The organism is Pseudomonas sp. PvP025 (assembly GCF_017832155.1).
Lineage (GTDB): Bacteria > Pseudomonadota > Gammaproteobacteria > Pseudomonadales > Pseudomonadaceae > Aquipseudomonas.
This window is the reverse complement of record NZ_JAFIBJ010000001.1, coordinates 4,131,380-4,362,065: the sequence shown is the minus strand read 5'-3', so window position 1 is coordinate 4,362,065 and position 230,686 is coordinate 4,131,380. Positions and strand designations below refer to the sequence as shown.

At 59.4% G+C, this 230,686-nt stretch carries 181 protein-coding genes, 3 tRNA genes and 7 pseudogenes (2 of these 191 cut by a window edge); 105 read left to right on the top strand and 86 right to left on the bottom strand.

Translation table 11 applies throughout. The features are described 5' to 3' along the window. Window positions 1–630 carry the beginning of an OFA family MFS transporter gene (locus JOE32_RS18940; RefSeq protein ID WP_209987433.1) on the bottom strand. The gene continues 1,005 nt to the left of window position 1, outside the view, so only the first 630 of its 1,635 coding nucleotides appear in the window; it begins with the start codon at window positions 628–630; its stop codon lies beyond the left edge, outside the window. Between the two features lie 324 nt (window positions 631–954). Here JOE32_RS18940 and JOE32_RS18935 point away from each other — a divergent pair, with 324 nt between their 5' ends. The 5 genes from JOE32_RS18935 (at window position 955) to JOE32_RS18915 (ending at window position 6,131) form a co-directional block, all read left to right on the top strand. Then, window positions 955–3,168, top strand: coding sequence for an AsmA family protein (locus tag JOE32_RS18935; RefSeq protein WP_209987431.1), 2,214 nt, complete (start codon window positions 955–957; stop codon window positions 3,166–3,168). Further along, complete coding sequence (mutY, locus tag JOE32_RS18930) at window positions 3,165–4,232, top strand: A/G-specific adenine glycosylase (RefSeq protein ID WP_209987429.1); 1,068 nt, start codon at window positions 3,165–3,167, stop codon at window positions 4,230–4,232. Before JOE32_RS18935 ends, mutY begins: the two co-directional genes overlap by 4 nt. Beyond that, window positions 4,229–4,501, top strand: a complete 273-nt coding sequence (locus JOE32_RS18925) for an oxidative damage protection protein (protein ID WP_057008576.1) — start codon at window positions 4,229–4,231, stop codon at window positions 4,499–4,501. Before mutY ends, JOE32_RS18925 begins: the two co-directional genes overlap by 4 nt. A gap of 103 nt (window positions 4,502–4,604) precedes the next feature. Further along, window positions 4,605–4,680, top strand: a tRNA-Phe gene (locus JOE32_RS18920). Window positions 4,681–4,970: 290 nt separating this feature from the next. Then, entirely contained in the window at window positions 4,971–6,131 is a 1,161-nt protein-coding gene (locus tag JOE32_RS18915; RefSeq protein WP_209987427.1) for a Fic family protein, read from the top strand. 24 nt (window positions 6,132–6,155) lie between these two features. Here JOE32_RS18915 and JOE32_RS18910 read toward each other — a convergent pair whose 3' ends face one another. Continuing rightward, window positions 6,156–7,763, bottom strand: a complete 1,608-nt coding sequence (locus JOE32_RS18910; protein WP_209987425.1) for a glycosyltransferase family 39 protein — start codon at window positions 7,761–7,763, stop codon at window positions 6,156–6,158. A gap of 86 nt (window positions 7,764–7,849) precedes the next feature. Beyond that, window positions 7,850–8,815, bottom strand: a complete 966-nt coding sequence (locus JOE32_RS18905) for an arsenic resistance protein (RefSeq protein ID WP_209987422.1) — start codon at window positions 8,813–8,815, stop codon at window positions 7,850–7,852. A gap of 152 nt (window positions 8,816–8,967) precedes the next feature. Between JOE32_RS18905 and JOE32_RS18900 the strand changes: the two genes are divergently transcribed. Further along, complete coding sequence (locus JOE32_RS18900) at window positions 8,968–9,381, top strand: hypothetical protein (protein ID WP_209987420.1); 414 nt, start codon at window positions 8,968–8,970, stop codon at window positions 9,379–9,381. A gap of 123 nt (window positions 9,382–9,504) precedes the next feature. On the opposite strand, the gene gabP is transcribed toward JOE32_RS18900, so the two are convergent. Further along, complete coding sequence (gene gabP, locus JOE32_RS18895; RefSeq protein ID WP_209987417.1) at window positions 9,505–10,896, bottom strand: GABA permease; 1,392 nt, start codon at window positions 10,894–10,896, stop codon at window positions 9,505–9,507. Window positions 10,897–11,450: 554 nt separating this feature from the next. Here gabP and JOE32_RS18890 point away from each other — a divergent pair. The 5 genes from JOE32_RS18890 (at window position 11,451) to JOE32_RS18870 (ending at window position 15,655) form a co-directional block, all read left to right on the top strand. Next, window positions 11,451–12,224: an ABC transporter ATP-binding protein gene (locus JOE32_RS18890; RefSeq protein WP_209987413.1), complete on the top strand. Its 774-nt coding sequence runs from the start codon at window positions 11,451–11,453 to the stop codon at window positions 12,222–12,224. Window positions 12,225–12,237: 13 nt separating this feature from the next. Continuing rightward, window positions 12,238–12,990, top strand: a complete 753-nt coding sequence (locus tag JOE32_RS18885; protein ID WP_057008583.1) for an ABC transporter substrate-binding protein — start codon at window positions 12,238–12,240, stop codon at window positions 12,988–12,990. Window positions 12,991–13,063: 73 nt separating this feature from the next. Next, window positions 13,064–13,759, top strand: a complete 696-nt coding sequence (locus JOE32_RS18880; protein ID WP_209987410.1) for an ABC transporter permease — start codon at window positions 13,064–13,066, stop codon at window positions 13,757–13,759. 38 nt (window positions 13,760–13,797) lie between these two features. Continuing rightward, complete coding sequence (locus JOE32_RS18875; RefSeq protein ID WP_057008627.1) at window positions 13,798–14,487, top strand: ABC transporter permease; 690 nt, start codon at window positions 13,798–13,800, stop codon at window positions 14,485–14,487. Continuing rightward, complete coding sequence (locus tag JOE32_RS18870) at window positions 14,468–15,655, top strand: methyltransferase (RefSeq protein WP_209987408.1); 1,188 nt, start codon at window positions 14,468–14,470, stop codon at window positions 15,653–15,655. The genes JOE32_RS18875 and JOE32_RS18870 overlap by 20 nt, the downstream gene beginning before the upstream one ends. Window positions 15,656–15,895: 240 nt before the next feature. On the opposite strand, the gene bcsQ is transcribed toward JOE32_RS18870, so the two are convergent. Next, window positions 15,896–16,840 (bottom strand): cellulose biosynthesis protein BcsQ, encoded by a 945-nt coding sequence (bcsQ, locus tag JOE32_RS18865; protein WP_209987405.1) that lies wholly within the window; start codon window positions 16,838–16,840, stop codon window positions 15,896–15,898. Between the two features lie 266 nt (window positions 16,841–17,106). Here bcsQ and lapG point away from each other — a divergent pair, with 266 nt between their 5' ends. Continuing rightward, the gene (gene lapG, locus JOE32_RS18860) at window positions 17,107–17,823 is read left to right on the top strand and encodes a cysteine protease LapG (RefSeq protein WP_209990620.1); all 717 of its coding nucleotides are present in this window, start codon (window positions 17,107–17,109) and stop codon (window positions 17,821–17,823) included. 11 nt (window positions 17,824–17,834) lie between these two features. Next, window positions 17,835–19,781 carry a cyclic di-GMP receptor LapD gene (lapD, locus tag JOE32_RS18855; protein WP_209987402.1) on the top strand — a complete coding sequence of 649 codons (1,947 nt, stop codon included), beginning with the start codon at window positions 17,835–17,837 and terminating at the stop codon, window positions 19,779–19,781. Window positions 19,782–19,836: 55 nt separating this feature from the next. Here the strand turns inward: lapD and JOE32_RS18850 are convergent, their stop codons facing one another. Continuing rightward, on the bottom strand, window positions 19,837–20,175 hold the full coding sequence (locus JOE32_RS18850) for a tryptophan synthase subunit beta (protein ID WP_209987399.1): 339 nt from the start codon (window positions 20,173–20,175) through the stop codon (window positions 19,837–19,839). Between the two features lie 123 nt (window positions 20,176–20,298). Then, window positions 20,299–38,340, bottom strand: coding sequence for an Ig-like domain-containing protein (locus JOE32_RS18845; RefSeq protein WP_209987396.1), 18,042 nt, complete (start codon window positions 38,338–38,340; stop codon window positions 20,299–20,301). A gap of 346 nt (window positions 38,341–38,686) precedes the next feature. On the opposite strand from JOE32_RS18845, the gene JOE32_RS18840 reads away from it, so the two are divergent. The 15 genes and pseudogenes from JOE32_RS18840 to JOE32_RS18770 all read left to right on the top strand — a co-directional run bounded on the left by JOE32_RS18840 (window position 38,687) and on the right by JOE32_RS18770 (window position 59,009). Next, the gene (locus JOE32_RS18840) at window positions 38,687–40,039 is read left to right on the top strand and encodes a TolC family outer membrane protein (protein ID WP_209987392.1); all 1,353 of its coding nucleotides are present in this window, start codon (window positions 38,687–38,689) and stop codon (window positions 40,037–40,039) included. Between the two features lie 45 nt (window positions 40,040–40,084). Then, the gene (locus JOE32_RS18835; protein WP_209987390.1) at window positions 40,085–42,238 is read left to right on the top strand and encodes a type I secretion system permease/ATPase; all 2,154 of its coding nucleotides are present in this window, start codon (window positions 40,085–40,087) and stop codon (window positions 42,236–42,238) included. Continuing rightward, window positions 42,228–43,604: an HlyD family type I secretion periplasmic adaptor subunit gene (locus JOE32_RS18830; protein WP_209987387.1), complete on the top strand. Its 1,377-nt coding sequence runs from the start codon at window positions 42,228–42,230 to the stop codon at window positions 43,602–43,604. The genes JOE32_RS18835 and JOE32_RS18830 overlap by 11 nt, the downstream gene beginning before the upstream one ends. 119 nt (window positions 43,605–43,723) lie before the next feature. After that, a tRNA-Thr gene (locus tag JOE32_RS18825) sits at window positions 43,724–43,799 on the top strand. 172 nt (window positions 43,800–43,971) lie between these two features. Beyond that, on the top strand, window positions 43,972–45,294 hold the full coding sequence (locus tag JOE32_RS18820) for an integrase arm-type DNA-binding domain-containing protein (RefSeq protein ID WP_058422632.1): 1,323 nt from the start codon (window positions 43,972–43,974) through the stop codon (window positions 45,292–45,294). Window positions 45,295–46,201: 907 nt separating this feature from the next. Continuing rightward, window positions 46,202–47,182, top strand: a complete 981-nt coding sequence (locus JOE32_RS18815) for an integrase domain-containing protein (protein ID WP_209987383.1) — start codon at window positions 46,202–46,204, stop codon at window positions 47,180–47,182. After that, a complete protein-coding gene (locus JOE32_RS18810) occupies window positions 47,179–47,454 on the top strand; it encodes a hypothetical protein (protein ID WP_080932528.1) in 276 nt (91 codons plus the stop codon). The genes JOE32_RS18815 and JOE32_RS18810 overlap by 4 nt, the downstream gene beginning before the upstream one ends. Window positions 47,455–47,650: 196 nt before the next feature. After that, window positions 47,651–50,023: a DEAD/DEAH box helicase family protein gene (locus tag JOE32_RS18805; RefSeq protein WP_058422630.1), complete on the top strand. Its 2,373-nt coding sequence runs from the start codon at window positions 47,651–47,653 to the stop codon at window positions 50,021–50,023. A gap of 424 nt (window positions 50,024–50,447) precedes the next feature. Then, window positions 50,448–51,740: an integrase arm-type DNA-binding domain-containing protein gene (locus JOE32_RS18800; protein WP_209987380.1), complete on the top strand. Its 1,293-nt coding sequence runs from the start codon at window positions 50,448–50,450 to the stop codon at window positions 51,738–51,740. Window positions 51,741–52,640: 900 nt separating this feature from the next. After that, a pseudogene (locus JOE32_RS18795) lies at window positions 52,641–53,622 on the top strand (integrase domain-containing protein). After that, entirely contained in the window at window positions 53,619–53,894 is a 276-nt protein-coding gene (locus JOE32_RS18790) for a hypothetical protein (protein ID WP_209987375.1), read from the top strand. Before JOE32_RS18795 ends, JOE32_RS18790 begins: the two are co-directional and overlap by 4 nt. A gap of 414 nt (window positions 53,895–54,308) precedes the next feature. After that, on the top strand, window positions 54,309–54,806 hold the full coding sequence (locus JOE32_RS18785) for a hypothetical protein (RefSeq protein ID WP_209987372.1): 498 nt from the start codon (window positions 54,309–54,311) through the stop codon (window positions 54,804–54,806). Window positions 54,807–54,832: 26 nt separating this feature from the next. Beyond that, on the top strand, window positions 54,833–55,663 hold the full coding sequence (locus JOE32_RS18780; protein ID WP_209987370.1) for a small ribosomal subunit Rsm22 family protein: 831 nt from the start codon (window positions 54,833–54,835) through the stop codon (window positions 55,661–55,663). A 164-nt stretch (window positions 55,664–55,827) separates the two neighbouring features. After that, window positions 55,828–56,769, top strand: coding sequence for a hypothetical protein (locus JOE32_RS18775; protein WP_209987367.1), 942 nt, complete (start codon window positions 55,828–55,830; stop codon window positions 56,767–56,769). Further along, window positions 56,766–59,009 (top strand): alpha-ketoglutarate-dependent dioxygenase AlkB, encoded by a 2,244-nt coding sequence (locus JOE32_RS18770; RefSeq protein ID WP_209987364.1) that lies wholly within the window; start codon window positions 56,766–56,768, stop codon window positions 59,007–59,009. Before JOE32_RS18775 ends, JOE32_RS18770 begins: the two co-directional genes overlap by 4 nt. Window positions 59,010–59,315: 306 nt before the next feature. Here JOE32_RS18770 and JOE32_RS18765 read toward each other — a convergent pair whose 3' ends face one another. The 3 genes from JOE32_RS18765 to JOE32_RS18755 all read right to left on the bottom strand — a co-directional run bounded on the left by JOE32_RS18765 (window position 59,316) and on the right by JOE32_RS18755 (window position 62,259). Then, window positions 59,316–59,918 (bottom strand): hypothetical protein, encoded by a 603-nt coding sequence (locus JOE32_RS18765; protein WP_209987361.1) that lies wholly within the window; start codon window positions 59,916–59,918, stop codon window positions 59,316–59,318. Window positions 59,919–61,108: 1,190 nt separating this feature from the next. Further along, complete coding sequence (locus JOE32_RS18760; RefSeq protein WP_209987358.1) at window positions 61,109–61,633, bottom strand: hypothetical protein; 525 nt, start codon at window positions 61,631–61,633, stop codon at window positions 61,109–61,111. Further along, entirely contained in the window at window positions 61,630–62,259 is a 630-nt protein-coding gene (locus tag JOE32_RS18755) for a tyrosine-type recombinase/integrase (RefSeq protein ID WP_307497353.1), read from the bottom strand. The genes JOE32_RS18760 and JOE32_RS18755 overlap by 4 nt, the downstream gene beginning before the upstream one ends. 346 nt (window positions 62,260–62,605) lie before the next feature. Between JOE32_RS18755 and JOE32_RS18750 the strand changes: the two genes are divergently transcribed. Next, complete coding sequence (locus JOE32_RS18750) at window positions 62,606–62,950, top strand: hypothetical protein (RefSeq protein WP_209987355.1); 345 nt, start codon at window positions 62,606–62,608, stop codon at window positions 62,948–62,950. A gap of 143 nt (window positions 62,951–63,093) precedes the next feature. On the opposite strand, the gene JOE32_RS18745 is transcribed toward JOE32_RS18750, so the two are convergent. From JOE32_RS18745 to aguA, 3 genes are all read right to left on the bottom strand, one after another. Further along, complete coding sequence (locus tag JOE32_RS18745) at window positions 63,094–64,395, bottom strand: OprD family porin (RefSeq protein ID WP_209987352.1); 1,302 nt, start codon at window positions 64,393–64,395, stop codon at window positions 63,094–63,096. Window positions 64,396–64,781: 386 nt separating this feature from the next. Then, window positions 64,782–64,985 carry a hypothetical protein gene (locus tag JOE32_RS18740; RefSeq protein ID WP_209987349.1) on the bottom strand — a complete coding sequence of 68 codons (204 nt, stop codon included), beginning with the start codon at window positions 64,983–64,985 and terminating at the stop codon, window positions 64,782–64,784. Between the two features lie 234 nt (window positions 64,986–65,219). Next, complete coding sequence (gene aguA / locus JOE32_RS18735) at window positions 65,220–66,326, bottom strand: agmatine deiminase (protein ID WP_209987346.1); 1,107 nt, start codon at window positions 66,324–66,326, stop codon at window positions 65,220–65,222. A gap of 290 nt (window positions 66,327–66,616) precedes the next feature. On the opposite strand from aguA, the gene rfbB reads away from it, so the two are divergent. From rfbB to JOE32_RS18700, 7 genes are read left to right on the top strand one after another with little or no spacing between them, the layout of a single operon-like run. After that, window positions 66,617–67,699 (top strand): dTDP-glucose 4,6-dehydratase, encoded by a 1,083-nt coding sequence (gene rfbB / locus JOE32_RS18730; protein WP_209987342.1) that lies wholly within the window; start codon window positions 66,617–66,619, stop codon window positions 67,697–67,699. After that, complete coding sequence (gene rfbA / locus JOE32_RS18725) at window positions 67,696–68,571, top strand: glucose-1-phosphate thymidylyltransferase RfbA (protein ID WP_209987340.1); 876 nt, start codon at window positions 67,696–67,698, stop codon at window positions 68,569–68,571. Before rfbB ends, rfbA begins: the two co-directional genes overlap by 4 nt. Then, window positions 68,568–69,113, top strand: coding sequence for a dTDP-4-dehydrorhamnose 3,5-epimerase (gene rfbC, locus JOE32_RS18720; RefSeq protein WP_209987337.1), 546 nt, complete (start codon window positions 68,568–68,570; stop codon window positions 69,111–69,113). Before rfbA ends, rfbC begins: the two co-directional genes overlap by 4 nt. After that, on the top strand, window positions 69,110–69,991 hold the full coding sequence (rfbD, locus tag JOE32_RS18715; RefSeq protein ID WP_209987334.1) for a dTDP-4-dehydrorhamnose reductase: 882 nt from the start codon (window positions 69,110–69,112) through the stop codon (window positions 69,989–69,991). Before rfbC ends, rfbD begins: the two co-directional genes overlap by 4 nt. Window positions 69,992–70,027: 36 nt before the next feature. Continuing rightward, the gene (locus JOE32_RS18710; RefSeq protein ID WP_209987331.1) at window positions 70,028–71,836 is read left to right on the top strand and encodes an ATP-binding protein; all 1,809 of its coding nucleotides are present in this window, start codon (window positions 70,028–70,030) and stop codon (window positions 71,834–71,836) included. Continuing rightward, window positions 71,833–73,218 (top strand): sigma-54 dependent transcriptional regulator, encoded by a 1,386-nt coding sequence (locus JOE32_RS18705; RefSeq protein WP_209987328.1) that lies wholly within the window; start codon window positions 71,833–71,835, stop codon window positions 73,216–73,218. The genes JOE32_RS18710 and JOE32_RS18705 overlap by 4 nt, the downstream gene beginning before the upstream one ends. A 26-nt stretch (window positions 73,219–73,244) precedes the next feature. Beyond that, a complete protein-coding gene (locus JOE32_RS18700; RefSeq protein ID WP_209987324.1) occupies window positions 73,245–73,700 on the top strand; it encodes a thioesterase domain-containing protein in 456 nt (151 codons plus the stop codon). A gap of 67 nt (window positions 73,701–73,767) precedes the next feature. Here the strand turns inward: JOE32_RS18700 and cysQ are convergent, their stop codons facing one another. Together cysQ and nudE are read right to left on the bottom strand one after the other, a co-directional pair. After that, window positions 73,768–74,604, bottom strand: a complete 837-nt coding sequence (cysQ, locus tag JOE32_RS18695; RefSeq protein WP_209987323.1) for a 3'(2'),5'-bisphosphate nucleotidase CysQ — start codon at window positions 74,602–74,604, stop codon at window positions 73,768–73,770. Continuing rightward, window positions 74,601–75,167, bottom strand: coding sequence for an ADP compounds hydrolase NudE (gene nudE, locus JOE32_RS18690; RefSeq protein WP_209987319.1), 567 nt, complete (start codon window positions 75,165–75,167; stop codon window positions 74,601–74,603). Before nudE ends, cysQ begins: the two co-directional genes overlap by 4 nt. 87 nt (window positions 75,168–75,254) lie before the next feature. On the opposite strand from nudE, the gene yrfG reads away from it, so the two are divergent. Beyond that, window positions 75,255–75,917, top strand: a complete 663-nt coding sequence (gene yrfG / locus JOE32_RS18685) for a GMP/IMP nucleotidase (protein WP_209987315.1) — start codon at window positions 75,255–75,257, stop codon at window positions 75,915–75,917. A gap of 107 nt (window positions 75,918–76,024) precedes the next feature. Here the strand turns inward: yrfG and lysM are convergent, their stop codons facing one another. Next, window positions 76,025–76,465, bottom strand: a complete 441-nt coding sequence (gene lysM / locus JOE32_RS18680) for a peptidoglycan-binding protein LysM (RefSeq protein WP_209987312.1) — start codon at window positions 76,463–76,465, stop codon at window positions 76,025–76,027. 132 nt (window positions 76,466–76,597) lie between these two features. Between lysM and JOE32_RS18675 the strand changes: the two genes are divergently transcribed. The 4 genes from JOE32_RS18675 to JOE32_RS18660 all read left to right on the top strand — a co-directional run bounded on the left by JOE32_RS18675 (window position 76,598) and on the right by JOE32_RS18660 (window position 81,440). Next, complete coding sequence (locus JOE32_RS18675) at window positions 76,598–77,485, top strand: LysR family transcriptional regulator (RefSeq protein WP_209987309.1); 888 nt, start codon at window positions 76,598–76,600, stop codon at window positions 77,483–77,485. A gap of 97 nt (window positions 77,486–77,582) precedes the next feature. After that, the gene (fdhD, locus tag JOE32_RS18670) at window positions 77,583–78,422 is read left to right on the top strand and encodes a formate dehydrogenase accessory sulfurtransferase FdhD (RefSeq protein ID WP_209987306.1); all 840 of its coding nucleotides are present in this window, start codon (window positions 77,583–77,585) and stop codon (window positions 78,420–78,422) included. After that, entirely contained in the window at window positions 78,419–80,767 is a 2,349-nt protein-coding gene (locus tag JOE32_RS18665; RefSeq protein WP_209987304.1) for an FdhF/YdeP family oxidoreductase, read from the top strand. The genes fdhD and JOE32_RS18665 overlap by 4 nt, the downstream gene beginning before the upstream one ends. Before the next feature lie 199 nt (window positions 80,768–80,966). Beyond that, on the top strand, window positions 80,967–81,440 hold the full coding sequence (locus JOE32_RS18660; protein WP_209987301.1) for a glycine zipper domain-containing protein: 474 nt from the start codon (window positions 80,967–80,969) through the stop codon (window positions 81,438–81,440). Window positions 81,441–81,513: 73 nt separating this feature from the next. Here the strand turns inward: JOE32_RS18660 and JOE32_RS18655 are convergent, their stop codons facing one another. Together JOE32_RS18655 and JOE32_RS18650 are read right to left on the bottom strand one after the other, a co-directional pair. Further along, a complete protein-coding gene (locus tag JOE32_RS18655) occupies window positions 81,514–81,945 on the bottom strand; it encodes a thioesterase family protein (RefSeq protein ID WP_209987298.1) in 432 nt (143 codons plus the stop codon). A 25-nt stretch (window positions 81,946–81,970) separates the two neighbouring features. Beyond that, window positions 81,971–83,908: an ATP-dependent DNA helicase RecQ gene (locus JOE32_RS18650; RefSeq protein WP_209987295.1), complete on the bottom strand. Its 1,938-nt coding sequence runs from the start codon at window positions 83,906–83,908 to the stop codon at window positions 81,971–81,973. Between the two features lie 234 nt (window positions 83,909–84,142). On the opposite strand from JOE32_RS18650, the gene JOE32_RS18645 reads away from it, so the two are divergent. From JOE32_RS18645 to JOE32_RS18635, 3 genes are all read left to right on the top strand, one after another. Further along, on the top strand, window positions 84,143–84,313 hold the full coding sequence (locus tag JOE32_RS18645; protein ID WP_003236014.1) for a YhfG family protein: 171 nt from the start codon (window positions 84,143–84,145) through the stop codon (window positions 84,311–84,313). Next, a complete protein-coding gene (locus tag JOE32_RS18640; RefSeq protein WP_209987293.1) occupies window positions 84,313–84,912 on the top strand; it encodes a putative adenosine monophosphate-protein transferase Fic in 600 nt (199 codons plus the stop codon). Before JOE32_RS18645 ends, JOE32_RS18640 begins: the two co-directional genes overlap by 1 nt. Window positions 84,913–85,203: 291 nt before the next feature. Further along, on the top strand, window positions 85,204–85,677 hold the full coding sequence (locus tag JOE32_RS18635; protein ID WP_245229068.1) for a DUF1493 family protein: 474 nt from the start codon (window positions 85,204–85,206) through the stop codon (window positions 85,675–85,677). 123 nt (window positions 85,678–85,800) lie between these two features. On the opposite strand, the gene JOE32_RS18630 is transcribed toward JOE32_RS18635, so the two are convergent. Beyond that, complete coding sequence (locus JOE32_RS18630; RefSeq protein WP_209987288.1) at window positions 85,801–87,342, bottom strand: phosphoenolpyruvate carboxykinase; 1,542 nt, start codon at window positions 87,340–87,342, stop codon at window positions 85,801–85,803. Between the two features lie 179 nt (window positions 87,343–87,521). Beyond that, complete coding sequence (hslO, locus tag JOE32_RS18625; protein WP_209987286.1) at window positions 87,522–88,424, bottom strand: Hsp33 family molecular chaperone HslO; 903 nt, start codon at window positions 88,422–88,424, stop codon at window positions 87,522–87,524. A gap of 125 nt (window positions 88,425–88,549) precedes the next feature. Here hslO and JOE32_RS18620 point away from each other — a divergent pair, with 125 nt between their 5' ends. Continuing rightward, window positions 88,550–89,353 (top strand): phosphatase PAP2 family protein, encoded by an 804-nt coding sequence (locus JOE32_RS18620; RefSeq protein WP_209987282.1) that lies wholly within the window; start codon window positions 88,550–88,552, stop codon window positions 89,351–89,353. 125 nt (window positions 89,354–89,478) lie between these two features. On the opposite strand, the gene JOE32_RS18615 is transcribed toward JOE32_RS18620, so the two are convergent. Then, window positions 89,479–89,886, bottom strand: a complete 408-nt coding sequence (locus JOE32_RS18615; RefSeq protein ID WP_003236026.1) for a S4 domain-containing protein — start codon at window positions 89,884–89,886, stop codon at window positions 89,479–89,481. Window positions 89,887–90,002: 116 nt separating this feature from the next. Here JOE32_RS18615 and JOE32_RS18610 point away from each other — a divergent pair, with 116 nt between their 5' ends. Genes JOE32_RS18610 through rimK form a run of 3 tightly spaced genes read left to right on the top strand, consistent with a single transcriptional unit; the run spans window position 90,003 to window position 92,180 of the window. Further along, complete coding sequence (locus JOE32_RS18610) at window positions 90,003–90,782, top strand: EAL domain-containing protein (RefSeq protein WP_209987279.1); 780 nt, start codon at window positions 90,003–90,005, stop codon at window positions 90,780–90,782. Between the two features lie 13 nt (window positions 90,783–90,795). Then, the gene (locus tag JOE32_RS18605; protein WP_057009853.1) at window positions 90,796–91,278 is read left to right on the top strand and encodes an ATP-dependent zinc protease; all 483 of its coding nucleotides are present in this window, start codon (window positions 90,796–90,798) and stop codon (window positions 91,276–91,278) included. Next, window positions 91,275–92,180 (top strand): 30S ribosomal protein S6--L-glutamate ligase, encoded by a 906-nt coding sequence (rimK, locus tag JOE32_RS18600; protein ID WP_003171022.1) that lies wholly within the window; start codon window positions 91,275–91,277, stop codon window positions 92,178–92,180. Before JOE32_RS18605 ends, rimK begins: the two co-directional genes overlap by 4 nt. Window positions 92,181–92,323: 143 nt before the next feature. Here the strand turns inward: rimK and JOE32_RS18595 are convergent, their stop codons facing one another. Together JOE32_RS18595 and ompR are read right to left on the bottom strand one after the other, a co-directional pair. Next, window positions 92,324–93,637: an ATP-binding protein gene (locus tag JOE32_RS18595; protein WP_057009854.1), complete on the bottom strand. Its 1,314-nt coding sequence runs from the start codon at window positions 93,635–93,637 to the stop codon at window positions 92,324–92,326. 117 nt (window positions 93,638–93,754) lie between these two features. After that, window positions 93,755–94,495 (bottom strand): two-component system response regulator OmpR, encoded by a 741-nt coding sequence (gene ompR / locus JOE32_RS18590; protein WP_003213175.1) that lies wholly within the window; start codon window positions 94,493–94,495, stop codon window positions 93,755–93,757. Window positions 94,496–94,850: 355 nt separating this feature from the next. Between ompR and JOE32_RS18585 the strand changes: the two genes are divergently transcribed. The 8 genes from JOE32_RS18585 to JOE32_RS18550 all read left to right on the top strand — a co-directional run bounded on the left by JOE32_RS18585 (window position 94,851) and on the right by JOE32_RS18550 (window position 104,773). Continuing rightward, window positions 94,851–97,187, top strand: a complete 2,337-nt coding sequence (locus tag JOE32_RS18585) for a Tex family protein (RefSeq protein WP_209987276.1) — start codon at window positions 94,851–94,853, stop codon at window positions 97,185–97,187. Between the two features lie 291 nt (window positions 97,188–97,478). Then, entirely contained in the window at window positions 97,479–99,062 is a 1,584-nt protein-coding gene (gene gshA, locus JOE32_RS18580; protein ID WP_209987274.1) for a glutamate--cysteine ligase, read from the top strand. A gap of 245 nt (window positions 99,063–99,307) precedes the next feature. Next, window positions 99,308–100,285, top strand: coding sequence for a taurine ABC transporter substrate-binding protein (gene tauA / locus JOE32_RS18575; RefSeq protein ID WP_209987271.1), 978 nt, complete (start codon window positions 99,308–99,310; stop codon window positions 100,283–100,285). 13 nt (window positions 100,286–100,298) lie between these two features. After that, window positions 100,299–101,078, top strand: a complete 780-nt coding sequence (gene tauB, locus JOE32_RS18570) for a taurine ABC transporter ATP-binding subunit (protein ID WP_209987268.1) — start codon at window positions 100,299–100,301, stop codon at window positions 101,076–101,078. Further along, complete coding sequence (gene tauC / locus JOE32_RS18565; RefSeq protein WP_209987265.1) at window positions 101,075–101,911, top strand: taurine ABC transporter permease TauC; 837 nt, start codon at window positions 101,075–101,077, stop codon at window positions 101,909–101,911. Before tauB ends, tauC begins: the two co-directional genes overlap by 4 nt. Window positions 101,912–101,922: 11 nt before the next feature. Next, on the top strand, window positions 101,923–102,759 hold the full coding sequence (gene tauD / locus JOE32_RS18560; protein ID WP_209987263.1) for a taurine dioxygenase: 837 nt from the start codon (window positions 101,923–101,925) through the stop codon (window positions 102,757–102,759). Window positions 102,760–102,889: 130 nt separating this feature from the next. Beyond that, entirely contained in the window at window positions 102,890–103,567 is a 678-nt protein-coding gene (locus tag JOE32_RS18555) for a hypothetical protein (RefSeq protein ID WP_209987260.1), read from the top strand. Window positions 103,568–103,570: 3 nt separating this feature from the next. Continuing rightward, window positions 103,571–104,773: an ImmA/IrrE family metallo-endopeptidase gene (locus tag JOE32_RS18550; RefSeq protein WP_209987257.1), complete on the top strand. Its 1,203-nt coding sequence runs from the start codon at window positions 103,571–103,573 to the stop codon at window positions 104,771–104,773. 62 nt (window positions 104,774–104,835) lie between these two features. Here the strand turns inward: JOE32_RS18550 and mgrA are convergent, their stop codons facing one another. The 3 genes from mgrA to epsC form a co-directional block, all read right to left on the bottom strand. Next, a complete protein-coding gene (gene mgrA, locus JOE32_RS18545; protein WP_209987254.1) occupies window positions 104,836–105,873 on the bottom strand; it encodes an L-glyceraldehyde 3-phosphate reductase in 1,038 nt (345 codons plus the stop codon). A gap of 109 nt (window positions 105,874–105,982) precedes the next feature. Further along, the gene (gene betT, locus JOE32_RS18540; protein WP_209990611.1) at window positions 105,983–107,944 is read right to left on the bottom strand and encodes a choline transporter BetT; all 1,962 of its coding nucleotides are present in this window, start codon (window positions 107,942–107,944) and stop codon (window positions 105,983–105,985) included. A 348-nt stretch (window positions 107,945–108,292) separates the two neighbouring features. Beyond that, entirely contained in the window at window positions 108,293–109,219 is a 927-nt protein-coding gene (epsC, locus tag JOE32_RS18535) for a serine O-acetyltransferase EpsC (RefSeq protein WP_057009859.1), read from the bottom strand. Between the two features lie 166 nt (window positions 109,220–109,385). Here epsC and JOE32_RS18530 point away from each other — a divergent pair, with 166 nt between their 5' ends. The 12 genes from JOE32_RS18530 (at window position 109,386) to JOE32_RS18475 (ending at window position 121,443) form a co-directional block, all read left to right on the top strand. Continuing rightward, a complete protein-coding gene (locus tag JOE32_RS18530) occupies window positions 109,386–110,381 on the top strand; it encodes a D-cysteine desulfhydrase (RefSeq protein WP_209987249.1) in 996 nt (331 codons plus the stop codon). Between the two features lie 254 nt (window positions 110,382–110,635). Beyond that, window positions 110,636–111,430, top strand: coding sequence for a cystine ABC transporter substrate-binding protein (gene tcyJ, locus JOE32_RS18525; protein WP_209987246.1), 795 nt, complete (start codon window positions 110,636–110,638; stop codon window positions 111,428–111,430). Further along, a complete protein-coding gene (gene tcyL / locus JOE32_RS18520; RefSeq protein ID WP_003236050.1) occupies window positions 111,430–112,095 on the top strand; it encodes a cystine ABC transporter permease in 666 nt (221 codons plus the stop codon). Before tcyJ ends, tcyL begins: the two co-directional genes overlap by 1 nt. Window positions 112,096–112,098: 3 nt before the next feature. Continuing rightward, window positions 112,099–112,845 (top strand): L-cystine ABC transporter ATP-binding protein TcyN, encoded by a 747-nt coding sequence (tcyN, locus tag JOE32_RS18515; RefSeq protein ID WP_209987243.1) that lies wholly within the window; start codon window positions 112,099–112,101, stop codon window positions 112,843–112,845. Window positions 112,846–113,320: 475 nt separating this feature from the next. Further along, complete coding sequence (locus JOE32_RS18510; protein WP_209987241.1) at window positions 113,321–114,079, top strand: hypothetical protein; 759 nt, start codon at window positions 113,321–113,323, stop codon at window positions 114,077–114,079. Between the two features lie 205 nt (window positions 114,080–114,284). Beyond that, window positions 114,285–115,526: an SfnB family sulfur acquisition oxidoreductase gene (locus JOE32_RS18505; protein ID WP_209987238.1), complete on the top strand. Its 1,242-nt coding sequence runs from the start codon at window positions 114,285–114,287 to the stop codon at window positions 115,524–115,526. Window positions 115,527–115,528: 2 nt separating this feature from the next. Further along, complete coding sequence (locus JOE32_RS18500) at window positions 115,529–116,722, top strand: SfnB family sulfur acquisition oxidoreductase (RefSeq protein WP_209987235.1); 1,194 nt, start codon at window positions 115,529–115,531, stop codon at window positions 116,720–116,722. Continuing rightward, window positions 116,722–118,071 carry an LLM class flavin-dependent oxidoreductase gene (locus JOE32_RS18495; protein ID WP_209987232.1) on the top strand — a complete coding sequence of 450 codons (1,350 nt, stop codon included), beginning with the start codon at window positions 116,722–116,724 and terminating at the stop codon, window positions 118,069–118,071. Before JOE32_RS18500 ends, JOE32_RS18495 begins: the two co-directional genes overlap by 1 nt. A gap of 144 nt (window positions 118,072–118,215) precedes the next feature. After that, entirely contained in the window at window positions 118,216–119,031 is an 816-nt protein-coding gene (locus JOE32_RS18490; RefSeq protein WP_209987229.1) for a MetQ/NlpA family ABC transporter substrate-binding protein, read from the top strand. Beyond that, complete coding sequence (locus JOE32_RS18485) at window positions 119,028–120,143, top strand: ATP-binding cassette domain-containing protein (protein WP_209987226.1); 1,116 nt, start codon at window positions 119,028–119,030, stop codon at window positions 120,141–120,143. The genes JOE32_RS18490 and JOE32_RS18485 overlap by 4 nt, the downstream gene beginning before the upstream one ends. Further along, window positions 120,133–120,777, top strand: a complete 645-nt coding sequence (locus tag JOE32_RS18480) for a methionine ABC transporter permease (protein WP_209987223.1) — start codon at window positions 120,133–120,135, stop codon at window positions 120,775–120,777. Before JOE32_RS18485 ends, JOE32_RS18480 begins: the two co-directional genes overlap by 11 nt. A gap of 39 nt (window positions 120,778–120,816) precedes the next feature. After that, window positions 120,817–121,443 (top strand): class I SAM-dependent methyltransferase, encoded by a 627-nt coding sequence (locus JOE32_RS18475; RefSeq protein WP_209987219.1) that lies wholly within the window; start codon window positions 120,817–120,819, stop codon window positions 121,441–121,443. 201 nt (window positions 121,444–121,644) lie between these two features. Here JOE32_RS18475 and JOE32_RS18470 read toward each other — a convergent pair whose 3' ends face one another. Genes JOE32_RS18470 through JOE32_RS18460 form a run of 3 tightly spaced genes read right to left on the bottom strand, consistent with a single transcriptional unit; the run spans window position 121,645 to window position 126,856 of the window. Then, window positions 121,645–124,710 (bottom strand): efflux RND transporter permease subunit, encoded by a 3,066-nt coding sequence (locus JOE32_RS18470; protein WP_209987216.1) that lies wholly within the window; start codon window positions 124,708–124,710, stop codon window positions 121,645–121,647. Continuing rightward, window positions 124,707–125,777, bottom strand: a complete 1,071-nt coding sequence (locus JOE32_RS18465) for an efflux RND transporter periplasmic adaptor subunit (RefSeq protein WP_209987213.1) — start codon at window positions 125,775–125,777, stop codon at window positions 124,707–124,709. Before JOE32_RS18465 ends, JOE32_RS18470 begins: the two co-directional genes overlap by 4 nt. After that, complete coding sequence (locus tag JOE32_RS18460) at window positions 125,774–126,856, bottom strand: efflux RND transporter periplasmic adaptor subunit (protein WP_209987210.1); 1,083 nt, start codon at window positions 126,854–126,856, stop codon at window positions 125,774–125,776. The genes JOE32_RS18465 and JOE32_RS18460 overlap by 4 nt, the downstream gene beginning before the upstream one ends. Before the next feature lie 121 nt (window positions 126,857–126,977). On the opposite strand from JOE32_RS18460, the gene JOE32_RS18455 reads away from it, so the two are divergent. Next, on the top strand, window positions 126,978–128,138 hold the full coding sequence (locus JOE32_RS18455; protein WP_209987207.1) for an AAA family ATPase: 1,161 nt from the start codon (window positions 126,978–126,980) through the stop codon (window positions 128,136–128,138). A gap of 134 nt (window positions 128,139–128,272) precedes the next feature. On the opposite strand, the gene JOE32_RS18450 is transcribed toward JOE32_RS18455, so the two are convergent. The 5 genes and pseudogenes from JOE32_RS18450 to JOE32_RS18430 form a co-directional block, all read right to left on the bottom strand. Beyond that, window positions 128,273–128,524 (bottom strand): hypothetical protein, encoded by a 252-nt coding sequence (locus JOE32_RS18450; RefSeq protein ID WP_245229066.1) that lies wholly within the window; start codon window positions 128,522–128,524, stop codon window positions 128,273–128,275. 36 nt (window positions 128,525–128,560) lie between these two features. Then, window positions 128,561–128,803 (bottom strand): annotated as a pseudogene (locus tag JOE32_RS18445) (ABC transporter permease subunit); the annotation flags it as partial. A gap of 147 nt (window positions 128,804–128,950) precedes the next feature. Further along, on the bottom strand, window positions 128,951–129,733 hold the full coding sequence (locus tag JOE32_RS18440; protein WP_209987204.1) for a MetQ/NlpA family ABC transporter substrate-binding protein: 783 nt from the start codon (window positions 129,731–129,733) through the stop codon (window positions 128,951–128,953). 127 nt (window positions 129,734–129,860) lie between these two features. Then, a complete protein-coding gene (locus JOE32_RS18435) occupies window positions 129,861–130,787 on the bottom strand; it encodes a sigma 54-interacting transcriptional regulator (RefSeq protein WP_209987203.1) in 927 nt (308 codons plus the stop codon). A gap of 46 nt (window positions 130,788–130,833) precedes the next feature. Next, window positions 130,834–131,415, bottom strand: a complete 582-nt coding sequence (locus JOE32_RS18430) for an alpha/beta hydrolase (RefSeq protein ID WP_209987200.1) — start codon at window positions 131,413–131,415, stop codon at window positions 130,834–130,836. A gap of 182 nt (window positions 131,416–131,597) precedes the next feature. Here JOE32_RS18430 and JOE32_RS18425 point away from each other — a divergent pair, with 182 nt between their 5' ends. Further along, window positions 131,598–132,785, top strand: coding sequence for a CynX/NimT family MFS transporter (locus JOE32_RS18425; RefSeq protein WP_209987197.1), 1,188 nt, complete (start codon window positions 131,598–131,600; stop codon window positions 132,783–132,785). A gap of 205 nt (window positions 132,786–132,990) precedes the next feature. Here the strand turns inward: JOE32_RS18425 and JOE32_RS18420 are convergent, their stop codons facing one another. Next, window positions 132,991–134,034: a fatty acid desaturase gene (locus tag JOE32_RS18420; RefSeq protein WP_209987194.1), complete on the bottom strand. Its 1,044-nt coding sequence runs from the start codon at window positions 134,032–134,034 to the stop codon at window positions 132,991–132,993. Between the two features lie 100 nt (window positions 134,035–134,134). Between JOE32_RS18420 and JOE32_RS18415 the strand changes: the two genes are divergently transcribed. Next, a complete protein-coding gene (locus JOE32_RS18415) occupies window positions 134,135–135,139 on the top strand; it encodes an AraC family transcriptional regulator (protein ID WP_209987191.1) in 1,005 nt (334 codons plus the stop codon). Window positions 135,140–135,300: 161 nt separating this feature from the next. Here JOE32_RS18415 and JOE32_RS18410 read toward each other — a convergent pair whose 3' ends face one another. After that, window positions 135,301–135,666 (bottom strand): response regulator, encoded by a 366-nt coding sequence (locus JOE32_RS18410; RefSeq protein ID WP_209987189.1) that lies wholly within the window; start codon window positions 135,664–135,666, stop codon window positions 135,301–135,303. Between the two features lie 100 nt (window positions 135,667–135,766). Between JOE32_RS18410 and JOE32_RS18405 the strand changes: the two genes are divergently transcribed. Genes JOE32_RS18405 through JOE32_RS18395 form a run of 3 tightly spaced genes read left to right on the top strand, consistent with a single transcriptional unit; the run spans window position 135,767 to window position 137,239 of the window. Beyond that, window positions 135,767–136,240 (top strand): heme-binding protein, encoded by a 474-nt coding sequence (locus JOE32_RS18405; RefSeq protein ID WP_209987186.1) that lies wholly within the window; start codon window positions 135,767–135,769, stop codon window positions 136,238–136,240. A 27-nt stretch (window positions 136,241–136,267) separates the two neighbouring features. After that, window positions 136,268–136,678, top strand: a complete 411-nt coding sequence (gene uraH, locus JOE32_RS18400; protein ID WP_209987183.1) for a hydroxyisourate hydrolase — start codon at window positions 136,268–136,270, stop codon at window positions 136,676–136,678. 33 nt (window positions 136,679–136,711) lie between these two features. Next, window positions 136,712–137,239 carry an Mpo1-like protein gene (locus JOE32_RS18395; RefSeq protein WP_209987179.1) on the top strand — a complete coding sequence of 176 codons (528 nt, stop codon included), beginning with the start codon at window positions 136,712–136,714 and terminating at the stop codon, window positions 137,237–137,239. Window positions 137,240–137,364: 125 nt separating this feature from the next. Here the strand turns inward: JOE32_RS18395 and JOE32_RS18390 are convergent, their stop codons facing one another. The 6 genes from JOE32_RS18390 to dibA form a co-directional block, all read right to left on the bottom strand. Then, complete coding sequence (locus JOE32_RS18390) at window positions 137,365–138,345, bottom strand: sulfate ABC transporter ATP-binding protein (protein ID WP_209987177.1); 981 nt, start codon at window positions 138,343–138,345, stop codon at window positions 137,365–137,367. Between the two features lie 3 nt (window positions 138,346–138,348). Next, on the bottom strand, window positions 138,349–139,221 hold the full coding sequence (cysW, locus tag JOE32_RS18385; RefSeq protein WP_209987174.1) for a sulfate ABC transporter permease subunit CysW: 873 nt from the start codon (window positions 139,219–139,221) through the stop codon (window positions 138,349–138,351). A 13-nt stretch (window positions 139,222–139,234) separates the two neighbouring features. Continuing rightward, a complete protein-coding gene (gene cysT / locus JOE32_RS18380; protein ID WP_159953615.1) occupies window positions 139,235–140,053 on the bottom strand; it encodes a sulfate ABC transporter permease subunit CysT in 819 nt (272 codons plus the stop codon). A gap of 85 nt (window positions 140,054–140,138) precedes the next feature. After that, window positions 140,139–141,149 (bottom strand): sulfate ABC transporter substrate-binding protein, encoded by a 1,011-nt coding sequence (locus tag JOE32_RS18375; RefSeq protein WP_209987171.1) that lies wholly within the window; start codon window positions 141,147–141,149, stop codon window positions 140,139–140,141. Window positions 141,150–141,218: 69 nt separating this feature from the next. Beyond that, window positions 141,219–141,401, bottom strand: a complete 183-nt coding sequence (oscA, locus tag JOE32_RS18370; protein ID WP_003170956.1) for a sulfur starvation response protein OscA — start codon at window positions 141,399–141,401, stop codon at window positions 141,219–141,221. 246 nt (window positions 141,402–141,647) lie between these two features. Then, window positions 141,648–143,561: a phosphodiesterase DibA gene (gene dibA, locus JOE32_RS18365; protein WP_209987167.1), complete on the bottom strand. Its 1,914-nt coding sequence runs from the start codon at window positions 143,559–143,561 to the stop codon at window positions 141,648–141,650. A gap of 165 nt (window positions 143,562–143,726) precedes the next feature. Between dibA and desA the strand changes: the two genes are divergently transcribed. After that, a complete protein-coding gene (desA, locus tag JOE32_RS18360) occupies window positions 143,727–144,911 on the top strand; it encodes a delta-9 fatty acid desaturase DesA (protein ID WP_209987164.1) in 1,185 nt (394 codons plus the stop codon). 188 nt (window positions 144,912–145,099) lie between these two features. Beyond that, window positions 145,100–146,101, top strand: coding sequence for a sensor domain-containing diguanylate cyclase (locus JOE32_RS18355; protein ID WP_209987161.1), 1,002 nt, complete (start codon window positions 145,100–145,102; stop codon window positions 146,099–146,101). 137 nt (window positions 146,102–146,238) lie between these two features. Here the strand turns inward: JOE32_RS18355 and gabT are convergent, their stop codons facing one another. Both gabT and gabD read right to left on the bottom strand, forming a co-directional pair. After that, on the bottom strand, window positions 146,239–147,516 hold the full coding sequence (gabT, locus tag JOE32_RS18350) for a 4-aminobutyrate--2-oxoglutarate transaminase (protein WP_209987158.1): 1,278 nt from the start codon (window positions 147,514–147,516) through the stop codon (window positions 146,239–146,241). A gap of 184 nt (window positions 147,517–147,700) precedes the next feature. Next, a complete protein-coding gene (gene gabD, locus JOE32_RS18345; RefSeq protein ID WP_057009892.1) occupies window positions 147,701–149,143 on the bottom strand; it encodes an NADP-dependent succinate-semialdehyde dehydrogenase in 1,443 nt (480 codons plus the stop codon). A gap of 370 nt (window positions 149,144–149,513) precedes the next feature. Here gabD and JOE32_RS18340 point away from each other — a divergent pair. Then, window positions 149,514–149,590 (top strand) — tRNA-Arg (locus JOE32_RS18340). A 45-nt stretch (window positions 149,591–149,635) separates the two neighbouring features. On the opposite strand, the gene JOE32_RS18335 is transcribed toward JOE32_RS18340, so the two are convergent. Further along, window positions 149,636–150,175, bottom strand: coding sequence for a hypothetical protein (locus JOE32_RS18335; RefSeq protein ID WP_209987155.1), 540 nt, complete (start codon window positions 150,173–150,175; stop codon window positions 149,636–149,638). After that, window positions 150,172–150,744: an RNA polymerase sigma factor gene (locus JOE32_RS18330; protein ID WP_209987152.1), complete on the bottom strand. Its 573-nt coding sequence runs from the start codon at window positions 150,742–150,744 to the stop codon at window positions 150,172–150,174. Before JOE32_RS18330 ends, JOE32_RS18335 begins: the two co-directional genes overlap by 4 nt. Window positions 150,745–151,340: 596 nt before the next feature. Here JOE32_RS18330 and JOE32_RS18325 point away from each other — a divergent pair. Further along, window positions 151,341–152,615, top strand: coding sequence for a M10 family metallopeptidase C-terminal domain-containing protein (locus JOE32_RS18325; RefSeq protein WP_245229064.1), 1,275 nt, complete (start codon window positions 151,341–151,343; stop codon window positions 152,613–152,615). Between the two features lie 51 nt (window positions 152,616–152,666). Here the strand turns inward: JOE32_RS18325 and JOE32_RS18320 are convergent, their stop codons facing one another. From JOE32_RS18320 to JOE32_RS18255, 14 genes and pseudogenes are all read right to left on the bottom strand, one after another. After that, the gene (locus JOE32_RS18320; protein ID WP_003238713.1) at window positions 152,667–153,317 is read right to left on the bottom strand and encodes a DUF799 domain-containing protein; all 651 of its coding nucleotides are present in this window, start codon (window positions 153,315–153,317) and stop codon (window positions 152,667–152,669) included. Then, window positions 153,314–153,676 (bottom strand): DUF4810 domain-containing protein, encoded by a 363-nt coding sequence (locus JOE32_RS18315; RefSeq protein ID WP_003238711.1) that lies wholly within the window; start codon window positions 153,674–153,676, stop codon window positions 153,314–153,316. The genes JOE32_RS18320 and JOE32_RS18315 overlap by 4 nt, the downstream gene beginning before the upstream one ends. A 29-nt stretch (window positions 153,677–153,705) precedes the next feature. Further along, on the bottom strand, window positions 153,706–154,386 hold the full coding sequence (locus JOE32_RS18310) for a CsgG/HfaB family protein (protein WP_209987149.1): 681 nt from the start codon (window positions 154,384–154,386) through the stop codon (window positions 153,706–153,708). Between the two features lie 192 nt (window positions 154,387–154,578). Beyond that, window positions 154,579–155,271, bottom strand: a complete 693-nt coding sequence (locus tag JOE32_RS18305) for a hypothetical protein (RefSeq protein ID WP_209987147.1) — start codon at window positions 155,269–155,271, stop codon at window positions 154,579–154,581. Window positions 155,272–155,349: 78 nt separating this feature from the next. After that, entirely contained in the window at window positions 155,350–155,742 is a 393-nt protein-coding gene (locus tag JOE32_RS18300) for a DUF2846 domain-containing protein (RefSeq protein WP_209990605.1), read from the bottom strand. Window positions 155,743–156,156: 414 nt separating this feature from the next. Next, a pseudogene (locus JOE32_RS18295) lies at window positions 156,157–156,665 on the bottom strand (type IV secretion protein Rhs); the annotation flags it as partial. Between the two features lie 114 nt (window positions 156,666–156,779). Beyond that, window positions 156,780–157,046, bottom strand: a complete 267-nt coding sequence (locus JOE32_RS18290; RefSeq protein ID WP_209987144.1) for a hypothetical protein — start codon at window positions 157,044–157,046, stop codon at window positions 156,780–156,782. Window positions 157,047–157,106: 60 nt separating this feature from the next. Further along, window positions 157,107–157,643, bottom strand: coding sequence for a hypothetical protein (locus JOE32_RS18285; RefSeq protein ID WP_209987141.1), 537 nt, complete (start codon window positions 157,641–157,643; stop codon window positions 157,107–157,109). A 362-nt stretch (window positions 157,644–158,005) separates the two neighbouring features. Next, a pseudogene (locus JOE32_RS18280) lies at window positions 158,006–161,161 on the bottom strand (RHS repeat-associated core domain-containing protein); the annotation flags it as partial. Window positions 161,162–161,336: 175 nt separating this feature from the next. Continuing rightward, a complete protein-coding gene (locus JOE32_RS18275) occupies window positions 161,337–161,882 on the bottom strand; it encodes a hypothetical protein (RefSeq protein WP_209987137.1) in 546 nt (181 codons plus the stop codon). Beyond that, window positions 161,867–166,057 (bottom strand): RHS repeat-associated core domain-containing protein, encoded by a 4,191-nt coding sequence (locus JOE32_RS18270; RefSeq protein WP_209987133.1) that lies wholly within the window; start codon window positions 166,055–166,057, stop codon window positions 161,867–161,869. The genes JOE32_RS18275 and JOE32_RS18270 overlap by 16 nt, the downstream gene beginning before the upstream one ends. 5 nt (window positions 166,058–166,062) lie before the next feature. Then, the gene (locus tag JOE32_RS18265; protein WP_209987130.1) at window positions 166,063–166,530 is read right to left on the bottom strand and encodes a DUF1795 domain-containing protein; all 468 of its coding nucleotides are present in this window, start codon (window positions 166,528–166,530) and stop codon (window positions 166,063–166,065) included. Window positions 166,531–166,564: 34 nt separating this feature from the next. Continuing rightward, entirely contained in the window at window positions 166,565–167,143 is a 579-nt protein-coding gene (locus JOE32_RS18260; protein WP_209987127.1) for a hypothetical protein, read from the bottom strand. Window positions 167,144–167,154: 11 nt separating this feature from the next. Continuing rightward, on the bottom strand, window positions 167,155–169,005 hold the full coding sequence (locus JOE32_RS18255; protein ID WP_209987125.1) for a type VI secretion system tip protein TssI/VgrG: 1,851 nt from the start codon (window positions 169,003–169,005) through the stop codon (window positions 167,155–167,157). Between the two features lie 580 nt (window positions 169,006–169,585). On the opposite strand from JOE32_RS18255, the gene JOE32_RS18250 reads away from it, so the two are divergent. From JOE32_RS18250 to JOE32_RS18240, 3 genes are read left to right on the top strand one after another with little or no spacing between them, the layout of a single operon-like run. Further along, window positions 169,586–171,031, top strand: a complete 1,446-nt coding sequence (locus JOE32_RS18250) for a polymorphic toxin type 46 domain-containing protein (protein ID WP_209987122.1) — start codon at window positions 169,586–169,588, stop codon at window positions 171,029–171,031. Beyond that, window positions 171,028–171,324 carry an immunity protein Tsi6 family protein gene (locus JOE32_RS18245; RefSeq protein ID WP_209987119.1) on the top strand — a complete coding sequence of 99 codons (297 nt, stop codon included), beginning with the start codon at window positions 171,028–171,030 and terminating at the stop codon, window positions 171,322–171,324. Before JOE32_RS18250 ends, JOE32_RS18245 begins: the two co-directional genes overlap by 4 nt. A gap of 54 nt (window positions 171,325–171,378) precedes the next feature. Beyond that, on the top strand, window positions 171,379–171,771 hold the full coding sequence (locus JOE32_RS18240) for a hypothetical protein (RefSeq protein WP_245229062.1): 393 nt from the start codon (window positions 171,379–171,381) through the stop codon (window positions 171,769–171,771). A 466-nt stretch (window positions 171,772–172,237) separates the two neighbouring features. Here the strand turns inward: JOE32_RS18240 and JOE32_RS18235 are convergent, their stop codons facing one another. The 10 genes and pseudogenes from JOE32_RS18235 to JOE32_RS18190 all read right to left on the bottom strand — a co-directional run bounded on the left by JOE32_RS18235 (window position 172,238) and on the right by JOE32_RS18190 (window position 181,362). Next, window positions 172,238–172,819 carry an Imm5 family immunity protein gene (locus tag JOE32_RS18235; protein WP_209987116.1) on the bottom strand — a complete coding sequence of 194 codons (582 nt, stop codon included), beginning with the start codon at window positions 172,817–172,819 and terminating at the stop codon, window positions 172,238–172,240. A 999-nt stretch (window positions 172,820–173,818) separates the two neighbouring features. Then, entirely contained in the window at window positions 173,819–174,262 is a 444-nt protein-coding gene (locus tag JOE32_RS18230; RefSeq protein ID WP_209987113.1) for an SMI1/KNR4 family protein, read from the bottom strand. Between the two features lie 3 nt (window positions 174,263–174,265). Continuing rightward, window positions 174,266–175,513 (bottom strand): PAAR domain-containing protein, encoded by a 1,248-nt coding sequence (locus JOE32_RS18225; RefSeq protein ID WP_209987110.1) that lies wholly within the window; start codon window positions 175,511–175,513, stop codon window positions 174,266–174,268. Next, a complete protein-coding gene (locus JOE32_RS18220; RefSeq protein WP_209987107.1) occupies window positions 175,510–176,103 on the bottom strand; it encodes a DcrB-related protein in 594 nt (197 codons plus the stop codon). Before JOE32_RS18220 ends, JOE32_RS18225 begins: the two co-directional genes overlap by 4 nt. Before the next feature lie 23 nt (window positions 176,104–176,126). Next, window positions 176,127–177,568 (bottom strand): annotated as a pseudogene (gene tssI, locus JOE32_RS18215) (type VI secretion system tip protein TssI/VgrG); the annotation flags it as partial. Between the two features lie 96 nt (window positions 177,569–177,664). Next, the gene (locus JOE32_RS18210; protein WP_209987104.1) at window positions 177,665–178,084 is read right to left on the bottom strand and encodes a hypothetical protein; all 420 of its coding nucleotides are present in this window, start codon (window positions 178,082–178,084) and stop codon (window positions 177,665–177,667) included. A gap of 11 nt (window positions 178,085–178,095) precedes the next feature. Beyond that, window positions 178,096–179,208 (bottom strand): PAAR domain-containing protein, encoded by a 1,113-nt coding sequence (locus JOE32_RS18205; RefSeq protein WP_245229060.1) that lies wholly within the window; start codon window positions 179,206–179,208, stop codon window positions 178,096–178,098. Continuing rightward, a pseudogene (locus tag JOE32_RS18200) lies at window positions 179,205–179,585 on the bottom strand (DcrB-related protein); the annotation flags it as partial. The pseudogene JOE32_RS18200 and the gene JOE32_RS18205, both read right to left, overlap by 4 nt. 87 nt (window positions 179,586–179,672) lie before the next feature. Then, complete coding sequence (locus JOE32_RS18195) at window positions 179,673–180,392, bottom strand: hypothetical protein (RefSeq protein ID WP_209987101.1); 720 nt, start codon at window positions 180,390–180,392, stop codon at window positions 179,673–179,675. A gap of 13 nt (window positions 180,393–180,405) precedes the next feature. Then, window positions 180,406–181,362, bottom strand: a complete 957-nt coding sequence (locus JOE32_RS18190) for a PAAR domain-containing protein (protein ID WP_307497296.1) — start codon at window positions 181,360–181,362, stop codon at window positions 180,406–180,408. Between the two features lie 33 nt (window positions 181,363–181,395). Here JOE32_RS18190 and JOE32_RS25050 point away from each other — a divergent pair, with 33 nt between their 5' ends. Then, window positions 181,396–181,551: a hypothetical protein gene (locus JOE32_RS25050; protein ID WP_245229417.1), complete on the top strand. Its 156-nt coding sequence runs from the start codon at window positions 181,396–181,398 to the stop codon at window positions 181,549–181,551. 44 nt (window positions 181,552–181,595) lie between these two features. Here the strand turns inward: JOE32_RS25050 and JOE32_RS18185 are convergent, their stop codons facing one another. Continuing rightward, on the bottom strand, window positions 181,596–182,186 hold the full coding sequence (locus JOE32_RS18185) for a DcrB-related protein (RefSeq protein WP_209987095.1): 591 nt from the start codon (window positions 182,184–182,186) through the stop codon (window positions 181,596–181,598). 16 nt (window positions 182,187–182,202) lie between these two features. Beyond that, the gene (tssI, locus tag JOE32_RS18180; RefSeq protein WP_209987093.1) at window positions 182,203–184,044 is read right to left on the bottom strand and encodes a type VI secretion system tip protein VgrG; all 1,842 of its coding nucleotides are present in this window, start codon (window positions 184,042–184,044) and stop codon (window positions 182,203–182,205) included. Between the two features lie 188 nt (window positions 184,045–184,232). On the opposite strand from tssI (JOE32_RS18180), the gene JOE32_RS18175 reads away from it, so the two are divergent. After that, window positions 184,233–185,243 (top strand): hypothetical protein, encoded by a 1,011-nt coding sequence (locus tag JOE32_RS18175; RefSeq protein WP_209987089.1) that lies wholly within the window; start codon window positions 184,233–184,235, stop codon window positions 185,241–185,243. Between the two features lie 88 nt (window positions 185,244–185,331). Further along, entirely contained in the window at window positions 185,332–185,808 is a 477-nt protein-coding gene (locus JOE32_RS18170) for a hypothetical protein (protein ID WP_245229338.1), read from the top strand. 730 nt (window positions 185,809–186,538) lie between these two features. Here JOE32_RS18170 and JOE32_RS18165 read toward each other — a convergent pair. Beyond that, window positions 186,539–186,799, bottom strand: a pseudogene (locus tag JOE32_RS18165) (IS630 family transposase); the annotation flags it as partial. 66 nt (window positions 186,800–186,865) lie between these two features. Here JOE32_RS18165 and JOE32_RS18160 point away from each other — a divergent pair. The 19 genes from JOE32_RS18160 (at window position 186,866) to tssA (ending at window position 210,024) form a co-directional block, all read left to right on the top strand. Further along, window positions 186,866–187,210, top strand: coding sequence for a hypothetical protein (locus JOE32_RS18160; protein WP_245229059.1), 345 nt, complete (start codon window positions 186,866–186,868; stop codon window positions 187,208–187,210). 203 nt (window positions 187,211–187,413) lie between these two features. Beyond that, on the top strand, window positions 187,414–187,710 hold the full coding sequence (locus tag JOE32_RS18155) for a hypothetical protein (RefSeq protein ID WP_209987086.1): 297 nt from the start codon (window positions 187,414–187,416) through the stop codon (window positions 187,708–187,710). Next, the gene (locus JOE32_RS18150) at window positions 187,707–188,027 is read left to right on the top strand and encodes a hypothetical protein (protein ID WP_209987084.1); all 321 of its coding nucleotides are present in this window, start codon (window positions 187,707–187,709) and stop codon (window positions 188,025–188,027) included. The genes JOE32_RS18155 and JOE32_RS18150 overlap by 4 nt, the downstream gene beginning before the upstream one ends. A 199-nt stretch (window positions 188,028–188,226) precedes the next feature. After that, window positions 188,227–188,655: a DUF2628 domain-containing protein gene (locus tag JOE32_RS18145; protein ID WP_209987082.1), complete on the top strand. Its 429-nt coding sequence runs from the start codon at window positions 188,227–188,229 to the stop codon at window positions 188,653–188,655. Between the two features lie 503 nt (window positions 188,656–189,158). Then, entirely contained in the window at window positions 189,159–189,908 is a 750-nt protein-coding gene (locus tag JOE32_RS18140) for a hypothetical protein (protein WP_209987079.1), read from the top strand. A gap of 66 nt (window positions 189,909–189,974) precedes the next feature. Then, entirely contained in the window at window positions 189,975–190,508 is a 534-nt protein-coding gene (tssB, locus tag JOE32_RS18135; RefSeq protein WP_209987076.1) for a type VI secretion system contractile sheath small subunit, read from the top strand. A gap of 14 nt (window positions 190,509–190,522) precedes the next feature. Continuing rightward, window positions 190,523–192,025 (top strand): type VI secretion system contractile sheath large subunit, encoded by a 1,503-nt coding sequence (tssC, locus tag JOE32_RS18130; RefSeq protein ID WP_209987073.1) that lies wholly within the window; start codon window positions 190,523–190,525, stop codon window positions 192,023–192,025. A 24-nt stretch (window positions 192,026–192,049) separates the two neighbouring features. Next, window positions 192,050–192,532 (top strand): type VI secretion system baseplate subunit TssE, encoded by a 483-nt coding sequence (gene tssE / locus JOE32_RS18125; RefSeq protein WP_209987069.1) that lies wholly within the window; start codon window positions 192,050–192,052, stop codon window positions 192,530–192,532. Further along, entirely contained in the window at window positions 192,532–194,364 is a 1,833-nt protein-coding gene (gene tssF / locus JOE32_RS18120) for a type VI secretion system baseplate subunit TssF (protein WP_209987066.1), read from the top strand. Before tssE ends, tssF begins: the two co-directional genes overlap by 1 nt. Continuing rightward, a complete protein-coding gene (tssG, locus tag JOE32_RS18115) occupies window positions 194,328–195,398 on the top strand; it encodes a type VI secretion system baseplate subunit TssG (protein ID WP_209987063.1) in 1,071 nt (356 codons plus the stop codon). Before tssF ends, tssG begins: the two co-directional genes overlap by 37 nt. Then, a complete protein-coding gene (gene tssH / locus JOE32_RS18110) occupies window positions 195,395–197,998 on the top strand; it encodes a type VI secretion system ATPase TssH (RefSeq protein WP_209987060.1) in 2,604 nt (867 codons plus the stop codon). Before tssG ends, tssH begins: the two co-directional genes overlap by 4 nt. A 22-nt stretch (window positions 197,999–198,020) precedes the next feature. Further along, entirely contained in the window at window positions 198,021–198,740 is a 720-nt protein-coding gene (gene tssJ, locus JOE32_RS18105) for a type VI secretion system lipoprotein TssJ (protein WP_209987057.1), read from the top strand. Next, window positions 198,737–200,080 carry a type VI secretion system baseplate subunit TssK gene (gene tssK / locus JOE32_RS18100; protein WP_209987054.1) on the top strand — a complete coding sequence of 448 codons (1,344 nt, stop codon included), beginning with the start codon at window positions 198,737–198,739 and terminating at the stop codon, window positions 200,078–200,080. The genes tssJ and tssK overlap by 4 nt, the downstream gene beginning before the upstream one ends. After that, window positions 200,077–200,790 carry a type IVB secretion system protein IcmH/DotU gene (gene icmH / locus JOE32_RS18095; RefSeq protein ID WP_209987051.1) on the top strand — a complete coding sequence of 238 codons (714 nt, stop codon included), beginning with the start codon at window positions 200,077–200,079 and terminating at the stop codon, window positions 200,788–200,790. The genes tssK and icmH overlap by 4 nt, the downstream gene beginning before the upstream one ends. A gap of 30 nt (window positions 200,791–200,820) precedes the next feature. Continuing rightward, window positions 200,821–204,720: a type VI secretion protein IcmF/TssM N-terminal domain-containing protein gene (locus JOE32_RS18090; protein WP_209987048.1), complete on the top strand. Its 3,900-nt coding sequence runs from the start codon at window positions 200,821–200,823 to the stop codon at window positions 204,718–204,720. Between the two features lie 31 nt (window positions 204,721–204,751). Continuing rightward, complete coding sequence (tagF, locus tag JOE32_RS18085) at window positions 204,752–205,678, top strand: type VI secretion system-associated protein TagF (RefSeq protein ID WP_209987044.1); 927 nt, start codon at window positions 204,752–204,754, stop codon at window positions 205,676–205,678. Continuing rightward, window positions 205,675–208,167 carry a type VI secretion system membrane subunit TssM gene (tssM, locus tag JOE32_RS18080; protein WP_209987042.1) on the top strand — a complete coding sequence of 831 codons (2,493 nt, stop codon included), beginning with the start codon at window positions 205,675–205,677 and terminating at the stop codon, window positions 208,165–208,167. The genes tagF and tssM overlap by 4 nt, the downstream gene beginning before the upstream one ends. Before the next feature lie 151 nt (window positions 208,168–208,318). Next, on the top strand, window positions 208,319–208,837 hold the full coding sequence (locus JOE32_RS18075; RefSeq protein ID WP_209987039.1) for a type VI secretion system tube protein Hcp: 519 nt from the start codon (window positions 208,319–208,321) through the stop codon (window positions 208,835–208,837). A gap of 89 nt (window positions 208,838–208,926) precedes the next feature. Then, the gene (tssA, locus tag JOE32_RS18070) at window positions 208,927–210,024 is read left to right on the top strand and encodes a type VI secretion system protein TssA (protein WP_209987036.1); all 1,098 of its coding nucleotides are present in this window, start codon (window positions 208,927–208,929) and stop codon (window positions 210,022–210,024) included. 66 nt (window positions 210,025–210,090) lie between these two features. On the opposite strand, the gene pgaD is transcribed toward tssA, so the two are convergent. The 11 genes from pgaD to JOE32_RS18015 form a co-directional block, all read right to left on the bottom strand. After that, window positions 210,091–210,576 carry a poly-beta-1,6-N-acetyl-D-glucosamine biosynthesis protein PgaD gene (gene pgaD / locus JOE32_RS18065; RefSeq protein ID WP_209987033.1) on the bottom strand — a complete coding sequence of 162 codons (486 nt, stop codon included), beginning with the start codon at window positions 210,574–210,576 and terminating at the stop codon, window positions 210,091–210,093. Between the two features lie 11 nt (window positions 210,577–210,587). Beyond that, window positions 210,588–211,919, bottom strand: a complete 1,332-nt coding sequence (pgaC, locus tag JOE32_RS18060; RefSeq protein WP_209987029.1) for a poly-beta-1,6-N-acetyl-D-glucosamine synthase — start codon at window positions 211,917–211,919, stop codon at window positions 210,588–210,590. Window positions 211,920–211,921: 2 nt separating this feature from the next. Then, entirely contained in the window at window positions 211,922–213,919 is a 1,998-nt protein-coding gene (gene pgaB, locus JOE32_RS18055; protein ID WP_209987026.1) for a poly-beta-1,6-N-acetyl-D-glucosamine N-deacetylase PgaB, read from the bottom strand. Between the two features lie 12 nt (window positions 213,920–213,931). Beyond that, on the bottom strand, window positions 213,932–216,412 hold the full coding sequence (gene pgaA, locus JOE32_RS18050) for a poly-beta-1,6 N-acetyl-D-glucosamine export porin PgaA (protein WP_209987023.1): 2,481 nt from the start codon (window positions 216,410–216,412) through the stop codon (window positions 213,932–213,934). Between the two features lie 463 nt (window positions 216,413–216,875). Continuing rightward, on the bottom strand, window positions 216,876–218,372 hold the full coding sequence (locus JOE32_RS18045; RefSeq protein ID WP_209987020.1) for a YdgA family protein: 1,497 nt from the start codon (window positions 218,370–218,372) through the stop codon (window positions 216,876–216,878). A 230-nt stretch (window positions 218,373–218,602) separates the two neighbouring features. Beyond that, window positions 218,603–220,048: an efflux transporter outer membrane subunit gene (locus tag JOE32_RS18040; protein ID WP_209987017.1), complete on the bottom strand. Its 1,446-nt coding sequence runs from the start codon at window positions 220,046–220,048 to the stop codon at window positions 218,603–218,605. Next, window positions 220,045–220,935, bottom strand: coding sequence for an efflux RND transporter periplasmic adaptor subunit (locus JOE32_RS18035; protein ID WP_209987014.1), 891 nt, complete (start codon window positions 220,933–220,935; stop codon window positions 220,045–220,047). Before JOE32_RS18035 ends, JOE32_RS18040 begins: the two co-directional genes overlap by 4 nt. Continuing rightward, window positions 220,932–221,141: a DUF1656 domain-containing protein gene (locus JOE32_RS18030; RefSeq protein WP_003231009.1), complete on the bottom strand. Its 210-nt coding sequence runs from the start codon at window positions 221,139–221,141 to the stop codon at window positions 220,932–220,934. The genes JOE32_RS18035 and JOE32_RS18030 overlap by 4 nt, the downstream gene beginning before the upstream one ends. Beyond that, window positions 221,138–223,216: an FUSC family protein gene (locus JOE32_RS18025; protein WP_209987010.1), complete on the bottom strand. Its 2,079-nt coding sequence runs from the start codon at window positions 223,214–223,216 to the stop codon at window positions 221,138–221,140. The genes JOE32_RS18030 and JOE32_RS18025 overlap by 4 nt, the downstream gene beginning before the upstream one ends. Continuing rightward, on the bottom strand, window positions 223,213–223,632 hold the full coding sequence (locus tag JOE32_RS18020) for a MarR family transcriptional regulator (RefSeq protein WP_209987007.1): 420 nt from the start codon (window positions 223,630–223,632) through the stop codon (window positions 223,213–223,215). Before JOE32_RS18020 ends, JOE32_RS18025 begins: the two co-directional genes overlap by 4 nt. Before the next feature lie 266 nt (window positions 223,633–223,898). After that, entirely contained in the window at window positions 223,899–225,482 is a 1,584-nt protein-coding gene (locus JOE32_RS18015; protein ID WP_209987004.1) for a glycosyltransferase family 39 protein, read from the bottom strand. 180 nt (window positions 225,483–225,662) lie between these two features. Between JOE32_RS18015 and JOE32_RS18010 the strand changes: the two genes are divergently transcribed. Continuing rightward, window positions 225,663–227,828 (top strand): outer membrane assembly lipoprotein YfiO, encoded by a 2,166-nt coding sequence (locus JOE32_RS18010; RefSeq protein ID WP_209987001.1) that lies wholly within the window; start codon window positions 225,663–225,665, stop codon window positions 227,826–227,828. Beyond that, window positions 227,825–228,523, top strand: coding sequence for a DUF3142 domain-containing protein (locus tag JOE32_RS18005; RefSeq protein WP_209986999.1), 699 nt, complete (start codon window positions 227,825–227,827; stop codon window positions 228,521–228,523). Before JOE32_RS18010 ends, JOE32_RS18005 begins: the two co-directional genes overlap by 4 nt. Before the next feature lie 289 nt (window positions 228,524–228,812). Here JOE32_RS18005 and JOE32_RS18000 read toward each other — a convergent pair whose 3' ends face one another. Both JOE32_RS18000 and JOE32_RS17995 read right to left on the bottom strand, forming a co-directional pair. Continuing rightward, window positions 228,813–230,258, bottom strand: coding sequence for an efflux transporter outer membrane subunit (locus JOE32_RS18000; protein ID WP_209986995.1), 1,446 nt, complete (start codon window positions 230,256–230,258; stop codon window positions 228,813–228,815). Continuing rightward, a protein-coding gene (locus JOE32_RS17995) for an HlyD family secretion protein (RefSeq protein WP_209986991.1) crosses the window boundary here: on the bottom strand, window positions 230,255–230,686 show its final stretch. The gene runs 627 nt beyond the window's last position; the window shows 432 of its 1,059 coding nt (coding positions 628–1,059); its start codon lies off the right edge, out of view — the gene reads right to left on this strand; the stop codon is at window positions 230,255–230,257. The genes JOE32_RS18000 and JOE32_RS17995 overlap by 4 nt, the downstream gene beginning before the upstream one ends.

The following is a 230,686-nucleotide window of genomic DNA, read 5'->3' as shown; positions in this document are numbered from 1 at the left end:
GCTCTGCCACACGCCCACGCTGGTTGGCGAAGCGAAGTGACCCATCAGCGCTGCGGCCAAAGGTGCACCGACCATCGCGCCGCCGCCGAAGCCCATGATCGCCATGCCGGTGGCCATGCCGCGCTTGTCCGGGAACCACTTGATCAGGGTCGAAACGGGCGAGATATAGCCCAGGCCCAGGCCGATACCGCCAATCACGCCGGAACCGATCCACATCAGCCAGATCTGGTGGGTATAGATACCCAGCGCCGAAATCAACAGGCCACCGCACCAGCACAGGGCCGATACAACGCCAGCCTTGCGCGGCCCGGCGTGTTCCAGCCAGCCGCCCCAGATCGCTGCCGAGCAGCCCAGGAAAATGAAAAACAGAGTGTAGATCCAGCCCAGCATGGAGATGGGCCAGTCACACTGGGACGAAAAGACCTGCGTGATAAAGCTCATGTCCGGTGCACACGCAACCGGCGCAGTAATACCCAGCGCTTTGGACAGCGGCAGCCAGAACACCGAGAAGCCGTAGGCCATGCCGATGCACAGGTGGATGGCCAGGGCGGCCGGTGGAACCAGCCAGCGGTTGAACCCCGGTTTGGCGATAATGCGCTCCTTGGACAGGAACGCAGGCTTTGTGCTCATTGGTGTTTCCCCCAGTTGTTAGTGTGTGTCCGTCAGGCGCTCTCCCCCTCGGCATTGCACGCAAAGCGTGGCCGTGGTGGTCGAGTAAAGCTCCATTTTGGCGCGACGATAGGTCGCAGAAGGCGGACGAACGCGCAGAGATTAGCACCTGTAGAGACAAGAAAAACCAAACTGATATCACTTTTTCAGGAAATTCGTTTTTTCTGACGCCAAATTCCTGTTCTTCTCGATCTGGATACAATGTAACGATCGCTGAACTGACTCAGGCCGCCGGGCGTTATACTCTGCGGCTAAATTTTGAAATCGACATACAAGGACTCGCCCATGAAAGCGTTCGGCAAAATCCTGGGTCTGGTACTCCTCGGGCTGTTGCTGATCATTGTGGCTCTCGGCTTTGCCCTGACCCACCTCTTCGATCCCAACGACTACAAGGAAGAGATTCGCCAGATTGCCCGCGACAAGGCCCACATCGAGCTGACGCTCAATGGCGATATCGGCTGGAGCCTGTTCCCCTGGCTCGGTCTTGAACTGCATGACGCCAGCGTGGCAACCCTGACCACCCCGACCCAGCCATTCGCCGATCTGCAGATGCTCGGCCTGTCGGTGCGCGTGCTGCCCCTGCTGCGCCGCGAAGTGCAGATGAGCGATGTGCGGGTCGAAGGCCTGAACCTGCGCCTGAACCGCGACAAGCAGGGCCATGGCAACTGGGAAGATATCGGCAAGAACGTGACGGTGGCGACCACCACCGGCACCCCTGCTCCGGCGGAACAACCGGCCGAGGCCGAGCCGGAGAAACCGGCCAAGCCGATTCGCCTGGACATCGACAGCCTGACCGTCAACAACGCGCGCGTCGAATACAACGATGAGCAGACCGGCAAGCAGTTCAGCGCCGAGAGTATCCAGCTGAGCGCCGGCGCCGTGCATGAAGGCGCAAGCATTCCGGTGAAGCTCACCGCGTTCTTCGGCAGCAACCAGCCGGTGATGCGCATCAAGACCGAGCTCAACGGCAACCTGCGCATCCAGCGCGCCCTCAAGCGTTACCAGTTCGAAGACATGAAGATCTCCGGTGAAGCCACCGGCGAGCCGCTGCAGGGCAAGACCGTGACCTTCTCCACCCAGGGCCAGTTGCTGGTGGACCAGGCAGCGAACATCGCCGAATGGACCAACCTGAAACTGTCGGCCAACCAACTGCGCGCGCTGGGCGAACTGAAGGTCAACGACCTGGACAAGACCCCGCAACTCAGCGGCGCCCTGTCCATCGCCCAATTCGACCTCGCCAAATTCCTCGACAGCGTCGGCCACCCGCTGCCGCCGATGGCCGACGGCAGCCTGAGCAAGGTCGAGCTGGTCAGCCGTCTGAAGGGCACGCCCACCAGCGTGGCGCTCGAAGACCTGAACCTGAAGCTCGACGGCAGCACCTTCACCGGCCGCATCGCCGTGGAAGATTTCGCCAAACAGTCGCTGCGCATGCAGCTCAAGGGCGACACCTTCAACGCCGACAACTATTTGCCGGCCAAGTCCGAGTCCGCCAAGGGCGCCACCGCCGCCCGCCAGGCCGAAGTGCAAAACAGCGAAGCCGGGGCCATGGCTGCCGGTGGCACCACGCCGCTGCCCGACGCGCCGACCAAAAGCGCCTGGAGCACCGACAAGCTGCTGCCGCTCACCCGCCTGCGCACCCTCGACGTGAATGCCGACCTTGCCTTTGGTCAGTTGACCTTGAGCAAACTGCCGATCCAGAACGCCGTGCTGAAAGCCTCCGGCATCGACGGCCAGCTCAAGCTCGACGCCCTCAGCGGCGGTCTCTACAACGGCACCTTCCAGGCCAACGGCACGCTCGACGTGCGCCAGGATATTCCGCTGCTCGCGTTGCAAAGCCATATCAGGCAAGTGCCGGTCGAACGCATCCTGCAAGCCCAGGGGCAAACCCCGCCGGTGAAAGGCCAGGTCACCCTCGACAGCAACCTCAGCGGCCGCGGCAACAGCCAGAAAGCGCTGATCGACAGTCTCAACGGCACCGCCAGCTTCGTGATCAACAACGGCGTGCTGCTCAATGCCAATATTGAGCAACAAGTGTGCACCGGCATCGCCCTGCTCAACCGCAAGACCCTGAGCAACACGCCTCCGGGCAAGGACACGCCGTTCGAGGAACTGCGCGGCAACCTCACGTTCCGCAATGGCGTAGCCAGCAACCCCGACCTGAAAGTGCGCATCCCGGGCCTGACCGTCAACGGCAACGGTGACGTCGACCTGCGCGTACTGGGCATGGACTACCGCGTCGGCATCATTGTCGAAGGCGATCAGCGCGAAGTGCCGGACCCGGCGTGCCAGGTCGGTGCCAACTTCCAGAACATCGAAGTGCCGCTGCGCTGCCGCGGCCCGCTGGAGCTGGGTGCCAAGGCCTGCCGCCTGGACAAGGACGGCCTCGGCCAGGTCGCCATCAAGGCCGCCGGCAATCGCCTCAACGAGAAACTGGAAGAGAAGCTCGACAAGGTCAACCCGCAGCTCAAAGATGCTTTGAAAGGCCTGTTCAAACGATGAGAAACGAGCAGTTTTCAGAGGCCGTACTCGACTGGTACGACCGCCATGGTCGCCACGACCTGCCCTGGCAACAGGGCATCACGCCTTACCGGGTGTGGGTCTCGGAGATCATGCTGCAACAGACCCAGGTGAGCACCGTGCTCAATTACTTCGACCGATTCATGGCCTCGCTGCCGACGGTCGAAGCCCTGGCCGCCGCGCCGGAAGACGAAGTGCTGCACCTGTGGACCGGCCTGGGCTACTACACCCGGGCGCGCAACCTGCAAAAGACCGCGAAGATCGTGGTGGCCGAGTACGGTGGCGAGTTTCCCAGGGATGTCGAAAAACTCACCGAACTGCCCGGCATCGGCCTGTCCACCGCCGGCGCCATCGCCAGCCTGAGCATGGGCCTGCGTGCGCCGATCCTCGATGGCAACGTCAAACGCGTGCTGGCGCGCTTTACCGCGCAGGAGGGCTACCCGGGCGAGCCCAAGGTGGCCAAGCAGCTATGGGCCACCGCAGAGCGCTTCACGCCCCATGAACGCGTCAACGCCTATACCCAGGCAATGATGGACATGGGCGCGACCCTTTGCACCCGCAGCAAACCCAGTTGCCTGCTGTGCCCGCTGGAAAAAGGCTGCGAGGCCCACATGCTCGGCCTGGAAACGCGCTACCCGATCCCCAAGCCGCGCAAGACCATCCCGCAGAAACGCACACTGATGCCAATGCTGGCCAACACCGAAGGCGCCATTCTGCTTTATCGCCGCCCCTCCACCGGACTGTGGGGCGGGTTGTGGAGCCTGCCGGAGCTGGATGACCTTGCCGACCTCGAACACCTGGCCGAGCAACACGCGCTCGAACTGGGCAAGCATCAGGAATTGCCGGGGCTGATCCACACCTTCAGCCACTTCCAGCTGGCCATCGAACCCTGGCTGGTACAGGTCGAGGAATCGGCCCATCACGTGGCCGAGGCCGACTGGCTCTGGTATAACCTCGCCACCCCGCCGCGCCTGGGCCTTGCCGCCCCGGTCAAGAAACTGCTGAAGCGCGCGGCCGACGTATTGAATGCAGGAGTGTCGTCATGACCCGCACCGTAATGTGCCGCAAGTACAAAGAAGAATTGCCAGCTCTGGACCGCCCTCCGTACCCGGGCGCCAAGGGCCAGGACATTTACGACAATGTCTCCGCCAAAGCCTGGGGCGACTGGCTTAAACACCAGACCCTGCTGATCAACGAAAAACGCCTGAACATGATGAACGCCGAAGACCGCAAATACCTGGCGGGCGAAATGGACAAGTTCTTTTCCGGCGAGGAATACGCCCAGGCCGAGGGCTACGTACCACCTGCTCAATAATTGAGCAAAAATCGGGGTCAGCACGTAAGCGACGGTAATAATTAAATATTTTTCTAAAACTTGCTTGACGACCCCCTGAAAAACCCGTTTAATGCGCCCCGTTGCCCAGATAGCTCAGTCGGTAGAGCAGGGGATTGAAAATCCCCGTGTCGGCGGTTCGATTCCGTCTCTGGGCACCACTAATTAGTTTCAGGTGGTGCAACTATCATCCGAAACACACAAAAAACCCGCCTTGTGCGGGTTTTTTGTTGCCTGCGATTTGAGCAGGCCCTATACCACCCCTCAGGCACAGGCCCGCTGACGAAGGATCACCTGGCCAAACCCACTTGCGCCCCTCAAGCTTTTCACTTATCTGAATTGTGTTTTTGAGATAACGTAGTCCCTATTGAGACCCTGAACCCTCGTTTTACGGGCATCAGAGCGCTCCTTTTTTGAGATAATAAAAAATCGATTAGAGATATTTTTCGACATGGCAGAGTTTTTTCACCACGATCTTGAGCTTCTGAACCCTTCATTCGACTCAGGTCTGGTTGACGTTCTGAGTGAACTGGAACATCTGCGCCGCCTGGAACTGGGGGGCGATACGCCACCTGCCGTTTTTTTCCAGCTTAAGGACCTGTTTCACACGCTGGAGAGCCTCGGTTCCGCTCGTATTGAGGGCAACCATACGACCCTCGCGGACTACATCGAAAGTAAAGTCGATGGAAAAGCAGAAGACTCAGATCAATTGCGAGAGATCGCAAATATCGAAAAAGCCATGGACTACGTTGAAAGCATCGTGAAGCCTGGCGTAGACCTCTCCGAGTTTGCAATCCGGGAACTTCATTCGATCACGGTTCAAGGACTGACGCGCGAAGGTGATCGCACGCCAGGCGCATACCGTGAAGCTGGAGTACGTATAGCCCAATCAGACCACTTGCCTCCCGATGCCGTGCTGGTACAGGGATATATGCAAGAACTGATTGCCTTCGTGAATAAGCCGGATGCGCCCAAATATGACCTGATGAAGGTCGCCCTGGCCCACCACCGATTCGGCTGGATTCATCCCTTCGGGAACGGCAATGGCCGTGTCGTACGTCTTCTCACCTACGCACTGTTAATGAAGTACGGCTTCAACGTCAGCGCGGGCGGTCGAGTCCTGAACCCTACGGCTGTGTTCTGCATTGATCGGGAAAAGTACTATTCAATGCTCTCCAGTGCCGATACAGGCACCAAGGAGGGACTCGAAGCATGGTGCATCTACGTTCTCGCGGGGATCAAAGACGAACTGGAGAAAGTAAGCAGACTGACTGATTATGGCTATCTGATCAGGCACGTCCTGGCGCCCACCATAGCCATGGCAAAAGAGCGAGAATGGATCACGCCAATTGAGGAAAAAATTCTGACCACGGCGGTTCAACTGAAGGTCGTCAAATCAAGCGACATTGCCGATGTACTGCCAAGCCTGTCCGCCGCACAAAGAACCTACCAGATAAAAAAACTGGTCGATCAGGGCATGCTTCTTCCCGTTAACCCAGGTGCACGGCATTACACCATCGGGTTCTCCAACAACTACCTGATCAGAGGCGTTATCAAGTCACTACGCGAGGAAGGATTCATCCCTGAGCAGCTGGACAGGCCTTATGCATGAAGACTTGTCCAGACAAGGTCGCACTCACTTCAACAAAAACACCATCAACGGATTGTCATTCAATCGCCCGTTGAACGCCGGAGCCAGATGCTCCACCGGCGAGCCCTTCAGCAAGACCGTTTGCGTGCGTTCCACAATCACCCAGGACGGCCTTGGCAGCGCGTTCAATTTCTCCAGTTCATGGCGCCCTACGAACAACGGTCGCTCGTCGTGATCCAGGTTCATCATGTAGCGCACGCCCCAGGTGTCCTGGCCAAGATCGACGAACACCAACGGTCCAGGGGTGACGGCGCGTAGCGATTCGACCTGACCGACAAACGTGCGGGTGTCGAATTGCAGGTCCTTGGACGGCTCTACCACCGCCACCAGCAGCAGCCATTGCGCCGCCAGTGCGATCAGACTGAGCCACACCAGGTGCGCCGCCCGATGCCAGGCGAACAGCACCGCCACCTGCAGCAACACCAATACGCTGAACAATAGCGGCAACGATACGTCCGGCCAGTAGCCATGCTTCTGCCACGCGTGCCGACACACCAGCACGGCAATCAGGCACAGCGTTGGCAGCGCCGCGACAAGGCCTTCGTAGCATCGGCGCACGCCAGCGAGCCAGCCCTGCGCATGCAGTAGCCCATAGGCGGCGACAGCGGCAAACATCGGCACCATCGGCAGGATGTAATAGGCGCGCTTGAAATGCGGCACCGACAGGCCGAGCAGAATCATCAAGCCGCACGCACCGAGACGCACCACCATTTGCACGTCTTCATCGGTCCGTCGTAGCGCCCAGCGATGGCGCAGCGCAAACAGGGTCGCCAGGGCCAGCGGCACCACGGGAAAGTAACGGTACAAACTCAACTGGAAGTAGAAATAGAACGGCTCACCGTTTTCATCGAGGCGCCCACCCACCTGCATCTTGAATACCTCGTCGGCAAACGCATCGCCTCCGCTGATCCGCGCCAGCTTCATCAGCAGCCACCAGCAGGCCGCCAACAGCACCAGGCCGACCACACCGTGAATCAGCACCTGCCTGACCCGTTCGCCGGGACGGCCGAGCGCCCAGTAAACGCACGCCACGCCGCAGACCTCGATCAGCCCCAACGGGCCGCGAATCGCAAACGCCAGGGTGAACAACGGAAACACCGCCAGTTGCCGCCAGCGCGAACCCAGGCGCTCACCACTGTGCAGCAGATAGAAGCTGCCCACGCAGAGCAGCGCGACCATCTGATCGAGGCAGACCGAGCGGGACTTTTCCAGCAGTTGTGTGGTGAGCAAGGTCAACAGCACAGTGAGCAGCGCCCATTGCCGGCTGCGAGGGGCCAACAGCCGGTAGATCACGGCAATCACCCCGGCGGATGCCAGCGCGGTGGGCAAGATATTCGCCAGGTGATTGGGCGCACCGAAGACTCGGGCAAACACAAAACTGAAGAACGTCGCCGTGCCGGGGTAGTCCGCGTAGGGCTGGCCGTAGGTAGTAGGGAAAAGACTCGCGCCATGGCGAAACATTTCCTGCAGGAACAGCGCCCAGCGACCGTCAAAGCCCTGGGGCTGCTGGTCCCAGATACCCAAGGTGAACAACAACAGGGCGATCAGAAACAGGCCCAGGGATTCCAGGCGAAAACGGTTGCGGTGATCCATCGGTTGACCTGTCAGGTGTAAGGCGCCGCTCATGGTGCACAACGCACCCCTGAATAGCGCCTGAACAGACCTGAAACTTCATGCGTTTACCGATTGTTGCGCCACACCACTGCGGGAATCAGGCGCACGTAGAACAACTGGGCAACCAACTCGACCAGGGTCTGCAGGATCACCGCCGTTGCCGCCAACCCGCGCACGTCTTCCGGCAGCGCCAGTGCCAACGGCAGCACCACCAGCGAGTTACGCGTGGCGGCACTGAAGGTCACCGCACGCGCCGCCCCCGCCGGCAACGCGAACAATCGCGCGGCCAGCATCCCCAGCAATGGCGCCAGCAACACAAAACCCAGGTAAACCGGAATCACCGGCAGCAGCAGGTTGAGATCGCGCACCACCGAGGTGATCTGCGAACCGATCACCACAAACAGCACCAGCGCCATCGCCGGCACCGGCAACCAGGCCCAGGCGCTGTTCCACGCACTGATGACAGCAGATCGTCGCGCCAGGGACGTCGTCAGTACCGCCAGCAGCAGCGGCACCACAATCAACCACACAAACGCCGCGACAAACGGCCCGACCTCAACCACCACCTCAGACTGCGTGCCCAACATCAACCCCAGGTACACCGGCAACAGCGCCAACTGCAACAGCAGCAACACCGGCGTCGCCGCCAGCATCAACCGCGAATCGCCCTTGCCGATGTGGGTGAACACCACCACATAATCGATGCACGGCGTCAGCAACACCAGCAACGCCCCCACCAGCAGTGCCGGGCGCTCCACAAGGCCTCGGGTCAGTGCCCAGACCAGCAACGGCACAAGAATGAAATTGGCCAGCAGCAGCGCCGCCATGAAGCGCTTGCTGCCCACCCCCTGACGCAGCTCCAGAAACGGGATCTGCAGGAACATCGCATACATCAGCACGGCGATAGCGGGCGTGATCAGAGCGACGAGGCCATGCCCCAGCGAAGGCGCGAACAGGCCCAGCGTGGCAGCAAGAAGGACCGCGACGAAGTAAAGGGGGATCTGCTTGTGTTCGAGGGTTTCGCGGGTCATGAAGACGCTCTAGGCCGATGCAAAGACGCGAGCGTATTAGCAGCACAAACAAGGAGCAATAGCAGCACCGCGAATCGCCCCTTCCACACAACCCCTTGGGATTTACCCCAACCTGCGCTTCAATACCCCCCCAAACCCAAGGAAGCCGACCCATGGCCTCGCCGAACAAGCAGCAGAAACGTGCCCATCGGGCCAAGGCCAAAGCCAAGCAAAACCGCACCCAGCGCGCCGTGGCGGCAAAGCCGGATGCGTTTGCCGGTGACGACGACCGTATCGACCTTGAGTCGGTGGATTTGACCGAACTGTTCCTGGAGATGCGCGTTGCCAGCGAAGTCAGCCAACAAGCAATGTGTGCAGCGTTCCTGGCGCACCCGTTGCTGGCGCTGGTGCTGGAGCAGGAAGGCGAAGAAGAAGCCACCGACTTTATCCTGGCCGCGCTGATCGAGTATCGGCAATGGACCACGGACAGTGACGATGAAGCGGCGGCGCTGGCGTGGATTGAATCTGCAGAGTTCCAGGCCGATTACGTGGCGGCGTCACAGTCACTGGTGAATTCCCAGGACTGACGCAAAACAAATGTGGGAGGGGGCTCGCTCCCGATAGCAGCCTGTCAGTCAGCACACCTGATGCTGACACACCGCTATCGGGAGCAAGCCCCCTCCCACACCTGAACTACATCCACTCAACCATCAGTTAAGCACGGCAGCACTCGCCCGCTGAGCCTTGCGCCGGCTCGCAACAACGAGCCCCGCAGCCACCACCAGCAAGCTCAACACGCCAGTCGCGATAATCTCGACCCGGTGCGCTTCCTGGAACAGCATGATGGTCAAGGTACCCACGATAAACACCATCACCGCATAAGTGAGGCCAGGGAACAGCCACATCTTGAATTCGAGCTTCTCACCCGCCGCCACACGCTTCTGACGCATGCGCAGTTGCGACACCGCGATCACCAGATACACCAGCAACGCGATAGCGCCGGAGCTGGCCAGCAGGAATTCAAACACCGCCGCCGGTGCCACGTAGTTGGCGAATACCGCCAGGAACGCAGCCCCGGTCGACAGCAGCACCGCCCAATAAGGCGTGCCGCTCTTGTTGGTGCGCTTGGCCACAGCCGGGGCATCACCGCGACGGCCCAGGGAGAACAGCATGCGCGACGCGGTGTACAGCGCCGAATTCAGGCAACTGGTCACCGCCACCAGCACCACCAGGTCGACGATCAGCTTGGCATTCGGGATGCCCATGCGCTCCAGCACGGTCTGGTAGGAACCTACCGCCGCCAGGGTCGGATCGTTCCACGGCACCAGCGACACCACGATGAAAATCGACAACAGGTAGAACAAACCGATCCGCCAGATCACCGAGTTGGTGGCCTTGGTGATTTGCTGGCCGGGGTTCTTCGATTCAGCCGCCGCAATGGTGACGATCTCGGTGCCCATGAACGAGAACATGGTGGTGAGGATGGCCGCCAGCACCGCGCCCATGCCGTTGGGCATGAAACCTTGGGTATCGAACAGGTGCGACACGCCGCTGACCTGGCTGGTGGGCAACACGCCGAAAATCGCCGCCAGACCGAGGATGACGAAGGCCACGATCGCCACAACCTTGATCAACGCAAACCAGAACTCGAACTCGCCGTAGTTCTTCACGCTGAACAGGTTGGTCGCCGTCAGCAGCAAGGTGATGATCAGGGTAAAGGCCCAGATGGCCACGTCGGGGAACCACGCATGCAGGATGGTCGCCGCCGCGTTGGCCTCCAGTGGAATCACCAGCACCCAGAACCACCAGTACAACCAGCCGATGGTAAAGCCGGCCCAGTGCCCGATCGCGCGGTCGGCGTAAGTGGAGAACGAACCGGTGTCCGGCGACGCCACGGCCATTTCGGCGAGCATGCGCATCACCAATACCACCAGCGTGCCCGCCGCAGCATACGCCAGCAGTACGGCAGGGCCAGCGGCAGCAATCGCGTGGCCGGAGCCGACGAACAACCCGGCACCGATGACGCCGGCAATTGACAGCATGGTGACGTGACGCGGTTTGAGCCCCTGTTCGAGGTCATTGGAGCTTTGCGTACTACTCATTGACACACCTTTGCGAGGAATTGCGAAAACGGTCCGCCCGGCCTGGATGCTTTCTCGTGAAAAGAAACCAACAGGGGCGTTCTTTATTTTTTACGCAAGATTTGCGCCAAAATGTTACGAATCCACAGCCGGCGCGGCCTGTAGGACGCTTCCGCATAAATCGCAAGTCATTGAGAACAATGGCATTTCGCTATAGCGTTACCGTGCACCCCATATTCAAGACGTTTGAGCGCACCAAAAACACACACAAAAAGTGCGTGACGCCCTATTAAAGGGCTGATATGCACCGTTTGCCGGTTTTACCCTTCCAACACTTGGCCAAAGCTGGCACCATCGCGCCCTTTTTACGCAAAGCCTGCGCATATTCCGGGGCAAACGGTTGTTCGGTTGTTGATGGCGCGACACGCCGCTGTGCGGATGCGACACCCTGCCGCAGACCACCGTTTAACCGCCCGCAGCGCTGTTGGCTGTCATCCAGACGCTATGCTAGCTTGGCGCCTCGCCAGAAGGTGGCCCCGCAGCGCCGCATGCAACGAACACAATGAGGACCCCCCATGGCCGAGGCCACGCCCGCGCTTGAAATCCGCAACCTGCATAAACGCTATGGCGAGCTGGAGGTGCTCAAGGGTATCTCGCTGACCGCCCGCGACGGCGACGTGATCTCGATCCTGGGTTCTTCCGGTTCCGGCAAATCCACACTCCTGCGCTGCATCAACCTGCTGGAAAACCCGCACCAGGGCCAGATCCTGGTGGCCGGCGAAGAGCTCAAGCTCAAGGCCGCAAAAAACGGCGAGTTGCAAGCTGCCGACGGCAAGCAGATCAACCGCCTGCGCAGCGAAATCGGTTTTGTGTTTCAAAACTTTAATCTGTGGCCGCACATGAGCATCCTCGACAACATCATTGAGGCGCCACGCCGCGTGCGCGGCCAGAGCAAGGCCGAAGCGATCGAAGTGGCCGAAGCCCTGCTGGCCAAGGTCGGCATCGCCGACAAGCGCCACGCCTACCCTGCGCAATTGTCCGGTGGCCAGCAACAACGCGCGGCCATCGCGCGCACCCTGGCGATGCAGCCCAAAGTCATTCTGTTTGACGAGCCCACTTCCGCGCTTGACCCGGAAATGGTCCAGGAAGTACTTAATGTGATCCGCGCACTGGCCGAAGAAGGCCGCACCATGCTGCTGGTCACTCATGAAATGGGGTTTGCCCGTCAGGTGTCCAGCGAAGTGGTGTTTCTGCACCAGGGCCTGGTCGAAGAGCAAGGATCGCCACAGCAGGTGTTTGAAAACCCGCTTTCGGCGCGCTGCAAACAATTCATGTCCAGCAACCGCTAACGGAGCAACCTGCATGCAGAACTATAAAAAATTCCTTCTGGCCGCGGCCGTCTCGATGGCGTTCAGCGCCACGGCCATGGCGGAAACCTTGAAAATGGGGATCGAAGCGGCCTACCCGCCGTTCAACAATAAAGACGCCAGCGGCAACGTGGTGGGCTTTGACAAGGACATCGGCGACGCCCTGTGCGCCAAGATGAAAGTCGAGAAGTGCGAAGTGTACGTGTCCGACTGGGACGGCATCATCCCGGCCCTGAACGCCAAGAAGTTCGACTTCCTGGTGTCTTCGCTGTCGATCACCGATGAGCGCAAGCAGGCCGTCGATTTCACCGACCCGTACTACTCCAACAAGCTGCAGTTCATCGCGCCGAAAGCCACTACCGACTTCAAGCCCGATGCCGACTACCTCAAGGGCAAGATCATCGGTGCACAGCGCGCAACGCTGGCCGGTACCTACCTTGAAGACAAACTGCCGGACACCGAAGCCAAGCTGTACGACACCCAGGAAAACGCCTATCTCGACCTGACGTCCGGTCGTCTGGACGGCATTCTTGCCGACAAGTACGTGCAATACGAATGGCTCAAGAGCAAAGACGGTTCGGCCTATGAGTTCAAGGGCGACCCGGTGGTGGAAAGCGACAAGATCGGTATCGCCGTACGCAAGGGCGACCCGCTGCGCGAGCGCCTGAACAAAGCCCTGGCAGAGATCAAGGCCGACGGCACCTACAAGAAAATCAACGACAAGTACTTCCCGTTCAGCATCGAATGACCTGAACGGCCTGCCCGGCGCGCTCCCGTGAGCGCGCCGGCTTTTGCATTGCCTGCCACGATATGAAAACACCATGAATTTCGATCTCTACGGATTCGGCCCCGCGCTTGCCGCCGGTGCGCTGATGACCGTCAAACTGGCGCTCACCGCCCTGTGTCTGGGGCTGCTGCTGGGCCTTGCCGGCGCCCTGGGCAAGACGTCCCCCTACAAGCCGTTGCAATGGCTGGGCGGGGCCTACTCGACCCTCGTTCGCGGGATTCCCGAACTGCTGTGGGTGCTGCTGATTTATTTCGGCACGGTCAACCTGATGCGTAGCCTGGGCGAGACCTTCGGTATCCCCGATCTGTCACTCAGCGCGTTCGCCGCTGGCGTCATCGCCCTGGGCCTGTGCTTTGGCGCCTACGCCACGGAAGTGTTCCGTGGCGCGATACTCGCTATTCCCAAGGGCCACCGCGAAGCCGGTGTGGCGTTGGGGCTGTCCCGGTTGCGGATTTTTACCCGATTGATCATGCCGCAGATGTGGCGCATCGCCCTGCCGGGCCTGGGCAACCTGTTCATGATCCTGATGAAGGACACTGCGCTGGTGTCGGTGATCGGCCTTGAAGAAATCATGCGCCACGCGCAGATCGGCGTGACCGTCACCAAGCAACCGTTCACCTTCTTCATGGTCGCGGCACTCATGTACCTGGGCCTCACGGTGCTGGCCATGAGCGGCATGTACTTCCTGGAAAAACGCGCCGCCCGCGGCTTTGCAAGGAGCACCCAATGAGCGGCGACTACAGCTGGCTGGCGCATTTCGACCTGGGCCTGAACTGGGCGGTGATCATCAAGTGGCTGCCCAAACTGGCACAGGGCGCCACCCTGACCCTGGAGCTGGTGGCCATTGCGGTCATCGCCGGCCTGCTGCTGGCGATCCCGCTCGGTATCGCCCGCTCATCGCGCCTGTGGTACGTGCGTGCCCTGCCCTACGGCTACATCTTTTTCTTCCGTGGCACGCCGCTGCTGGTGCAGTTGTTTCTGGTGTACTACGGCCTGGCGCAGTTCGACTCAGTGCGCCACAGCTTCATGTGGCCGTACCTGCGCGATCCGTTCTGGTGCGCCACCGCCACCATGACCCTGCACACCGCTGCCTATATCGCCGAGATCCTGCGCGGCGCGATCCAGGCGATCCCGCCCGGCGAGATCGAAGCGGCGCGTGCCCTGGGCATGTCCAGGCCAAAGACGCTGTTCTATATCATCCTGCCGCGCGCCTCACGCATCGGCCTGCCGGCATACAGCAACGAGGTGATCCTGATGCTCAAGGCCAGCGCCCTGGCCAGCACGGTGACCCTGCTGGAACTGACCGGCATGGCCCGTACCATCATCGCGCGCACCTATTTGCCGGTGGAGATCTTCTTCGCTGCCGGGCTGTTCTACCTGCTGATGGCCTACATCCTGGTACGCGGCTTCAAACTGCTGGAACGCTGGCTACGCGTCGATGCCTGCCAGGGACGTTGAGGCGCGCTTCCACGCGCTGGATGCGTTCCTGATCGAGCACCAGGGGCTGTGGCGACCACGGCCCTTTGTTCATCGCCATTTGCCTTGGGAAACCGAGCACCCGCAACTCGCCGCCTGGCTGCGCCAACGCACCCTGGGCGAGGCGCAAGACAGCCACAACCAACCCCACGATTTACCCGCACCGGCGCCGTTTCCACAGCTCGCGCGACAAGCATTGCAACTGAGCGCTGTGGATAAATTACCAGCCCACACCCTGGCACCTGCCCGACCTCGTCTGAACGTCGACGTACCGGGCCGCAAATGGCAACAGATCGAAGCCTTCGGCGCAGCCCTGCACTTTGCCGACACGCCCAGGCATTGGCTGGACTGGTGCGCGGGCAAAGGTCACCTTGGCCGCCGCCTGCTGCACACCGGGCAAATGTTGACGTGCCTCGAATACGACCCGAACCTGATCGCGGCCGGGCAAGCCCTGAGCGATCACCATCGGCTGCCCGCCACCCATCGTCTGCAGGACGTGATGGCAGACGTGGCAATCGGCCCCGAGCACACGCCCGTCGCCCTGCACGCCTGCGGTGATCTGCATGTGCGTCTGCTGCAAGTGGCCAGCGCCGCTGGCTGCAGGCAATTGGCGTTGTCGCCCTGCTGCTATAACCGCATCAATGCCGATCGCTATCAGCCACTCTCGGGCGCAGCTCGAGCCTCGGCACTGCACCTTTCGGTGGAGGATCTCAGCTTGCCCCTCACCGAGACCGTGACCGCCGGCAAGCGCGTGCGCCAGCGGCTCGACCGCTCCATGGCCTGGCGCCTGGGCTTCGACCCTCTGCAACGGCAACTGCGCGGCGTCGACGACTACCTCGCCACTCCCTCGTTGCCTGCCAGTTGGCTGGACAAACCCTACGCCGACTACTGCAAGGAGCTGGCACGCCTCAAGGGTTTATCCACAGGAGAGCAACCGTGGGAAACGCTGGAGGCGTACGGCTGGCGTCGTCTGGCCGAAGTCAGGAACCTCGAGTTGCTGCGTGGGCTGTTTCGCCGGCCATTGGAAGTATGGCTAGTGCTGGATCGCGCGCTGTTTTTGCAGGAACAAGGCTACGCCGTTGAACTGGGCACCTTCTGCGAACCCTCGCTGACGCCGCGTAACCTGATGCTGCTGGCCGAGCGCGATTAAGGGGCAGCATTTACCCGCACGCCCTGTGGATAACTCTGTTGATGAAATCTTTACAGAGGCTGTAGCCACCTACGCTACAGCACGCAAGCGGTGCTGGTCATTTTTTGTTCACATAATAAAACGCACGCAAAACAGGCAGTTGCAACGTAACGCGAACAACGCCGCACCATGGCTGTTTTGTGACAGGTGGCACCGAACGATTGTGCATAAGCATCTGGCGTTACGCGTATAAACCGCGACTTATGGACGTTTTTTACGGGCAATCAACAGCCGGCACAGGCCGTTGATATCGTCGCCAGCCAGGCTCACGCGTATGTTATCCAGCGGGTCGGAGGCGAACGCCAAGGCTTCGCTGATGGATGAATCGTGGTGGATCACATGAACGGATCTGTCACCCAGACGTTGCTTGAAAGCCTCGAACATCTCCAGGCTGAACGCCGACTTATCATCCATTTGATTGATCACAATGTGGCAACGCGGCGCACGCTCAAGGCACGGCGCCAGCAATGCATCCACTTGATCCAGTGTGCCGAGGCAGGCGGCATTGGGCTGCGTGACCACCAGCACGATATCGGCCACGCTCAATGCCTGCTGCAAATAGACGTTATTGCCTGCCGGGGTATCGATGATCACCAGGCCGCGCTCATCCAGCGCCAGTGCCGACAAGCGCTGCGCCAGCCACTTGGGCTCACGCGTAAGCCAGCGCTGCAGGCTTTCCTTCTGATGGCTGTCGGTGTCGCCAAACGGGATGACCTGGCACCCGGCAAACCCGGATTGCACGACGCTCGTCCACGGCGCATTAAGCAGGCTGGCACGGCCCAGGCCAGGTTGCTCGGCCTCTACGCCGAAGTGGTGGCGCAGCGCGTTCTGCGGGTCCAGATCCAGGGCCATCACCGACTCGCCGAGTCGTTGCAGGCCGCTGCTCAACGCCGTGACCAGGGTGCTGCGCCCCACGCCGCCGTTGATCGACACCACCGCCACCACCGTTGGGCGGGCAACCTGCTGCTCGCCCGGCTGGAATCGCTCCTGAGGATGACTACGGTAATGCGAGCCGTCTCTCTGGTTCACCCGCGTGCCATCGTCAAACGGCACGGTGCCGAAGAAGTGCAGCCGAGCGTTTCTTCCCTCAGGGTCGCGGGAAACGCTCTTGCCGAACAGGGCAAATAGATAATCGGTGCGGCTCATGGCCGGAACTCCTTAACAGCGCCGTGTAAAGACGTGAAAGGTCGGCAAGATACTGGCTTCACCGCAGGTCTTCTTGTAGGCATTTTGATGGCTCATTCTCCGACAGCGACGCGCAAGTGTCATTATTTTGATCAAATCGCCAGCAGTCTTTCGGACGAGTGGAAAATAGCCAATTAAATGACGAACACTTTCTGTAATTCATCAAAAGTGATTCCACTGTGCCATTGTCTTTTGCAGGGTATCGCCTCACCATTGCCGCACCTTCCATGCTGCATGCCTGGGTAATCGCAGTGGCGTTACGCTTCAAACTCCCTCGGGTCCTCTACGGCTTCGCCGTCACGCTGCTGTTGGCGGGCGGGCTGCTGGGCGATTTGCTGGCCGATTGGGATTTCAGCCAGATCAGCCGACGCGCCGAAACGCTGTACGGTCCACTTGGCGCCGGGCGCCAGCGCATCGATGCGTGGCAACAGTTGCTGTCCACCCAGAAACAGGTAAGCGAGGCCGAGCAGCTCAAGGTGGTCAACCTCTTCTTCAATCGGCAGTTGCACTACGAGGAAGACATCGACCTGTGGCACGAGGTCGATTACTGGGCCACCCCCATTCAGTCGCTGTGGAAAGGCGCGGGCGACTGTGAAGACTACGCCATCGCCAAGTACTTCAGCCTGCGCCACCTCGGCGTGCCGGCCGAGAAACTGCGCATTACCTACGTCAAGGCGCTGCGTCAGAACCGTGCGCACATGGTGCTGACGTATTATGCGAGCCCCGAGGCCATGCCCCTGGTGCTCGACAGCCTGATGGACGCGATTCTGCCTGCCAGCCAACGCCAGGATTTGCTCCCCGTGTATGCCTTCAACGGCGAAGGCCTGTGGCTGACCGGCGCGGCGGGCAACAAGAAAGTCGGTGACACCAAACGCCTGTCACGCTGGCAGGATGTGTTGAAAAAAATGACCGCTGAAGGGTTTCCGGCCAGTTCGGACAATTAACAGGAGCTACGATGTCACTGTTCAAACAATTGCTGATCGCTATCTGCGTGTTCCTGATAGTCGCGTTCAGCGGTAGCTTCATGGTCAGCCTGGAGAGCTCGCGTACCCAGTACGTCAACCAGCTGCGCTCCCACGCTCAGGACGCGGCCACCGCGCTGGCCCTGTCGCTGACCCCGAACATCGATGACCCGGCGATGACCGAGCTGATGGTCAGCTCGATCTTCGACAGCGGCTACTACGCCAGCATCCGCGTGGTGGACCTGAGCAATAACCAGGTACTGGTGGAGCGCGCCGCCGAGCCGGATGCCAGCAACGTACCGGCGTGGTTCGTGAAGATGATCGGCCTGGAACCGGCCGGCGGTGATGCCATCGTCAGCCGCGGCTGGCAGCAGGCAGCACGGGTCGAGGTGGTCAGCCACCCGATGTTTGCCCTGGCCAAACTCTGGCAGAGCGCCCTGGGCAGCCTCGGATGGTTGCTGGTGTGCGGGGCGGTGAGCGCGGTGCTCGGCGCCCTGCTGCTGCGCCGGCAGTTGAAGCCGCTGGACTACATGGTCGAGCAGTCCCATGCGATTGCCCGTCGTGAATTCCTGAGCCTGCCCGACCTGCCGCGCACCCCGGAGCTGCGCCGCGTCGTGCAGGCGATGAACCAGATGGTGGAGAAGCTCAAGGCCCTGTTCCATGAGCAGACCGAGCGCAGCGAGAAGCTGCGCGTGGAGTCCTACCAGGACAGCCTCACCGGCCTTGCCAACCGTCGCTATTTCGAGATGCAGCTGCAATCGCGGGTCAGCAACCTGGAGGAATCCAGCTCCGGCTACCTGCTGATGCTGCGCGTCAACGACCTGAGCGGCCTCAACCAGCGCCTGGGCGGGCAACGTACCGACCAGTTGCTGCAGGCGGTCAGCCAGCAACTGGTGCGCACCTGCGCCAAGTACCCGGAAACCCACAACCTCATCACCCGCAGCCGTGGCGGCGAATTCGCAGTGCTAGCCCCGGGGCTGGTGCGCGACGAAGCCCTGCAGTTGGCCCAGGCGCTGGAGGCGACCCTGCAAAGCCTGCACGAAACCGGCGCCACCGACATGCCGACCGTGGCCTTCATCGGCCTGGCGCCGTACAACCCGGGCGACGCCTCCGCCGACCTGCTGATGCTGGCCGACCAGGCGCTGACCCAGGCCGAAGCCAGCGGCGGCCAGAGCTGGGTGTGCCTGGAACATCAGGTCACCGGCACCGTCAGCGATGACCCGCACAGCTGGCACACCTTGCTCGATGACGCGCTGAAGCAAGGCCGCTTCCAGTTGTTTTTCCAGCCGGTGGTCAGCAGCGGCGACACCCGGCAGGTGCTGCATTACAAGGTGCTGTCGCGCCTGCTCGACAACCAGAACCAGACCATCGCGGCTGGCCACTTCCTGCCCTGGCTGGAACGCTTCGGCTGGACCGCGCGGCTCGACCACCTGATGCTGGACCTGGTGATCAAACACCTGAGCCAGCACCCCGTCTCAGCGGCCTTGAACCTGTCGGCCGCGACCCTGCAGGACCCTCAAGCCCTGGAGCGGGTATTCGAACGACTGGCCCAGCACCCAACGCTGGGCGCACAGCTGACGCTGGAGATCGGCGAGGAGCAAGTGCCCGAACAGACCGAACTGGAGCGCCTGACCCGGCGCATGCGCAACCTGGGCTTCAGCCTCGGCCTGCAGCGTTTCGGCGGGCGCTTCAGCATGATCGGCAACCTGGCGAACCTGGGGCTGGCCTACCTGAAAATCGACGGCAGCTACATCCGCGCCATTGACCACGAAAGCCACAAGCGCTTTTTCATCGAAGCCATCCAGCGCGCCGCCCACAGCATCGACCTGCCGTTGATTGCCGAGCGCGTGGAAACCGAAGGTGAGTTGCGGGTGATCCGCGAGATGGGCATCGAAGGGGTGCAAGGCCGACTGGTCGGTGAACCCGCGCCCTGGAAGTGAAGCGCTGACACCTGGAACCTCCTTGACGGTCACGCCGTAAAGGAGGTGGCCGGGGTCAGATCAAGCCGGTTTCATCGTCGTTGATCAGCTCACTCAAGCCGCCCAGCGCGGCCCGCGCCTGGGTGCGCTCAAGAAACTTGACCTGCGCCGCCGGCGGCAGATCGGTGATGCTCATCACGTTCTTGGTGATCAGCACCTGAATCAAGTCATCCAGCACTCGAATCATCTCAAGGTCACTTTGCTTGAGCTGCTTGAGGCTGTTGTCCACCGCATCACCGGCAAACCACGCCTGGATCTCATGGTGGTCGGCCGGCAGTGTCTCGGTGGCCTCGCTAAAAGCCTGTGCCTCGACGCGAACCAGCGCGTTGTATTGATCGCGTTGCACGTAGAACATCAGCGTTCTCCCAATAAAAAATCCCTGCAGGCATCGCGCACGGCGTCCACAGAGATTACACAGATTTTCCCGAAGCTGATGCCCGGCGGCGCCAATCCTTATGGATGGGTGCCGCCTGGGTGATCAGTCGTGATGCTTGACGGTCAGGTCGCCACCGGCGATCAGGTTATTGATCGCGGCGCTGCCACTGCCCCAACTGGCGCCGTCGACCTTGATCGTGACATCGGCCGTGCCGCCGCCCGAGGCGGTGAACGTGCCCGCGCTGCTGACGCTCAGCGTCGAGGTGCCCGACGCATCGGTGGTCAGCTTCAGGTAGTTGGACAGGTTGTTGTCGTTATTGCCTTGCAGCAAGTCGGACAGGTCCAGCTTGTCGCCTTCGCCGTGCTTGAAGTCGGTGATGCGATCGAAGCCGCCGCTGGTGTTGGTGTCGCCTTTGAGCCACACAAAGGTATCGGCACCCGCACCGCCGCTGAGCACATCATCGCCCTTGCCGCCCACCAGGATGTCGTTGCCGGCGCCGCCGGAGAGGCTGTCGTTGCCGCCCTGGCCGAACAGAATGTCGTTGCCGGCATTGCCGATCAGCGTGTCGTTGCCATCCTTGGTGCCGTAGATGTTCGACGCGTTGGCCAGTGCGCCGATGTCCTGCACGTGCTCGGTGATGTACTGGTGCAAGGTGCGGTCGTCGATGTGGTCGACGGTGGTGGCCAGTTTCTCGGCGGCGAAGGACTTGAGCGCAGCGCTGCCTTCCTGGCCTTTGTAGGTGATCAGGTCGCCGAACAGAATGTCGTTGGCCGAACCGCCGGTGAGGTTGTCGGCGCCCGCATCGGCGGTGTGGCCGGTGATGGCATCGGCCAGCTTCGCCGTGTCGATGGTGGCAACCACCTTGTCGGTGTCGAACTGCTTGAGCACCGTGGTATCGATGCTCGACCCCAGGCCGATGGCCTCGACCGTGACCTTGCTGTCCACCGCGTTGACCAGGTTGGCGTAGGCCGCCTTGGCGCTGGCCAGGGCGGTGTCGGAGTCCTGATAGACCGCCGCCACGTCAAAGCCGCCCTTGGCGTTGGCGACCACGGTGCCTTCATAGATCGCCTGGCCCCAGCCGTTGTAGGAGTACACCTTGCCATCGCCGTCGACAATCATCCGCGACCAGCCGTTGATGGTGGTGTAGACCGCGCTGCCCTGGCCCAACACGTAGTTGGAGCTGTTGACCACGCTGTCGAAGTAAACGTTCGAGCCCCAGAACGTGCTGGTCGTGCCCAGGTAAGGGTTGCCGTGCACCTCGGTAAATACGTTCGGCGAACCGTCGGTAATGAAGTACGTGAGGTTGGTCGCGCCCTTGTTACTGGTGGCGTCGCTGCTCTTGAACCAGTTGGTGGCCGCGTCGAACGCATCCTGATAGTTGGTCATGTCGCTGGAGTTGGAAGTCATCTGGGTCAAGACCGCCTGCAAGGCCGCCTTGGCAGCGTCCTTGTCGGCCAGATTGACCGAGACCTGAGATTCGATACGCGTGTCGAAATCGACCAGCAGCACTTTCACCACGCCCGAGTCTTTATTGCCGGCATTGGCAATCAATGTATTGAACACGCTGTTCAGCTGGCTCTTGATCGAGTCCATCGCACTGGTGCCGATGCTGCCCGAGGTGTCGACCAGGAAGGCAATGTTGTAGTTGCTGCCCTGGGTGACCACGCCGGCCTTGTCGCCGACCACCACGTTGTTGACCGACGAGCTGCTCAAGTTGATGACATCGGCCACGCCAGTGCCTTCAGTCACCAGGTAGGCCTGCGGCGTTACCGTGATGGTGCTGGTGGCGATGCTGGAACTCAGGCTGTTGCCGCCTTCGTTGTCCATCACCGAGACCTCGATGGTGCGGTCGCCGGTAGCCGGGTACTTGCTGGTGCTGGAATATTGGAACGATTCCAGCAGCGCCTTGTAGGTCGCCGCATCCGCCGCACCCGACAGGCTCAGCATGATCTTGCCGCTGACGTCAGTGCCGACGCTGGTCAGGGTAATGCCTTTGTAGGTGCCGCCCACCGTCACCAGGCTGGAGGTCAGTTGATCCCCGGCACTGGCGTTTTTGAGGGTGATGCTCGCGCTCTGCATCTGGCTGCTGTCGACGTCGCCGATGGCCACGCTGCCGGTAATCGCCACGCCGCTGGTGCTGCGTTCGTTGTAGGTGGCGGCGAAGCCGGTGGCGACCGCGCCGTCGGCCGTGCTCAGGTCCAGGGTCGGGGCGTCGTTGACCGCAGTGACCACGATGCTCACTTTGCCGGTGGTGACTTGCGCAACGCCGGTACTCAGTTCGGTGGCCGTGGCTTTCACGGTCAGGTCGAAGCTGGCCGTCGAGTCCTTGAACGGGGTGACCGTCAGGGTTTTCAGGTTCCAAGTGCTCACATCGTAGAACGCGGTAGCGCCAGTCGAGGTGAAGCTGTGACCGCTGGTGCCGTCGGTGATCACGGTGCCGGCCGGCAAGCCGCTGATTTCCACCTTGTGGGATTCCGAGCCGTCGTTGTCGACGAACGTGGTGGTGATCGGCGCGACCTTGATGGTGGTGTCTTCCAGCCCACGGTTGTAGACGTAGCCGGTGTAGTAGCCTTCGCCATTGACCACATGACTGTCGCCCAGCACCGCACCTGCGGCCTTCAAGGCGTCCACGCCGGTGTAGGTCTGCACGCCGCTGTTACCCAGCGACATCGACGGGCCGTTGTTGATCGACACATTGATGTCGTAGTTGCCTGCGGCGGCCTGGTTGTAGTGGTAGATGTCGAGGGTGTAGTAACCCGACTCGGTCGGCGTGTACGCCGTGCCGGTAATCGTGCCGCCCTGTTCACTCCAGGTCTCGCTGGCCACCAGCTTGCCGCCCACGGTGATTGCCAGGCTGTCATCGGCAGTGCCGGTGAAGCTGTAGCTCTTGCCGGCTTCCAGGTAGATCAGGCCGGAGACTTTGGTTGCCGTCCCCTCCGCCACATTACTGTTGCTGACGCTGCTGACCACACCTGTGGAGATCGCGCTGGCAGCGGTCTTGGCGTCGATCACGCGGATCAGGTCGCTGGACAGCGCAACGCCGTTGCCGCTGTTGCCCAGGTCCTTGGCCAGCGTGCCGCCGGTCCAGGTCTGCAGGGTCAAACCGGTTGGCACCGCGCCGTATTGGCTGACACCTACCACCGGCACGTCCGTCACCGGGTGAATATCCACGGTGATGATTTTGGTGTCGCTGTAGGCGCTGCCGTCGTAGGCCTGGAACTTCAGCTGGGTGTAGTCGCTTTGCTTGTTGCCCACACCGGTGCCGCCGAAGCTGTTATCGCCCGACTCGTTGGCCGCCGGGGTGTAGCGCACGTTGTGGCTGTCGAAGTCAGCCTGGCTGAACGCCTTGCCGGCCGAGGTATCGGTTTTCAGGTCAGCGGTGGTCAGTTGCGTCCACACGCCGTTGACTTTGTACTCGATGGCGCCGGCAGGCAGGCTGGTGAACACCACTTTCGGGTTGGCGGAGTCCACATCGTTGACGCCAAAGGTGGCCCAGGTCAGTTCGACCGAGGTGTCTTCGTTGCTGGCGATGTTGCCGTTGGTAGCCGTGGGCGCGTCGTTGACCGGCGTAATGGTGATGGTGCCGTTGACGGCTGGCGAGGTCAGCACGTTACTGCCGTCAGCGTTGCCGCTGTCGGTGGCGGTGTAGGTGAAGTTCACCGTGCCGTTGAAGTCGGTGGCTGGCTTGAAGTAAACAGTCGCCTCGCCATTGCTGGCGGTGATCGGGCCGGTCACCTTGGTGGTCATGGCCGCGTCGGTGTAGAACGTGCCGTTGCTTGGCGTGCCCACGCTAAAGGATTTCACGTTCGCCAGGCCGTCTACGTCGGTAGCACTCAACTTGACGGCGATGCCGCTGGTTGGGTCTTCGGCACCGGTCGCGGTGGTTGCAATGGCGACCGGCGCATCGTTGACCGGAGTCACGGTGATGGTGCCGTTGACGGCTGGCGAGGTCAGCACATTGCTGCCGTCAGCGTTCCCACTGTCGGTCGCGGTGTAGGTGAAGTTCACCGTGCCGTTGAAGTCGGTGGCCGGCTTGAAGTAAACGGTCGCCTCGCCATTGCTGGCGGTGATCGGACCGGTCACTTTGGTGGTCATCGCGGCATCGGTGTAGAAGGTGCCGTTGCTTGGCGTGCCCACGCTAAAGGATTTCACGTTCGCCAGGCCGTCTACGTCGGTAGCACTCAACTTGACGGCGATGCCGCTGGTTGGGTCTTCGGCACCGGTCGCGGTGGTTGCAATGGCAACCGGCGCGTCGTTGACCGGAGTCACGGTGATGGTGCCGTTGACAGCCGGCGAGGTCAGCACATTGCTGCCGTCAGCGTTCCCACTGTCGGTCGCGGTGTAGGTGAAGTTCACCGTGCCGTTGAAGTCGGTAGCCGGCTTGAAGTAGACGGTGGCCTCGCCATTGCTGGCGGTAATCGGGCCGGTCACCTTGGTGGTCATGGCCGCGTCGGTGTAGAACGTGCCGTTGCTTGGCGTGCCCACGCTGAAGGATTTCACGTTCGCCAGGCCGTCTACGTCGGTCGCGCTCAGCTTGACCGCGATGCCGTTGTCTTCGGCACCGGTTGCGGTTGTAGCAATGGCGACCGGCGCATCGTTGACCGGAGTCACGGTGATGGTGCCGTTGACGGCTGGCGAGGTCAGCACGTTGCTGCCGTCAGCGTTGCCGCTGTCGGTCGCGGTATACGTGAAGTTCACCGTGCCGTTGAAGTCGGTGGCCGGCTTGAAGTAGACGGTGGCCTCGCCATTGCTGGCGGTAATCGGGCCGGTCACTTTGGTGGTCATCGCGGCGTCGGTGTAGAAGGTGCCGTTGCTTGGCGTGCCCACGCTGAAGGATTTCACGTTCGCCAGGCCGTCTACGTCGGTCGCGCTCAGCTTGACCGCGATGCCGCTGGTTGGGTCTTCGGCACCGGTTGCGGTTGTAGCAATGGCGACCGGCGCATCGTTGACCGGGGTCACGGTGATGGTGCCGTTGACGGCTGGCGAGGTCAGCACGTTGCTGCCGTCAGCGTTGCCGCTGTCGGTGGCGGTGTAGGTGAAGTTCACCGTGCCGTTGAAGTCGGTAGCCGGCTTGAAGTAGACGGTGGCCTCGCCATTGCTGGCGGTAATCGGGCCGGTCACTTTGGTGGTCATCGCGGCGTCGGTGTAGAAGGTGCCGTTGCTTGGCGTGCCCACGCTGAAGGATTTCACGTTCGCCAGGCCGTCTACGTCGGTAGCGCTCAGCTTGACCGCGATGCCGCTGGTTGGGTCTTCGGCACCGGTCGCGGTGGTTGCAATGGCAACCGGCGCGTCGTTGACCGCAGTGACCACAATGCTCACTTTGCCGGTGGTGACTTCTGCAACGCCTGTACTCAGCTCGGTGGCCGTGGCTTTCACGGTCAGGTCGAAACTGGCCGTCGAGTCCTTGAACGGGGTGACCGTCAGGGTTTTCAGGTTCCAGGTGCTGACGTCGTAAAGCGTGTTCGCGCCGGTCGAGGTGAAACTGTGGCCGTTGGTGCCGTCGGTGATCACGGTGCCTGCCGGCAGGCCGCTGACTTCTACCTTGTGGGATTCCGAGCCATCGTTATCGACAAACGTGGTAGTGATCGGGCTGACCTTGATGCTGCCGTCTTCCAGGCCATGGTTGTAGACATAGCCGGTGTAATAGCCTTCACCATTGACCACATGGCTGTCGCCCAGCACTGCGCCGGAGGCTTTCAAGGCGTCCACGCTGGTGTAGGTCTGCACGCCGCTGCTGCCCAGCGCCATGGACGGGCCGTTGTTGATCGACACATTGATGTCGTAATTGCCCGGGCCGTTCTGGTTGTAGTGATAGACGTCGAGCGTGTAGTAACCCGACTCGGTCGGCGTGAAAGGCGTCGCAGTAATCGCGCTGCCCTTGCTCCAGGTCTCGGTCGACACGACCTGACCGCCCACCGTTACCGCCAGGCTGTCATCGGCAGTGCCGGTGAAGCTGTAGCTCTTGCCGGCTTCCAGGTAAATCAGGCCGGACACTTTGGTCGCCGTGCCATCCACCACGTTAGTGTTGCTGACGTTGCTGACCACACCGGTGAAGGCTGCGCTGTCAGTGGTCTTGGCGTTGATCACCCGGATCAGATCGCTGGACTGCGCAACGCCGTTACCGCTGGTGCCCAGGTCCTTGGCCAGCGTGCCGCCGGTCCAGGTCTGCAGGGTCAAACCGGTCGGCACCGCGCTGTATTGGCCAAGGCTCACAACCGGCACGTCCGTCACCGGGTGAATATCCACGGTGATGGTTTTAGTGTCGCTGTAAGCGCTGCCGTCGGTGGCCTGGAACTTCAGCTCGGTGTAATCGCTTTGCTTGTTGCCCACACCGCTGCCGCCAAAGCTGTTGTCGCCCGACTCGTTGGCCGCCGGGGTATAGCGCACATTGTGGCTGTCGAAGTCGGCCTGGCTGAACGCCTTGCCGGCCGAGGTATCGGTTTTCAGGTCAGCGGTGGTCAGTTGCGTCCACACGCCGTTGACTTTGTACTCGATGGCACCGGCAGGCAGGCTGGTGAACACCACCCCTGGGCTGGCCGAATCCACATCCTTGACGCCGAAGGTCGCCCAGGTCAGTTCGACCGAGGTGTCTTCGTTGCTGGCAATGTTGCCATTGGTGGCAATGGGTGCGTCGTTGACCGCCACGATATTCACGTTCAGCGTGCTGCTGGAGCCGGTGTTGGTGGTGTAGCCGATTTGAGGAACGTCACCGTTGAAGTCTTTGACCGGGGTGAAGGCATAGGCACCGTCGGCACCGATGGTGATTGAGCCAACGCCCGCGATAACAGCGGTCTGGCCGGCGTTGTAACTGGTGCCGTTGACGCTGAAGGTCGCAACGCTCAAGACGTTGTCCACATCGACGTCGTTGCTCAGCACGTTGCCAGTGGCAACGTGATCTTCCAAGGCGCTGCCGGTGTCCGCTTTGAGGACGCTTGCGTCATCAACTGCGTCGATTTTTACGTCCAGCGTGCTGCTGGAGCCGGTGTTGGTGGTGTAACCGATTTGCGGCACGTCGCCGTTGAAGTCTTTGACCGGGGTGAAGGCATAGGCACCGTCGGCGCCGATGGTGATTGAGCCAACACCCGCGATAACAGCGGTCTGGCCGGCGTTGTAACTGGTGCCGTTGACGCTGAAAGTCGCAACGTTCAACACGTTGTCCACATCGACGTCGTTGCTCAGCACGTTGCCAGTGGCAACGTGATCTTCCAAGGCGCTGCCGGTGTCCGCTTTGAGGACGCTCGCGTCATCAACAGCGTCGATCTTCACATCCAGCGTGCTGCTCGAACCGGTGTTGGTGGTGTAGCCGATTTGCGGTACGTCGCCGTTGAAGTCTTTGACGGGGGTGAAGGCATACGCGCCGTCAACACCGATAGTGATGCTACCCACACCTGCGATCACGGCGGTCTGGCCAGCGTTGTAGCTGGTGCCGCTGACGCTGAAAGTCGCGACGTTCAACACGTTGTCCACATCGACGTCGTTGCTCAGCACGTTGCCAGTGGCAACGTGATCTTCCAAGGCGCTGCCGGTGTCAGCCTTGAGGACGCTCGCGTCATCAACTGCGTCGATTTTTACGTCCAGCGTGCTGCTCGAACCGGTGTTGGTCGTGTAGCCAATTTGCGGCACGTCGCCGTTGAAGTCTTTAACGGGGGTAAAGGCGTACGCGCCGTCAGCGCCGATGGTGATGCTGCCCACGCCCGCGATCACGGCCGTCTGGCCGGCGGCGTAACTAGTGCCACCGACGTTGAACGTGGCAACAGTCAGTACGTTGTCGACATCGATGTCATTCGAAAGGACGTTGCCGGTGGCAACGTTGTCTTCCAAGGCGCTGCCGGTGTCGGCTTTGAGGACGCTCGCGTCATCTACAGCGTCGATCTTCACATCAAGCGTGCTGCTGGAACCGGTGTTGGTGGTGTAACCGATTTGCGGCACGTCGCCGTTGAAGTCTTTGACCGGGGTGAAGCTGTACGCGCCGTCAGCACCGATGGTGATAGCGCCCACGCCTGCGATGATTGCGGTCTGGCCGGCGTTGTAGCTGGTGCCGTTGACGCTGAAGGTCGCAACGCTCAACACGTTATCCACATCGACATCGTTGCTCAGCACGTTGCCGGTAGCGACGTTGTCTTCCAGCGCACTGCCGGTATCAGCTTTGAGGACGCTTGCGTCATCAACCGCGTCGATCTTCACATCCAGCGTGCTGCTGGAACCGGTGTTGGTCGTGTAGCCGATTTGCGGCACGTCACCGTTGAAATCTTTGACTGGCGTAAAGGCATAGGCGCCGTCGGCAGCGATAGTAATGCTGCCGACGCCTGCAATCACCGCCGTCTGGCCGGCGGCGTAACTGGTGCCACCTACGTTGAAGGTCGCGACGCTCAACACGTTGTCGACGTCAACGTCGTTGCTCAGCACATTGCCAGTGGCAACGTTGTCTTCAAGCGCGCTGCCGGTGTCGGCTTTCAACACACTCGCATCATCAACAGCGTCGATCTTCACGTCCAGCGTGCTGCTCGAACCGGTGTTGGTTGTGTAGCCAATTTGAGGCACGTCACCGTTGAAGTCTTTGACCGGGGTGAAGCTGTACGCGCCGTCAGCACCGATGGTGATAGCGCCCACGCCTGCGATAGTTGCAGTCTGGCCAGCGTTATAGGTAGTGCCACCCACGCTGAAGGTAGCAACAGTCAGTGTGTTGTCTACGTCGACGTCATTCGAAAGGACGTTGCCGGTGGCAACGTTATCTTCCAGGGCGCTGCCGGTGTCCGCTTTGAGGACGCTCGCGTCATCTACAGCGTCGATCTTCACATCCAGCGTGCTGCTGGAACCGGTGTTGGTGGTGTAACCGATTTGCGGCACGTCGCCGTTGAAGTCTTTAACCGGCGTAAAGGCGTAGGTGCCGTCGGTACCGATGGTGATTGAACCAACGCCCGCGATGGTCGCGGTTTGACCTGCGGTATACGTGGTGCCGCCGACGTTGAAGGTCGCAACGCTCAACACGTTATCCACATCGACATCGTTGCTCAGCACGTTGCCGGTAGCAACGTTGTCTTCGAGGGCGCTGCCGGTATCGGCTTTCAACACGCTCGCGTCATCAACCGCGTCGATCTTCACGTCCAGAGTGCTGCTCGAACCCGTGTTGGTGGTGTAGCCGATTTGCGGCACGTCACCGTTGAAATCTTTGACTGGCGTAAAGGCATAGGCGCCGTCGGCAGCGATAGTAATGCTGCCGACGCCTGCAATCACCGCCGTCTGGCCGGCGGCGTAACTGGTGCCACCTACGTTGAAGGTCGCGACGCTCAACACGTTGTCGACGTCAACGTCGTTGCTCAGCACATTGCCAGTGGCAACGTTGTCTTCAAGCGCGCTGCCGGTGTCGGCTTTCAACACACTCGCATCATCAACAGCGTCGATCTTCACGTCCAGCGTGCTGCTCGAACCGGTGTTGGTTGTGTAGCCGATTTGAGGAACGTCACCGTTGAAGTCTTTGACCGGGGTGAAGCTGTACGCGCCGTCAGCACCGATGGTGATAGCGCCCACGCCTGCGATAGTTGCAGTCTGGCCAGCGTTATAGGTAGTGCCACCCACGCTGAAGGTAGCAACAGTCAGTGTGTTGTCTACGTCGACGTCATTCGAAAGGACGTTGCCGGTGGCAACGTTATCTTCCAGGGCGCTGCCGGTGTCCGCTTTGAGGACGCTCGCGTCATCTACAGCGTCGATCTTCACATCCAGCGTGCTGCTGGAACCGGTGTTGGTGGTGTAACCGATTTGCGGCACGTCGCCGTTGAAGTCTTTAACCGGCGTAAAGGCGTAGGTGCCGTCGGTACCGATGGTGATTGAACCAACGCCCGCGATGGTCGCGGTTTGACCTGCGGTATACGTGGTGCCGCCGACGTTGAAGGTCGCAACGCTCAACACGTTATCCACATCGACATCGTTGCTCAGCACGTTGCCGGTAGCAACGTTGTCTTCGAGGGCGCTGCCGGTATCGGCTTTCAACACGCTCGCGTCATCAACCGCGTCGATCTTCACGTCCAGAGTGCTGCTCGAACCCGTGTTGGTGGTGTAGCCGATTTGCGGCACGTCACCGTTGAAATCTTTGACTGGCGTAAAGGCATAGGCGCCGTCGGCAGCGATAGTAATGCTGCCGACGCCTGCAATCACCGCCGTCTGGCCGGCGGCGTAACTGGTGCCACCTACGTTGAAGGTCGCGACGCTCAACACGTTGTCGACGTCAACGTCGTTGCTCAGCACATTGCCAGTGGCAACGTTGTCTTCAAGCGCGCTGCCGGTGTCGGCTTTCAACACACTCGCATCATCAACAGCGTCGATCTTCACGTCCAGCGTGCTGCTCGAACCGGTGTTGGTTGTGTAGCCAATTTGAGGCACGTCACCGTTGAAGTCTTTGACCGGGGTGAAGCTGTACGCGCCGTCAGCACCGATGGTGATAGCGCCCACGCCTGCGATAGTTGCAGTCTGGCCAGCGTTATAGGTAGTGCCACCCACGCTGAAGGTAGCAACAGTCAGTGTGTTGTCTACGTCGACGTCATTCGAAAGGACGTTGCCGGTGGCAACGTTATCTTCCAAGGCACTGCCGGTATCTGCCTTGAGGACGCTTGCGTCATCAACCGCGTCGATCTTCACGTCCAGCGTGCTGCTGGAGCCGGTGTTGGTGGTGTAGCCGATCTGCGGCACGTCGCCGTTGAAGTCTTTGACCGGGGTGAAGGCATAGGCACCGTCGGCACCGATGGTGATTGAGCCAACGCCCGCGATAACAGCGGTCTGGCCGGCGTTGTAACTGGTGCCGTTGACGCTGAAGGTCGCAACGCTCAAGACGTTGTCCACATCGACGTCGTTGCTCAGCACGTTGCCAGTGGCAACGTGATCTTCCAAGGCGCTGCCGGTGTCCGCTTTGAGGACGCTTGCGTCATCAACTGCGTCGATTTTTACGTCCAGCGTGCTGCTCGAACCGGTGTTGGTGGTGTAGCCGATTTGCGGCACGTCACCGTTGAAGTCTTTGACGGGGGTGAAGGCATACGCGCCGTCAACACCGATAGTGATGCTACCCACACCTGCGATCACGGCGGTCTGGCCAGCGTTGTAGCTGGTGCCGCTGACGCTGAAAGTCGCGACGTTCAACACGTTGTCCACATCGACGTCGTTGCTCAGCACGTTGCCAGTGGCAACGTGATCTTCCAAGGCGCTGCCGGTGTCAGCCTTGAGGACGCTCGCGTCATCAACTGCGTCGATTTTTACGTCCAGCGTGCTGCTCGAACCGGTGTTGGTCGTGTAGCCAATTTGCGGCACGTCGCCGTTGAAGTCTTTAACGGGGGTAAAGGCGTACGCGCCGTCAGCGCCGATGGTGACAGCACCCACGCCTGCAATGGTTGCAGTCTGGCCAGCGTTATAGGTAGTGCCACCCACGCTGAAGGTAGCAACAGTCAGTGTGTTGTCTACGTCGACGTCATTCGAAAGGACGTTGCCGGTGGCAACGTTATCTTCCAGGGCGCTGCCGGTGTCCGCTTTGAGGACGCTCGCGTCATCTACAGCGTCGATCTTCACATCCAGCGTGCTGCTGGAACCGGTGTTGGTGGTGTAACCGATTTGCGGCACGTCGCCGTTGAAGTCTTTGACCGGTGTGAAGGCGTAGGCACCGTCTGCAGCGATGGTGATCGAGCCAACGCCTGCGATGATTGCCGTCTGGCCGGCGGCGTAACTAGTGCCACCGACGTTGAACGTGGCAACAGTCAGTACGTTGTCGACATCGATGTCATTCGAGAGGACGTTACCAGTGGCAACGTTATCTTCCAGAGCGCTGCCGGTGTCCGCTTTGAGGACGCTCGCGTCATCAACCGCGTCGATCTTCACATCCAGCGTGCTGCTCGAACCTGTGTTGGTCGTGTAGCCGATTTGCGGCACGTCGCCGTTGAAGTCTTTAACGGGGGTGAAGGCGTACGCGCCGTCAGCTCCGATGGTGATGCTGCCCACGCCCGCGATCACGGCCGCCTGGCCGGCGGCGTAACCAGTGCCACCGACGTTGAACGTGGCAACAGTCAGTACGTTGTCGACATCGATGTCATTCGAAAGGACGTTGCCGGTGGCAACGTTGTCTTCCAAGGCGCTGCCGGTGTCCGCTTTGAGAACGCTCGCGTCATCAACTGCGTCGATCTTCACATCCAGAGTGCTGCTGGAACCCGTATTGGTGGTGTAGCCGATTTGAGGCACGTCACCGTTGAAGTCTTTGACCGGTGTGAAGGCATAGGCGCCGTCGGCACCGATGGTGATTGAGCCAACACCAGCAATGGTCGCGATCTGGCCTGCGTTGTAAGTGGTGCCATTAACGTTGAAGGTTGCAACGCTCAACACGTTGTCGACATCGACGTCGTTGCTCAACACGTTGCCGGTGGCAACGTTGTCTTCCAAGGCGCTGCCGGTGTCCGCTTTGAGGACGCTCGCGTCATCTACAGCGTCGATCTTCACGTCCAGGGTGCTGCTGGAGCCGGTGTTGGTGGTGTATCCGATTTGCGGTACATCACCGTTGAAGTCTTTGACTGGCGTAAAGGCATAGGCGCCGTCGGCGCCGATGGTAATAGAACCAACGCCCGCGATAATCGCGGTTTGACCTGCGGTATACGTAGTGCCGTCGACGTTGAAGGTCGCAACGCTCAACACGTTATCGACGTCAACGTCGTTGCTAAGCACGTTGCCGGTAGCAACGTTGTCTTCCAGGGCGCTGCCGGTATCGGCCTTCAACACGCTTGCGTCATCGACCGCGTCGATTTTCACGTCCAGCGTACTGCTGGAACCCGTGTTGGTGGTATATCCGATTTGCGGTACATCACCGTTGAAGTCTTTGACTGGCGTAAAGGCATAGGCGCCGTCGGCGCCGATGGTAATAGAACCAACGCCCGCAATCACGGCCGTTTGGCCGGCGTTGTAAGTGGTGCCACCTACGTTGAAAGTCGCAACGCTCAACACGTTGTCCACATCAACGTCGTTGCTCAACACGTTACCAGTGGCGACGTTGTCTTCCAATGCGCTACCGGTGTCCGCTTTGAGGACGCTTGCGTCATCAACCGCGTCGATCTTCACGTCCAGCGTGCTGCTGGAACCTGTGTTGGTGGTGTAGCCAATTTGCGGCACGTCACCGTTGAAATCTTTGACCGGGGTGAAGCTGTACGCGCCGTCAGCACCGATGGTGATAGCTCCAACACCTGCGATGGTTGCGGTCTGGCCGGCGGCGTAACTGGTGCCACCGACGTTGAACGTGGCAACAGTCAGTACGTTGTCGACATCGACGTCGTTGCTCAACACGTTGCCGGTGGCAACGCTGTCTTCCAAGGCGCTGCCGGTGTCCGCTTTGAGGACGCTTGCGTCATCAACCGCGTCGATCTTCACGTCCAGCGTGCTGCTCGAACCTGTGTTGGTCGTGTAGCCGATTTGCGGTACGTCGCCGTTGAAGTCTTTGACGGGGGTGAAGGCGTAGGCGCCGTCAGTACCGATGGTGATTGAGCCGACGCCCGCGATAACAGCGGTTTGACCTGCGGTATATGTAGTACCGCCCACATTGAAGGTGGCGACGGTCAGTGTGTTGTCTACGTCGACATCGTTGCTTAGCACGTTGCCGGTGGCAACGTTGTCTTCCAGCGCACTACCGGTGTCTGCTTTGAGGACGCTCGCGTCATCTACAGCGTCGATCTTCACATCCAGCGTGCTGCTGGAACCGGTGTTGGTGGTGTAACCGATTTGCGGCACGTCACCGTTGAAATCTTTGACCGGCGTAAAGGCGTAGGCACCGTCTGCAGCGATGGTGATAGAGCCAACACCTGCGATAGTCGCGGTCTGGCCTGCGTTGTAAGTGGTGCCATTAACGTTGAAGGTCGCAACGCTCAACACGTTGTCCACATCAACGTCGTTGCTCAACACGTTACCAGTGGCAACGTTGTCCTCCAACGCGCTACCTGCGTCCGCTTTGAGGACGCTTGCGTCATCTAAGGCGTCGATCTTCACGTCCAGCGTACTGCTCGACCCCGTGTTAGTGGTGTAGCCAATTTGCGGCACGTCACCGTTGAAGTCTTTGACCGGCGTGAAGACGTAGGCGCCGTCTGCACCGATGGTGATTGAGCCAACGCCAGCAATGGTCGCGATCTGGCCTGCGTTATAGCTTGTGCCGTTGACGCTGAAGGTCGCAACGCTCAACACGTTGTCGACGTCGACATCGTTGCTCAGCACGTTACCGGTGGCGACGTTGTCTTCCAATGCGCTACCGGTGTCCGCTTTGAGGACGCTTGCGTCATCAACCGCGTCGATCTTCACGTCCAGCGTGCTGCTGGAGCCGGTGTTGGTGGTGTAGCCGATTTGCGGTACGTCGCCGTTGAAGTCTTTGACGGGGGTGAAGGCGTAGGCACCGTCTGCAGCGATGGTGATCGAGCCAACGCCTGCGATGATTGCGGTCTGGCCGGCGGCGTAACTGGTGCCACCGACGTTGAACGTGGCAACAGTCAGTACGTTGTCGACATCGATGTCATTCGAAAGGACGTTGCCGGTGGCAACGTTGTCTTCCAAGGCGCTGCCGGTGTCCGCTTTGAGGACGCTCGCGTCATCAACCGCGTCGATTTTCACGTCCAGCGTGCTGCTCGAACCTGTGTTGGTGGTGTAGCCGATTTGCGGTACGTCGCCGTTGAAGTCTTTGACCGGGGTGAAGGCGTAGGCGCCGTCGGCGCCGATGGTGAGGCTACCCACACCTGCAATCACGGCCGTTTGGCCGGCGTTGTAAGTGGTGCCACCTACGTTGAAGGTGGCAACAGTCAGTGTGTTGTCTACATCGACGTCATTCGAAAGGACGTTGCCGGTGGCAACGTTATCTTCCAGGGCGCTGCCGGTGTCCGCTTTGAGGACGCTCGCGTCATCTACAGCGTCGATCTTCACATCAAGCGTGTTGCTGGAACCCGTGTTAGTGGTGTAACCAATTTGTGGCACGTCGCCGTTGAAGTCTTTAACGGGGGTGAAGGCGTACGCGCCGTCAGCGCCGATGGTGATGCTGCCCACGCCCGCGATCACGGCCGTCTGGCCGGCGGCGTAACTAGTGCCACCGACGTTGAACGTGGCAACAGTCAGTACGTTGTCGACATCGATGTCATTCGAAAGAACGTTGCCGGTGGCAACGTTGTCTTCCAAGGCGCTGCCGGTGTCCGCTTTGAGGACGCTCGCGTCATCTACAGCGTCGATCTTCACATCAAGCGTGCTGCTGGAACCGGTGTTGGTGGTGTAACCGATTTGCGGTACGTCGCCGTTGAAGTCTTTGACCGGGGTGAAGGCGTAGGCGCCGTCGGCGCCGATGGTGAGGCTACCCACACCTGCAATCACGGCCGTTTGGCCGGCGTTGTAAGTGGTGCCACCTACGTTGAAGGTGGCAACAGTCAGTGTGTTGTCTACATCGACGTCATTCGAAAGGACGTTGCCGGTGGCAACGTTATCTTCCAGGGCGCTACCGGTGTCTGCCTTGAGGACGCTCGCGTCATCAACAGCGTCGATTTTTACGTCCAGGGTGCTGCTGGAGCCGGTGTTGGTGGTGTAGCCGATTTGCGGTACGTTGCCGTTGAAGTCTTTGACCGGGGTGAAGGCGTAGGCACCGTCTGCAGCGATGGTGATCGAGCCAACGCCTGCGATGATTGCGGTCTGGCCGGCGGCGTAACTGGTGCCACCGACGTTGAACGTGGCAACAGTCAGTACGTTGTCGACATCGACGTCGTTGCTCAGCACGTTGCCAGTGGCAACGTTATCTTCCAACGCACTACCGATATCAGCTTTGAGGACGCTCGCGTCATCAACCGCGTCGATCTTCACATCCAGCGTGCTGCTGGATCCGGTGTTGGTGGTGTAGCCGATTTGCAGCACATCGCCGTTGAAGTCTTTGACCGGGGTGAAGGCGTACGCACCGTCGGCGCCGATGGTGATTGAACCAACGCCCGCGATGGTCGCGGTTTGACCTGCGGTATATGTGGTGCCGCCGACGTTGAAGGTCGCAACGCTTAAGACGTTATCCACATCGACGTCATTTGAGAGCACGTTGCCGGTGGCAACGTTATCTTCCAGCGCACTACCGGTGTCTGCCTTGAGGACGCTCGCGTCATCTACAGCGTCGATTTTCACATCAAGCGTGCTGCTCGAACCGGTGTTGGTGGTGTAGCCGATCTGCGGCACGTCACCGTTGAAGTCTTTGACCGGCGTGAAGGCATAGGCACCGTCGGCACCGATGGTGATTGAGCCAACACCAGCAATGGTCGCGATCTGGCCTGCGTTGTAAGTGGTTCCACCGACATTGAACGTAGCAACAGTCAGTGTGTTGTCCACATCGACGTCGTTGCTCAGTACATTGCCGGTGGCAACGTTGTCTTCCAGGGCGCTGCCGGTGTCTGCCTTGAGGACGCTCGCGTCATCAACAGCATCGATCTTCACGTCCAGCGTGCTGCTCGAACCCGTGTTGGTGGTGTAACCGATTTGCGGCACATCACCGTTGAAGTCTTTGACTGGCGTGAAGGCGTACGCGCCGTCAGCGCCGATAGTAATCGAGCCGACGCCAACAATAGTCGCGGTCTGGCCGGCGTTGTAAGTGGTGCCGTTGACGCTGAAAGTCGCGACGCTCAATACGTTGTCGACGTCGACATCATTCGAAAGCACATTGCCAGTGGCAACGTTATCTTCCTGCACCGTGCTAGTGTCCGCTTTCAACACGCTCGCGTCGTCGACCGCCACCACGTTCACATTCAGCGTGCTGGTCGAACCGGTGTTGGTGGTGTAGCCGATCTGCGGCACATCACCGTTGAAGTCCTTGACCGGGGTGAAGGTGTACGCGCCATCGGCGCCGATGGTGATGCTGCCCACGCCGGCAATGGTCGCGGTCTGGCCGGCATTGAAGGTGGTGCCGCCGACGTTGAAGGTGGCAACCGACAGCACATTGTCGATATCGCTGTCGTTGCTCAGCACATTACCGGTCGCAACGCCGTCTTCGGCGAGGGTGGCGGTGTCGGCCACCAGCACGCTCGGGTTATCCACAGCGATCACTGTGGTGGTCGCCGCTTGCGGGTTGATCGCGAGGTTCTCGTAGTTGCCACCGCTGGCGGCCGTGATGCTCGCGCTGACGGTCAGGTCCTTGCCATCGGCCAGGTTCGCCGGGGTGTCGACGCTGACGGTGCCGGTGGTTTTGCCGGCTTCAATGGTGATGGTGGTGTTGTTGGACAGGGTGACGGTGACGTCGGTCTGCGCGGCGTTGGTCACCGTGGCGGTGTAGACGATCTTGCCGCCCTCATCCACCGAGGCGGCGGAGGTGAGTGTCACGGTGGTGGTGTCGATGGTGTCGTTGACTTGCGTCACCGCAGGCGTCGGATCCGTGGTGACGACCACGTTGCCGCCGCCGGAAGTGCCGGCGATGGTGGCGGAGATCGACGAGGCATCCAGGTACGGCGTGTCTTTGCCGGCGAAGGTGACGTTCAGCGCGCCGGAGGTCTGGCCGGCCGCGATCACTACGGCCAAGCCGTTGGACAAGGTAACGGTGAGGTCGCTGGTCGGCGCCTGGGTGGCGAATGCGGTGTAAACCACCACGCCGCCGGCTTCGGTGATAGTTGGCGTGGCGGTCAGGGTGACGGTGACGTTTTGCGCAGTGGCGCCGTTGTTAGTGTTGCCGGCGGTAAGCGGCGCAGCGCCGGCATCCGCAGCGTTCAGGCCGTTGGTCGGATAGCCGATGGTAGGGTCGACCACGCCTGCGGTCGCGTCCAGCACCACGAAGCTGTGCCCGCCCCCGACAGCGCCGTCTGCACCGGCCGCGCTCGGGCCGGCGGCGGTGGCTTCGAGGTCCTGGGTCGGGTCGGCGCCGGCGGCGATGGCTTGCTGCAGCTCGGCAACGGACGGTGCGGCCTGGGCAGTGGCGGCGCTCAGGTCAGTGGACGAGTCAGGCGCGTCGGCGCTCCACTGGCTGTCGCGGCCCAGGTCGATCACGCGGCCATCGGTAAGCTCCAGCGACACGGCGCCAGCGGGGCCGGTATCGACCTGCTCCCCGGCGAACAGGCGATCACCTTCTACAAGCAGGCGACGAATCCCTTCCGGGGATACCGCAAACACTTGACCGACAATGCTTTTGACGACCGCAACGCTGCTCATAAAAAATCTCCGAAATACCGTTCAGGGGGCATCCATCAAGGAGACCGGCCCTACCGCTGGTGCCGATTCAATAGCTGGAGTACTTGAATTTCTGCGTAAAAATTTTGGCGTCAATATTTTGATGTTTTTCCGGAAAAATTACTTTTCCGTCAAGGTATTGACCTATTGGGCGCCATCCTAAACAATCCGCCCCGTAATGTCACATTGATATTTAAGCGGCCTCGCGACTTTCTGTTTGCGCCCTCCGGCGCCCAATAAAAACGGGCATTTCGAGTTGCCACTCCCATGCAATATTCCAATTTTGTTGCAGCTTTGCAGGCAACCAGATCTCCGGGGAAACATCAGAATGCGTTTGCACTTTTTCATCGCCGTGCCGTTCGCTCTCGCCGCCAGTTTCGTGCAGGCCCAAACCCTCCCTGAGGCCATGCAAAAGGCAGTGGACGTGCACCCGGAGATCCAGGCTGGCGTGAACGCGCGCATCGCTGCCGACTATCAAGTGCGAGCGGCCCAGGGCGGCTACCTGCCTAAAGTGGACTTGCTGGGCGGTTATGGCCGTGAAAGCTCCGACAACATCAACACCCGCGCCGCCAGCAACAGCCATGACTGGAAAACCCTGAACCGGGGTGAGTCGAGCATTCGCCTGCAACAGAACCTGTTCCAGGGCTTCGGCACGCAAAATGAAGTCAGCCGCCAGCAAGCCACCGCCAATTCCCGTGGCTATGCGTTGCTCAACACCACCGAGCGCACTGCCCTGACGGTCGCCCAGGTTTATCTGGATGTGCTGACCCGTCGCGAGATGGTGCAACTGGCAGAAGACAACCTGAAAAGCCACGAACGCATTTTTGACCAGATCAAACTGCGCACCAGCCGTGGCGTCGGAAGAATGGCGGACATGGACCAGGCCGAAGCCCGACTGGCTCAAGCGCGTAACAACCTGCTCACCGAGCAGACCAACCTGGAAGACGCCAAGGCCAACTACATCAGCGCCGTCGGCCAGGAGCCCGATCAACTGGAACGACCGCAGGGCTTTGTCGCCCTGATGCCGGCCAACCTTGAAGAAGCGCGCCGCCAGATGGTGGAGAGCAGCCCGGTATTGCGCTCGGCCGAATCGGACATCGCCGCCGCCGAAAAGCAGTACGAAGCCGCCAAGTCGACCTTCTACCCGCGCTTTGATGCCGAACTGCAGCGCTCGGCCAACAACAATGTCGGCGGCGAAGAAGGCCATGACAATGGCTACTCCGCCATGCTGCGCATGCAGTTCAACCTGTACTCCGGCGGCAGCAACAAGGCCGACCTGCAGTCCAAGGCCTCCCAGGCGTCCCAGGCGCTGGATATCCGCAACAACGCCCTGCGCGAATTGAACCAGGAATTGAGCCTGGCGTGGAACGCCTACAACAATGCCACGGCGCAGGTGCCGATCGCCCAGGAGTACGTGGACCGCAGCACCCGCGTGCGCACCTCTTACCAGCAGCAGTTCAGCCTCGGTGAGCGTACACTGCTCGACCTGCTCGACAGCGAGAACGAACTGTTCACCGCGTCGCAGCGTCTGGCGCAGATCAAGAACCTGCAGTTGTACACGCAATACCGCATCAAGGCCGACATGGGCCAACTGCTGAGAAGCCAGGGCATCGTCGCCCCGCTGGCCTCGGTCGTGCAAAACGAAGTCAAAACGAAAGTGAACCTGCCAGGGATGAACTGATTTTTTACGGAGTTGGAGCACTCAACGCATTAAGAGAGAGTCAGCTTGAATTCTGATATCGATGTGGCGCAGCTCAACCATGACCCGCGCAGTCAGCACGACGATCCTTTACTGGATGGTCTGCTGACCCTCTGTTCCCTGCATTACAAACCCGCCAGCCGGGCCATGCTGACCACCGGCCTGCCCCTGGCCGCGCAACGCCTGAGCGCCGAGCTGCTGCCACGCGCAGCCGCCCGCGCAGGTTTGCAGGGGCGGTTGCTGCAACGCAAGCTGGAACAGATTCCGACGATTGCCCTGCCGGCCATGCTGCTGCTCAAGGAGGGGCGCAGTGCGGTGCTGCTGGGCTGGGACGGGGACACGGCGCGCCTGCTGCTGAGCGAAAGCGACGGCGGTGAGGTTCATGTCAGCCGTGAACTGTTGAGCCAGGACTACAGCGGCCGGGTGTTCTTCGCTCAGCCGCAGCACAAGTTCGATGTCACCAACGGCACGCTGATCCCGCGTGCGCGCTCGTGGTTTCGTGACACGCTAAAACGCTCACGCTGGCTGTACGCCGACGCCATCGCCGCGAGCCTGGTGATCAACCTGATCGCCCTGGCCGCGCCGCTGTTCGTGATGAACGTGTACGACCGCGTGGTGCCGAACCAGGCCACCGCCACCCTGTGGGTACTGGCCATCGGTATCTGTGGCGCCTACCTGTTCGACCTGCTGCTCAAGAGCCTGCGCAGTTTGTGCCTGGACCTGGCGGGCAAGAAAACCGACCTGATCATTTCCGCGACGCTGTTCGAGCGCATCGTGGGCATGGCGATGAAAGTGAGGCCGGCACGGGTGGGCAGTTACGCGCAAAATATCCATGAGTTTCAGGGGATGCGCGACTTCCTCACGTCCCTGACCCTCACCAGCCTGATCGACCTGCCGTTTACCCTGATCATCCTGCTGGTGATCGCCCTGCTCGGCGGCCACCTGGTGTGGATCCCGATCATCGCCTTCCCGTTGGCGCTGGGTATCGGCCATATGCTGCAGAAGCCGCTGACGGCGACCCTGCAACGCACCATGGCGCTGGGCGCCGAGCGCCAGTCGAGCCTGATCGAAACCCTCGCCGGGCTCGATGCGGTGAAGGTCAACAACGCCGAGAGCGAGCGCCAGTACCAGTGGGAACAGACCATCGGCACCCTCAGCCGGCTCGAACTGCGAGTGAAAGTGCTGTCGGGCCTGGCCATGAACATCACCTTGCTGATCCAGCAAGTGGCGGGCGTGGCGATGATCATTTTCGGCGTGTACCAGATCATCGACGGCAACCTCAGCATGGGCGGCCTGGTGGCGTGCTACATGCTCAGCGGCCGCGCGCTGGGGCCGCTGGCCCAACTGTCAGGGCTGTTGACCCGTTACCAGCAGGCCAAGGTGACGATGGTGTCGGTGGACGAGATGATGGAGCTGCCGCAGGAGCGCAATTACGACGAGCGCCCGCTCAGCCGTAAAGCGCTGCAAGGCGCGATGGCGTTCCGTGAAGTCGACTTTACCTACCCGAACCAGCAGACCCTGGCGCTGCGCGGTATCAACCTGAACATCCGCCCCGGCGAGAAGATCGGCATCATCGGCCGCAGCGGCTCGGGCAAAAGCTCGCTGGCCAAACTGCTGGTCGGCCTGTATCAGCCGGACGCCGGCTCCTTGCTGGTGGACGGCGTGGACATCCGCCAGATCGACGTCAGCGAACTGCGCCACAACATCGGCTACGTGGCCCAGGACATTCAATTGCTGGCCGGCACGCTGCGCGACAACCTGGTGTCGGGTGCGCGCTATGTCGACGATGAAATGGTCTTGCAGGCAGCCGAGCTGGCCGGCGTGCATGAGTTTGCCAGGCTGCATCCGCAAGGCTACGAGCTGCAAGTGGGCGAGCGCGGGCAAAACCTGTCCGGCGGCCAGCGCCAGAACGTTGCCCTGGCCCGTGCGCTGCTGCTCAACCCGCCGATTTTGTTGCTGGACGAGCCGACCAGCGCCATGGACAACACCGGCGAAGAGCGCCTCAAGCAGCGCCTGCAGTCGGTGATCGAAAACAAGACGGTGATTCTCGTCACCCACCGTGCTTCGCTGCTGAGCCTGGTCGACCGTCTGCTGGTGATCGACCGCGGGCAGATCCTCGCGGACGGCCCGAAAGCGGCCGTTATGGAAGCGCTGAAAAAGGGGCAGATCAGTGTCGCTTAAATCCGGACCACGTCGCCTCAAAGACGTCATCGTCGGTTATTTCAGAGGCACCGACTCCCTCGACGACCAGCCCTTGCCCGAAGTGGAAAAAGCCCTGGTCGACGACGCACCGCGCATCGTGCGCCTGACCATCTGGGGCGTGATCGGCTTCTTCGTATTCCTCGTGCTGTGGGCGCACTTCGCGATCATCGATGAAGTGACCAAGGGCGAAGGCAAGGCCATCCCGTCATCGCGCATCCAGAAAATCCAGAACCTTGAAGGCGGCATCGTCGCGCAGATCTACGTGCACGAAGGCCAGATCGTCGAACCCGGCGCGCCGCTGGTGCGCCTGGACGACACGCGCTTTGCCTCCAACGTCGGCGAAACCGAAGCCGACCGCGTGGCCATGGAACTGCGCGTGGAGCGCCTGAGCGCGGAAGTGGAAAACCGCCCACTGAACATCACCGAAGATGCCCGCAAGGCCGTGCCCAACCAGGCCTCGAACGAAGAGTCGCTGTACCTGAGCCGGCGCCAGCAACTGGCCGACGAGATTGGCGGGCTGCAACAGCAATTGCTGCAGCGTCAGCAGGAGCTGCGTGAATTCAGCTCCAAACAGGAGCAGTACCGCAACAGCCTGAGCCTGCTGCGCCAGGAGATCGGCATGTCCGAACCGCTGGTGCAGCAGGGTGCTATTTCGCCAGTGGAAGTGCTGCGCTTAAAACGTTCGGAAGTTGAAACCCGTGGCATGCTCGACGGCACCACCCTGGCCATCCCGCGTGCCCAGGCAGCCATCAACGAAGTGCAGCAGAAGATCAACGAAACCCGCGGCAAATTCCGCAGCGAAGCCCTGGCCCAGCTCAACGAAGCACGCACCAACCTGAGCAAGGCCCAGGCCACCTCCAAAGGCCTGGAAGACCGCGTGAGCCGCACCATGGTCACCTCGCCGGTGCGCGGCATCGTCAAGCAGATGCTGGTGAACACCGTGGGCGGCGTGATCCAGCCCGGCAGCGACATCGCCGAAGTGGTGCCTCTGGACGACACCCTGCTGGTGGAAGCACGCATCCGTCCGCAGGATATTGCCTTCCTGCACCCGGGCCAGGAAGCCATGATCAAGTTCACCGCCTACGACTACACCATCTACGGCGGCCTCAAAGGCGAACTCGAACAGATCGGCGCCGACACCGTGCAGGATGAAGAGAAGAAAAACACCTTCTACGTCATCAAACTGCGCACCGAACGCAGCCACCTGGGCACCGATGAGAAACCGCTGCTGATCATCCCGGGCATGGTGGCGTCGGTGGACATCATTACCGGCAAGAAAAGCGTGCTGAGCTACCTGCTCAAGCCGATCATCAAGTCACGGGCCGAGGCATTGCACGAGCGTTGATGGCTTTGGATTTACGCGGTGTGCGTAGGGAATTGGAGAAAACTGAGGATTTCGCAAAAATAGTCAGTTTTCAGGGGTTTACAGGATCTCGCCAATCGCTATAATCGTCGCCCTAACACGCCGGTATAGCTCAGTTGGTAGAGCAACTGACTTGTAATCAGTAGGTCCCGGGTTCGACTCCTGGTGCCGGCACCATACAAGGTTCCAGAGAAGGCTTTCAAAATCTCTGAAACCCCCGAAAAACCCGCCTTCTGGCGGGTTTTTTCGTTTTGGCGTTCCGTCGGTTTCCGCCAAAATCTTATGGATACCAGCCGTTTTAAGGATAAAGATAGGGGTAAGGTCATTCGATAAAGGGAGGAGTACCCTTATGTCGCGCACCACTGCCCCACTCTCCGATTCGGCTTGCCGTTCAGCCAAGCCCACCGACCGCGCCTACAAGCTTTTCGACGGCGACGGCCTCTACCTTTTAGTCCAACCCAATGGCCGCAAAGGCTGGCGTTTCAGGTATGTAAAACCTGATGGTCGTGAAGGACTGACCTCGTTCGGCAACTACCCCGTGGTCGGCCTCGCCGATGCGCGCAAGAAGCGCCTGGAGGTCAAACGGATGCTGGCGGAAGGGCTCGACCCCATCGAGTCCAAACACCAAGCCAAGACGCAAGCCACAATCCGAGGCCGAACCTTTGAGAGCGCAGCCTTGGACTGGCACAAAGCGATGTCTGCCAAATGGGCTCCGGGCCATGCCAAGACGGTCCTGAGCCGTCTCAAAACCCATGTTTTTCCACTAATCGGTGATCGCGCTATTGTCGACCTAGACACTCACGACTTGATGCAACCTCTGGAAGCAATCCAGAAACGTGGCACGATTGACGTCGCGTTAAGGGTACAAAACTACCTGCAAAGTATCATGCGCGAGGCGAAACGTGCTCGACAGATCGCGGCAAACCCTGCCTCCGACCTTGAGGGTTTGATCAAAGCCCCGAGGGTAGTTCACCGCCCAGCTTTACCCTTATCGCGTCTGCCTGAATTGCAGGAGCGCATCGACACCTACAAAGGACGAACGCTGACTCGGCTGACAGTCATGCTCTCGCTACATGTGTTTGTCCGCTCCAGCGAACTGCGCTTCGCCCGCTGGAGCGAGTTCGACCTCAAGCGCGGCACCTGGGAGATACCGGACACTCGACCCGCGTTGGACGGAGTACCCTTTTCAACAAGAGGTACGAAGATGGCCGGGGACATCCACCTTGTACCCTTATCGCCGCAAGCCGTGACCCTGCTTGAACAGATCCGCACCCTCACCGGCGAATTCGACCTGGTATTTGCAGGCGATGCCAACCCGTCGAAACCGATGTCTGAAAACACGGTGAACAGCGCGCTTCGAAATATGGGTTACGACACCAAAACCGAAATCTGTGGCCATGGCTTCCGCTCGATGGCATGTAGCGCACTGATTGAGTCAGGACTGTGGTCCGAGACCGCAATTGAAAGGCAGATGAGCCACAAAGAACGCAACAACGTCCGCGCCGCTTACATCCACAAGGCCGAATTCATTGAGGAGCGCAGATTGATCATGAACTGGTGGAGCCGGTACCTTGAGACGAATCGACAGGAGCATGTCACCCCCCACGAATTCGCGAACCAGATCGGACCGAACGTCACTCGCTTAAAAGCAAAACGTGGCGCAACTGAGTAAGCGCTCGGTCTTTATCTCAGTGATCCGCTTGTCCACGCGGGTCCATCCAAACAGGGCTGCAAAGCCGCCCTGCTTGGATGGACCTCACTTAAAAAATCTAAAGCCCACACAAGTGTCTGTGGAAAACCACTGATTTCCACCGGTGGATAATTTCATCCACAGCCGCAGAACTCCCGAAAATTCGAGCCTTGACCCGAATTATCCACAGGCGTAGAAAAGATCGGGCAAAGCGCTGTCGTTGACAGCAACCCAGGTAGCCAGAACCTTTAAGGCTACGCCACACCGTGGTGGTTCTCCCAAAGTGCGATTAGCGTCCGGCGGCTCGCACGGTCACAGCGATGTGATGGATGCCTACTTTTACCAGTGTGCCCACTGCGGCAACTCCCCCCTTTCATAGCTGCCCTGCAGCAACCTATCCGCTTGGCCATTTCCTTGCGCCAACCTGCGCCCGTCTCTTTCTTCCGGAAAGAGACGGGCGCTCCTACCGCTGCTGCAGCCCAACTCGTACAAGGCTTTGCGGCATTCCCCCTCGTGACAATCGGCGTGACAAACACCGAAGTCACCTATAACAGCGACGCAAATGATGGTGCCACAGCCCACGGAATGGGCTGCACCTGACTGACAGTCAGGCACGCCCCGGTCATCGCATCGCTGCCCTCACCCGACTCAGGATCTCGCGGCATTGGTCTCGTCAGCCAGTGCAACCTCCACCCGCCCACGTCTTCGGAAGTGCTCAGGAGGTCAGATCATGAGATGCCCAAGCTCCCGGTCGTAAAGAGCCGCCAGTCCCGCGTTAGTGGACAACCCTCACAGGTCGCAGGGGCCTTGATCCCTGATAACACTCAACATTCGTGGCGGGATGACGTGGGGAAAGTTTCAAAGGTTTGGCTTCGGGAGGAGTTTGATCATGGCACTGGTGGGCAGGCGAGATGGACGCAATTTTGGCTACGGTCGGCAACTGAGCTATGCCGGGCCGCAGGCATTGCGGGACCTGTTTGGCGGCGGGCATTACGGCACGGTCAAAGCGCACAGTGATCGATGGCAGGCGTTTGTACGGTGGTGTCGGTCGGAAGATGGACCGGGGCTTAACGATGCGCGGCAGATTGATCGGCAGACGTTGCTGAACTATGCCGGACATCTGCGTCACCAGGTTGAACAAGGCGCTATTGGCATCGCCACCGCGCAAAACCGATTGTCCAGCGTGAACCGAACCATGGCGGCGCTTCGCGGTGATCAGTATGTGAAAGTGCCTAGCCCGAGCAAGACGCTGGGAATGCGGCGCACCAGTGTTCGTCGCTCGCTGCCACAAGGCCAAGACCCCGAACACGCGAAGCGGATCGTCGACGTGCTCTGCGAACACCAAATGCCGCGCGCCGCGGCCATCGCGCAGTTGGCGCGAGCCACCGGCATGCGCATGCGCGAGGCCATTTTGGCCGACCTGCCTCGATTGCAACGTGAAGCAGAGCAACTTGGCAAAATTAACATCCAGGATGGCACCAAAGGTGGCCGCTCAGGTGCATCGGGACCTCGCTGGATTACGGTAGATGATCATGTTCGTGACGCACTGAGGTTTGCAGAACAGACCTCGCCCGACGGTAGCCGCAACCTGCTTGCTCCGAACGAAAGCTACCTTGATTTCCAACAGGGAATCGTCCGCCCCGCACGGAACATCCTCCATCAGCACAACCTCAAAGGCTTCCACGAATTGCGCGCGGCTTATGCATGCGAACGCTATGAGCAGATCACTCATCACCTAGCGCCCATCAACGGTGGCAGGTGCAGGCGCCTCGATCCACGCCTTGATCGAGAGGCACGCTTACAAATCAGCTATGAGCTGGGACACGGTCGAATCGACGTGGTATCGGCGTACATCGGTGGTCGGGTATGAATAAACCATTCGATATGGAGATCTTCTTGGCTGGGGCACTGACTGGAGCACATGCCACACGCGAACGTCACATCCGCCAGGCCAAGACTATTCAAGCAGCCATTTCTGAACGCTGGAACCGAGATAATCCATGGACATGGCAAAGAAAGCATCTCGTTTGGTTTTTGAACCACCACATGAACTCAAACTCGAAATCGACGCGCTACTACTACCTGCTGACCACAAGCCTGATCACTCTGCGCCTAGGAAAATCCTGGAATTTTCAACGTTAGCCGAATGCCAGCAACTGCGCGCTCTGTATCCCTAACTGGCAGATTGAGCCAGCCAACGATTTGATTGGGATTAGGGCGGGCCTCTTGAGCCCCTGAACCTAACCTCTGTTGTTTGATAACCTCTATGTTTTACTGATGGACTGAGGGTTGTAGCTCGAGGCTACAGGCTTCACCTGAGACGTAGAGGCTGAAGGCGGTGATAGACACTAGTCTGGTGGCGAAGCTAAGGGCTGAAAATGCAAGATTGGTTGCCTTGCTGGATGCTCATGGCATCGAATGGCGCCCGCCTGCTGAGCCAGTCAAGATAGCGATTCTCCGAGCAGAACAATCACAGCAACTCGATACTGATGGAAAGCTTGCCCTATTCCGAAGCTTGTTTCGTGGTAGGACGGACGTTTATCCCATCCGCTGGGAAAGCAAGGCAGGAAAATCAGGATACGCACCCGCTTGCGCAAACGAATGGAGGCCTGGCGTTTGTGAGAAGCCCCGAATTAAATGTGGCGACTGCGGTAACCGCCAGCTGCTTCCGCTGACCGATGAGGTGGTCTATCGCCATCTGGCGGGCGAAGTGGTCGTTGGCATCTACCCCCTACTCTCTGATGACACTTGTTATTTTTTGGCGGTCGACTTCGATGAGGCCGAATGGCGTGATGATTCCAAAGCTTTTGTGCAGTCATGCCATGAGCTGAACGTCCCGGTGGCGCTGGAAATATCGCGCTCAGGCCAAGGGGCTCATGGCTGGATTTTCTTTGAGCGTAATGTTCCTGCCTGCGATGCGCGCCGCCTCGGTGCCGCAATCATCAGTCATGCCTGTGAGCGCACTCGGCAGTTGGCGCTCAGCTCCTATGATCGACTGTTTCCAAATCAGGACTATATGCCTAAGGGCGGCTTCGGAAATCTCATCGCGCTCCCTTTGCAAAAGCGGGCCAGGGCCCAAAACAACAGCGTTTTTGTAGACGACACGCTTGAGCCTCATCCTGATCAATGGGCCTTCCTGGCATCGATTCAGCGCATGAGTCCAGAAGATATCCAGCCCGTTATTATCCAGGCGATGGGTAATCGGGACCCTCTAGGGGTCGCCTATGTCGATGACGAAGGTGATGCAGAACCTTGGAAAGATTGTGAATCGAGATCACGTAAATTGACATGCCCGTTGCCTGCTGCTGTCAACATCACGCTGGCTAACTTAATTTACTTTGAAAAGTCGGAATTGCCACAGCCATTGGCAAACCAGCTTGTCCGGCTCGCTGCCTTTCAAAATCCCGAGTTCTACAAAGCTCAGGCCATGCGCATGTCAGTGTGGAACAAGCCAAGGATTATCGGCTGTGCCCAGAACTTCCCCAAACATATTGCGTTACCACGTGGCTGTTTGGATGCTGCGCTGGAGCTTTTAGGGGAAAACGGGGTTACCCCTATTCTTAAAGACGAACGCTTCGCGGGCGACACCATCGACGTGAGTTTTCTCGGAACCCTGCGTTCTGACCAAGAGGCGGCTGTCAGCGCAATGCTAAGTCATGACACTGGTATCCTCTGCGCACCGACGGCTTTCGGTAAAACTGTCAGTGCTGCTGCGTTGATTGCCGCACGTGGCATTAACACGTTGGTGCTTGTGCATCGGACGGAACTGTTAAGGCAGTGGCAAGAGCGCTTGCAGGTGTTCTTGGGAGTCGGGAATGGTGTCGTTGGAACTCTTGGGGGCGGAAAAGCGAAGCTTACCGGCATCATCGACATTGCCGTCATGCAGTCTTTATCGCGAAAAGGCGAAATCAGCGATCAGGTAAAAAACTACGGCCAGATCATCGTTGATGAGTGTCATCACCTATCAGCGGTGTCATTCGAGGCACTACTGAGGAGCGCGACCGCGCGGTACGTGCTGGGACTCACGGCAACCCCAGTGCGCCGAGATGGGCAGCAGCCCATTATTTTCATGCAGTGCGGACCGATCCGACATTCTGCTGCTCGACCAGCGAGTGCGCCCCATGACCTCTCTGTCGTGCCTCGATTGCTGTCCAAACCAATAGTGGTCCCCGACGGCTTTGGGATTCAGGACGTTTTTCGGCATCTAGTGGACGACTCTGAGCGGACAGCCAAAATCGTCTCGGAGATTGAGCTGGCGTACAACGAGGGTAGAAAAATTCTAGTGCTAACGGAGCGAACAGAACATGTGGATGCCCTTGAATTAGAATTGAAGCAGCGCGTGCATAACCTTTTCACGCTTCATGGGCGAGTGCCTAAGAAACAGCGGATTTCCCGTATGCATGAGCTTGAGTCCCTTCCCCCTGATGCTCCACGAGTGCTGTTGGCAACAGGAAAACTAGTAGGTGAAGGCTTCGATCATCCGCCGTTGGACACGCTGGTGCTGGCAATGCCCATCTCATGGAAGGGAATCCTTCAGCAATATGCGGGGCGGTTGCATCGATCACATGCCGATAAGGCCGACGTGCGAGTGATCGACTTCGTTGACGAGGGTAATGTCGCGCTGATGAGGATGTGGGATAAGCGCCAGGCGGGTTACAAAGCGATGGGCTACCGCATGGCTGATTCCATGGCCACCATGGACCTACTCTAACTCTAACGTGGTTGACAGTTGACACATCAACGGCCCAACTCTCATAGACGAATGGCCGGCCGCTGTGGGGGCAACTCCGGCCCTTCGCCGTTAGTCACGTCAAGCAAGATCCTCAGGCGTACGAGGACCTTGAGGTAGTTTTAGAGGTAGACTTGCACAGGTCTTTAAGTATTAATCAGCTAATTCAATAACTTATTAGATCGTTCGACTCCTGGTGCCGCACCACATTAGGCTCCATTGCATTCCACTGAATGCTCTGGAAGCCCCGAAAACCCGCCCTTTGGCGGGTTTTTTCGTTCCAGGACCCTCTGTCGGGATCCAACAAAATCCCCCTTCCCCGAGGGTATGTTAGGGGTACTGCGATTTCCCGGTCAGGAGCGCGTACCCCTATGCCACGTCTAGCGATCCCCCTCAGCGACCTGCAATGCGCACGGCCAAAACCCGCGAACGCGCCTACAAACTGTTCGACGGCGGCGGCATGTACCTTTTCGTCAAACCCAATGGCGTGAAGACCTGGCGCTTGAAGTACACCAAGCCCAGCGGCAAGGAAGGTACGCTCATCATCGGCAATTACCCCATCGTTACCCTTTCCGTCGCACGACGTAAGCGAGACGAAGCCAAGGCGTTGCTGCTCGACAACCTCGACCCAATGGAAGAAAAGAAGAAGGCCAAGATCGTAGCCCAGCGGGCGGCGCTGCTTTTCGAAACCGTTGCCCTGGAGTGGCACGCCGATATGTCCCGTCGCTGGACCGAAGGACACGCAAAAACCGTGACGAGCCGACTGCGTACTCACGTCTTCCCGCTGATCGGCCAACGCCCCATCGCTGAACTCGATACCCATGATCTGTTAGAGATCACCCAACGCATCAAGGAACGCGGCACCATGGATGTGGCGTTACGGGTACAGAACTACTTATCCACCATCATGCGCGGGGCCAAAAGGGCTCGGCAGATCACCATGAATCCTGCACTGGATCTGGCAGGCTCGATTCACGCGCTGCGCACAGTCCATCGCCCGGCCCTCTCCCTCAACCGCCTACCCGAACTGCTACACCGTATCGACAACTACAACGGCCGCGAGCTGACGCGCCTTGCCGTGCTGCTGACTCTCCATGTGTTCGTCCGCTCCAGCGAGTTGCGCTTCGCTCGATGGAGTGAGTTCGACCTCCAACGCGCCATGTGGGAAATCCCCGATACCCGCGCACCGATTGAAGGGGTACGCAACTCCACACGCGGGACCAAGATGAACGGCGATATTCAAATGGTTCCGCTATCGCCGCAGGTCATCGAAATACTGGAGCGCCTGCGCAGCCTCAGTCGCTTTTCAGAGTTGGTGCTACCGGGCGACCACAAGTACTGGAAGCCCATGTCCGAGAACACGGTGAACACCATGCTCCGCAACGTCGGCTATGACACCAGCAAGGACGTGTGCGGCCACGGCTTCAGGACCATGGCCTGTAGTGCTCTGCTGGAGTCCGGATTATGGACCGACGCAGCCATCGAAAGACAAATGAGCCACAAGGAACGCAACCGCGTGCGCGCCGCGTATATCCACAAAGCTGAATTTCTGGAGCAGCGCCGGCTGATCATGGCGTGGTGGAGCAACTACATTGATGCCAATCGCAGCGGCCATGTAACGCCTCACGAATTCGCTCACCCAGTCGGCAACAACATCACCGCCCTACAAAATAGCCGTGGCGCATCCAAACGCGGGTAAGCCAATGAGATCGCCGCAGTCCGCCCTTCCACGCGGGTCCATCCAAGCGGGGCTGCAAAGCCGCCCTGCTTGGATGGACCTCACTTAAAAAATCTAAAACCCACGCAACTGTCTGTGGAAAACCACTGATTTCCACCGGTGGATAATTTCATCCACAGCCGCAGAACTCCCGAAAATTCGAGCCTTGACCCGAATTATCCACAGGCGTAGAAAAGATCGGGCAAAGCGCTGTCTTTGACAGCAACCCAGGTAGCCAGAACCTTTAAGGCTACGCCAAAGTGCGATTAGCGTCCGGCGGCTCGCACGGTCACAGCGATGTGATGGATGCCTACTTTTTCTAGTGTGCCCACTGCGGCAACTCATACCCCTTCATATCTGCCCTGCAGCAACCTATCCGCTTGGCCATTTCATTGCGCCAACCTGCGCCCGTCTCTTTCTCCCGGAAAGAGACGGGCGCTCCTACCGCTGCTGCAGCCCATCTCGTACAAGGCTTTGCGGCATTCCCCCTCGTGACAATCGGCGTGACAAACACCGAAGTCACCAGCAACAGCGATGCAGATGATGGTGCCGCAGCCCACGGAATGGACTGCACCTGACTGACAGTCAGGCATGCCCCGGTCATCGCTTCACTGCCTTCACCCGACTCAGGATCTCTCGGCATTGGTCTCGTCAGCCAATGCAGCCTCCACCCGCCCACTACTTCGGAAGTGTTCAGGAGGCCAGATCATGAGATGCCCAAGCTCCCGGAATGCGATTCCCGGTCGGAAGGAGCCGCCAGTCCCGCGTTAGTGGACAACCCTCACAGGTCGCAGGGGCCTTGATCCCTGATAACACTCAACATTATTGGCGGGATGACGTGAGGAAGGTTTTAAAAGTTTTGGCTTCGAGAGGAGTTCGATCATGGAATTGGTCGGTAGACGGGATGGGCGCAATTTTGGCTATGGCCGGCAATTGAGCTATGCGGGGCCGCAAGCGCTGAAAGACCTATTTGGCGGCGGACATTTCGGCACGGTCAAGGCACACAGTGATCGGTGGCAGGCGTTTGTGCGCTGGTGTCGGTCGGAGGATGGACCAGGGTTTAACGATGCGCGGCAGATAGATCGCCAAACCTTGCTGGACTACACCGGACATCTGCGCCAACAAGTTGAACAAGGTGAGCTGGCTATCGCCACTGCGCAAAACCGGTTGTCCAGTGCGAATCGAACCATGGCTGCGCTTCGCGGTGATCAGTATGTGAAAGTGCCGAGCCCGAGTGAGGCGCTGGGAATGCGGCACACCACTGTTCGTCGTTCAGTGCCGCAAGGCCAAGACCGCGAACAGGTGAAGCGGATCGTCGACTTGCTCTGCGAACACCAAATGCCGCGCGCGGCGGCGATCGCTCAGTTGGCACGAGCCACCGGCATGCACTTAAGCGAGGCCATATTGGCAGACCTACCGCGTTTAAAACGTGAGGCCGAACACTACGACAAGATGAACATCCAGAATGGCACCAAAGGTGGCCGCTCAGGTGCGTCGGTCCCTTCGCTGGATCACGGTGAACGATCAAATCCGCGGCGCACTTGCATTCGCCCTTCAAGTCTCGCCTAACGGTAGCCGCAACCTGTTAGCTCCACACGAAAGCTACCGCGATTTCCAACAGGTGCTCGTTCGCCCCGCACGGGAGATTCTCCATACGCACAACCTCAAAGGCTTTCATGAACTACGGGCGGCCTTTGCATGCGAACGCTATGAGCAAATCACCCACCATCCCGCACCCATCAATGGTGGCCATCGCTATCAACTCGACCGGCGCCTGGATCAGGACGCCCGAGTACAAATCAGCTATGAGCTGGGGCACGGCCGTATCGTCGTGGTGGCCGCTTACATTGGTGGTCGAGTATGAGCAAGGTATTCGATATGAAACTATTCCTGTCAGGCGCCCTGACCGGATCGCACACCACGCGCCAACGCCACCTGCGTCAGGCGAAGGCCATCCAAGCAGCAATCACTGATCGCTGGCAACGGGACAATCCATGGACTTGGCAGAGAAAACACCTTGCGTGGTTTTTGAATCACCACCTAAACCAGCACACTGAATCGACGCATTATTACTATTTGCTGACCATGCAATTACTCACTCATCGCTTAGGAAAACCCTGGCAGTTCAACCGCTAAACGAAGGTCAGAAAACGGCCGATTCCGTTGAGAAAGTCGATCCACCCAAACCTCCCGAGTACCGATGGAAACGCCATTTTTGCACGCTGCTACGTGAAATATGAGCCTGAAAGCCTCTGCTCAAAATTAGGATTTTAATCTCAGACGCGTACTTTTTTGTCGTGAAAACCATAACGGACTTTTCAACAAAATCGGCAAAAAGCAGCCGGTCGAATGCATCTAGGAGAACAGAGGCAATTCAGGGTGCGGCATTTTACAAGAAACCGCTTTTAACGAGCAAAAGCAATTATTCCTCGCTCTACAGATTAGCTTCGTGATATCAATATGCCTTCGGCTCTTGGTGCCTCAGCTGACAGCCAAAAATGTAATGGATTCACCCGCGAGCTAGAGATAGGTATGAGGCAAGGATGCTTTATGACTTCCACATCGTTACCACTAGGCAATGGCTTCGACGATCCTACGAGTGCTCCTAACGCCTTACGGGAATCGAAAAAAACCGCATGCATTGCTAACAATTTGAAAATACTCAACGTAACCACCAGGGTGATGATTGGCGCTCTAAAGCGTCTCCGCCTAACAGAAAAACGACCCGCTACAATTTTCGCTATTTATCATATTGTAAATTCAGCGGCGCGCCATGCAAATACGCCGAAGCATACATACAAACTCGCTCCGAACTTAGCACCTCAAGCTTTCACAGCCGCAATAGCTAACTGTATAAATTCGCCATTGATAAAACCACAAGAAAAGCAGACATCAAGCTTAATGCACCAGAATATTGCAAAAGTACAAGTTCACTTCCAGCGCCCTAGACTGGAAACTTTATCCCGCCCCCTTCCTTCCAAATACAATACTCACGCCTCACTCAACAGTACATTTTCAACCTATTCAGATTCAAAGCGCCACACATAAAAACTCTATATACAAGGAGAAAACTCTTGATAAACAGAATGCCTTGGCTAGAAAAACTTAGAACAGCGCTAATAGTGAATCCAATTCAGCAGGATGCTCGCACCACTAATAATAAACCACTAGGAAAAGAAAGTAGCTGGATCTTCAACACTGCCATTGGTGGTGGTCAAGCAAATTTTGATCTGCCAATAGGCGACATTTCCTCAAGAGATAGAGTAATGCTGTACGCTCTATTTAACCAGAAAGCACATGTCGATGAGTTGATCCATGCTTTTACCAAATTTCTGACTAACACAAAACATTTTCAAGGTGCTACTGTCGTTGACATCGGATGTGGCCCCTTTACAGCAGGACTGGCGCTAGCAAACGTCGTAGGAAAAAGAAGCGACTATAGATACTATGGAGTTGACCTTTCTTCATCAATGTGCGCTTTAGCAACGGAGCTTTCAGACGCTGTTCGAGCAGAAAATCAATTCAGTGATCGCACTGAGATTAGCTTCTATCAAAACATAGCCTCAATTTCGTTCGGCCAACGCCGCGCCACTGAAACCACACTATTCGTACTATCTTATCTTTTAGCGAGCAAAAGCATAAATGTCAACACTCTAGTTGCTGAAATAGATAAAGCACGCAATGACATTGGGCTTGGCCCAACATTCCTACTTTATACAAACTCAGTAAAGGATGGCCCTCGCCAAGCGTACCCTCTATTTAAAAAACAACTGTTGTCTGTAGGCTTCGAAGTTGAGATAGAAGAAGAGGAACGCTTCATTGACACGGACAAGCCTCGCAATATCCACTACGCATTTTTTGTACGGCATGCACCGAAGACACTTCCAATTACTGAGTTTTCATAATGAAGCTACCAAGTTTTAACGATCTAATCCCTGAGCAGAGCGATATTCTTGACTGCCCTCCAGACAGCTCCATACTCGTAGTAGGCCCCCCAGGCTCTGGCAAAACCTCAATAGCTATTTGGCGAGCACGACTTTTGACAGGGCCAACTCTAAGACGTAGCGTCGTGCTTGTCACGCGAAATAGGCTACTTGCGTCTGCAGCAGAAAAACTGGGTCAAGAAAATGGCGGTGCAAGAATCACCTCGACCACAATGAACACCTTCATTTCACAAGATTATTTTTATAGATTTCGCCAACCGATTCCGCAATGGCAACCATTTGACTACAAATGGGGTCAGATCCTAAGCGAGTACGAAACCGCACACATCCAGCCAGATCTTGATCATCTAATTATTGACGAAGGACAGAACCTACCAGTTGAATTTATTATATGGGCCTCACGCTTCAAAGCAAGGGCTGTTTCTGTATTCGCCGATGAAAACCAATCCACATCAAATATCGGCTGCCGTGTGGCAGATCTCCATACCGCTGGCTTTACAGAAATATATCCTCTTACCGTGAATCATCGTAATACGCAGGAAATTGCTGAAGTAGTTTCTCACTTCCATGTAGATAGGACGCTTCCTCAAGCGACGCCCAAGAGAGGCCGTAGCTTCGAGATTCCTTACCTGATGAGCACGCCCGACTGGGAAACACTTGCCAATGCTATTACCGCGCGCTTAGAAAACCGAGCAGAAGCCATTGGCGTTATCGTTTATTACAAGCAAGATGTCGAAACGCTCGCAGGCCTGTTACGCAGCCGACTAGGAAATACTCGCGTCGATTTCTATACAAGCGACGCAAATGCCGGAGCAGAATCAGTTATTCAAATGCGGGATTACGGGGTCACGATCCTTTCCGGGGAGTCCGCAATCGGCCTAGAATTTGACACGCTATATTTGCAAGACCTATCACGCTCCCTGCCAACCAACAATCCACTTGACTCGAGGCGGCTATACATGCTAATGGCTCGAGCGCGCGATACCCTGATCTTAGTCAATGGGCCGAATAGGTTAACGCCGCACCAATTGACCTCGCTACCTCCTAAACATATTCTTAATCGATGAAAAAACGCATCGAAACCCAGCTGGACCTGTTGAGAGAGCCAACCCAGGATATGGATGGGCCTCAAGGTCATCCGAATCTAGTTTTAGAGCTGGATCATAGAAGCTGGTTGCAGTTCCTGAGTGATGAATGGCTATTTCCTGGGGAAACCGGGTGCATTCTGCTGGGAATCAGAAAACCCTGCGAAACGCATATCTCACCTAAACTCATGTCCGTAAATGTCTGGTTCGACCATACAAAACTTCCGGACTTGAGCGTCATCGTTTGGCGTAACGGTATCTGGGCAAGTACTTATTTCAGTAAACTAACGGATTTTGATGAGGCTGTGATTTGGAACGGCCCTCTCCCTCTTTTCGCCGTTGAGCGTTTCTCAGTTACCTCCAGTGATATAAGGGCGCACTTACTGGGCCAAGCCAACAGCTTTGATGACATCGACCCACCAGTTCAACCAATGGACATTGTAGCCGCCCAAAAAATTGATGTTCCCATGCCTTCAAAAAACATCTTTCCTTTTGGAGCGAAAAAATCCCCTAAACATTGGAACTCTCTCAGAGGTGCTGCTGCCATGGCACTTCATTGCGTGCCTACGATTGGTCCATGGCTGCAATTATTAAGTGAACTACTTACAAAAAAACAGGCAAGTTCTGCCGCTAGCTTTGTGAATGCACCTTGGTTACGATCAGCCCTATGCCCAAATGAAGCGCAATTGGCGGATCAAGACCCACCACTATGGAAAGCTATTGTTCATGAGTTTTCACACTTAGACATTCGAAATGAATGGAGACCAAGCCTACTATTGAACGCAATTTGCTCCCAGGCTCGCATCATGGGAGGAGATAATCAGCGCTTAGATAAGCTTATCGCTTCTACGGAAAGCCTACTAAAAGATAACGGTACAATTCGAGAGCTAGGCATAACGGATAACCCTTTGGAGCTTGCCCTTCAATTAGTACTACTTCGACCAAAGCCAGGACGCTATGTAAATTGGAAGAAAGATTGGCCATCTATTCCACCAGCGGCTTGGTGGACAGGCGCAATCTTAACTGGCTATCTCTGTGGTTTTCGCTCACTTCCAAGATATCTGCGTGGCTCCTTAGAAGCCCGTAGGCTTCTAGCTCTCCGCACCTGGCAACTCATGGATGAAAAATCCTCGAGTGAGTGGGCGGCGAAAAATAGAGCGATGGTTAACTGGTCGCTGCAGCATGACGCCATTTTGTTGGAAGCAGGCGAAATAATAATTTCCGAGTACAAACCAAGCAATAGAGGTCGCTGGTACGAGCTAGACCTGAGTAATGAGCTAAATATGAACAATGCAATTTCTGTTGCGAAATCATTTTGCCCTGAATTCATTAAGCAGATATTAGCTTTGCAGGTTGGAGTTTATAATCTAATTGGAACCGGACGCGCGGAACTAGACGAGTCAAAAACTCGACTTAGCATAAGTGGTACCGTCGAACTCTCTTTGGAGTCGCCTGTAAGCCTATCTCAGCGCCTTGATATTGAAGGGTTTCGTAATTGGATTGCGACATCAGCAATACAGACACGCCTTCCAAGACTCTCGCCGCTCGAAAACATCTACTCACAATCCATCACCAAATCGGTAATTGAAAAACCAATACAAATCAATACAGCCCCCCGCTTACCTCAACGACTTGATTCTTTACAACCAAAATCACCTTTTGGCTCTGCGCCACAAGGACTTCTTTTAATACCCGACTTCATAACGCCAAAACAAGAATCTTCACTTCTTGCCAAAATTGAATCGTCCCCCTGGGACACGACAATGAGTCGCCGAGTTCAGCATTATGGATGGCGCTATGATTACAAATCCAGGAAAGTTGACGCCAAAGCATATATTGGGCCTCTACCGAGTTGGGCCGCAAACCTGGGCAGGATGTTATTTGAGAGAGGGCTGGTAAAAGAGTTACCCGACCAAGTAATTGTGAATGAATACTCCGGAAATCAAGGTATAACGAAGCATATTGACTGCCTACCTTGTTTTAGAGGCGAAGTCGTAACAATTAGCTTACTAGAGAGCTGGGAAATGATTTTTAGTCGTAAGCTGGAACGTGATTTAGATGAAAAATATAAAATCATCTTAACCCGTAGAAGCGCAGCGGTTCTTTCAGGTGAGTCTCGAACCACCTGGTATCACGAAATCCCAAAGCACCTAAAAGAGGCGGGCATTATAAGACACCGCCGTATATCCATCACTTTTAGAAAGGTAGACACTCCTGCTTAAAGTGTAGAGAGCTCCTGCCATCACCTTTTAGGTAGTTACGCACGAGGGCGTGGCGAAGCCCTGGCCGTGCAGATACCAATTTTTGAAGTAAGCCATTCTCGTGGCGGGGATGTTTTTTATCCAAGTCATTATTGACAAACGTTGATTACAGCGCACAAATAACGATCAATTCCTGCATTGGAGAAAGTGCTTGCGAACCTCACAGGTCCGACTTAGGCTCGAAGGCGTATAGAAAATCCGGAGCGATTCAGCGCATTAAGTAAGCCTTGTAGTGAAGCTGTGTCGGCTTGATTATTGGGTGAACGCTCATGGTAACTGGGCGACTTGGATGCTCCAGCCTGCCTTTAGAATCTTTGTCTCTGCTCTATTAGCCATGGCCTCCGTTTGAACAAAGTAGAAGAGTTGGCCACTTTGCTGGGAAAGCTTCGCAAGCGTATTGCGCATGCGCGAATCGATAGAACCTTCAGGCTTGGCAGACGTAGTTATTTCAGCCGACACCACGATTACTTCATTCTGCATACCATGCAGATCAGGCTCGGTAGCATCACCAGTCTGACGAGGGTTCCAGTACCATTGTGTGTCTAAATCGCAGATACCCCATGAAAGGAGCCACTCAGCTGCACAAATGATTAAGTGTTCGTGCTGAATTTGGTTGAGGTCCTCGTACACTTCTGATCGAAGACGCTGCAGTATCCGAACAGCTTCGCTGGACGTGCCGAAAGTAATTTTTGCAATATCTTGGACACGCTCCAAACAACGTTGAGCATCATTTAATACCTTGGTTTTAGCTTCTTCTATGACGCCGAGAACCTGCATATTTTTACCACCCAAAAATTGGTTGAGGGACGAGCTTAAGGTCCAGTCCAGTACATCAAAACGACTGGCATGCTGAGGATCAGTATGCAGCACGCACACAGCGTCAGCTGTTCAGCGTCAAGGCTTCGGAGTAATAAAACACGTCAAGCTGAACACCATAGTGCTGCACCGTACGCTCGAACGAAGGTAGGAAATCGCGCTGAATCGTAAAGGCGTCAGCGGGCCTTGGCGGTACATTACACTCGCTTGAGGGGATCGATGCACTCATTAATACGCGTCGACTCACGCTGGAATGGGCGACGAAAATTGAGGTGCTAGGGCCTGTTTTTAAACTGTACAGTCTGACGCATCTGTAGATATTCGAATTCCCCAAGTTACGCCGACTAGATGGTATTGAGGCTTTAAGCGAGCTGGTCGAATTTAATCTGTCCGGGTACCTAGGGGGAGGTTCCTCACCTCTGAGGCTCACCTCAATCGAGCCTGTATCACATATTTCCAAACTCACTAAACTCTCTTTGGTGAATACGAAGCTTGAGAGAGATGACATCACCAGCCTCGCTCAATGCTCCCATCTTCGCCATTTGAGGTTGTCGAATCAGTTTCAACGAGCCCAGGCCGCATTTCTGGCGAGTCGCTTGAACGATCAGCTTGTCGAACCTTTGACTGCTTAGGTCAACACTCACCTGCGTTACGAGAAATGCAATGGCCTGAAGTCAATGTTCGTGGGGCGAAGAATGCCGTTCCTTTGCCGTACCTGTTATTCCCCTCGGTTTGAAAAACTTGCGCGTGAGTTCGAGCAGATGGTTATCGAGGCGTAACCGTTCAAGTTGTTCTTGATCGCCTTGAATGTCCGCTCCTGGCCGTTTGCGTGCCTGTCGCCACGGGCGGCTTTTGGCGGACTCCTGCCTATTCTCTACGGAGGGGATGATCGACAACGTTCGAACTCAGGAGGTTTACCATTCCCTATGCGGCTCTGAATTACTTGCAGATCGACAGCGTGCTGACATCTCAAAAATCCCGAGTTCGATTCCACCGAACGCCATAAATAGCTGATTTGTTTATAGTTACTAGTTGGGTACGCCAAATTTTCTACCGAATTCCAGACCCGCAGAAAACCTAGCCCCGTCGGCCACTACCGTTCGTCTGGTGCCGGCACCATATCTCGAAGCCCCGCAATGCGGGGCTTTGTGATTTCTGGGGTTTGGAAAACTCCGAAAATCCATACTGTACTTTTTGGGAAAACGTCCACACTCAAAAGATCACAGTCCGTATTTCCACAAGCTTCACTTCTTTTTGGTTGCCTCATCGGTCAGCTCATGGCCGATTTTCATCGCAGCCTCCAACAGATCTGCTGCCTCGCAGAAACTATCTGGATCTGTAGTCCCTTCGAAAAGTGATCCGCCGATGGTGACATCTAATCTCACGCTGTCAGCCAATTGATAGAAACGGACAATCTGTTTAGCTTCATTCGGCGACAATCCACCGAGCCGAGTCACGTTTGCCTGATACACCCGGTTGTAGTGCTCATGAATGTTGACGGAGTACTTTAAAAACCTGGGCTCAAAGATTTCTGTTACTGAGGCTCCGTCAGGTGGCGATAGATAAGCCTGGGCTTCTCTCAAACCTTCAAGATATCCACGGAGCTCTACCAGTTCAACTAACGCCATTACTTCCGCCATTAACGCCGCACGGACGCTCTCACGCTCTCTCGCCGCCTGACGATGCCAGATCCAAAACGGTCCGCCAGCAGCAGATACCGCCGTAATCAATGCAACAGAAACCGTGGTCCAATCAATTCCAACAGTCATGGCTTGCCCTTCTTCGTCAATTGAACTGCCGCTAAAAGATTCAGCAACACCACCTCCGCCAAATGCCCCGGACTAAAATGCGCATACTTCATCGTCATAGCCAACGATCCATGCCCCAGCACCCGCTGCAACGTCAGAATGTCGACCCCATTCATCATGTAATGGCTGGCAAACGTATGCCGTAGCACATGCGTCAACTGCCCTGCCGGCAGATCCAACTTCACCGCATCCACCGACGCCTCAAACTTCTTGTAGCAATCCCCGAAAGGCAGCGCCGCCTTGATCTGCTTTTGCAGATCCTCAGAAATCGGCACCGTACGATTCTTCGACGACTTGGTTCGCGCAAAATGGATACGCCCGCCCCGTACCTGGCGCCTCGTAAGCCCCTCAGCCTCAGACCACCGGGCGCCGCTCGCCAAACAAATCCTGGCAACAACACCCGTCGCAATATCCCTCCCATCCAAGTCGGCCAATAGCGGCCCGATCTGCTCCGCCTCAAGGTAGGCCATCTCCGTTTCATCAAACTTCAGAGCCCGCACCTTGCCGACGGGATTGTCCCCCTCCCACTCGCCCAAGCGTTCCAACTCGTTGAACAGCGCTCGTAGATAGGCCAGTTCATGATTCACGGTGTTTGCGCTGACTGGCTTGGCGTCCTCGCCCTTCTTGCGACCACTACCGATGGAGACTCCGCAGAACTTCCCAGCAAGACGTTCAGCCCGGTAGGTGGTGAAGTGGCTGGTCGTTAAATCGGCGGCGCAAGGATAATGGCATCACTTTTTAGCATCCATTTTTTAAACCCGGTAATTTCAGAACGATTACTCCTAATAAATTAAATGATCACCGAGACTCCAACATCAGCACAAAGACGCCACGTTGAACTAAACTCACGCCTCTTAGACTCAACAGAATACTCATTAAACACCGCGCGCCCTTAACACAATCGGCACACCATTAACTCAGGCAAACCAAACCATGAATCAACCCCCCGAAAACGCAAAGCGTCCAATATCCATTACGATTATCTGCGTACTGGGAATGCTGAGCGTACTTATCTCAATCGCTCTTATTTTTTCGAACGTTACCCAACAGATCGGCCCATGGTTTGCACCCTACCTGGGCTTCTGTTCTGTCGTTGGACTTGCGTGTTTTATTGGCCTATGGAAAATGAAAAAGTGGGCCGTCTATACCTACACAGGTTTTTTTCTACTCAATCAGACAGTGATGATTGCGATGGGAATATGGACGGTCATGACCATAGTGAGCCCAGCGATAGTCATCTTCTTCGCGCTTAAGCATGTTTCGAAGATGTCCGCATAACCCCACGTCGGGGCACGAGCCAGAAATTACGCTTTCACACCGGGTAATCAGCAAACCGCCCCAGCGTGCAGACAACAGCCATAAAAAACCCCGAACCAGTCGGGGGTTTTTATCGCCTTGAATCAAGCACTACGCCCAATCAATCAGAAAACATTGATCGGGTAATCAGCAAACAACCGGATTTCATTACCGCCCACGTTGTACTGATCGGCGTTGTTCGACACCCGCAACCAGGACGCACGCGCACGCAGGCTGAGGTCTTTGGCCGGGCCGCTCTGGACCACGTACTTGAACTGGTTCCAGATCTCACGCTCGGTGCCATCGCCACGGCCAGTGCCGTCGTCGATGTTGGTACCGCGCACGTAGGCAACGTTGTAGGTCAGGCCCGGTACACCAAAGGTGGTGAAGTCGATACCGTAGCCGACTTGCCACGAGCGCTCGTCCTTGCCGTTGAAGTCGGACCAGTAGGAGTTGGCCAGCAGGATGGTGTTGCCGCCATCGCCGATGCCGCCTGCGTTGCGATAACCGCCGTACAGGTAGCCGGTGTCGCCGGTGCTGCGCTGGTGAGCGACGGTGAAGCTGTGCGCGCCAACGGCCCAGGTCGCGCCCAGGCTCCAGATCTTGTTGTCGCGGGCGTCAGCGTCTTTCTGGTTTTCCAGGGCGAAGCTGCGGTCCAGCTTGGTTTTGTAGCCGTTGAAGTCAAAGGTCAGCGACTGCTTCTCTGGCAGGGCCAGCACGTAGTTGACGTTGACGTATTGCTTCTTCAGCACGTCCTGCATGTGGGACGCATACAGCGCGGCCGACAGGCTTTCGGTGAATTTGTAGCTGCCACCGATGTAGTCGATGTTCTTGAGGCGGCCGCTGTCGGTGCCTTCGGCACTCTTGCGCGCTTCCTTGGTGAAGTGACCGGCGTCCAGTTGCAGGCCGGCAATTTCTTTGGAAACGATCGAGGTACCGGTGTAGGTTTCCGACAACAGGCGCGAATTGTCGTACTGCAATACCGGCACGGCCGGGAACTGGTCCCCGTACTTGAGCACGGTGTTGGACACACGGAATTTCACCGCCGCGCCGCCCTTGGCCAGGTCGTGGGGTGCGGAGCCCGGGTTATCGGTGGTGCCGTTACCCTGTTTGAAGAAGTCGATACCGCCGGCGCCGGCGCGACCTTTACCGCCATCCAGACGAATGGCGTACTGGCCGATCACGTCCACCCCCACACCCACGGTGCCTTGGGTGAAGCCCGATTCCAGCTTGCCGATAAAGCCCTGGCCCCATTCGGCTTTGTCCTGCTTGCCGTTTTTATAGTCACGGCTGATGTAGGCGTTACGTGCGGCGATGTTCAGGTGGCTGTCTTCGACAAAACCCTTGGATTGCTCCTGGTCGTTTGCCATGGCTGCCGATGCGCTCAAAATCCCCAGAGCGATCAGACTCATCCGTTGCTTCAACATTTTTTATATTCCTTATTACCGTTTGAGTACGCGCTGTGACACCAGGCCCCGTATCGCTTTTTCTGGTGTCGACTTTGTTCCAAAAAAAAGAAGGCCCGCGGACGACTGAACTGCCGCGGGCCTTTTTTTATTGGATGAGTCATGGCGGTTAGCCACAGGCGTTGGGCGCAATCCTAGTCGCGCGTTGAACTTTGTGTCAATTTCGTGAATGTTCTGAGTTCAGACGAAAAGATTCTAAACCGCGGACTGCGCTCCTTGAGCCACCACCAGTCAAATCTGAGAAGGGCTTGCTCCCGATAGCGGGGCGTCAGTTACAAACAAGCCAACTGAGCCACCGCAATCGGGAGCAAGCCCCCTCCCACATTTTTTTGATCCTGGTGTTTTCTTCAGTTACGTGCCAGCTCGCACAGCGCCTTCATCTCGTCCTCGCTGAATAGCCCCGCCGGGTAGCGGTCATTCATCAGGCTACGCAGGTCGGGCTGGCGCGAGTCGTTTGCCTTCAACCACTGTGCCAGCGCATGAATTGCATCGCTATTCACCCGCGCCGGGTGATGCGTAAACGTCTTGATCGAATTGCTCTCGGCATTCATTTCTACGCTCTCCCTACTGCGTGAGCGGCTAACTTACTCAAGGTTTATGACAGAACAGCACCGTCATCCACCTTGAGCCACCGTTACAACCGCGATACAAGAGCTATGCCAATGTCCCCGGCGCGTAGGCATCCAGACACAGAAAAGCCCGCGACCCTGCCAGGTCGCGGGCTTGCTGAAACGCTGCGAAAACATGGCCTCAAGCCACTACTCGCAACGCTGTTACAACTGCACTCAGTTTTTGTGCGGAGCCGGTTGCTGTTGGGTCAGACAGTGGATATTACCGCCGCCCAGTAACAGTTCGCGCCCCGGCACCATCACTACTTCGTGCTGCGGGAACAGGCCCTGAAGAATGTCCCTGGCCTGGCTGTCCAGCGGGTCGTCGAAGCTGGGGGCGATGATGCCGCCGTTGACGATCAGGAAGTTCACGTAGGAGCCGGCCAATCGCACGCTCGGGTTGCGTTCCTGGCTGCCATCCACCGGATCCACGCCGGCGCACTCGTCCTCGGTGGCATACAGCGGCCCCGGAATCGGCATTTTGTGCACGATAAACGCGCGGCCCTTGGCGTCAGTGCTGCTTTGCAGCACATCCATGGCGGCATGGCAGCGTGCGTAGTTGGGGTCTTGCGGGTCATCGGTCCAGGCCAGCAACACTTCACCTGGGCGTACGTAGCAGCAAAAGTTATCCACATGGCCGTCGGTTTCGTCGTTGAACAGGCCGTCCGGCAGCCAGATGATCTTGTCCACAGCCAGGTGATCGCTGAGCACCGCCTCGATCGCCGCGCGGTCGAGGTGCGGATTGCGATTGCGGTTCAGCAGGCATTCTTCGGTGGTAATCAGCGTGCCTTCGCCGTCGACGTGAATGGAGCCGCCTTCCAGCACGAAGCCTTCGGTGCGGTAACGGGACATGCGCTCGATCTCGAGAATCTTGCCGCCCACCTGCGCGTCGCGGTTCCACGGCGCATACAGACCGCCGTCAAACCCGCCCCAAGCATTGAAATCCCAGTTCACGCCGCGCACTTCGCCACTGTCATTAATGACAAATGTAGGGCCGGTGTCGCGAACCCAGGCGTCGTCGCTGGACATTTCCACCACACGAATATTCGGCACATCCAGGCGGGCGCGGGCGTTTTCGTACTGGCCGGCAGACACGGCCACCGTCACCGGCTCAAACCGTGCGATAGCCTTGGCCACGGCCACGTGAGCCGCCTGCACCGGCTTGCCACCCAGGCGCCAGTTGTCCGGGCGTTCGGGCCAGATCATCCAGGTCTGGGTCTGTGGCGCCCATTCGGCGGGCATATGGAAGCCATCGGCGCGAGGTGTGCTGTGCAAAGTGGTCATGGCAATCATGGCTCCGAATGGGGTGAAGGCCGACTTTATAACGGATAAAAATCGGCTTTAACAGAAATCAAAGAGGGTAGACGAAAAATATGACGGAAAATAACCGATAACAATCGGGATCAACGTGGCAAGCAGTACTGTGACGACCCCGGCATTTTCAGGCATGTATATCGCCATTGTTCAGGGGGGTAAGGCAACCCCTGTGCGCACGTCACGCTTGCGCCACCTGACGCCACCACTCAAGCTATGCTTCATCCGCTTAATGTCCGTCTAAGGAAAAGGCCCCCGACATGCGCATTCTCGTTACCGGCGGCGCCGGTTTTATTGGCTCCGCCCTGATTCGTCACCTGATTCAACACACCGAGCACGAAGTGCTCAACCTGGACAAACTCACCTACGCCGGCAACCTGGAGTCGCTGACCAGCATCGCCTCCAACAGCCGCTATGAGTTCGTGCAGGCCGATATCGTCGATCAGGACGCCGTCAGCGCGGTGCTGGCGCGTTTCGAGCCGCAGGCCATCATGCACCTGGCGGCCGAGTCCCATGTCGACCGCTCGATTGACGGCCCGTCGGATTTCATCCAGACCAACATCGTCGGCACCTATAGTCTGCTGGAAGCCACCCGCGCCTACTGGCAGAAGCTGGCGGAGCCTGCCAGGAGCGCGTTCCGTTTCCATCACATTTCCACCGATGAAGTGTATGGCGACCTGCACGGCGTGGACGACCTGTTCACCGAAACCACGCCCTACGCCCCAAGCTCGCCCTATTCGGCCAGCAAGGCCGCGTCCGACCACCTGGTTCGCGCCTGGCAGCGCACCTACGGCCTGCCGGTGCTGCTGACCAACTGCTCGAACAACTACGGGCCGTTCCACTTCCCCGAAAAACTGATCCCGCTGGTGATTCTCAACGCCCTCGCAGGCAAGCCATTGCCGGTGTATGGCGACGGGTTGCAGGTTCGCGACTGGCTGTTCGTCGAAGATCACGCACGCGCGCTGCTCAAAGTGGTGACCGAAGGCGTGGTAGGCGAGACCTACAACATCGGCGGACACAACGAGCAAAAGAACATCGACGTGGTTCGCGGCATCTGCGGCCTGCTCGAAGAACTGGCGCCACAGCGCCCGGCCGGCGTAGAGCAATTCACCGACCTGATCACCTTCGTCAAGGATCGCCCCGGCCACGACCAGCGCTACGCCATCGACGCCGGCAAGATCGAACGTGAACTGGGCTGGACCCCGGAAGAAACCTTTGAAACAGGGCTGCGCAAAACCGTGCAGTGGTACCTCGATAATCTGCAATGGTGCCGCAGGGTCCAGGACGGCAGTTATCAGGGTGAACGATTGGGCAACACCGACGTGAAGGATTTGATCGCATGATGAAGGGAATCGTATTGGCCGGCGGCTCCGGCACCCGTTTGCACCCGATCACGCTTGGCGTGTCCAAGCAACTGCTGCCGGTGTATGACAAGCCGATGATCTACTACCCGATCTCGGTGCTGATGCTGGCGGGGATCAAGGACATTCTGATCATCTCAACGCCGGTCGATTTGCCGCAATACCGCAACCTGCTGGGCGATGGCAGCCAGTTTGGCGTGCGCTTCACCTACGCCGAACAGCCCAAACCGGACGGTTTGGCTCAGGCGTTCATCATCGGTGAAGAATTCATCGGCAAAGACCCGGTTTGCCTGATCCTGGGCGACAACATCTTCCACGGCCAGCATTTCGGTGAGCAACTGCGTGCGGCTGCCGAGCGTCCGTCCGGCGCTACCGTGTTCGGCTATTGGGTCAAGGACCCGGAGCGTTTCGGCGTGATCGACTTCGACAAGGAAGGCCGCGCCCTGTCCATCGAAGAGAAACCGGCCAAACCCAAGTCGTCTTACGCGGTGACTGGCCTGTATTTCTATGACAACGACGTGATCGAGATCGCCAAGGCTGTCGAGCTTTCTCCACGTGGAGAGCTGGAAATCACCGACGTCAACAACGCTTACCTCAAGCGTGGCGATCTGCATGTTGAGCGCTTTGGCCGTGGCTTTGCCTGGCTGGACACCGGCACCCACGACAGCCTGCTTGAAGCCTCGACGTACGTGCAGACCATCGAGCACCGTCAGGGCCTAAAAGTGGCGTGCCTCGAAGAAATCGCCTACGAAAATGGCTGGATCAATCGTGACTATTTGCTTGAGCGCGCAAAATATTTTGGCAAAACCGGCTATGGTCAATACTTGTACAAACTCGCCGGGGACAATGAATGAATGTGACCGCTACTGAGCTGCCGGGTGTATTGATCATCGAGCCCAAGGTTTTTGGCGATGAGCGCGGTTTCTTTTACGAAAGTTTCAATGCGCGCGACTTCGCTCAAGTCGCAGGACTGGAACAGCAATTTGTGCAGGACAACCACTCGCGCTCGCAAAAAGGCGTGTTGCGCGGTCTGCACTATCAGATCGAACATGCCCAGGGGAAACTGGTGCGCGTGACGGCGGGCGAAGTGCTGGATGTGGCAGTGGATATCCGTCGCAGCTCGCCCAATTTCGGCAAGTGGGCCAGTGTGCGGTTATCAGCCGACAACAGCCGACAACTGTGGATTCCACCAGGGTTCGCCCATGGCTTTGTGGTTCTCAGCGACTACGCGGAGTTTCTGTACAAAACTACGGACTACTACACTCCGTCGGCAGAACGCTGCATTCGCTGGGACGACGCCGAGCTGGGCATCGACTGGCAAATGAGCGGTGCACCGACCTTGTCCAGCAAAGACCAAAACGGTACAAGCCTTAAAGACGCGGACGTGTTCCCATGAGCGGCGCTCTCAAAATTCTGATCACCGGCCAGCATGGCCAGGTTACCCAGGCGCTGCAACAGCAGTTGGGGGGCCTGGGCGAACTCATCGTGTTGGGCCGCGATCAGTTGGACCTGGCTAACGCTGACCAGATCCGCCAGCAAGTCCGCGCCCACCGCCCCAACCTGATTATCAACGCAGCCGCACACACGGCCGTCGATCAGGCTGAAAGCGAGCCGGATGCGGCCTTTGCCATCAATGCCATCGCGCCCGGTGTGCTTGCCGAGGAAGCCAAGGCGCTGGGCATCCCGCTGATTCACTACTCCACTGACTACGTGTTCGACGGCAGCAAGCCTGCGCCCTACACCGAGGCGGACGCGACCAACCCGCTGGGTGTCTACGGCCAGAGCAAATTGGCTGGAGAGCAGGCAATCGCGGCCGTGGGCGGTGAGTACCTGGTGCTGCGTACCAGCTGGGTTTATTCCACCACCGGTAAAAACTTCCTGCTGACCATGCAGCGGCTGCTGCAAGAGAAACCGCACATGCGCATCGTCGCCGACCAGATCGGCGCGCCGACCTGGGCCGGGACCATCGCCAACAGCACCCGCATGCTAGTCGAGCGCTGGCAGGCCGGCCAGGCGGGCGATTGGGGCGTGTATCACCTGACGGCACAGGGCGAAACATCGTGGTTCGGCTTTGCCCAGGCCATTGGCGAGCAGTTGCAGGCCGCCGGCAAACCCTGCGCCGAACTGGAAGGGATTCCCTCCAGCGCCTACCCGACGCCCGCCAGGCGCCCGTTGAACTCGCGCCTGGATTGCAGCCGTCTGCAGCAACAGTGGCAGGTCAGCCAACCGCAGTGGCAGGATGCATTGCGCGAGTGTCTTGCCGGTCAGCACTAGGCATAATGCGCCTGTACCCACAGGCGCACGGTCCCCATGACTCCACCCCTTCCGCGAAGACCCCGCTGGCGCAGCCTGGCGCTGCTGGCGTTGTGCCTGGCACCGCTGTTGTGGCCGCTGGAGCACCTCGCCGAGCGTTATTACCGCAACGAACTGGCCGGGCAGAACCGTCAGACCCTCGACCTCTACGTCGCCAACCTGCTCGGTACGCTGCATCGCTACGAGGTGCTGCCGCAGATCCTCGGCGACTTGCCAGCCTTGCGTACCGCGTTGGAGGCGCCGCAGGTCAGCACCAACCTGGTCGGCGCCAACCTGCTGCTCAAGGACATCGCCGCCCAGGCCGGGGCAGAAGTGATGTACCTGATGGACACGTCCGGCAAGACGCTCGCCGCGTCCAACTGGGACAAACAGGACAGTTTCGTCGGACGCAACTTCTCGTTCCGCCCGTATTTCAGTGAGGCCATGGCCGGGCACCTGGGACGCTTCTTCGGCCTGGGCACCACCTCGGCCAAGCGCGGCTACTTCTTCGCCGCCGCCGTGCGCGACCACGACAAAATCATTGGCGTGCTGGTGGTCAAGGTCGACCTGGACCACACCGAAAGCCTGTGGGGCAACACTCCGGAACAACTGCTGGTGACCGACCACAATGGCGTGGTGATCCTCACGTCGCGCCCGCAATGGCGCTTTCGCGCCACGCGGCCCCTGAGCGCCGAAGAGCGCCAGGCCATCAGTGCCATTCAGCCCTACCCCACTCGCGACCCGCAGCCGCTGAGCCTCAGCAATACGGCCTGGCTGCGTCAGTCCACGGCCATCGCCGAGACCGGCTGGAACGTGGAAATCCTCGCGCCACAATCCTTGATCAACCGCCCGGTACGCACCGTGGTGGCAGTCGGCGGTGCCACGCTGCTGGTGCTGATGCTGCTGCTTGGGCTGCTGATGCAGCGCCGTCGCCATTATCTGGAGCGCATCGCCTTCGAAGCGAAGGCGCGCCGCGAGCTGGAAATGCGCGTGGTCGAGCGTACCAGCGACCTTGAAGGCCTCAACCGGCGCCTCAAACAGGAGGTGCTGGAACGCGAACACGCCCAGCAGGAACTGGTGCGCGCCCAGGATGACCTGGTGCAGGCCGGCAAGCTCTCGGCACTGGGCACCATGTCGGCGAGTATCAGCCATGAACTCAATCAGCCCCTGGCGGCGATTCGCAGCTACGCGGAAAACGCCGAAATCCTGCTTGATCATGAACGCACCAGCGATGCCCGTGGCAACCTCAAGCTGATCAGCGAACTGACCGGGCGCATGGCCTCGATCATCGCCCACTTGCGCGCGTTCGCCCGTCGCGACCGTCACGCGCCGGAGAGCGTGGCGCTGCAGCCGGCGCTCGACGACGCGTTGGCGTTGCTGGCCAAGCGGCGTCGGTCGATGGAGGTGGAGCTGATCCGCGACCTGCCGGAAGCCACCTTGTGGGTGCAGGCCGGCGAAACCCGCTTGCGCCAGGTGCTGGGCAACCTGCTGGCCAATGCCCTCGACGCCCTCACCGAAAAAGGCCCGCCGCGCAAACTGTGGCTGAGTGCCGAAACCACTGCGCAAGGCGTCAACCTGTACATCCGCGACAACGGCCCGGGCTTTTGCATGGAAGCCCTGGGCCGCGCCAGTGAGCCGTTCTATACCACCAAGACGCGTACTCAAGGACTCGGCCTGGGCCTGGCGATCTGCGAAACCTTGATGCGTGCCTTTGGCGGCGAACTGCTGTTCGCCAACCACAGGGAAGGCGGCGCGCTGTTAACCCTGAAATTGCGCGCCGGCTCGCCGGGCGTGAGTCTGCAACCGTCCGAGGACCGCAGTGTATGAGTATCGATAACCAGATCCAGGTGGTGTTGATCGACGACGATCCACACTTGCGTCAGGCCCTGTGCCAGACCCTGGACCTGGCCGGGTTGAACGTCCTGCCCCTGGGCGAAGCCAATGGCCTCACCGCGCGCCTGTCCCGCGATTGGCCAGGCGTGGTGGTCAGCGATATCCGCATGCCCGGCATGGATGGCCTGGAGCTGCTCGCCGAATTGCACGGCCAGGACCCGGACCTGCCGGTGCTGCTGATCACCGGCCACGGCGACGTGCCGCTGGCGGTGCAGGCCATGCGCGCCGGCGCCTATGACTTCCTCGAGAAGCCCTTCGCCAGCGACGCCCTGCTCGACAGTGTGCGCCGCGCCCTGGCCCTGCGCCGGCTGGTGCTGGACAACCGCAGCCTGCGCCTGGCCCTCAGTGACCGTCAGCAGTTGAGCACGCGCCTGGTCGGCCATTCGCCGCAGATGCTGCGCCTGCGCGAACAGATCGGTGCCCTGGCCGCGACCCGTGCCGACGTGTTGATCCTCGGCGAAACCGGCGCCGGCAAGGAGGTTGTGGCGCGTGCGCTGCATGATCTGTCGAGCCGGCGCAGCGGGCCGTTCGTGGCGATCAACGCCGGGGCACTGGCCGAATCGGTGGTCGAAAGCGAACTGTTCGGCCACGAACCGGGCGCGTTCACTGGCGCGCAGAAACGTCGGATCGGCAAGTTCGAGTTCGCCAACGGCGGCACGCTGTTTCTGGATGAAATCGAAAGCATGAGCCTGGATGTGCAGGTCAAGCTGCTGCGCCTGTTGCAGGAGCGCGTGGTCGAGCGCCTGGGCGGCAACCAGTTGATCCCGCTGGACATCCGCATCATCGCGGCCACCAAGGAAGACCTGCGCCAGGCCGCCGACCAGGGGCGCTTTCGGGCCGACTTGTATTACCGCCTCAACGTCGCGCCGCTGCGCATTCCGCCGCTGCGCGAGCGCGGTGAGGATGCGTTGATGCTGTTCCAGCACTTTGCCGACGAGGCCAGCAGCCGCCATGGCCTGCCGCTGCACGAACTGCAACCGGGCCAACGCGCGTTGCTGTTGCGCCATAGCTGGCCAGGCAACGTGCGCGAACTGCAGAACGCCGCCGAGCGCTTCGCCCTGGGCCTGGAACTGGCGCTGGACAGCACGCCGGGCAATCCTGGCGCCAGCGTGCTGACGTCCACATCGGGCGGCTTGAGCGAACAGGTCGAGCAGTTCGAAAAAAGCCTGATCGCCGCCGAACTCACCCGCCCTCACAGCTCCCTGCGCAGCCTTGCCGAAGCGTTGGGCGTACCGCGCAAGACCTTGCACGACAAACTGCGCAAGCACGGCCTGAACTTCGCCGACAGCGCCAGCCACAGCACTGACGACGAATGACCCCGTCCACCTGCCAAGAGACTGCCATGAGCCGCGACAGCCGTTACCTGGAATCCATCCTTCATCACGACATCCCCCTCACTCGGGAAATGGGGCTCAAGGTGCTCGACTGGCAACACCACCAGCTGCAACTGCATCTTCCCTTGCCAGCCAATATCAACCACAAGAGCACCATGTTTGGCGGCAGCCTCTACTGCGGCGCCGTCCTGGCAGGCTGGGGTTGGTTGCACCTGAGACTGCGCGAACACGGCATTGAAGACGGGCACATCGTGATTCAGGAAGGACAGATCAGTTATCCGTTGCCGGTGACGCAGGGTGCCACGGTGATTTGCGCGGCGCCGGAGGAGAAGGTGTGGAAGCGTTTCGTGGCGACCTACAAACGCCATGGCCGGGCGCGGTTGACGCTGGACACATGGATTGTGAATGAGGGCAGCGAAGACCGCGCAGTGACTTTTACCGGCCAATACGTCCTGCACCGCTAGTCGTTATTACACAAAGCAAATGTGGGAGGAGGCTTGCCCCCTCCCACATTTTTAATTTGCGCAGGTCTTAAGACCTGGCCAGGCTCAACAGGCGATCGCGCCACGCCGCCTTCGCCGGTAACGCCAGAAAGAAAGGGTTGAGCAACGATTCCCGCGCCGGATAACTGAACCGCTCGCCGTTCAACTCCAACACCTCACCGCCCGCGCCTTCCAGTACACCCTGGGCCGCCGCCGTATCCCACTGCGACGTGGGCGCCAGGCGTGGGTAACAATCGGCGCTGCCTTCAGCCAACAGGCAGAACTTCAGTGAGCTGCCGATATTCGCCAGCTTCAACTCACCCAGGCCCTGGCTCAAGCCGTCCAGCAAGCGCTCCTGCTCGGGACTGCTGTGGCGGCGGCTGGCGACGACGGTAAACGCTTCGCCTGCAGCCGGGGTCTTGCGTACCTGGATCTGCCGGGGCGCTTCGTTTACATCCGAACGCCACGCGCCCAGGCCAGCACCACCGAAGTAGCAACGACCGCTGGTGGGCATCGACACCACGCCAAACACCACGCGGCCCTGTTCGATCAACGCCACGTTGACGGTAAATTCTTCACTGCCGCTGATGAACTCCTTGGTCCCATCCAGCGGGTCCACCAGCCACCAGCGCTGCCAACCGGCGCGCACGCTCTGGTCGATATCGGCGTCCTCTTCGGACAACACGGGAATACTCGGGTCCAGTGCAGTCAGGCCGGCGAGGATAAGGTGGTGAGCGGCCAGGTCCGCCGCCGTCACCGGCGAATCATCTGCCTTGGCGGTGACCGCCACATCGGCGCGCCAATACGGCAGGATCACTTCACCGGCCTGGCGTGCCAACTCAATCACGGGGGCGATCAACGGGTGGCCTAAAAACAGTTCGCTCATGCGCTGAACGCTCCTCGCTGGGTCAACAGGTCTCGTACCAGGTACAGCGCAGCCAATGCACGGCCTTCGCTGAACTGCTCGTTTTGCGCCAGTTGCGACAGCTCGCGCAGGTTGACCCTGTCTACACGCATCGGCTCGGGTTCATCGCCTTCCAGGCGTTCTTCGTACAGCTCGGTGGCCAGTACCACCTGAATTTTCTGGCTCATATAGCCAGGCGACAACGACAGCTCGGTAATGTGCTCCAACTGCCGCGCGCCGAAGCCCGCTTCCTCCTTGAGCTCGCGGTTTGCCGCCGCCAGTACGTCCTCGCCAGGCTCGATCAACCCCTTTGGCAAGGAAAGCTCATACTCGTCGATCCCGCCACAGTATTCCTCGATCAGCAGCGCGTGATCCGCATCGATCATCGCCACGATCATCACCGCGCCATAACCGGCGCCGCGTCCAACCAGACGCTCGTAGGTCCGTTCAACGCCATTGGAAAAGCGCAGTTGCACTTCCTCCACGCGGAACAAACGGCTACTGGCGACGATTTCGCGGGCGAGGACGGTGGGTTTCTGGCGCATGAGAGGCTCCTTGGCGTGATCGGGTTACTATACCGTGGCTTTTCCGATTGTCTGTGTCGGATATCTTTACTTACATGAGACCGCCCCATGCCCGCTTTGCCCTGGCACGCCATCGACACCGTCCTGCTGGACATGGACGGCACCCTGCTCGACCTGCATTACGACAACCACTTCTGGATGGAGCACCTGCCCCAACGCTACGCTGACCTGCACGGGGTGAGTCGGGCCATGGCCGCGATGGAGCTGCAGCCGCTGTTCGAGCGTAACGCCGGACAATTGCAATGGTATTGCCTGGACTTCTGGAGCACCGAACTGAAACTCCCGGTGCGCGAACTCAAGCTGGAAACCGCCGACCTGATCGCCCTGCGACCGGATGCCGACACGTTTCTGGCGGCGATCAAACAGGCCGGCAAGCGGGTGATCATGATCACCAACGCCCATCGTGACTCGTTGTCGCTGAAGCTGGAGCGCATTGAACTGGCGCCGTATTTCGAGCGATTGATCAGTTCCCACGACTATGGTTTCGCCAAGGAAAACCCACAGTTCTGGGATGCCCTGCAGGCCGATATCGGCTTCGACCCCGCACGCAGTCTGTTTATCGATGACACCTTGCCGATTCTGCGCAGTGCGCGGGATTTCGGCGTGGGGCATTTGCTGGCGGTGAAAGAGCCGGACAGCAGGAAGGGACCCAAGGACACCGCTGAATTTACCGCGGTCGACGACTACCGCGATCTCATTGCCGGGCTCTGACCACTGCGGGAAGGAGCTTGCTCCCGATAGCGGTGCATCAGAATCACCTCGGTGACTGACACTGTGCTATCGGGAACAAGCCCCCTCCCACATTTTTGATTTGCGTATTACTCGGGAATACGCAGTGTCTGGCCCGGATAGATTTTGTCCGGATGCGACAACAGCGGCTTGTTGGCCTCGAAGATTTTGTTGTACTGGTTGGCGTTACCGTACACCGCCAGGGAAATCGCGCTGAGGGTGTCGCCTTTTTTCACCACAACGAAACGGGCGGCAGCCACAGCCGGGCCGGATACGGTGATCTGATCATCGACGCTCGCAACGCCTGCAATATTGCCGGCAGCCAGAAGGACTTTCTCCTTCTCTTCCTGACTGGCAACGGTCCCCGTCAGGGTGACCTTGTCACCCTCGACAGTGGCGTGCACGTCCGGATTGCCCAACCCGACCTGCTCGATGTGTTTTTTCAAATCATCGCTGGCATTGGCATTACCCGGTGTGAGCAGGTCGATCAGCTTCACGCCTGCTTCCTTGACAAAACTCAAAAGACTCATGGTGCTCTCCTTGGTAGTTGTGTTCCAGATTGCTCAAGACTAGACCCGTCCACACCTGAATGGGTTCCGGCCCGAGCACAGACCCAAACGCGCTAGAATCCCCCCGCCATTGGAATAAGCACCGGAGCGAAGATGGACATCAAACAGTTGAAATTCCTCATCGCCCTCGACGAAACCCGTCACTTCGGCCAGGCGGCGGCGCGTTGCCACATCACCCAGCCGACGCTGTCGATGCGCCTGCGCAGCCTGGAAGAAGAGCTGGACCTGCCGCTGGTCAATCGCGGCCAACGTTTCGAAGGCTTCACCGCCCCCGGCGAACGCGTGCTGGCCTGGGCCCGTACCGTGCTGGCGGCGTATGACGGCTTACAGGCCGAGGCGGCCGCCTGTCGCGGCAATCTGGTGGGTACGCTGCGCCTGGGCGTGGTACCGCTGTCGAGCTTTGACCCGTTGGCGCTGATGCAGCAACTGCACAAGGAGCACCCCAGCCTTCGCTTTGAATTGTCGGCCCTCAGCTCCGAACAGATTCTGGAACAACTGTCGAGCAACCGGCTGGACCTTGGCGTTTCGTACCTGGAGCGCCTGGACAACGAACGCTTCGACTCCCTGGTCCTTGGCGAAACGCGCATGGGTCTGCTCTACGATCAACGCTTCTTCAGCTTCGGCGATACGCCGTTGAGCTGGGAGTCGCTGATTGAGCTGCCTCTGGGCATGCTCACCAGCGGCATGCACTTTCGCCAGTCCATCGACCACAACTTCCACAGCCGTGGCCTCAACCCACAGCCGTTGTTACAGACCGACGCCGTTCATCAGTTGCTTCAAGCGGTGCACGGCGGGCTGTGTTGTGCAGTGATGCCACTGGAGGGCGGCCTGGATGCGCTCACCGAGCATCTGCGCCTGCAACCCATCGAAGATGCCCACACCCTCGCGCGCCTGGGGTTGATCATGCGCCGCAGCGCACCGCGCTCGGCCCTGGCGGAGGCCTGCTTCGCACTGCTTCAGAAATCGCCGACAGCTTCTTGATCGACGTCATCTATCGGCAGATCAGTACTGGCGATTAGACGCGACGCTTTGTCGCGCCTAGTCTAAGCACTGACCAATCCGCCGATGGTACTGCCCCATGAACGCCAAGCACCCGGTCTGCGCGGCGCCCGCTCTCGACACACCTGCGCCCGCGGCCAGCCAGAGCTACCAGTTCTGCAATCTTGAACACACTGAAGTCGCCAGCACCGCGCTGGCCGAAGAGGTGGCGTTGGCGATTGCCTACAACGACATCAGCCAGGCCGTCATGCTGGTGACGCCAACGGACCTGGAAGACTTTATCGTCGGCTTCAGCCTGGGCAGCGGCATCATTGCCGACGTCAGCGACATTTATGACCTCAAACTCAGTGGTTCCGGTTCGGCGCAGTACGCTCAGGTACAGATTTCCAGCCGCGCGTTCTGGAACCTCAAGCAGCAGCGCCGCCAACTGGCCGGTACCAGCGGCTGTGGGTTGTGCGGCGTCGAAGCGGTGGAACAAGCCTTGCCGGACCTCAACGTGCTGCCCGGCGCGCCGTTGCCGCCTGCTGACTGGCTGAACGGTCTACGTCAACGCATCAGCGCATTTCAACCGTTGGGCCAGCACAGCGGCGCCGTGCACGCAGCGGTGTTCATGAACGGCCAGGGCGAGTTGCTGCTGGGCCGCGAAGACATCGGCCGGCATAACGCCCTCGACAAGTTGATCGGTGCATTGATTCGCCAAAAGATCCCTACCGACGGCGGCCTGGCGATTGTCACCAGCCGTTGCAGCCTTGAATTGATTCAGAAAGTCCTGCGCGCGGGCATCCAGACTCTGGTCAGCCTGTCGTCGCCCACCGGCCTGGCCCTGCAATGGGCGCGCCGGCACAACCTCAATCTCATCCACCTGCCGCAGAAAAGTGCGCCGCGGGTCTACAGCCCCGCGATGGAGAACCAGCCGTGAGCAATCATCATCAAGCCGACCAAACCCCGACCCCGCGCTACAAGCCCTACAAAGGCCCGGCCGGCGGCTGGGGCGCACTGATCAGCGTGGCCCAGGCCTGGTTGACCAGCGACAATGCGCTGAAAAACCTGCGCATGATGCTCAAGACCAACCAGAACGGCGGATTCGACTGCCCGGGCTGCGCCTGGGGTGACTCGCCGGAAAGCGGCATGGTCAAGTTCTGCGAAAACGGCGCCAAGGCGGTCAACTGGGAGGCCACCAAGCGCCGGGTCGATGCGGCATTCTTTGCCAAGCACAGCGTCACCGCGCTGCTGGAACAGAGCGACTACTGGCTCGAGTACCAGGGCCGCCTGACTGAGCCGATGCGTTATAACGCCGAAACCGACCGCTATCAGTCGGTCAGCTGGGAAGCGGCATTCGACCTGATCGGCAAGCACCTCAATGCTTTGCCCAGCCCGGACATGGCCGAGTTCTACACTTCGGGCCGCGCCAGCAACGAAGCGGCGTACCTGTATCAGCTGTTCGTGCGCGCCTACGGTACCAACAACTTTCCGGATTGCTCGAACATGTGCCACGAGGCCAGTGGCGTAGCCCTGGCGCAAAGCGTGGGCGTCGGCAAAGGCACCGTGACCTTTGATGACTTCGAACATGCCGATGCGATCTTCGTGTGGGGCCAGAACCCCGGCACCAACCACCCGCGCATGCTCGAACCGCTGCGTGAAGCGGTTAAACGCGGCGCCCAGGTGGTGTGCATCAACCCGCTCAAAGAGCGCGGTCTGGAACGCTTCCAGCACCCGCAGCATCCGCTGGAAATGCTTACCAACGGTGACAAACCTACCAACACCGCCTACTTCCGTCCGGCGCTGGGCGGCGACATGGCCATCCTGCGCGGCATGGCCAAGTTCCTGCTGCTGTGGGAACGCCAGGCCCAGGCCGAAGGCAAGGAAGCGGTGTTCGACCACGACTTCCTCAACGAACACACCGCCAACGTGCTCGATTACCTGGCCAGGATCGACGACACCTCGTGGGATGAAATCGTCGAGCAGTCCGGCCTCCCTCTGGTCGAGATCGAGCAGGCCGCGCGCATGTACGCCAAGGGCAAGAACGTGATCATGTGCTGGGCGATGGGCATCACCCAGCATCGCCATTCGGTGCCGACCATCCAGGAAATCGCCAACCTGATGCTGCTGCGCGGCAACATTGGCCGCCCCGGCGCTGGCTTGTGCCCGGTGCGTGGCCACAGCAACGTGCAGGGCGACCGCACCATGGGCATCAACGAGCGCCCACCGGTGGCGTTTCTGGATTCCCTGGAGCGGCGCTTCCAGTTCCAGGTGCCACGCACCAACGGCCACAACGTGGTGGAAGCGATTCACGCCATGCTCGAAGGCCGCTCCAAAGTCTTCATCGCCCTGGGCGGTAACTTCGCCCAGGCCACGCCGGACAGTTCGCGCACCTTCGAAGCGCTGCGCAATTGCGACCTGACCGTGCAGATCAGCACCAAGCTCAACCGCAGCCACCTGATGCATGGTAAGGACGCCCTGATTTTGCCGTGCCTGGGCCGTACCGACATCGACATCCAGGCCGACGGCCCGCAGGCGGTAACGGTAGAGGATTCGTTCAGCATGGTTCACGGCTCCAATGGCCAGCTGCAACCGCTGTCGAAGCTGATGAAATCGGAGCCAGCGATCATCGCCGGCATCGCCGCCGCCACTCTGGGCAGCAAGCCGGTGGACTGGAACTGGCTGGTGGCCGACTACGGGCGCATTCGCGACCTGATCGCCGACACCATCCCAGGCTTTAAGGACTTCAACGAACGCATCAAGCACCCCGGCGGTTTCTACCTCGGCAACTCGGCCGGCGCGCGTCGCTGGAACACCCCGCTGGGCCGCGCCAACTTCCGTGCGAACATCCTGCCCAAGGACCTGATCCACGAACGCACCCACGCCACGGGCCGGGTGCCAGACCTGATCATGCAATCGATGCGCTCCCACGATCAGTACAACACCACCATTTATGGCCTGGACGACCGTTATCGTGGAGTGAAAGGCCAACGTGACGTGCTGTTCGTCAACGAAGCGGACATCATCCGCCTGGGCTTCAAGCCGGGGCAGAAGGCCGACATCGTGTCGCTGTGGGAAGACGGCCGTGAGCGCCGCGTAAAGGGCTTCACCCTGCTGGCCTTTGATATTCCGGCCGGCCAGGCCGCCGCGTACTACCCGGAAGTGAACCCGCTGGTGCCGCTGGAAAGCACCGGGGATGGCAGCCATACGCCAACCTCGAAGTTCGTGGCGATCCGCCTGGAAGCGGCGAGTGACAACGGCTTGATCATGGCCCGCACCGCATAAATCACAGGCACAAAAAAGGCCGCTTTTGTATAAAAGCGGCCGTTCCGAAGTCAATAGAGACTGGCTAAAACGACTTAAGTTCACTATACAAAACAGTAAGTTAGCGAATTGTATACAACTATAGCCACTGGTCGGATTTCGATTGTCAGCATTCTCCCACGACCTCAGGATCGCGGCGTTATCCTCTTGAGGTCTCCCTATGAAGTTCTCCTCGATTCTCTTGCTGTCCTTTAGCCTCGCCAGCGGCGCAGCCATGGCAGGTGGCACCACCGAAGCCGGTGTGGGCGGCGCATTGGGTGGGGTTCTGGGTTCGGTTGTAGGCCAGCAGATCGGCGGCAACACAGGTTCGGCCATCGGCGCAGCCCTGGGTGGCGCGGGCGGCAGCGCGGTGGGCGCCGACAAACGCAGCCGTGGCGAAGCCGCCATCGGTGGTGCGTTGGGCGCGGCCGGTGGCAACGTGGTAGGTCGCAGCGTTGGCGGCAACACCGGCAGCCTGGTCGGCGCAGCCGCCGGCGGCGGTGCTGGCGGCGCGCTGGGCAACTACATGGGCAACAAGAGTGATGACGATGATCGCCGCTACCGTGGGCGCGACAATCGCCGTTATGACCGTGATGACCATCGCGGCCGTGGCCATGCCTATGGGCATCGCAAGCATCACCATCGTCACCGCTGAGGTCTGAAGACCACAGCACATCCAGGGTGGGAGGGGCTTGCTCCCTCCCACATTTGGATCGGTGGTGTTGCGGCTAAATAACCAATCGCTGCAGCGCATCGCGCAACTTCTGCGCGATCGTCACAGGTCGGTTCGAAGCCCGATCCACGAATACATGCACAAACCGCCCCGCCGCACAGGCCTCTTCCTCGCCGGCCTTGAACACCGCCAACTCATACTGCACCGAACTGTTGCCCAACTTGCCCACGCGCAGACCGACGTCGATGCGCTCGGGAAAGGCAATCGACGCAAAATAATCACACGCCGAACTCACCACAAAGCCCACCACCTCGCCGTCATGAATGTCCAACCCGCCTTGCTCGATCAGGTAAGTATTCACCGCCGTATCGAAAAAGCTGTAGTAGGTGACGTTGTTCACATGGCCATACACATCATTGTCGTGCCAGCGTGTGATGATCGGCTGGAAATGAGCGTAGTCGGCGCGTTGCGGCACTGAGTCAGGCATTGGCAAATCTCTTCAAGGTGGCTGTTTACAGGTCCTGCAAATGGGCATCGGCCCACTCGCGAACCTCTGCGTAGGGATACTCCTCCAGCGCGGCAAACCCGGGAATGCTGCGCGCCTTCAACCGGGTAAACAACGGCACGCTGATGCCGCCGAGAAAACGCGTAAGCCGTTCGGCGCCCGGCAATTCGCCGGTGTGTTCATGATGCCTGTGGATAAAATCACCGCTCAGGCCCATGAAGTTTTTATCCACAAGCGGCGCCAGGCCAGGCGGCGGTGGGAGGTAAGCAATATGGCCGTGGCACACCGAGCAATGTCCACAACGCTGCGGCGCCTGGTCATCGCCGAAATACTGTGCCAGACGCTGCCCCAGGCAGTGTTCGGTGGCGAACAGATCAAGCATGGCGTGAATACGCGCCACTTCCGTCACCTCGTGTTGCTTGAAGCCTGTGTATAACTCGGCGCTCAATACCTGCGGGTCGAAATCCGTATTCAGCAAACTGTAGACCTCGGTCATCTGCTTGCTCTCCAGCTCGATCAGCCCCTGTTCCTGGAAGTAATCCAGGGCCTTCACCACCCGATTGCGCTCAGCGCCATGCTGTTGATAAAGCGCATCGAAATCCACCGTCGCCCAGGTTTTGGCGCGCTTGCACACCTGGATGATTGCCGCGACAAACTGCTGTCGCTCGCCGGAAAAACGCGCCAGCAAGGCCTCGGGCTCAATCAGGTATTTGAAACGGTACTCGGCATAAAACGCATAGCGCGGCGCGATCACGCCCTTGAGTTCGAGTTGTACCAGCAAGGTCTTGAGCGGCAACTCGCGGATATTGCTGTGGTCCGACAGCGAGCGCAGCAAAAACTCCCACTGCCCCTCGCTGCGTGACGCGTGCAACTCGTCCAGCACACGGCGGATGCCCTCCTGCTCCGGCGTGTCACCGTACACGAAATTTTCCAGCACGTTGAGGCTGTCACGGTTGGCCAGCACCAGGCAGTCCGATGGCTGCCCGTCACGTCCTGCGCGGCCGATTTCCTGGCTGTAATTCTCGATGGACTTGGGCAGGTCGAAGTGCACCACGTTGCGGATATCACTCTTGTCGATACCCATGCCGAACGCGATGGTCGCGACGATGCAATTGGAGCGCCCGCCCATGAATCGCTGCTGGATGCCCTCGCGTTTATCGTGCGGCAAGCCGGCGTGATACGCCTCGGCCTGGATGCCGTTGCGGTTCAGGTGCTCGGCGATCTGCTCGGCGGTTTTTTGCAGGGTGACATAGACGATACTCGGCTGGTTGGGCCGCTCGCTCATCCACTGCACCAGGCGCCGGCGTTTGTTCGCGCCGCTCACCGGCTCCACCAACAGGTTGAGGTTGGGCCGATAGAAGCCTGTGGTGATCACATCGCCGGGCGCAATGGCGAACTTGGCCTGCATGTCGGCAATCACCTTGGGCGTTGCCGTAGCCGTCAGCAGAAGGGCTTGCGGGATATTGAACTGGCGTTGGTAGTCCGGCAGCTTCAGGTAGTCCGGACGAAAGTTGTGGCCCCACTCGGAAATACAGTGGGCTTCGTCCACCACCAACAATGAAATCGGCACGCTTTGCAGGAAGTTACGAAAGCGCTCGTTCTTCAGGCGCTCCACGGAAATCATCAGGATCTTCAGCTCACCGGAGCGCGCACGCGCCATCACCTCATTGGCGTCCTCGCGACTTTGCGCCGAATCGATGCTGCCGGCTGAAATCCCGTGGCGCTGCAGAAAGCCCAACTGATCCTGCATCAACGCCAGCAGCGGTGAAACCACCAGCGTCAGGTGCGGGAGCAAAACCGCCGACAGCTGATAGCACAGGGATTTACCGGAGCCGGTGGGGAAAATAGCAGCCGCCGAGCGCCCGGCCAGCACGGCGCTGACCACTTCTTCCTGGCCGGAACGAAACTGTGGATAACCAAAGACCTGCTGGAGGGTGTCGTGCATTAGGCTGTCACTCCATTGACCGCTGAGGGTGGCTTAGAAACGTAGCTCACCCGGGTCAGCGAATCGAGAAAGGTCGCGTGTAAAAAAGAGACAGGATGATACACAGCGGGGTGGAAAGCAGGACTATTCGCGCAAGCTTGTAGGAACAACTACCATATCTTGCCTATCCAAAGACTGCCTTCGCGCAGACGCATTGCGCTACAATCAAGCCTTGCTACCTAGGAGTACGCTGCGATGAGCGAACTGACGTTTGAGCAAAAACAGGATCATTACCACAAGATCCGCCGTTCCAATTACTTGGCCAGCTTGCGCCTGGAGGGGTTCGACACCCAGCCGGCGGACGTCGACAAACCGCTGCCCACTCGCGAAGCCGTCCTTGCCAAGTACCGCAATACCCCGCGCTGATGCTCGACAAATACGGGGTGGGCCAGGATCCTTACTGCTATCCCGGTAGCAGCGTCCTGCGCAACCGCCTCGATTTGCTCGATGAAGCACGCTTGCATGAAGCCGAGCGGGAACTGTCCGAAATCGCCATAGGCAATCTTCCCCTCTTCCCGCCGCCCTACGACCTTGATCGCCTGCAAAACATCCACCGCACTTTATTTGGCGATATTTACGACTGGGCCGGCGAACTGCGCAGCGTCAATATCCAGAAAGGCGACACGCTGTTCTGCACGCCCGAGCGTATCCTTCCGGAAGCGGAGAAGATTATTCGGCATATGGAAGAGGCGAACTGGTTTGTCGGCGCCCCCCAGGCTGGACTGGTGACTCAAATCGCTGAAGTTTATGGCGACCTCAACGTCATCCACCCTTTTCGCGAAGGCAATGGCCGGGCACAACGGATCCTGTTTGAACAAATCATCGTAAATGCGGGGTTCTCGGTGAACTGGTGGCTGGTAAAAGACGTAGCGTGGATACCTGCGAACATCGACGCGGTGGCGTGTGATTACAGGGGGCTGGAAACGATTTTCAAGCGCTGCATAAGCACACCTGCAAGATCCTGATCGCTCCCATAGTTGGGCAGTTGCGGCCGAAAGATCGACGCCAAGCTGAAGATGCCGATAATCACTGTAGGAAAAGACGAAATACCGCGCAATCCGCTTCCCAAATTGCAAAAAACACCTGCTTACCCCTCTATTGAATATCCCTCTTACTGACCGAAACTAACGTCCTCTCCACTTTCTCGGTAAAGCCCGTGAACATCGAAAGGACTCAACACAGCGACCGTTGCGGTTTCAAATTTGCCGTGATTCGCCCTTCAAGAACAATCCGACAACGCCAGGGCGGTCACTTCAATGACTGAATATATCTTCTGGATCAGTCTGACTCTCTTCCTGGTTATTTCTGCCCTGATCACCCGAAACAGCTACCGCCAACGACGTAATGCTCATCCACTGCTGCGAACCCACACCATGAACCTGGCTCCCAACTTCCCCGAAGACTCCGACATGCAGCAACTCCTGCAACTGCTGCACGAAGAAATTGGATTGCCGCAACATAAAACCCTTCGCCTGCAAACCGCGATCAATCTCGACCTGGGCTGCGACGGCGGCGACGCCAGGCAACTGATGGAGGCGCTGGAGCAGGATTTCGCCGTCGACCTGGGCGACTACGATGCCTACCGTTACTTCCAGCCGCCGGTTTTTGACGTCTTCCTCAAACACCGCGCCAAAGGCCGTGGTGAAAAGATCCCGCTGACCATCGGCATGCTCTACCTGGCAATCAAGACCCACAGCTGGGACACGCAGACACTGGAAAACCTGAGTTAAGTGCATCACAGAGCAAACTGTGGGAGTGGGCTTGCTCCTTCCCCCCACTGAATCCATATTGACCTGGCGAGCACGCACAAAAAAGCCGCCCAATGAGGGCGGCTTTTTCATAACGCTTGAGTCTTACAACTTGGGACCCGCCGCCTTGATCGCATCACTCACTTCAAACTTCTTGAAGTTCTCGACAAACAACCCGGCCAGCGCCTTCGCCGCTTCGTCATAAGCAGCCTTGTCGGCCCAGGTATTACGCGGGTTCAACAAACCGGTCTCGACACCCGGCACCGCCAATGGCACGTCCAGGTTGATGGTGTCCAGGTGCTCGGTCTCGGCACCGATCAACGCGCCGCTCTGGATGGCGGCGATCACGCCGCGAGTGGTCGGGATGTTGAAACGTTTGCCGACGCCGTAGCCGCCGCCGGTCCAGCCGGTGTTGACCAGGTAGACCTTGGAGCCGAAGCCGCGGATGCGCTTGATCAGCAGCTCCGCGTACTCGCCGGCCGGGCGCGGGAAGAACGGCGCGCCGAAGCAGGTGGAGAAGGTCGACTTGATGCCGCCGCCGGAGCCCATTTCGGTCGAGCCCACCAGAGCGGTGTAGCCGGACAGGAAGTGATAGGCCGCTTGTTCTTCGCTGAGGATCGACACGGGCGGCAGTACGCCGGTCAGGTCGCAGGTCAGGAAGATCACCGCGTTTGGCTCGCCGCCCAGGTTCTTTTCGGAACGCTTGGCTACGTGCTCCAGTGGGTAGGCCGCGCGGCTGTTCTGGGTCAGGCTGACGTTTGTGTAGTCGGCGTGCCCGGCCTCGTCGATGACGACGTTTTCCAGCACGGCGCCGTGCTTGATGGCTTTCCAGATCACCGGCTCGTTCTTCTCGGAGAGGTCGATGCACTTGGCATAGCAACCGCCTTCGATGTTGAACACCACGCCCTCGCCCCAGCCGTGTTCGTCGTCACCGATCAGGTAACGGCTTTCGTCGGCGGACAGGGTGGTCTTGCCGGTGCCCGACAGGCCGAAGAACAGCGTCACGTCGCCTGCTTCGCCAATGTTGGCGGCGCAGTGCATCGGCAGCACGTCGGAGGCCGGCAGCAGGAAGTTCTGCACCGAGAACATGGCTTTCTTCATTTCACCGGCGTAGCGCATGCCGGCGATCAGCACTTTTTTCTGTGCGAAATTGAGGATCACGCAACCGTCGGAGTTGGTGCCGTCACGCTCAGGCACGCACTCGAAGTTGGCCACGTTGAGCACTTGCCACTCTTCACGGCCGGCCGGGTTGTACTGGGCCGGGTTGATGAACAAGCAGCGACCGAACAGGTTCTGCCAGGCCGTCTGGGTGGTCATTTTCACGGCCAGGTAGTGGTCTTCTGCGGCCCCTACGTGAACGTGGGAAACGAAGTGCTCTTGCGCGTTGTTGAATGCCTCGACGCGAGCCCACAGGGCATCGAACTTGTCGGCCGGGAACTTGCGGTTGATCGGGCCCCAGGCGATGGAAGCCTGAGTGGAAGGCTCTTCAACGATGAAACGGTCGACCGGCGAACGGCCGGTACGGTGACCGGTTTCAACGACCAGTGCGCCAGTATCGGCAAGCACGCCTTCACCGCGCTGCAGGGCTTCTTTAACCAGATCGTCAACACTCAGATCGGTGTATACGGCGTTGTTGGCTTGCGTCATGAGGTTCCCCGTCGGCCTATGGCCGAGTGCTCCAAACGTTTTGTAGTAGAAAGTTGCGCACTACTACCGCGAAAAAAGTGGGCCGGATTATGCCAGAAAAGCCCAAAAAGAGTAGGGCCCTCCCGTCAGAACAGCGCTATCTCGGCATTTCTCAGGTGATTTACCTGTGCTTAAACGTTTTAGTGGCGGGTGTCGGAAGGGGTATCGATGCCTGCGCCGGCGAATAATTGAGCAACATCGGCCGCATCGAACAGGTAGCGCTGGTTGCAGAACTGGCAATCGATCTCGATATGGCCGCCGTGTTCGACTACCAGATTCTGTGCATCTTCCAGTCCCAGGCTGACCAGCGCGTTGCCGGAACGCTCGCGCGAGCAGCTGCAGTGGAAGCGCAGGGTTTGCGGGTCGAACAGGCGCACGGCTTCTTCGTGGTAAAGGCGGTGCAGGATGGTCGGGTTATCCAGGCCCAGCAGCTCTTCCGCCGTGAGAGTGCCGGCCAGGGCGGTGAGGTTGCGCCAGCTTTCGGCGCGGTCATCGTCGTCCTTGATGCGGTCCGCCGGCAGTTGTTGCAGCAGCAGGCCACGGGCGCGCTTGCCGTCGGCGTTGAGCCAGAACCTGGTGCCGACCTGCTGGGACATCACGAAATAGTTGGTGAAGCAGTCCGACAGGGTGTCGCCGTCGAGGTCGACAATGCCTTGATAGCGCTGGCCGACAGTGGGATCGACCGTCAGCGCCAGCACGCCGTTGGGCATCAGGTCGCTCAACGTGGCGTCAGGGGCGATCAGGTCGGCGTCGTAACGGGCCAGGCCACGGATGTCGCGCTCGCTGGAACACTCGATCATCAGCAAGGGAATCGGGCCTTCGGAGCGGGCCTGCAAAATCAGCAAACCATCGAACTTCATGGTGCCCACCAGCAGCGCCGCAGCCGCCATCAACTCACCGAGCAATTGCGCGACCGGCTCCGGATAGGCGTGCTTGGCGAGGACTTCGGCATAGCTGCGCTCCAGCGAGACCAGTTCGCCGCGGGCGTCGTTCTCGTCGAAGATGAAGCGTTGGGTGAAGTCGGTATCCGGTAGATCAGTCATAGGTCTGGGTATCTGAATTGATGACAAAATGATTACAACGTTTATAAAATTAAACGCTTTAGCACCATCTTGGTGCGGTTTTCTCCTGGAAACAGAGAACTTACTAGAGCGAAGAGGGACAGTTTATGAACAATCCGGGTTTGTTCCAAGCCAAGTGGAACCTCCGGCGATGGGCTCTTTGCAATCTACTCGCTATCGGACTGCTGTGTTTTTGGCTGTGGCCCACGGGCCAGATGCTGTGTGTGATTTTCGACGAATGGCTGTTTCACCTGCTCAATGACCCACTGGCGACCAGCGCAACCTGGCTGCACATGTGGGCCGTGGCCAGTCTGCGCCCTTTTGATGCGGTGGTTGGCGTGATTTTGCTGGCGCTGCTGGTTCGCGGTGACTGGGTGTTCAAGACGGTACAGGTACGCCAGGCTTTCTTTGGCTTTCTCGGTATTCTGCTGTTGCTGCTGTTTATCCGCATGCTGTTTTCCAAACTCGCCGCGCACATGGGCTGGCAACACAGCAGCCCGTCGATGGTGATCGGCGGTGCCGTGCAGATGAGCGACTACTTCCCCGGGCTTGAGAAAACCTGGGAGCTGAAGGACCGTTCGAGCCAGAGTTTCCCAGGGGATCATGCTTCGGTGCTGCTGATCTGGGGCATGTTCATGACGGTGTTTGCCCGTAACATCGGCCAGGTGCTGGTGATCTGGGGCCTGGCGCTGCTGTTCATGATGCCGCGCCTGGTGGCGGGCGCACATTGGGGGCAGGACGATTATATCGGTGGCGTTTTGCTGGCATTGCTCGCATTGGGATGGGGGTATTACACGCCTTTTGCGGCGACGGTGTCGGGGGCGTTGCTGCGCGTGACGGCGCCGGTCTTCGGGTTGCTGGGTAAGCTGCCGGTGATTGGGCGATTGAGTGTCATACGACAAACTGCGTAACGCCGAGCCTGTAATGTGGGAGGGGCTTGCTCCCGATGAGGGAGTGTCAGGGCATGCAAAGGTGACTGATACACCGCAGTCGGGAGCAAGCCCCCTCCCACATTTGAACCGCGAGATCAGCGCGATCAGTCGTCATTGCCGCTGCCGCGAAACTTGAACAGATCGCGACGCTGCTTCTTGCTCGGCTTGCCATCCGTGGTCAGGCCTGACGCCCCGGCCTTGCGCATGGCCGCAGCGTTTTCACGTTTGGCGATGCTCGCCTCGGTCTCGGCGTACAGTGCCTGCGCCTCGGGAGCGCCACGGCGCACGATGGAAAGCGCCTGCACCACGATGGTTTTTTCATCAAACCCTGTACGAATCTGAAACTCGTCACCGACACGCGGTTCCTTGCCCGGCTTGCAGCGTTCGCCGCGATGGTGCACCTTGCCGCTCTCGATGGCAGCCTTGGCCAGGGCACGGGTTTTATAGAACCGCGCCGCCCACAGCCACTTGTCCAAACGGACCTTTTCTTCCTCTTCCTGCTTCTGAGCCACTTGAATTCCTCGCTCTGAAAAATGTCGCAACCTTACCGTCGAAACCCTTCGACGCATAAACCCCAAGGCTCACCTAAGATACGCCGGGTAGCACCCTGTTTTCGCGAGGATACGCTGTGACCGACTTCCCCACTTCACTCACCTCGCCCAATCAGCGTTGCGTGGGTTGCCAGCAAAGCGAGCCGCTGAGCTTCGACTTTGCCTTCGCCTACCAGCCTATCGTAGACCTGCGCGATCATTCCATTTTTGCCCACGAGGCGCTGGTGCGAGGCCCTCACGGTGAAGGCGCGCTCTCGGTGCTGAACCAGGTCAATGACGGCAACCGCTACCGCTTCGACCAGCGCTGCCGCACCCAGGCCATCGCCCGCGCGGCGGCGCTGGACATGCAGAGCCATCTCTCAATCAACTTCATGCCCAACGCGGTGTATCGGCCGGAGCTGTGTATCCGCAGTACGCTGGAAGCGGCGCGGGCACACAATTTTCCGCTGAATCGGCTGATTTTCGAGACGCTGGAAAGCGAGTACGTCGATAACTATCGCCATTTGACCAATATTCTGCGTGAATACCGCGAATTCGGCTTCAAGACCGCCATCGACGATTTCGGCGCGGGCTATTCGGGGCTGAATCTGCTGGCCGATTTCCAACCTGACCTGATCAAACTCGACATGGCGCTGATCCGCGATATCGACAAGGACCGTGTCCGTCAGGTGATCGTCCGGGGGATTGTCACAATCTGTGAGCAGTTGGGGGTTACTGTCATCGCCGAGGGCATCGAAAGTGCCGGCGAGCGCGATTTCCTGTCCGACTGTGGAATATTTCTGATGCAGGGCTACTGGTTTGCCAGGCCCGCATTCAACGCCCTGGCCAAGGTTGCTCCTCAAGCCTGGGCGAATTGACCGGTTATCTATATTGAAGACATTTGACCATTTGACCGTTGTGGGTCTGCGTGAATGGGTGGCCCTTCCCGATCTGGGGGTGGCGGGCCTGCGCGCGAAGATCGACACCGGGGCCAGTACCTCGAGCCTGCACGCCACCGATATCGAGCCGTTTGAGCGCGATGGTGCGCAGTGGGTACGCTTTACCGCACACCTGGGCACCGTCGTGCAACTGCGTCATCGCCGCTGCGAGGCGCCGCTGGTGACCATGAAGACCATCAAGAGCTCCAACGGTCACGCGCAGGTGCGCTATGTGATCAGCACCACGCTGGCGTTGGGTGATCGGGTGTGGCGCGTGGAGTTCACCCTGGCTTGCCGCAAAGCCATGCGTTACCGCCTGTTGCTAGGCTCCAAGGCGCTGATTGACGGCCAATTGGTGGTCAGTCCCGGCGTCAAGTACGTTCAAGACAAGCCGGTGTTCCCGGTCTCTACTATTTCTGCCCCAGGTGCTGCATGAAGATTGCTGTGCTGTCGCGAAACCCGCGTCTGTATTCCACCCGCCGCCTGGTTGAGGCCGGCACCGAACGTGGCCACGAAATGGTGGTGATCGACACGTTGCGTGCCTATATGAACATTGCCAGCCACAAGCCGCAGATCCACTACCGGGGCAAGCCGCTGGAAGGGTTTGATGCAGTGATCCCGCGCATCGGCGCATCGGTGACCTTCTACGGCTGCGCGGTGCTGCGCCAGTTTGAAATGATGGGGGTGTTCCCCCTCAATGAGTCCGTGGCCATTGCCCGCTCGCGGGACAAGTTACGCTCGCTGCAACTGCTGTCGCGCCGTGGCATCGGCCTGCCGGTCACCGGTTTTGCCCACTCACCCGACGACATCCCGGACCTGATCGAAATGGTCAACGGCGCACCGCTGGTGATCAAGGTGCTGGAGGGGACCCAGGGCATCGGCGTGGTGCTGTGTGAAACGGCGACTGCCGCCGAGTCGGTGATCGAGGCGTTTATGGGCCTCAAGCAAAACATCATGGTGCAGGAATACATCAAGGAGGCCGGCGGCGCGGATATTCGCTGCTTCGTGGTGGGTGACAAGGTGATTGCCGCAATGAAGCGCCAGGCCAAACCGGGCGAATTCCGCTCCAATCTGCACCGTGGCGGCAGCGCCAGCCTGATCAAGATCACCCCGGAAGAACGCATGACCGCATTACGCGCAGCCAAGGTGATGGGGCTGGCCGTGGCGGGTGTGGATATCCTGCGCTCCAACCATGGCCCGCTGGTGATGGAGGTGAACTCATCGCCAGGGCTGGAGGGGATCGAGACCACCACAGGCAAGGACGTGGCGGGGATCATCATTCAGCACCTGGAAAAGAATGGTGGCCCGAACATGACCAGGACCAAGGGCAAGGGCTGAAACCCTTCCTCCTCTGACACACCATAAAACCAAATGTGGGAGGGGGCTTGCTCCCGACAGCAGAGTGTCAGTCAAACATTTTTGACTGAGACATCGCTATCGGGAGCAAGCCCCCTCCCACATTTATTACCCTGTGCTGCTCGTCAAACAGCGTCTCTTGGCAACATTAGCCCCAACGGCAAGCGCACCCGCGCCTCCAACCCACCGTCCTCACGGTTGCGCAGTTCAACATTGCCGCCATGCATCGACGCAATCCGCCGCACAATCGCCAGTCCCAGCCCCGTGCCTTTGCCGCCACGGGCACGGTCACCACGGGTGAAGGGGTTGAAAATGCCTTCCAGTTCGGCGGGATCGATACCGGCGCCACGGTCCATCACGCTCAGCACCACATAGGGTGCCGTACTGTCCCCGGACACATAGGCCGCCACCTCCACATCGGAACCGGCATGGTGCAAGGCGTTGCCGATCAGATTGTTCAGCAGGCGCTTCATCGAAACCCTGCGCAAAGCAAACGGCTGGATCGGCTCCAGGCGCGTGCGCACCTGTTCGCCGTTCTGGTTGTAGGGCGCCACGACTTCACGTACCAGGTCCGTCAGGTCGACTTCTTCAACCAGTTCATCACGGCCGTCGCGGATAAACGCCAGAAACTGATCCAGAATCGCATCCATGTCCTCGATGTCGCGAACCATGTCGTCCGTCAGGTCGCTGTGATTGCCCATCAATTCCAGCGACAGCCGCAAGCGCGTCAGCGGCGTTCGCAGGTCATGGGACACCCCCGCCAGCATCAGTTCCCGCTCGCGCCCGGCCTGTTCGACGTCTTCCGCCATCTGGTTGAACGCACCGTACACCTCGGTCATTTCGCTGGGTGTGTCACTCACCGGTAGCCGCACACTGCGTCCCTGGCCGAGTTGGCGGGCGGCGAATACCAGGCGCTTAAGCGGCTGGTTGAGCTGACGCACAAAAATCCACGCGGAGGCGGTGGAGAGCAAACCGATCGCCAGAAACCAGCCAAGCACGTTCCAGATCTTCTGGCCGCGCAACGGGTGCGGATACAGCGGCACTTTCAGCCAGTCTTCACCCAGACTCGGCGCACGCACCCACAAGGCAGGCGACACATGCATGCGCAAGCGCACCTCGGTGTCTTCACCGAGCTCGGCCTGCATCTGGCGCTGATAGATTTCGCTGTAGGGCCAATGCTGCTCACCCTCCGGCACGCCTGCACCGGCAACTCGCACCAGCGTGGCGGCCTTGGCGATCTTCTCGCGGTTTTCGGGGTCGGCCGCCCAATAGGCACGCAGCGTCAGCGCGACGCCGTGGCTGTATTGCCGGTCCACCAGCACGTCCTCGTTCATCAGCAGATAAACCAGTGTGAGTGCCTTGGAAAACAGAACGACGATCAACACCAGCCAAAGGGTGCGCGAGAAGAAACTTTGTGGGAACCACAATGGGGTTTTCATAAAAGACAGCTGGACACCTGGCAGGAAAAAGCAGCGCTCGCAGAATTGCAGACGCCGAGCATCCCGTCGACCCTCAAGGGGTCAAACGCCGGGATACCCGTACCTGCAAGTCATCGGTCACTTGGTCGCTGTGCCATCCGGCACAAACACGTAACCCACACCCCAGACTGTCTGGATATAGCGAGGCTTGGACGGGTCCGGCTCGATCATCCGGCGCAGACGGGATATCTGCACGTCGATGGAGCGCTCCAGCGCGTCCCATTCCCGACCACGGGCCAGGTTCATCAGCTTGTCGCGGGTCAGCGGCTGGCGTGCGTTCATCACCAGGGCCTTGAGTACCGCGAACTCGCCGGTGGTGAGCATGTGTACTTCGTCGCCACGCTTGAGTTCACGGGTCGCCAGCGACAGCTCGTAGTCGCCAAAGGTAACGCTTTCGTCTTCGCTGCCTGGCGCGCCCGGTACCGGGGCTGCCTGGCGACGCAATACGGCCTTGACCCGGGCCATCAGTTCGTCAGGGTTGAACGGCTTGGCCAGGTAATCATCAGCGCCCAGTTCAAGGCCCTTGATGCGACTCAGCTCATCGCCCTTGGCGGTGAGCATGATGATCGGAATCTGGTTGTTCGCGCCACGCAGGCGTTTGCAGGCGGTGAGGCCGTCTTCGCCGGGCAGCATCAGGTCAAGTACGACCAGGTTGAATACTTCGCGCCCCAGCAGACGGTCCATCTGCTCGGTGTTCGGCACCGCGCGGGCACGGTAGCCCTTGGAGTTGAAGAAGCGCTCCAGCAGGCTGCTCAGCCCCGGATCGTCGTCAACGATGAGAATTTTTTCGCCTTCAGCAGTTTGTGCAGTGCTGCTCATTGGATGCTCCTCTTATCTCGGCGCGCATTATGGCCTAGCTGCCGTTATACGCACCGTGTGCATTGTTAGCAGATTTTTCCTCGACCACCAGCAGACCTGCGTCCTACAACCACTGGCGCAGTACCCCTCAAGGACAGAACGCTGGTTATAATGCGGCGCCGTCTTGCAGAGCAACGTCAGATCGTTTCCGTTTACTGCCGGCTTTTTTTACCCGCTTGACGCGACTTTTTCGATTTCGAGGGTCAATTGGCTGCCTCTTGACCCAGGCAGCGGTGCCGGTCGGGCCGCTCAACCAGTCTTTCCGGGCCTTGTTCTGCGGGCCCGCGAGCTGCTTTTCAGAATTTCAGGTGGTTTTATGGACAGCATCAACAGCCGCATCGCCGAAGAACTCGGCGTACGCCCCCAACAGGTCGAAGCGGCCGTCGCTCTACTGGATGAAGGCTCCACGGTGCCTTTCATCGCCCGCTACCGTAAGGAAGTGACCGGCAGCCTCGACGATATCCAGCTTCGGCACCTGGAAGAACGCCTGCGCTACCTGCGAGAACTCGACGAACGGCGTATCAGCATCCTCGCCAGCATCGAGGAACAGGGCAAGCTCACCCCGCAACTCGAACGCGACATCAAGCTCGCCGACACCAAGACCCGCCTCGAAGACCTCTACCTGCCCTACAAGCAAAAGCGCCGCACCAAGGGCCAGATCGCCCTGGAAGCCGGCCTTGGCGAGCTGGCCGATGGCCTGTTCAACGACCCGTCGCTAAGCCCGGAAACCGAAGCCGCACGCTTCATCGATGCCGACAAGGGCGTTGCCGACGTCAAGGCCGCCCTCGAAGGCGCCAAATACATCCTCATGGAGCGCTTCGCCGAAAACGCCAACCTGCTGGAAAAACTGCGCAACTACCTCAAGCAGGAAGCCGTGCTCAGCGCGCGCGTCATCGCCGGCAAAGAGGAAGAAGGCGCCAAGTTCCGCGATTACTTCGAGCACGACGAACCGCTCAAGAGCATGCCGTCCCACCGTGCGCTGGCGATTTTCCGCGGGCGCAACGAAGGCATTCTGAGCTCGGCGCTCAAAGTCGGCGACGAACTGCCGGGCACCATGCACCCGTGCGAAGGCATGATCGGGCAACAATTCGGCATCCAGAATCAGAACCGTCCTGCGGACAAGTGGCTCGGTGAAGTCGTGCGCTGGACCTGGAAGGTCAAGCTCTACACCCACCTGGAAACCGACCTGCTGGGCGAACTGCGTGACGGCGCCGAAACCGAAGCGATCAACGTGTTCGCCCACAACCTGCACGACCTGCTGCTGGCCGCCCCCGCCGGCCCGCGCGCCACCCTGGGCCTGGACCCCGGCCTGCGCACCGGTTGCAAGGTCGCGGTCGTCGACGCCACCGGTAAGCTGCTGGACCACGCCACCGTGTACCCCCACGTTCCGCATAACAAGTGGGACCAGACCCTCGCAATCCTGGCCGCCCTGTGCGCCAAGCACTCGGTGGACCTGATCGCCATCGGCAATGGTACCGCCAGCCGTGAGACCGACAAGCTGGCCGCCGAACTGATCAAAAAATACCCAGCGATGAAGATGACCAAGGTCATGGTCTCCGAAGCCGGCGCTTCGGTGTACTCGGCGTCGGAACTGGCGTCCAGGGAATTCCCGGACCTCGACGTGTCGATCCGAGGCGCAGTGTCCATCGCCCGTCGCCTGCAGGATCCGCTGGCCGAACTGGTGAAGATCGACCCCAAATCCATCGGTGTCGGCCAGTACCAGCACGACGTGTCGCAGCTGAAACTGGCGCGTGGCCTGGATGCGGTGGTGGAAGACTGCGTGAACAAGGTCGGCGTGGATGTGAACACTGCCTCGGTCGCGCTGTTGGCGCGTATCTCCGGCCTGAACACCACCCTGGCACAAAATATCGTGACTCACCGCGACGAAAACGGCGCGTTCAAGACCCGCGCCGCGCTGAAAAAAGTCGCACGCCTGGGTGAAAAAACCTTCGAACAGGCCGCCGGTTTTCTGCGCGTGATGAATGGCGACAACCCGCTGGATTCGTCCGCCGTCCACCCGGAAGCCTACCCACTGGTGCAACGCATCGCCGCCGAAACCGATCGCGATATTCGCTCGCTGATTGGCGACGCCGCGTTCCTCAAGCGCCTGGACCCGAAGAAATACACCGACGAAACCTTCGGCGTGCCGACCATCACCGACATCCTGCAAGAGCTGGAAAAACCCGGCCGAGACCCGCGTCCCGAGTTCAAGACCGCCGAGTTCCAGGACGGCGTCGAGGACCTCAAGGACCTGCAACCGGGCATGATCCTCGAAGGCGTGGTGACCAACGTGACCAACTTCGGCGCGTTCGTGGACATTGGTGTACATCAGGACGGCCTGGTGCATATCTCCGCGCTGTCGGAGAAATTCATCAAGGACCCGCGCGAAGCGGTCAAAGCCGGTGACGTGGTCAAGGTCAAGGTCATGGAAGTCGATATCCCGCGCAAACGCGTGGGCCTGTCGATGCGCATGAGCGATACCCCCGGCGAGAAAGTCGACGGTGCCCGAGGCGCACGCCCGGGTTCGGCACCGCGTCAGTCGCAGAACCGCTCGGAAAACAGCCAACCGCGCAAGGAAACCGCGACGGCAGCGCCAGCCAACAACGCCATGGCGTCGCTGTTCGCCAACGCCAAGCAGTTGAAAAAGCGCTGAGGGTCAAATCAACGTCTTGCAGGTAACTGCATGCAAAACATGTCGTAAAAGCGCAGGGCACCTTCGCTGCCCTATAGCTCCCCAACCTCGATTTGAGTTAATTTCGGCGCTGCAATCACAGCGTCGGAATTTTCTTGATGCGCTGTAGCCCAATTCATGGAGTGAAGGAGGCTTTTTCAATGCGAGTCTTCTCGACTCAAAACCAGGCGATAACGCCAGTTTCCACTTCACCCTTGTAGACCGTCCTGCCCACCCCCATATTGGGGCGACTGACGCGTGAAGGAATCCAACTTGAGCGAACTTCTCAACCGCCGCCTGGCCCTGCTCGGCAAGCGCGAACACCTCTCCCTGCTGGAGCAATGCTTGCACGGCATCGAGCGGGAATGCCTGCGCGTCACCGGTGAGGGTCGCCTGGCGCAAACGCCGCACCCCGAAGCTCTGGGCGCTGCACTGACCAACGAATTGATCACCACCGACTACTCGGAATCGCTGCTGGAGTTCATCACCCCGGCGCTGCCCAACCCGGCCGATACCTTGAGCAGCCTGGACAGGATCCACCGCTTTGCCTACACCAAGCTCGGCAGTGAATACCTGTGGAGCCCGTCGATGCCGTGCCCGTTGCCGGCCGAGGAAGACATTCCGATTGCCTACTACGGCACCTCCAACATCGGACAGCTCAAGTACGTGTACCGCAAGGGCCTGGCCCTGCGTTACGGCAAGACCATGCAGTGCATCGCCGGTATCCACTACAACTTTTCCCTGCCGGAACAGCTGTGGCCGCTGCTCAAGGACACCGAGGGCTTTGTCGGCACCGAGCGTGACTATCAGTCCACGGCCTACATCGCGCTGATCCGCAACTTCCGCCGTTACAGCTGGCTGCTGATGTACCTGTTCGGTGCCTCGCCGGCCCTGGACGCCGGGTTTCTACGCGGGCGCTCGCACCAGCTCGAAGTGCTGGACGCCGACACGCTGTACCTGCCCTATGCCACCAGCCTGCGCATGAGCGACCTGGGTTACCAGAGCAACGCCCAGGCCGGCCTCACGCCGTGCTACAACGACTTGAGCAGCTACACCGACAGCCTGCGCGAAGCGGTGGCAACGCCCTACGCGCCGTACGTCGAAGTCGGCACGCACAAGGACGGTGAGTGGGTGCAGCTCAACACCAACATCCTGCAGATCGAAAACGAGTACTACTCCAACATCCGCCCCAAGCGCGTGACCTACACCGGCGAGCGGCCGATCCAGGCGCTGGTGGCCCGTGGCATCCAGTACATCGAAGTACGCTGCCTGGACATCAACCCGTTCCTGCCAATGGGCATCGACCTGCCGGAATCGCGCTTTCTCGACGCGTTCCTGCTGTATTGCGCACTCAACGACAGCCCGCTGTTCGCCAACAACGAATGCGGCAACGCCACCTCCAACTTCCTCAGCGTGGTCAAGGAGGGTCGTCGTCCGGGCCTGGAGCTGCAGCGCGATGGCGCGGCGGTGGACATGAAGCAATGGGCCACCGAGCTGCTGGAACAGATCGCGCCGCTGGCCGCCCTGCTCGACGAGAGCCACGGCATCAGCGAACACAGCCAGGCACTGGATGCCCAGTTGGCGAAAATCCAGGACCCGTCGCTGACCCCGTCGGCCCAGGTACTGGCAGCGATGGCCGAGCGCAAAGAGAGCTTTGCGCAGTTCTCCCTGCACCAGAGCCAGTTGCATGCCGAGTATTTCCGCAAGGAGCCGCTGGCAGCTGACGAACAGGAGCGCTTTGAAGAACTGGCGCGCAAGTCGCTGGCGCAACAGGCGGAGCTGGAGCAAACCGAAGTGGGCGACTTCGATGTGTTTGTCGGGTCGTACCAGGCGAGCATCCTCGCCATCAGTAATTAAGGACCTACTCTGTCCACTGTGGGAGGGGGCTTGCCCCCGATAGCTGTGGGTCAGCTACAGATAAGCTGACTGATCCACCGCCATCGGGGGCAAGCCCCTCCCACATTTGCCTGCACCAGACTGAAGATTGGCGTTCGCTTCTCTTCTAATAAGCTAATTCGAAAACGTTATTTATTTTCGGATTCTTAGATCATTTAGTCTCCTCACACGCCGACCTCCGGCCGCCTGATTGAGGAGCTTCCCCCTTGAAACTGCTGACCCCTCTGCGCCTCCTGGCCGCATTGTCCCTGGCCGGTGCCAGCCTGTTTGCCCAGGCGGCGGATGTGACCATCGCTTACCAGACCACCGTCGACCCGGCCAAAGTCGCCCAGGCCGACGGCGCTTATGAAAAAGCCACCAACGCCAAAATCGACTGGCGCAAATTCGACAATGGCGCCGATATCATCGCCGCCCTCGCTTCCGGCGACGTGCAGATCGGCTACCTCGGCTCCAGCCCACTGACCGCTGCGATCACGCGCAAGGTGCCGGTGGAAACCTTCCTCGTCGCCACCCAGATCGGCGGTGCCGAAGCCCTGGTAGCGCGCAACGGTGCGGGGATCAACCGCCCGCAGGACCTGATCGGCAAGAAAGTCGCCGTGCCGTTCGTGTCCACCGGCCACTACAGCCTGCTGGCCGCGTTGAAGCACTGGAACATCGACCCGTCGAAAGTCACCATCCTCAACCTCGCGCCACCGGCCATCATCGCTGCCTGGAAACGCGGCGATATCGACGCCACCTACGTGTGGGACCCGGCACTGGGCGTGGCCAAGGAAAACGGCAAGGTGCTGATCACCTCCGGCGAACTGGCCCAGTTCGGCGCGCCGACTTTCGATGCCTGGATCGTGCGCAAGGATTTTGCCGAGAAGCACCCGGACATCGTCACGGCCTTCGCCAAGGTCACCCTGGATGCCTACGCCGCCTACCGCAAGGACCCTCAAGCGTGGCTGGCCGACGCGAGCAACATCGCGAAGCTGGTGAAGCTCTCCGGCGCCAAGGCCAGTGACATTCCATTGCTGCTGCAAGGCAACGTCTACCCGCTGGCCGCAGACCAGGTGACCCTGCTGGGCGCACCGACCACCAAGGCGATCACCGACACCGCTGCGTTCCTCAAGGAACAGGGCAAGGTCGACGCCGTGCTGCCGGACTACGCGCCTTATGTCAGCGCCAGGTTCATTACTCAATAAGGAATTCAGTGCGATGACCTTGCTCAAGCTGGAGCGCATCAGCGCACAGTACCCAGGCGCCACAGAACCGGTACTGTCTGACATTTCACTCGAGCTTGGGCCCCAGCAATTGCTGGTGGCCCTCGGCCCGTCCGGCAGTGGCAAAACTTCGCTGCTGAACCTGATTGCCGGCTTTGTCGAACCGTCTGCAGGGCGCATCAGCCTCGATGGCGTGCCGGTCCAAGGCCCGAGCGCCGAACGTGGCGTGGTGTTCCAGGACGACGCCCTGCTGCCCTGGCAGGACGTGTTGGCCAACGTCGGCTTCGGCCTGGAGCTGGCTGGTGTGCCCAGGGCGCAACGTGAAATCCGCGCCCGGGAAATGCTCGCGCTGGTCGACCTGGCGGGGTTCGACAGCCGGCGTATCTGGCAGCTTTCAGGCGGCCAGAAGCAACGCGTCGGCCTGGCCCGCGCCCTGGCCGCCGACCCACGCGTGTTACTGATGGACGAACCCTTCGGTGCCCTCGATGCCTTTACCCGCGAACAGATGCAGGAGCTGCTGCTGCAAGTCTGGCGGCGCACGGCCAAGCCGGTCTTCCTGATTACCCACGACATCGAAGAAGCGGTATTTCTCGCCACTGACTTGATCCTGCTGGCGCCCAACCCCGGCCAGATCGTCGAACGCCTGCACCTGGACTTCGGCCAACGCTACGCCGCCGGTGAGTCGGCGCGGGCGATCAAGTCCGACCCGCGCTTTATCGAAACCCGCGAACACGTGCTGGGCAAAGTCTTTTCGCAACGGCAGGTGAGCGCATGAGCAGCTATGAACTACCCGCCAGCGCCGCCAAGCCGGTGGCACACGCGGTTATCCCGGTGCGCCGCAGCTTGAGCACGCGCTGGATCAGCCTGCTCACGCTGGTCGCCTTGCTGGCGATCTGGTGGGCCGTGACCGCCACCGGCCTGATCGAACCGCTGTTCCTGCCGCCACCCTCCGCCGTGCTGCAAAAAAGCTGGCTGCTGGCGACCACGGGCTATATGGATTCCACCTTGTGGCAGCACCTAAGCGCGAGCCTCAGTCGTATCGGCCTGGGCTTGGGCTTTGCCGTGCTGACCGCCGTTCCGGTGGGGATTGCCATCGGTTCGAACCGCATTGCGCGTGGCATCCTCGACCCGCTGATCGAGTTTTACCGTCCAATCCCGCCGCTGGCCTACCTGCCATTGATCGTGATCTGGTGCGGCATCGGCGAGCTGTCCAAAGTGCTGCTGATTTACCTGGCGATCTTTGCACCGATCGCCATCGCCACGGCGACCGGCGTGCGCACCGTTGACCCGGCCAAGCTGCGGGCCGCGCAGTCGTTGGGGGCGACGCGTGCCCAGCTGATTCGCCATGTGATCCTGCCGAGCGCCCTGCCCGACATCCTCACCGGCGTGCGCATCGGCCTGGGGGTTGGCTGGTCGACGTTGGTTGCGGCCGAGCTGATCGCGGCCACCAGTGGCCTGGGTTTCATGGTGCAGTCGGCGGCGCAGTTCCTGGTCACCGACGTGGTGGTGCTGGGGATTCTGGTCATCGCGCTGATCGCCTTCGCCATGGAAATGGGCCTGCGCGCCCTGCAGCGTAAATGGGTGCCGTGGCATGGGCAGGCACGCTGAGTGAGAACAGTATGAGCAGCCTGACCATTACCCCACTAAGTACCGCCCTGGGCGCCGAGATCAGTGGCGTCGACATCACCAGACCGCTGCCCGCCGAACAGCGTGACGCCATCGAACAGGCTTTGCTCACGCATTCGGTGCTGTTCTTCCGTGGTCAGCCGATCACCCCGCAGCAACAGGCGCTGTTTGCGGCGAATTTCGGTGAGCTGCACATCCACCCGATCTACCCCAACGTGCCGGAACAGCCTGAAGTGCTGATCCTCGACACCGCCGTCACCGACGTGCGCGACAACGCCGTATGGCACACCGACGTGACCTTCCTGCCCACCCCGGCCCTCGGCGCGGTGCTCAGCGCCAAGCTGCTGCCGGCGTTTGGTGGCGACACCTTGTGGTCCAGTGGCATTGCGGCGTATGAGGCGCTGTCCGAGCCCCTCAAGCGCCTGCTCGATGGCCTGACGGCGACACACGATTTCACCAAGTCCTTTCCGCTGGAGCGCTTCGGCAACGCTGCCGAAGACCTGGCGCGCTGGGAAGCAACCCGCAAGACAAACCCTCCGCTGTCACACCCGGTCGTGCGTACGCATCCAGTGAGTGGGCGCAAGTCGCTGTTTGTCAGTGATGGGTTTACCACCAAGATCAATGGGCTGGAGCCAGCCGAAAGCGAAGCGATTTTGAAGCTGCTGTTCGCCCACGCGACCCGCCCCGAATTCACCATTCGCTGGCGCTGGCAGGAGAACGATGTGGCGTTCTGGGACAATCGCGTGACCCAGCATTACGCGGTGGATGACTACCGGCCGCAGCGGCGAGTGATGCATCGGGCGACGATTTTGGGGGATGTGCCGTTCTGAAAACTCATAACAATAGGGCAATCAAACAGCAAAAGAAGGGTACCGCCTGGATAAAAAACCAGTAACACCACTTCCATAACGAAGAAAAATGGCGTAAAAATCCGCTTACCGAATAGTGAGTGGTGATTACGTGGTCACAAAACAAGACGTCCAGGGCTTCATTCGCGCGCAAGTAAACAAAGAATTTTTTGAGGAGTTGGGGGTTTTGCTCCCTCAAACCTTTCAAAAAGCCTTGAAGGGAACTCAAGAGCTACTGATTCACACCCCTCACGAGGATTTACGAGGGCATTTACGGCACTCTTTAGTCCAAGAGTCCCTGGCTGGAATGAAGCGATGGAACCCGATCGTCAAGACAACAGATCCAAAAGGGCACAATTATGTGCTGCTGGAACTGGGCTCCTTAAGGATCACAGCGGTAGTGCTTCCCTGGCAGAAAGAGATTCGCGGTGCAAAACACCGAAGTGAGCTAAAAACGCTCAATGAGTCACTTGCAGAGACCCAGATGGACTGGATCGACGGGCTCAAACATACCGTAGCCGAACAATTGATTCATGCGCTTGTCGTAGTCCATGCACCTCCTTCGCGCTCTGGAGATCAATCAGAACCGCGCGCAATCATGATGGCCGTACCGTATTTCAATGGTAAGGGCTTTCACATGAATTGTACTTTTGACGATTTACTTCAAAGCTACTCTGATAGTGACGCGGTTCAGCGGAAACCCATTGAATTGGTGAAATTGCGAGATAAGATGCGCCGCGCTGAAGAAATCGAAGACCATGCTGATGAAGAGCAAAAAGCCAAGAGGTAAACCATGAGAACAGGAGTCGCGGGCTTTCAGTCAGAGCGCCTCAAGCAGTTGCGCCTTGCGTTTGGTATGACCCAAACCACTCTCGCCGAAATGGTGGGGCGCGCCTCTGGCAATATCTCAAAATGGGAAAATGGCCTTCAGGTACCAGAAGCTGACGCCTTCCAACGTCTGTGCGAGGTTTTTGGAGTCAGTGAAAACTGGCTACTTGAAGAGCAATTCAGGACTGACGAGAACACTCCCTTTTTCTTCCGCTCGCAGGTCAGTGCTACGACCAGCGCTCGTGAAATAGCGGAAGTGCGCTTGGGGTGGTTACAGGAGGTCTCCTACAAGCTTCAAGAAAGCCTTGAGTTCATCGAAGTCAATGTACCTCACTTAGAAGAACGACACTGCGAGCTGATCTCTGATGAGGAGATCGAGCAGATGGCAAGCCTATGTCGTCAAACCTGGGGGTTAGGAATAGCCCCGATCTCCAATGTGGTTCAAGTATTGGAAAATGCCGGCGTTGTCTGTGCTCGAACCACACTCGGCCACCTGAAGATGGATGGCGTATCAAACTGGTACGAGCTGGACCAGCGCCCATATGTTTTGCTTGTCGCAGATAAGGCCAACGGAATTAGAAATCGCTTTGATGCGGCTCATGAGCTTGGGCATGTCGTTCTGCACAGATACATTTCCAAAGAACAGTACGACTCGCATTACGCGCTCCTTGAGGCTCAAGCGCACCGTTTTGCAAGCGCCTTTTTACTACCCGCAGAAAGCTTTTTGCGAGAAGTTCGTTGGCCCACGCTGGACACATTGCTAGCTCTGAAACCACGCTGGAAAGTCTCAGTAGCTGCGATGGTAAGACGTTGCTTAGATTTGGAAATCATCAACGACACCACAACTACAAGACTATGGAAAGCAAGATCTGCGAGAGGCTGGGTAAAGGGAGAACCAATGGACAGTGATTTTGGCTTCGAAAAACCTCAGCTAATCGCTCGCGGAGTCAAAATGCTCGTCGAAAACGATGTGCTCTCGCGATCTCAGGTAAGGCAACTACTCGGATTACCACTGCATATCATGGAAAATCTCTGCAGCTTGGATGAAGGTTACTTCAACCTTCCGGACAAATCACAGGTGATAGATATACAGCTGAGAAAGAGATCTGCACGCGAAACCTTTTTCTCTGAAACCGCAGAAATACTCGGGTTTCCGAGCAAAAAATAGCGTCATCATCGGAGTGTCCCAATGACAGGCCCTACCCCTTGGGTAGGGCTCTTTGTCCGATGCTATTCAGCGGTAGAAGGCTTTTCCCACAGGTTGATCCCGCCTTCCTGCGCAAATCGATCAATCTGCGCCAGTTCCTCTGCGCTGAAGCTCAGATTTTTCAACGCCCCAACGTTCTCAATGATCTGCTCCGGCCGGCTTGCGCCGATCAGTGCGCTGGTCACCCGTGGGTCACGCAACGTCCAGGCCAATGCCAGTTGGGCCAGGCTTTGGCCGCGTCGCTGGGCGATTTCGTTGAGGGCGCGCACGTGGGCGAGGTTGGCTTCGGACAGGTGCCCCGCCTGCAGCGAACCACCGCCCGGGCGGTTGACCCGTGCGTCGGCCGGCACGCCGTTGAGGTACTTGTCGGTGAGCAGACCCTGGGCCAGTGGTGTGAACGCGATCACGCCGACGCCGAGTTCTTCGGTGGTGTCGAGCAGGTCTTTCTCCACCCAGCGATTGAGCAGGTTGTAGGCCGGCTGGTGAATCAGCAATGGCACTTTCCATTCTTTGAGCAGCGCTGCCATTTCACGGGTTTTCACCCCGGAGTACGACGAAATACCGATATACAACGCCTTGCCCTGCTGCACGGCAGTGGCCAGGGCGCTGGCGGTTTCTTCCAGCGGCGTGTCGGCATCGAAACGGTGCGAGTAGAAAATATCTACGTAGTCGAGCCCCATGCGCTGCAGGCTCTGATCGAGACTGGCCAGCACGTATTTGCGCGAGCCGCCGCCCTGGCCGTATGGGCCGGGCCACATGTCCCAACCGGCCTTGCTGGAGATGATCAGTTCGTCGCGGTAGTGCTTGAAGTCTTCGCGCAGCAGACGGCCGAAGTTGATCTCGGCACTGCCATAGGGCGGGCCATAGTTGTTGGCCAGGTCGAAGTGGTTGATCCCCAGGTCGAACGCGGTGCGCAGCAGGGCGCGCTGAGTGTCGATCGGGGTGCTGTCGCCAAAGTTGTGCCACAGCCCCAGGGACAGGGCGGGCAGCACCAGGCCACTGCGGCCTGTGCGGCGATACGGGATAGATTCATAGCGGTTTTCGGCAGCAATGTACGTCATCGAATCCTCTCTGGGCTGTTGGGTGTGGTTTCCCTTTTACAGCAATTTACTCCCAGAGTGGACGCGCAGATGATCGTTCCCACGCCGAGCGTGGGAACGATCACAGGGCTCAGCGCACCAGATGCAGGAACTGCAAATGCCGCTCGTACTGATCGAGGATGTCGTTGATGATCTGCTCCTTGGTGTAGCCCACCAGATCGTAGTCCTGGCTGCCCTCGCTCAAGTGCACTTCCGCGCGATAGTAGCGACGGTTGTTGATCTGTTTGGAGCCCATGCCGCCACGGGCGAACGACGGTGTGAAGTAACCGCGCATCTGCACCTGGTAGATGAACGGGTGTTCCTCGCCATGGCCGATCTCGAGGCTGACGCTGTCGTTGGCCGGGTCCGGCTGGGTGACCACCGAAAGGCCCTTCTCGACAAACACCGCCGTCACTTCTTCAATCGCCGGGCGCACCGTCGACTCGAGGAAGCGGTATACCTCGTCCCGCGACGGGAAGTGCACCGCCTGGCTCAAGCGCTGGCGCCAGCCGCCTTTGCCCTTGCGTGAAGCCGACACCGGCGCCAGCGAATGCAATTGCGCGATCTGCTTTTGTGATTCCAGATGGAACGCCTTGTGCAGCCCCCACATCATCAACAGCAGAATCATCGAGAACGGCAACGAGGTGAGCACCACCGCCGATTTCAGCGAATCGATGCTGCCGGCAAACAACAAGGCACTGGTGACCAGCGCGGTCATCGCGCCCCAGAACACCCGCAGCCACTTCGGCCCGTCTTCATCGGCGTTGCCGCCCTTGGACGACAGCGTCGACAGCACCACGGTGCCGGAGTCGGCGGAGGTGACGAAGAACACGAAGCTGATGAACACCGTGACGGCGATCACCGTCTTGCTCCACGGATAGGTTTCCAGCAGCAGGTACAGGCTCATCGACGGGTCATCGATGGCCGACTGACCGAGCGCGGTCATGCCGTGGTTGAGCACCTGATCGATGGCACTGTTGCCGAAAATCGACATCCACGCCAGGGTAAAGCCCAGCGGGATCAGCAGCACACCGAACACGAATTCGCGGATGGTGCGGCCACGGGAAATCCGTGCGATGAACAGGCCCACGAACGGCGACCACGCGATCCACCAGGCCCAGTAGAACACCGTCCAACCGCCCAGCCAGTCGCTGGGCTTGTCGTAGGCGTACACATCGAAACTCTTGGTCGGCAAGGCGCCAAGGTAGTCGCCGATGTTCTGGATCAGGGTGTTGAGCAAATGCTGGGTGGGACCGGCGAACAACACGAACAGCAGCAGCGCACAGGCCAGCAGCATGTTGATGTCGGACATCACCCGCACACCCTTGTCGACGCCGGCCACGGCCACAAGAATCGCCGCGCCCATCATCAGGGTGATCAGGCCGACCTGAATCCACTGCGTATGGGCAATGCCGAACAGGTAGTCCAGCCCGGAGTTGAGGTGCAGCACACCAAAGCCCATGTCGGCTCCCAGGCCGAACACCGTGGCGATGATGCCGAAGCCGTCCACCGCGTAGCCGATGGGGCCGTTGATGCGCTTGCCGATCAGCGGGTACAGCGCCGAACGCAACGCCAGCGGCAGGTTATGCCGGTAGGCGAAGTACGCCAGGGCCATGCCGACAAAGGCGAACACGCCCCAACCATGCAGGCCCCAGTGCAGAAACAAAATCTGCATGGCCTGGCGCGCTGCATCGGCGTTCAGCGGCGCGCCCTGGGGCGGTTGCACCAGGTGCGTCAGCGGCTCGGACACGCAAAAGAAGAACAGCGTGATGCTGATGCCGGCGGCGAACAGCATCCCCGCCCAGGACAGGTAACTGAATTCGGGCTCGTCGTGGTCGGCACCGAGCTTTATCTTGCCGTAGCCCGATAGCGCGGTGACCACCACGAAGACCAGATACAGGGTCATCGCCAGCATGTAGTACCAGCCGACCGTATTGGCCGCCCAGTTTTGCGCAGCCAGCAGCCAGGCACCGGCCTGTTGCGGGATCGCGATAACGGTGATGCCAAACAGCAGAATGAAGGTTGCGGCAAAGTAGAAAACGGGCGCATTCATGCGCACCAGGCCGCTGGAAGGGGTGGACGATGCACTCATGAACGATGCACCCCGAGGGTTGGGTATGTGGCTGTAAATAACGGACTCAGCAAAGGTAAGCCTCCTGTTGTGAGCGGGCAGCGAACCACCGGTTTAACTTGAACGAGCGTTCAATTTAAACATGAATAGGCGTTCGGGGACTAATCGCAGGGCCGAGTGGTAGACAATTCCTACGTCAAGCCAAGGTCTTGTATGACGGATAAGGATCACAAAACGTTCAGCGATAAACAGCTCATGTGTGAGACACGGATCAAACTGTGGGAGCTGGCAAGCCAGCTCCCACAAATTGAAAGGTGTTCGGCGCTGGGGCTATTTTTGCGCGCCATCCTCATGCTGCAGATTGGCCTGAGTGATGTTCACCCCCGCCGGCACGCTGCGCGTCAGCCACACATTGCCGCCAATGGTCGAGCCCTTGCCGATGGTGATGCGCCCCAGAATGGTCGCCCCGGCATAGATCACCACATCGTCTTCCACGATCGGATGCCGTGGATGCCCCTTCTGCAACTGTCCGTCTTCGTCCGCCGGAAAGCGCTTGGCGCCCAGCGTCACCGCCTGGTAGATGCGCACGCGCTCACCGATGATCGCGGTTTCACCAATCACCACACCCGTGCCGTGATCGATAAAGAAGCTCGGGCCGATCTGCGCGCCGGGGTGGATGTCGATGCCGGTGGCCGAGTGGGCGATTTCTGCGCTGATCCGTGCCAGCAACGGCAAGCCAGCGCGGTACAGGTGATGGGCCAGGCGATGGTGAATCACCGCCAGAATGCCGGGGTAGCACAGCAGCACTTCGTCGACGCTGCGCGCAGCCGGGTCGCCGTGGTAGGCGGCCAGCACATCGGTATCCAAGAGGCTGCGCAGGGATGGCAAGGCCAGGGCGAAACCCTGGATCAGGCGGATGGCATGGGCATCGATCTGGCTGTCGTCCTGCCCGCCCTGGCGCGCGGCATAACGAAGCTCCAGGCGCGCCTGGGCAAGCAAGGCGTTCAGCGCGACATCCAGAGTGTGGCCGACGTAGAAATCTTCACTTTCCTCACGCAGGTCCACCGGCCCCAGGCGCATCGGAAACAGCGCACCACACAAGGCTTCGAGGATCTGCGCCACCGCCTCGCGCGACGGCAGTTCACGCCCGCCATGCTCGCCGCTCAAACGGCCATTGCGCGTGCGCCACTGATCGCGGGCGCTGCGCAGCTGGCTGACGATGGTCTGTAATTGCCAATGACTGGAACGCTCACTCACGGTCTTTACTCCTGACGTAATGGCCGCCACTTTACGGTATGCACCCCGGCCGCCCTTAAGAACCAATGGTGTGATGCCAAGCACTATCGGCTATAAGCGATTGGCGGTTGCCTGCGCAAAAGGGCCTGCCTATAGTCGGCCCATTCCTCAGCAACCGTGCGCAACCATGATCAAGCAACAGCTCGACCGCTTTAACCGCCTGGACCTGCTGGGCGGCGCCACCGCCCTGGAAAAACTCGAACGGCTGTCGACATGGCTGGGTCGCGACGTCTACGTCAAGCGCGACGACACCACGCCGCTGGCCATGGGCGGCAACAAACTGCGCAAGCTTGAATACCTCGCCGCCGATGCCATCGCCCAGGGCGCCGACACCCTCGTGACCGCTGGCGCCATCCAGTCCAACCACTTGCGCCAGACCGCTGCGCTGGCCGCCAGGCTCGGCCTGGGCTGCGTCGCGCTGCTGGAAAACCCCACCGGCACCGAAGACCCCAACTACCTCGGCAACGGCAACCGCCTGCTGCTCGAGTTGTTCGACGCCAAAGTGGAGCGGGTGGAAAACCTCGATAACGTCGACGACCAACTCAATGCCCTCGCCGACCGCCTGCGCAGCAATGGCAAGAAGCCGTACCTGGTGCCCATCGGCGGCTCCAATGCGCTGGGGGCGCTGGGCTATGTACGGGCCGGCCTGGAACTGGCCGCGCAGATCGACGCCAGCGGCATCGACTTCGCCGCCGTGGTGCTGGCCTCCGGCAGCGCCGGCACCCACAGCGGCCTGGCGTTGGCCTTGAGCGAAGCCTTGCCCCATCTGCCCGTGGTGGGCGTGACCGTGTCGCGCACCGACGAGGCCCAACGCCCGAAAGTGCAGGGCCTGGCCGAACGCACCGCCGAGTTGCTGGGCGTGGCCCTCCCGGACGCGTTCAAGGTGATCCTGTGGGACGAATATTTCGGCCCGCGCTACGGCGAGCCGAATGCGGGCACTTTGTCGGCGATCAAACTTTTGGCCAGCCAGGAAGGTCTGTTGCTGGACCCGGTGTACACCGGCAAGGCCATGGCTGGCTTGCTGGACGGCATCGGGCGCCAGCGGTTTGAGGACGGGCCGATTATCTTCCTGCATACCGGCGGGGCACCGGCGCTGTTTGCCTATGACTCCGTATTTAACTGAGTCCGTACGGACCCATGTGAGAGGGGACTTGCTCCCGATGGCGGTGTATCAGTCACAGATGAGCTGGCTGACACCTCACGATCGGGAGCAAGCCCCCTCTCACCTTGAAACTTCCTATATTCAAAAATAGAATATCAGGCTGAATTTATATTATTTTCAAGTCTTAAAAACCGGCCTTATAGTCGCGCGCTTTAAGGCAGGATACGACCACTGCGTCACCTGCTTCGCTCACCATAAAAACACAGGGGCTCTTCATGACTATTTCTGCATTGCGTCGCACATTACTGGTTGGCACCTTGGGCCTGGCGCTGGGCGCCGGTCTGCTTGGCCAGGCCGTTGCCGGTGAGCAATTGAGCAACATCAAGAAGGCGGGCGAGATCAAGATCGGCCTGGAAGGCACCTACCCGCCGTTCAGTTTTGTCGATGAAAGCGGCAAGCTCACCGGTTTCGAGGTGGAGCTGTCCGAAGCCCTGGCCAAAGAGCTGGGCGTGAAGGTCAAGCTGCAGGCCACACCCTGGGATGGCATCCTTGCTGCCCTGGAATCCAAACGCCTGGACGCCGTGGTCAACCAGGTGACCATCTCCGAAGAGCGCAGGAAAAAATACGATTTCTCCAAGCCCTACACCATTTCCGGTATCCAGGCGCTGGTGCTGAAGAAGAACGCCGGCGAGATCAAGACCGCCGACGACCTGGCCGGCAAGAAAGTCGGTGTGGGCCTGGGCACCAACTACGAACAGTGGCTCAAGGACAACCAACCCAAAGCCATCATCAAGACTTACAACGATGACCCGACCAAGTTCCAGGACCTGCGCATCGGCCGCATCGACGCAATCCTGATCGACCGCCTGGCTGCGCTGGAATACGCCAAGAAAGCCCCGGACACCGCCGCTGCCGGTAATGCGTTCTCGCGCCAGGAGTCGGGCATTGCCCTGCGCAAAGGCGAGCCTGAACTGCTCGACGCCGTGAACACTGCCCTCGACAAGCTGCGCGCCGACGGCACCTTGAAAAAGCTGTCCGAGAAGTACTTCAACGCTGACGTCACTCAATAATGGAAGCAGGCTTCCAACTCGCGCTGGACTCCGCGCCCTTTCTGCTCAAGGGCGCGTACTACACGGTCATTCTCAGCCTGGGCGGGATGTTCTTCGGTTTGCTGCTGGGCTTCGGCCTGGCCTTGATGCGCCTGTCGCGCTTCAAGCTGCTCAGTTGGACCGCCCGCGTCTACGTGTCGTTCTTTCGCGGCACGCCCTTGCTGGTGCAGCTGTTTCTGATCTACTACGGCTTGCCGCAAGTGGGCATCGAGCTGGATCCGATCCCGGCGGCCATGATCGGCTTTTCGCTAAACATGGCCGCTTACGCCTGTGAAATCCTGCGGGCCGCCATTGCGTCCATCGAGCGGGGCCAGTGGGAAGCCGCTGCCAGCATCGGCATGACCCGCGCGCAGACCCTGCGCCGGGCCATTCTGCCGCAGGCGATGCGGACCGCCTTGCCGCCGTTGGGCAACAGCTTTATTTCGCTGGTCAAGGACACCGCGCTGGCCGCCACCATCCAGGTGCCCGAGCTGTTTCGCCAGGCGCAGTTGGTGTCGGCGCGCACCTTCGAAATCTTCACCATGTACCTGTCCGCTGCGCTGATCTACTGGATACTGGCCAGCATCCTGGCGCATTTTCAGAATCGCCTGGAAGACCGGGTCAACCGGCATGACCTGGAGTCTTGAAGCATGATCGTGGTTGAAAAGCTGACCAAACAATTCAACGGTCAGGTGGTGCTCAACGGCATCGACCTTGAGGTCAAGGCCGGCGAAGTCGTCGCGATCATCGGCCCCAGCGGTTCGGGCAAGACCACCTTCCTGCGCTGCCTGAATTTCCTCGAAGAACCCACCAGCGGCCGTATCAAGGTGGGCGACGTCGAGATCGACGGCAGCAAACCGCTCAACCAGCAACAGGGCCTGGTGCGACGTCTGCGCCAGCACGTGGGCTTCGTGTTCCAGAACTTCAACCTGTTCCCCCACCGCACGGCGCTGGAAAACGTCATCGAAGGCCCCATCGTGGTCAAGAAGATGCCACGCGAAGCCGCCACCGAGCTGGGTCGCAAGCTGCTGGCCAAAGTTGGCCTGGCGGGCAAGGAAGACGCCTACCCACGGCGCCTGTCCGGTGGTCAGCAACAGCGTGTGGCGATTGCACGGGCGCTGGCCATGGAACCGGAGGTGATTCTGTTCGACGAACCTACCTCGGCCCTCGACCCCGAACTGGTGGGTGAAGTGCTGGCGACCATTCGCAGCCTCGCCGAAGAAAACCGCACCCTGGTCATCGTCACCCACGAAATGAGCTTTGCCCGCGATGTGGCCAACCGGGTGATCTTTTTCGACAAGGGCGTCATCGTCGAACAGGGCGAAGCCAAGGCGCTGTTTGCCAACCCGAGGGAAGAACGCACCCGCCAGTTCCTGAGCAAATTCCTCGCCCACTGACAGGCTCAATCAATCCCATCCCTCTGGCGAGCGGGCTTGTTGTGGCAAGCAGGCTTGCTGTGGCGAGCGGGCTTGCCCCGCGTTGGGCTGCGCAGCAGCCCCAAAACCATCCTCTGCGCAGTGTCAGGTACACCGCATGTTCCTTGATGGGGGCGCTTCGCACCCCAACGCGGGGCAAGCCCGCTCGCCACATTGACGCAGCCTCCCACCCTACAGCGCGTCGACATTCCTCTGGGTAAAACACCCCGCCGCGCCCACGCAAAAATCCCCCTCCCGGTCAGACCCTTCTGAATCTGCACCGCCACACCGTTTAGCCTTTTGCCGCCATTGACTGACCCTGGCCAACCCTCTTATCTAACGTCCAGAGGATTGGATCCTATCCCGGCTATTTACTGAATCGTTCCTTTCGGACCGCTTGCGCACCCGCGCCAATGGCTCGGAACGAGCGCTGCTGGCTGCATCAAGGAGATGACTTATGACGCGCACTGCAACCCCGGCCATGCTGACCGCCCCAACCCTGCCCCAGGCCCTTGGAAACGGCATCAATGCCCACGCCGCCGCCCACTTGCAGGTCGATATCGCCCCCTACCCCGGCATGGAGGAAGGTGACCTGATCGAACTGTTCTGGAACAACTGCTTCGCTGCCTCACGACGGATAACCGCGTGCCGCATCGGCCAGCCGACCCACCTGCGTATCCCGCAAAGTTTCGTGCTCGATGGCCCCGCGCGCGTGCATTACCAGGTCATGCAAATCGGCCACGGCCCGGCACGCTCGGCCACCACCCAGGTACGCGTCAAAACCGACTGCCCGGGCGGACAGCCGCCCAACCTGTACAGCGACGAAAACCAGAACCTTGCCCCGGTTGGCCTGCCCGAGACGATCCGTCGCCAGGGTGTCAACAGCCGCCAGGTGCAACGCGGCATTCCCTTGACCATCGAGCCCTACCCGAACATGAGCAGCGGCGATGCGATCACCCTGCGCTGGGGTGACGTGCGCATGGACCTGCCAAAAATCACCGCCAGCGGCGTCGGCCTGGCCGTGCAGGTGTGGGTGCCGTCGAGCGTGATTGTCGAAGGCGGCGATGACTGCCGGCTGGACGTGACCTACTGCGTGCTGGACCGCGTCGGCAACAATTCGCGCTGGGCGCCCACCCGCACCGTGCGCATTGCAGCGCTGCTGCCCACCCGTCCGGCGACAACCACGCCGGTCTACCAACCCCGTCCGCTCGGCTAACCCTGCAAACCTGGGTGATCGCCCTTCTATGCATATTCCCAAAAGTTAGTTTATTTAAATATTTAACACGCTTAGGGTATATGCACCGGACCACCGGACATTCCTGATTTTTCTGTTTTTATTTCATTGAATGCGAGGTCGGTATGATCAAAATTACCCCGGTGCATAACGCCAGGGCATTACGTGCAGCCAAGGAGCGGCGCTGATGCCTAACGTGGCTGCAACACCCCCCCAAAGTGATCTGGACGAAGCCCCCCTGCTGTTGCCGGCCGCCGTGCTGCGCAACGATGCAGAGGCGCTGAGCGCCGCCCACACGCTGGCTCAGGCGGCGCGGCTGCACGCCGCCAAGCGTGACCAGCAGCGCAAGTTACCGTGGGCGCAGCTCGAGCAGTTCACCCGCAGCGGTCTGGGCAGTATTTCCATTCCCCGCGAATACGGCGGGCCCCAGGTGTCCTTCGTGACCCTGGCCGAGGTGTTCGCCATCATCAGCGCGGCGGACCCGGCCCTCGGGCAGATCCCGCAGAACCATTTCGGCATCCTGCACCTGGTGCAGGGCACCGCCACCGAACGCCAGAAAAAGCAGCTGTTCCAAAGCGTCCTCGACGGCTGGCGCATCGGTAACGGCGGCCCGGAACGCGGCACCAAAAACACCCTTGAACTCAAGGCACGCATCACCGCCAAGGGCGACAGCTACGTGGTCAGCGGGCAGAAGTTCTACTCCACCGGCGCGTTGTTTGCGCACTGGGTCGCGATCAAGGCGCTCAACGATGACGGCAAACAGGTCCTAGCGTTCGTGCGCCGTGGCAGCGAAGGGCTGCGCATCGTCGATGACTGGTCCGGCTTTGGCCAGCGCACCACCGCCAGCGGCACCGTGCTGCTGGACGAGGTGGCAGTCGACGCCGAGCTGATCATCGACAACTGGCGCATCGGCGAAAGCCCGAATATCCAAGGCGCGGTCTCGCAACTGATCCAGGCCGCCATCGATGCGGGCATCGCCCGGGGGGCGCTCGACGACACCCTCGCCTTCGTGCGCGAACGCTCGCGGCCGTGGATCGACGCCAAGGTCGAACGCGCCAGTGACGACCTGTACGTGATCGCCGATATCGGCAAGCTGAAGATCGAGCTACACGCCGCCGAAGCCCTGCTGCGCAAGGCTGGCCGGGTGCTGGATGACGTCAGCGCGGCACCGATCACCGCGCAGTCCGCGGCACGCGCGTCCATCGCGGTGGCCGAGGCCAAGGTGCTCACCACCGAAGTGGCGTTGCTGGTCAGCGAAAAGCTCTTCGAATTGGCCGGCAGCCGCGCGACGCTGGCCGAATTCAACCTCGACCGCCACTGGCGCAACGCCCGGGTGCACACCCTGCACGACCCGGTGCGCTGGAAGTACCACGCCGTCGGCGCCTACCGCTTGAACGGCACCCTGCCGGCTCGCCATTCCTGGATTTGACCATGACCCTTTCTCATCACGTCGCGGTCATCACCAGCGACGAGCACGCCCTGATTATCGCCAGCGACCTGGCCGAAGACTTTCGCCGCGACAGCGCCCTGCGCGACCGCGAACGCCGCCTGCCGCTGCCCGAGCTGGATGCTTTTTCGCGCTCGGGCCTGTGGGGCATCAGCGTGCCCCGCGAATACGGCGGCGCAGGCGTGTCCAACGTCACCCTGGCCAAGGTCATTGCACTGATCGCCCAGGCCGATGCCTCCCTGGGCCAGATTCCGCAAAACCACTTCTATGCGCTGCAAGTGCTGCGCGTGAATGGCAACCCCGAGCAGCAACAACGCCTGTACGCCGAGGTGCTGGCCGGCCAGCGCTTCGGCAATGCGCTGGCCGAACTGGGCACCAAAACCGCCCATGATCGCGTCACCCGGCTCACCCGCGACGGCGACGGATTCCGTATTACCGGCCGTAAGTTTTACTCAACCGGCGCACTTTACGCCCAGCGCATCCCCACCTCGGTGGTGGATGAACACGGCGTGCAGCAATTGGCCTTTGTGCCGCGTGACAGCCAGGGTCTCAGCGTGATCGATGACTGGAGCGGCTTCGGCCAGCGCACCACCGGCAGCGGCTCGGTGGTGTTCGATAACGTGTGGGTCGCCGCCCGTGACGTCATCCCTTTCCAGAGCGCCTTCGAACGCCCGACCACCGTCGGCCCGCTGGCGCAGATCCTTCACGCCGCCATCGACACCGGCATCGCCCGCGCCGCCTTTGAAGATGCGCTGCACTTTGTGCGCACCAGGACCCGCCCGTGGATCGACGCCGGCAACGACAAAGCCAGCGAAGACCCACTGACCTTGAAGAGCTTCGGCCACCTGAGCATCCGCCTGCACGCGGCCGAGGCACTGCTTGAACGGGCCGGCGAATTCCTCGACCGCGCCCAGGCCGACAGCAATGCCGAGACGGTTGCCGCCGCCTCGATTGCGGTGGCCGAAGCGCGCGCCCTGAGCACGGAGATTTCCCTGGCCGCCGGCAGCACCCTGTTCGAACTCGCCGGCAGCCAGGCCACCCTGGCCGAGCATGGACTGGACCGTCACTGGCGCAACGCACGGGTGCACACCCTGCATGACCCGGTGCGCTGGAAGTATCACGCAGTAGGCAATTACTACCTCAACGACGAAAACCCGCCGCTGCGGGGGACCCTCTGATGGCGAAGAAAAAGATCCTGCTCAATGCCTTCAACATGAACTGCATTGGCCATATCAACCACGGCCTGTGGACCCACCCACGGGACACCTCCACCCAGTACAAAACCATTGAGTACTGGACCGACCTGGCAAAAACCCTGGAACGCGGTCTGTTCGACGGACTGTTCATCGCCGATATCGTCGGCGTGTACGACGTCTACCAGAATTCCGTCGATGTACCGCTCAAGGAGTCGATCCAGTTGCCGGTCAACGACCCGTTGCTGCTGGTGTCGGCGATGGCGGCGGTCACCCGAAACCTCGGCTTCGGCCTCACCGCCAACCTCACCTACGAGCCGCCGTACCTGTTCGCCCGGCGCATGTCGACGCTGGATCACCTGAGCCGTGGCCGCGTGGGCTGGAACATCGTGACCGGCTACCTCGACAGCGCGGCCAAGGCCATGGGCCTGACTGAGCAGGTCGAGCATGACCGGCGCTACGACCAGGCCGACGAGTACCTGCAGGTGCTCTACAAACTGTGGGAAGGCAGCTGGGAAGACGACGCCGTGCTCAACGATCCGGCGCAACGGATCTACGCGCAGCCGGGCAAGGTGCACAAGGTCGAGCACCACGGCGAGTTCTATCAGGTGGAGGGTTATCACCTGTGCGAGCCGTCGCCGCAGCGCACGCCGGTGTTGTTCCAGGCCGGCAGTTCGGACCGTGGCCTGCTGTTCGCCGGGCGCCACGCCGAGTGTGTGTTCATCAGCGGCCAGACCAGGGCCGCAACCAAAGTGCAGGTGGACAAGGTGCGCGCCAGTGCCGTGGAGGCCGGGCGCAATGCGCACGACATCAAGGTGTTCATGGGCCTCAATGTGATCGTCGGCGCCACCGAGGAACTGGCCTGGGCCAAGCACGCCGAGTACCTGAGCTACGCCAGCGCGGAGGCCGGCGTGGCGCATTTCGCCGCGTCCACCGCGATTGATTTTGCCGCATACGCATTGGACGAACCGATCCAGTACGTGAAGAGCAACGCCATCCAGTCGGCCACCAAAAACCTGCAGAACAACGATTGGACCCGGCGCAAGTTACTGGAGCAGCACGCCTTGGGCGGTCGCTATATCACCCTGGTGGGTTCGCCCGAACAGGTCGCCGATGAACTGGAATTGTGGATCGGCGAAACCGGGCTGGATGGTTTCAACCTGACGCGCATTGTGACGCCGGAGAGCTACGTGGACTTTATCGACCTGGTGATACCGGAACTGCAAAAGCGCGGTTCGTACAAGACCGAATACGAGACCGGCACGCTGCGCGAAAAAGTGTTCGGCACCGCGCTGCTGCCAGCGCAACACACCGGCTCCACCTACCGCCATTGAATTAGAAATGTGGGAGGGGGCTTACTCCCGATAGCGGAGTGTCAGTGAACCCATCCTGTGACTGACCCACCGTCATCGGAGCAAGTCCCCTCCCACAGTGGAACTTCATTGTTTGCACCTGCACCTTATGACTGGAAATCGACCATGAAAAAAACACTGCTCTCCCACCCAGTCAAAGCACTGGCCCTTGCCCTCGGTGTGTTCAGCTCGTCGGTGTTCGCCGCCGATGCGCCACTGAAAGTCGGCACCACCGCCGCCTTCGCCATTCCTCTGGAAGCCGCCGTCGCCGAAGCCGGCAAGCAGGGCCTGAACGTCGAGCTGGTGGAATTCACCGACTGGATCGCGCCCAACGTCAGCCTGGCCGCCGGCGATATCGACGTGAACTACTTCCAGCACATCCCCTTCCTGGAAAACGCCAAGGCCGCCGCCGGTTTTGACCTGGTGCCGTACGCGCCGGGCATCATCAACAACGTCGGGCTGTATTCGAAAAAATACAAAGCCATTGCGGACCTGCCCGAGGGCGCCAGCGTGGCGATTGCCAACGACCCGATCAACAGCGGACGTGGCCTGCAACTGCTGGCCAAGGCCGGGCTGATCACCCTCAATCCGGGCGTAGGCTACAAGGCCACCGAAGAAGACATCGTCAGCAATCCGAAAAAGCTGAAGATCCTGCAAGTGGAAGCAGTGCAACTGGTGCGCGCCTATGACGACGCCGACCTGGTGCAGGGCTACCCGGCATATATCCGCCTCTCGAAGACCTTCGATGCCGAGTCGGCGTTGCTGTTCGACGGCCTGGACCATCCGGAATACGTGATCCAGTTCGTGATCCAGCCCAAGAGCAAAACCGACCCGCGCGTGATCAAGTTCGTCGACATTTACCAACACTCGCCGGTGGTGCGCGCCGCCCTGGATAAATCCCTCGGCACGCTCTACCAGGTAGGCTGGGAAGGTAAAAAATGAGCGCCGCCAATGCCCGACTTCGCGACCTGGGCACACCGCTCAGGGACGCCGAACAGACCCAGTTGCACCCTGAACTGAACCGCGCCCATGTGCGATTCATCAACCTGGGCAAGACCTACGACGGCACGGTGCAGGCCCTGCACGGCATCGACCTGGCGATCCAGCGCGGTGAAGTGTTCGGCATCATCGGTCGCAGCGGCGCCGGTAAATCCTCGCTGATCCGCACCATCAATCGTCTGGAACAGCCCAGCAGCGGGCGCGTGCTGATCGATCAGGTGGACATCGGCGACTTCGACGAAGACCGCCTGGTGGCGCTGCGCAGGCGCATCGGCATGATCTTCCAGCACTTCAACCTGATGTCGGCCAAGACCGTGTGGCAGAACGTCGAATTGCCACTCAAAGTGGCGGGCATCCCCAGGCCGCAGCGCGAGCAAAAGGTGCGCGAGCTACTCGAACTGGTGGGTTTGCAGGACAAGCACAAGGCCTACCCGGCGCAACTCTCCGGCGGGCAAAAGCAGCGCGTGGGCATCGCCCGTTCGCTGGTGCACGACCCCGAGATTCTGTTGTGCGACGAGGCCACCTCGGCCCTCGACCCGGAAACCACCCAGTCGATCCTCGCCCTGCTGCGTGAGATCAACCGGCGCCTGGGCCTGACCATCGTGCTGATCACCCACGAAATGGCGGTAATCCGCGACATCTGCGACCGCGTAGTGGTGCTCGAACACGGCAAAATCGTCGAGCAAGGCCCGGTGTGGCAAGTGTTTGGCAACCCGCAACATGCGGTGAGCCAGACCCTGCTGGCGCCGTTGCAGCATGACTTGGCGCCAGAGCTGCAAAGTCGCTTGCAGCCGACGCGGGTAGCGGCTGACGCGGCTGTGGTGCTGCGCTTGCAGTTCACCGGCAGCGCCACCGACGAACCCGACTTGGCCGCGCTGTTCAGCGCCCTCGGCGGGCGCGTGCGCTTGCTGCAGGGCGGCGTGGAACGGATCCAGGGTCATGCCCTGGGGCAATTGCTACTGGCGGTGAATGGCTCGGCCCATAGCGCCGAAGAACTGCGCAACCGCGCCGCGAACTGGGCGCAACAGGTGGAGGTGCTGGGCTATGTGGTTTGATCGTTTGGTGCAGGGCGCCATCGACACCTTGTTGATGGTTGGCGTGTCGTCGCTGATCGCCTTGCTGGTGGGCATTCCGCTGGCGGTGTTCCTGGTGACCAGCGACAAGGGCGGCATCTATCAGGCCCCGGCGTTGAACCGCGTGCTGGGGGCGTTCGTCAATCTGTTCCGTTCGATTCCTTTTCTGATCCTGATGGTGGCGCTGATCCCCTTCACCCGCCTGATCGTGGGCACCACCTACGGCGTCTGGGCGGCCGTGGTGCCGCTGACCATCGCCGCCACGCCGTTCTTTGCACGCATTGCTGAAGTGAGTCTGCGTGAGGTCGATCACGGGCTGATCGAAGCCGCACAGGCCATGGGTTGCCGGCGCTGGCACATCATCCGCCATGTGCTGTTGCCGGAGGCGCTGCCGGGTATCGTCGGCGGGTTCACGATTACCCTGGTGACGATGATCAACTCATCGGCCATGGCCGGGGCGATTGGCGCCGGTGGCCTGGGCGACATTGCCTACCGCTATGGGTATCAGCGCTTTGACACGCAGATCATGCTCACGGTGATTGTGCTGCTGGTGGTGCTGGTGGCGGTGATTCAGTTGGGTGGGGACCGGTTGGCGCGGGTGCTCAACAAGCGGTGAGGTATAGTCGAGGCCTCTCAGCACCCGGTACCGCCGCTCATGCCTCTCAAGCCCGAAGACCTCAACCAGATCACCTCCACCACCCTGGGCCACTACAACCAGGTGGCCGAGGACTTTCGCGAAGGCACCCGCGACCACGATGTGAGCCAGAACATCGATGCGCTGCTGCGCCATATTCAGGGCGAGGCGCCGTTTACCGTGCTGGATTTCGGCTGCGGGCCGGGGCGCGATCTGCAGACGTTTACGCGCATGGGTCATGTCGCCGTAGGCCTGGACGGCTCCGAGCGCTTTGCGCAGATGGCGCGCGAGGACAGTGGCTGCGAGGTCTACCAGCAGGATTTCCTCAAGCTCGACCTGCCCGCCGCACGCTTCGACGGGATCTTCGCCAACGCGGTGCTGTTTCATATCCCCAAGCAGGAATTACCGCGCGTACTCAAGCAATTGCAGGCTGCGTTGAAACCGGGCGGTGTGTTGTTCAGCTCCAATCCACGCGGGGACAACCGTGAAGGCTGGAATGGGCCGCGCTATGGTGCCTACCACGACCTGGAGGCGTGGCAATCGTTGCTGACCACAGCCGGGTTTGTGGAACTGGAGCATTACTACCGCCCGGCCGGGCTACCCCGCGATCAGCAACCGTGGCTGGCGAGTGTCTGGCGCAAGCCTTAAGACCACCCCCTCCCACATTGGGTTGCCCATATGGTTTGAGGTCAGCGTTGCTTCATGGTCGTGGAATCCAGGATGAACACTGGCTGCAAACTCTCCGCCGATTGAAACTGTGGGAGGGGGCTTGCTCCCGATAGCAGTGGGTCAGCCAAATAATCGGGTGGCTGACCCACTGCTATCGGGAGCAAGCCCCCTCCCACATTTTTAACCGCGTTTTTCCTGCTGGTCCTGCTTCGGCTCACGAATCTTGTACCAGGCCACATACAGCGCCGGCAAAAACAGCAGCGTCAGCAGCGTGGCAATGATAATCCCGCCAATCATCGCGTAAGCCATCGGCCCCCAGAACACTTCCCGCGCAATCGGGATCATGCCCAGGCTGGCTGCCGCAGCGGTGAGCAGGATCGGCCGGCGCCGGTGCTCGGTGGCTTCCACCACCGCATCCCATGGCGTGTAGCCGGCCACTTCATATTCGTGAATCTGCGTCACCAGAATCACCGAGTTGCGGATGATGATACCGATCAGCGCCAGAATGCCGAGGATCGCCACAAAGCCCATGGGTGTGCCGGTGGGAATCAACGCCAGCACCACGCCGATAAGCCCCAGAGGGGCCACACTGGCCACCAGGAACATCTTCTGCACGCTGTGCAACTGAATCATCAGGAAGGTCGCCATCAGGAACAGCATCAGCGGCACCACGCGGGCAATCGGGCCCTGGGCCTTGCCGCTTTCTTCCACGGTGCCGCCGGTGGCGACCTTGTAGCCCACCGGCAGGCCGGCGCTGAACGTGTCGATCTCGGGTTTGAGCTGCTTGACCAGGTCGGTGGGCTGTATCTCATCGCGTACCGAGGCCTTGACCGTGATGGTCGGCTTGCGGTCGCGGCGCCACACCAGCGGCTGCTCCAGCTCGTAGCGCACGGTGGCGAACGCCAGCAGCGGAATCGAGGTGCCGTTGGGCGTGACAATCTGCAGGTTCTGCAGGGTTTCCGGCGTGCCGCGTTCGGCGTCTTCGGCGCGGCCGACCACGTTGATCAGGTAGATGTCGTCGTGCACCTGGGTCACCGAGGCACCGCTGACCACGCTGTTCATCAACTGCGCCACGTCTTCCGACGACAACCCCAGTTGCCGCGCCTTGTCCTGAGCAATGTCGACACGCAGCACTTTGCCCGGCTCGTTCCAGTCGTAGATGATCTCGCCCAGGTGATCGTTCTGGTCAAGCAGGGTCGCCAGTTCGATGGCGTGCTTGCGCACCTGGTCGGTGTCATTGCCCGACACGCGATACTGCACCGGCCGCCCTACCGGCGGGCCCATTTCCAGCGGCTGCACATAGCTGCCGATGCCGACAAAGTCATCGCGCAGGCGCTTTTGCAGACGCGCGATCAACGCGCCACGTTCTTCCAGGCCTTTGCTGACAATCACCAACTGCGCGTAGTACGGATTTTCCAGTTGCTGGTCGAGGGGCAGGTAGAAACGGATCGCGCCCTGCCCGATGTAGGTGCTCCAGCGCGCGATATCCGGGTCGTCCTTGATGATCGCTTCGAGGCGGTCGACGGTCTTGCGGGTTTCGTTGATCGAGGCGTTTTGCGGCAGGTTCAGGTCGACGAGCACTTCCGGGCGGTCCGACGACGGGAAAAACTGGTTCTGCACAAACTGCATGGAAAACACCGACGCCACGAACAGCCCCACAGTGATACCGATGGCCCACCAGCGATTACGCATCGCCCACAGCATGCCGCCGTTGAAGGCACGGCCAATGCGTCCCGGCTCACCGTTGTGCGGTTTCACATTGGCGCTGAGGATATGCACGCCGATCACCGGCGCAAACAGCACCGCCACCACCCACGACACCAGCATGGCCACGGCAATCACCGCGAACAGCGTGAAGGTGTATTCCCCTGCCGAACTGGCGTTGAGGCCGATAGGCACAAAGCCGGCCACGGTCACCAGCGTACCGGTGAGCATCGGGAAGGCAGTGGAGGTGTAGGCGTAGGTCGCCGCCTGCTCCTTGGTTTCGCCTTTTTCCAGACGCGTGATCATCATTTCCACGGTGATCATCGCGTCGTCCACCAGCAGGCCGAGGGCGATGATCAGCGCGCCCAGGGACACGCGCTGCATGGTGATGCCGCTGTATTCCATGAACACGAACACCAGCGCCAGCACCAGCGGAATCGAACACGCCACCACTAGGCCCGCGCGCATGCCCAGGCTGATGAAGCTCACCACCAGCACGATGATCACCGCTTCGAACAACGCGCTGGTGAAACCGCCGACGGCCTCTTCCACTACCTCAGCCTGGTCGGACACCTTGTGCACGCCCACGCCCACCGGCAGGTCGGCGGTCAGCTCGTCCATGCGCGTGTGCAGCGCCTTGCCGAACGACTGGATATTGCCGCCCTTCTGCATGGCAATCGCCAGGCCGATTGCCGGTTTACCGTTGAAGCGGAACATCGGCCGCGCGGGGTCGACGTAGCCACGGCTGATCTCGGCGATATCGGCCAAACGGTAGAAGCGGTCATTGAGGCGCAGGTTGACGTTGGCCAGGTCCTTTTCCGAGGCGAACTGCCCGGAGGTGCGCACGGAAATCCGCTCCGGCCCGGCCTCGATCACCCCGGCGGGGGTCACCGCGTTCTGCGATTGCAGGCTTTGCACCACCTGGCGCTGATCAACCCCGAGGGCGGCCAGTTTGCGCGTGGAAAAATTGAGGTAGATCACTTCGTCCTGCTGGCCGATCATCTCGACCTTGCCCAGCCCCGGCACCGAACGAATCTCGGCACGCACCTGCTCCACATAGTCGCGCAGCTGGCGCATCGACAGGCCGTCGCCGGTAAAGGCATACACCGAACCGAACACGTCACCGAACTCGTCGTTGAACGAAGGCCCCTGCAAGCCCTGGGGGAAGCTGCCGCGAATGTCGTCGATCTTCTTGCGCACCTGGTACCAGGTGTCCGGGATGTCCCTGGCGCTGGTGGTGTCCTTGAGGAACACGAACACCGTGGACTCGCCCGGTCGCGTGTAGCTTTTCACGTAATCGAGGGCATCGAGTTCTTCGAGTTTTTTCTCGATGCGGTCGGTGACCTGCTTGAGGGTTTCTTCCTGGGTCGCGCCCGGCCAGCGGGTCTGGATCACCATGGTCTTGATGGTGAACGAAGGGTCTTCCTCACGCCCCAGGTTCATGTACGAGAACACGCCCATCAGCAGCGCGACGAACATCAGGTACCAGACGAAGGACTGATGCTTGAGGGCCCAGTCGGATAAGTTGAAGCTGCGTTTCATCGCGGGCTGTCCTTGTCGATTTTGACTTTCTGCCCAGGTTTCAGGCTGTTCACGCCGGCGGTGACGACGCGCTCGCCGGGCTTGACCCCGCCCTTGAGCAAGACGCTGTCGCTGTCACGGCTGAGCACCGTGACATCGCGCGGCTGCACCGTCTGGCTCTGGGTGTCGAGCAGCCAGATGCGGGTGATGCCGTCGACTTCCTGCAAGGCGCTCAGGGGCAGCTCGATACGCGGCGCAATGGCGCTGCTCAATGTGACGCTGATCGCCGTGCCCAGACGAAAGGCGGGCGGTGTCTCGGCCAGGGTCAGGCGCGCGCGACGGGTGCGCGTGGCGCTTTGGGCCTGGGGTTCGATCTCGCGCACGACGGCGGTGGTATTGACGCCGGGGTCGAGCTGCCCGGCCACCAGAAACACCACGTCCGCCGGCAGACGCTCGGCGAGGCCCGCCGGCAGGTCGATCACCGCTTCCTTGATGTCCGGGCGGGCCAGGGTCACCACTTGCTGGCCGGCCGTCACCACCTGGCCAGCCTCGGCGTTCCAGGCCGTGACGATACCGGCGTGGTCGGTGCGCAGTTCGGCGTAGTTGAGCTGGTCCCTGGCCTGGTTGACCGAGGCCTGGGCTTGCTCAAGGGTGGCGCGGGTGGTTTTCAGGTCGGTCTGCGCCACGTCCAACTGGGCCTGGGCGCCGACGCCGCGGTTGAACAGTTCCTGCTGCCGACGGGCGTTGGCCTGGGCGTTGATGTACTGCGCCTGCACGCGGGCGAGGTCGCCCTGGGCAGCGCGCAGCTGATTTTGCTGATCGGTGGGGTCGAGCACGGCGAGCAGGGCGCCCTTCTCCACTTCGGCGCCCACGTCCACGGCGCGCCGCGCAATGCGGCCGGGCACGCGAAAGCCGAGGTTGCTTTCATAGCGGGCCTGGATGGTGCCGGCGAAGCGGCCGAAGGTTTCCTGGTCTTCAGCCTTCACTTGCATCGACAGCACCGGGCGCACCGGCTCGGGCGGCGCTTCTTCCTTGGAACAGGCCGTCAGCAACAGGCTGGCGGCCAGCAGAGCGGTCAGGCGCTTCATGGCTGCGCTCCTGGCTGGGCAATCTCGACAAGCATGCCGGGATGCAGCAACTGCCCACCCGCCACCACGACTTTTTCGCCGCCCTTGAGGCCGTCACCGATGATCACTTTGCCGGTGAGGTAGCGCGCCACGCTGACCTTGTGCAACTGCGCCTTGCCGTCGCCGTCGACCAGCCATACGGCGGGGTCGTTGATGTCTTTGGTCAGGGCCGACCAGGGCAGCTCGACACTGGGCGCGGCCTTGCCCTTGGCGGTCGCGCTCACCACCGAACCCAGTTGCATGCCCTTGGGCAGGCTTTGCAGGGCAATCTTGACCTGCACGGTGCCAGTGTTGGCAGCCACGGCGGGGGTGATTTCACGCACTTTGCCCACTGCCTGAATGCTCGGGTTGTCGAGCAGGCTCACGGTGATCGGCGTCTGTGGCGCCGGCTGCCCCAGCAGCGACTCATAGACGTTGAACACGGCATCGCGCTCGCCATCGGTGGCCAGGCTGAAAATCGGCATGGTGGCCTGCACCACCTGGCCCACCTCGGCCTGGCGCGCGGTAATCACACCGGGGGCGTCAGCTATCAGCGCGGTGTAGCCCAGTTGTTCGCGGGCGTTGGCTAACTGCGCCTGGGCGGCGGCCAATGCGCTTTGGCTGCTGCGCAAGGCGGCCTGGGCCGAATCGTATTCACTGCGGCTGGTGTAGCCCTTGGGCAACAGTTTTTCCTGGCGCACGAAGGCGGCGGCGGTCTGCTTGACCCGCGCCTGCTCGGCGACCACCTGGGCCTGGGCCGAATCGACGTTGGTCTGCAGATCCTTGGGATCGAGCCTGGCCAGCACTTGTTTGGCCGTGACGCGATCGCCCACATCGACCATGCGCTGGATGATCTTGCCGCCCACGCGAAAGGACAGGTCGGTCTGTACACGGGCCTGGATATCACCGGTCAGGGTCACCGCTGCGGCGAAGTCCGCCGGCGCAACGGTTTGCACAAAGACCCGGGAATGCTGCTTGGGCTCGGCGTTTTCTTCACTACAGCCGCTCAGTAGCGCCAGTAGGCCAAATCCGAAAATACAGGTGGAAATACGACCGCCCATGCAGGCTCCTTTTGCGTGATGCCGACTTGCCAGTGAGTATGCGACTGTGAGCGTAGTTCAGGGTTCCTTATCTGCATGGAGGCTTACATACTCCGATGGTTCCCAAGCCGAATGAATCCCCATGCTCAAGACCCTCGCGGTGGCCAATTACCGCTCGATCAATAAATTGGTGGTGCCGCTTGATCGCTTGAACCTGATCACCGGGGCCAATGGCAGCGGCAAATCCAACCTCTATCGAGCCTTGCGCCTGCTGGCCGAAACCGCCCAGGGCGGGGTGATCAATGCACTGGCCCGCGAGGGTGGGCTGGATTCCACATTCTGGGCCGGGCCGCAGACTATCAGCCGGCGCATGCGCAATGGCGAGGTGGCGGTCGAGCCCAGCGTGCGCCAGGGCGTCAAACGCCTGCGCCTGGGCTTTGCCGCCGAAGACTTCAGCTATGCCATCTCGTTAGGGTTGCCTGAACCCAGCGCGTCGTATTTCTCGCTGGACCCGCAAGTGAAAAAGGAATGCATCTGGGCCGGGCATATTTACCGCCCGGCCAGCCTGCTGGTGCAGCGTTCCGGGCCAATGGTGCGCGCCCGTGACGGCCGCGCCTGGGATGTACTGGCCCAGCACACGCCGAATTACCAGAGCCTGTTCGACCAGGTCGGTAATTTGCGCGGCTCGCCGGAGGTGTTACTGCTGCGCGAGAGTATTCGCGGCTGGCGCTTTTATGATCACTTTCGCAGTGACGTGGATGCGCCGGTACGCCAGCCGCAACTGGGCACGCGGACACCGGTGCTGCATCACGACGGGCGCGATCTGGCGGCCGCGTTGCAGACCATTCGCGAGATCGGCGACCCCGAGGCGTTGCAGCACGCGATCAGTGATGCATTTCCCGGTGCGCGGCTGAATATCGAGCCGTTACAGGGTGGACGCTTCGCCATCGAGTTTTATCAGGAAGGGTTGCTGCGGCCATTGTCGGCGGCTGAGTTGTCCGACGGCACCTTGCGCTATCTGCTGCTGATCGCCGCGCTGCTGACACCCAGGCCGCCGAGCATGATGGTGCTGAACGAGCCGGAAACCAGCCTGCACCCGGATTTGCTGCCGGCGTTGGCGCGCCTGATCATTCAGGCATCGCAGCAGTGCCAGGTGTGGGTGGTGTCCCATGCCAGCCGGTTGATTGCCGCACTGGAGCAGGATGAGGGGTGTAACTCGATTGTGCTGGAGAAGGTGATGGGGCAGACGCAAATTGTCGGGCAAGGGATGCTGGATGCACCGGCGTGGCATTGGCCGGACTAGTCTTGGCATGCACCGGCCTTATCGGGAGCAAGCCCCCTCCCACACTGGATCGGGTTCACAGATTCTGATGTGTGAATACCGTCAAATGTGGGAGGGGGCTTGCCCCCGATGGGGCCATGACCATCAATGAATAATCAGCCCTGCCACTTGCCGCCTTCGACAATCACACTCTCAGGCTTGGTGTCATCGCTCAATTCCTTGCGCACATATTGGTCGTACAGCTTGAGCAAAAACTTCTCCTCGCCCAGCTTGGCCAACTCCACATTCGCCCAGTCACGCAGTTCGATATTGCCCTTCTTCACCGCCGGTGCAATCGGCGCTTCATCACCGAGTTTCTCGTCCAGCACGCGGTAGCCCGGGTTCTGCTTGGCCCAGCTGAACAGCACCAGGTTGTCCTAGGCATACGCATCGCCACGCCCGGCCGGCAGCGCGAAGTACACAAAAAACAGCTGGATCAGCAGCGGCGTGTTGCGCGCCAGCTGCACATACCACGCAACCAGGCGCGCCAGATACGGCGTGCGAAACACCAGCAGCGCGGCGTTGATCAGCGCTACCAGCAGGGAAGTGGCAATGGCGATCAGGCCCACTTGCAACGTCACGCCCACGGCTTTGAGAAACGTTGGCAGGGTGCCGAGGATAAAAGCGGGAGGGGGCTCGCTCCCGATGACGGTGTCTCGGTTATTACTTGAGTGACTGGAACGCCGCTATCGGGAGCAAGCCCCCTCCCACAGTTTTGATTGGGTCTTAAACAAAAAAACGCCGACGCTGTAGAAGCCGTCGGCGTTGAAACCTTGAAGGGGTTTTGCGTTACATCAGAACGCCGGCACGACCGCGCCGCCGTATTTTTTCTCGATGAAGGCTTTCACTTCCGGGCTGGTCAGCGCCTTGGCCAGTTTCTGGATGGCGTCGCTGTCCTTGTTGTCCGGACGGGCTACCAGGAAGTTCACGTACGGCGACTTGGCGTCTTCGATGATCAGCGCGTCCTTGGCCGGGTTGAGGCCGGCTTCCAGAGCGTAGTTGGTGTTGATCAGCGCCAGGTCAACCTGGTCGAGCATGCGTGGCAGCAGTGCCGATTCCAGCTCGCGGAACTTCAGGTGTTTCGGGTTGCTGGCGATATCTTTTGGCGTGGACAGCGCATTGGTCGGATCTTTCAGGGTGATCACGCCGTTCTTTTGCAGCAGCAGCAGGGCACGGCCGCTGTTGGAGCCCTCGTTCGGGATGGCAACGGTGGCGCCGTCCTTGAGGTCTTCGATTTTCTGGATCTTTTTCGAGTAAGCGCCGAAGGGTTCAACGTGCACGCCGATCACGGTGACCAGATTGGTGCCCTTGCCCTTGTTGAAGTTTTCCAGGTACGGCAGGGTCTGGAAGTAGTTGGCGTCCAGACGCTTCTCGGCCACTTGCACGTTGGGCTGTACGTAGTCGGTGAAGACCTTGACCTGCAGGTCCACGCCCTCCTTGGCCAGGGTCGGCTTGACCAGCTCGAGGATCTCGGCATGCGGCACCGGCGTCGCGGCCACCACCAGTTTCTCGTTGGCCTGGGCGAAGCCGGCGGTCAGGGCAGCCGCCAATGCGGTAAACAGCAAAACCTTTTTCATGCAGTGTCCTTAATCGAAAGTGCGGGGCGTCTCTGACGACCGTTTTTATGTAAGGTGCCAGCGATGTGCTATCGCGGCGTGAAGCGGACAATACCGATATTTTTTATTCCCGAACAATATCTTTTATTCACGTTGATATTCCATTTTGCTCATGCAGGAATTTCAGCAGGGTTTCCTGCTCGGCAGGACTGGCGCTCTGGTAAATCCGTCGTACTTGTTCCAGTGCAGAACCGGCCACCGGCAGGTTCAAATGCTCCGGCAGGATCTCATCGCCGCTGCTCACCAGTAACGCGAAGTGAATAACGTTTTCCAGCTCACGGGTATTGCCGGGCCAGCTGTGCTGCTCCAGCACGCGCTGGGCCGCTTCGCTGATCAGCGGCACCGGCAACTCCAGGCGTTGACTGTAGATGCCGAGGAAATATTCGGCCAGGGACAGGATGTCGCCCACCCGCTCGCGCAGCGCCGGCAACTCCAGCTTGCCTTCGCTCAGGTAATGAAACAGCCGCTCATTGAATTTTCCGGCCGCCACGGCCTGGGCCAGGTCGATGCTGGTAGCCGCCACCAGGCGCACGTCCACCGGGCTTGGCTGCTGGGCACCGACGCGGGTGACTTCATGGTTTTCCAGGGCCGCAAGCAACTTGACCTGGATCGGCAGCGGCAGGTCGCCGATCTCATCCAGGTACAAGGTGCCGCCATTGGCCGAGCCAAACCAGCCAGCGCGGCTGCTCACCGCGCCGCTGTGGCTGCCGGCGGCATAGCCGAACAATTCGGCATCAGCGTAGGTGGGGCTGATCGCGCCGCAGTTGACCGACACAAACAGCCCGCTGCGATCACTGCCTCGGTGGATATGCCGCGCCAGCAGCTCCTTGCCGCTGCCGGTCTCGCCGCGAATCAACACGGGCAAGGCGCGTGGGGCCAGGCTTTCGAGGTCTTCGCGCAATTGCCGTGAACGTGGGTCGACAAACACCAGTGCCTTGGCGCGGATGCTCAGCGGGCTTTTTTCGGCGTCGGGGAAGGTCAGCAGTGGCTGGCCGAAGGTTTCATGCAGACTCATGGCAGGCTCCCGCCCCAATCCACTCAGGGACGGGGCGTTGAAAAATTTATGCGCTACGCCGGGCGTGGTGCTCAAGGCGACTTTGCAGGCGATAGAGGTAGGCGAAGCCCTGCTCCCAGCGCCGGTGACCAGACTTCACATTGATATGCCCGGCACCGGACAAGATGCCCGCTTCGGCACCCCAGTTGCGGGCCAGTTCCAGGGCACGCGGGGCGCTGACGGCACTGTCGTTGTCGGAACTGACCACCTGGCTGGGAAACGGCAGCAAGTCGGTCGGAATCGGCGCGAAGTTGCGCAGGGCCGGGGCGCAAGCCGGGCGCTCTACATCGGCCGGCGCCACCAGCAGGGCACCGCGCACCTGCCGCAAAAAGTGCACGGGCGCGGTGGCCGCCCAGTGAGCGACGGTGATGCAGCCCAGGCTGTGGGCGATCAGGATCACCGGCGTGCCGTCGGCCGCGATAGCCTCGGCCAGCGCGGCCACCCAGTCTTCGCGGCGCGGGTTCAGCCAGTCGGCCTGCTCCACGCGTGCGCTGTTGGGCAGGCTATTTTGCCAATGGGTTTGCCAATGATCTTCTGGCGATCCTTGCCAGCCCGGCACGATCAGGTAACGAATCGACTCGCTGTGCATGGGTGTGCCCTCCTGCAGCGTTTAGCGTTGCTGGACAGTATAGGGAGGGGGTTTATATCCGTTAAGGAATAAGAAGCTATTTATTAATAACTAAACGACAGCATCAAGTTTTTAGCTGCAAGCTGCAAGTTGGGGTCGGGCTCTTCATACTGGGTGTTTTTGATGTTCAGGGACGGATCTGCATGGCGCTTAATTCTTCACTCGCGGGCCGACTTGCTGGCTGGGGCCTGCTGGTGGTGCTGGGTCTTAACCTGCGGCCGATCCTCAGTTCCATCAGCCCATTGCTCGGTGAGATTCGCCAGGCGACGGGCCTGAGTTTTCAGAGCAGCGCCCTGCTCACCAGTTTGCCGGTGGTGTGCATGGGCCTGGTGGCACTGGTGGGGGTGCGTGTGGAGGCGCGCTTGGGTGAGCGCCGTGGAATCGCCCTGGGCCTGATGATGATTCTGCTGGCATGCCTGGCGCGCTGGCTGCTGGGCCAGGCATCGGCGCTGCTGGTGACGGCGCTGCTGGGCGGCGCGGGGGTGGCGCTGATCCAAACGCTGGTGCCGGCAATGATCAAGCGTGAATTTCACCAGCGCGTGCCGGTGGCGATGGGCGTGTACTCGGCCTCGCTGATGGCCGGCGGCGGGCTGGCAGCGTTGCTCAGCCCGGTGGTGGCCACGCATTTCCAGCAGTGGCAGGCGGGGCTTGGCGTATGGCTGCTGCCCGCGCTGGGGGCGTTGCTGTTGTGGGCATGGTTGCCCCTGGGCGCGGCGAGAAATGCGCAAGTGGCACCGGTGTTCAAAGGGCTGCGCAATCGTCGCGCGTGGCTGCTGGCGCTGTATTTCGGTTTGGTCAATTGCGGCTATATGAGCCTGGTGGCCTGGCTGCCCGCGTACTATCAGCAACTGGGCTGGGACGTGCTGCCCAGCGGTTCGCTGCTGGCGTACATGACGATCTTCCAGGTGCTCGCCGCGCTGCTGATGCCGGTGCTCGCGCAACGTGGCAGCGACCGTCGCCCGCTGCTCGGCATCAGCCTGTCGGCGCAGGCCATCGGTTATCTGGGATTGATCCTCGCGCCGCAGACCCTGCCGCACCTGTGGGTAGCGCTGTGCGGCTTCGGCCTGGGAGCGTGTTTTGCCCTGAGCCTGCTGCTGACCCTCGACCACCACCGCGACCCGCGCCAGGCCGGGCAACTGGCCGCGTTCGTGCAGGGTGTGGGCTTTTTGATCAATGCGATTTCGCCGTGGCTGACCGGTTGGCTGCGCGAACTCACCGGCCATTTTGTCAGCGCCTGGATCGTGCTGACCGTGACGGTGCTGGCGATGCTGCTGGTAACGCGGCTGTTCAGCCCGGCGAGCTGTGCGGATGGACCTTTAACGTCCAACTGATCTTCCAGTGGCGAGCGGGCTTGCCCCGCGTTGGGGTGCGAAGCGCCCCCAATCAAGCAAAACGCGGTGTACCTGATACGGCTCAGCGTCTGGTTTTGGGGCTGCTGCGCAGCCCAACGCAGGGCAAGCCTGCTCGCCACAGGGAATCTGCGCTTAACTGAACGGCATTAGGGCTCGCCACACCTGCATTTCGGCAATAATTCTTTCAAGCGTGCGCAGTCGGCTCCAGCCGATTGGCCCGCGCAAACGTGCCGAAATCATTGAAGCGTACACCCATCTCGGCCATCACCTTATGCCCCACCTTGGCGGTCATCTGGCGGATATAAAACGGCTCCTTCACTACAAAATGGTGAATCCCGTGGGTGCTGCCGAAATTGAAGCAGAACGCCTGCATCGGCCATAGCCACCAGGGGTTGAGCACCTGGGTCTGCTGGAGCACATTGCCCAGCTCCACATCGCCGTAGTAGTGCATGTTGGAGCTGACAAAGTGCAGGCAGAACGTGCGAAGCACGTTGGGACCGATGATCACCACAGCAGCAATGTCGATCACCTGCATCATCTGCAAGGTGCCGGCCGACCAGTCGATCGGCGCGCCCAACAGGCTGGCGATGCCATTGGCGGCATGGAAGCCGAGGAAGACATACCACGCGCCCCAATGCAGCAGCGCCAGCGGCGCGTAGACCCACACAACGCGCTTGAGGATCTTGAACTTGTGGCCCCAGGTGTTGGCGCGCAGCAGGCGGATCAACGCCGACATCAGGTTATCGCCCACCATCAGCAAACGCGCAAAGCCCCAAGGCTCGCCATTGGTGATGGCGCGCTCTTCCATATCGGCTTCGGTGCCGGAGAACTTGTGATGGTTGAGGTGCAGGTGCCGGCGTATCCACGGGTTGATGGTGCTCGGGCGCGCCAGCCACACCAGGCCCATCATCAGGTTGTGGGGCACACGCTGCTTGCGAAAGTACATGCTGTGGATCAGGTCATGTTCCAGCTCGTGGGTCAACGAGGCCAGAAACGCATTGAGCAGCAGGCACGCCCACCAGGCCATATACCCGGTGATATACAGCGCCGCCGAACCGATCATGCCCAGCAAAGCGAAGGCCAGGATGCCCGCGCCGAGGGCGTCCTGATGCGACAGCCAGGGGTGCTGCCGGCGCAGACGCACGCCTTCGGCCAGCACCACTTCACGGATATGCGCGGCACGCTGTTGCGCGTTCATCTGCCGGGGGCTTGCAGAAGTACCGTCCATGCTCCCATCCTCTATTTATTGATGGATGTATCCTGACTCACGCGGTACGTCAGGGCATCAGCCCCACACGCCAACCTGTTGACCGCAAGCGCCAATCGCCATGACCGAACCCACGTCCCTCGCCAGTTGGACCCGCGCCCTGCGCAAGCAGCTCGATGCCCTGGGCCTCGACAGCGCCGCGCTGTGCGTGCAGGCCGGGCTCGACCCGCAGCAGATGGACGACCCCAATGCGCGTTATCCGCTGTCGGCCACCACGCGCCTGTGGGCGCTGGCGGTGCAGGCCAGCGGTGACCCGGCGATTGGTTTGCGGGTGTCGCGGTTTGTCAGTCCCACCACGTTTCACGCGCTGGGTTACGCACTGGTGGCCAGCGGCAGTCTGCGTGAGGTGTTCGAGCGTATCGTGCGTTATCACCAGGTGGTCAGCGATGCGCTGAGCCTGGAGCTGACCCGTCACGGCGATCACTACAGCTTTCGTCTGCTGCAACCCGAAGGCAGCCCGGCACCGGCACCGGAAGCCATCGATGCGTTTGCTGCGATCTATGTGCGCACCTGCCGCAACCGCCTGGGCCGCGACTATGCGCCGTTGGCCGTGTACCTGCGCCGCGCCGAACCGGCCGATGCCGGCCCGTGGCACACGGTGTTCCGCGCACCCGTGTTTTTTGGCGCTGAGGAGGACCGTCTGGAGTTCGCCGCCCACGATTTCGACAGCCACCTGGACGACGCCAACCCGGAGCTGGCCGAACACAACGAAACCGTGCTCAAGCGCACCCTGGCGCAACTGCAACCGCTGACCTGGGAGCGCAAGGTACGCGCCGCCATCGAGGCGCAATTGCCCGACGGCGAGCCGGGCGCCGAGCGCATTGCCCAGGCGCTGCACTTGAGCCTGCGCAGCCTGCAGCGGCATCTTGCGGATGAGGGGTGTCGCTTTGATGCGCTGCTCAATGAGTGCCGGGAGAATCTGGCGCTGCAGCATTTGCGCGATCCGCAGTGCTCATTGGCTGAGATCAGTCATCTGCTGGGGTTTGCCGACACCAGCAGTTTCAGCCGGGCGTTCAAGCGCTGGACGGGGATCACCCCGGGGCAGTTCAGGGATGGGTTGCGGTAGCGGGATGTGGGGTGTTTTTGGGGGCCTCATCGGGAGCAAGCCCCCTCCCACATTTGACTGTATTCACAAAGCTAAACAGGGAAAACTTGCTCCCCACTTGAATGTGTTCACAGATCAAACTGTGGGAGGGGGCTTGCTCCCGATAGCGATGGCCCAGGCATTCACCGCCCGCGATCACGCCGCAACAGCTTCCTCACCCGCGCTACCAACGTCCTGGCCTCGAACGGTTTGAGCAGGTAGTCATCTTCATGCAACTCCAACCCGCGCAGGCGATCTTCGATCCCGCCCGGCGTGGTCAGGAACAGTACCGGCGTGTCGCCGCGCTGCCGAATGGCCTGTTGCAGCTTCCAGGCGTTCAGCCCGGGCAGCATCACATCCAGGATCACCAGGTCGTACACGGTGCTTTCCACAAACCGCTGCGCCGCCATGCCGTTGGCCGCGACTTCCACGCCGAAGCCCGCTTCGCTCAAGCCCTGGGCCATACGCTGCGCCAGCTCGGGCTGGTCTTCCACTAACAACACCTGCATGCCTTACCTCTGGGTTTGATTACAAACCTGTCATCAAATTGTGCGGCTTCTGACCACGTTCACTGGCTACCGTGACGGCCTGCTTTCTGGAGCCATCACCATGCATCGCACTGCCCTGTTCCTCAGCCTCGCCGTCTGCACCGCAGCCCTGGCGACGCCGCAACTGCCCCGCTACGCCACGCTGGATTTGCACACCGCGCGCCAACTGGCCGATGCGAGCCTCACCCATTGCAGCGCCGCGCTGACCGTACTCGACCGTGGCGGCAACCTGCTGCTGGGTCTGCGGGCGGACGGCGTCGGGCCGCATAACAGCCTCGCCAGCCAGCGCAAGGCGTACACCGCGCTGTCGACCAAAACGCCGACCCGGCTGTTTGCCGAACGGGCGCGCAACAACCCCGAAGCCGCCAACCTTAACAGCTTGCCCGAGTTGCTGTTGCTCGGTGGCGGCGTGCCGTTGTTCGCCGACGCTGAGCTGGTCGGCGCGCTGGGCGTTGCCGGTGCCGGCGGCGCAGCCCAGGACGAGTCCTGCGCACTACAGGCCGCCGAGCAACTGGGCCTGAAAACTTCCCTCTGATTCCAACTCCCTCAAAAGGACTTCTCGATGAAAACCCTCAGCATGACCCTCGCCGCCCTCAGCCTCAGCGGCCTGTGCACCCTGGCCCAGGCCGACGGCAACCCGTTGAGCGTACATGTGCTCAACCTGGAAAACGGCCTGCCGAGTGCCGGCGTGAACGTCACCCTGGAGCAGCACGTGGGCGATCAATGGCAATCGCTGTCTGCGGGCGTCACCAACCCGCAAGGGCGCATCGCCGAACTGTTCCCCGCCAACCGCAGCATGACGCCGGGTGAATACCGCGTGGTATTCAAGACTGGCGACTATTACAAAAAGGCCAACCGCGAGACGTTTTTCCCGGAAGTCCCGGTGATTTTCCAGGTCAAGCAGGCCGACCAGCATTACCACATCCCGCTGTTGCTGAGCCCTTACGGGTTCTCTACCTATCGCGGCTCGTAGGTTATGCTCAAGCCTCCAACAGGAGGAACAACAATGAAAAGCCTCGTCGACCACCTCAGCCAATACGCCGCCTATCACCGCGACCCACGCAATATCGCCAGCCACTTCATCGGTATTCCGTTGATTGTGGTGGCGGTGGCCGTACTGCTGTCGCGCCCCGAATGGACAGTCGGCGGTCTGTGGATTTCACCCGCGGTGATCGTGGCGTTGTTTTCGGCGTGGTTTTACCTGCGCCTGGAACTGGCCCTGGGCGTGCTGATGACGGTGCTGATGGGATTGTCGGTGTGGGCCGGGCACGCGCTGGCCGCGCAGAGCACGCTGGTGTGGCTGAGCAGCGGCATCGGTCTGTTCGTGGTGGGCTGGGTGATTCAGTTTGTCGGGCACTACTACGAAGGCCGCAAGCCCGCGTTTGTGGATGATGTGTCGGGGCTGATTGTGGGGCCGTTGTTCGTAGTGGTGGAGGCGGCGTTTTTGCTGGGGTTGCGACGCGAGCTGAAACAGCAGATCGAAGCGCGCTCCGGGCCAATGGCACGCCGTGATCTAAAACCGAGTGAAATCTGAATGTGGGAGGGGGCTTGCTCCCGATGGCAGTGGGTCAGCTGCTGAACAGGTGGCTGATACACCGCTATCGGGAGCAAGCCCCCTCCCACATCGGCCCGATTTTCACATTGGGTATGGCGGGGTTGTCAGGCTTTTTGCCAGACCTTGGGTTTGAAGAATAACGTCTCGCCACGGGCCAGGCCGGTGAGGCTGTCGTGGTCTTTCACCACTTCGGCTTCGATCAGCTCGCTCTGGCCTTCGACCTTCAACGTCACCCGCGTAGTCGCGCCCAGCGGGCGAATATCGCGCACCTCGGCCGCGTGGTGATCCTCCAGCTCATGGCGTGACAGCGACACCTCATGCGGGCGGAACAGCACGTGCTGGTCTTCGCCCAGGTGCAGGCGGTTGGAGTCACCAAGGAAGTGATACACAAAATCGCTGGCCGGATTTTCGTAGACTTCACCCGGTGAGCCGATCTGCTCGATCACGCCCTTGTTCATCACCACGATGCGGTCGGCGACTTCCATCGCCTCTTCCTGGTCGTGGGTCACGAACACCGAGGTCAGGTTGATGTCTTCGTGCAGGCGCGCCAGCCAGCGGCGCAGCTCTTTACGCACCTTGGCGTCGAGGGCGCCGAACGGCTCATCCAGCAGCAGCACCTTGGGCTCGACCGCCAACGCGCGCGCCAGGGCGATGCGCTGGCGCTGGCCGCCGGAGAGTTGTTCCGGGTAGCGATCCGACAGCCAATCGAGCTGCACCATGTTCAGCAGCTCGTGAACCTTGGCGGCGATCTGGCTTTCATTCGGGCGCTGGTTTTTCGGTTTCATGCGCAGGCCGAAGGCGACGTTGTCGAACACGGTCATGTGGCGGAACAGCGCGTAGTGCTGGAACACAAAGCCGACGTTGCGATCGCGCACATCGTGGCCGGAGACGTCTTCGCCGTGGAACACGATGCTGCCGTCATCCGGGGTTTCCAGCCCGGCAATGATGCGCAGCAAGGTGGTCTTGCCGCAGCCGGACGGGCCCAGCAACGCCACCAGCTCGCCACTCTGGATGTCCAGATTGATGCTGTTCAGGGCCTTGAAGGCGTTGAAGTTCTTGCTGACATTACGGACTTCGATCGACATGACTTATTCCTCACCGGCGCTGTTGCGCAGGCGGTTGATACGGTTCTCGCTCCACTGCTTGAGCAGCAGGATGAAGAGCGCCAGGATCAGCAACAGGCTGGCCACCGCAAACGCGGCAACGTGGTTGTATTCGTTGTAGAGAATCTCGACGTGCAGCGGCAGGGTGTTGGTGACACCGCGAATGTGCCCGGACACCACCGACACCGCGCCGAATTCGCCCATGGCCCGCGCAGTACACAGCACCACGCCGTAGATCAGGCCCCATTTGATGTTTGGCACGGTCACGTGCCAGAACATCTGCCAGCCATTGGCGCCGAGCAGGCGCGCGGCCTCCTCTTCCTGGGTGCCCTGCTCCTGCATCAGCGGGATCAGCTCACGGGCCACGAACGGCACCGTGACAAAAATGGTCGCCAGCACGATGCCGGGCAAGGCGAACACGATCTGAATATCGTGCTCCTGCAACCATGGCCCGAAGAAGCCCTGGGCGCCGAACATCAGCACGTAGACGAGGCCCGCGATCACCGGCGATACCGAGAACGGCAAGTCGATCAGCGTCACCAGGATGCTCTTGCCACGGAACGAGTACTTGCTCACGCACCAGGCCGCGCTGACGCCGAACACCACGTTGAGCGGCACCGAAATCGCCACGGCGATCACCGTGAGTTTCAGCGCCGACAGCGCGTCGGGTTCGAGGATGGCCGCGAAGAACGCGCCGAGGCCGTTCTTCAGGCCCTGGGACACCACGATAAACAGCGGCAGCAGCAAAAACAGCGCAAACACCAGCCAGCCAAGGCCGATCAGGATACGCCGCGACACCGCGCTGCCACGCCGGGCCGCATTGGCCGAGGACGCGGCGGAAATAGACGATTGGGACATGTTCCGCGCCTCCTTATGGACGTTCGATGCGCCGCTGCAGCAAGTTGATCAGCAGCAGCAACACAAAGGAAACCACCAGCATCAGCACACCGATGGAGGTGGCACCGCGGTAGTCGTACTGGTCGAGCTTGACCATGATCAGCAGCGGCAGGATTTCGGTCTTCATCGGCATGTTGCCGGCGATGAAGATCACCGAACCGTACTCACCCACGCCTCGGGCAAACGCCAGCGCAAAGCCGGTGAGCCAGGCCGGCAGCAGCGCGGGCACGAGGATGTAGCGGAACACCTGCAGCGGCTTGGCGCCCAGGCAGGCGGCGGCTTCTTCGATCTCCCGGGGGATGTCGGCGAGTACCGGCTGCACCGTGCGCACCACGAAGGGCAGGGTGACGAAGGTCAGCGCCAGGGTGATGCCCAGGGGCGTGTAGGCGATCTTGAAGCCCAGGTCGGCAGCGAACTGCCCGACCAGGCCGGTCGGCGTGTACAGCGCGGTGAGCGCGATACCGGCCACGGCGGTGGGCAGGGCGAACGGCAAGTCGATCATCGCATCGATGATCTTGCGACCGGGGAAGGTGTAACGCACCAGCACCCAAGCCAGCAGCGTGCCGATCACACCGTTGATCAGCGCGGCGTAGAGCGCGGTGCTGAAGCTCAGTTTCAACGCCGCCAGCACGCGCGGAGCGGAGATGATGGCCCAGAACTGATCCCAGGTGAGTTGAGCGGCGTGGACGAACATCGCCGCCAGGGGGATGAGCACAATCAGGCTGAGGTACACCACGGTGTAGCCCAGCGTCAGCCCGAAGCCGGGTATGACGGGGGAGATACGACGCGACATGAGAGTCCTTGGTTAAAGGGTAGATACCACTGCAGGAATGAGTTTTTGTGGGAGCGGGCCGCATTCCACAGGGAGGCCGGTATGTTTATTGCGCCGTGTAGATCTGGTCGAACACGCCACCGTCGTTGAAGAATTTCGGTTGGGCAGTTTTCCAGCCGCCGAAGTCTTTGTCGATAGTCACCAGGTCCAGTTTGGGGAACTGCTGGGCGTATTGGGCGGCGACTTTTTCATCGCGTGGGCGGTAGAAGTTCTTCGCCGCAATCTCCTGACCAGCCGGGCTGTACAGGTGCTTGAGGTATTCGGTGGCGATTTCGGTGTTGCCCTTTTTCTCGGCGTTCTTGTCGACCACGGCCACCGGTGGTTCGGCGAGGATCGACAGGGACGGCACGACGATGTCGAACTTGTCGGCGCCGCCGTCTTCTTTCAGCGCCAGGAACGCTTCGTTTTCCCAGGCCAGCAACACGTCACCCTGACCGTTGTTGACGAAGGTGATGGTCGAGCCACGCGCCCCGGTGTCGAGGATCGGCACGTGTTTGAACAGTTCCTTCACGTATTCCTGGGCCTTGGCTTCGCTGCCACCGGCCTTGAGGCCATAGGCCCAGGCGGCGAGGAAGTTCCAGCGTGCACCGCCGGAGGTTTTCGGGTTCGGCGTGATCACCGACACGTCTTTCTTGATCAGGTCGCCCCAGTCCTTGATGCCCTTGGGATTGCCCTTGCGCACCAGGAACACGATGGTCGAGGTGTACGGCGTGCTCGCGTCCGGCAGGCGGGTCTGCCAGTTTTCCGGCAGGGTTTTGCCCAATTTTGCAATTTCGTCGATGTCGCCGGCCAGGGCCAGGGTCACCACGTCGGCGCGCAGGCCGTCGATCACAGCACGGCCCTGCTTGCCCGAACCGCCGTGGGATTGCTGGATCTTGACGGTGTCGCCGGGGTGGGACTGCTTCCAGAAGTTGGTGAACTCCGCGTTGTAGTCCTGATACAGCTCACGGGTAGGGTCGTACGAGACGTTGAGCAACTCGTAGTCCTTGGCAACGGCGGAACCGGCAAACACGGCACTGGCCAGCGCGGCCAGGGCATAACGGCGAATCGACGACATGGAAGCTCCTAGAATTCTGGGTGTTGGCTTTTTCTTATGGTTGCGGGTGTTGCGAATCGCCGTGGCTGCCTAGCTCGGTTTGTTACCCGGGTTCTGCAAACGGAATTTCTCTTTACGTTCGATCTGTACCACCTGTGCGTTGTGCACAGTGATTTCCACCGCGCCGAACCGCAGGTCACGCAGCGCGCTCTGGATCTCACGCAAAATGGCTGCTTCGTCCTGGCCGTCGACGCTACGAAGAGATGCGCTCATGGTCTCGCTCCTGAAATGAATAGTGCCTGGCAGTCGCGGAACTGCTTGCGGCGTGGGAGCGATAGTAGATAAGCGCGGATATTCTTAAAAATACTATTTAAGAATGTTTATATAACTAAAAATTCAATTCGAACGAAGATGCAATTGTGGGGGAGGCTTGCTCCCGATGGCGGCGGATCAGTTGATCAATGTGCCAACTGGTAAACCGCAATCGGGAGCAAGCCCCCTCCCACAGTCGACTGGGTTTCAAGTTCGAATTGCGAGGGAGTTTGACCATTCAATGTCTGTGGCCGGCTTGGGCTTGCCAAACCAGTATCCCTGGCCCATATCGCACGCCTGCGCCAGCAGGAACCGCGCCTGCTCCACCCGCTCGATGCCTTCGGCGTGCACCTGCATGCCCATGCTTTTGGCCAGGGCGATCACCACGCGTACGATGGCAACGTCATCGTCATCCTCCGGCAACCCGGCGACGAAACCCTGGTCGATCTTGAGTTTGTGCACCGGCAGGCGCTTGAGGCGCAGCAGGGAGGAATATCCGGTGCCGAAGTCATCGATGGCCAGGCGCAGACCCAGTTCGCGCAGGCGGTGCAGCTGTTCCAGGGCCATGTCGGGGTCGTCCATTACCGCGCTCTCGGTGACCTCCAACTCCAGGAAAGCCGGGTTCAGGCCGGTGTCGTGCAGCACCCGCGCCACGTGGTCGTACAGCTCGCGCCGGGCGAACAGACGGCTGGAGACGTTGACCGCCATGAACCCCAGCAGCTTGCCCTCGGCCAGCCATCGGCACATCTGCCGACAGGCCTGGAGCATCACCCACCCGTCGATATCGGCAATCAGCCCGGTGCGCTCGGCGATGGGGATGAATTCGCCGGGCGGTACCAGGCCGCGCTCCGGGTGCTGCCAGCGCACCAGCGCTTCAACACCGATCAGGCGGCCGTCCTGCAGGTTGTGCACCGGCTGGTAGTAGACGCGCAGTTCGTCGCGGTCGAGGGCGCGCCGCAACTCGCCGGCGATTTCCACCCGGCTTTGCGCGTGTGCGGTGAGCTCTTCGGTGTACAGCGCGAAGCCTTCGCGACCCGCGCTCTTGGCCTTGAACAGCGCCGAATCGGCGTTGCGCAGCAGTTGTTCGGCGCTCAGGGCATCGCCGGGGAACAGGCTGATGCCAATGCTGGCGCTGATAAACAGCTGGTTGCCATCGAACACGAACGGATCCTTCATCGCCGCGAGCATGCGGTGCGCCAGGGCTGCCGCCTGGGTCACCTGTGGACAGTTTTCCGCCAGCACGGCGAACTCATCCCCGCCCAGACGCGCCAGGGTCACGCCGGGGCCGAACAGGCCCGCCAGGCGCTCGCCCACGTGCTTGAGCAACTGGTCACCGACGTTGTGGCCAAGGCTGTCGTTGATGATCTTGAAGTGGTCCAGGTCCAACAGCAGTAACGCACAGCCACGTTTGTGCACCTGCGCCGACGCCAGCGCCTGTTCGGCGCGGTCGCTGAACAGCAGGCGGTTTGGCAGGTCGGTCAGCGGGTCGTGATGGGCCAGGTGCGCCAGTTCTTGCTCGGAGTCCTTGATGGCACTGATATCGGAAAACACCGCGACGTAATGGCTGACATGGCCGTCGTCGTCATGGATGACCCGGATGGTTTGCCACTGTGGATAAATCTCGCCGCTTTTGCGCCGGTTCCAGATTTCGCCGCTCCATTCACCCTCTAGTTCGAGGGTCTCGAACATCTGCCGGTAAAAATTCGACGAATGGTGCCCGGACTTGAACAGGCTCGGTTGCCGCCCCAGCACCTCTTCGCGGCGGTAGCCGGTGATGGTGATAAAGGCGCGATTGACATGCACGATCTGGCCCGCGCTATCGGTGACCAACACGCCTTCGCGGGTGCAATCGAACACAGCGGCAGCCTGGCGCAGACGCTCGCGGTTTTCCTTCAAGGGGCGCAGCAGACGGTTGGTACGGGCAGCGCGGGCGCAGATCAGGCAGATCAGCAGCGCGCTCAGCGCCACCCATATAGAGCCGCTCACCGGAAAACCGTACTGCAATGCCGGTGGTTCATCGAGAAAGTTGATCAATAAAAGGGGGCTGAACAGCAGCCACGCGATGGAAAACAACAGGTAGACCAGCCCCGTCAACAGGGCACCTCGGTACGAAAACAGCATATGCCCAGTAATCCTTACCCAAAAACAGCATCGCCCTACAAAGGTTACGGATTATAGAATAAGAAACATCCAGTCACTCCTATCTGAAAGGGTGTCTGGTTTTCTGTGTAGGCTTAGTGATAATGCGTGAGCTGTTCTTTTCTTTATCTGAGGGCCATACAGCCTATGTGGTACAACGGTTTTCTCGATCTGTCAGCCTGGCAACTGGTGGCAGTCACCCTGTTGATGACCCACGTGACCATTGTCGGGGTCACGGTTTATCTGCATCGCTATTCAGCCCATCGCTCCCTGGAGCTCAATGCCGGCCTGAAACACTTCTTCCGTCTCTGGCTGTGGCTGACCACGGCGCAGAACACCCGCGAGTGGACCGCCATCCACCGCAAGCACCACGCCAAGTGCGAAACCGTCGATGACCCGCACAGCCCGGTGATCAAGGGCCTGTCCACCGTCATGCGCAAGGGCGCCGAGCTGTACCGCGCCGAAGCGGAAAACCCGGAAACCCTGCGCATCTACGGCAAGAACTGCCCGGACGACTGGATCGAACGCAAGCTCTACACGCCCTACCCGCTGCTGGGCGTGGCGATCATGGGCGTGATCGACCTGCTGCTGTTCGGCACCATCGGCATCACCATCTGGGCGATCCAGATGATGTGGATTCCGTTCTGGGCCGCCGGCGTCATCAACGGTCTGGGTCACGCCGTGGGCTATCGCAACTTCGAATGCCGCGATGCTGCCACCAACCTGGTGCCATGGGGCATCATCGTTGGCGGCGAAGAGCTGCATAACAACCATCACACCTACCCCAACTCCGCCAAGCTGTCGGTGAAGAAATGGGAGTTCGACATGGGCTGGGCCTGGATCAAGGTGTTCAGCTTCCTGCGTCTGGCCAAGGTGCAGCGGGTTGCGCCGATTGCCCATCGCGTCGAAGGCAAGGGCCATCTGGACATGGACACCGCCATGGCGATCCTCAACAACCGCTTCCAGATCATGGCCCAGTACCGCAAGCTGGTGATCGGCCCGCTGGTCAAGCAGGAGCTGGCCAGGGTCGACCATTCGGTGCGCCACCAATTCCATCGCGCCAAGCGCCTGCTGTCCCGTGAAACCAGCCTGCTGGACGATCGCCATCACCTGCGCATCCAGAGCCTGCTGGAACACAGCCAGGCCCTGAAAGTGATCTACGAGAAGCGTCTGGCGCTGCAACAGATCTGGCTCAAGACCAGCTCGAACGGTCATGACATGCTGGCGGCGATCAAGGAATGGGTGCACGAGGCCGAGGCCAGCGGTATCCAGTCGCTGCGCGATTTTGCCCACCAATTGAAAACCTACTCGCTGCGTCCCGCGACGGTCTGACGGTACCGTGGGAGGGTCCGCCCTCCCACTTATCCTGTTTCTGACGTCATTTTCCGGGCACCGACAATCCGTGCCGTTCATGGAACTTCGACGCATTTACCCTCTCTCAAAGAACACTTCGCCATCATGGTGGCCCCTTGTTGTGACCGCTGTTCCACCTTGCGGCGCGCCCAGAGAGAGTTGTGCCGATGGTTCACGAAAAGCCCCTTTCGCCTGACCTTCCAACCGCTGAACCGCCCCGCCCGGCGGCGGCTGCCACCCTGCTTGCGCTGATGCATGCCCAGGGTGAAGTCGAGCGTCTGAGTGAGCGCGAGAAGTTGCTGAGCTCACTGCTGGTGAGCGTGAATGCGGTGCTGTGGGCTGTCGACTGGGAAACACGTCGCGTGCTCTATGTGAGCCCGGCCTACGAGCGTGTTTTTGGAAGAGCGGCAAGCCTGCTGCTCGCCGACCACCGTGAATGGCGCAACAGCATTCACCCCGAAGACCTCGACTACGCCGAACAGAGTCTGGCCCGCGTGCTGACCACTGGCGCCGTGGAAGACCGTGAATACCGCATCATCACCGCCGACGGGCAAATTCGATGGCTCTGCGATAAGTGCTACATCAATCAGCAGGCCGACCCCGATAAACCGCTGATCGTGGTGGGCATCGCCGAGGACATCACCGAAAAGAAGCAGTTGGAGCTGGAGTTGCACCGCCTGGCCACTACCGACGTACTGACCCAGAGCAGCAACCGCCGGCACTTTTTCGAATGCGCCAACCAGGCCTTCGACGTCGCTTGTGCCCAGGGCGCGCCGCTGGCGTTCCTGTTGCTGGACATCGATGACTTCAAGGACATCAACGACACGTACGGCCACCTGGAGGGCGATCAGGTGCTGCGGCGTATCGCCGAAAGCGGCCGAGGGGTATTGCGCCGTGGCGACCTGTTCGGACGCATTGGCGGCGAAGAGTTCGCCGCCGTGCTGCCCGGTTGCGCACCGGAGATGGCGCTGCAGGTGGCGCAGCGCCTGGGCAGAGAGATCCAGGCGCTGAGCTTCAGTTATGACGGCCGCGCTTTCAACGTGACGGTCAGCCAGGGCCTGGCGAGCCTGCGCGCAAGCGACTCGACCCTCGACAGCTTGTTCGCCCGCGCCGACGCCGCCATGTACGAGGCCAAGCGCCTGGGCAAAAACCGCGTGATCGCCGACTGATGTGATGCCAGGCACAAACTAAATGTGGGAGGGGGCCTGCTCCCGATAGCGGTGTGTCAGCCCTCTATTTGTTGGCTGATAGACCGCTATCGGGAGCAAGCCCCCTCCCACAAGGGTTCATCTGTGTAATCAGATGCTTAGAGCTCGGAGAAACACTCTTCGATGATCGCCAGGCCCTTGTCCAGTTGCTCGTCCGGCGAGGTCAGCGGTACCAGCACGCGCAACACGTTGCCGTAGGTGCCGCAGGACAGCAGGATCAAGCCCTTGTCCCGCGCCTTGGCCACCACGGCGGCGACCGCTGCAGCGTTCGGCTTGTGGCTGTCGCCGTCTTCGAACAGTTCCAGCGCGATCATCGCGCCCAGGGCGCGCACTTCACCGATCACCGGGTACTTGGCCTGAATCGCCTTGAGGCCGGTCACCAAACGCTCACCCACCGCTTTGCAACGGTCCAGCAGGTGCTCTTCCTCGAACACGTCCATTACCGCCAGCGCAGCCGCGCAGGCAATCGGGCTGCCGGCGTAGGTGCCGCCCAAACCGCCCGGGGCGATGGCGTCCATGTATTCAGCCTTGCCGCACACACCGGCCAGCGGGAAACCGCCGGCGATGGACTTGGCGAAGGTGGTCAGGTCGGCGGCAACGCCCATCTGTTCCATGGCGAAGAAGGTGCCGGTACGGCCAGCGCCGGTTTGCACTTCGTCGGCGATCAGCAGGATGCCGTGCTTGTCGCACAGTTCGCGCAGGCGCTTCATGAAGGACTTGGGCGCGACGTAGAAACCGCCCTCGCCCTGCACCGGCTCGATGATGATGGCGGCGATATCACGCGGCTCGGCATCGTTCTTGAAGATGCGCTCGATGCTGGCGATGGCATCGTCGTCGCTCACACCGTGCAGTTCGTTCGGGAACAGCGCGCGGAACACGCCGCCGGGCATCAGGCCCATGCCGGCCGAGTACGGCACGACTTTGCCGGTGAGGCCCAGGGTCATCATGGTGCGGCCGTGGTAGGCGCCGGTGAAGGCGATCACGCCGGCACGGCCGGTGGCGGCGCGGGCGATCTTCACGGCGTTCTCAACGGCTTCGGAACCGGTGGTGACCAACAGGGTTTTCTTGGCGAAATCCCCCGGCACCTTGGCGTTGATTTTTTCACACAGCTCTACGTACGGCTCGTACGCCAATACCTGGAAGCAGGTGTGCGTCAGCTTGTTCAGTTGCTCGGTCACGGCGGCGATGATTTTCGGGTGCACGTGGCCAGTGTTCAGCACGGCGATACCGCCGGCGAAGTCGATGAACTCGCGACCTTCAACGTCGGTCACGGTGGCATTCTTCGCGGACTCGGCGAAGATCGGGTGAATCTGGCCAACACCGCGCGGTACAGCGGCTTCGCGGCGTTTCATCAGGGAAGCGTTGGTCTTGCTCATAAAGTCCTCATTCGCCACTCATCGGGTGGCGCTGTGCAAGGAAATACGTGGCGGGGAAGCCACTGCGGCAGCATGCGATGATCGACTGCCACAGCGTTCCCGGCCACTGCGAATAACGGTGTGAAACACGCAAAGGGTCAGCGCTCTCGTGCCCTTTGCGTTTACTGCAATGCCAAACCGGGGCTTAGATGCCCAGGCAGAGGTATTTGATTTCCAGGTAATCCTCGATCCCGTACTTGGAGCCTTCACGGCCCAGGCCCGACGCCTTGATGCCGCCGAACGGCGCCACTTCGTTGGAGATCAACCCGGTGTTGACGCCGACCATGCCGTATTCCAGCGCTTCAGCCACGCGGAACACACGGCCCAGGTCGCGGGCATAGAAGTAGGACGCCAGGCCGAACTCGGTGTCGTTGGACATCGCGATCACTTCGGCTTCGTCTTTGAAGCGGAACAGCGGCGCCAGCGGGCCGAAGGTTTCTTCCTTCGCCACGGCGGCATTCTTCGGCACATCGACCAAAATGGTTGGCTCGAAGAAGTTGCCTTCCATCGCCTTGCCACCGGCCAACAGCTTCGCGCCTTTGCTCAGGGCATCAGCGATGTGCTCCTTGACCTTGGCCACGGCTTTTTCGTCGATCAGCGGGCCGGTGGTGGTGCCGTCTTCCAGGCCGTTGCCGATCTTCAATTTGGCCACGGCCACTTTAAGTTTTTCGGCGAACGCGTCGTACACCGAATCCTGAATGTACAGGCGATTGGCACAGACACAGGTCTGCCCATTGTTGCGGTACTTGGAGATGATCGCGCCTTCGACGGCCTTATCCAGGTCAGCGTCATCGAACACGATAAACGGCGCGTTGCCGCCCAGCTCCAGGGACACTTTCTTGATGTCCTTGGCGCATTCGGCCATCAGCTGGCGACCGATTTCGGTGGAGCCGGTGAACGACAATTTACGCACGATCGGGTTGCTGGTCAGCTCACCGCCGATGTCGCCGGCGCTGCCGGTGACCACACTCAGCACACCGTTCGGGATACCGGCACGGTGCGCCAGCTCAACCAGAGCCAGGGCCGAGAACGGCGTTTGCGACGCCGGCTTGATCACCATGGTGCAACCGGCGGCCAGGGCCGGGCCGGCTTTACGGGTGATCATCGCGGCCGGGAAGTTCCACGGGGTAATGGCAGCGGTCACGCCGATAGGCTGCTTGATCACGATCAGGCGCTTGTCGGGCTGGTGGCCGGGAATCACATCGCCATAGATGCGCTTGGCCTCTTCGGCAAACCACTCGATAAAGGACGCGGCGTAGACGATCTCGCCCTTGGCCTCGGCCAGCGGCTTGCCCTGCTCCAGGGTCATCAGGCGAGCGAGGTCGTCCTGGTTTTCGATCAGCAGCTCGAACCAACGGCGCAGCTTGTTCGCACGCTCCTTGGCGGTAAGGGCGCGCCAGGCCGGCAGCGCCTTGTCGGCGGCCTCGATGGCACGGCGGGTTTCCGCGGCGCCCATCTTCGGCACGGTGCCGAGAATCTCGCCCGTGGCCGGGTTATTGACCTTGATGGTTTGACCGTTGTCCGCGTCGACCCAAGCCCCATCGATAAAGGCTTGCTGGCGGAACAACTGGGTATCTTTGAGCTGCATGTCGGCTTTCCTTAACAGCACCGCGCGCACGCGGAGCGAATTAGAGTTGTAGAAAGGCGCCTTGTGGGCTGCCGTCAGGGAAATCAGCCCCAGCGCGCAACGTGAGTGAAACGGCGCACGGGAGACAGAGCGTTTGAAATCTCAAACGAATCCTAGGAGCAATGGGGGTACAGGGCAATAGTCTGTTCGAAAAAAAGAACGAAAAGCGCCCGCGTGTCCGGTGAGTCTGATCAGCGTGTGAGAACAGCGTTCCACCCCATCGACCACCGGCCCCCGCTGCAGAGCCCTGGCGGGAGGGTTTCCTACGATCCAGCGGCCAAACCCAGCATGGACGCCCAAGGTCGACATGGGTATGATGGCGCCCGCACAAGCATCCGTAGCTCAGCTGGATAGAGTACTGCCCTCCGAAGGCAGGGGTCGTGGGTTCGAATCCCGCCGGGTGCACCAGATATAGAAGAAGCCTCAGGTCGAAAGGTCTGGGGCTTTTTTACGTCAACGCCCTCGCACCCCCTCCAACAACCCAGGCAAATCCTCCTGCGGAAACCGCTCATGCAACGCCAGCAGCTTCTCATCCGCCGCTCTGCTTTCCCCCGCCTCACGTAGCGCGACAATCTCCCGCAACCCCTCCTCCAGCGTAGGCGATGCCACCGGCGCGCGTTTGCTAAGTCGCTCGACTGCAGATTGCCCCACCATCGCCCCTGCACTCTCATCCCTGGGCGCCATCGCAATCCGGGCCATCGGTGCCTGCACAGAAAAGGTAGCGGTAGATATCTCGTTATGCGCCACCGGCTCACGCATCACCACCCCCACCATCAACGCCAGCCCGGCCACGGTGGCGAATGCCATTTGCCAGCGCGGTTGTTTACAGACGTTGCGCCAGCGTTGCCACACGCTCATCTGCGGCGTTGGGGCCTCACGTCGGGCGGTGTCGAGGAGGAAGGCGTCGAGGGCTGCAGGCGGTTCGCCCGGGCTGTGTTGGCGATAGTGCTGCAGCGTGTCATCGGGATCCGGTGTGGCGCGTTTGTCGGTCATGCGGTGATCTCCTCGGCCAGCAGGCGGCGCAGTTTCTGCTGGGCGTAGCGCAGGCGGCTTTTGACGGTTTCCAGCGGGGCGTTGGTGAGGGCGGCGATTTGCGGTACGTCGAGGTCGCCGTGCAGGCGCAGCAGGAAGACTTCGCGCTGGTCGTCGGGCAGGCCTTGCAGGGCGGCGTCGAGGCGGGCCTGGTCGCGGCTCAGGCTCAGTTGCTGCTCGGGGCCGGCGTCATGGTCGGGCTGGGCGTGCAGTTGTTCGTCGTAGCTGTCGTGCAGTGGGCTGTGGATGCCGTGCTTGCGCCAATGATCGATCAGGCGGTTGCGGGCAATCTGGAACAGCCAGGTGCGAAAACTCGCGCGGCCCTGTGGCTGGGTGGTGCTGCGGATCAGGCTCAGCCAGGTTTCCTGATAGATCTCTTCGGCCAGTTCGGCCTTGTTGCACAGGGCCACGAGAAATCGGTAGAGGCCCTGGCGGTGACGTGCGTAGAGCGCTTCGAACGCAGCGGCGTCACCGGTTCGATAGCGGACCAGCAGCGATTCGTCGCTGGGTGAGGCAGCCGGGGTGGGCATGTGAGGGGCGGGCTCCTGTTGGTCGCGGCGCGTCAGTCAGACAATTCAGTGAATGGCATACCGCTATCGGGCGCAAGCCCCCTCCCACACTGGATTGTGGAGGGCCGGGGTATTGGCTTAAACGAGTGTGTGAATGATTCACTCACTTGGGTGAGACGTAGCAATTCACCCGGTAGGTTCATTCGCCGGTCAATCTGGATAGATTCCACGGACTCGGCGGCACGGCCAGCAGCGACGGGGTCGAGGGTTGAATTTGAATATTGCATAAACACTTTGCCCTCTGCCCAACCGTCCAAAAAAGTCTTGTTCGGACACATATCCACCTTTGGAAACTCTTTCCCGGGCTGGCAGTTTTACCCCCCTGCACAGGGAGTCTGCGGCGTCGTTCAAGTAAGGAAAGGTGACAGCACCCAGCGGAAAATACCATCGTGAGAATAGACTTCAGGGCGCCCTTTTATGCCTATCAACCGTACGCTCAACCCGCTCTGAGACCGTTCAATCGGTGGCTTGGAACGCTCTTTCGGCCATTTCTGCAGCCGTCTATTCCGCACCGCTATGTGCGCAAGGCGCCACCACACTACGTCCAGTCAAATCACTTGCCGCATCCTCCAACCAGCAGTACTCGCAACGCCGACTACGACCAGACCCTGCGCCGGGACGATCCGCACGCGGCCAGGATCCACAAGCGCTCGCTCGACAAGCAGCAAGCCGTTGAGCAACTCACCCGGAAAACGGAAAAGTGGGATGACCGGGATCAGAACGGCAAGACTGAAATTGCCTATACCTTCAACACCCATGCGCAACGGTTCAACGAAGCTCAAAAACAGGACGCCCGGCGCTCCATGCAATCCTGGAGTGATGTCGCCAACCTGGAGTTCACTCAGAGCGATTGCCAGACAGAAGGTCGATTGAGCTTCGGCATTTCCAGACACGTCGGCACTGCAGTGGGCTTTTTCCCCGGGCACTTCTGGAACAGCGGCAATACGCTTTACAACCCACGCCGAGTGACACGCCACGATCTGACCCACGAAATTGGTCACACCTTAGGGCTGACTCATCCGGGCCATTACGACGGTTGGAGCGGGGCAAAGGCGCCTCACCACGTACAGGACTCCAGAGCTCATAGCGTTATGAGTTACTTCGACGCCGAACACTGCGGCAAACAGCTTGGAGAACTGCCGAAAGCACCAATGATGGACGACATCAGCGCCGTGCAAAAAAGGTACGGGGCCAATCATCACATTCGTCGGGAAGACAACACCTACGGCTTCAATTCCAATAGCGGCAGGGATTACTACTCCCTTCGAAATTACCGGGACAGCGCCGCGTTCTGCGTCTGGGACGGCGGGGGCAACGACACGCTGGATGTCTCGGGTTACGGAAACGACCAGGTCATCAACCTCAGGGCGGGTTCGTTCTCCGATGTGGGGGGCTTGCGAGGCAACGTTTCCATCGCGCGCGACTGCACCATTGAAAATGCCGTCGGCGGTTCCGGCCATGACACCTTGATCGGTAACGACGCTGCTAACCGGCTCACGGGCCGCAGCGGTGCGGACCGGCTGCGCGGCGGCCGAGGCGCCGACACGTTTGTCTATGAACGCGCCAGCGATTCCACGCCTGAGGCACCGGATGAAATCATGGACCTCGCTACCGGCGTCGACAAAATGGACCTGCGCAGCCTCGAGAACGAAGCCAATACACACCTCAAACTCGTCACTGCCTTCACCGGGCGCGCCGGCGAAACCATCGTCAGTTTCGACCCGGCTATCCATCGCTATTTCGTCGCCATCGACCTGACCGGCACAGGCAAGCCAGGGTTCCGGGTGAACAGCCTGCAATTGATCAAGCCCAAGGACATCCTGGTGAACTGAACAGCAAAAGCCTGCGCTGACCAGGCGGCCAGGCAGGGCTTTTAAAACACGTCAGTCGGTGCCGTATTTCGGATTACGCGGGCCATACAGAATGCCGGTGCGTTGCCCTGCCGACAGCAGGCGAGCGCTGGTAATCCCGGCAATCGGGTGCGCCGCATCGGTGGAGCTGTTGATCACCTGCTTGACCGCCGCCGTGATCAGCATGCCCACCAGGCCGCCGCCGTTGTTGTTGCCTTCCTCGCTGGACGCACGCGCCGCGCCGGTCCACAGCGTGGTGCCGGTACGCAGGTCGACCAGTTTGGCCGAAGCCGTCACGGAGGTGTCGCTGGAGATCAGCATGTACTTGGTGCCGTACTCGCTGACCGTGATGTACAGCGCTGCGTCGGCACCAAAGATGTCATGCAGTTTGGTGGGCGGCACGGCCTGGATATCGTTGGCGGTGGTCAGGCCGTTCTGGCGGAAGGTTTCGTCCACCAGCGCGATCGGCAACACGTAGTAGCCGGCTTCGGCCAACGGGTAGGTCACCTGCGACACAAGGCTGTAGGAGGCCTGCACTTCTGGCGACTCATTGATCGGCGGCAGCACTAGGATCGACTTGGGCCGCGCCTGTTTGTAGGCCGTGTAATCAATGGTCTTGGGCGCCGCGCAACCGCCGAGCAAAGCCAGGGCCAGCAAGGCGCCGGTGAGTTTCAAGAGGTTCATTTGAGGGCGACTCCGGCCTTGGCGTTTTTCAGCAGAAAGTCCATGTATGCGGCGGACTCGGGGAACAACGCCTTTTCGGTACGCAGCTCCTGCACCATCTGGTCATCCTTGCCCATGCTCATGTACAGCATGCCCAAATGCGCGTGGTAACCCGGCGGCGCCTTGCGGCCACTGGCGTTGATCTTCTGCAGATCGCGCTCGAGTGCCTCGACTTGCGCCTCCTTGGGCTCGCCCTTGAAGTACTCGTAAACCTGCGGCTGATAGCTTTCCCATTGATACAGGGGCTGGGGCGCCGTCTGGCACCCGGCGACCGCTGCGATTGCTGTCAGCATCAACGCCAACTTCACTGCCTTGCTCATCCGTGTACTGCTCCTTGTGGTGTGGCTGATCAGTTGCGCGGGTTCCAGGCGCCGGCGTTGATGCCGTCGACCAGACGATTGATCGCTTCGCGCATGGCCAGGTCCAGCACCTTGCCATTGAGGGTGGAGTCGTAGCTGGCGGTGCCGCCGAAGCCGATCACTTCACGGTTGGACAGCGCGTACTCACCGGCGCCCTGGGTGGAATACACCACTTCGGACGTGCTGATGTTGACGATATTCAGTGCAACTTTGGCGTAGGCCACCTGGGTTTTGCCACGGCCAAGAATGCCGAACAGTTGGCGGTCGCCGGTCTCTTTGCGACCGAACTCGGTTACATCGCCGGTCACTACGTAGTCAGCGCCCTTGAGCTTCTGCACGGCGCCTTTGATCGCGGCTTCCTGGGAGATTTCGCCCATGTTGTCGCGATCCAGCACGTTGAAGCGGTTGGTCTGCTGCAGGTGGGTAATGAGGATGGTCTTGGCCTGGCCACCGAGGCGGTCGACGCCATCGGAGAAGATGCCGCGCATGTAGCTGGAGCGGTTATCGAACTTGCCCACGGCAATCGGCACGCGCACGCCGGAATAGGCGATCTTGGCGCTGGCGACCTGCTCCACCGGCATCGCGCGGTTGCTCTCGGTGGCGCAACCGGCCACGGTCAACAGCGCTGCGGCGGTGAGGCCAGACAGCAGGATTTTGGAGAGTGTCTTCACGTGTTGCTCCTGAAATGGAAAATCGGCAGAGCTGAGGCCAGCGGCGATTCCGGGAGGAGTAACACGTGCGTCTGCATTCGTCCCTGAACCTGTAGTGCCGCAACGGCTGGCGCATTTTACGGAGTTAAGGGGGGTTCTCAAGTTGTTTCGCGCGGATATGTGAACCCTGCAGAACATGAAGATCCACTAGGCTTACTTGAGCTCCTTCACCAGATACTGGCCGGAGATCTGCGTGATCCCGGTCAGCGCCCGGCGCAAGGCCTCGGGGTCGGTGCGGTAGGTCAGCGGCGTGTAGCCATACACATTCTGGCCATTGAACGGTGTGATCGTCTCAAACGTGCGCCAGATCATCTGGTCGCCACGGTCCATCTGCGCAATCACCGAAATGGTCGGGTAGATCACGCTGCTGAAACCCTGGGTCAGGCGAAACCCCCACTCGGTCACCGTCAGCTGAATCTGCGCATCGGCGGGCTCATCGCCACCCACCACCTTGAGCGTTGACGTCTTGCCCAGCGCATCGACAAAGCCCTGCTTGAGCAATACACCCACGTCGATGTTTTCGGCGTCCATCACCGTCAATATCGCCGCCGGCGTCGACATTTCAGCCAACTGCCCAAGCTTCATGCCGGCGGCAAACCCCGCACCGCTCAACGCCGCGGTCCCCACCCTGGACGCCCCGCTCGCCATGCCCACACCGGCACCCAGCCCGGCCCCCAGCGCCGCGCCCCAGGCCTGTTCACGACCGAAATACACCATGTTCTTGCCCCACTTCACGGGCAGCACTTTCACCGTTTTGACCTGCGCGCGATTTTCCGGTGTGAGCGGATGGCTGACGCAGCCGCCGAGGATGAGGGTGGTGAGGAGAATGAGGAGAAGGTTTTTCACGGCAGTCCCTTGGTGTTTTGGGATAAGAAGATGAAAAGCGGCCGGGCTCAGGTCCCGGCTGCTTCAAGCGCGCTCAGATCACTTGCTTTCTTTTATGACGGTACCCAGGGATGCATCCTTGACCAGATAACGGCCTTCCAGATCGCTCAGCGACTTGAGGCCGTTGCGCGCCACGGCGAAGCCCATTTCGACTTCCTGCTTAAGGTAAACAACCTCACCCGCCTTCACGCTGATCTGCAAGTCAGCCCAGTTCTCGGCTTTGGAACTGATCACATGCTTGCCCGGCGTCACGAAGAAATAAATGTATTGATTACCCCGGTTGTAACCCATCTCCGAAGCAGCTTCCTTGTCATCCAGGAATACATTGAACCGTACCAACATCCCAACGTTGCTTGGACGCACCACATACACCAGGCCTTTGTCGGCGACGGCAGCCTTGGGCAACGAATAGTTCGCCACATCAGCCTGCATTTTCTCGACGGAAGGCGTCGAGGAACAGCCAAACAGCGTGACCAGAGACAACACAACAGCAGCTTTGCAGAACAGCCTGATCATGTACTTCTTCCTTGTGTGCAGCGGTAAAACGGAATGGGGAGCGCCAGCGATTACCGGCGTGGCGGGGTGATGCGTTTAGTCATCGCCAGTGTGTCGGCAATGAAGGCGAAGACATTAGTAACCGCTCGATAAACACACCCAGCCAACGGCGAATAGCGCGTTAAGTGGTGAGAGGTTCGCAGTCCACGGCGGCGAGAATTAGTCATCCTCGTGAGTACGTGTAGGCCGTCGATGAACTTTCGGAAGTAGACCGGCTTGGGTGGAAGTGGACTTTTCGATGTTGGAGTCGGGAACACAGCATCCGGGATTAAATGTAGGTTTTACTGCACTGGCATTGAAGTTCAGTCGGTTCGCCGCCGCGTCATACGTGAACTCTTCACTATCCACCAACCGGCCAGTATCACGACTGTGCAACTGGCCGTTAGCTTCGTACTCGTATTTGATCTCGCCGCGCAGTTTGTCGAGCGTGCGGATCAGTTCGCCAGCGGGGTCGTATTGGTAGCGGCGGTGAATCGGGTTGTAAGCGTGCTCGACCAGCAGGCTGGTGTTGACGCCGGGGTTGTGCACACCGGAGAGTTTTTCGGCGGGCAAGGTTGAAGCGAACTGCCACGTCTTACGCCCCATGGCGTCGTAGCCGAAGCAACTCGTGAGGGTGCCCTGGGTGCGATAGACCTCGCGGTGCAGGTCGTCGCGCTCCATGTCGCTGATCACTTGGCCGTCGAGGTTGAGTTGGTGCAGGTGGCCGCTGCCGTAATCGTATTCGTAAGCCAGTGCGCTTGAGGTGTGGTCTCTTGGAGCAAGCGGCTACTTACATAGTAGGGAAAAATCGAGATTTTCTTCGCGAGGACACGTTAACCGCCATAGGCCTCGTTACTTTTAAAGATTCCCCTGCTTCCTGCTTTTACGCCGAAATCATAGAGCCACTAGCCTAATCACAGTAAAACTTAGTTAAATCACCAATCACCACGCCACTTCTCCAGAAACTCGCTACTTCTGGAAAGCCCAACTAACTCACCTAACTGATAAAGAACATCCAATATGGACTCTCTCTCAACCGTCTCAATTTCCATTTCAAAACCGTTTAGCTTGATAACACAATTCCTAAACATGGGAAGCGCCCCTTTCCCAAAGCTTGACTCTGGCAAACTTTTCAAATCAAAAACCAGCTCAGAAATAACCGTACGAATCTGTATTAGAAGATTTTCATCTCCCTCCAGCAAGTCGAGTTTCTCATAAAGTTCGGAATCTGTAAAAAAAATTTAATCCCCTATAATGAATAATTAACGAGACGGCTGTGGAGGCTCGATCCCTGGGAAAAGGTACTTCTTAGATGGATCCCAGTTGACACCAGTGTCAAAATATATTTTAAGTCGATTGAGTATTTTTTCAGGACTACCAGCCATCCCACATAGATCGTACTCATAAATTAGGTCTAGATCTTTCTCAAGTGTCAAGCCTGCCTTTACTAAATCGGCATCAATATTAGAGTACTTATCCGAAAGATCAATTAAATCTGCCCCCCCCACTTCATCGAAGTTAGCCGACAACATACGTTTCTTGACGGGGCGATTATTTCGAATGACCGAATCATCAACAGCGCGATCCGAAAATATACTTTTAATGTTTTTGGGGGATACAAAAATACAAAATATTATTTTTGCGCTATTTAGATCTACTCCTTCCCAATTCTCATCACATCTAAACACATCGAAAAACTCAAGAAGATAATTCTCTCGCATCTGCGCCAAGGTAAACAGATCCTTTTCAACCTGAACGCTCAATACCAAATCTTTTTGCCACTTTAACGTTTTCAACATGCTACCCCTTTAACTCCAGCTGTTTTACTACCACTTGCCTTATAGTCGTCTGCAGCTGTTAGATATCTATTTCTATTGGGATTGTTTTTCCCTACAGGATTCTGCTTATTTGAAGTCTTATCCAAACCGCCTCGCTCTTCAAATGTTCGCTGCTCTAGCCCACGCGCAATGTCTTTACCTGCTTGCCCGTCACCGACAAAAATTGGTTCAGGGACTACATCAAAGTGTGCAGTATTCGAATATCTGTAGTCCAGTACATCTTGAGCTGAATGCCCTAACCCTGGCTTGCTAGCATATCCAACATATGGCTTACCATTTTTTATGCCCTGATACGTTATATGAGTGGCATTCGCAGGGTTACCTGCCCAACCTAACGGATCTAACCAGCTCAAGGGATTTAAAGCATATTGATAGAGGTTGGCACCACCGAGAACACTTATCGGATCCTGCGTTATAAACCGCCCCACCTGCGGATCGTAATACCGAAACGTATTGTAGTGCAGTCCCGTCTCATCATCGTAATACTGCCCCTGAAACCGCAGGTTCTGCTCAACCTCACTCACCGCCAGCGTTTCAATCTCGCCCCACGCCCTATACGTCGCCTGCCAAACGATCTGACCGTCCGGGTCCGTCATTTCCAGCGGCGTACCGATCTGGTCGGTGTGGAAGTAGTAAAGCTTTTGCGCTTCTCCTTCGCTTTGGTCGACTCTTGCTAACGGCGCGTAGCTGCCGGGTTCGTAGATGTAGAGGCTGCTTTGTTGTGGGCTTTCCTCACGCAACATGCGCAAGCCTTGCCAGAGGAAGTTTTTGTGCTGCGTTTTGCCGTTGATTTCAGAGGTTTTGCCGACACGCCGGCCCAGGCTGTCATAGCGATAGGTGCCAGTGCTTTCAAGCCTGCTGTTGACCATCGTTTCAGCGCCGACCAGGCGGTTTTCGCAGTCGTAGCTGAACGTTTGAAGTCGGGTAATCCCGCTGCGTTTTTCGATCAGGTTGCCCCACGCGTCGTAGCGGTATTCCTGATCGCGCCATTGCTTGATGCGGTTGTCTTTAACCTGGTCAAATTGGCTCGTATTGAAGTTAAGACGGTTGGCTGCCGCGTCATAGCGAAACTCTTCACTGTCCACCAACCGGCCAGTATCGCGGCTATGCAGTTGGCCGTTGGCTTCGTATTCGTACTTGATTTCGCCGCGCAACTTGTCGAGCGTGCGGACCAGTTCGCCGGCGGGGTCGTACTGGTAGCGGCGGTGAATCGGGTTGTAAGCGTGCTCGACCAGCAGGCCGGTGTTGACGCCGGGGTTGTGCACACCGGAGAGTTTTTCGGCGGGCAAGGTTGAAGCGAACTGCCACGTCTTGCGCCCCATGGCGTCGTAGCCGAAGCAACTCGTGAGGGTGCCCTGGGTGCGATAGACCTCGCGGTGCAGGTCGTCGCGTTCCATGTCGCTGATCACTTGGCCGTCGAGGTTGAGTTGGTGCAGGTGGCCGCTGCCGTAATAAAGGTGGTTGAGGTGTTGGCCAGTGGGAAGCGTCAGTGTGGTCAGGTTGCTCAGAGGATCGTATTCGTAGGCCAGTGCGCCTTGGGGTGTGGTTTCCTGGATCAGGCGGCCAAGGATGTCGTAGGCAAATTCAAGTTTTTCTGGTGAGACGCCGAGCTTTTTACCGGTACTGGTTGGAGACCGTGTAATCGACAGCAGCCGGTCGCCCTCGTCGTACTCATAGTCCTGACGCGCGTCGTCGTTCAGCTTGGCCAACAATCGTCCGATGGGGTCACGCTCAAACTCGGTGTGGCGTTGTGGCCGTTCGGCTCGTTCCCCATAGCCGATTTCGTCAACACGGGTCAGATGACCGCCAATGGAGTAGCTGAAACGGCGCGTCAGGTTGTCGATGCGTTTTTCTTCAATCAAGCGGTCCGAGGCGTCGTAGGCAAATTGGTACGCCGCGTTGTTTTCGTTGACCAGTGCGGTCAGGCGAATGGCTTTGTCGTACTCGTACCGAATGCGCTGGCCCTTGGCGTCCTGGCGGCTGCTAGGCAAGCCACGTGCGGTGCGCAGTAATCGGGTGGTCTGGCCTTTGCCATCGGTGTGCGTGAGGACCTGGCCGAGAGCGTTGTAGGTAAACGACTCGGCAGTGCCGTCTGGGTGGTCGATACGCAGCACTTCGCCGTCGGGCTTACGCTCAAGTTTTGTAGTCTGGTTCAAGGCGTCGGTGACGGCGACCAGGTACTGCCGTTCGTCATAACGGTAATAGGTGCTCTTGCCTGAGCAATCCTGAAAGCGCTCGACCTGCGCGAGGTTGTTCCACCACAGGTATTTCGATTTGCGCGTGGCATCAATGATGGTGTGCGGCAGGCCATCTTCGCCGTTGAGGTATTCGGTGGAGTTGCCCATGGCATCGATTTCAGCGATCAAGTTGCCCTTGGCGTCGTAGCGGGCTTTCCAGACGCTGCCATCAGGGTAGGTGACTTGCGTCACCAGTGTGGTGAGTACGAAATACTTGTAGTGGATCTTCCTGCCGAGCGGGTCGGTTTCTTCGACAAGGCGCGAATATTCATCGTACTTGAGCGCAATCGTCTGACCATCGGGCAAGGTGACACCGGTCATATTGCCGGTGTCGTCAATGTCGATGGCGTAACGTTCGCCACCGTAGTCACGGCTGGCAATTACCCGGTGATCGGCGTTGTAGTGGATTTCCAGCTCGCGGCCCAACACGTCAGTGGCCCACGAAGTCCGTTGTTTGAAATCGTAACGGAAGTGAAAGTGCTCGCCGTCGCTGGTCCAGTGTTCGACCACGCGTGGTTTGCCATCAAGGGTTTCCCAGCGATAGTTGCAGCTCAGGCCCAAGGCGTTGGTGTGGCTGGCCATGACGCCGTCAATGTAGCTGAACCGCCGCACCGAATCGCCATTACGGTTGATCACTTCGGCGAGTTGGCCATTGTCGTCGTAGCGATATTGCACGAGGGTTTCAACCGCTTCGTTATCGACCACACGTTTGACGTCGGTCAGGCGCCCCAGGGGGTTGTCGTAGTGAAGGTGAACGCGCACACCGCCCGTGGCGCTGATGTCTGTAAGCGTACCGTCGACGGTGCGAGTGAAGTGCAGGAAATGACCGAGTGCATTTTCGATACGCTGCAGCGGTACGACTGCGTTGCTGTTGGGCACTTCGCCGAAGTAGAAGAAGATATTGTCGAGCGTCTGCAGCAGGTAATGGCCACCCTCAGTACAAACCAGATAGACCTGCTCATGCGGGTTATAGATGCGTTCGCCTGGCTGGACATTAACAAAAGGGACGCTGCGCCCCTGGTTATCAGTCAGGTAAACAAATTCTCCGCTGCGACGCAGGCTTTGCTCCCACGGCAACACCCAGCCCTTACCCAGAATGCTATCGACGCTCAGATCGCTGGCGTAAAAACGTGACCACTCAATGGGCATCAGCCCCGGCAGGCTGAAGTCGACTTCGTCAGGAATGATCTTGCGCCCGGTGGTGAGGTCGACCGGGTTGCCGGTCAGGCCGCCAACCGCGCGCGCCCAATAACTCTACTCTTCAAGGAGTATTGAAATTTTAATTATTAAAGAGCAAATTTTAATTGCCTAAGCCAGTATTTACAAGGGCTTTTAGTTAACGAATTACCCACTCAGGTCACTTGCGAGTCTGTAGTGAGTGCGATAGACCTAGCGGTGCATGTCATTGTTCTAAAACTCAAACAAGATGCTGCCGTGCGAGTAGCTTTACAGCTTCTATATTTGTGTAATTATTTCGGATAGCTACTGGAACCTGCTCGACTAACGATAAAGCCACTTCAATCTCCGCCAATATAATCTGTCCCTCATCATAACTTTCATCTGCCTCATAATTTAGCAAATCAATATTCTGGAGGAACATATTCACGCATCGGTCAAGATCCGAATAATCCAAATGCATTACAAACAACAGAAAGTAATTTAGTGAGATCATTAAGTTTTGTGCAAAACTCCCCTCCTGCTCAGAAAACTCGTCTGTATCGGGTATATTAGCTTCAACCTCTTCCTGAGTACGTTTTATAAGACCTGAAGCATTATCGACAGCAGCGCCAAGCGCACTTATAAAGAGCTCAGATAACTTTTCAGAGTAAACTTGATCGAACGCCTTAATGAGTCGAAACTGCCTATAAAGATAAGCGGCGATAACTAATATTTTTTGCTGACTATTTAAATTTTCAAATTTTGAAAAAACTTTCTCGCTTTTAAAAATCAAATCATATTGCATGTTGCTCCTCCAAGACGCTTTCGACTTTTCTTACCTGTAGAATGCGTTTCTGTTTTTACGCCGTGCTCTTTCATCAAGTGCTCACAGTCGAGACATACACCACGTGATGCGTCAATGTTAGTGGCACCTTTGCCTGCTTTTATGATGGTTTCCTCTGCATGTCCTTGCCCATTAACTATAGAGATACCTTTTCCCTGGGCCCACTCCCTTTGAACTTTCGGTACTGTTTTATCACTAGAAGCGATAAATAACTTTCCATCCTCGCTCATTCCCAGCGCAGTTGTTTTGAATTTCTGGGCAGTCGGGTCAAGGAGGCCATGAGCTTCAGTAACAAGGCCAAGTAGTTCTGAGAGCCCCCAAGGGTCTATCCAACGCATTGGGTTATTGCCGTACTGATAAAGATTATCCCCACCCAACAACCCAATCGGGTCCTGTGTTATAAACCGCCCCACCTGCGGATCGTAATACCGAAACGTGTTGTAGTGCAGCCCCGTCTCATCATCAAAATACTGCCCCTGAAACCGCAGGTTCTGCTCAACCTCACTCACCGCCAGCGTTTCAATCTCGCCCCACGCCCTATACGTCGCCTGCCAAACGATCTGACCGTCCGGGTCCGTCATTTCCAGCGGCGTACCGATCTGGTCGGTGTGGAAGTAGTAAAGCTTTTGCGCTTCTCCTTCGCTTTGGTCGACTCTTGCTAACGGCGCGTAGCTGCCGGGTTCGTAGATGTAGAGGCTGCTTTGTTGTGGGCTTTCCTCACGCAACATGCGCAAGCCTTGCCAGAGGAAGTTTTTGTGCTGCGTTTTGCCGTTGATTTCAGAGGTTTTTCCGACACGCCGGCCCAGGCTGTCATAACGATACGTGCCGGTGCTTTCAAGCCTGCTGTTGACCATCGTTTCAGCCCCGACCAGGCGGTTTTCGCAGTCGTAGCTGAACGTTTGAAGTCGGGTAATCCCGCTGCGTTTTTCGATCAGGTTGCCCCACGCGTCGTAGGCATATTCCTGATCGCGCCACTTCTTGATCCGGTTGTCTTTGACCTGGTCAAATTGGCTCGTATTGAAGTTAAGACGGTTGGCTGCCGCGTCATAGCGAAACTCTTCACTGTCCACCAACCGGCCAGTATCGCGGCTATGCAGTTGGCCGTTGGCTTCGTACTCGTATTTAATCTCGCCGCGCAACTTGTCGAGCGTGCGGACCAGTTCGCCGGCGGGGTCGTACTGGTAGCGGCGGTGAATCGGGTTGTAAGCGTGCTCGACCAGCAGGCTGGTGTTGACGCCGGGGTTGTGAACACCGGAGAGTTTTTCGGCGGGCAAGGTTGAAGCGAACTGCCACGTCTTGCGCCCCATGGCGTCGTAGCCGAAGCAACTCGTGAGGGTGCCCTGGGTGCGATAGACCTCGCGGTGCAGGTCGTCGCGTTCCATGTCGCTGATCACTTGGCCGTCGAGGTTGAGTTGGTGCAGGTGGCCGCTGCCGTAATAAAGGTGGTTGAGGTGTTGGCCAGTGGGAAGCGTCAGTGTGGTCAGGTTGCTCAGAGGATCGTATTCGTAGGCCAGTGCGCCTTGGGGTGTGGTTTCCTGGATCAGGCGGCCAAGGATGTCGTAGGCAAATTCAAGTTTTTCTGGTGAGACGCCGAGCTTTTTACCGGTACTGGTTGGAGACCGTGTAATCGACAGCAGCCGGTCGCCCTCGTCGTACTCATAGTCCTGACGCGCGTCGTCGTTCAGCTTGGCCAACAATCGTCCGATGGGGTCACGCTCAAACTCGGTGTGGCGTTGTGGCCGTTCGGCTCGTTCCCCATAGCCGATTTCGTCAACACGGGTCAGATGACCGCCAATGGAGTAGCTGAAACGGCGCGTCAGGTTGTCGATGCGTTTTTCTTCAATCAAGCGGTCCGAGGCGTCGTAGGCAAATTGGTACGCCGCGTTGTTTTCGTTGACCAGTGCGGTCAGGCGAATGGCTTTGTCGTACTCGTACCGAATGCGCTGGCCCTTGGCGTCCTGGCGGCTGCTAGGCAAGCCACGTGCGGTGCGCAGTAATCGGGTGGTCTGGCCTTTGCCATCGGTGTGCGTGAGGACCTGGCCGAGAGCGTTGTAGGTAAACGACTCGGCAGTGCCGTCTGGGTGGTCGATACGCAGCACTTCGCCGTCGGGCTTACGCTCAAGTTTTGTAGTCTGGTTCAAGGCGTCGGTGACGGCGACCAGGTACTGCCGTTCGTCATAACGGTAATAGGTGCTCTTGCCTGAGCAATCCTGAAAGCGCTCGACCTGCGCGAGGTTGTTCCACCACAGGTATTTCGATTTGCGCGTGGCATCAATGATGGTGTGCGGCAGGCCATCTTCGCCGTTGAGGTATTCGGTGGAGTTGCCCATGGCATCGATTTCAGCGATCAAGTTGCCCTTGGCGTCGTAGCGGGCTTTCCAGACGCTGCCATCAGGGTAGGTGACTTGCGTCACCAGTGTGGTGAGTACGAAATACTTGTAGTGGATCTTCCTGCCGAGCGGGTCGGTTTCTTCGACAAGGCGCGAATATTCATCGTACTTGAGCGCAATCGTCTGACCATCGGGCAAGGTGACACCGGTCATATTGCCGGTGTCGTCAATGTCGATGGCGTAACGTTCGCCACCGTAGTCACGGCTGGCAATTACCCGGTGATCGGCGTTGTAGTGGATTTCCAGCTCGCGGCCCAACACGTCAGTGGCCCACGAAGTCCGTTGTTTGAAATCGTAACGGAAGTGAAAGTGCTCGCCGTCGCTGGTCCAGTGTTCGACCACGCGTGGTTTGCCATCAAGGGTTTCCCAGCGATAGTTGCAGCTCAGGCCCAAGGCGTTGGTGTGGCTGGCCATGACGCCGTCAATGTAGCTGAACCGCCGCACCGAATCGCCATTACGGTTGATCACTTCGGCGAGTTGGCCATTGTCGTCGTAGCGATATTGCACGAGGGTTTCAACCGCTTCGTTATCGACCACACGTTTGACGTCGGTCAGGCGCCCCAGGGGGTTGTCGTAGTGAAGGTGAACGCGCACACCGCCCGTGGCGCTGATGTCTGTAAGCGTACCGTCGACGGTGCGAGTGAAGTGCAGGAAATGACCGAGTGCATTTTCGATACGCTGCAGCGGTACGACTGCGTTGCTGTTGGGCACTTCGCCGAAGTAGAAGAAGATATTGTCGAGCGTCTGCAGCAGGTAATGGCCACCCTCAGTACAAACCAGATAGACCTGCTCATGCGGGTTATAGATGCGTTCGCCTGGCTGGACATTAACAAAAGGGACGCTGCGCCCCTGGTTATCAGTCAGGTAAACAAATTCTCCGCTGCGACGCAGGCTTTGCTCCCACGGCAACACCCAGCCCTTACCCAGAATGCTATCGACGCTCAGGTCGCTGGCGTAAAAACGTGACCACTCAATGGGCATCAGCCCCGGCAGGCTGAAGTCGACTTCGTCAGGAATGATCTTGCGCCCCGTGGTGAGGTCGACCGGGTTGCCGGCCAGACCACCAATCGCGCGTTCGATGGCAGGCCCAATGATCACGCGGCTGGCCACTTCACCGGCCACGAAACCTGCGGTGAATTTCATCACGCACGGCATGATGGCCTTCATCCCGGCCTGGCTCCCGGCTTTGATCAGTTGAGCGATACCGCCCGCCGCACCGGCGATGGCCATAAGCACATCCACCGTGGTGCGCAGCCAGCCGGGAATTTCATCGTCGACCGGCAGGTAACGGTGGGTGCCGCCACCAATAAATACGTTATTCGATCCGCTGGAAATGGTCGCGCCGCAGGTCATCTTGTCGTCTTTGCGGGCCGCTGCCGTGCTGTTGATAAACACATTGGTCGAGCCCTCCGCAACCTGCACCGGGCCGGGGTGCTTGTCGCAGGCGCCGAAGCTGGCTTCAACATGAGCGGCCTTGCGACTGTTGATAAACACGTTGTCCGAGGCGGTAATAATGGTTCCCGAGGGCGAAGAAAACATCTTCCCTATCGCCTCCCCTGCGGCGGTCAGCAGGCTACCTCCTACCCCGGCAGCCAACCCGGCCAGAAGTGCCACACCAAACCCACAGGTGAACGTGGCGATAGCAACCGTGGCAACCAGCGCGATACCGAGAGCGGCGCCGATCAGGAATCCGCCCAGCGCACTGGTATGCGACAGCTCATCACCAAACCTGGCCGCTTCGAACATACGCGTTACTCCTGCTGGCCGGAGTCGGTCTGGGTCACGTCTGGTTGACGCGGCTGGAAGCTGGCGAGCAGGTTGATCCAGTCCTGGTTTTGCTCGTTGCTGAAGTCCGCTGGCGCGGTGGTCGAGAAGATGATCGCGCGGCTGGGCTCAATCAAGAAGGCTGCCTGGCGCTGGTAGAACGGCCGTCCCTCGGTCATGTAATAGGCGTCGATCTGTACTCCGTCTATAGGGGCCGAGGTGGAAAGCGAAACGCTCTTTGTGCCGAGAACCGTGTAGCCACGCAGTTTGGAAGCCAGCATTTTGATTTGGCGATCAACGTACGCTTTAAGAGCTTCAGCGGGCAGCAATACATCTCTGGAAATCGTGATACTCAGCGGGGCGGGCACGCTCGCACCCAATACAAACATGTTCACCGTGCGGTCTTGAAAACCTGTCGGCAGCACGATACTTCCTTCCTGCAACTCGTAATCCATTTGAAATAAATTCCTGAAATCAACAAAAAGGGTTTTAGCGCGAGGCAAGACCATCAAGCATGCTGTCAAAGTCGATCAGCCATCGGCTGAGGCATGGCTTGGTGGGGTCAATCACGCAGGAAATACTCAACCACTGCCGCTCATCGCCCCCGTCCAAAGGCACAATGGCACCGACAAAGCGTCCATGGCGCTCGTCCTGGCCCGAAGTGAAATGGAAGTCCAGCGACTTTGCCGCATTGCCGGCCACGTTACGATCAGACTCACGAATGATCCGTAACTGCGGATAAATTTTGTATAACGGTTGCATCGCCCCATCCAGAAGCTGCTGCAGTGTCTGGCCCTCATGTACGTCACGGCGTTTGATCGTCAGCACGATGGACTCACCCTCGTGCTCAAGGGTGGTGTGGATGTCGCGGAAGCGAAAACCCGGCGCAAATGCCAGGTTAAAGCCGCCAAAGCTGAAACTGCTTGGCGTCTCCTGCAGGGCCATAACGGGCTCTGGAACAGGCTCAGGTTCGGGTTGAACAATAGGCGAAGCCTGTTTCTCGCGGTCAGCCTGTTCGAGCGCCAAGCGCTTTTCGGAAATACGGTCGTAAATGCTCGTGCGGACCATGCTCGAATCCCTTACTTGTTGATATCGACCCGATCACCCTGAATGAAGGTGTTTTTGCCAAGAATATCGATGGCATTGCCTTTGATCTCGATACCGTCCGGCGTCAGCGTGATGCTACTGTCACCCACCTGCAGAATGATGTGCTGCTTGGCATTGACCTGGATGAACTGGTTGTCGACCTGAATCGTCAGCGACCCTTCCTGCACGTTCATCACCGTGTCTTTCTTGATCGTTTCGGTGTGTGTACCACCTACTGTGATCGTGCGGTTGCTACCAACACTGTGGCTCTCATCAACCTCGATTTCGGTGTCCAGGTTGCGCTCGGCGTGCATGATGATCTGCTCGGCGCCGGCCTTGTCTTCGAAGCGGAAAAAGTTGGCGGTGCCGCCATCGCCCTTGGTCGACCGCGTTAAAAAACCACTCTGCGTCTTGTTCGCCGGCAACGACCATGGCGGTGTGTTCTGGCTGTTGTACAGGCTGCCCATGACCAAAGGTCGGTCGGGATTGCCGTCGAGGAACACCACCACCACTTCGTCGCCGACTCGCGGGATCTGGATGCTGCCGAAGCCACCGCTCGCGCCGGTTTGGGCGACGCGGACCCAGCAAGAGCTTTTGTCGTTGTGTTCGCCCTTACGGTCCCAGTGAAACTGCACTTTTACCCGGCCCAGTTCGTCGGTGAAGATTTCCTCACCCGCAGGCCCCACGATGATCGCCGTCTGTGGACCGGAAATGGTTGGGCGTGGCGTGGTGAGTTGCGGGCGGAAGACTATCTTTTTGCGCACGCAGGCGAAGGTGTTGAAGTAGCTCGCCTGGTGCCCATTGAGGTAATTGTTGTGGCCTTCGCTTTCGACGCTCATCAGCAGGAACTGGCGGTCGTCGGGTGAGCCCTGATCGTGGTCGTAATGCTGCAAAAGTTCGAACGTGTAGCCCGGTTTCATCGCCCGGCAGTTGCTCGCGCCCTGGAAGCTTTTGCCTTTGAGTTCCAATGCTTCGACACGCAAGCGCACCAGCGCTTCGCCTTCGTCGTAAGTGCCGTGGGTGTATTGACCAGGGAAGTCATATATCTCGAAATCATCCACATCGCCTTGCTTGTTCAGGCTCTTCATCGCCACTGGCAGGCGGTTGCCGGGTTGGCGATAGTCGAAGGTCTGAACGGCGATCTTGCCGGACTGCAACTGGCGGTTTCCGCTCCACTGGGTGATGGAGTCGGCCGTCTCGGTAACAGAGGCGGTGTGGAAACGAATTTGAGGTTGTTCCGGCAACGGCACCAGGGTGGTGGAGTCGTCGCAGATGATCATGGTGTGGGTTTCGGCGGTGTGCTCGAAGTAGTAGAACATCCCCTCCTCTTCCAACAGGCGCTGGACGAAGTTGAAGTCGCTTTCACGGTACTGGGTGATGTAGGTGTAGCGCTTCTGCGGGCGGGTCAGACGGAACTCGTGGCGAGAAAACGCCGTGCACAGCGCAAACACCTGAGTGACGACTTCTTCGACGGTATTGCCCTGAAAGACCCGCGTATCAAAGCGATTCTTGAGCATCGAGAACCACGGGTTCATCGTTGCGGTATAACGCGCCATTCCGCCGTCACTGCCAATGCTGGCAAAACGTGTGAGGTAGCCTGCGATATAGCGCGGCGCACCCTCGGCCAGCTCGATCTCGATGACCACGTGTTGGCCCATCATGGACTTCAGTTCAACACCGGAGTCCTGGCACACCAGTAGCAGTTCGAAGTTATAGGCACGCGACAGACCTTCCACGCCCTTGAAAGACTCAAGCAGTAACTCTTGCTCAGGATTGGCAAGGTTCTTGAACTTGAAAAGGCGCCGGTTCTGGGTCGAAAGCAACCCGGCAAGGTCCGTCAACATGTGTATCTCCCTGGAAGCATGATAGTAAGCGACTGCCGGTACTCGGCAACTGCTGGTTACGAACAGACAACTGGGTTATGCCCAAGCGCAGCTCCACCCAGGCTACAAAGATGGCCAAACGGCCATCACTGGATGGATAACCAACGCGCTATCACTCTGGACGGTCGGACCACAGCGCCAGGTAAAAGTGCCGATTTTATGAGCGTGGGAAAGGAGACACCGATGGGTATCGTCGTGTCAACCCGAGGTATTTTTTTTGAGAAGGGCGTAACGTGAAGCGGCTCATCGCTTACAAAATTATTCAGAGCTTGTTTTTGATGAGGGGATAACACGCAAACCCGCGCAACACCCAGTACAGAGCTGTCTCAGCCGCAAATAAATAGCAGATAGAGCCCTTATGCCATCATTGCAGAAACGTGCTCCTATAAGAAGAATGCCCGCGTGGTGAAATTTCGCTGGCATACTGAGATTAGAGATTGCGGCCAATGGCCACCCATTATCCGGATGAGCTAACTCGGCGCCTCTGCTTCGAAAGAGACTTTTTCGCATTCGCATCCCATACAAGGACAGTGACGTGTAAATGGACCTTTTAGCCAATATCCCCAGTTGGGACGACATCGAGCGAAACCTCGATCAGAAATTCGGTGAGCTGAACCAGGGTGTCAATGAGGGCTTGCAGAGCGCCAACGACAGCTGGAATGGCTTCACGCGGCGCGTCGGTGATGGAGCCAGCCACGCCTATGGCTACATGGGCGGCAACCGGATTGATAACGTCCGCCACGCCATGACGTTGTCCTACCCGATTATCCAGTCAGACCTGAAACGCAAGTGGGCCTCGATCGAAATCGAGCAGATCCTTCCTGTGCTGCTGCAACTGGTCAAGGAAGTGTCGATGATCCTTGGCGCCAGTGTGGCTGTCGGCACCATCGCCGGTGGCGCTGCGGGAGCGTTTGCGTTTGGTGTCGGCGCTGCCCCTGGCGCGGTAGCCGGGGCAGGTATAGGTTTGCAGGTCGGCAATCTGATCCTGATGGCACTGGGCTTGTCGGCCATCGCTGAGTATTTTTATCAGGGCTTGCCCGCCTGCCTCTCCACGCTGCAGGAAGGCCTTGCCACAGCGTGGCATGCAGAGGACGGCGTCAAACCGTCCGGGCTCGACCCGTCAGGCGGCTCCGCAGCACAAGTGCAAGAGCGCACCGAACGTGCGGCGCGGCAACTGGCACGCGGGCAGGAGCAACTGGTATTGCTGTTGCTGACGGCTATTGTGACCTACCTGACCCGTGGGCAGATCAAGTCCGGGGTCATGACCAGCATGGACAGCATCGCGGCGCGAAGTGCCAAGTTGCAGGCGGAGATTTCGAACAAGCAGTTTGCCACCTGGCTGGCGAGGAATGAGCAGAAGATGCTGGCGCAGCCGGAATTGCAGGTGAAGGATCCCGCACCGCTGAAACGTGCAGAACCAGAGCCCGCGCCGCTCCGCGACCAACCCGCTGCCAAACCGGCCGCAGAACCTGTGACCGACCTAGCGTCACGCCGGGATTATTTGAACAAGAAGTTTGGGCGAACAGGCGATCTCGTCCAGGACATCAATATTCGCGGTAACCAGGAAACAGCCGCCAATTTCTTCAAGTCCCAGGGATACAAACCAGCGGACTACGAGGGCTACATGAACGGACTGGACTTCACGAAGCCTGTCAGCGTCGAGACAATCAACAGTGGCAAGAAACTCTGGCAATTCCAGGTGCCAGGAGGCAGACAGGGCATGTGGTATTCTCCGACCCCCGATATCGTTCCTTCCCAACTGGGTATCAACCCTCTGGGTCAGATCTATAAAACCGAAACTGTCGTGCCGAAAATTGTCAACGTTTATCAAACCACCGAAAAAGTCACGCTGCTACGAAGCACGTCTGCCCCCGTGCTCGACAACTGGTCTGTCCCCTCACAACCGTTTGATGCGATTGGCGGAGCCCGACAAATGACCTCTGGACAGCGAGAACTTTTCAAGCTCATCACTCCGGGTAACCCATGAAATTAGCAACTCCCCTCGCTTATGTTCAAAAAGCCATTGAGCTGACGGCGGACCGCCGTAACGCATGCCCACAATTTCCGGTCTACGACCTGCTTCTCAAACAACTGGACTATGTGAAAGCGGTTTTTGACGGCTCAGAAACCGACAAATCCAGGCTGCATCAGCTCAGCATCGGCGCAATTGCGTCGAAGGAGTTCGAAGAGAATGATCCGGAGCTGGCAAGAGCATTGAAGGATGCTTACTACGTTGCTATTCAATCGGCTCGCGGGTTGAAAATACAGCTTCCTGATTGACCTCGCGAGCCAGAGAAGGCAGGAGCGAATCACTGAAAACAAGGAGAGTAGATTTTGAATAGATTCCATCTGGCCACCGCATGCTGCACAGCTGTTTTGTTCTCGGGCGCGCTTCAGGCGCAAGACAGTGAAGAAGCCCTGAAAAGTGTTATCGCTAAACAGCAGCAGCAACTCCCCATCATGCTGGACCCAGCGACGCGCGTAGACGCTATCACCTACGCGAATCACACCGTGCGCTACACCATCACCCTCAGTGGCTATCAAGGCCAGCCCGGCGAACAGGCGTATTACCATAGCTTCCTGACCCAACAGATCGACAAATCGCTGTGCGGCCAAACGGCCTACTTGCTCATGCTGGCGCTTGGCAACAACATCACTTACCAGTATGTGAGCTCAACGGCTGCCCCCATCACTGAAATCACCCTGGCGCCAGACCACTGCAACTAAGAAATCTCCGAACAATGCCCCCATATGTGCTGAAGGCGCATGACCAGCTAACCCGAGCCAACCATGAGCCAGATGAGCTTTTCCGACTGAGAGTACGCCGGCGAGCACAAGCAGACCCGTCGCGAACGCTTCCTCGCCGAGATGAATCAGGTCGTGCCCTAGACGGGTCTGCTGGGCTTGATCGAGCCTTTCTACCCCAAGGCCGTCGGCGGTTGCTGCTCAGGGATTACTCACCCTACCCTAAACTTCTAGTCTCTGGTTCGACATAGCAGCTAATTTGGGTAAAAGATGAAAGAGTTGCTGCGCAACGGTTTCAAGATCAGCGTCGTGCTCAACCTGGGAGCGGCCCACCACGAGAGAGAGGGCTGGGACCGATGTCGTGTATAGGTCGCACATAAGATTTTGGAAGCTGGCAGCTCAACAAAACTCATAAGAATCACGCACTGCCTATATCAGTTGTACCGAACTAAAGCACTTGCCGAACTGCATCTGTCAGATACCATTGCCAAAATTTTCGGCGTGACTCAGGGTCACCGTTTTCTGCCAGACCTCCGGCGAACGCTGATGCCACCAGATAACTAGGCTCAAACGCTGCGGGATCTAGATCCCGATCACTTCGTCGACCTGCTGGGTCAAAATCATATTCGCTTGCAGCTGTGATCACAGTATTCGCAGCTGCATGCCCAACAAACATCGCAGGATATTCATTAAATGAATAACTTTGATCCTCAACTACCGCCACATAAAATTTATCCCGCACACTCATAGCTTTTTCTTCGGGAATTACTCCATTTGCCAGAGCGAGAGCCATCGACAATATACTGGATAGCTCTTCAATATCCCCAAATTTTTTAACCCAAAAAGATGAACCATATTCTACGCAAATAATATCGAGCTTTGTAAGAGTGAGGCGCCGCTCTTCTTCAGATTGATCCTCGGTGATCGTCTCCCAAAGAAGCTTTCTTAATGGTAATAGTAACTCCCCGGATGCAGCCGCCGTTACCTCACTCAACAAAGCTTTAATCAGTGCTAAAGACTTCTCGTTCATTCTGACCTCAATATCCTATTGTTAGTGCCATCAGGCATTGAAATTTAAAATAACCTTTAGCAAAGCAAAATTTTGCACTCTTAAAATGCAGAGCTTTTTGAAGGTTCTTTTGGTAGTCATACGTGCTTGTTTAGATATGCCTTTCGGCAGGTCCATAATCGAAAAAATTAGACTACATTTTTCATAAAAATAATTTTGATTTTAATTATTCAAAATACTTCCTGAAGAATTGTAATTTGCGGAGTGTAACTATCAATAAAACCAATATAAAGCTTACTATCTCGTTCTTACCAAGAGTTATTTTCCTACCAATGCTCTCTGAGCATTCTTGCTGGCTCAGCACCGAGCGAACTTAAAACTTTTGGCGTGTGGTACACGATCAACAGGCTTTATTTAAATCCACAATAGAAAAAATTTAATTAACCTGCCTCTTCACCCTAATCAAACTTTCTCAATACCATAGCAACCATAAACTCTAGCAGCTCATCAAAGCCTTGAATTCCTCAATGATATTATCAAAGGTTTTACGCCAAGCTTGGCAATTACCATTTTTTAGCTCCAACACATACTTATCTTGCCCGCCATCACCGAAAACCAAAAATTTTTAATCTCCTCCAACTTCGCTGATAAAATATTCATCTCGAAAAATGCGAGAGCTTTTCGTGTACTGACACTTATTGGTAATCTACGAGTTGAGTACGAAAACATGCCCTCAACGGCAAACCCGTTGTGCAACCTTAGAAAATTAATATAATCCAAGGTGAATACCGGGCCAATGCTGACGAGCATAAAGATAAGAAACTTGAAGCACCAACATAGTCAATGCCTCGGGAAAAAAAGCAGTTTTCTTCGCTCTTACTTTACGAATTAGTAGTAATTCATCATTAACGATAGAGCTCATATCATACCTCACAGCATTGGCACTTGTGAGCCAGCAACTACTACTCCTAGCCTTCAATGCCAATTCAAACTTTCACCCTACAGCTAGCAGTTGAGCCTTTATTCACTCTCCTCCTCATCTAAGAGGTAAGCAAAAAAGCTTGAGTAGTCATCCCAAAGATCAGGTTTATTTGAGAAAACCATAGTATTTAAATTCTCAACTTCAACTGCATCGCACCAAATTACAGCTGGGCGCCCAAATACATTCAACACAATAATACTTCCGGATGGCTCTGCCAAAACAACAAACTTCTCATCCAGACCAATCGCCCCTCTAATTCTTATTGTTTCTTGAGTAATGTTCGTCGCCTCACTAGTGCTTGCGATTTCATAATGACTTATCCCCCCAAGTAAACCGCCACTGTAAAAATTCGCGATTTCTTTGAAGTCCTCAGGAAAGTTCACACCCAAACTTTGTTCTATTTTCTCAAGCTCAGCGTTAGAACATCCCTCAACTCCGTAAAGGGATGTGTATGTATCTCTCAACCTCTTAATATCACTCATCGTTTACTCCGCGTCATTATTTGCTCGCCACTTCCAATACTCACGAGTATCCACATCGAATTTCTTTCGATCCGGTTGCAACGTCGGGTGCGGCTTACTCCGCCCATATTGACTATGCAGAATATCTTGACCTGGCTTTCCTACACCATGATAACGTGTACTTCCCTCCACTAGCGGCCCTGGCGATTTTTGCCCGATATGGTGAAGAGTCGCAAAATTACCATCAGGCAATTGTGGAGACAATCCTTTTGATGCAGCCTCTAAGTTAGTTTTACCTATAAATCGCTTATCACCGGAGGTCCGAATTTGGTTCCAGTTAACATCCTCCCTCTGAAAGACCTTATAATTCAACTTCGTACCAGACGGTCGAGTTGCGCTCCAGTTCACAGGATCTTTACTGAAAAACTTAGCCTTACGACCATAATCAACAGGCCTGAGGCTAGTGCCTTTCCCTGAGAGGGTTTTCGGAACAATCTTCACATTCCCAAGATTCGACCCCAACCCCTGGACCTTAACCTCATACCGCGCATCAAACCACTTACCACCCTTCGCACCCAACCCGCCCCCCAGCAGCGCACCGCCAAAGGCCATCAACTTCTGACCATCAGAGCCTTCACCAAACAGCTTGCCGCCTGCCCAGTTACCTCCAAGGCCACCTGCAATACCGCCCACCAGCCCGACAATCACAACGACCGGGCTGGCCAGCACAAAGGCGCTGCCCAACCCCACCACCAACACTGCCCGCTCCAGCCAACCCGGCACCTCTGGGCTAATGATGTCTGTTGTTTCGATGCCGCCCCCGATAAACACGTTGCCGGACCCAGCGTTGATCTTGGCATCACACACCGTTCTGTCACCCACGCGAGCCGCGGGCAGGCCGTTGATGTAAACCGAATCACTGCCCTGAGCCAAAGTCTGCGGTGTGGAAGCATGGTTATCACATACGGCAGTATCCACATGCGCCCTGGCTGCCGGCTTGCCATTGGTAAAGACATTCGCGGAGCCGGTCTTGATGTGCCCGGTATCGTGGCAGGCAAATGAAAGGCTCCCCAGCAATTGCCCTATCCCAGCGCCAGTGGCAGCGCCCGCGCCGACCATCGCACACAAGGCCACCGCGCCGAGCCCGCCGGTGCCAACGATGGCGATTCCCACCAACACCGCACCTGCGCCAATTGCAAGTCCAGCCAGCAGGCCTCCCAGCGCACTGGAGTGTTCAATCGGGTCGTCAACGCGAGCCGCTGCTTCGCTCATGAGAGCAGGTCCTGGTCGCCGCTCTCCTCCTCGTCTGTCGCGGGTGGGTGACGCAGTTCCAGCGTGTGCACCAGGGCGTCAAACTGAGCACGCTCCTCAAACGTCATGCCTTTGGGATTGTTGCTGGTGCCGGTGATCTGCATGAGCAACGGCTGCAGGTGTTCATCGTGATGCAGAAAAATCAATTGCAGTTGATGAACCGGTTGCCCCTGCTGTCGCCAGCGAAACTCCACCCGACGCGCGTCAACTCCCGCGACCTCGGTAGGGGTTACAGGCTCGATCCACTCAAGATGCGTCAGTGACTTTTTAAGTTCTCCGAGAAGTTGCTGCGCAACGGCTTCAAGATCAGCGTTGTGCTCAACCTGGGAGCGGCCCACCACGAGAGAGAAAGGGCTGGGGCCGATATCAGTGAGGGTGAATACGTGAAAAGTTTTGTCCTTGAAGCCAGGCGACCGTACAAAGCTCAGTTCATTGGTATGGAAGCGCTCGGGAGGCGGGGGTACAGCATCAGCAATAGCCTGTTCCACACGAGCCGCCTCCTCCTCACGGAGACGGCGTTCAGAGAGACGGTCATAGATATTACGTCGCATACGGCTGTTCCTTGTCCGTCGAGCTAGTTAAGGTTGATTTTGGTGCTGCCAAGCGCATCAATGGTCACGCCGCTCAGCGTAATAGTGCCGTCAGACTTCATAACCAGTTTGCTGGCACCGACTTCGAGTGTGATTGAGGTCGCTGAGGTGATCTTCACCTCGCCGCTATCTACCGTGACGTAGTAAGACCCTTCCGTCACCGCGATGCTCGTTTCCAGTTTGATCGTTTCTGTATGCTTGCCGTCGACTTTCAACTCACGGTTACCGCCAACGGTGTGGCTTTCGTCAGCTTCAATCTCGGTGTCCAGATTACGCTCGGCATGAAGGCTGACTTGCTCGGCACCGGCCTTGTCTTCAAAGCGAAAGAAGTTGGCATTGGCGCCCTTGCCTTTCATCGACCGCGTTAGAAAACCACTCTGCGTCTTGTTCGCCGGCAACGACCAGGGCGGGGTGTTCTGGCTGTTGTACAGGCTGCCCATGACCAAAGGTCGGTCGGGATTACCGTCGAGGAACACCACCACCACTTCGTCGCCGACTCGCGGGATCTGGATGCTGCCGAAACCACCGCTGGCGCCGGATTGGGCGACGCGGACCCAGCAGGAGCTTTTGTCGTTGTGTTCGCCCTTACGGTCCCAGTGAAACTGCACTTTCACTCGACCCAGTTCATCGGTGAAGATTTCCTCACCCGCAGGCCCCACGATGATCGCCGTCTGTGGGCCGGAAATGGTTGGGCGTGGCGTGGTGAGTTGCGGGCGGAAGACTATCTTTTTGCGCACGCAGGCGAAGGTGTTGAAGTAGCTCGCCTGGTGCCCATTGAGGTAATTGTTGTGGCCTTCGCTTTCGACGCTCATCAGCAGGAACTGGCGGTCGTCGGGTGAGCCCTGATCGTGGTCGTAATGCTGCAAAAGTTCGAACGTGTAGCCCGGTTTCATCGCCCGGCAGTTGCTCGCGCCCTGGAAGCTTTTGCCTTTGAGTTCCAATGCTTCGACACGCAAGCGCACCAGCGCTTCGCCTTCGTCGTAAGTACCGTGAGTGTACTGGCCAGGGAAGTCATAGATTTCAAAATCATCGACATCACCCTGCTTATTCAGACTCTTCATGGCGACCGGCAGACGGTTGGCAGGCTGGCGGTAATCGAAGGTCTGGACCGCAATTTTGCCGGATTGCAATTTGCGGTTTCCGCTCCATTGGGTAATGGCGTCGGCCGTCTCTGTGACCGAAGCGGTGTGGAAGCGTATTTGCGGCTGTTCGGGTAACGGCGCCAGCGTGGTGGAGTCGTCGCAGATAATCATGGTGTGACTGTCTGCGGTGTGCTCGAAGTAGTAAAACATCCCCTCCTCTTCCAGCAGGCGCTGGACGAAGTTGAAGTCGCTCTCCCGATACTGAGTGATGTAGGTGTAGCGCTTTTGTGGGCGGGTCAGGCGGAACTCGTGGAAGGAGAAGGATGGCACAGTGCGAACACTTGGAAATGCAACCTATGCCTACCAACGTCTGCTGTAATATAAAAAATAAGCAGCGCGCATAAATTCCTTACATCCAGCTCATCAACTTACTCCGCCTTTCATACGAACTCCTCTAAATCGGCGTTATCTATACCAAACCCTCTCAACAGGTTTAACGCCATGACTGACACAACAAGCCGGTAGTCATCAGCCAATCCAAAATCATCGAGACCTGCCTTCCCTCCAATTTTAAGCCAAACGAATTTTGGTAATGTAATATCTGGATTTATCTCCTCAAACTCGTCAGACTTAGTTATAAGTACGTCTTCAAAAAACACACCTGACAAACGATATTCGCCAATTGCTATCGCCAAGCTATCACTCACTATAAAGCAAGGAAAGCTCTCTAATAAAGCGTCACCTAGCCAACCCTCAAATCGATATTCTAAGGCGGTGACTTTTGGAGGATGAACACTAGTATCCATAACGGTACTATCTCCCAAACCACCTGCGACTTCCGGCTCAATATAATAGTACATATATTCCTCCGTTAAATTTTAATCGGCGGAGCAAACTGCGAGCCGATCATATTATCAATTTCAGTCGCTTTATCCAATAGCTGTTGCTTGGTCGCAGAAGGTGTTTCGCGATAAAACTTATTCCACTCTTTGCGAATAAAACTCAGATGGAGTTCGGAATTTTGTTCCTTTGGAATTCCTCGGAGATTTTCAAGCGAATGAAGCTCCTCATTTTTCACTACGCCGGGGTACCGCTTTTGAACCTGCTGCTCGACAGCATGGTGGACCACTACCTTCCCTTTTTGGCTGGGATTAGCTTCAAAAAAAGTTGCTTTATAATCGTCTGAAGTCGCCTTGCCAAAGGTAGCCTTTGGAGTTTTAGGAACAATCTTCACATTCCCAAGATTCGACCCAAGCCCCTGCACCTTGATCTCATACCGCGCATCAAACCACTTCCCGCCTTTTGCACCCAAGCCACCGCCCAGCAGCGCACCACCAAGGGCCATCAGTTTCTGGCCGTTAGAACCGTCGCCGAACAGTTTGCCGCCTGCCCAGTTACCACCCAGCCCGCCAGCAATGCCGCCGACCAGCCCTGCGATTACAATCACCGGGCTGGCCAGTACAAAGGCACTCGCCAATCCCAAACCCAATACAGCCCACTCGAGCAACGCTGGAACTTCGGGACTTATCTCATCGGTGGTTTCGGTCTCGCCACCTATCCAGACATTGCCCGATCCGGAACTGATCCTGGCATCGCAGACTGTCCGGTCATCCACTCGGGCAGCCGGCATATTGTTGATGTAAACCGTACTGCTGCCCTGTGCGAGCGTCTTTGGCCCAGGGCCATGGTCATCGCATTTAGCCGTATCGACGTGCGCCCTCGCGGCTGGCTTGCCATTGATATGCACGTTGCCAGAGCCGGTGAGGATATGCCCTGTTTCATGATTGCAATACGACAGGCTACCAATGACCTGGCCGATACCCGCGCCTGCGGCAGCGGATGCACCGATGATGGCAACCGCGGCCAACCCACCGGTACCCACGATGAGCGCAGCACCTATCGCACCTACCGCCAGCCCCGCGAGCAACCCGGTTAGTGACCCTGTGTGCTCAATGGGATCACCTACCCGTGCCGCGTGACTCATGCGGGCCTTTCCGACTCGTCGTCGACGGGAGGCTCTCTCAGTTCCAAGGTATCGACCACTGAATAGAAGGCAGCACGCTCTTGCAGTGTCATGCCTTTCGGGTCGTTACTGGTGCCAGTGATCTGCATCAACAGCGGGTGTTGATGCTCGTCCTGATGCAAAAAAAGAAGCTGAAGTTGATGGACCGGCTGCCCTTGTTGTCGCCACTTGAACTCAACGCGCCGAGCCTCAACGCCTGCAACCTCTGCCGGACAAAGGGGCTCGACCCATTCCAGATGTGAGAGCGCTTTTTGCAAGTCAGCCAGTAGCTGCTGGGACATGGTTTCAAGGTCCACATCGCCATCAATGGGGGTGCGACCGATCACGACCGACAAGGGATGATCTTCGTTTTAGTGAATCTCCAGCTTGCAGCCCAGCACGTCCGCTGAAAGTGCAACTAACCATCCTGCCCTCCTAATCCCAATCTAGCCTTCAGCAAACTCAGACAATTTTTGCAAAAGCTTGGGAAGGTCCATGCTATCCTCATCCGTTCTATTTCTGATTAGTGTGTAAACATCCTTCCTTGGCGATAGCACCTCAAGGACTTCACCTTTATAATTAGTTACTTCGATAAACCCATTTACCACCCCATTCAAATTCTCAACTTCAGAAATAAAGGTTGGGAATTTTAGAAGCGCACCGTTTTCATACGTACCACTGCCTGTTTTCGGGTTGTCAAAATAAACTTTTAGTTTTGGACAAGCACTTCGTTTCCAACGAAAGACCGGAATCATTCGAGTCATCATTTCTTTAAATTCGGATTCAGTTTCGTCTCCCGAAAACTCGCTTCGGTAAATAGGAACACAAAGAAATAGTTTCCCGCGCTTAGGTTCTAGCCTTCCCTTCAAGCTAGCATGATACGTGCAGGGAACAGCAATGGCGTGAGTAAAGCCATACTCGTTCCCTGCCAACTTGTAGATATTTGGCTTCGAAGGTGAAAGCAGTGATGGTGCTTGATCTAAAACCTCCGCAGCAAATTCCCTATCATCAACATCTTCCGAGACATTCAAAACATCTCGATCACTAGAGCTTTTGAGGCAGTAATTGTAAGTGACTTTTGGAAGTTTATGTTGAAAAAAATAATGACCGCCGCTTCCTTCATCAACAACAGCGAAGCTCTCCATCAAATCTTGCTTTGTAAACATTTCACACCCTTCCTTAATCATAGTTAGGGCCTACATCCTGACGATACCTAATACCGTCAGCAGCCATTTTTGCCCCATCAGAACTATTTGCAGAACGAAGCCTAATGCTCATATTATCTGTATTGTTATAAAATTCATTGCGAGATGCGCGGGACGAATTATAACCTTGCTCATTCCAATGTTCAACTACCGCCTTATTATGTTCAATCGTAATCCTAGGATCAGTTCTAGGTACTACATCGAGGTCAGCTGTTAAAATTTTCCCCGCATCTGGCCCCTCTTTAATAGTATTAGCATCTAAAACCTTGTCTTTGATACCTGCTCGATAACCACTTGGATATTGAGATTTACGATTAAACTGAATCGGATTTTCAGAGCTTTTAAGGAAGCGCCCATCAGGACCGCGTGTTGGGGGGACCGCGAGAGGATCTTGAGGCGGCCTCGGAACAATCTTCACATTCCCAAGATTCGACCCAAGCCCCTGCACCTTGATCTCATACCGCGCATCAAACCACTTCCCGCCTTTTGCACCCAAGCCACCGCCCAGCAGCGCACCACCAAGGGCCATCAGTTTCTGGCCGTTAGAACCGTCGCCGAACAGTTTGCCGCCTGCCCAGTTACCACCCAGCCCGCCAGCAATGCCGCCGACCAGCCCTGCGATTACAATCACCGGGCTGGCCAGTACAAAGGCACTCGCCAATCCCAAACCCAATACAGCCCACTCGAGCAACGCTGGAACTTCGGGACTTATCTCATCGGTGGTTTCGGTCTCGCCACCTATCCAGACATTGCCCGATCCGGAACTGATCCTGGCATCGCAGACTGTCCGGTCATCCACTCGGGCAGCCGGCATATTGTTGATGTAAACCGTACTGCTGCCCTGTGCGAGCGTCTTTGGCCCAGGGCCATGGTCATCGCATTTAGCCGTATCGACGTGCGCCCTCGCGGCTGGCTTGCCATTGATATGCACGTTGCCAGAGCCGGTGAGGATATGCCCTGTTTCATGATTGCAATACGACAGGCTACCAATGACCTGGCCGATACCCGCGCCTGCGGCAGCGGATGCACCGATGATGGCAACCGCGGCCAACCCACCGGTACCCACGATGAGCGCAGCACCTATCGCACCTACCGCCAGCCCCGCGAGCAACCCGGTTAGTGACCCTGTGTGCTCAATGGGATCACCTACCCGTGCCGCGTGACTCATGCGGGCCTTTCCGACTCGTCGTCGACGGGAGGCTCTCTCAGTTCCAAGGTATCGACCACTGAATAGAAGGCAGCACGCTCTTGCAGTGTCATGCCTTTCGGGTCGTTACTGGTGCCAGTGATCTGCATCAACAGCGGGTGTTGATGCTCGTCCTGATGCAAAAAAAGAAGCTGAAGTTGATGGACCGGCTGCCCTTGTTGTCGCCACTTGAACTCAACGCGCCGAGCCTCAACGCCTGCAACCTCTGCCGGACAAAGGGGCTCGACCCATTCCAGATGTGAGAGCGCTTTTTGCAAGTCAGCCAGTAGCTGCTGGGACATGGTTTCAAGGTCCACATCGCCATCAATGGGGGTGCGACCGATCACGACCGACAAGGGGCTTGGCCCAATATCGGTCAGGGTAAAAACATGGAAGGTCTTGTCTTTGAAGCTCGACGGCCGAACGAAGCTCAGCTCGTTGGTATGGAAGCGCTCAGGAGGTGGCGGAATCAGCGCAGCAATACGCTCCTGCTCCAGCCTCTGCGCTTCGATATGCTTCTCTTCACGAATTCGCGCCTCGGAAATACGATCATAAATGCTTCTACGCATGGGCTTTCCCTGTCCGTCAGCTTAGTTTGTTCAGGTTGATGATGGTTTTGCCTTCCACATCCACCACGGTGCCGGACAAGGTTATGGTCCCATCCGAATGCATGACCAACTTGCTAGCCCCCACTTCCAGCGTGATGGAGGTCGCCGCTTTGATCTTCACCTCGCCTTGATCAACGGTAACGAAATAAGAACCCTCTTCTACCGCGATACTGGTTTCGAGCTTGATGGTTTCGGAGTGCTTGCCTTCGACCTTGATGGTGCGATTACCACCGACCGTATGGCTTTCATCCGCCTCAATATCGGTATCCAGATTGCGCTCGGCATGGAGGCTGACTTGTTCCTCCCCCGTCTTGTCTTCAAAACGGAAGAAGTTAGCGTTAGAGCCTTTGCCTTTGATCGACCGGGTGAGGAAACCACTCTGCGTCTTGTTCGCCGGCAACGACCAGGGCGGGGTGTTCTGACTGTTGTACAGGCTGCCCATTACCAAAGGTCGGTCGGGGTTGCCGTCGAGGAAAACCACCACGACTTCGTCGCCGACTCGCGGGATCTGGATGCTGCCAAAACCGCCGCTCGCGCCGGATTGGGCGACGCGGACCCAGCAAGAGCTTTTGTCGTCATGCTCACCGTAACGGTCCCAATGGAACTGGACTTTTACCCGGCCGAGTTCGTCGGTGTAGATTTCTTCGCCCTTGGGACCCACAACGATGGCGGTTTGCGGGCCACTGATAACCGCACGAGGGGTGCTCATCGGTGGTTTGAAAGGAATCTTGCGTCGAATGCAAATAAATTGATTCTGGTAAAATGCTTTGTCCGATCCAGAATAGTTATTACGTCCGAATTGCTTAACGCTCAAGAGAAGAAACTGTCGATCCTCAAGCGCACCGCTGTCGTGATCGTAGTGTTGAATCAACTCAAAATAGTAGCCGGGCTGCATGGCGCGACAATTACTTTTACCTTGAAACGTTTTGCCCTGAACCTCCATAGCTTCCAGCCGATTACGAGCAATCTGCTCACCATGTTTGGGGTCAGAGTAGCCGTATAGACCTTCGTACTCGAAGACCTCGTACTGCCCAACGTCTCCTTGTTTCGATACAGTTTCGAGCTGCACCTGGTTGGGAAAATTTGGCTGTTTGTAATCAAACGACTTTAATGAAAGCCGGGTGGAGTGAAAGGTGCGTTGGGAGGACCATTCCGTAATGGAGTCGGACTCCTCTGTCACCGAAGCGGTGTGAAAACGTATAGTCGGCTGATTTGGCAGCGGGGCCGCGTCAAGGCTGTCATCAAAGATCACCATACGATGGCCGTCTCTGCTGTGTTCAAAGTTGAAAAACAGACCTTCCTGCTGTAGGAGCCTTAATACAAAATTAAGATCGGACTCTTGATATTGCGTGCAGTAACTAATCGGCTTTAGCGGACGACTTAACCTGAACTCGTAACTCGCAAGACTAAGATAATATGCAAATACTTCCTTTATAATCTCTTCGACGGTCTTATCATGAAATATACGAGAATCACGACGACGGCTTAAGATCCACAGCCAAGGAACAACGATAGCCACATAATTTGCAACGCCAGCATTGGCACCAACGTGGTTAAAGTGAGAGCAATGCCCACTGATCACTTTAGTACTGCCGTCGGCCAAAGTAATACCGATTGAAACTTTCTTACCTATGAGCTTTTTAAGCTCGATTGTCGCATCGCTGGACAATAGCTGAAGCTCGTACTCAAACAGCGTCGACAATCCCTCCTCACCACTGAAGCTCTCCAGCACCAACTCCTGCTCAGGGGGCAATGGCGAGTCGAACGTGATGAGCCTGCTATTCTGGACGTTGATCTGTTCGAGGAGGTCGGAAATCATTGACTGCATCCTGCAAAATTAGAGCTTAAATGGACGATGAAAAACCCTTTGTAGCTACCTTGTCAAGCGAGAGCGGACCCCGCCGCGATGGCAATATGCCTGTTTGATTTTATTTTGCTCTCAGTGCACTCTTGCCCGCGCATGTGCTGCAGCGCAGAGCGAGCAGCATCAGAGACAGGGAGTACATCATGAGCTTGAGCGATACCCAGCTCAACAAACTTGATCGAGACATGGACAACAACCAGCAGGAAATGGTCGTTTTGAGCATGGAGCACTCATACGCCCTGATAGCCGAACACAATACGTCGTTCGGTGCTGGCACGCAGCCTCCGCTTATTTGTGCCAGAACCCAGCCGGGCATGCTCGACGGCCTCTGGGGCGGCACACAATCTATCTACAATGCGACGATACACACCGCAGTCAACACGACGTGGGCAACATCAACAGCCCTTGGCGCTTACGATGCTTACAACATCACCCGATTACTTCGCGATATCGGAGGGCTTGGAACCAAAATCCGGATTTCTGTTAAAAACGGCAAGCAATTCGTAATTTTGACCGGTTATCCAGGCTTGCGGCGTCGTCTAAACGGAACCCGTTATGGGATTCGTAACGCCGAATTGGTTGAAGTGGGAATAGGTAAGTATGGTATTCGGGGTTCCTCGGTAGCCGGGTTCAAGCTCTCGTGTTATGTAGCAGTCGGTATCGAAGTTTTGGAATGGATATTCAACGACGAAGCAGTGATGTCGGATCTGTTTGCAGGTGTAGGTGTTGAGCTGATAAAGGCGGGTATCGCCTCTGCGGTTGGCTATGCTGCTGCAATGGCGGCAGGGGCTCTCCTAACAGCGGCCGCGGCTCCCGTTATAGCCGGAGCAATAATTGTATTCGCAGTCGCCATCGGGCTGAATATTTTAGATAATAAATATGATATAAAAAACAGCGTGAAAGCCGGCATGCGTTATGCCGTGGATAACATACAGCTCTTGCATGAGCGGATAACAAAAATTAGTACAAAGGACCTGCAGCGATACACCGAAAATATAGCGGCTCACGTCGTACAGGGCATTCTTGATCAAGCATACGACGAAACCAAATCCTGGATCTTGCGAAAAATTCAGCCCGGTGATCTTCCGCTGCCCAATTGGCCAAAAAGCCCTAGGTTGCCCAATCTCTCTGATTTCAAGCTTCCCAAGTTTTAGGCCCAACATGAAAAACAATTCAAATACGACCACGCACTTTATGTCATCGCTAGGCTTTCGATTCGGCGCAGCAGCCTTTGGTTTTTTAATGTTTGCTGTTGGCCTCTTTTCACTGTATTGGCTCTGGGCGCATATTGTACCGATCTATGGCCGAATTTACCGAGGCGCGCCGATCGTTGAAACACCCTACCTGGCATTCTGTTTGTTAATGGCCCCTCCGGCTGTACTGGTTTTTGTAATTGCGGCTTCAGTCTGTGCCTGGACGGGAAAGAAATTTGACCCACCCAACCATTCATTTTTATTTCGCTTTCAAAACCTGATGTTCTCCACCTCTATTAAAACAATAATTTATGCCGTTCCAGCCATGATGATCATCACGACAGCAATATTGTTGCTCCGGGATTACTCACCTTGCCCGAAACTTCTCATCTCAGGCTCGGCCTGGCAGCTATTTTGGGTAAAAGACGAAAGGGCATGTTTTAAGCCTACTCGCTATATTAACGACAACTGGCCTTGTAAGATAATCGGAGATCAGGAGGTCTGCTTTCGCCCAGACGGAAAATAGTTTAGAAAATAGCGCTACGCACCGAGCAAATGGCGACTTGTAGCCGTTCCGTGGAAAGTTAATCGGAGTATCCCTAAGTTTTAGGCCAGCAGATGAAAAATTCAAGCGCCGTTGCACAGCCCTTATCATCGATGACGCTCAGACTTATCGCGGCCCTTATTGTTTTATTTATGTCTGTCATTGGCGTATTTTCGCTGTATTGGATCTGGGAGCACGTGATACCCATCTATGGACGCATTTATCGGGGTGCACCCATTGTAGAGACACCTTATTTGGCATTCTGTTTACTGATGGCCCCACCAGCCGCGCTGATCTCCGTTGTAGGTGCCTCAATTTGTGTGTGGACCGGAAAAAAATTTGATCCCCCGAAAAATTCTTTTTTATACCGTTTTCAATCCCTAATGATTTATCTGTCCATCAAGACAGTAGTGTATGCCGTACCTACCATCATGATTATCACGACGTCGGTGTTGCTGCTTCGGAATTACTCACCCTGCCCGAAGCTTCTAATCTCTGGTTCGGCATGGCAGCTATTTTGGGTAAACGATGAAAGAGCATGTTTTAAACCCACTCGCTATATAAATGATAACTGGCCTTGCAAGATGATCGGAGACCAAGAGGTTTGCTTTCGCTCAGACGGAAGATAGATACGCTACCCCTTCTAAGGAGAGAATGGTAAAGAAGGTTGTGAGTCCATTGCCTCGCGAGCGCGCTGAATCTTGCTCAACATTTACTCACCTTTTGCATTTCAGATGTATCGCACAGATTGCGCATGTCGCAGGGCAAGGAATACGGTGATTGCAGTTTCCAGTTCACGCACCGAACTGTAACTGCCCTGATGCAAATAAACCGTGATATCTCGAAAAAAGCGCTAAACCCTGTTCATCCACAAACTAGAGGTCGGCGTGAAATGCATTTGGAAACGTTTGTGCTTCTCCAGCCACGCCATCACTTTCGGATGCTTGTGGGTGAAGTAGGAGCAGAGAATTATTACTCAGTATGAACTCCTGGAACGGTTGCCAACCTGCGCATTTAATAACTCAGTAAGATCAGGTCAATGACTAAAAAATACACTCTAGTGAACGGAACACTCACTGTAGGCGGCGCAATAGTTAAGCTCCCCTACACAGCAGTTGAGGGACTTACCTACAACGGCTTGGTAATCGTAAAAGTTGAGCCTCCAGCAAGGATCATATTTAACAGAAATATTTTCGGCGTTCTAGATCATGGCGAGATCCTTTGGCAAATTGAGGAAAGCCCACATGGCACGCAGATGGACAAGCCCTATATAGACATATTCATCGATCCCAGCGGAGAACTCATTGCTGCAAACTGGAACGGAGTTAGCTATGCCGTCGATCCGGCTAGTGGAAAAATCTCGATAAAATCGTTTGACAAGTAATTCAGAATAGATCTTTTTTATTATTGAGATAGACCAAAGCCCATCGTCAGGGCGATCTACCCATAACCATCGCTTATGAACGCTAGCCAATCTGTGCGCGGGTTGAAGATACAGCTGCCGGATTGAAGTTTGGGGCGGAAAAGGCTCCTGAGGACGGTGCCCCTATGGTAAAACCATCGAGTTATCGAACGGAGTCGACTGCAATGGCAAACCTCGCCGAAATCACGACACTCATGGCACGCCTCTCACAGCTGCTAAGCCTCGGCGGCAGAGAAGACTGGGCTGCCAGCGTTGATGCGTTTCGGGCGAAGCTGCCGCATGATACCGCCTACACGCTGTCCAGAATCGTTGCGCTTTATGGCGGAATGGGGTCAATCAATGACATCGTCCTGTATCGCAACGGGCAACCATTAATTGCCGAAAACAATGAGTTGGCCGCCCTGCGCTCTGTACTCTACGAGAGTTGTGTTGGTTGCCCGTCCCAAAGGGAAACCCCATGACCCCCAAAACCCTGAAAGAAAAATCCCTCAGCCTTCGCGCCGAGATAGACACTCTGGTGGCCACCGTCCCCGCCGCCGCAACTATGCGCCAGGCACTTGCTTCACTGATGACGCAGGCCGAGCAGGGTCACGTCCACGCACCTATGGCGTGGCGGGATATTCCCGGTTGGTATCTCTTCACCGAGGCGGGCCTGCAACAGTATTCGGACCTGGAGCGCGCCTTCGGTGAATTTCGCATTGAGTTAACCGGTGGCGTGTCGCTGACGCTGCAACGACTCAAGGAATCGATGGGTGAAGAGCCAAAATACGAGAAATAACGCAGCTCACTTCAGATAAGTGCCATCATCTGCCTAATATCCAGTCTTCATTTGGACGAGCACAGGTTTTGAGCGCTCAGCCGCATCAACAGGCGAGCGCATTGACGGCTGATACCGAGCCAGCCTCGTCCACATTGTTTAAAACGCTGAGCAGGATTTTCTGAAGAAGCACACATCACTAATACACAAGGACGCAATGATGAGCACTACGGAACAGCTGCAAGTACCGAGTACACACAAACCTAAATGGCAAGAGCGCTTCGATTTTTTTGACACCTATGGCGCACCGAACGACCCGCGCTATAAGCCTGCCCTCAAGGCGTTGCCGACCTTCGGCAAAAAGGTTCTGATCAACGCAAATGTCATTGCCTTCTTCTTTGGCCCTATCTATCTGTTCGTGCTGGGCCTGTGGAAGAAAAACCTGGCGTTGATCGGCATCATGTTTGCCGTCTATGCGTTGATATCGATCGTCCTGGCCATACTGGGCATGGAGTTCCCACGTGCGCTCGACAACGGCATCGGCTTCGGATTTTCGTTCCTGTACGCGATCCTCACTAACTACGCGTACTACCTCAAAGAGGTGAAGGGCGAACAGGGCTGGAATCCGTTCAAGGGTATGCGCTTCTAAGCAGCGATAAAGCCTTAGCCCCCCCCGTCCGCATGGCGGGGGTGCCATCATCCACTGCCAATGCTCACAGCTCCTCACCCATCCGGCTGTCATTCGAAATCAGAAAAACACGACTGTCTTCGCATTTTTCTACTTCATTTGAAAAGAATAACCCTACAGAAATCGGAATCCTCCCCTTGATTTCCGGGGTTTTACAGTTTCTTAAGACCTACACTCCGAAAAAAGTGGCTCAAAGCCATTATTGCTACTTATAGCAGAAACAAGAAAATATACCTGCTCATGGAACTAAACCGGGTGAGCGGTTGCCATAACGCACAAATGATGGCTTATGAATATCAACGCGCCAGCATCTTCGTTATCGTAGACTGTCAGGCGCGCCTAGAATGGCGCCGCGGTTCGCCAACGGCACGACGTGAACCGGCTTGCAGTCGAGAATTTCGTAACTCATGTCCTCCCCGACGATCACGACGGGATGCAGAGATGAGTTCAAGGACGATGTACTGATGACTCAGACCTTTGATGTTGAAGCACTGATAAAGCTGCGCAGCCAGACCCGGGCGATTTCTGACGTGCTCAAATCCCAGGCGTCCGACTATCTGTCGACGCTGGCTTTATTGATTCGCCCGCAAACCTTTTTCGGCGAATACCTGCAAGGCGCCCAGCGCAGCAGCGGGCGCGAAACGCAGCATCACTTCAAAGAGCTCAAGGCGCTGTACGACCGCATTGGTTCGGCGGCGCCCTTTCAACTGGTCAATGAGCTGGAAGTCCCGCTCAATCTCATCAGCACCACACCTCAATTGTTTGCGCTGGAGTACGACAAGGTCCTGTCGGACAGCGGGCAGACCATCCGCATCACCAGCCCCGTGCGCTGGGTGGTGGGTTTCAGTTCGTTCGACCTTGCGCACTTTCGCCAGATCATCAAAGACCCCAATCGCAGTAACGCCGAGCTGTACCGCTACGTGGTGCATTACCTGGTGCTGTTCTATTGCCTGAGCAAATCGCCCGGCTTGAGCCGCTTGATGGGCGGTTTGCGGTTTCCGCTGAGCTTCGAGCGCTTGAAGGATTTTGGCGAGCTGCCGTTCTGCATCATCAGTTCGCCGGTGCGTTCTGCGCTGCCGGACGACACCGTTATCCGCAATAGCACACAGATTGCCGGCAACACCACCTTCGAAGAGCTGGTGGGACGCGAAAATATTTTGGAAATGGATGATGAGATCCGTCAGCGCCTGCTGCTGACGGTCGATGGACTGTAACGCTCTCGGCCAATAATCGCCGAGGCGAAAATAACTTTCAGCGAGTTGCTCGCACAGGAGATCACGATGGCGAAGAAGGAAAGTACCCAGCATAAACTCGACCGCGTTCGTGCGCCCCGAGTCCACATCACCTACGACGTGGACATTGGCGACGCGCAGGAAAAGAAAGAGCTGCCCTTTGTCGTCGGCGTGCTGGGCGATTTCTCCGGCAATCCGCTTGAGCCTTTGCCCAAGCTCAAGGATCGCAAGTTCATCTTCATCGACCGCGACAACTTCAACGGTGTGCTCAAAGGCATCAAGCCGCGCCTGACCTATCGCGTCGACAACACGCTGGTCAAAAACGGCACCCAATTGGGCGTGGAGCTGAACTTCAACACCCTGGAAGATTTCGAGCCACAGAACGTGGTTCGCCAGGTGGAGCCGCTGCGCAAACTGCTGGAAGTGCGTAACAAGCTGGCTGACCTGCGCAACAAAATGGGCGGCAACGACAAACTCGAAGAACTGCTGATGGACGTGCTGCAGAACACCGAGAAGCTGAAAACCCTGGGCAAGGAATTTGGCCGCGAAGGCGCCGTTCCCTCCACCGACCCTAAAGCGTAAGCAGGAGCCTGATGATGACCGACAAGCAACCCGTGACTCAGCAGGACAACGAACTGGTGGAAGTGGAAAACTTCGCTCCGCAGTCGTCTCTTCTGGACAGCATCATTTCCGAAAGCCGCGTGGCACGCTCCGAAACCGAGCGCACCCGCACCCGTGACCTGATCGGTGAACTGGTCGGGCAGGTCCTGGAAGGCGAAATGACGCCAAGCAAGGACCTGATCGCCGTGCTCGACGCGCGCATTGCGGAAATCGACGCGATGCTCTCCGAGCAAATGAATGAAATCATGCACGCCCGCGAATTCCAGGCTCTGGAAGCTTCGTGGCGCGGCCTGAAATACCAGGTTGACCAGACCGAGACCAGCACCACGCTGAAAATCCAGTTGCTCAACGCCTCGAAAAAAGACCTGGTGCGCGACCTCAAGGCCTCGTCCGAATTCGACCAGAGCGCGCTGTTCAAGAAGATCTACGAAGAAGAATACGGCACCTTCGGCGGCGCGCCGTTCGGCATGCTGCTGGGCGACTACGAGTTCAACCGCAGCCCGGAAGACATGTACCTGCTCGAAGAGATCTCCCACGTTGCCGCCGCCGCACACGCCCCGTTCATCTCGGCGGCGTCGCCTGAGCTGTTCGGTTGGGACTCCTTCACCGACATGTCCGGCCCGCGTGACCTGGCGAAGATCTTCGACACCGTCGAATACGCCAAGTGGAAGTCGTTCCGCGCCTCCGAAGATTCGCGTTACGTTGGCCTGACCCTGCCTCACGTGCTCGGTCGCCTGCCGTACGGCCCGGATACCACGCCGGTGGAAGAATTCAACTTCGTCGAAAGCGTCGATGGTCGCGACCACAACAAATACCTGTGGATGAACGCGGCCTACGCGCTGGGCACTCGTGTCACCGACGCGTTCTCGCGCTACGGCTGGTGCGTGGCGATTCGCGGCGTGGAAGGCGGTGGCCTGGTTGAAGGTCTGCCCACCCACACCTTCAGCACCGACGATGGCGAAATCGCGCTCAAATGCCCGACTGAAATCGCAATCACCGACCGCCGTGAAAAAGAGCTGTCGGACCTGGGTTTCATCCCCCTGGTGCACTGCAAAGGCACCGACTACGCCGCGTTCTTCGGCACCCAGTCGGCGCAGAAGCAGAAGCATTACAACACCGACATTGCCAACGCCAACGCACGTCTGTCGGCGCAGTTGCAGTACATCTTCGCCACCTCGCGTATCGCTCACTACATGAAGGCGATCATGCGCGACAAGATCGGTAGCTTCGCCTCGCGCAAAGACGTCGAGCTGTTCCTCAACAAATGGCTGTCCAGCTATGTGCTGCTCGATGACACCGCAGGCCAGGAAGCCAAGGCCAAGTTCCCGCTGCGCGAAGCCCGTGCCGAAGTGTTTGAAGTACCGGGCAAGCCGGGGGTCTACAAGGCCGTGACGTACCTGCGTCCGCACTACCAATTGGACGAACTGACTGCATCGCTGCGCCTGGTCGCAGAACTGCCAGCTTCGACGCGCGGTTAATCACACTCAGCCAGGGAGGCCGTCATGAGTAGTCAGCACAGGTTGTTGCCTTCGTTGCTGGATCGATTGCTGGACGATCGTCCGCATCAATCCGTTGAAGCAGCCTCGCAACGCCTGTGTTCGCTGGCCGATTACAAGGCCAGCATCGTGCGCGACCTGGAGGTGCTGGTGAACACTCGCCAGTCCCTGGTCGCAGGCGACCTGGACGGTTTCGCCAATCTGAGCGGCACCATCCTCGACTACGGCATGCCCGATTTCACCAGCAGAAGCGTGCTCGATCCACAGGATCGGTTGCTGATTCAACGTCAGTTGGAAAAAGCCATCACGGTCGGTGACCGACGCTTTCGCAGCGTGAAAGTACAACTGCTCGCACAACAAACCGGCCAACGCATGCTGACGTTTCGTGTGGATGCAGTTTTGCGTCTGCAGGACATTTCGCGCCAGGTCTCCTTCGATGCGGTGCTGCAAGTCAACACCCAGGAATACAAAGTGCAGAATCTCAACTGATGCTCGACGATCTGCTGCCCTATTACGAAAAGGAACTCTCGCACCTGCGCTTTTTGGGCCAGGAGTTCGCGAGCCAGTATCCGAAGATCGCTTCGCGGTTGCTCATCGAGGGCGATAACTGCGAAGACCCGCATACCGAACGGTTGATCGAGGCGTTCTCGTTCCTGTCGGCGCGCGTGCACAAAAAACTCGACGACGAGTTTCCCGAAATCGTCGAAGCCTTTCTGGAAGTGCTGTACCCCCACTACCTGCGACCCACGCCGTCGATGTCGATTGTGGAGTTCAACCTCGGCAAGCAGGAGAAGGTCACAGAGTCCTACCGTGTGGCCCGCCACACCGAGCTGCATGCCAACCCCATCGACGGCGTGGTGTGCAAGTTCCGCACCTGCTACCCGGTCGAACTGTGGCCCGTGGCGGTGCAGGAAGCCTCGTTCATCGAGATGGAACGCTCGGCGTTCAACGGCCACAGCGCCGACCTGGTCGCGCGCCTGCGCATTGGCCTGGTGGCCACCTCGGACGTGCCGTTCGGCAAGATGGAACTGGACAGCCTGCGGTTCTTCCTCGACGGTGAAAGCACGCTGATGCTGCAGCTGTACGAGTTGCTGTTCAACAACCTGGCCAAGGCCACGCTGTCGTTCAAGGACGAAGAGCGCACTCGCGAAGTGGCCCTGCCCCCAGGCGCACTGAAAGCAGTCGGCTATCAGTTGGATGAAGGCCTGGTGGACTACTCCGAGCGCTCGTTCCTGGGCTACCGCTTGCTCCACGAATACTTCACCTTCCCCGACAAATTCATGTTCTTCGACCTCTCGGGTTTTGCGCGCATTCTGGCGGGCAAGGAAGTCGAGAACGTCGAGATCAATTTCTACTTTTCCGATTACGACCTCACTGACCGCCTGGTCCGTCTGACGCAAAATATCGGCCGCAACAACTTCAAGCTCAACTGCACGCCGATCATCAACCTGTTCCGCCAGCAGGCCGAGCCGATCAAGTTGACCCATGCCCAGCATGAGTACGCCGTGACGCCGGATGTGCGCCTGCAAAGCGCGTCGGAAGTGGTGTCGATTGACCGCGTACGCCGCGTGAAAAAAGTCGGCGGCACCGATCAGGTCGGCACCTGCCACCCGTTCTTTGAACCGCGTGGCGATCAAGGCCCCGGCAGCAGCTTCTGGATTGCGCGCCGTCGTGCCGTGCAAACCCAGCAACGCGACGGCTCGAACATGTTTATCCGGGTGGTGGACCGCAACCTGGAGATGATTGATTCAAACAACGACACCCTGAGCATCCGCCTCACCTGCAGCAACCGCGACCTGCCGTTGATGCTGCCGTTTGGTGGTGAGCGCGGGGATTTCAATATCCCGGCCAACTCGGTGATCAAAGACATCCGCTGCCTGCGCAAGCCCACCGCCACTGTTCGTGTGCCCTTGGGCAACGGGGTGATCTGGCGCTTGATCTCGCACCTCTCGCTCAACCACATGTCGCTGGTTTCCAACGGCCGCGAAGTGCTGCTGGAGCTGCTCTCGCTCTACAACTACCGCAATCTGTCGGCGATCCGCAAACAGATCAACGGCATCGTCTCGATCACCAGCGAGCCGGTGGTGGCGCGTATCGGTCACCCGCGCCCCAACTTCGTACGCGGCGTTGGCATCACCCTTAAATTCGACGAAAGCCAATACACCGGCAGTGGTGTGTTTTTGTTCGGCATGGTGCTCGACCATTTCTTCGGTCAGTACTGCACGATGAACAGCTTTACCCAACTAACCCTTCGCACCCTGCAGCGCGAAAAGAGAGTGGTCCAATGGCCCCCGCGAACCGGCGATCAACCCCTGGTCTGATCGACCAGGCCAGGGCCGAGCCGCACCGATTCGAGTTCTTTCAATTGGTGCGTCTGCTGCGCCTGCATTACAGCAAAACCGGGCGTATGGACCTGCAAACGCGGCCGCACGAAGACCCGTTGCGCTTTCGCTCGCAGCTGTCGCTCAACTTCCCCGCCAGTGAAGTCAGCGACCTGCGCTTTGAGCACGCGCGCAATGTGTCGGCGGCAGGCCTGCCGCTGACCGAAGTGCAGGTGACGTTCATGGGTCTGGTGGGGCCGTCCGGGGTGCTGCCGCGTCCATACACCGAACTGTTGATGGAACGCCACATCCAGTACCGCGACGACGCGGCGCATGCGTTCCTGGATATTTTTTCGCACCGCATGACCACGCTGTTTTACGAAGCCTGGCAGAAGTACAAGTTTTATATCGAATACGAGCGCAACGGCACGTCCGGGTTTGATCGCTACCTGCTCAACCTGGTGGGCTTCGGGCCGCAGGCGCAGAAGCAGAAGTTCGACAAGGGTGAGTCGCCGCTGCACCGCGAACTGTTCAGCTACTTCTCGGGCATGTTCGCGCAAAAGCCGCGCAACGCGCTGAACCTGCAAGTGATGTTGAGCTTCTACTTTTCGCTGCCGTTCAAGGTCAAGTCCTTTGCCGGCCGCTGGCTGCGCCTGGACGCCAGCCAGTGCACGCAACTGGGCCGCAAGAACGCCATGCTCGGGCAAAGCGCCGTGGCCGGCAACCGGGTCTGGGACTACCAGTCGTGCGTACGCATCGAACTCGGCCCTTTGGAGCTGACCGACTACCAGCGCTTCCAGCCAGGCAAGGTGGATTACCAGAAGCTGGTCGAGCTGGTGCGCTTTTACGTCGGCGCCGAGCTGGACTTTCAACTGGCCCCCACGCTCAAGCGCGAAGCGGTACCGGTTGCCAGTCTTGGCCGTAAAGGCAACGTTTCCCTGGGCCGGCTTGGCTGGCTCAAACGCCCCGGCGTCGACGTGGAACCCTCCCGTTGCGCCCTCTTTCACATTCCTTTTGATGGGGTCTGCCTGTGAACCTGAAGTCCCTGTTTGCCAAGTTGAACGACAACAGCCGCGCCGCCACCGAAGGCGCCGCCGCCCTGTGTCTCTCGGAAAACCATTACGACGTCGAAGTCGAGCACTTGCTGCTGCAATTGCTCGATACCAGCGACAACGACCTGCCGGCCATCCTGCGCCACTACGATGTGGTGCCGGATCGCCTGCAAGCGCAGTTGATGACGGCCCTGGGCACGTTCAAAAAAGGCAACACCCGCACCCCTGCGCTGTCGCCGCATATCACGCGGATGATCGAACAGGCCTGGGTGCTGGCATCCATCGAATTCGGCCAGGCGCAGATTCGCACCGGCTACCTGTTGCAGGCGCTGCTCGATGATGCCGAGCTGCGCCGGGTGGTCATCGGTTCTGCGCCCGAGCTGGAAAAAATCAACGCCGATGACCTGCGCCTGCATTTCAATGCGCTGGTTGAAAGCAGTGTCGAGTCCAGGCTCGCCAAACCCCTGGCCGGCGCAAGCAACGGCGATGGCAGCCCGGTGAAGGGCAACGGCAAGACCCCGGCGCTGGACCAATACACCATCAACCTCACCCAAAGTGCGCGCGACGGCCGCATTGACCCGGTGCTCGGTCGCGAGTTCGAAGTGCGCCAGATGGTCGACATCCTGACCCGTCGACGCCAGAACAACCCGATCCTGACAGGCGAGGCCGGCGTGGGGAAAACCGCCGTGGTCGAAGGCCTGGCCTTGCGTATCGTGCAGGGCGATGTGCCAAACGTCCTCAAGGACGTGGCCCTGCACACCCTCGACCTGGGCTTGCTGCAAGCCGGTGCGGGCGTGAAAGGCGAGTTCGAAAACCGCCTCAAGTCAGTCATCGAAGAAACCAAGCGCAGCCTGCACCCGATCATCCTGTTTATCGATGAAGCCCATACGCTGATCGGCTCCGGTGGCCAGGCCGGGCAGAACGATGCCGCCAACCTGCTCAAGCCGGCACTGGCGCGTGGCGAGTTGCGCACCATTGCCGCCACCACCTGGGCCGAATACAAAAAATACTTCGAAAAAGACGCCGCCCTCGCCCGCCGCTTCCAGGTGGTCAAAGTGGAAGAGCCCGACGAGGACAAGGCCATCCACATGCTGCGTGGCCTGCTCGCCAAAATGCAGGAGCACCATAAAGTCACCGTGATGGACGAGGCGCTGGTGCAAGCTGTGCGTCTGTCCAACCGCTACATCACCGGTCGCCAATTGCCGGACAAGGCCGTCAGCGTGCTCGACACCGCCTGCGCCCGTGTCGCTCTGGGCCAGTCGTCGCAACCCGGGCCGCTGGAAGACTGCAAACGCCAGATCGACAACCTCCAGGCCGAAATAACCGTGCTGGAGCAGGAAGCTGCCAAAGGCAGCGACCATGCGCGCCGCTTGAGCGCCCTGACCGAGCAACTGCAGGCCGAGCAGACCACGCGTGAAGCCTTGGAGCTGCAGTGGAAGCGCGAGCTGGAACTGGTGGAAAAACTCGGCGCATTGAGCGCCCCCAAAAGCGGCGCACCGGATGCCGCCGAGATCGCGACGGTGCGCGCCGAACTTGCCAGCGTGCAGGGCGAGCAGCCGCTGGTACACGCGCTGGTCGACGGCGGCACCATTGGCGAAGTGATTTCCGGCTGGACCGGCATCCCGCTGGGCAAGATGCTGCGCGACGAGATCGACACCGTGCAACGCCTGCCGGCACTGCTGGGCGAGCGGGTGCTGGGCCAGGATCACGCACTGATCGAGATCGGCAAACGCATCAAGATCTCCCGTGCGCGCATGGAAGACCCGAACAAGCCCATCGGCGTGTTCCTGCTACTCGGCCCGAGCGGCGTCGGCAAGACCGAAACTGCCCTGGCATTGGCCGACACCTTGTACGGCGGCGAGCGCAACGTGATCACCATCAACATGTCCGAGTACCAGGAAGCCCACACGGTTTCCAGCCTCAAAGGCTCGCCGCCGGGTTATGTCGGTTATGGCGAAGGCGGCGTGCTGACCGAAGCGGTGCGGCGCAAGCCTTACAGCGTCGTACTGCTGGACGAAGTGGAAAAAGCGCACCCGGACGTGCTGGAGCTGTTCTTCCAGGTCTTCGACAAGGGCGTGCTGGATGACGGCGAAGGCCGCGAGATCAACTTTCGCAACACGGTGATCCTGCTCACCTCCAACACCGGCACCGACCGCATCATGCAGTGGTGCCTGAACACAGACGAGCAGCCGACCCCGGAACAACTGGTCGAAGGCCTGCGTGACGAGCTGAACCAGGTATTCAAGCCGGCCTTCCTCGGCCGCCTGACCGTGGTGCCGTACTACCCGGTCAAGGACGCGATTCTGGAGCGCATCGTCGCACTGAAACTGGCGCATATCCGCAAGCGTTTCGAGCGCAATCACCACGCGCTGCTCAGTTACGACGAAGCGCTGGTCAAGGCCATTGCCGCGCGCTGCACCGAGGTGGACAGCGGTGCTCGCAACATCGACAACATCCTCTCCAAAACGCTGATGCCCGAATTGGCGCAGCGCGTTCTGGAGCGGATGGCACAGGACAAACCGATTGAAAGCCTGACCATCGGCCTGGGCAGCGACGGTGATTTCACCTACAGCCTGGCCTGATCGACCACTACGGATAGCAGTTATGGACAAGACACGAATATCGGCTTATGCGACCTGCGTGGCAGCCCTGGTAATGACCGCGATGCTCAGCGGATGCGGCGTCACCGAGCGCATCGGCAAGCGCGCCGACGATACCTGGATGGGCGACATGTTTTACGGCGACAACGAAAAGGTGATTCTCAATACCTACGCCGGTAACCAGCTCAATCTGGACGCCGACGGCAAGCCGTTGTCGGTGGTGCTGCATGTGTATCAGTTGAGCGCGCTGGAGCGCTTTGCGGCGGTGTCCGCCGACGATTTGTCCGCCACGCCCAAGCAGGCGCTGGGCAACACGCTGATCGATGAGCGCGAGATTGTCCTGCTCCCCGGCATGGGCCAGACCGACACGTGGCCGCTGAACAAGGCCACTCGCTACGTGGGCGTTGCCGGGTTCTTTCGCAGCGATGAAGACAGCCAATGGAAGATCGCCTTTGATGCCAACTCGCTGCGCAAGGATGGCATCTGGTTCTCCTCCGACGGCGTGCGCGTGCTGGCCGACTTCTACACAGTGCAGGCGGTGGGTGGCGTTGATGTGCTGAACACACCGAAAACCGCCGCACCGTCGACGGACACCGCCAAGGCCCCGGCAATCCCCCAGCCGATCAGCGACATGGCGCAGAAGCAATCAATGGACATGGCCAACGGTGCCGTGAAAAAGGCCGCCGATGCGCAAACGAATTCTTTATTGGAAGGCGCTAAATGAGTAAGCAAAGCCGTGTGATGTGGTCAGAAGGCATGTTCCTTTTGCCGCAGCATTTCCAGTATCAGGATGAGTTTCATCAACATCAGTTGAGCGAGTCGACCCTGCGCAGCACACCCTTCCACTGGGGCGTGCAAACCTTGAAGATTGACGAGGAGGCCCTGGCCACCGGCACTCTGCGTCTGATTCGGCTCAAGCTGGTGTTTCCCGACGGTAGCCTGTATGACGCGCCCCAGCACGACCCGCTGCCGGCCGCCCGCGACTTGAAGGACTTGCTCAAGGGCAATGACCTCAAGGTGTACGCGGCGCTCAAGTTGCCGGAGCCGTTTGGCCTCAATTACGTGGAAGACGGCCAGGAACAAAAAAGCGCGCGACGCTTTCGCAAGCAGTTCGATACCTTGCCCGACCTTAACGAAGGCGACCTGGAAAACGAAATCACCAGTCTGCGCCTGAACGTGGTGATGCTGATCGACGGCGACAACCTCGACGGCTACAGCTATTGCCCGATTGCGCGGCTGTCGCGTAATAACATCGGCGGGTTCAACCTGGATGCGCACTTTGTGCACCCGACGCTGCACGTCGGCACCCATGAAACCCTGGTGGGCCTGGGCAAGCGCCTGCTCGGTGCGTTGCATTCCAAGAGCAAGGCGCTTTCCGGTCGTCGTCGTGAACGCGCCGACCAGATTGCCGAGTTCGGTTCCAGCGACGTAACACTGTTCTGGCTGCTGAACACGGTCAACCGTGCCTACCCCAACCTCGCGCACTTGCTGGCCCACCCGCGCCTGCACCCGGAGCGCCTGTATCTGTTCCTCGCGGAGCTTGCCGGCGGCTTGCTGACGTTTTCCCTCGACACCCAGCTCAACGACATTCCCGAGTACGACCACCATGACCCGGCGGCCTCGCTGGTCAAACTCGACGAGATGATCCGGGTGCTGCTCGACAACGTGATCCCCAACCAGTGCATTGTCATCAACCTGACACAGACCAAGCCGTCTTATTGGCAGGGCCAGTTGCTCGACGCTCGCTTGACCGAGGCCGACTTCTATCTTTCGGTGCATGCCGACATGCCAGGTTCCAGCCTGCTGGAACTGGTGCCGCGCGCCATCAAGGTGGGCTCGCCGGAAGACATCGAAGTGGTGGTCAACAGCGCCATGCCCGGCGTCACGTTGAACCATTCGACTCGTTTGCCCAACGCCATTCCGGTGCGTCTGGACAACCACTATTTCTCCATCGAGCCGCATGGCCGGGTGTACGAGCGAATGATGAGCGCCCAAGCCATCTCCTTCTATGCGCCCAGCGCTTTTACCAATCTCAAGCTTGAACTGATGGCGGTACTCAAATGACTGAAGCCGTGATGCAAGGCGCCGTAGCCGCGGCGCATGAAAAGCCTACCCTCAAAGACCTGGTTCAGGACTTCATCAGCATGGCGCTGATCGTGCGCCGTGGCCGGCAGGTCACATCGGTGGATGCCTTTGAAGCCAGTGTCGACAGCTTCTTCAAAACGCTGGAGCACGATGCACGCAGCGCCGATTACAGCGTCGACGAAGTCAAGGACACCCAGTACGCCCTGTGCGCATTCCTCGACGAAAGCGTGCTGCGCTCGGGCGAAAACGCCCTGCGCAATCATTTCGAGTTACAGCCGTTGCAGTTCCGCTACTTCGGCGTACACCTGGCCGGTGAAGGGTTCTTTGAAAAGATCGAGTCGTTGCGCAGCGACGTGAAAGCCAACCTGGATGTGCTGGAGGTGTACCACCTGTGCCTGGCGCTGGGTTTCGAGGGCAAATTCAGTCTCGGCCAGAAAGACCAGTTGCGTTACCTGGCCAACACCCTCGGGCAGGACATCGCACGTTACCGCAAGACACCAAAAGCGCTATCGCCGGACTGGGCGCTGCCCGATCAGGTCTCGCAAATGCTTCGTCACGAAGTTCCCGTGTGGCTGTATCTGGTGCTCATTGCCCTGCTCTGCGTTGCGGTTTACCTGACGCTGGACTGGCTGTTGGGTAAGGACGTCGCTGCGTTGGCAGAACAAATCAGCCAACTGTTCAGTGCCTGAGCACAGATCAGGTAACCGGGTCAGGAAGACATGAAGACATTACTGCGCTTGTTGAAAAGTTTCTGGTTCCTCATCCCCGTACTGTGGGTTGCGAGCCTGCTGGCATGCTGGATTGCCGCACCGCGTGTACCGCGGTTGCAGAGCCATTTACCGGAAGCACTGATTCTGATCAGCGCTTTTTATGTGCTCATTATTGTGTTGCGCCAATACAGGCGTATTCGCACCGAGCACAACCTTGAGAACCTGGTACAGCGCGAAGTTGATCGCTCGCTCGACTCCGCCGGCGAGTTCCGCGACCAGCAAGTACTGCGCGAACGCCTGAAGCACGCCATCGCCATGCTGCGTACCGACCGTGCGGCCGGTGGCGGTGGTTCTTCGGCGTTGTACGACTTGCCGTGGTACCTGGTGATAGGCATGTCGGCGGCGGGCAAGACCTCGCTGCTCAGTCGCTCGGGCCTGTCTGCCCGCATTGCCACCAGCGCCAATGACAGCGAAAGCGGCACCCAGCACTGCGACTGGTACTTCAGCCCCGACGCCGTAATGATCGACACCGCCGGGCGTTATCTGCGCGACGATCAATCGGCTAGCGAATTTGCCGACTTCCTGCGCATGCTCAAAAAGCAGCGCAACAAGGCGGCGGTCAATGGGTTGGTGCTGGTGGTGAGCCTGCCGGAACTGCTGGCCGCCACCACCGATGAGCGCGATGCGCTTGCGGCGCAACTGGTGACGCGGATTGAAGAGTACGTTGACTGCCTGGGCGTGAACCCGCCGATCTACTTGATGCTCAGCAAGACCGACCAACTGCCCGGCTTCAGCCAGGCCTTCGAAGGCCTGGACCTCAACGAGCGTCAGCAACCGCTGGGCATGACTTTTGGTTTGTCGGAGATTCGCAACCAGGGTTTGCGCAGCGTGCTCGACACCAAACTGGCCAACCTGCAGGGGCATATTCGCCGTCACGTCGATGCGCAGATGATCGCCCTCGGCGCCGATGCCAGCAGCGCGCTGCTGAATTTCCCGAACTACTTCGCTGAACTGACGGGCGTACTCGAGCAGTTCCTCCAGCACTTCGCCCCGCACGCGCATCAGGCCAACCCGCTACTGCTGCGCGGCCTGTATTTCACCAGTGCGCTGCAGACCGACCGGCAGTTGAGCCCGGTGTTCGAAGACGACCTGGCCGAGTCGTTCGCCTTGCGTCCACAAGACGACCCGGCACTGGCGGCTGACGCCGGCAACCGGAAAATCGGGGATCGCAGCTACTTCATTACCGATACCTTCCGCCGCGTGATTTTCGCTGACCGCGACCTGTCGCTGTATCAGTCGCGGTCGGGACGCAAGTCAGCGCTGAACCCGCTGGTGATCGGCCTGGCGCTTTTCGCCGGGGTGGTGTTCATCGGTTGGCAAGGCCTGTCGTTCAAGAACAACCGAGAGTGGCTGGCCTCCATGCGTCAGCAACTGAGCGAGCTGGAGCAATCCCCGGACCGCGAGCAGTTGCTTGCCTCAGGTCAGGGCCTGGAGTTGTTGCGTAACCAGATGACGACCATCGAGCGCTATCGCGACCACGGCGTACCGCTGCGCCTGAGTGGCGGCCTGTACCGGGGCGATGATATTTATCTGGCCACCCAGAGCGCGTATTTGCAGCAACTGCGTACCCAGGCACTGGAGCCGATTACGCTCAATCTGCAACGGCATCTGCGTGAGTTCAATGACTTCGCAAAAACCATGGACCCGCAGAGTGTCACAGCGGTGCAGCCTGCCAAGGGCGCACGCAAGGGCGCTGCCGCCAGCAACGCACGACAGTTGGCCGCACGTGCCGGGGCGAAGCCTACCCTTGCCAGCATTCCACGAAGTGCCAGCGATGTCAGCCAACGGCTGACCGGCGCAGCCAAGGGTTCGGCCCGGCAGGCGCGTGACAATGCCCTCGCCGCCCTGCGCAACCCGGCCACCGCCAGTGATGCGGCGGACCTGTCGGCGACCACTGGCGGGCTGTCACTGTCGGAAGAGATGCTGGGACGTCTGGATGAGCGTCAGGTAGCGTCAATCATCGAGTCGTACAACACGCTGAAGCTGTACCTGATCCTCACGCAACCTGCGGGGCACCCGGAGGCCGAGTTTGTCGGCGCCGCGTTGCCGGTCGCCTGGGCAAACACGCTGGGCCAGGACAACCCGGTCAGCGACCAGGTGATTGAGGACAACGTGCCGGTCTATATACAGATGCTAAAGAACGGCCAGGCTCCGACGCTGGCACGTAACGAGCAACTGATCAGCGAAACGCAAAAAAGCCTGAAGTCGTTCATGATCTCCAGCTCTCTGGTCGACCGTGAATACCTGCGCCTGCAACTCGAATCCAGCCGCCAGTTCCCGGCGATTGGTTTGAGCGACCTGGTGCCGCTGCCAGGCCGCCAACTGCTGTACGGCAGCGAAGTGGTGCCGGCAATTTTCACCCGCCAGGGCTGGGACGAATTCGTCAAACCGGAGCTGATCAAGCTGGTGTCGAGTAACCTGCACAACGAAACCGACTGGGTGCTGGATGGCGAAGGCGGTGACAGCGTGGTGCAAAAGGCCAACTTCATCCGTGAGTTCATGGCGCGCTACAAACGTGATTACACCCAGGCCTGGTACACCCTGGTCGGCAGCGTCGGCGTGCGTCACTTCACCGATATGGCCAACGCCACCCAACAGCTCTCGCTGCTCAGTGACGTACAGAACTCCCCCGTCAAACGCTTGCTGTCGGCGGTCAATGACAACACCCGCTGGGACCTGCCCGAGTCGCACGAGGCGCAGCAACCGGGCACCAAGCATGAAGACAGTTTCTGGAGCAAGGTCAGCGGCATCTTCGACTCCCCCACCGTCTCGCCGGGCACGCTGGTGTCGCCACTGCCTGCGGTAAATGACGGCAGCCTGGCCGCCCGGTTCGAGCCTGTATCACGGGTGTTTGCCGCACAGAACGCCGAAGGGGCTGACAGTACGATCATGGACCGCTACCTGGCCGCGCTGCGTAAACTCAAAGTGCGGGTCAACAACATCCAGCGCTCGCAGGACGTCGGCAAAAGCAGCAAACAACTGATCAGCGAAACGCTGGAAGGCCAGCCGAGCGAGGTCACCAATGTGCGCAACTATGTGGAGACCACGATCGACACCAGCCAGGGCGGCCTGTCGAATTCGCTGCAAAGCCTGTTCAGCCTGCCGATTCAGTACACCTGGGAAACCCTGCGTGATCCAGCCGGCGAACAAATTGCCAAGGCCTGGGCACAGCAGATTGCCAAACCGTGGGAGCAGGTCATGGCCCATCGCTACCCGATTGCCGCCGGCAGCCGCAACGAGGCGTCGGTCAAGGATCTGCAACGCTTTGTCGACCCTCAATCGGGCTTGTTGCCGAACTTCAAACGTAACGAAATCGGCAACCTCGCCGGAGGCGAAGGCCTGGGCATGAGCAGCGGCGCAAAAAGCACCCCCCTGGTCAATCCGGGCATGGTCAACAGCATCGACAAGGCCAGTTCGTTGGGTGAAGTGATTGCCAGCCTGTCCGACCGCGACAACGGCTTCGAGATCATGCTGGAACCGTCGGCCTACTTCACCGACATCGTCTTCACCCTGGACGGCCAGGTGCAGCACTACCGTAACGGCAAGACCAGTTGGAGTCGGTTCTCGTGGCCGGGCACCACCACTGCCCCGGGCGCACGTCTTGATGTCGTGACGCTGAGCGGCGAGCGCGTTACGGTGTTCGACTATCCGGGACGCTGGGGCCTGCTGCGCATGAACGACAGTGCACGGGTCAACGACCTCGACGGCATTCAGCAGCGTTTCAGCTGGAACACCGCCAGCGGGCCGGTCAGTCTGACCGTGCGCAACTATGGCGGCGTCAAGCTCACCGACCTGGCCAATGTCAAAGCGCTGAGCGCATTGAACGGCGGCGACGGACGCGCCAAGTGAGGATTCAACGCATGCATCAGGAGGACCGCCGGTGATCGGGTGTTTTGGCAAAGTGCCTGCCAGCGCAGATTTCGTCAGCCTGCACGGTGCGGCGGAGGAAGTCTGCGAGTTCGACACGTGGTTGCAGGGAGCCCTCTCGGCCATGCAACACCGCGAAGACTGGCGCGAGCTGTTCGATCGTTTGCCGGTGTGCCTGTTCAGTTATCGTGCGCGCAACGGCAACTGCCTGTTGGGTGGCATGATCAGCTCAAGGGACTCCAGTGCACGGCGCTACCCGTTCTTCATCTTCCAGACGCTCAAGGCAAGCGATGTGCAGCCGCTGGTGAACCCGTTCACCCTGAGCGAATTGTTCTGTGCGCAGATCAAGCCGTTGCTGCACATGGCGGCACAGGGCGAAAGCAGCGCCGTGCTGTTTGAACGCATCAAGGCCCTGCGCCCGTTGCAGGCCCAGGACTTTGAACTGTTCCGCCGCGTGCACCACAAGTTTCTGATGAATTTCAATCTGCGCGACATCACGCGCTCACTGGAAGACTCGTACCCTGAGTTCGTCAGCAATGCCGTGCTCACCCGACTGCTGGCCCTGCAACAACCGATGCTGCATAAAAACAGCATGGCGATTTCCCTGCCGCTGCCGGCGGAGCGCGGTTTAAAGAACCCAACTGCCGATCTGTGGATCGACTGGCTCACACGCATGAAGAGCGCCGACACCGCACCGCAGATCAGCATGCTGATGGACGACTTCATGCGGCCCAAGCTGCTGTGCTTTGCTTCGCGCAACAGCAATGCCCTGTACCGGGTGCTCACCGGCACCAGCGAACGCCTGGACAATTATGATGTTCTGGCGCCGTTTGATGCCTTCGACGAGCACCATCGTGTACACGCCTTTCCTGCAATCGACTGCCCTCTTTATGACGTTATCGACCGTTTTGTCGATGCTCTGGATTTGAAGTCCGTATGAACAAGATCAAATACTACTTTTTGCGCTACCAACCCTACCTTCTTGGTGTGCTGTTCTTCCTGACGATCTTTATCGTGTGGGGCATCGGTCGTGCGCTCAACTTCACCTCGCTCAATAGCCTGCTGACCGGAATCGGCGTGTTCCTGCTGCTGTCGTCCGGCTATGTGCTGTTGCTGTATCGCGGTGTCTCCCGGCATCACAACCTCGAAGGCCTGCTGCGCGAAGACGCCGATCAGGCCGTATTGAATGCAAGTCCCGCGGACCGTGAAGAAGTCAGCCTGTTGCGCGAGCGCCTGTTACAAAGCATCGAGCGTCTGAGCAGTAACAAACCCCGTGGCACCCAGGCCAAGGATGCGCTGTATGCCCTGCCCTGGTATCTGGTGATCGGCCAGCCGGCCGCCGGCAAGAGCACCATGCTGTATCAGTCCGGACTGAATTTTCCCTATGCCGAACGTGAAGGCGCAAGGGTCGCGGGCCTCGGTGGCACACGCAATTGCGACTGGTTCTTCAGCTCGGAAGCGGTGCTGCTGGACACCGCCGGCCGTTACATGGACAACCCGGAAGAGGCCGGCAAATGGCGCGCTTTTTTGCAGCTGCTGCGCCAGCATCGCCAACGTCGCCCGCTCAATGGGTTAATCGTTGCGGTGAGCATCCACGACATTCTGCAAGCCTCGCTCGAAGACCAGGAACGCATCGCCAAACGCTTGCGCGAACGCATCCAGGAAACTCACGCACTGCTGGAGGTGCGGTTGCCGGTGTATCTGGTGTTCACCAAGTGCGACCTGGTGCCGGGGTTTGCCCCCTTCTACAGCCAGCTCGATGACGTGGCACGCGGCGAAGTGATGGGCAAGACCTTCTCCCACAAGGGGTTTGAGCAGGCTGACTGGGGCCGGCGCTTCGGCGTGGCCATGGATGAGCTGATCACCTATTGGCAGGACGTGGCCAGCCGGCAACTGGTGCTGCAGGACATTCAGGTGACCCGCCAGAACTCGGCGGTCTACCGTTTCCCGCTGGAACTGGAGGCGCTCAAGCCACGCCTGCAACTGTTCGTGGATGCCTTGCTGCGGGCCAACCCGTATCAAAACGCAGAACTGCTACGCGGCTTCTACTTCACCAGTGCGCTGGATGCCGACCAGCCTGAGTTAGGTGGCCACGCCCGCCAGGTCACTGAGCGTTTCTCACTGGAAAGCGCTCAGGAAGCGGCCAGCGGCCAGGCGCAACCGAGTGCGCTGTTCATCAATAGCCTGTTTCGCAAGGTGATCATTCCCGACCAGCACCTGGTGGCCCTGTACACCACCAACCACCGCGAACGCAGGCGCAAGGCGGCCTGGATCGGTGGTTTCGGCGCCCTCGCCCTGCTGCTGTGCGGTATGTGGGGCTGGTCTTACTGGAACAACAAAAACGCCATCCAGAACTTGTCTGCCGAGCTGGCCCAGGCCTCTGATGGCGACCGCACCGCCACCGGCCAATACACCGCATGGCGTACGCTGGACAGTATGCGTTCGTGGACTACGCACTATTACAGCCAGCACCACGAGGACGGCGTACCACTGCGCATGCGCATGGGCCTTTACCAGGGTTATAAAATCGAACCGTTGCTGCGTAGCCGCTATTTCGCAAGGCTGGAGACAGTGATGCTCAAGCCAACGGCCGACAATCTCACCCGCTCCCTGTACCTGCTGACCACCATCAAGGTATACCAGCGCAATGCCAAGGACCTGCTGCCGGTAACCGGTATCGACAGTGTCGAGCCCAAGGCGCTGCCGGTGGACAACCGCGCCCAATCGATCGCCAACTTCGGCACCGCGACGCTCGACACCTACATCATGTTGTCGCGAGCCCAGCGGGACAAGGCTGACCCGGCCTTCCTCAAGGCGAAGATGCCGGACTACTGGTACCCGGCCATTGCCCGCCAGACCGGCGTGACCATCGGCCAGAAGGATGGCTCAGGTGCCGCGCAGGATTACGAATACGCCAGCCGCCAGATCAATTTCTACAGCGATCAGATTCATGAGCCGGACGTACCCCGCATCCTCGACAACGCGTTCCTCACCTCCAGCTCGCGCAACTACATCAACAGCCTGCTGACCCAGTCGCTGCGCTCGATCGAGACGATCACGCTGGAGTCCGACACCTTGTTCGCCTTTGGCCGTGCCGATTTCCAGAGCCTCAAAAACGAAGGCCAGGCACAGTTGAGCGCCATCGCCGGCAAGCTGTTGAGCACGCCCAACATCGGCAAGATCATCATCGCCGGGCATGCCGACCAGTTGGGGGATCGCCAGGGCAATCTGGCAGTCTCAAAACAGCGCGCGCAAACTATCAAGACCTATCTGGTGGGCAAAGGCGTACCGGCCGAGCTGGTAGATGTAGTGGGCGAAGGCAGCGAGAAACCGTTGGTCAAATGTGACATGCAACTGCCCCGCGCTGCGCTGATTCAGTGCCTTGAGCCCAACCGGCGGGTAGAAATCGAAGTGCGCGCGCTCAACTGAGCCGCGTGCGCTGACCGAGTAGCGCTGTCCGGGCTGATGCCGGGGCGGCGCAACGAGAAGCCTGTCCTGATTTTTCAGGACGGTTCAAACAAGAGTTGAGACCCCACGGCGGGTTCATTCAGCTCTTAAACAGTGAAAGGAGATATTAGAAATGGCATTTGACGCATATATCCAAATCGATGGCATCCCAGGCGAAGTGAAGGACGAGAAGCACAAGGACTGGATCGAAGTGCTGGGTTACGAGTACGGTGCTACTCAAGCTACTTCTGCCACTGCCAGTTCCTCGGGCGGCGCCTCGTCCGAGCGCGTGGCGCTGAGCGACTTCAGCATCCGCAAATCCGTGGACAAGGCCTCGGCCAAACTGTTTGAAGCCTGCTGCAAGGGCACTCACATTGCCAAGATCCAGTTGAACGTCAACCGTGCGGGCGGCGACAAGCTGACCTACCTGACCATCAACCTGGAAGAAGTTGTCGTGTCCTCCGTCAAGGCCATTGCCGGCGGCAACCAGGACGGCGAAGACAAGGCAGTCAGCGACCTGCCGATTGAAGAAGTGAGCTTCAACTTCGCACGCATCAAGACCACCTACACCCAACAGAGCCGTTCCGACGGCCAGGGCGGCGGTAACGTCACCGGTGGCTGGGACCGTACCGCGAACAAAGTTTTCGCTTAAGTACCGGCGATTTCGGGATGCGCCTGCATCCCGTACTTCACACCGTGCCTGCTTGCAGGCACGGCGTTTTTTTCTGAGCAGAGTTTCCTATGCCTGAATTTCTCAACGGCCTTTCTCTGGCCGAGCTGACCGCCCCCATCGATGGGGGAAGTGGCGCAGACCTGAGTTTTTCCACCCTGTTCGATCAAATCAAAGAAGCGCGCCGAGCAGATCCCGACTACCTGACCCAGGGTGACTGGCAAACCGAACTCAAATCCTCGGATTGGGAGTTGACCGTCACCCTTGCCGCACAAGGCCTGGCTCAACAGAGCAAGGACCTGATGCTGGTTGCCTGGCTTGCAGAAGGCCTCGCGTATCAGTACCAATTTATTGGCATCGACTTCGGCCTGACGCTGGCCGAACGTATTTTGCAGACGTTCTGGGACGATCTATACCCGACCCTTGAAGACGGCATGGAAGAGCGCAATGCCCGGCTGAGCTGGCTCAAAGCCTCGCTGGTGGACGTGGTGGGCGGGTTGCCGATCACTCAGGGTGATAACTTCGGCCTGCTGCGGTATGACGAATCCCGACATATCGAAAACCTCGCCTTGCAAAACCCCCAGGCCATGCGGGCCGCTGTGGATGAAGGCAAGATCAACGCGGAAATCTTCCAGCGCTCGGTGGTGCTCACCGACACCGATCACCTTCGCCTCAAAGCCACGGAAATTGCTGCCAGCCTTAATGCCTGCCGCCAACTCCAGGCAACCTGCGACAACTTGTTCGGACGCGACGCGCCGAGCTTTGCCGCACTGGACGACATCCTGTCACGCGCCGCGCAACTGGTCGAAAAGTTGTTGAAGGACCGCGGCATCGAACTTAACCCGGTGCCCGTCGAACCGACCGCCCCCGGCATTCCCGAACTGGCCACCCCGCAGGCAGGTGCTGCAATGCCCTCACCACAGCAGACCCCATCGTCCACCCCGCTGCGTACCACCCCCACCACACGGGACGAAGCGTTCACCCTGCTGGCAAGCGTGGCGCAGTTCTTCAAAACTACAGAACCTCACAGCCCCGTACCCTACCTGATCGAACGCGCCATCAAGTGGGGCAACATGCCGCTTGAGGGATGGTTGAGCGACGTGATCAAGGACGGCAACGTCATTGACGGTATTCGTGATGTGCTGGGGACCAAGGACACGAAGTCCTGATGGTCGCGGACCGGACCACGCAAAACCCGCAATACCGGGGCACAACAGTCGCGAGCAAGCTGGCGCCTACAGTGAGCTGCGCTTGGTCGATACCTGCCCCGGCACCAGCGTCGGCGGCGAGCGCTCCACGTCACGGGAGACGTGGGATTTCACTTCGCCCACACCGCCCTCTTCGTCGTTGTGAATCACCAGCACGCCCGGCCTGCGCAGTTGCTCGAGGTCGCCCTCGGCCAGGTTGAAGCTTTCACTCAGGTGCTGGTCGCTCAGCGCATTGGCCTGGGCGCGGCGTTGGGCGAACTTGCGGCCCTTGCGTTGCTGGTAACGCGCCCAACTGACCAGGATCAACGCGTTGAACACGGCGATCCACAGGTAGATCTGCAGGGTATTGAGCGCGGCGAAGATCGGCGCTTCGATGCGCGGTCCGCCATGGGTTTCCAGCATGGCGTCGATGCCGCGCGCCAGCAGCCAGACCAGGCCGCCCCACGCAAGCAGGGTCAGCGCCACATCGATGAGCCACATCACGGCATGCTGGCGAGTTCTGACAAGTTTCATGTCACGCCTCCTTATTCAATTGGTTTGATGCCACGGTCCGGGCTCACCCAGCGCGCGCGTTTCTGGTGCTGGTTGAACAGCACCTTGGGAAAGCTGACCAGCGTGGTAAACAGGCTGACCAGCCAGAACACCATCGGGTACCACACGGTCCAGAACAGGGTTTTCCACAGGTCCTTTTCGTAACGCCGGTCGATCAGGATGCTCACGGCGAACTGCAGCAGGCACACCATCGCCAGCACCAGCCCGGTAAACGCCGGCGGCATCAGGGAGTCGACCGCGATGGCCTGGGGCAGCGGGATGAATTTGCCCACACCCCAGAAGATCACCGAAAGCATGAAGGTGAAGGCCCAGCCGGTGGACAGGCAGTATTCGAACAGCAGCGGCCACAGGTAGCGATGGCGCCATTGCCAGATGCCACGAATGTTCTTGAACAGCACTTCGGCGCCGCCCTGGGCCCAGCGCAGGCGCTGCTTCCACAGGCCGCCGACGGTCTCGGGCATCAGAATCCAGCACAGTGCACGCGGCTCGTAGAAGATCGCCCAGTGATCGAGTTGCAGCTTCCAGCTGACGTCGATGTCCTCGGTGATCATGTCGGTGCTCCAGTAATCGATGCGGTCCAGCGCCTTCTTGCGAAACGCCACCACCACTCCCGATACCGTGAAGATCCGGCCGAACACCCGCTGGGTGCGCTTGATCAAGCCGATGATCGACGAGAACTCGCCCACCTGCACGCGGCCGATCAGGGTCGAGCGGGTGCGGATGCGCGGGTTTCCGGTGACGGCGCCCAGGCGCGGGTTGTCGAGCATCGGCGCGACCAAGTAGGCCGCCGCGTTTTTGTCGAGCAGCGCATCGCCGTCGATGCACACCAGGTATTCGCTGCGCGCAGCCACTGCGCCCATGCGCAGGGCCACGGCCTTGCCCTGGTTCTGCGCCAGGTGCAGCACGCGCAAACGCGGGTGTTGCAGGGCCAGCGCGTCGAGCAGCGCAGCGGTGTTGTCCTTGGAGCCGTCGTTGACGGCGATCACTTCGATGTTCGGGTACAGCTGGTCCAGCGCGGCGTGGATGGTCTCGCCCACGTTATCGCCCTCGTTGTAGCAAGGGATGATGATCGAGATCAGCGGGTTGCCGGCCAGCGTCGGCGCGGGGGTGTCTTCTTCCCATGGCCAGTGGCGCTCCCAGTGCAGCCAGAAGTACAGACCGCCGGCGATCCACAGCGCCGACATGAACAGCGGGTAGAAGAACACGAAGTCCATCAGGAACTGCCCGGTGACCAGGAAGATCAGGCCCAGGGGCACGCCCAGCACCAGCGCCAGCACGAATAAAGCCAGGATTCTGTCGAACATGGTCAAGGGTTCCATTGGTTGGAAAGGGCCGGACGTACCGTGTTCAGGTCCGGGGAATTTTCCAGAAAGTTGTCCGGGTAGTAGCCGAAGCTGGTGACGCCCTGGCGCTTGAGCACGCCCATCCATTGCGCCATCTGTGCGCCGTCGATATCCGGCGCGGCCTGGGTCCGCCAGTCTTTGGCCTGCAGCTCGAACACGGTGCGTTCAAGCGCACCCGGACGGGCCTTGACGGTGGCCACCAGTTTCTCCAGCCAGGCATTGGATTGCTTCAGTGTCTGGCCTTCCATCAACGGCATGGCCATGGGTGCGGTCCAGTCGTAGGCCTGGAGGAAATCGTCGAGGTTCTGCGCGAACCACGCTTCGCTGTCGGGGTTGAGCATCGGCTCAGCGAAGATATTGCGCGCGGTCTGCACCTGCGGGCCGCCGATGGCGCGCACCCTGGCGGTCAACTCCTGGGTGAAGTCGATCAGGTAGCGGCTCTTGAAGCGGGTCCAGCGTTGCATCACGGCCGGGTCGGCACGCAACGCGGCGATGTTGCCGGGCAAGCCGTTGGCGGCGTAGACCTTGAGCGCGGCGGGGCTGGCGTCTTCGAAATCCGTCAGCACCGCGTCGTCGTGGTAGAGCACGCCGTCGATGGCACTGTTGCGCGCCAGGTCCTCGTAGATTTCACCGATGAGCCTGCGTACCTGCGGGTCGAACGGCGACAGGCGTTTGTATTGATCGGCGTCCGTGGCCACCTGGCCGGTGTGCGGATCCCACCGCGTAACACGCGGCAGCTTGGGGTCGAGGGCGAAACTCAGCACCGGCATCCACGCATACACGCTGGCATGGGCGCGAGTGCGCAGTTGCCAGGCGACGCGGTTGAACAGGTCGGCGCGCACCGGCAGGTGGCGGTTGGGGAAGTACAGCGAATGCACCAGGCCGTCGCCCTTGGGGTCGGCGAAGGCTTGCAGGAACACGGTGCCTGCGCCCATGTCCACCACGCGCTGCACCAACTGGTCGAGGTTGCGCGCCTGCTGGGCCGGGTCCGGGTCGTAGACGTTGTCCAGGTCCACATGCAGCACGCGCATCGGCGCCTTGGCCTGCACGGCGACAATGCTGTTGGCGAAGTGCTCGCCGTCCGGGTCGGAGGCCACCAGAAAGCGCGGGCTGTCCATCAGGTTGCCCAGGCTGTCGAGGCCGTCTTCCAGGGTCAGGGCCATCTGGTAGCCCTGCTCGCCAACCACCGCCAGGGACGTGCCCTTGGCCGCGCCATAAGGCCATACCCACACCCGTGGCGCCTTGCCGGTCACGCTGCGGATTTTCTGGCTGATGGCCGCGACGTCAGCGCGCATCCGTGTCTGAAACTGGGCATCGGTTTCGTAGCGGCCGGTCGCCGGGTCGTAGCGCATCGACGTCGCCGCCGGTTCCAGGTTGCCCTGGGGGTTGGCCAGGATGCCTTTGTGATTGTTGTCGGTGTGCGCGGCGATTTCCACCAGGCCCGACTGGGACACTTCGCGGATCTGCTGCCAGGTGAGGAATTCACCCCGCGGTCGTGGCGCGCCGGCAAAGTCCACCGGCTTGTCGAGCGGCGTATCGATCCAGTAGCCCACCGGCGCCAGCAACGCCGGCCAATGGTAAGCGCGCAAAATCGGCATCACCCGGGTGTAGAAGCTGGCGTAACCATCATCGAAGCTGAGCATGATGGCTTTGGGCGGCAAGGCCGGCCCGCCACGGCGCGCGGCCAGAATCTGATCGACGCTGACCGCCTGGTAGCCGTTCTCGCGCAGCCAGGCCAGTTGCTCGATCAGGCGCTCGGTGCGCACCGCCACCACAGTCTGGTCGGGATCGCGGTCACTGACGTCGTGGTAGGCGATGCCCAGGAAATGGTTTTTCGGCCACGGCGCTTCGTTGGCCGGTGTCGGCCGTTCGGCGGGTGGAGTGAATGGCGCGGGTTGCTGGGCGCAGGCACTGGCCAGCACTACACCCAGGACCAACAAGCAACGGCTGAGGACGGTCATGGTCGGGCTCTTTTAGAAACGGTAGGTAAGGTCGACGAGCAGGCGCAGATCGCGTTCGCGATCACCGTCGTAAGGTCGGCTGATCAGGCTCAGGTTGGCGCCGACATCCAGCACGTCGTTCCAGCGAAAGCGTTGGCCGTAGCCGACCAGCCCCACCCCGCCGGTGGAGTAATCGCGCTGGCTGTAGGTGCCTGCGCCGATCTGGAACTGCTGGCTCCACTGCGTCTCGTAGCGGTGATAAAGCACATGGTTGATGTTGAGCACGGGCAGCACCGTGAGGTCGGACCGGGGGTTGAAATACACCACGTCCTGCTTGCTGTTGCGGCTGGCGCCCACTTCCAGGCCCAGGTCCACTTGCACGTGCGGCGCGCTGTAGAGGCCCTGACGGCCGCTGAGCAAGGCTTCGAAACGGTCGTTGCCATCGCTGAAATGGGACGGGCTGAGGGTCAGTTTCCACTCGCGGCTTTCATTGGCGCGCCAGCGGATAAAACCACTGCCGCCGTTGGCCGTGACCCCGTCGTTGAGTGCGCGCAGCGGCGTGGTGCTGAGCAGGTAGCCGAGGCTGCCGCCGTATTGCCAGTTGTCGTTGATGTCGCGCGCAATCGACACGGCGGCGCCTTGCTTGGCGCCATCGCCATAGGAATGGTTGGACACCTCGGCCTCAATGGTCATGTCGCGGGTACGCCGCTCCACGCCCACGCGCTGCCAGCGATGCTGGCCGGTGCCTTCGGTGAAGTCTGCGGTGGCATAACCGGCGCCGGCGAACAGGCGCCAGTCTTCGTCGATGGGCGGCGTGTAGAGCACGCTTTCGATGCCCCAGTCGCGGCTGCCGGTGGCGGCGCCGGCGTCTTCATTGGGACCACCGCCGAAGCTTTTGCCGGTGTAGGCCTCCACGCGCAGTTCGGCCATGTCGTGCACGTCCCGCAAACGGCTGAGGCGCTGCACCTGACGGTTGTCCGGGTTGCGCGCGAGCACATCGTCGGTGAGCACATCGAGCTGGCGCCACTCCTGCAGATCCATCGCGGTGTAGGCCTGGGACACTTCCAGGCCAATATCGCGCGGGGCCTGGGCCTCGGTTTCCTTGAGGACGCTTTCGGCGCGCCGAGGCAAATCACGGGCGCGGTACATGTCGGCCTGGGCCAAGCGCAGGCCGACGTTGCCGGGGGCCTTGGCCACCAGGGCCTCCAGACCGCTTTCGCTGCCCGGCAGGTCGCCGCCATACGTGCCGGCCTGGGCGGAGAGTTGCTGCGCGTCCATCCAGTTGTCGTTGGGGTTGCCGATGGGCAGGCCCTTGAGTTCGACCCGTGGTTGCTGTTCGTTGGCCAATTGCGCGGCGACGTCACGCGCCTGCTGCACCTGGTCACTTTCCAGCAAGGCATAGAACAACGCGGTGCTGTCGTCGACGCGGTAACTGGCGTCGGCATCCGGCGCGGTCAATACCTGGCGATACAGGGTCTGGGCGCGTTCGGGCTGGCGCTGTTCGAGGTAGGCACCGGCCACCCAGCGCAGGGCATAGGTGGGCAATTGCACGCCTTCAGCGGTGAGGGTTTCGTACTCGCGCACCACGTCGGCGGTGCGCGCGCGGGCCTTGAGCGCGCCCAGGCGGTCGATGCGCCAGCGCACCACGTCTTCGCGGGCGCTGGCGTCCGGGGCCCAGCGGGTGATCAGTCGGTCGTAGTCCTGCAGCGCGCGGTCGGCCACCACGTAGCGCTCTTTCTCGGAGCGCGTGGCGTACTCGGCCAGGCGCACGCGCTCGGCGGCGAGGTCGCCTTCGAGGCGGCGCTGGGTGACCGCGTCCACCAGGCCGGGACGCTGGGCCGACAGGCGCAACGCAGCCTCTGGCAGGCGCGCCTGTTGCAGGGCGATGAGGTATTCGCGGGCGACTTCAGGTTTGTCGCCGGCGCGGGTGAAGGCCTGGTCGAATTCGAACAGGGCGTCGTAGTTCAAACCGGCGCGGGCCAGCGCGTAGCCCAGGGCCATGCGCCGGTTCGGGTCTTCGGGCTTGGCCGCCACCAGCGCGCGGGTGCGCTGCACGGCTTCGGTGGCTTTGCCGCCGTCGGCCTGGGTGAGGGCCAGGCCCAGTTGCAGGTCGATGTTGTTCGGCTCGCGCAGCAACGCCTGGCGATACACCGCCTCGGCCTGGGCCCATTGCTTCTGGTTGCGGTAGGTACGCGCCACCGTGGCAAGTGCCTGGGTACTGAGGTTGCGATTTTTGCCCTGGGCTTCGTACACCTTGAGCACTTCGGCATCCTGGCCGGCCCACCCGGCGATGATCAGGTGATCACTGACTTGGCCGGGCGTCTGGCGTTCGGCGGACAACTGGCGCAGCTGGGTCAGGGCGGGGGTGAAGTTGCCATTGCGCGCCTGAATGATCAGCGCGTCATAGGCCGGGTCGGCCGAGGCAAAAGCGGGCATCAGTAATTGGCTGCACAAGGCGACCCCGATCAGCAGACGCAACCGGCCTGAGGCACTGAGTGGTAGGTTTCGCAACATATCGTGAGCTTCCTTACACACGGAAAGCGTAACGATAGGTGTCCTGAGCAAAGCGCTTCAGGGTGCGGCGTCCACTGACGCGGCCTAGCTTTCCTGGGCGAACTATCGCTCAGGAAAACGGGGTGATGGCCAAATCGGAACAATTGTTCAGAATTGGGCTCCGTCGGGCAGCAAACTGGAGCCTCTGTGGCGAGCGGACTTGTTGTGGCCAGCGGGCTTGTCGTGGCGAGCGGGCTTGCCCCGCGTCGGGGTGCGAAGCAGCCCCCAATCGAGCAAAACGCGGTGTACCTGATACGGCTCAGCGCGTGGCTTTGGGGCTGCTGCGCAGCCCAACGCAGGACAAGCCTGCTCGCCACAGGGAATCTGCGCTTAACTGAACGGCATTAGGGCAAGCCCGCTCGCCACAACAAGCGGGCTCGCCAGAGGAATGTGATTGCCTGAAACGTCTTGGCTGCGTTGATCCTTACTGGGCGCGGCTGACTGCGCCGACTTTGCCCATCACGAAGCCGATGAATTGCTCGACGGTCATCTTCTGGCCGTTGAAGGTCACTTCGTTGTTGGCGTAATGCAGCTTGGACACCACGTCAGTCCCGACCACTGTGGCCAGCTGCGTGCCGACCGCCATGCCGCTGATCATCTGCGACGCCATCTGCGCTTGCTGCTCGATGGCTTTAGGATCGGTCACGCCGCCGAGCTGCGCCTGCAGAGCGGCGACGTCGGCGATCATTGGCTTGGACAGCGTGAGGTTGGCGTCCAGCAGCGACACCATCTGCTTGCCCAGTTCAACCGGCGGCAGTTCCATGCTGGCGGGTTTGGCCAGGTCCAGCACGAGGTTGAACTTGCTTTCGCCATGGGTGGTTTTCAGCGACAGGTTCTCTACCGCCACTTGCGGCTTGGCGGCCAGCAGTTGGTTGACGTTGGCCTCGGCCAGGGTCTGTTCGGCTTCAGTCAGTTGCAGCTCCGGCGCCGGCTCGCCCGCAGCGGCGGCCGCTTGCACGGGTTGCATTTTTTCCTGATAGAGCTTGGTGAGCACCACCATCGACGGGATGTCGACATCCTTCATGCTCACGGCCATGGCGGCCGAACCCACGGGTTTGCCCTGGTAACCGATCTCGTCGATCTTGTAGTCGACGCGGCCGGCCAGGTTGTTGTCCTTGATGTTGCTCGAATCTTTCTGCTCGAAACCCTTGAGGGTGAGCACGCTTTGCTGCGGGCCAAAGGTGAACTTGGCGTCGGTCAGCTCCACGGTGTTTTGCCCGGTGTAGAAGTCAAAGGTGGACTTCTCCAGGTTGCTGGCCACGGTCAGGCCGGCCAGATCCGCTGCGAGCGGCGTGCCGTTGGCGTCCACTGCCGCCACCTTGAGGCTGTTCATGTAACCGTCGAGCTTGACCTTCTTGCCTTCGGCGGTGCTGTCAAAGTTGAGGTTGAGGCCGGAGAAGCTCGCCGACGACTTGTCGTCCTTGAACTCCAGGGGCAGCAGTTCGACGTTGCCGTTGACCGAGCGGGTGTAGCCGATATTGGTCACGCCTTTGAGCGGCGACACATCTTTGGCGGCGGCGAACCATTTTTCGCTGGTGGGGTTCTTTTCCAGCTCAAAGTGACTGGTGGCCATCACCGGCAGCCATTTCAGCGTGACCAGGCGCGAGAACGGCAGCGGGCCGTGTTCGATATGGTCGACGAACAGCAACTCGGGGTTGGGGTTGTCTTCACCGAAGACCGCGCCCTGCGCCTTGAGGCGGTAGTGGGCGGTGCTGCTGAACACGCCACGGTCGAGCGAGACCAGCTCCAGGGAGACCTTGCCATCGACACCGGCCATGGAGGTCTGCAGTTCCTTGTTGGCGTTCTGGATTGCGGTTTGCAGCACCGGCTCCAGTTGCTTACCGGTGTACCAGGCGCCGCCTGCACTGACGACGCCAACGGCGACCACAAAACCCAAAAGAACGACTGCTGGCTTATTCATGAAGTGACCTGATCAAATCCTGTGAGAAGTGGGCTGTCTTCCTTGAACCCTGTAGGGGTTGGCTCAAGCCCGCCGAAAACGGGGGAAGATTAGCACTGGCGGCCACGAACGGCCCAGCCTTTCAGAGGGGCTTGGCCAGCGGGAGTTCACGCGGACGCCCTATCAATCTCATACGGTGGGCGACAGACGGGCCGTCCCGGTGTACGCCAGCGCCCCGAACTCAAGGTGTGTCAAGGCGTTGCCGGGGCCTGGGATCCTTGCGTTCGTGCGTTTTCCCAGCCGCCACCCAGCGCCAGGAACAGGTCGATCTGGCTCATGGCAACCTGGGTGTTGGCGGCCGCCAGTTGCGCGCGTACATCGGTGTAGGTGCGCGTGGCTTGCAGGTCGGCCAGGAACGACGCGCGACCGGCCTGGAAGAAACGATGGGTCTGCCCCGCCGCTTCCCTGGCGGACTCGCCGGCTTCGGCCAGCGCGTCGCGGCGCTGCAACATGGCGGTGTATTGCGCAAGGCCGGTCTGGGTTTCGCGGATGGCATTGAGCACCACCCCGTCGAAATGCGCCAGGGCGCCCTGAGTGGCCGCCTCGGCTTCATGGATGCGGGCGCGGGCGCCGTTGGTGGGGACGGTCCAGCTGATCATCGGGCCGAAGCCCCAGCGGTTGGTCGCCGGCGTGCCGAGGTCGTCGAGCAGGCCCACGGTGCCGACAGAGGCGCCGATGGCGATGTCCGGGTACAACGCGCCGGTGGCCACGCCGATGCGCGCGGTGGCGGCGGCCAGCTGGCGTTCGGCCTGGCGTACGTCGGGGCGGCGTTTGAGCAGGGCGGCGCCGTCGCCCACCGGCAGCAACTGGGCAATGTGTGGCAGCTCGGCGCAACTGGCGGTGCCGGCCGGTAATTGATCCAGCGGCCTGGCCAGCAGCATCGACAGGCGGAACAACCCGGCCTGGCGTGCGGCTTCATAACGCGGCATGTCGGCGCGCAAGGATTTGTATTGGGTCTGCGAGCGGGTCACCTGGGTTTCATCACCGCGACCGGCATCGCGCAGGCGCTGAGTGAGCCGGGTGCTCTGGCCTTGCAGGTCAAGGGACTCGTGGGCAATCGCCAGTTCCTCGTTGGCCGCGCATACCCGCGTGTACGAGCGCACCACATCGGCCACCAGGGTGATGCGGGCGATATCGGCCGCGGCCTGGGCTGCGTCGGCATTGGCCTGGGCGCTTTCGATGCCACGTTGCAAGGTGCCGAACAGGTCGAACTGGTAGGAGGTGGTAATGCCCACGCTGCCGATGTTGTCCACCGGGACCTTCTCGGGCTGCAGGAACGCCTCGCCAGACTCCTGCAGGCGCTGGGCTTCGGCCTTGGCGCCGGCACTCCAGCCGCCGGCGGACTCGGCCTGCTGGCTCTGGAAACGCGCGCGCTGCAGGTTGGCGGCGGCCACGCGCAGGTCGGTGTTGGAGGCCATGGCCTGGCGCACCAGTTCATTCAGGCGCGGGTCCTTATACAGCTTCCACCAGTCGGCCGGCACCGGCGCCGACACCACGTTGTCGCCCTCGCCCGCTATCGGCCCTTGCAGGTCTTTGCGGTTGACGGCGGCCGTGTCCGGCAGCGAGTAATCCGGGCCCACCACCTGGCAGGCCGACAGCAGCAACCCCAGCGCGGACGTGGCCAGAAGCCGTTTCATGGTTGCTCTCCGTCTTTAACCTTGTCGCCGATGATCGACACCGTGGCCGTGCGCCCGGCGATCATGCGAAAGTCGGCCGGCACGTCGTCGAAGGCGATGCGCACCGGAATCCGCTGGGCCAGGCGCACCCAGCTGAACGCCGGGTTGACGTTGGGCAGCAGGTTGGAGCCGCTGCTGCGGTCGCGGTCTTCGATGCCGGCGACGATGCTCTGCACATGGCCGCGCAGGCGGGCGTTGTCGCCGATCACACGGATGTCCACGGCCATGCCGACATGGATGCCGTCGAGCTTGGTCTCTTCGAAATAACCGTCGATGTGGAAAGAGTTGCTGTCCACCACCGACAGCACCGGGCGCCCGGCGGTGACGAATTCCTGGCTGCGCGGCGCGCGGTCGTTGACGTAGCCATCCACCGGGCTGCGGATCACCGAGCGATCCAGGTTCAACTGAGCCGCGTCCACCGTTACTTGCGCTTCGGCCAGGGCAGACTGGGCGCGGGCCACACGGGACTGGCTTTCTTCGAGTTGCTCGCTGGGCACGAGGTTGCCCAGGCCACGGTTACGCTTGTACTCGCGCTGGGCCTGGGCCAGGGTTTCCTGGCGGTCGGCCACGGCGGCACGGGCCTGGCGCAGGGCGAGTTTGAAACGGTCCTGGTCGACGGCGAACAGCACCTGGCCCTTGGTCACTGGCTGATTGTCGTGAACGTCCACGCGCTGGATCAGCCCGGACACGTCCGGCGCAATCTGCACGATGTCGGCACGGATGTGCCCGTCGCGGGTCCAGGGGGCAAACATGTAGTACATGACCATGCGCCACACGACGACGACCGCAAACGTCACGATCAACAGCGTGAGGACCACACGGCCGATGGTCAAAAAAGGTTTTTTCATGTCATCAGGTATCGACTGAGTGAGTCCACCGCGCCCAGCATCAGCGCGTAGAGCCCCACATTGAACAATGCCCGGTGCCAGACCAGGCGATAGAAGTGCATGCGCGTCAACAGCCCGTGCACCACCAGAAACAACAGGTACGTAATGCCCATCAGCACCAGCAGCGTGGGCAGGAACACCCCGCTGATATCCAGATCACCGATCATAAAGGTGCTCCATCCGGCAGCGGCGCTTCCAGCTCCGTGCCACCAATGAATTCAACCCCCGGCAGCAGCGCCAGCCGTAGGCCGGCCAGGGCGTGTAGTAGATGCAGGCGGGTGTCGTCGGTGTCCTGCAGGCCCTGCCCGTTGAGGGCGCGACGGGTGCGGTCGAGTGTCATCAGCAGACCGCCGGGCGCGGGCAAGCGTTCACCCGCCTTGAGGCAGGCCTTGAAGTAGCCGCCCACGCCTTCCACCACCTGGTTGAGCAGCACCCGCGGCACGCCGAGGATGCGCGGCGAGTAGGCCAGCAGGTCGAGCAGGTTCAGCGCCACGCGCAAGTCGCGCAGGGCGATGCCGGTGTCCTGCCCGGTGAGGGCCAGGCGCGGCAGGTGTTGCATCAGGCGGTCGAGCATCTGCGCGGCCATGTGCCGGTGCTCGGCCAGGGTGGCGGGTTCGGTGAGGCTGACGATGTCGCGCCAGCTGAACCGGGTCAGGCGCTTGGCCGCCAGCTCGGCGCCGAAGGGCCGCGCGATCAGCGTCCACACAAAGGCAAACAGCAGGCCCACGGGCCCGGCCAGATTGACGTTGGCGAAGTTGAGAAAATCGGCGTCGTAGGCACCCTGGATGCTGATGAACGACGAGGTGTTGACCAGCGTCAGCAGCATGCCCAGGTAGAAGCGCGGCTGGACTGTGAGGGTGCCAATGCAGATGAACGGCACGGCGAAGGCCAGCACCAGCATCGGGAAGTCATGCAGGTTGGGCAGCACCAGAAACAGGTACAGGCTGGCGAACAGCACCGACATGGCGGTCCAGAAAAAGAACCGGTAAATCTGCGGCGCCGGGTCGTCCATCGTGGCGAAGAAGCTGCATGCAACGGCGGCGAGGATCACCGCGCTGCCGCCGTCGGTCCAGCCCAGCAGAATCCACAGCACCGAGGCGACGATGATCGCGCTGACGGTGGAAAACGCCGAATAGAACATCAGGCCCCGGTCGAGGAACGGCGTGAGCCGGCCCAGGCGCCAGTGACGGTACACGGCGCGCCAGGTGTCCTGGCTTTCGCACTGGATGGCGGCTTGCAGGCTGCGGCAGTCCTGCCACAGGTCTACCCACTCGGCCAGGCGATAGAGCGCGTTGGAGAACAGCAACGTGTGGCGGTCGTTGAGCGCGTCGCCCTGGGGTTGCGCGGCGTCGATCTGGTCGCGCAACACACGCCAGCGTTCGAGGGGCGCGGTGTCGGTGGTGCCTTGTAGCCAGGCGTCGGCCGCTTGCAGCAAGGGCATGAGGCGCTCGATAAACTCGGGGGCGCGATGTTCGATGGCGTACACCGCGTCGTCCAGCGCGTCGATCACCGGCAGCAGGTGAATCATGCGCCCGCGCAGTTCCTTGGTGTTGCGCACCGTCTGTGGCCGCGCGCCTTCATGGGGCAGCTGGCCGATCATCAGCTCGAGGGTGTTGAAGGTGGCGACCATGCCGCCACGCAGGTTGCTGACTTCCTCGGTGTCGACGTTGCGCGTGAGAAAGCGCTGGCTGTAGACCTGCGCGTCGGCAAACCACTTGGCCACCGAACCGTCGAACACCGGCATCAGGCGACGCGGCCAGAACATCGCGCCGACCACGGCGGCCACGACGATGCCGAGGAAGATTTCTTCGGTGCGCGCTTCGGCCACATCCCACACTGCCAGGGGGTTATCCACCACGGGCAGCGCGATCAGCGGCAGCGTGTAGCCGGCGAGCATCAGGGCATAGTTGTTGGCGGTGCGCAGGTGCATGGAGAGGAACAGCAAGGTGCCGGTCCACAGTGCAATCACCACCACCAGGATGTAGGGCGACTGCACGAACATCGGCACGAACAACACCGCCGCCGCCGCGCCCATCAGGGTGCCGATGGCGCGGTACAGCGCCTTGGAACTGGTAGGGCCGACAAACGGGCTGGAGACGATGTACACGGTGGCCATCGCCCAATACGGACGCGGCATTTGCATGAGCATGGCGATGTACAGCGCGATCATCGACGCCGCGAAGGTGCGCACGCCGTAAAACCAGTCGCGGGCCGGCGGCATGCCGGTAAAAAATCCGTTCAAGGCGCCACCGCCCCCGCCGCTTCGAAGGCGCGCAGCACGCGCAACGCGGCTTCGAGGTCGTTGCGCGGAATGTCGGCCAGCACTTCGCGGCGCAGGCGCACCAGTTGCGCTTCCACCGCCTGCACCAGCTCACGGCCGCGCTCGGTGAGGCTCAAGGCCTTGGCGCGGCGGTCGTGGACGTCTTCGGTACGGCACACATAGCCGCCGCTGCACAGCTGGTCGAGCAGGCGCACCAGCGACGGGCTTTCCATGCCGGAGGCCTGGGCCACCTTGACCTGATGCACGCCGTCGCCCAGGCGGCCGATCATCAACAGCGGCACGGCGCAGGCTTCGGAGATGCCATAACTCACCAGCGTGGCCTGGCAGATTTTGCGCCAGTTGCGGGCGCCCACCACCATGCTGCTGCTGAGGTTCATCTGAAGGTGTTCAAGGGATTGGGACACAGGATTGATCGCATACAGTTAGTTTGCTAACTATCAATATGGTGGAAGCTGGCTTGAGCGTCAAGTTTTGAAACAATTTGGCGGATGGGTGGTGGCAAAAATGTGGGAGGGGCTTGCTCCCGATGGCGCAGGGTCAGTGTCGGATGAGCTGACTGACACACTGCCATCGTGAGCAAGCCCCCTCCCACATTTGGATCAGTCTTGGCTCCGGGGCTGGCGCGTCGAAGCCCAAGCCCAGTCTAGGGACAGCCCTCGGGCAACATCGACGGCACATTGCACAACACAAACAAGCGTGCCCTGGCACCCCCGCCGTCCTGGCGACTGAGTTCGTGCCAGCCCTGGGGCAGTGGCGCAAATTCGTCCGGCGCTTCGTTGCTGCTGATCAGCCATACGCGCCGGGTGCCGGCGGGCAGTGACGAGAGGTGGTCGAGGTAGATGCGCCCGCCGTCTTGATCCACCAGGGTGCCGAAGCCGTAGGCGTTCGGGCGCGTTGACGTACCGTCGGGCTTGGGCGGGGTATAGAGCTGCAGTTGGGCGTCGGTCTGGTCGTAATAGACATAGCTGAGGTACCACAGCATGTCGCTGAGCACGATGCGATCGTCTTCCTGGTAGTTGCGATTGACGAACTCCACCGGCACGTTGAATTGGTCCTGCTCGTCCACCGTGAAGTTGTTTTTCAGCCCAACCAGTTCCACCCCCACCAGCAACACGAACAACGCCGCGCCCCACCACGAGCCGCGGTCGATGAGCAGCGCCAGCAGGATCGGCAAGCCCAGGGCATACACCGTGAGATAGCGCTCAATGAACACCGGCGAGATAAACGACACGGCGTAGACCAGCAGCAGCGGCAGCAGGAAAAACAGCGCCAGCAGGCTGGCAGGTCGATAGGGTTGGCGATCACGCCAGACGCTGACGCCAACCAGCGCAATCAATAGCAGGGGGAATCCCCAGAACAGCGGTCGCCATAGCGCCAGGCCTTCATCCTGCAACATGAATTGCCAGACCATCGATGGCACAGACAGCGCATTGACCGGATCTTCCCAGCCAATGTCACCGCCCACCTTGAGCTGGTCGACGTGCTGCACCAGGTCCAGCAGGCCTGGCAACCAGGGCAGGTACGCCAGCACAATCGCGACGTTGGTCGCCCACCATGCCCGACGCGTGATCAGCCGCTGACCGCAGGTGCCCAGCACCCCCAGATACGCCCAATGCACCAGCACGCAGAGTGCGGTGAAGTAATGGGTGTAGAAACCTGCGGTCATCAGCAGCCCATAGGCCACCAGATAGCGCGTGCGTTCGGGTTGGCGCACCCAGTACACCAGCGCCAGCGTGGCGCCCAGCAGCCAGACGCCCAACAGCGAATACATGCGCACTTCCTGACTGTACCGCACCGCGGTCGGCAGCAGCGCCAGCAGTACGCCGGCCAGTACCGCCGCGCGCCGGGTGGACAACTGCCGCGTGAGCCAGATGCCCAGGCCCACGGCGAGCGCGCCCGGGATGGCGCTCATGGCCCTGATGGAGCCGATGCTGTCGCCGAACAGTTCGATCCAGCCGCGCAGCAGGAAGAAGTACAGCGGCGGGTGTACGTCATGGGCCGCGTGAAACCACAGGTCGTCCACGGCGTATTCGCTGAGCAACAGGCTTGAGCCCTCATCGCCCCAGATGGCCGACGCCGTCAGGTTGTAGAACCGCAGGGCCATCGCCAGCGCCAGGAGCGGTACCCACCAAAGCTGGCTGATCCAGCCGGCACGTTCCCAGCCCAGTCGGTTGAGCGCGGGCAATGCCGCGACTTTTTCGTTTTGCTCTACCACAGACCGACGCACCTTGATTCCCCTGCCACTGCTCTGATTGCCGACACGCAAACCAACGCCACTTTAGGACAAATGCCCCTGATTCGCTTGTGCAATCGGACAAATCGGCCAATTGCGCAGGACTTCACCGAAGCGCTGGTCGGATCACGCTATGATTGCCCTCCTCCAAGGACTCAGGCTCAAGGACACCTCATGCGCATCGGTTTTCTGTCACCCCTGGCACTGGCACTGCTCGCCGGTATTTCCCAGCAGGCGTTGGCCAGCTCGGACGACTCGTGCTACCCGGACTGGCGGGTGTCGCGTGACAGCCTGGACCCGTGCAACAACCTGCCCTTTCTGAGCCCGGGCAACGACAGCCGGGTCAACCTGCGCCTGCTGCTGTCCGACAAAAAGGTCGCACCGCTGGCCCCCAATGCCCTGGACGACACCGACCGGGCCGAGGGATTCGGCCAGGTGCCGTTTGCGGTGTATCGCCTGAGCCCTGCGCCTGCCGGTGACGACGAACCCGACGACAAGCCCGACGACTCGCGCACCGCTGAACTGGACACGCTGCTCAAGACCCTGGGCATCAAGCGCGAGGACTACAAAACCGCCGGCGAAGCGTTTTTGAGCTGCGAAGGCAGCCGCTGCCGCAGCAACGACGATGACAGCGCCACGGCGTTTGTCAGCCAGGTGATCAAGGCCGATATGCCGGATACCGAACGCGTGCTGCTGGCCAGGGCGCGCCTGCAATTGCTCACCGCCTGCAGTTGGGAGGGCGCGGTGGTCACCGGCGAAATCGAGTCCTCGAACGGCCGCCTGCTGCGCACCTACCTGCAAGCCGCCGCCGACTTCTACAGCGGGCGCTTCAGTGAGGCCGAACGCGGTTTTGCCGCCGCCAGCGGCTCAACCCTGCCGTGGCTGCAGGAAACCGCGCTGTACATGACCGCGCGCACCGCGCTGAATCAGGCCCAGGCCGAAGCGTTCGACGAATACGGCATGCCGCAGCGCGAGCATGTGGATAAGTCCGCGCTGGGCAATGCCGAAAAGGGCTTGCTCGGCTATCTGAACACTTATCCACAGGGCCAGTACGCGACTTCCGCTCGGGGCCTGTTGCGCCGCGTGCATTGGCTGGCCAATGACGATGGCAAGCTCGCCGAGGACTTCGCCTGGCAAATGACCGAAGCCACCGCCGAGCAGCGCAATGTGTCCCTCGATGACCTGGTGCAAGAGGCTGATCTCAAGCTGTTGATCGACAGCAACGGCAGCCTTGAGAACCCGATGCTGCAGGCGGTCAACGACCTGATGCTGATGCGCGCCGAGACGCCGCCCAAACTGACCCGCGCCGACCTCGACAAACAGAAGGCCACGTTTGCCGACGAGCCGGCGCTGTACGCCTACCTGCAAGCGGCGTTTGCGTTGTACGTCGAGCATCAGCCCGAGGCCGCCCTGAAACTGCTGCCCAAGGATGTGCCGTCGGGCCTGGATTACTTCGCCTTCAGTCAGCAGACCCTGCGCGGCCTGGCCCTGGAAGCCGGGCAGAATTGGAAAGCGGCGCAAGCCCTGTGGCTGCAACTATTGCCGCTGGCCAAACAGCCTCTGCAACGCGACCAGCTGGAGCTGGCCCTGGCGATGAACTACGAACGCAGCGGCGAGTTGGCCAAGGTGTTCGCGGCGGACTCGCCGATCAGCGCCAACAACGTGCGCTACCTGCTGCTGCGCAGCGTCGCCGGCCCCGACCTGCTGCGCCAGCAGATCGCCAAGGCCAGCGACCCGGTGGAGCGCCACACCGCGCAATTCGTGCTGCTCTACAAGGACCTGCTGCGCAGCCAGTTCGCCACCTTCGCCGACGACCTCAAGCAACTGCCGGCCACGCCGCCTGAAGACAAACTCGACACCAGCCTTGGCTACACCTATGGCGGCGGGCAAACCTTGAAACTGTTCCAGTGGAACGGCGACAAAGCCGCGTCCGGCTACACCTGCCCGAGCATCGCGCAAACCGCCGCGACCCTGCAGAACGACGCGAAAAACCCGCAGGCGCTCAATTGCTTCGGTGAGTTCATCCTGCGCAACGGCCTGGACGGCATGCCACTCGAGCAAGCCCGCGCCGCCGGCAGCCTGGGCAGCAGCGCGTCGAACTTCAGCGGTGAAACCTTCTCGCGTCTGGACGGCTACAAACAGGTGATCGCCAACCCCAAGGCGCCGAAAACCGACAAGGCCTACGCGCTGTTTCGCGCCATCAACTGCTACGCGCCCGCCGGCTACAACAGCTGCGGCGGCGAAGACGTCGCGCCGGCCGTGCGCAAAGCTTGGTTCCGCCAGCTGAAGACAGGCTTCGGTGACACCCAGTGGGGCAACGCCTTGCAGTACTACTGGTGAAACACCTGTGGCTGGGCCTGCTGTTGCTGGCAAGCCCGGCCTTCGGCGCCGTCGACGCCCGCGACTATGACGCCTTCTGGCTGTGGAGCGGCGTCACGCCGCAGCCGGTACTCAAACAGGCGAAGACGCTGTACATCCTTCAGGGCCAGATCAACTCCACCCGCCGCACGCCCACCGTGCGTTTGATCGCCCAGGGCATGAGCGTGCCGCGTATCACCAAGGGCGAGGTCTGGGTCGTCTACCGCGCCCACACCCTGCACTGGCCGGAGCGGGTCTACGCCCAATTGCTCGGCCAGGTGCAACGCTGGCGCGACGCGGGCAATCCGGTGGTCGGCATACAGATCGACTTCGACGCCCGCACCCAATACCTGCACGAATACGCGGAGTTTCTGCGCGACCTGCGCCAGCGCCTGCCGGCCGACCTGCGTCTGAGCATCACCGGCCTGCTGGACTGGGGCAGCAACGCCGACCCCGCTGCCATCGCCCAACTCAAAGGCGTGGTGGATGAAGTGGTGGTGCAGACGTACCAGGGACGGCACAGCATCCCGGATTACGCGGCGTATCTGCCGAGGGTGAGTCGGATGGGGGTGCCGTTCAAGGTAGGCTTGATTCAGGGTGGCGAGTGGCAGGCGCCGGCGTACTTGCGCGAGAACGAGTGGTTTGGCGGGTATGTGGTGTTTTTGCGCAATCCTTAGCGCCGCAAATGGGCTATTTCAGACACCCCCATTCCTGTGGCAAGCGAGTGTATTGTGGCGAGCCCTAATGCCGTTCAGTTAAGCGCAGATTCCCTGTGGCGAGCAGGCTTGTCCTGCGTTGGGCTGCGCAGCAGCCCCAAAACCAGGCGCTGAGCCGTATCAGGTACACCGCGTTTTGCTCGATGGGGGGCGCTTCGCACCCCCACGCGGGGCAAGCCCGCTCGCCACAACAAGCCTGGTCACCACAAAAAAGCCTGCACACCGCAATAGTCACAAAGCGCGCCAAGGCTCAGCGCTCGGCTGTTTGCACCGGATACACCGACGCCCACCCGCCACCCAGCGCCTTGTACAAACCGACCATGGCCAGCGACACGTCGGTGGAGCTTTGCACCCATTGCTCCTGGGTCGCCAGCAACGCGCTCTGCACGGTGAGAACGTTGACGAAATCCGCCACGCCTTCGACGTACTGGTGTTGCGCGGTGGTCAGGGCGATCTGGTTCTGGCGCACGGCTTCGGCGAGGCTGTCGCGGCGCAGCTGGCTGGCGTTGTAGCGGGTCAACTGGTCGTCGATCTCGTGCCAGGCACGCAGCACGGTGTGCTGATAGGCCAGCGCTGCCTCCTGCTGCTGGGCTTCGCGCAGCGTCAACATACCTTGCAGGCGTCCGCCGTTGAACAACGGCAGGCTGAACTGCGGGCCGAAGGCAAACGCGCGCGAGCCCCAGGAGCCGAAATCCGCCAGTTGCAGAGCCTGGGAGCCGAGGCTGCCGGACAGGGTGATACGCGGGTAGAAATCGCCCTTGGCCACGCCGATGTTGGCGGTAGCGGCATGCAGGCGCGCCTCGGCCTGGCGGATATCCGGGCGGCGTTCGGCCAACTGTGACGGCAGGCCAATGGCGACCTGGCGCGGGGTTTGCGGTACGGCGGCGTCTTTGGACAGTTGGGCGTGCAGGGCCTGGGGCGGCTCGCCCATGAGCAGGCTGAGGGCGTTGATCAACTGATCCTGACGTTGTTGCAGCTCCGGCAGGCGCGCTTCGATGGTGGCGACCTGGGCGGCGGCTTCGGCCACGTCCAGGTCGGTGGCAACGCCATCGGCGAGGCGCAGTTGCGAGAGCTTCAGGCTGTGCCGGGCGACGTCGAGGTTCTGCTCGGTGACGTTGCGGGTGTTCTGCACGCCGCGCAGTTGGATGTAGTCCTGGGCGGTCTCGGCCAGCACCGACAGCAGCACGGCGCGGCGGTCGTCTTCGGCGACTTGCAGGGTGGCATCGGCGGCCTCGGTCTCGCGCTTGACGCGGCCCCAGAAGTCCAGCTCCCAGGCGGCGGAGAAGGCCGTGTCCCATTGGTTGAAGGCCGAGCGGCCGTTTTCTCCGGAGGGGTCGTTCAGGCCTTCGCCACTGTTGCGCTTGCGCTGGTAGCCACCGCCTGCCGCGAGGTTGGGGTAACGCCCCGCCGTGGTCACCTGGCGCACGGCTCGGCTTTGTTGCAGGCGGCTGCCGGCCAGTTTCAGGTCGAGGTTGTCGGTGAGGGCGCGGCGTGTGAGGGCTGACAGTTGCGCGTCATGGAACACGTCCCACCAGCGCTCCTGCAGCGGATCGGCCACGGCGCGGCTGTCGGCCTGACGGCCCTGAGGTTCGCGCCAACGCTCGACGTGCGGCACCTGGGGCGTGTGAAAGTCCGGGCCGACGGTGCAGGCACTCAGGCTGATGACGCTCAAGGCGAGCCAGGCAAAACGTATCATTGCTGGGCCACCTCACGCGGCTGCGCGGCGGGCTGGGTGTCGACGCTGGCCTCCACCGACATGCCCACCCGCAGACGTTCGGTGAGGGGCTGGCCGGGTTCGAGGATGATCTTCACCGGGATGCGCTGCACCACCTTGGTGAAGTTGCCGGTGGCGTTGTCCGGCTTGATCGAGGCGAACGTCACACCGGTGGCCGGCGCCAGGCTCTCCAGATGACCGTTGAGCAACTCGCCGTCGAGGCTGTCGACGCGCACCTGCACGGGTTGGCCGGCATGCATGTGCGACAGCTGGGTTTCCTGGAAATTGGCCACCACATAGGCCTCGCTCAGCGGCACCACAGCGAGCAGCTTGCTGCCCGGCGTCACGTAGGCGCCGACCCGCACCGCGCGCTCACCGACCATGCCGTCCACCGGCGCGACGATGCGCGT

What these genes read in the sequence shown, in the direction of transcription:
- JOE32_RS18935 (WP_209987431.1), top strand. Translation starts at nt 955, where the DNA reads ATGAAAGCGTTCGGCAAAATCCTGGGTCTGGTACTCCTCGGGCTGTTG.
- mutY (WP_209987429.1), top strand. Translation starts at nt 3,165, where the DNA reads ATGAGAAACGAGCAGTTTTCAGAGGCCGTACTCGACTGGTACGACCGC.
- JOE32_RS18925 (WP_057008576.1), top strand. Translation starts at nt 4,229, where the DNA reads ATGACCCGCACCGTAATGTGCCGCAAGTACAAAGAAGAATTGCCAGCT.
- JOE32_RS18915 (WP_209987427.1), top strand. Translation starts at nt 4,971, where the DNA reads ATGGCAGAGTTTTTTCACCACGATCTTGAGCTTCTGAACCCTTCATTC.
- JOE32_RS18910 (WP_209987425.1), bottom strand. Translation starts at nt 7,763, where the DNA reads ATGGATCACCGCAACCGTTTTCGCCTGGAATCCCTGGGCCTGTTTCTG.
- JOE32_RS18905 (WP_209987422.1), bottom strand. Translation starts at nt 8,815, where the DNA reads ATGACCCGCGAAACCCTCGAACACAAGCAGATCCCCCTTTACTTCGTC.
- JOE32_RS18900 (WP_209987420.1), top strand. Translation starts at nt 8,968, where the DNA reads ATGGCCTCGCCGAACAAGCAGCAGAAACGTGCCCATCGGGCCAAGGCC.
- gabP (WP_209987417.1), bottom strand. Translation starts at nt 10,896, where the DNA reads ATGAGTAGTACGCAAAGCTCCAATGACCTCGAACAGGGGCTCAAACCG.
- JOE32_RS18890 (WP_209987413.1), top strand. Translation starts at nt 11,451, where the DNA reads ATGGCCGAGGCCACGCCCGCGCTTGAAATCCGCAACCTGCATAAACGC.
- JOE32_RS18885 (WP_057008583.1), top strand. Translation starts at nt 12,238, where the DNA reads ATGCAGAACTATAAAAAATTCCTTCTGGCCGCGGCCGTCTCGATGGCG.
- JOE32_RS18880 (WP_209987410.1), top strand. Translation starts at nt 13,064, where the DNA reads ATGAATTTCGATCTCTACGGATTCGGCCCCGCGCTTGCCGCCGGTGCG.
- JOE32_RS18870 (WP_209987408.1), top strand. Translation starts at nt 14,468, where the DNA reads ATGCCTGCCAGGGACGTTGAGGCGCGCTTCCACGCGCTGGATGCGTTC.
- bcsQ (WP_209987405.1), bottom strand. Translation starts at nt 16,840, where the DNA reads ATGAGCCGCACCGATTATCTATTTGCCCTGTTCGGCAAGAGCGTTTCC.
- lapG (WP_209990620.1), top strand. Translation starts at nt 17,107, where the DNA reads ATGCTGCATGCCTGGGTAATCGCAGTGGCGTTACGCTTCAAACTCCCT.
- lapD (WP_209987402.1), top strand. Translation starts at nt 17,835, where the DNA reads ATGTCACTGTTCAAACAATTGCTGATCGCTATCTGCGTGTTCCTGATA.
- JOE32_RS18850 (WP_209987399.1), bottom strand. Translation starts at nt 20,175, where the DNA reads ATGTTCTACGTGCAACGCGATCAATACAACGCGCTGGTTCGCGTCGAG.
- JOE32_RS18845 (WP_209987396.1), bottom strand. Translation starts at nt 38,340, where the DNA reads ATGAGCAGCGTTGCGGTCGTCAAAAGCATTGTCGGTCAAGTGTTTGCG.
- JOE32_RS18840 (WP_209987392.1), top strand. Translation starts at nt 38,687, where the DNA reads ATGCGTTTGCACTTTTTCATCGCCGTGCCGTTCGCTCTCGCCGCCAGT.
- JOE32_RS18820 (WP_058422632.1), top strand. Translation starts at nt 43,972, where the DNA reads ATGTCGCGCACCACTGCCCCACTCTCCGATTCGGCTTGCCGTTCAGCC.
- JOE32_RS18815 (WP_209987383.1), top strand. Translation starts at nt 46,202, where the DNA reads ATGGCACTGGTGGGCAGGCGAGATGGACGCAATTTTGGCTACGGTCGG.
- JOE32_RS18810 (WP_080932528.1), top strand. Translation starts at nt 47,179, where the DNA reads ATGAATAAACCATTCGATATGGAGATCTTCTTGGCTGGGGCACTGACT.
- JOE32_RS18800 (WP_209987380.1), top strand. Translation starts at nt 50,448, where the DNA reads ATGCGCACGGCCAAAACCCGCGAACGCGCCTACAAACTGTTCGACGGC.
- JOE32_RS18790 (WP_209987375.1), top strand. Translation starts at nt 53,619, where the DNA reads ATGAGCAAGGTATTCGATATGAAACTATTCCTGTCAGGCGCCCTGACC.
- JOE32_RS18785 (WP_209987372.1), top strand. Translation starts at nt 54,309, where the DNA reads ATGACTTCCACATCGTTACCACTAGGCAATGGCTTCGACGATCCTACG.
- JOE32_RS18770 (WP_209987364.1), top strand. Translation starts at nt 56,766, where the DNA reads ATGAAAAAACGCATCGAAACCCAGCTGGACCTGTTGAGAGAGCCAACC.
- JOE32_RS18760 (WP_209987358.1), bottom strand. Translation starts at nt 61,633, where the DNA reads ATGACTGTTGGAATTGATTGGACCACGGTTTCTGTTGCATTGATTACG.
- JOE32_RS18750 (WP_209987355.1), top strand. Translation starts at nt 62,606, where the DNA reads ATGAATCAACCCCCCGAAAACGCAAAGCGTCCAATATCCATTACGATT.
- JOE32_RS18745 (WP_209987352.1), bottom strand. Translation starts at nt 64,395, where the DNA reads ATGTTGAAGCAACGGATGAGTCTGATCGCTCTGGGGATTTTGAGCGCA.
- JOE32_RS18740 (WP_209987349.1), bottom strand. Translation starts at nt 64,985, where the DNA reads ATGAATGCCGAGAGCAATTCGATCAAGACGTTTACGCATCACCCGGCG.
- aguA (WP_209987346.1), bottom strand. Translation starts at nt 66,326, where the DNA reads ATGACCACTTTGCACAGCACACCTCGCGCCGATGGCTTCCATATGCCC.
- rfbB (WP_209987342.1), top strand. Translation starts at nt 66,617, where the DNA reads ATGCGCATTCTCGTTACCGGCGGCGCCGGTTTTATTGGCTCCGCCCTG.
- rfbA (WP_209987340.1), top strand. Translation starts at nt 67,696, where the DNA reads ATGATGAAGGGAATCGTATTGGCCGGCGGCTCCGGCACCCGTTTGCAC.
- rfbC (WP_209987337.1), top strand. Translation starts at nt 68,568, where the DNA reads ATGAATGTGACCGCTACTGAGCTGCCGGGTGTATTGATCATCGAGCCC.
- rfbD (WP_209987334.1), top strand. Translation starts at nt 69,110, where the DNA reads ATGAGCGGCGCTCTCAAAATTCTGATCACCGGCCAGCATGGCCAGGTT.
- JOE32_RS18710 (WP_209987331.1), top strand. Translation starts at nt 70,028, where the DNA reads ATGACTCCACCCCTTCCGCGAAGACCCCGCTGGCGCAGCCTGGCGCTG.
- JOE32_RS18705 (WP_209987328.1), top strand. Translation starts at nt 71,833, where the DNA reads ATGAGTATCGATAACCAGATCCAGGTGGTGTTGATCGACGACGATCCA.
- JOE32_RS18700 (WP_209987324.1), top strand. Translation starts at nt 73,245, where the DNA reads ATGAGCCGCGACAGCCGTTACCTGGAATCCATCCTTCATCACGACATC.
- cysQ (WP_209987323.1), bottom strand. Translation starts at nt 74,604, where the DNA reads ATGAGCGAACTGTTTTTAGGCCACCCGTTGATCGCCCCCGTGATTGAG.
- nudE (WP_209987319.1), bottom strand. Translation starts at nt 75,167, where the DNA reads ATGCGCCAGAAACCCACCGTCCTCGCCCGCGAAATCGTCGCCAGTAGC.
- yrfG (WP_209987315.1), top strand. Translation starts at nt 75,255, where the DNA reads ATGCCCGCTTTGCCCTGGCACGCCATCGACACCGTCCTGCTGGACATG.
- lysM (WP_209987312.1), bottom strand. Translation starts at nt 76,465, where the DNA reads ATGAGTCTTTTGAGTTTTGTCAAGGAAGCAGGCGTGAAGCTGATCGAC.
- JOE32_RS18675 (WP_209987309.1), top strand. Translation starts at nt 76,598, where the DNA reads ATGGACATCAAACAGTTGAAATTCCTCATCGCCCTCGACGAAACCCGT.
- fdhD (WP_209987306.1), top strand. Translation starts at nt 77,583, where the DNA reads ATGAACGCCAAGCACCCGGTCTGCGCGGCGCCCGCTCTCGACACACCT.
- JOE32_RS18660 (WP_209987301.1), top strand. Translation starts at nt 80,967, where the DNA reads ATGAAGTTCTCCTCGATTCTCTTGCTGTCCTTTAGCCTCGCCAGCGGC.
- JOE32_RS18655 (WP_209987298.1), bottom strand. Translation starts at nt 81,945, where the DNA reads ATGCCTGACTCAGTGCCGCAACGCGCCGACTACGCTCATTTCCAGCCG.
- JOE32_RS18650 (WP_209987295.1), bottom strand. Translation starts at nt 83,908, where the DNA reads ATGCACGACACCCTCCAGCAGGTCTTTGGTTATCCACAGTTTCGTTCC.
- JOE32_RS18645 (WP_003236014.1), top strand. Translation starts at nt 84,143, where the DNA reads ATGAGCGAACTGACGTTTGAGCAAAAACAGGATCATTACCACAAGATC.
- JOE32_RS18640 (WP_209987293.1), top strand. Translation starts at nt 84,313, where the DNA reads ATGCTCGACAAATACGGGGTGGGCCAGGATCCTTACTGCTATCCCGGT.
- JOE32_RS18635 (WP_245229068.1), top strand. Translation starts at nt 85,204, where the DNA reads ATGACTGAATATATCTTCTGGATCAGTCTGACTCTCTTCCTGGTTATT.
- JOE32_RS18630 (WP_209987288.1), bottom strand. Translation starts at nt 87,342, where the DNA reads ATGACGCAAGCCAACAACGCCGTATACACCGATCTGAGTGTTGACGAT.
- hslO (WP_209987286.1), bottom strand. Translation starts at nt 88,424, where the DNA reads ATGACTGATCTACCGGATACCGACTTCACCCAACGCTTCATCTTCGAC.
- JOE32_RS18620 (WP_209987282.1), top strand. Translation starts at nt 88,550, where the DNA reads ATGAACAATCCGGGTTTGTTCCAAGCCAAGTGGAACCTCCGGCGATGG.
- rimK (WP_003171022.1), top strand. Translation starts at nt 91,275, where the DNA reads ATGAAGATTGCTGTGCTGTCGCGAAACCCGCGTCTGTATTCCACCCGC.
- JOE32_RS18595 (WP_057009854.1), bottom strand. Translation starts at nt 93,637, where the DNA reads ATGAAAACCCCATTGTGGTTCCCACAAAGTTTCTTCTCGCGCACCCTT.
- ompR (WP_003213175.1), bottom strand. Translation starts at nt 94,495, where the DNA reads ATGAGCAGCACTGCACAAACTGCTGAAGGCGAAAAAATTCTCATCGTT.
- JOE32_RS18585 (WP_209987276.1), top strand. Translation starts at nt 94,851, where the DNA reads ATGGACAGCATCAACAGCCGCATCGCCGAAGAACTCGGCGTACGCCCC.
- tauB (WP_209987268.1), top strand. Translation starts at nt 100,299, where the DNA reads ATGACCTTGCTCAAGCTGGAGCGCATCAGCGCACAGTACCCAGGCGCC.
- tauC (WP_209987265.1), top strand. Translation starts at nt 101,075, where the DNA reads ATGAGCAGCTATGAACTACCCGCCAGCGCCGCCAAGCCGGTGGCACAC.
- tauD (WP_209987263.1), top strand. Translation starts at nt 101,923, where the DNA reads ATGAGCAGCCTGACCATTACCCCACTAAGTACCGCCCTGGGCGCCGAG.
- JOE32_RS18550 (WP_209987257.1), top strand. Translation starts at nt 103,571, where the DNA reads ATGAGAACAGGAGTCGCGGGCTTTCAGTCAGAGCGCCTCAAGCAGTTG.
- mgrA (WP_209987254.1), bottom strand. Translation starts at nt 105,873, where the DNA reads ATGACGTACATTGCTGCCGAAAACCGCTATGAATCTATCCCGTATCGC.
- betT (WP_209990611.1), bottom strand. Translation starts at nt 107,944, where the DNA reads ATGAATGCGCCCGTTTTCTACTTTGCCGCAACCTTCATTCTGCTGTTT.
- JOE32_RS18530 (WP_209987249.1), top strand. Translation starts at nt 109,386, where the DNA reads ATGATCAAGCAACAGCTCGACCGCTTTAACCGCCTGGACCTGCTGGGC.
- tcyJ (WP_209987246.1), top strand. Translation starts at nt 110,636, where the DNA reads ATGACTATTTCTGCATTGCGTCGCACATTACTGGTTGGCACCTTGGGC.
- tcyL (WP_003236050.1), top strand. Translation starts at nt 111,430, where the DNA reads ATGGAAGCAGGCTTCCAACTCGCGCTGGACTCCGCGCCCTTTCTGCTC.
- tcyN (WP_209987243.1), top strand. Translation starts at nt 112,099, where the DNA reads ATGATCGTGGTTGAAAAGCTGACCAAACAATTCAACGGTCAGGTGGTG.
- JOE32_RS18510 (WP_209987241.1), top strand. Translation starts at nt 113,321, where the DNA reads ATGACGCGCACTGCAACCCCGGCCATGCTGACCGCCCCAACCCTGCCC.
- JOE32_RS18505 (WP_209987238.1), top strand. Translation starts at nt 114,285, where the DNA reads ATGCCTAACGTGGCTGCAACACCCCCCCAAAGTGATCTGGACGAAGCC.
- JOE32_RS18500 (WP_209987235.1), top strand. Translation starts at nt 115,529, where the DNA reads ATGACCCTTTCTCATCACGTCGCGGTCATCACCAGCGACGAGCACGCC.
- JOE32_RS18495 (WP_209987232.1), top strand. Translation starts at nt 116,722, where the DNA reads ATGGCGAAGAAAAAGATCCTGCTCAATGCCTTCAACATGAACTGCATT.
- JOE32_RS18490 (WP_209987229.1), top strand. Translation starts at nt 118,216, where the DNA reads ATGAAAAAAACACTGCTCTCCCACCCAGTCAAAGCACTGGCCCTTGCC.
- JOE32_RS18485 (WP_209987226.1), top strand. Translation starts at nt 119,028, where the DNA reads ATGAGCGCCGCCAATGCCCGACTTCGCGACCTGGGCACACCGCTCAGG.
- JOE32_RS18480 (WP_209987223.1), top strand. Translation starts at nt 120,133, where the DNA reads ATGTGGTTTGATCGTTTGGTGCAGGGCGCCATCGACACCTTGTTGATG.
- JOE32_RS18475 (WP_209987219.1), top strand. Translation starts at nt 120,817, where the DNA reads ATGCCTCTCAAGCCCGAAGACCTCAACCAGATCACCTCCACCACCCTG.
- JOE32_RS18470 (WP_209987216.1), bottom strand. Translation starts at nt 124,710, where the DNA reads ATGAAACGCAGCTTCAACTTATCCGACTGGGCCCTCAAGCATCAGTCC.
- JOE32_RS18465 (WP_209987213.1), bottom strand. Translation starts at nt 125,777, where the DNA reads ATGAAGCGCCTGACCGCTCTGCTGGCCGCCAGCCTGTTGCTGACGGCC.
- JOE32_RS18460 (WP_209987210.1), bottom strand. Translation starts at nt 126,856, where the DNA reads ATGGGCGGTCGTATTTCCACCTGTATTTTCGGATTTGGCCTACTGGCG.
- JOE32_RS18455 (WP_209987207.1), top strand. Translation starts at nt 126,978, where the DNA reads ATGCTCAAGACCCTCGCGGTGGCCAATTACCGCTCGATCAATAAATTG.
- JOE32_RS18440 (WP_209987204.1), bottom strand. Translation starts at nt 129,733, where the DNA reads ATGAAAAAGGTTTTGCTGTTTACCGCATTGGCGGCTGCCCTGACCGCC.
- JOE32_RS18435 (WP_209987203.1), bottom strand. Translation starts at nt 130,787, where the DNA reads ATGAGTCTGCATGAAACCTTCGGCCAGCCACTGCTGACCTTCCCCGAC.
- JOE32_RS18430 (WP_209987200.1), bottom strand. Translation starts at nt 131,415, where the DNA reads ATGCACAGCGAGTCGATTCGTTACCTGATCGTGCCGGGCTGGCAAGGA.
- JOE32_RS18425 (WP_209987197.1), top strand. Translation starts at nt 131,598, where the DNA reads ATGGCGCTTAATTCTTCACTCGCGGGCCGACTTGCTGGCTGGGGCCTG.
- JOE32_RS18420 (WP_209987194.1), bottom strand. Translation starts at nt 134,034, where the DNA reads ATGGACGGTACTTCTGCAAGCCCCCGGCAGATGAACGCGCAACAGCGT.
- JOE32_RS18415 (WP_209987191.1), top strand. Translation starts at nt 134,135, where the DNA reads ATGACCGAACCCACGTCCCTCGCCAGTTGGACCCGCGCCCTGCGCAAG.
- JOE32_RS18410 (WP_209987189.1), bottom strand. Translation starts at nt 135,666, where the DNA reads ATGCAGGTGTTGTTAGTGGAAGACCAGCCCGAGCTGGCGCAGCGTATG.
- JOE32_RS18405 (WP_209987186.1), top strand. Translation starts at nt 135,767, where the DNA reads ATGCATCGCACTGCCCTGTTCCTCAGCCTCGCCGTCTGCACCGCAGCC.
- uraH (WP_209987183.1), top strand. Translation starts at nt 136,268, where the DNA reads ATGAAAACCCTCAGCATGACCCTCGCCGCCCTCAGCCTCAGCGGCCTG.
- JOE32_RS18395 (WP_209987179.1), top strand. Translation starts at nt 136,712, where the DNA reads ATGAAAAGCCTCGTCGACCACCTCAGCCAATACGCCGCCTATCACCGC.
- JOE32_RS18390 (WP_209987177.1), bottom strand. Translation starts at nt 138,345, where the DNA reads ATGTCGATCGAAGTCCGTAATGTCAGCAAGAACTTCAACGCCTTCAAG.
- cysW (WP_209987174.1), bottom strand. Translation starts at nt 139,221, where the DNA reads ATGTCCCAATCGTCTATTTCCGCCGCGTCCTCGGCCAATGCGGCCCGG.
- cysT (WP_159953615.1), bottom strand. Translation starts at nt 140,053, where the DNA reads ATGTCGCGTCGTATCTCCCCCGTCATACCCGGCTTCGGGCTGACGCTG.
- JOE32_RS18375 (WP_209987171.1), bottom strand. Translation starts at nt 141,149, where the DNA reads ATGTCGTCGATTCGCCGTTATGCCCTGGCCGCGCTGGCCAGTGCCGTG.
- oscA (WP_003170956.1), bottom strand. Translation starts at nt 141,401, where the DNA reads ATGAGCGCATCTCTTCGTAGCGTCGACGGCCAGGACGAAGCAGCCATT.
- dibA (WP_209987167.1), bottom strand. Translation starts at nt 143,561, where the DNA reads ATGCTGTTTTCGTACCGAGGTGCCCTGTTGACGGGGCTGGTCTACCTG.
- desA (WP_209987164.1), top strand. Translation starts at nt 143,727, where the DNA reads ATGTGGTACAACGGTTTTCTCGATCTGTCAGCCTGGCAACTGGTGGCA.
- JOE32_RS18355 (WP_209987161.1), top strand. Translation starts at nt 145,100, where the DNA reads ATGGTTCACGAAAAGCCCCTTTCGCCTGACCTTCCAACCGCTGAACCG.
- gabT (WP_209987158.1), bottom strand. Translation starts at nt 147,516, where the DNA reads ATGAGCAAGACCAACGCTTCCCTGATGAAACGCCGCGAAGCCGCTGTA.
- gabD (WP_057009892.1), bottom strand. Translation starts at nt 149,143, where the DNA reads ATGCAGCTCAAAGATACCCAGTTGTTCCGCCAGCAAGCCTTTATCGAT.
- JOE32_RS18335 (WP_209987155.1), bottom strand. Translation starts at nt 150,175, where the DNA reads ATGACCGACAAACGCGCCACACCGGATCCCGATGACACGCTGCAGCAC.
- JOE32_RS18330 (WP_209987152.1), bottom strand. Translation starts at nt 150,744, where the DNA reads ATGCCCACCCCGGCTGCCTCACCCAGCGACGAATCGCTGCTGGTCCGC.
- JOE32_RS18320 (WP_003238713.1), bottom strand. Translation starts at nt 153,317, where the DNA reads ATGAACCTCTTGAAACTCACCGGCGCCTTGCTGGCCCTGGCTTTGCTC.
- JOE32_RS18315 (WP_003238711.1), bottom strand. Translation starts at nt 153,676, where the DNA reads ATGAGCAAGGCAGTGAAGTTGGCGTTGATGCTGACAGCAATCGCAGCG.
- JOE32_RS18300 (WP_209990605.1), bottom strand. Translation starts at nt 155,742, where the DNA reads ATGCAGGCTGATGTGGCGAACTATTCGTTGCCCAAGGCTGCCGTCGCC.
- JOE32_RS18285 (WP_209987141.1), bottom strand. Translation starts at nt 157,643, where the DNA reads ATGTTGAAAACGTTAAAGTGGCAAAAAGATTTGGTATTGAGCGTTCAG.
- JOE32_RS18275 (WP_209987137.1), bottom strand. Translation starts at nt 161,882, where the DNA reads ATGCAATATGATTTGATTTTTAAAAGCGAGAAAGTTTTTTCAAAATTT.
- JOE32_RS18270 (WP_209987133.1), bottom strand. Translation starts at nt 166,057, where the DNA reads ATGTTCGAAGCGGCCAGGTTTGGTGATGAGCTGTCGCATACCAGTGCG.
- JOE32_RS18265 (WP_209987130.1), bottom strand. Translation starts at nt 166,530, where the DNA reads ATGGATTACGAGTTGCAGGAAGGAAGTATCGTGCTGCCGACAGGTTTT.
- JOE32_RS18260 (WP_209987127.1), bottom strand. Translation starts at nt 167,143, where the DNA reads ATGGTCCGCACGAGCATTTACGACCGTATTTCCGAAAAGCGCTTGGCG.
- JOE32_RS18255 (WP_209987125.1), bottom strand. Translation starts at nt 169,005, where the DNA reads ATGTTGACGGACCTTGCCGGGTTGCTTTCGACCCAGAACCGGCGCCTT.
- JOE32_RS18250 (WP_209987122.1), top strand. Translation starts at nt 169,586, where the DNA reads ATGGACCTTTTAGCCAATATCCCCAGTTGGGACGACATCGAGCGAAAC.
- JOE32_RS18245 (WP_209987119.1), top strand. Translation starts at nt 171,028, where the DNA reads ATGAAATTAGCAACTCCCCTCGCTTATGTTCAAAAAGCCATTGAGCTG.
- JOE32_RS18235 (WP_209987116.1), bottom strand. Translation starts at nt 172,819, where the DNA reads ATGAACGAGAAGTCTTTAGCACTGATTAAAGCTTTGTTGAGTGAGGTA.
- JOE32_RS18230 (WP_209987113.1), bottom strand. Translation starts at nt 174,262, where the DNA reads ATGAGTGATATTAAGAGGTTGAGAGATACATACACATCCCTTTACGGA.
- JOE32_RS18225 (WP_209987110.1), bottom strand. Translation starts at nt 175,513, where the DNA reads ATGAGCGAAGCAGCGGCTCGCGTTGACGACCCGATTGAACACTCCAGT.
- JOE32_RS18220 (WP_209987107.1), bottom strand. Translation starts at nt 176,103, where the DNA reads ATGCGACGTAATATCTATGACCGTCTCTCTGAACGCCGTCTCCGTGAG.
- JOE32_RS18210 (WP_209987104.1), bottom strand. Translation starts at nt 178,084, where the DNA reads ATGTACTATTATATTGAGCCGGAAGTCGCAGGTGGTTTGGGAGATAGT.
- JOE32_RS18205 (WP_245229060.1), bottom strand. Translation starts at nt 179,208, where the DNA reads ATGAGTCACGCGGCACGGGTAGGTGATCCCATTGAGCACACAGGGTCA.
- JOE32_RS18195 (WP_209987101.1), bottom strand. Translation starts at nt 180,392, where the DNA reads ATGTTTACAAAGCAAGATTTGATGGAGAGCTTCGCTGTTGTTGATGAA.
- JOE32_RS25050 (WP_245229417.1), top strand. Translation starts at nt 181,396, where the DNA reads ATGATTGCAATACGACAGGCTACCAATGACCTGGCCGATACCCGCGCC.
- JOE32_RS18185 (WP_209987095.1), bottom strand. Translation starts at nt 182,186, where the DNA reads ATGCGTAGAAGCATTTATGATCGTATTTCCGAGGCGCGAATTCGTGAA.
- tssI (WP_209987093.1), bottom strand. Translation starts at nt 184,044, where the DNA reads ATGATTTCCGACCTCCTCGAACAGATCAACGTCCAGAATAGCAGGCTC.
- JOE32_RS18175 (WP_209987089.1), top strand. Translation starts at nt 184,233, where the DNA reads ATGAGCTTGAGCGATACCCAGCTCAACAAACTTGATCGAGACATGGAC.
- JOE32_RS18170 (WP_245229338.1), top strand. Translation starts at nt 185,332, where the DNA reads ATGTTTGCTGTTGGCCTCTTTTCACTGTATTGGCTCTGGGCGCATATT.
- JOE32_RS18160 (WP_245229059.1), top strand. Translation starts at nt 186,866, where the DNA reads ATGACTAAAAAATACACTCTAGTGAACGGAACACTCACTGTAGGCGGC.
- JOE32_RS18155 (WP_209987086.1), top strand. Translation starts at nt 187,414, where the DNA reads ATGGCAAACCTCGCCGAAATCACGACACTCATGGCACGCCTCTCACAG.
- JOE32_RS18150 (WP_209987084.1), top strand. Translation starts at nt 187,707, where the DNA reads ATGACCCCCAAAACCCTGAAAGAAAAATCCCTCAGCCTTCGCGCCGAG.
- JOE32_RS18145 (WP_209987082.1), top strand. Translation starts at nt 188,227, where the DNA reads ATGAGCACTACGGAACAGCTGCAAGTACCGAGTACACACAAACCTAAA.
- JOE32_RS18140 (WP_209987079.1), top strand. Translation starts at nt 189,159, where the DNA reads ATGACTCAGACCTTTGATGTTGAAGCACTGATAAAGCTGCGCAGCCAG.
- tssB (WP_209987076.1), top strand. Translation starts at nt 189,975, where the DNA reads ATGGCGAAGAAGGAAAGTACCCAGCATAAACTCGACCGCGTTCGTGCG.
- tssC (WP_209987073.1), top strand. Translation starts at nt 190,523, where the DNA reads ATGACCGACAAGCAACCCGTGACTCAGCAGGACAACGAACTGGTGGAA.
- tssE (WP_209987069.1), top strand. Translation starts at nt 192,050, where the DNA reads ATGAGTAGTCAGCACAGGTTGTTGCCTTCGTTGCTGGATCGATTGCTG.
- tssF (WP_209987066.1), top strand. Translation starts at nt 192,532, where the DNA reads ATGCTCGACGATCTGCTGCCCTATTACGAAAAGGAACTCTCGCACCTG.
- tssG (WP_209987063.1), top strand. Translation starts at nt 194,328, where the DNA reads ATGGCCCCCGCGAACCGGCGATCAACCCCTGGTCTGATCGACCAGGCC.
- tssJ (WP_209987057.1), top strand. Translation starts at nt 198,021, where the DNA reads ATGGACAAGACACGAATATCGGCTTATGCGACCTGCGTGGCAGCCCTG.
- tssK (WP_209987054.1), top strand. Translation starts at nt 198,737, where the DNA reads ATGAGTAAGCAAAGCCGTGTGATGTGGTCAGAAGGCATGTTCCTTTTG.
- icmH (WP_209987051.1), top strand. Translation starts at nt 200,077, where the DNA reads ATGACTGAAGCCGTGATGCAAGGCGCCGTAGCCGCGGCGCATGAAAAG.
- JOE32_RS18090 (WP_209987048.1), top strand. Translation starts at nt 200,821, where the DNA reads ATGAAGACATTACTGCGCTTGTTGAAAAGTTTCTGGTTCCTCATCCCC.
- tssM (WP_209987042.1), top strand. Translation starts at nt 205,675, where the DNA reads ATGAACAAGATCAAATACTACTTTTTGCGCTACCAACCCTACCTTCTT.
- JOE32_RS18075 (WP_209987039.1), top strand. Translation starts at nt 208,319, where the DNA reads ATGGCATTTGACGCATATATCCAAATCGATGGCATCCCAGGCGAAGTG.
- tssA (WP_209987036.1), top strand. Translation starts at nt 208,927, where the DNA reads ATGCCTGAATTTCTCAACGGCCTTTCTCTGGCCGAGCTGACCGCCCCC.
- pgaD (WP_209987033.1), bottom strand. Translation starts at nt 210,576, where the DNA reads ATGAAACTTGTCAGAACTCGCCAGCATGCCGTGATGTGGCTCATCGAT.
- pgaC (WP_209987029.1), bottom strand. Translation starts at nt 211,919, where the DNA reads ATGTTCGACAGAATCCTGGCTTTATTCGTGCTGGCGCTGGTGCTGGGC.
- pgaB (WP_209987026.1), bottom strand. Translation starts at nt 213,919, where the DNA reads ATGACCGTCCTCAGCCGTTGCTTGTTGGTCCTGGGTGTAGTGCTGGCC.
- pgaA (WP_209987023.1), bottom strand. Translation starts at nt 216,412, where the DNA reads ATGTTGCGAAACCTACCACTCAGTGCCTCAGGCCGGTTGCGTCTGCTG.
- JOE32_RS18045 (WP_209987020.1), bottom strand. Translation starts at nt 218,372, where the DNA reads ATGAATAAGCCAGCAGTCGTTCTTTTGGGTTTTGTGGTCGCCGTTGGC.
- JOE32_RS18040 (WP_209987017.1), bottom strand. Translation starts at nt 220,048, where the DNA reads ATGAAACGGCTTCTGGCCACGTCCGCGCTGGGGTTGCTGCTGTCGGCC.
- JOE32_RS18035 (WP_209987014.1), bottom strand. Translation starts at nt 220,935, where the DNA reads ATGAAAAAACCTTTTTTGACCATCGGCCGTGTGGTCCTCACGCTGTTG.
- JOE32_RS18030 (WP_003231009.1), bottom strand. Translation starts at nt 221,141, where the DNA reads ATGATCGGTGATCTGGATATCAGCGGGGTGTTCCTGCCCACGCTGCTG.
- JOE32_RS18020 (WP_209987007.1), bottom strand. Translation starts at nt 223,632, where the DNA reads ATGAACCTCAGCAGCAGCATGGTGGTGGGCGCCCGCAACTGGCGCAAA.
- JOE32_RS18010 (WP_209987001.1), top strand. Translation starts at nt 225,663, where the DNA reads ATGCGCATCGGTTTTCTGTCACCCCTGGCACTGGCACTGCTCGCCGGT.
- JOE32_RS18000 (WP_209986995.1), bottom strand. Translation starts at nt 230,258, where the DNA reads ATGATACGTTTTGCCTGGCTCGCCTTGAGCGTCATCAGCCTGAGTGCC.